The 227,567-nt window shown below is 70.3% G+C and carries 208 protein-coding genes, 7 tRNA genes, 1 other RNA gene and 1 pseudogene (2 of these 217 running past the window's edge); 120 read left to right on the top strand and 97 right to left on the bottom strand.

Going from position 1 to position 227,567, the window contains the following annotated elements; all coding sequences use genetic code 11:
* A protein-coding gene (locus AC1DWR_RS16785) for a PucR family transcriptional regulator (protein ID WP_477624851.1) crosses the window boundary here: on the bottom strand, positions 1–1,247 show its 5' portion. It extends 448 nt beyond the left edge of the window; only the first 1,247 of its 1,695 coding nucleotides appear in the window; its start codon is at positions 1,245–1,247; the stop codon falls past the left edge of the window.
* Positions 1,248–1,361: 114 nt separating this feature from the next.
* Here AC1DWR_RS16785 and AC1DWR_RS16780 point away from each other — a divergent pair, with 114 nt between their 5' ends.
* The 5 genes from AC1DWR_RS16780 to AC1DWR_RS16760 are packed head-to-tail and all read left to right on the top strand — an operon-like array spanning position 1,362 to position 5,763.
* Complete coding sequence (locus AC1DWR_RS16780; RefSeq protein ID WP_477624850.1) at positions 1,362–2,681, top strand: alpha-hydroxy acid oxidase; 1,320 nt, start codon at positions 1,362–1,364, stop codon at positions 2,679–2,681.
* Entirely contained in the window at positions 2,678–3,646 is a 969-nt protein-coding gene (locus tag AC1DWR_RS16775) for an ABC transporter substrate-binding protein (RefSeq protein ID WP_477624849.1), read from the top strand. The genes AC1DWR_RS16780 and AC1DWR_RS16775 overlap by 4 nt, the downstream gene beginning before the upstream one ends.
* An 8-nt stretch (positions 3,647–3,654) precedes the next feature.
* Entirely contained in the window at positions 3,655–4,575 is a 921-nt protein-coding gene (locus tag AC1DWR_RS16770) for an amino acid ABC transporter permease (protein ID WP_477624848.1), read from the top strand.
* The gene (locus AC1DWR_RS16765) at positions 4,572–5,336 is read left to right on the top strand and encodes an amino acid ABC transporter ATP-binding protein (RefSeq protein ID WP_477624847.1); all 765 of its coding nucleotides are present in this window, start codon (positions 4,572–4,574) and stop codon (positions 5,334–5,336) included. Before AC1DWR_RS16770 ends, AC1DWR_RS16765 begins: the two co-directional genes overlap by 4 nt.
* A gap of 25 nt (positions 5,337–5,361) precedes the next feature.
* Positions 5,362–5,763, top strand: a complete 402-nt coding sequence (locus AC1DWR_RS16760) for a RidA family protein (RefSeq protein WP_477614346.1) — start codon at positions 5,362–5,364, stop codon at positions 5,761–5,763.
* On the opposite strand, the gene galE is transcribed toward AC1DWR_RS16760, so the two are convergent.
* Positions 5,751–6,767: a UDP-glucose 4-epimerase GalE gene (gene galE, locus AC1DWR_RS16755; RefSeq protein WP_477624846.1), complete on the bottom strand. Its 1,017-nt coding sequence runs from the start codon at positions 6,765–6,767 to the stop codon at positions 5,751–5,753. The genes AC1DWR_RS16760 and galE overlap by 13 nt on opposite strands.
* Positions 6,768–6,855: 88 nt before the next feature.
* The gene (paaI, locus tag AC1DWR_RS16750) at positions 6,856–7,290 is read right to left on the bottom strand and encodes a hydroxyphenylacetyl-CoA thioesterase PaaI (RefSeq protein ID WP_477624845.1); all 435 of its coding nucleotides are present in this window, start codon (positions 7,288–7,290) and stop codon (positions 6,856–6,858) included.
* Positions 7,291–7,446: 156 nt separating this feature from the next.
* On the opposite strand from paaI, the gene AC1DWR_RS16745 reads away from it, so the two are divergent.
* Complete coding sequence (locus AC1DWR_RS16745) at positions 7,447–8,214, top strand: hypothetical protein (RefSeq protein WP_477624844.1); 768 nt, start codon at positions 7,447–7,449, stop codon at positions 8,212–8,214.
* An 87-nt stretch (positions 8,215–8,301) separates the two neighbouring features.
* Here AC1DWR_RS16745 and AC1DWR_RS16740 read toward each other — a convergent pair whose 3' ends face one another.
* Positions 8,302–9,069, bottom strand: a complete 768-nt coding sequence (locus AC1DWR_RS16740; protein WP_477624843.1) for an SRPBCC domain-containing protein — start codon at positions 9,067–9,069, stop codon at positions 8,302–8,304.
* Complete coding sequence (locus tag AC1DWR_RS16735) at positions 9,066–9,395, bottom strand: ArsR/SmtB family transcription factor (protein ID WP_477624842.1); 330 nt, start codon at positions 9,393–9,395, stop codon at positions 9,066–9,068. Before AC1DWR_RS16735 ends, AC1DWR_RS16740 begins: the two co-directional genes overlap by 4 nt.
* Positions 9,396–9,457: 62 nt before the next feature.
* On the opposite strand from AC1DWR_RS16735, the gene paaN reads away from it, so the two are divergent.
* The 8 genes from paaN to AC1DWR_RS16695 all read left to right on the top strand — a co-directional run bounded on the left by paaN (position 9,458) and on the right by AC1DWR_RS16695 (position 19,480).
* A complete protein-coding gene (gene paaN, locus AC1DWR_RS16730) occupies positions 9,458–11,182 on the top strand; it encodes a phenylacetic acid degradation protein PaaN (RefSeq protein WP_477624841.1) in 1,725 nt (574 codons plus the stop codon).
* Positions 11,183–11,218: 36 nt separating this feature from the next.
* Positions 11,219–11,602 carry a phage holin family protein gene (locus AC1DWR_RS16725; RefSeq protein ID WP_477614353.1) on the top strand — a complete coding sequence of 128 codons (384 nt, stop codon included), beginning with the start codon at positions 11,219–11,221 and terminating at the stop codon, positions 11,600–11,602.
* Between the two features lie 70 nt (positions 11,603–11,672).
* Positions 11,673–12,788: a histidinol-phosphate transaminase gene (hisC, locus tag AC1DWR_RS16720; protein WP_477624840.1), complete on the top strand. Its 1,116-nt coding sequence runs from the start codon at positions 11,673–11,675 to the stop codon at positions 12,786–12,788.
* Positions 12,789–12,899: 111 nt separating this feature from the next.
* A complete protein-coding gene (locus AC1DWR_RS16715) occupies positions 12,900–14,285 on the top strand; it encodes an FAD-binding oxidoreductase (protein WP_477614356.1) in 1,386 nt (461 codons plus the stop codon).
* A gap of 70 nt (positions 14,286–14,355) precedes the next feature.
* A complete protein-coding gene (gene mgrA, locus AC1DWR_RS16710) occupies positions 14,356–15,402 on the top strand; it encodes an L-glyceraldehyde 3-phosphate reductase (RefSeq protein WP_477624839.1) in 1,047 nt (348 codons plus the stop codon).
* Between the two features lie 345 nt (positions 15,403–15,747).
* The gene (pdhA, locus tag AC1DWR_RS16705) at positions 15,748–16,971 is read left to right on the top strand and encodes a pyruvate dehydrogenase (acetyl-transferring) E1 component subunit alpha (RefSeq protein ID WP_477614358.1); all 1,224 of its coding nucleotides are present in this window, start codon (positions 15,748–15,750) and stop codon (positions 16,969–16,971) included.
* Positions 16,971–17,945 (top strand): alpha-ketoacid dehydrogenase subunit beta, encoded by a 975-nt coding sequence (locus AC1DWR_RS16700; protein WP_477614359.1) that lies wholly within the window; start codon positions 16,971–16,973, stop codon positions 17,943–17,945. The genes pdhA and AC1DWR_RS16700 overlap by 1 nt, the downstream gene beginning before the upstream one ends.
* Positions 17,946–17,962: 17 nt before the next feature.
* Entirely contained in the window at positions 17,963–19,480 is a 1,518-nt protein-coding gene (locus AC1DWR_RS16695) for a dihydrolipoamide acetyltransferase family protein (RefSeq protein ID WP_477614360.1), read from the top strand.
* Between the two features lie 64 nt (positions 19,481–19,544).
* On the opposite strand, the gene AC1DWR_RS16690 is transcribed toward AC1DWR_RS16695, so the two are convergent.
* From AC1DWR_RS16690 to AC1DWR_RS16660, 7 genes are all read right to left on the bottom strand, one after another.
* Entirely contained in the window at positions 19,545–20,252 is a 708-nt protein-coding gene (locus tag AC1DWR_RS16690) for an ABC transporter permease (protein WP_477614361.1), read from the bottom strand.
* Between the two features lie 2 nt (positions 20,253–20,254).
* On the bottom strand, positions 20,255–21,169 hold the full coding sequence (locus AC1DWR_RS16685; RefSeq protein WP_477614362.1) for an ABC transporter ATP-binding protein: 915 nt from the start codon (positions 21,167–21,169) through the stop codon (positions 20,255–20,257).
* Positions 21,166–22,074, bottom strand: coding sequence for a hypothetical protein (locus AC1DWR_RS16680; protein WP_477614363.1), 909 nt, complete (start codon positions 22,072–22,074; stop codon positions 21,166–21,168). Before AC1DWR_RS16680 ends, AC1DWR_RS16685 begins: the two co-directional genes overlap by 4 nt.
* Positions 22,067–23,053, bottom strand: coding sequence for an ABC transporter ATP-binding protein (locus AC1DWR_RS16675; protein WP_477624838.1), 987 nt, complete (start codon positions 23,051–23,053; stop codon positions 22,067–22,069). The genes AC1DWR_RS16680 and AC1DWR_RS16675 overlap by 8 nt, the downstream gene beginning before the upstream one ends.
* Positions 23,054–23,157: 104 nt before the next feature.
* Entirely contained in the window at positions 23,158–24,888 is a 1,731-nt protein-coding gene (locus AC1DWR_RS16670) for an MDR family MFS transporter (RefSeq protein ID WP_477614365.1), read from the bottom strand.
* A 1-nt stretch (position 24,889) separates the two neighbouring features.
* A complete protein-coding gene (locus AC1DWR_RS16665) occupies positions 24,890–25,450 on the bottom strand; it encodes a MarR family winged helix-turn-helix transcriptional regulator (RefSeq protein ID WP_477614366.1) in 561 nt (186 codons plus the stop codon).
* 109 nt (positions 25,451–25,559) lie between these two features.
* Entirely contained in the window at positions 25,560–26,414 is an 855-nt protein-coding gene (locus tag AC1DWR_RS16660) for a maleylpyruvate isomerase family mycothiol-dependent enzyme (RefSeq protein WP_477614367.1), read from the bottom strand.
* 26 nt (positions 26,415–26,440) lie between these two features.
* Between AC1DWR_RS16660 and AC1DWR_RS16655 the strand changes: the two genes are divergently transcribed.
* Genes AC1DWR_RS16655 through AC1DWR_RS16640 form a run of 4 tightly spaced genes read left to right on the top strand, consistent with a single transcriptional unit; the run spans position 26,441 to position 31,535 of the window.
* Complete coding sequence (locus tag AC1DWR_RS16655; protein ID WP_477624837.1) at positions 26,441–28,504, top strand: bifunctional copper resistance protein CopD/cytochrome c oxidase assembly protein; 2,064 nt, start codon at positions 26,441–26,443, stop codon at positions 28,502–28,504.
* A 2-nt stretch (positions 28,505–28,506) separates the two neighbouring features.
* Complete coding sequence (locus AC1DWR_RS16650; RefSeq protein WP_477624867.1) at positions 28,507–29,355, top strand: nitrilase-related carbon-nitrogen hydrolase; 849 nt, start codon at positions 28,507–28,509, stop codon at positions 29,353–29,355.
* Between the two features lie 11 nt (positions 29,356–29,366).
* A complete protein-coding gene (locus AC1DWR_RS16645; protein ID WP_477624836.1) occupies positions 29,367–31,247 on the top strand; it encodes an NHL domain-containing thioredoxin family protein in 1,881 nt (626 codons plus the stop codon).
* 36 nt (positions 31,248–31,283) lie between these two features.
* Positions 31,284–31,535 (top strand): hypothetical protein, encoded by a 252-nt coding sequence (locus AC1DWR_RS16640; RefSeq protein WP_477624835.1) that lies wholly within the window; start codon positions 31,284–31,286, stop codon positions 31,533–31,535.
* 76 nt (positions 31,536–31,611) lie between these two features.
* Here the strand turns inward: AC1DWR_RS16640 and AC1DWR_RS16635 are convergent, their stop codons facing one another.
* The gene (locus AC1DWR_RS16635) at positions 31,612–32,934 is read right to left on the bottom strand and encodes an HNH endonuclease signature motif containing protein (protein WP_477624834.1); all 1,323 of its coding nucleotides are present in this window, start codon (positions 32,932–32,934) and stop codon (positions 31,612–31,614) included.
* A gap of 241 nt (positions 32,935–33,175) precedes the next feature.
* Between AC1DWR_RS16635 and AC1DWR_RS16630 the strand changes: the two genes are divergently transcribed.
* The gene (locus AC1DWR_RS16630; RefSeq protein ID WP_477624833.1) at positions 33,176–33,433 is read left to right on the top strand and encodes a DUF6458 family protein; all 258 of its coding nucleotides are present in this window, start codon (positions 33,176–33,178) and stop codon (positions 33,431–33,433) included.
* A 103-nt stretch (positions 33,434–33,536) separates the two neighbouring features.
* On the opposite strand, the gene AC1DWR_RS16625 is transcribed toward AC1DWR_RS16630, so the two are convergent.
* On the bottom strand, positions 33,537–35,414 hold the full coding sequence (locus AC1DWR_RS16625; RefSeq protein WP_477624832.1) for an acyl-CoA dehydrogenase: 1,878 nt from the start codon (positions 35,412–35,414) through the stop codon (positions 33,537–33,539).
* Between the two features lie 184 nt (positions 35,415–35,598).
* Between AC1DWR_RS16625 and AC1DWR_RS16620 the strand changes: the two genes are divergently transcribed.
* Genes AC1DWR_RS16620 through AC1DWR_RS16610 form a run of 3 tightly spaced genes read left to right on the top strand, consistent with a single transcriptional unit; the run spans position 35,599 to position 36,940 of the window.
* Positions 35,599–36,153, top strand: coding sequence for a DUF6584 family protein (locus tag AC1DWR_RS16620; protein WP_477624831.1), 555 nt, complete (start codon positions 35,599–35,601; stop codon positions 36,151–36,153).
* A 48-nt stretch (positions 36,154–36,201) separates the two neighbouring features.
* On the top strand, positions 36,202–36,393 hold the full coding sequence (locus tag AC1DWR_RS16615) for a hypothetical protein (protein ID WP_477617286.1): 192 nt from the start codon (positions 36,202–36,204) through the stop codon (positions 36,391–36,393).
* Between the two features lie 55 nt (positions 36,394–36,448).
* Positions 36,449–36,940: an SRPBCC family protein gene (locus AC1DWR_RS16610; protein WP_477614375.1), complete on the top strand. Its 492-nt coding sequence runs from the start codon at positions 36,449–36,451 to the stop codon at positions 36,938–36,940.
* Between the two features lie 164 nt (positions 36,941–37,104).
* Here the strand turns inward: AC1DWR_RS16610 and AC1DWR_RS16605 are convergent, their stop codons facing one another.
* Positions 37,105–38,517, bottom strand: a complete 1,413-nt coding sequence (locus AC1DWR_RS16605) for an aminotransferase-like domain-containing protein (RefSeq protein WP_477624830.1) — start codon at positions 38,515–38,517, stop codon at positions 37,105–37,107.
* On the opposite strand from AC1DWR_RS16605, the pseudogene AC1DWR_RS16600 reads away from it, so the two are divergent.
* Both AC1DWR_RS16600 and AC1DWR_RS16595 read left to right on the top strand, forming a co-directional pair.
* Positions 38,516–39,445, top strand: a pseudogene (locus AC1DWR_RS16600) (DMT family transporter). The gene AC1DWR_RS16605 and the pseudogene AC1DWR_RS16600 overlap by 2 nt on opposite strands.
* Before the next feature lie 5 nt (positions 39,446–39,450).
* Positions 39,451–40,074: an FMN-binding negative transcriptional regulator gene (locus AC1DWR_RS16595; RefSeq protein ID WP_477624829.1), complete on the top strand. Its 624-nt coding sequence runs from the start codon at positions 39,451–39,453 to the stop codon at positions 40,072–40,074.
* A gap of 21 nt (positions 40,075–40,095) precedes the next feature.
* Here AC1DWR_RS16595 and AC1DWR_RS16590 read toward each other — a convergent pair whose 3' ends face one another.
* On the bottom strand, positions 40,096–41,475 hold the full coding sequence (locus AC1DWR_RS16590; protein WP_477624828.1) for a pyridine nucleotide-disulfide oxidoreductase: 1,380 nt from the start codon (positions 41,473–41,475) through the stop codon (positions 40,096–40,098).
* A gap of 209 nt (positions 41,476–41,684) precedes the next feature.
* Here AC1DWR_RS16590 and AC1DWR_RS16585 point away from each other — a divergent pair, with 209 nt between their 5' ends.
* Positions 41,685–43,919 (top strand): MMPL family transporter, encoded by a 2,235-nt coding sequence (locus AC1DWR_RS16585; protein WP_477624827.1) that lies wholly within the window; start codon positions 41,685–41,687, stop codon positions 43,917–43,919.
* 237 nt (positions 43,920–44,156) lie between these two features.
* Here AC1DWR_RS16585 and AC1DWR_RS16580 read toward each other — a convergent pair whose 3' ends face one another.
* A complete protein-coding gene (locus AC1DWR_RS16580; protein ID WP_477624826.1) occupies positions 44,157–44,492 on the bottom strand; it encodes a hypothetical protein in 336 nt (111 codons plus the stop codon).
* A 571-nt stretch (positions 44,493–45,063) separates the two neighbouring features.
* Between AC1DWR_RS16580 and AC1DWR_RS16575 the strand changes: the two genes are divergently transcribed.
* The 3 genes from AC1DWR_RS16575 (at position 45,064) to AC1DWR_RS16565 (ending at position 45,952) form a co-directional block, all read left to right on the top strand.
* Positions 45,064–45,318 carry a DUF3303 domain-containing protein gene (locus AC1DWR_RS16575; protein ID WP_477614384.1) on the top strand — a complete coding sequence of 85 codons (255 nt, stop codon included), beginning with the start codon at positions 45,064–45,066 and terminating at the stop codon, positions 45,316–45,318.
* Positions 45,315–45,605: an MMPL family transporter gene (locus tag AC1DWR_RS16570; RefSeq protein ID WP_477624825.1), complete on the top strand. Its 291-nt coding sequence runs from the start codon at positions 45,315–45,317 to the stop codon at positions 45,603–45,605. The genes AC1DWR_RS16575 and AC1DWR_RS16570 overlap by 4 nt, the downstream gene beginning before the upstream one ends.
* Before the next feature lie 110 nt (positions 45,606–45,715).
* The gene (locus AC1DWR_RS16565; RefSeq protein ID WP_477624824.1) at positions 45,716–45,952 is read left to right on the top strand and encodes a hypothetical protein; all 237 of its coding nucleotides are present in this window, start codon (positions 45,716–45,718) and stop codon (positions 45,950–45,952) included.
* Positions 45,953–46,039: 87 nt separating this feature from the next.
* Here the strand turns inward: AC1DWR_RS16565 and AC1DWR_RS16560 are convergent, their stop codons facing one another.
* Positions 46,040–46,417, bottom strand: a complete 378-nt coding sequence (locus tag AC1DWR_RS16560; protein WP_477624823.1) for a VOC family protein — start codon at positions 46,415–46,417, stop codon at positions 46,040–46,042.
* Between the two features lie 169 nt (positions 46,418–46,586).
* Positions 46,587–46,660, bottom strand: a tRNA-Gly gene (locus tag AC1DWR_RS16555).
* A gap of 116 nt (positions 46,661–46,776) precedes the next feature.
* On the opposite strand from AC1DWR_RS16555, the gene dcd reads away from it, so the two are divergent.
* From dcd to AC1DWR_RS16540, 3 genes are all read left to right on the top strand, one after another.
* Entirely contained in the window at positions 46,777–47,352 is a 576-nt protein-coding gene (dcd, locus tag AC1DWR_RS16550) for a dCTP deaminase (protein WP_477614412.1), read from the top strand.
* An 82-nt stretch (positions 47,353–47,434) separates the two neighbouring features.
* Positions 47,435–48,385, top strand: a complete 951-nt coding sequence (locus AC1DWR_RS16545; protein ID WP_477624822.1) for an aldo/keto reductase — start codon at positions 47,435–47,437, stop codon at positions 48,383–48,385.
* A gap of 86 nt (positions 48,386–48,471) precedes the next feature.
* Positions 48,472–49,140: an alpha/beta hydrolase gene (locus AC1DWR_RS16540; RefSeq protein WP_477624821.1), complete on the top strand. Its 669-nt coding sequence runs from the start codon at positions 48,472–48,474 to the stop codon at positions 49,138–49,140.
* On the opposite strand, the gene AC1DWR_RS16535 is transcribed toward AC1DWR_RS16540, so the two are convergent.
* The gene (locus tag AC1DWR_RS16535; RefSeq protein WP_477624820.1) at positions 49,137–50,594 is read right to left on the bottom strand and encodes an aromatic amino acid ammonia-lyase; all 1,458 of its coding nucleotides are present in this window, start codon (positions 50,592–50,594) and stop codon (positions 49,137–49,139) included. The genes AC1DWR_RS16540 and AC1DWR_RS16535 overlap by 4 nt on opposite strands.
* A 58-nt stretch (positions 50,595–50,652) precedes the next feature.
* Between AC1DWR_RS16535 and AC1DWR_RS16530 the strand changes: the two genes are divergently transcribed.
* The 6 genes from AC1DWR_RS16530 (at position 50,653) to AC1DWR_RS16505 (ending at position 57,661) form a co-directional block, all read left to right on the top strand.
* Entirely contained in the window at positions 50,653–51,771 is a 1,119-nt protein-coding gene (locus tag AC1DWR_RS16530) for an ABC transporter ATP-binding protein (protein ID WP_477624819.1), read from the top strand.
* Positions 51,768–52,415 carry an ABC transporter permease gene (locus AC1DWR_RS16525; RefSeq protein ID WP_477624818.1) on the top strand — a complete coding sequence of 216 codons (648 nt, stop codon included), beginning with the start codon at positions 51,768–51,770 and terminating at the stop codon, positions 52,413–52,415. The genes AC1DWR_RS16530 and AC1DWR_RS16525 overlap by 4 nt, the downstream gene beginning before the upstream one ends.
* Entirely contained in the window at positions 52,412–53,227 is an 816-nt protein-coding gene (locus tag AC1DWR_RS16520; protein WP_477614419.1) for an ABC transporter permease, read from the top strand. The genes AC1DWR_RS16525 and AC1DWR_RS16520 overlap by 4 nt, the downstream gene beginning before the upstream one ends.
* 20 nt (positions 53,228–53,247) lie before the next feature.
* Positions 53,248–54,177, top strand: coding sequence for an ABC transporter substrate-binding protein (locus AC1DWR_RS16515; protein ID WP_477614420.1), 930 nt, complete (start codon positions 53,248–53,250; stop codon positions 54,175–54,177).
* A gap of 254 nt (positions 54,178–54,431) precedes the next feature.
* On the top strand, positions 54,432–56,864 hold the full coding sequence (locus AC1DWR_RS16510) for a LuxR C-terminal-related transcriptional regulator (RefSeq protein ID WP_477624817.1): 2,433 nt from the start codon (positions 54,432–54,434) through the stop codon (positions 56,862–56,864).
* A 35-nt stretch (positions 56,865–56,899) separates the two neighbouring features.
* Positions 56,900–57,661 carry a lysophospholipid acyltransferase family protein gene (locus tag AC1DWR_RS16505; RefSeq protein WP_477624816.1) on the top strand — a complete coding sequence of 254 codons (762 nt, stop codon included), beginning with the start codon at positions 56,900–56,902 and terminating at the stop codon, positions 57,659–57,661.
* 41 nt (positions 57,662–57,702) lie between these two features.
* Here AC1DWR_RS16505 and AC1DWR_RS16500 read toward each other — a convergent pair whose 3' ends face one another.
* Positions 57,703–60,048: a (Fe-S)-binding protein gene (locus AC1DWR_RS16500; protein WP_477624815.1), complete on the bottom strand. Its 2,346-nt coding sequence runs from the start codon at positions 60,046–60,048 to the stop codon at positions 57,703–57,705.
* A 227-nt stretch (positions 60,049–60,275) separates the two neighbouring features.
* Here AC1DWR_RS16500 and cysK point away from each other — a divergent pair, with 227 nt between their 5' ends.
* Both cysK and cysE read left to right on the top strand, forming a co-directional pair.
* Positions 60,276–61,202: a cysteine synthase A gene (cysK, locus tag AC1DWR_RS16495; protein WP_477624814.1), complete on the top strand. Its 927-nt coding sequence runs from the start codon at positions 60,276–60,278 to the stop codon at positions 61,200–61,202.
* Positions 61,203–61,231: 29 nt separating this feature from the next.
* Entirely contained in the window at positions 61,232–61,831 is a 600-nt protein-coding gene (cysE, locus tag AC1DWR_RS16490; RefSeq protein WP_477614425.1) for a serine O-acetyltransferase, read from the top strand.
* Here the strand turns inward: cysE and AC1DWR_RS16485 are convergent.
* The 6 genes from AC1DWR_RS16485 to AC1DWR_RS16460 all read right to left on the bottom strand — a co-directional run bounded on the left by AC1DWR_RS16485 (position 61,792) and on the right by AC1DWR_RS16460 (position 68,880).
* Positions 61,792–64,317 (bottom strand): CHAT domain-containing protein, encoded by a 2,526-nt coding sequence (locus AC1DWR_RS16485; RefSeq protein WP_477624813.1) that lies wholly within the window; start codon positions 64,315–64,317, stop codon positions 61,792–61,794. The genes cysE and AC1DWR_RS16485 overlap by 40 nt on opposite strands.
* Positions 64,318–64,358: 41 nt before the next feature.
* Positions 64,359–64,883, bottom strand: coding sequence for a hypothetical protein (locus AC1DWR_RS16480; protein ID WP_477624812.1), 525 nt, complete (start codon positions 64,881–64,883; stop codon positions 64,359–64,361).
* Positions 64,880–65,473, bottom strand: a complete 594-nt coding sequence (locus tag AC1DWR_RS16475; protein WP_477614428.1) for an RNA polymerase sigma factor — start codon at positions 65,471–65,473, stop codon at positions 64,880–64,882. The genes AC1DWR_RS16480 and AC1DWR_RS16475 overlap by 4 nt, the downstream gene beginning before the upstream one ends.
* The gene (locus AC1DWR_RS16470; protein ID WP_477624811.1) at positions 65,473–67,146 is read right to left on the bottom strand and encodes a S8 family serine peptidase; all 1,674 of its coding nucleotides are present in this window, start codon (positions 67,144–67,146) and stop codon (positions 65,473–65,475) included. The genes AC1DWR_RS16475 and AC1DWR_RS16470 overlap by 1 nt, the downstream gene beginning before the upstream one ends.
* A gap of 355 nt (positions 67,147–67,501) precedes the next feature.
* Positions 67,502–67,834, bottom strand: coding sequence for a hypothetical protein (locus AC1DWR_RS16465; protein ID WP_477614430.1), 333 nt, complete (start codon positions 67,832–67,834; stop codon positions 67,502–67,504).
* Between the two features lie 59 nt (positions 67,835–67,893).
* A complete protein-coding gene (locus AC1DWR_RS16460) occupies positions 67,894–68,880 on the bottom strand; it encodes a phosphotransferase enzyme family protein (protein WP_477624810.1) in 987 nt (328 codons plus the stop codon).
* Between the two features lie 141 nt (positions 68,881–69,021).
* Between AC1DWR_RS16460 and AC1DWR_RS16455 the strand changes: the two genes are divergently transcribed.
* Positions 69,022–69,108 (top strand) — tRNA-Ser (locus tag AC1DWR_RS16455).
* A 236-nt stretch (positions 69,109–69,344) separates the two neighbouring features.
* Entirely contained in the window at positions 69,345–76,916 is a 7,572-nt protein-coding gene (locus tag AC1DWR_RS16450; RefSeq protein ID WP_477624809.1) for an Ig-like domain-containing protein, read from the top strand.
* A gap of 267 nt (positions 76,917–77,183) precedes the next feature.
* Here the strand turns inward: AC1DWR_RS16450 and AC1DWR_RS16445 are convergent, their stop codons facing one another.
* Positions 77,184–78,557 (bottom strand): aminotransferase-like domain-containing protein, encoded by a 1,374-nt coding sequence (locus tag AC1DWR_RS16445; protein ID WP_477624808.1) that lies wholly within the window; start codon positions 78,555–78,557, stop codon positions 77,184–77,186.
* Positions 78,558–78,616: 59 nt separating this feature from the next.
* Here AC1DWR_RS16445 and AC1DWR_RS16440 point away from each other — a divergent pair, with 59 nt between their 5' ends.
* Genes AC1DWR_RS16440 through AC1DWR_RS16430 form a run of 3 tightly spaced genes read left to right on the top strand, consistent with a single transcriptional unit; the run spans position 78,617 to position 82,850 of the window.
* Positions 78,617–80,107, top strand: a complete 1,491-nt coding sequence (locus AC1DWR_RS16440) for a CoA-acylating methylmalonate-semialdehyde dehydrogenase (RefSeq protein ID WP_477614434.1) — start codon at positions 78,617–78,619, stop codon at positions 80,105–80,107.
* Positions 80,107–81,477: an aminotransferase class III-fold pyridoxal phosphate-dependent enzyme gene (locus AC1DWR_RS16435; RefSeq protein ID WP_477624807.1), complete on the top strand. Its 1,371-nt coding sequence runs from the start codon at positions 80,107–80,109 to the stop codon at positions 81,475–81,477. The genes AC1DWR_RS16440 and AC1DWR_RS16435 overlap by 1 nt, the downstream gene beginning before the upstream one ends.
* Before the next feature lie 5 nt (positions 81,478–81,482).
* Positions 81,483–82,850 (top strand): NAD(P)/FAD-dependent oxidoreductase, encoded by a 1,368-nt coding sequence (locus AC1DWR_RS16430; RefSeq protein WP_477624806.1) that lies wholly within the window; start codon positions 81,483–81,485, stop codon positions 82,848–82,850.
* On the opposite strand, the gene AC1DWR_RS16425 is transcribed toward AC1DWR_RS16430, so the two are convergent.
* The gene (locus tag AC1DWR_RS16425; protein ID WP_477624805.1) at positions 82,847–83,602 is read right to left on the bottom strand and encodes a ribbon-helix-helix protein, CopG family; all 756 of its coding nucleotides are present in this window, start codon (positions 83,600–83,602) and stop codon (positions 82,847–82,849) included. The two genes, AC1DWR_RS16430 and AC1DWR_RS16425, sit on opposite strands and share 4 nt — an antisense overlap.
* Before the next feature lie 119 nt (positions 83,603–83,721).
* Between AC1DWR_RS16425 and folP the strand changes: the two genes are divergently transcribed.
* The 3 genes from folP (at position 83,722) to AC1DWR_RS16410 (ending at position 92,459) form a co-directional block, all read left to right on the top strand.
* Positions 83,722–84,639 (top strand): dihydropteroate synthase, encoded by a 918-nt coding sequence (gene folP / locus AC1DWR_RS16420; RefSeq protein ID WP_477624804.1) that lies wholly within the window; start codon positions 83,722–83,724, stop codon positions 84,637–84,639.
* Between the two features lie 420 nt (positions 84,640–85,059).
* Positions 85,060–91,893, top strand: a complete 6,834-nt coding sequence (locus AC1DWR_RS16415) for an OmpL47-type beta-barrel domain-containing protein (RefSeq protein WP_477624803.1) — start codon at positions 85,060–85,062, stop codon at positions 91,891–91,893.
* Between the two features lie 362 nt (positions 91,894–92,255).
* Complete coding sequence (locus tag AC1DWR_RS16410) at positions 92,256–92,459, top strand: cold-shock protein (RefSeq protein ID WP_056915917.1); 204 nt, start codon at positions 92,256–92,258, stop codon at positions 92,457–92,459.
* A 102-nt stretch (positions 92,460–92,561) separates the two neighbouring features.
* Here AC1DWR_RS16410 and AC1DWR_RS16405 read toward each other — a convergent pair whose 3' ends face one another.
* Positions 92,562–94,484 (bottom strand): penicillin-binding transpeptidase domain-containing protein, encoded by a 1,923-nt coding sequence (locus tag AC1DWR_RS16405; RefSeq protein WP_477624802.1) that lies wholly within the window; start codon positions 94,482–94,484, stop codon positions 92,562–92,564.
* Positions 94,485–94,674: 190 nt separating this feature from the next.
* Between AC1DWR_RS16405 and AC1DWR_RS16400 the strand changes: the two genes are divergently transcribed.
* Entirely contained in the window at positions 94,675–96,264 is a 1,590-nt protein-coding gene (locus tag AC1DWR_RS16400; protein ID WP_477624801.1) for an LCP family protein, read from the top strand.
* Positions 96,265–96,326: 62 nt separating this feature from the next.
* Here AC1DWR_RS16400 and AC1DWR_RS16395 read toward each other — a convergent pair.
* Positions 96,327–96,419 (bottom strand) — tRNA-Ser (locus AC1DWR_RS16395).
* A 223-nt stretch (positions 96,420–96,642) separates the two neighbouring features.
* Between AC1DWR_RS16395 and AC1DWR_RS16390 the strand changes: the two genes are divergently transcribed.
* Positions 96,643–97,143 (top strand): hypothetical protein, encoded by a 501-nt coding sequence (locus tag AC1DWR_RS16390; RefSeq protein ID WP_477624800.1) that lies wholly within the window; start codon positions 96,643–96,645, stop codon positions 97,141–97,143.
* Here the strand turns inward: AC1DWR_RS16390 and AC1DWR_RS16385 are convergent.
* The 4 genes from AC1DWR_RS16385 to AC1DWR_RS16370 form a co-directional block, all read right to left on the bottom strand.
* Positions 97,038–98,345 (bottom strand): bifunctional glycosyltransferase family 2/GtrA family protein, encoded by a 1,308-nt coding sequence (locus tag AC1DWR_RS16385; RefSeq protein WP_477614443.1) that lies wholly within the window; start codon positions 98,343–98,345, stop codon positions 97,038–97,040. The genes AC1DWR_RS16390 and AC1DWR_RS16385 overlap by 106 nt on opposite strands.
* 11 nt (positions 98,346–98,356) lie before the next feature.
* Positions 98,357–100,468 (bottom strand): ArnT family glycosyltransferase, encoded by a 2,112-nt coding sequence (locus AC1DWR_RS16380; RefSeq protein ID WP_477624799.1) that lies wholly within the window; start codon positions 100,466–100,468, stop codon positions 98,357–98,359.
* 249 nt (positions 100,469–100,717) lie between these two features.
* Positions 100,718–102,184 carry a sensor histidine kinase gene (locus AC1DWR_RS16375; RefSeq protein ID WP_477624798.1) on the bottom strand — a complete coding sequence of 489 codons (1,467 nt, stop codon included), beginning with the start codon at positions 102,182–102,184 and terminating at the stop codon, positions 100,718–100,720.
* Positions 102,181–102,915, bottom strand: a complete 735-nt coding sequence (locus tag AC1DWR_RS16370; protein ID WP_477614446.1) for a response regulator transcription factor — start codon at positions 102,913–102,915, stop codon at positions 102,181–102,183. Before AC1DWR_RS16370 ends, AC1DWR_RS16375 begins: the two co-directional genes overlap by 4 nt.
* 171 nt (positions 102,916–103,086) lie before the next feature.
* Between AC1DWR_RS16370 and AC1DWR_RS16365 the strand changes: the two genes are divergently transcribed.
* Complete coding sequence (locus AC1DWR_RS16365; RefSeq protein WP_477614447.1) at positions 103,087–103,557, top strand: hypothetical protein; 471 nt, start codon at positions 103,087–103,089, stop codon at positions 103,555–103,557.
* Between the two features lie 16 nt (positions 103,558–103,573).
* Here AC1DWR_RS16365 and AC1DWR_RS16360 read toward each other — a convergent pair whose 3' ends face one another.
* Both AC1DWR_RS16360 and AC1DWR_RS16355 read right to left on the bottom strand, forming a co-directional pair.
* Positions 103,574–105,073 carry a hypothetical protein gene (locus AC1DWR_RS16360; RefSeq protein WP_477614448.1) on the bottom strand — a complete coding sequence of 500 codons (1,500 nt, stop codon included), beginning with the start codon at positions 105,071–105,073 and terminating at the stop codon, positions 103,574–103,576.
* Between the two features lie 53 nt (positions 105,074–105,126).
* Positions 105,127–106,086 (bottom strand): helix-turn-helix transcriptional regulator, encoded by a 960-nt coding sequence (locus AC1DWR_RS16355; RefSeq protein WP_477614449.1) that lies wholly within the window; start codon positions 106,084–106,086, stop codon positions 105,127–105,129.
* 61 nt (positions 106,087–106,147) lie between these two features.
* Here AC1DWR_RS16355 and AC1DWR_RS16350 point away from each other — a divergent pair, with 61 nt between their 5' ends.
* Entirely contained in the window at positions 106,148–106,747 is a 600-nt protein-coding gene (locus AC1DWR_RS16350) for a mycothiol transferase (RefSeq protein WP_477614450.1), read from the top strand.
* Positions 106,744–107,550, top strand: coding sequence for a DinB family protein (locus AC1DWR_RS16345; protein ID WP_477614451.1), 807 nt, complete (start codon positions 106,744–106,746; stop codon positions 107,548–107,550). The genes AC1DWR_RS16350 and AC1DWR_RS16345 overlap by 4 nt, the downstream gene beginning before the upstream one ends.
* Positions 107,551–107,666: 116 nt before the next feature.
* Here AC1DWR_RS16345 and AC1DWR_RS16340 read toward each other — a convergent pair whose 3' ends face one another.
* On the bottom strand, positions 107,667–109,511 hold the full coding sequence (locus tag AC1DWR_RS16340; RefSeq protein WP_477614452.1) for a phosphoenolpyruvate carboxykinase (GTP): 1,845 nt from the start codon (positions 109,509–109,511) through the stop codon (positions 107,667–107,669).
* A 481-nt stretch (positions 109,512–109,992) separates the two neighbouring features.
* On the opposite strand from AC1DWR_RS16340, the gene AC1DWR_RS16335 reads away from it, so the two are divergent.
* Positions 109,993–110,065, top strand: a tRNA-Arg gene (locus tag AC1DWR_RS16335).
* A 132-nt stretch (positions 110,066–110,197) separates the two neighbouring features.
* Here the strand turns inward: AC1DWR_RS16335 and AC1DWR_RS16330 are convergent.
* From AC1DWR_RS16330 to AC1DWR_RS16315, 4 genes are all read right to left on the bottom strand, one after another.
* On the bottom strand, positions 110,198–110,524 hold the full coding sequence (locus AC1DWR_RS16330; RefSeq protein ID WP_477614453.1) for a hypothetical protein: 327 nt from the start codon (positions 110,522–110,524) through the stop codon (positions 110,198–110,200).
* A 161-nt stretch (positions 110,525–110,685) separates the two neighbouring features.
* A complete protein-coding gene (locus AC1DWR_RS16325) occupies positions 110,686–111,738 on the bottom strand; it encodes a hypothetical protein (RefSeq protein WP_477614454.1) in 1,053 nt (350 codons plus the stop codon).
* Positions 111,735–112,286 (bottom strand): sigma-70 family RNA polymerase sigma factor, encoded by a 552-nt coding sequence (locus AC1DWR_RS16320; RefSeq protein ID WP_477614622.1) that lies wholly within the window; start codon positions 112,284–112,286, stop codon positions 111,735–111,737. Before AC1DWR_RS16320 ends, AC1DWR_RS16325 begins: the two co-directional genes overlap by 4 nt.
* 225 nt (positions 112,287–112,511) lie before the next feature.
* Complete coding sequence (locus tag AC1DWR_RS16315; protein ID WP_477614455.1) at positions 112,512–113,633, bottom strand: glycosyltransferase; 1,122 nt, start codon at positions 113,631–113,633, stop codon at positions 112,512–112,514.
* A gap of 221 nt (positions 113,634–113,854) precedes the next feature.
* On the opposite strand from AC1DWR_RS16315, the gene AC1DWR_RS16310 reads away from it, so the two are divergent.
* Positions 113,855–114,589 (top strand): TetR/AcrR family transcriptional regulator, encoded by a 735-nt coding sequence (locus AC1DWR_RS16310; protein WP_477614456.1) that lies wholly within the window; start codon positions 113,855–113,857, stop codon positions 114,587–114,589.
* 30 nt (positions 114,590–114,619) lie between these two features.
* Complete coding sequence (locus tag AC1DWR_RS16305) at positions 114,620–115,045, top strand: hypothetical protein (RefSeq protein ID WP_477614457.1); 426 nt, start codon at positions 114,620–114,622, stop codon at positions 115,043–115,045.
* A 229-nt stretch (positions 115,046–115,274) separates the two neighbouring features.
* Here the strand turns inward: AC1DWR_RS16305 and AC1DWR_RS16300 are convergent, their stop codons facing one another.
* Positions 115,275–115,904 carry a TetR/AcrR family transcriptional regulator gene (locus tag AC1DWR_RS16300; protein WP_477614458.1) on the bottom strand — a complete coding sequence of 210 codons (630 nt, stop codon included), beginning with the start codon at positions 115,902–115,904 and terminating at the stop codon, positions 115,275–115,277.
* Between the two features lie 92 nt (positions 115,905–115,996).
* Here AC1DWR_RS16300 and AC1DWR_RS16295 point away from each other — a divergent pair, with 92 nt between their 5' ends.
* A complete protein-coding gene (locus tag AC1DWR_RS16295; RefSeq protein WP_477624797.1) occupies positions 115,997–116,407 on the top strand; it encodes an SgcJ/EcaC family oxidoreductase in 411 nt (136 codons plus the stop codon).
* A 1-nt stretch (position 116,408) separates the two neighbouring features.
* Positions 116,409–117,107: a hypothetical protein gene (locus tag AC1DWR_RS16290; RefSeq protein WP_477624796.1), complete on the top strand. Its 699-nt coding sequence runs from the start codon at positions 116,409–116,411 to the stop codon at positions 117,105–117,107.
* 127 nt (positions 117,108–117,234) lie between these two features.
* Here the strand turns inward: AC1DWR_RS16290 and AC1DWR_RS16285 are convergent, their stop codons facing one another.
* From AC1DWR_RS16285 to AC1DWR_RS16270, 4 genes are all read right to left on the bottom strand, one after another.
* Positions 117,235–117,420: a hypothetical protein gene (locus tag AC1DWR_RS16285; RefSeq protein WP_477624795.1), complete on the bottom strand. Its 186-nt coding sequence runs from the start codon at positions 117,418–117,420 to the stop codon at positions 117,235–117,237.
* Positions 117,421–117,452: 32 nt separating this feature from the next.
* Positions 117,453–118,457: a hypothetical protein gene (locus tag AC1DWR_RS16280; protein WP_477614462.1), complete on the bottom strand. Its 1,005-nt coding sequence runs from the start codon at positions 118,455–118,457 to the stop codon at positions 117,453–117,455.
* Between the two features lie 82 nt (positions 118,458–118,539).
* Positions 118,540–118,995, bottom strand: a complete 456-nt coding sequence (locus AC1DWR_RS16275) for a VOC family protein (RefSeq protein ID WP_477624794.1) — start codon at positions 118,993–118,995, stop codon at positions 118,540–118,542.
* Positions 118,996–119,020: 25 nt separating this feature from the next.
* On the bottom strand, positions 119,021–120,004 hold the full coding sequence (locus tag AC1DWR_RS16270; protein ID WP_477624793.1) for a helix-turn-helix transcriptional regulator: 984 nt from the start codon (positions 120,002–120,004) through the stop codon (positions 119,021–119,023).
* A 99-nt stretch (positions 120,005–120,103) separates the two neighbouring features.
* On the opposite strand from AC1DWR_RS16270, the gene AC1DWR_RS16265 reads away from it, so the two are divergent.
* Positions 120,104–121,654: an MFS transporter gene (locus tag AC1DWR_RS16265; RefSeq protein ID WP_477624792.1), complete on the top strand. Its 1,551-nt coding sequence runs from the start codon at positions 120,104–120,106 to the stop codon at positions 121,652–121,654.
* 135 nt (positions 121,655–121,789) lie between these two features.
* Here the strand turns inward: AC1DWR_RS16265 and AC1DWR_RS16260 are convergent, their stop codons facing one another.
* Genes AC1DWR_RS16260 through AC1DWR_RS16235 form a run of 6 tightly spaced genes read right to left on the bottom strand, consistent with a single transcriptional unit; the run spans position 121,790 to position 126,439 of the window.
* Positions 121,790–122,152 (bottom strand): fluoride efflux transporter FluC, encoded by a 363-nt coding sequence (locus AC1DWR_RS16260; RefSeq protein ID WP_477624791.1) that lies wholly within the window; start codon positions 122,150–122,152, stop codon positions 121,790–121,792.
* Positions 122,149–122,553 (bottom strand): fluoride efflux transporter FluC, encoded by a 405-nt coding sequence (locus AC1DWR_RS16255; protein WP_477624790.1) that lies wholly within the window; start codon positions 122,551–122,553, stop codon positions 122,149–122,151. The genes AC1DWR_RS16260 and AC1DWR_RS16255 overlap by 4 nt, the downstream gene beginning before the upstream one ends.
* Positions 122,554–122,558: 5 nt before the next feature.
* Positions 122,559–123,788, bottom strand: coding sequence for a pyridoxal phosphate-dependent aminotransferase (locus AC1DWR_RS16250; protein ID WP_477624789.1), 1,230 nt, complete (start codon positions 123,786–123,788; stop codon positions 122,559–122,561).
* A 4-nt stretch (positions 123,789–123,792) separates the two neighbouring features.
* Positions 123,793–124,416 (bottom strand): hypothetical protein, encoded by a 624-nt coding sequence (locus AC1DWR_RS16245; RefSeq protein ID WP_477624788.1) that lies wholly within the window; start codon positions 124,414–124,416, stop codon positions 123,793–123,795.
* 2 nt (positions 124,417–124,418) lie between these two features.
* Positions 124,419–125,894: a DHA2 family efflux MFS transporter permease subunit gene (locus tag AC1DWR_RS16240; protein ID WP_477624787.1), complete on the bottom strand. Its 1,476-nt coding sequence runs from the start codon at positions 125,892–125,894 to the stop codon at positions 124,419–124,421.
* On the bottom strand, positions 125,873–126,439 hold the full coding sequence (locus AC1DWR_RS16235) for a PadR family transcriptional regulator (protein ID WP_477624786.1): 567 nt from the start codon (positions 126,437–126,439) through the stop codon (positions 125,873–125,875). Before AC1DWR_RS16235 ends, AC1DWR_RS16240 begins: the two co-directional genes overlap by 22 nt.
* A gap of 114 nt (positions 126,440–126,553) precedes the next feature.
* Between AC1DWR_RS16235 and AC1DWR_RS16230 the strand changes: the two genes are divergently transcribed.
* On the top strand, positions 126,554–127,000 hold the full coding sequence (locus AC1DWR_RS16230) for a MarR family winged helix-turn-helix transcriptional regulator (RefSeq protein WP_477614472.1): 447 nt from the start codon (positions 126,554–126,556) through the stop codon (positions 126,998–127,000).
* A gap of 130 nt (positions 127,001–127,130) precedes the next feature.
* On the opposite strand, the gene AC1DWR_RS16225 is transcribed toward AC1DWR_RS16230, so the two are convergent.
* Both AC1DWR_RS16225 and AC1DWR_RS16220 read right to left on the bottom strand, forming a co-directional pair.
* Positions 127,131–128,513, bottom strand: coding sequence for a sensor histidine kinase (locus AC1DWR_RS16225; protein WP_477624785.1), 1,383 nt, complete (start codon positions 128,511–128,513; stop codon positions 127,131–127,133).
* Positions 128,510–129,166: a response regulator transcription factor gene (locus AC1DWR_RS16220; RefSeq protein ID WP_477624784.1), complete on the bottom strand. Its 657-nt coding sequence runs from the start codon at positions 129,164–129,166 to the stop codon at positions 128,510–128,512. The genes AC1DWR_RS16225 and AC1DWR_RS16220 overlap by 4 nt, the downstream gene beginning before the upstream one ends.
* Positions 129,167–129,261: 95 nt before the next feature.
* On the opposite strand from AC1DWR_RS16220, the gene AC1DWR_RS16215 reads away from it, so the two are divergent.
* From AC1DWR_RS16215 to AC1DWR_RS16200, 4 genes are all read left to right on the top strand, one after another.
* Positions 129,262–130,389, top strand: a complete 1,128-nt coding sequence (locus AC1DWR_RS16215) for a LolA family protein (protein WP_477624783.1) — start codon at positions 129,262–129,264, stop codon at positions 130,387–130,389.
* Complete coding sequence (locus tag AC1DWR_RS16210; RefSeq protein ID WP_477624782.1) at positions 130,386–131,420, top strand: ABC transporter ATP-binding protein; 1,035 nt, start codon at positions 130,386–130,388, stop codon at positions 131,418–131,420. The genes AC1DWR_RS16215 and AC1DWR_RS16210 overlap by 4 nt, the downstream gene beginning before the upstream one ends.
* On the top strand, positions 131,407–132,291 hold the full coding sequence (locus tag AC1DWR_RS16205) for an ABC transporter permease (RefSeq protein WP_477624781.1): 885 nt from the start codon (positions 131,407–131,409) through the stop codon (positions 132,289–132,291). Before AC1DWR_RS16210 ends, AC1DWR_RS16205 begins: the two co-directional genes overlap by 14 nt.
* 82 nt (positions 132,292–132,373) lie before the next feature.
* Positions 132,374–133,201 (top strand): SDR family oxidoreductase, encoded by an 828-nt coding sequence (locus tag AC1DWR_RS16200; protein WP_477614478.1) that lies wholly within the window; start codon positions 132,374–132,376, stop codon positions 133,199–133,201.
* A gap of 61 nt (positions 133,202–133,262) precedes the next feature.
* Here AC1DWR_RS16200 and AC1DWR_RS16195 read toward each other — a convergent pair whose 3' ends face one another.
* Entirely contained in the window at positions 133,263–134,900 is a 1,638-nt protein-coding gene (locus tag AC1DWR_RS16195) for an ABC-F family ATP-binding cassette domain-containing protein (protein WP_477624780.1), read from the bottom strand.
* 105 nt (positions 134,901–135,005) lie between these two features.
* Between AC1DWR_RS16195 and AC1DWR_RS16190 the strand changes: the two genes are divergently transcribed.
* Complete coding sequence (locus AC1DWR_RS16190) at positions 135,006–136,631, top strand: AMP-binding protein (RefSeq protein ID WP_477624866.1); 1,626 nt, start codon at positions 135,006–135,008, stop codon at positions 136,629–136,631.
* Here the strand turns inward: AC1DWR_RS16190 and AC1DWR_RS16185 are convergent.
* On the bottom strand, positions 136,605–138,806 hold the full coding sequence (locus AC1DWR_RS16185) for an MMPL family transporter (RefSeq protein WP_477624779.1): 2,202 nt from the start codon (positions 138,804–138,806) through the stop codon (positions 136,605–136,607). The two genes, AC1DWR_RS16190 and AC1DWR_RS16185, sit on opposite strands and share 27 nt — an antisense overlap.
* Positions 138,807–138,868: 62 nt before the next feature.
* Between AC1DWR_RS16185 and AC1DWR_RS16180 the strand changes: the two genes are divergently transcribed.
* From AC1DWR_RS16180 to AC1DWR_RS16170, 3 genes are all read left to right on the top strand, one after another.
* Positions 138,869–139,354 carry a MarR family winged helix-turn-helix transcriptional regulator gene (locus AC1DWR_RS16180; RefSeq protein WP_477624778.1) on the top strand — a complete coding sequence of 162 codons (486 nt, stop codon included), beginning with the start codon at positions 138,869–138,871 and terminating at the stop codon, positions 139,352–139,354.
* 166 nt (positions 139,355–139,520) lie between these two features.
* Positions 139,521–140,057 carry a hypothetical protein gene (locus tag AC1DWR_RS16175; RefSeq protein ID WP_477624777.1) on the top strand — a complete coding sequence of 179 codons (537 nt, stop codon included), beginning with the start codon at positions 139,521–139,523 and terminating at the stop codon, positions 140,055–140,057.
* Between the two features lie 130 nt (positions 140,058–140,187).
* Complete coding sequence (locus tag AC1DWR_RS16170; protein WP_477614483.1) at positions 140,188–141,165, top strand: pirin family protein; 978 nt, start codon at positions 140,188–140,190, stop codon at positions 141,163–141,165.
* Positions 141,166–141,240: 75 nt separating this feature from the next.
* Here the strand turns inward: AC1DWR_RS16170 and AC1DWR_RS16165 are convergent, their stop codons facing one another.
* A complete protein-coding gene (locus AC1DWR_RS16165) occupies positions 141,241–142,635 on the bottom strand; it encodes an MFS transporter (RefSeq protein ID WP_477624776.1) in 1,395 nt (464 codons plus the stop codon).
* A 115-nt stretch (positions 142,636–142,750) separates the two neighbouring features.
* Between AC1DWR_RS16165 and AC1DWR_RS16160 the strand changes: the two genes are divergently transcribed.
* The 3 genes from AC1DWR_RS16160 (at position 142,751) to pntB (ending at position 146,119) form a co-directional block, all read left to right on the top strand.
* A complete protein-coding gene (locus tag AC1DWR_RS16160; protein ID WP_477614485.1) occupies positions 142,751–142,957 on the top strand; it encodes a hypothetical protein in 207 nt (68 codons plus the stop codon).
* Between the two features lie 180 nt (positions 142,958–143,137).
* Positions 143,138–144,715: a Re/Si-specific NAD(P)(+) transhydrogenase subunit alpha gene (locus tag AC1DWR_RS16155; protein ID WP_477624775.1), complete on the top strand. Its 1,578-nt coding sequence runs from the start codon at positions 143,138–143,140 to the stop codon at positions 144,713–144,715.
* A 6-nt stretch (positions 144,716–144,721) separates the two neighbouring features.
* On the top strand, positions 144,722–146,119 hold the full coding sequence (pntB, locus tag AC1DWR_RS16150; RefSeq protein WP_477624774.1) for a Re/Si-specific NAD(P)(+) transhydrogenase subunit beta: 1,398 nt from the start codon (positions 144,722–144,724) through the stop codon (positions 146,117–146,119).
* Positions 146,120–146,195: 76 nt separating this feature from the next.
* On the opposite strand, the gene AC1DWR_RS16145 is transcribed toward pntB, so the two are convergent.
* Positions 146,196–146,585 carry a VOC family protein gene (locus AC1DWR_RS16145; protein ID WP_477614488.1) on the bottom strand — a complete coding sequence of 130 codons (390 nt, stop codon included), beginning with the start codon at positions 146,583–146,585 and terminating at the stop codon, positions 146,196–146,198.
* 328 nt (positions 146,586–146,913) lie between these two features.
* Here AC1DWR_RS16145 and AC1DWR_RS16140 point away from each other — a divergent pair, with 328 nt between their 5' ends.
* Both AC1DWR_RS16140 and AC1DWR_RS16135 read left to right on the top strand, forming a co-directional pair.
* Positions 146,914–147,237 carry a hypothetical protein gene (locus AC1DWR_RS16140; protein ID WP_477624773.1) on the top strand — a complete coding sequence of 108 codons (324 nt, stop codon included), beginning with the start codon at positions 146,914–146,916 and terminating at the stop codon, positions 147,235–147,237.
* Between the two features lie 274 nt (positions 147,238–147,511).
* Entirely contained in the window at positions 147,512–147,868 is a 357-nt protein-coding gene (locus tag AC1DWR_RS16135) for a YciI family protein (protein ID WP_477624772.1), read from the top strand.
* A 62-nt stretch (positions 147,869–147,930) separates the two neighbouring features.
* On the opposite strand, the gene AC1DWR_RS16130 is transcribed toward AC1DWR_RS16135, so the two are convergent.
* The 6 genes from AC1DWR_RS16130 to AC1DWR_RS16105 all read right to left on the bottom strand — a co-directional run bounded on the left by AC1DWR_RS16130 (position 147,931) and on the right by AC1DWR_RS16105 (position 152,875).
* Complete coding sequence (locus AC1DWR_RS16130) at positions 147,931–148,416, bottom strand: hypothetical protein (RefSeq protein WP_477624771.1); 486 nt, start codon at positions 148,414–148,416, stop codon at positions 147,931–147,933.
* Between the two features lie 399 nt (positions 148,417–148,815).
* Positions 148,816–150,303 carry an amino acid permease gene (locus tag AC1DWR_RS16125; RefSeq protein ID WP_477624770.1) on the bottom strand — a complete coding sequence of 496 codons (1,488 nt, stop codon included), beginning with the start codon at positions 150,301–150,303 and terminating at the stop codon, positions 148,816–148,818.
* Between the two features lie 106 nt (positions 150,304–150,409).
* A complete protein-coding gene (locus AC1DWR_RS16120; RefSeq protein WP_477624769.1) occupies positions 150,410–151,207 on the bottom strand; it encodes a PH domain-containing protein in 798 nt (265 codons plus the stop codon).
* A 14-nt stretch (positions 151,208–151,221) separates the two neighbouring features.
* Entirely contained in the window at positions 151,222–151,389 is a 168-nt protein-coding gene (locus tag AC1DWR_RS16115) for a hypothetical protein (RefSeq protein ID WP_477617180.1), read from the bottom strand.
* Positions 151,390–151,538: 149 nt separating this feature from the next.
* Positions 151,539–152,177 carry a uracil phosphoribosyltransferase gene (gene upp, locus AC1DWR_RS16110; RefSeq protein ID WP_477614495.1) on the bottom strand — a complete coding sequence of 213 codons (639 nt, stop codon included), beginning with the start codon at positions 152,175–152,177 and terminating at the stop codon, positions 151,539–151,541.
* A gap of 53 nt (positions 152,178–152,230) precedes the next feature.
* Positions 152,231–152,875 (bottom strand): hypothetical protein, encoded by a 645-nt coding sequence (locus tag AC1DWR_RS16105; protein WP_477624768.1) that lies wholly within the window; start codon positions 152,873–152,875, stop codon positions 152,231–152,233.
* A 188-nt stretch (positions 152,876–153,063) separates the two neighbouring features.
* Here AC1DWR_RS16105 and AC1DWR_RS16100 point away from each other — a divergent pair, with 188 nt between their 5' ends.
* From AC1DWR_RS16100 to AC1DWR_RS16090, 3 genes are all read left to right on the top strand, one after another.
* Complete coding sequence (locus tag AC1DWR_RS16100) at positions 153,064–153,567, top strand: nucleoside deaminase (protein WP_477624865.1); 504 nt, start codon at positions 153,064–153,066, stop codon at positions 153,565–153,567.
* Positions 153,564–154,190, top strand: coding sequence for a DedA family protein (locus AC1DWR_RS16095; RefSeq protein WP_477614497.1), 627 nt, complete (start codon positions 153,564–153,566; stop codon positions 154,188–154,190). Before AC1DWR_RS16100 ends, AC1DWR_RS16095 begins: the two co-directional genes overlap by 4 nt.
* Before the next feature lie 90 nt (positions 154,191–154,280).
* Positions 154,281–155,303 (top strand): metallophosphoesterase, encoded by a 1,023-nt coding sequence (locus AC1DWR_RS16090; RefSeq protein ID WP_477614498.1) that lies wholly within the window; start codon positions 154,281–154,283, stop codon positions 155,301–155,303.
* A gap of 46 nt (positions 155,304–155,349) precedes the next feature.
* Here AC1DWR_RS16090 and AC1DWR_RS16085 read toward each other — a convergent pair whose 3' ends face one another.
* On the bottom strand, positions 155,350–156,777 hold the full coding sequence (locus AC1DWR_RS16085) for an MDR family MFS transporter (protein ID WP_477624767.1): 1,428 nt from the start codon (positions 156,775–156,777) through the stop codon (positions 155,350–155,352).
* 140 nt (positions 156,778–156,917) lie between these two features.
* On the opposite strand from AC1DWR_RS16085, the gene AC1DWR_RS16080 reads away from it, so the two are divergent.
* The 6 genes from AC1DWR_RS16080 to AC1DWR_RS16055 all read left to right on the top strand — a co-directional run bounded on the left by AC1DWR_RS16080 (position 156,918) and on the right by AC1DWR_RS16055 (position 163,386).
* Positions 156,918–157,007: transfer RNA gene (locus AC1DWR_RS16080), tRNA-Ser, on the top strand.
* Positions 157,008–157,266: 259 nt separating this feature from the next.
* Complete coding sequence (locus AC1DWR_RS16075) at positions 157,267–158,106, top strand: pyruvate, water dikinase regulatory protein (RefSeq protein WP_477614500.1); 840 nt, start codon at positions 157,267–157,269, stop codon at positions 158,104–158,106.
* 39 nt (positions 158,107–158,145) lie between these two features.
* Positions 158,146–160,539, top strand: coding sequence for a phosphoenolpyruvate synthase (gene ppsA / locus AC1DWR_RS16070; RefSeq protein ID WP_477624766.1), 2,394 nt, complete (start codon positions 158,146–158,148; stop codon positions 160,537–160,539).
* 195 nt (positions 160,540–160,734) lie between these two features.
* On the top strand, positions 160,735–162,258 hold the full coding sequence (locus AC1DWR_RS16065; RefSeq protein WP_477624765.1) for a DEAD/DEAH box helicase: 1,524 nt from the start codon (positions 160,735–160,737) through the stop codon (positions 162,256–162,258).
* A gap of 96 nt (positions 162,259–162,354) precedes the next feature.
* A complete protein-coding gene (locus AC1DWR_RS16060) occupies positions 162,355–162,924 on the top strand; it encodes a DUF6529 family protein (protein ID WP_477624764.1) in 570 nt (189 codons plus the stop codon).
* Between the two features lie 12 nt (positions 162,925–162,936).
* The gene (locus AC1DWR_RS16055; RefSeq protein ID WP_477624763.1) at positions 162,937–163,386 is read left to right on the top strand and encodes a Rieske (2Fe-2S) protein; all 450 of its coding nucleotides are present in this window, start codon (positions 162,937–162,939) and stop codon (positions 163,384–163,386) included.
* A gap of 141 nt (positions 163,387–163,527) precedes the next feature.
* On the opposite strand, the gene AC1DWR_RS16050 is transcribed toward AC1DWR_RS16055, so the two are convergent.
* On the bottom strand, positions 163,528–165,477 hold the full coding sequence (locus AC1DWR_RS16050) for a glycoside hydrolase family 15 protein (protein ID WP_477624762.1): 1,950 nt from the start codon (positions 165,475–165,477) through the stop codon (positions 163,528–163,530).
* Between the two features lie 180 nt (positions 165,478–165,657).
* Between AC1DWR_RS16050 and AC1DWR_RS16045 the strand changes: the two genes are divergently transcribed.
* From AC1DWR_RS16045 to AC1DWR_RS16030, 4 genes are all read left to right on the top strand, one after another.
* Positions 165,658–166,851, top strand: coding sequence for a sensor histidine kinase (locus AC1DWR_RS16045; protein WP_477624761.1), 1,194 nt, complete (start codon positions 165,658–165,660; stop codon positions 166,849–166,851).
* Complete coding sequence (locus tag AC1DWR_RS16040) at positions 166,848–167,519, top strand: response regulator (protein WP_477624760.1); 672 nt, start codon at positions 166,848–166,850, stop codon at positions 167,517–167,519. Before AC1DWR_RS16045 ends, AC1DWR_RS16040 begins: the two co-directional genes overlap by 4 nt.
* A gap of 134 nt (positions 167,520–167,653) precedes the next feature.
* Positions 167,654–167,950 (top strand): SHOCT domain-containing protein, encoded by a 297-nt coding sequence (locus AC1DWR_RS16035; protein ID WP_477624759.1) that lies wholly within the window; start codon positions 167,654–167,656, stop codon positions 167,948–167,950.
* Between the two features lie 106 nt (positions 167,951–168,056).
* Entirely contained in the window at positions 168,057–168,416 is a 360-nt protein-coding gene (locus AC1DWR_RS16030; protein ID WP_477614509.1) for an SPW repeat domain-containing protein, read from the top strand.
* Between the two features lie 7 nt (positions 168,417–168,423).
* Here AC1DWR_RS16030 and AC1DWR_RS16025 read toward each other — a convergent pair whose 3' ends face one another.
* The 6 genes from AC1DWR_RS16025 to AC1DWR_RS16000 form a co-directional block, all read right to left on the bottom strand.
* A complete protein-coding gene (locus AC1DWR_RS16025) occupies positions 168,424–168,816 on the bottom strand; it encodes a hypothetical protein (RefSeq protein WP_477614510.1) in 393 nt (130 codons plus the stop codon).
* A 73-nt stretch (positions 168,817–168,889) separates the two neighbouring features.
* Positions 168,890–169,279: a DUF779 domain-containing protein gene (locus AC1DWR_RS16020; RefSeq protein ID WP_477614511.1), complete on the bottom strand. Its 390-nt coding sequence runs from the start codon at positions 169,277–169,279 to the stop codon at positions 168,890–168,892.
* A gap of 6 nt (positions 169,280–169,285) precedes the next feature.
* Positions 169,286–170,809 carry an acetaldehyde dehydrogenase ExaC gene (exaC, locus tag AC1DWR_RS16015; RefSeq protein ID WP_477614512.1) on the bottom strand — a complete coding sequence of 508 codons (1,524 nt, stop codon included), beginning with the start codon at positions 170,807–170,809 and terminating at the stop codon, positions 169,286–169,288.
* Positions 170,810–170,934: 125 nt separating this feature from the next.
* Positions 170,935–172,134, bottom strand: a complete 1,200-nt coding sequence (locus AC1DWR_RS16010; RefSeq protein WP_477624864.1) for a GAF domain-containing protein — start codon at positions 172,132–172,134, stop codon at positions 170,935–170,937.
* A gap of 158 nt (positions 172,135–172,292) precedes the next feature.
* Positions 172,293–172,820: a LytR C-terminal domain-containing protein gene (locus AC1DWR_RS16005; protein WP_477624758.1), complete on the bottom strand. Its 528-nt coding sequence runs from the start codon at positions 172,818–172,820 to the stop codon at positions 172,293–172,295.
* Positions 172,821–172,883: 63 nt separating this feature from the next.
* The gene (locus AC1DWR_RS16000) at positions 172,884–173,180 is read right to left on the bottom strand and encodes a type II toxin-antitoxin system VapB family antitoxin (RefSeq protein ID WP_179421136.1); all 297 of its coding nucleotides are present in this window, start codon (positions 173,178–173,180) and stop codon (positions 172,884–172,886) included.
* Between the two features lie 90 nt (positions 173,181–173,270).
* Here AC1DWR_RS16000 and AC1DWR_RS15995 point away from each other — a divergent pair, with 90 nt between their 5' ends.
* Complete coding sequence (locus AC1DWR_RS15995; RefSeq protein WP_477614514.1) at positions 173,271–174,863, top strand: helicase HerA-like domain-containing protein; 1,593 nt, start codon at positions 173,271–173,273, stop codon at positions 174,861–174,863.
* A 5-nt stretch (positions 174,864–174,868) separates the two neighbouring features.
* On the opposite strand, the gene AC1DWR_RS15990 is transcribed toward AC1DWR_RS15995, so the two are convergent.
* The 4 genes from AC1DWR_RS15990 to AC1DWR_RS15975 all read right to left on the bottom strand — a co-directional run bounded on the left by AC1DWR_RS15990 (position 174,869) and on the right by AC1DWR_RS15975 (position 178,654).
* Entirely contained in the window at positions 174,869–175,789 is a 921-nt protein-coding gene (locus tag AC1DWR_RS15990) for an AEC family transporter (protein ID WP_477614515.1), read from the bottom strand.
* A 9-nt stretch (positions 175,790–175,798) separates the two neighbouring features.
* On the bottom strand, positions 175,799–177,751 hold the full coding sequence (locus tag AC1DWR_RS15985) for a propionyl-CoA synthetase (RefSeq protein ID WP_477624863.1): 1,953 nt from the start codon (positions 177,749–177,751) through the stop codon (positions 175,799–175,801).
* 91 nt (positions 177,752–177,842) lie between these two features.
* The gene (locus AC1DWR_RS15980) at positions 177,843–178,400 is read right to left on the bottom strand and encodes a hypothetical protein (RefSeq protein ID WP_477614516.1); all 558 of its coding nucleotides are present in this window, start codon (positions 178,398–178,400) and stop codon (positions 177,843–177,845) included.
* Positions 178,401–178,566: 166 nt separating this feature from the next.
* Positions 178,567–178,654: transfer RNA gene (locus AC1DWR_RS15975), tRNA-Ser, on the bottom strand.
* Between the two features lie 132 nt (positions 178,655–178,786).
* Here AC1DWR_RS15975 and ffs point away from each other — a divergent pair.
* Positions 178,787–178,885: signal recognition particle sRNA small type (gene ffs, locus AC1DWR_RS15970), an RNA gene on the top strand.
* A 102-nt stretch (positions 178,886–178,987) separates the two neighbouring features.
* On the opposite strand, the gene AC1DWR_RS15965 is transcribed toward ffs, so the two are convergent.
* Both AC1DWR_RS15965 and AC1DWR_RS15960 read right to left on the bottom strand, forming a co-directional pair.
* Positions 178,988–180,391: a hypothetical protein gene (locus AC1DWR_RS15965; RefSeq protein ID WP_477614520.1), complete on the bottom strand. Its 1,404-nt coding sequence runs from the start codon at positions 180,389–180,391 to the stop codon at positions 178,988–178,990.
* Positions 180,388–181,083: an ABC transporter ATP-binding protein gene (locus tag AC1DWR_RS15960; RefSeq protein ID WP_477624757.1), complete on the bottom strand. Its 696-nt coding sequence runs from the start codon at positions 181,081–181,083 to the stop codon at positions 180,388–180,390. Before AC1DWR_RS15960 ends, AC1DWR_RS15965 begins: the two co-directional genes overlap by 4 nt.
* Before the next feature lie 96 nt (positions 181,084–181,179).
* On the opposite strand from AC1DWR_RS15960, the gene AC1DWR_RS15955 reads away from it, so the two are divergent.
* From AC1DWR_RS15955 to AC1DWR_RS15935, 5 genes are all read left to right on the top strand, one after another.
* Positions 181,180–183,417 (top strand): DNA polymerase III subunit gamma and tau, encoded by a 2,238-nt coding sequence (locus tag AC1DWR_RS15955; protein ID WP_477624756.1) that lies wholly within the window; start codon positions 181,180–181,182, stop codon positions 183,415–183,417.
* A gap of 8 nt (positions 183,418–183,425) precedes the next feature.
* The gene (locus tag AC1DWR_RS15950) at positions 183,426–183,989 is read left to right on the top strand and encodes a hypothetical protein (RefSeq protein ID WP_477624755.1); all 564 of its coding nucleotides are present in this window, start codon (positions 183,426–183,428) and stop codon (positions 183,987–183,989) included.
* Between the two features lie 10 nt (positions 183,990–183,999).
* Positions 184,000–184,599: a recombination mediator RecR gene (recR, locus tag AC1DWR_RS15945; RefSeq protein WP_477614524.1), complete on the top strand. Its 600-nt coding sequence runs from the start codon at positions 184,000–184,002 to the stop codon at positions 184,597–184,599.
* The gene (locus AC1DWR_RS15940) at positions 184,592–185,143 is read left to right on the top strand and encodes a DUF5063 domain-containing protein (protein WP_477614525.1); all 552 of its coding nucleotides are present in this window, start codon (positions 184,592–184,594) and stop codon (positions 185,141–185,143) included. Before recR ends, AC1DWR_RS15940 begins: the two co-directional genes overlap by 8 nt.
* Positions 185,144–185,265: 122 nt before the next feature.
* Positions 185,266–185,652, top strand: a complete 387-nt coding sequence (locus AC1DWR_RS15935; RefSeq protein WP_477614526.1) for a VOC family protein — start codon at positions 185,266–185,268, stop codon at positions 185,650–185,652.
* Between the two features lie 56 nt (positions 185,653–185,708).
* Here the strand turns inward: AC1DWR_RS15935 and AC1DWR_RS15930 are convergent, their stop codons facing one another.
* Positions 185,709–186,860: an ABC transporter permease gene (locus AC1DWR_RS15930; protein ID WP_477624754.1), complete on the bottom strand. Its 1,152-nt coding sequence runs from the start codon at positions 186,858–186,860 to the stop codon at positions 185,709–185,711.
* Positions 186,857–187,771: an ABC transporter ATP-binding protein gene (locus tag AC1DWR_RS15925; RefSeq protein WP_477614528.1), complete on the bottom strand. Its 915-nt coding sequence runs from the start codon at positions 187,769–187,771 to the stop codon at positions 186,857–186,859. The genes AC1DWR_RS15930 and AC1DWR_RS15925 overlap by 4 nt, the downstream gene beginning before the upstream one ends.
* 154 nt (positions 187,772–187,925) lie before the next feature.
* Between AC1DWR_RS15925 and AC1DWR_RS15920 the strand changes: the two genes are divergently transcribed.
* The gene (locus AC1DWR_RS15920) at positions 187,926–189,197 is read left to right on the top strand and encodes an aspartate kinase (RefSeq protein WP_477614529.1); all 1,272 of its coding nucleotides are present in this window, start codon (positions 187,926–187,928) and stop codon (positions 189,195–189,197) included.
* Positions 189,194–190,285 (top strand): aspartate-semialdehyde dehydrogenase, encoded by a 1,092-nt coding sequence (locus AC1DWR_RS15915; RefSeq protein ID WP_477614530.1) that lies wholly within the window; start codon positions 189,194–189,196, stop codon positions 190,283–190,285. Before AC1DWR_RS15920 ends, AC1DWR_RS15915 begins: the two co-directional genes overlap by 4 nt.
* Positions 190,286–190,306: 21 nt before the next feature.
* Here the strand turns inward: AC1DWR_RS15915 and AC1DWR_RS15910 are convergent, their stop codons facing one another.
* Positions 190,307–190,810, bottom strand: a complete 504-nt coding sequence (locus AC1DWR_RS15910; RefSeq protein WP_477624753.1) for a hypothetical protein — start codon at positions 190,808–190,810, stop codon at positions 190,307–190,309.
* A 148-nt stretch (positions 190,811–190,958) separates the two neighbouring features.
* Between AC1DWR_RS15910 and AC1DWR_RS15905 the strand changes: the two genes are divergently transcribed.
* Positions 190,959–191,813, top strand: a complete 855-nt coding sequence (locus AC1DWR_RS15905) for a LytR C-terminal domain-containing protein (RefSeq protein ID WP_477614532.1) — start codon at positions 190,959–190,961, stop codon at positions 191,811–191,813.
* Positions 191,814–191,950: 137 nt separating this feature from the next.
* Here the strand turns inward: AC1DWR_RS15905 and AC1DWR_RS15900 are convergent, their stop codons facing one another.
* A complete protein-coding gene (locus AC1DWR_RS15900) occupies positions 191,951–192,133 on the bottom strand; it encodes a hypothetical protein (protein WP_477624752.1) in 183 nt (60 codons plus the stop codon).
* 40 nt (positions 192,134–192,173) lie between these two features.
* Here AC1DWR_RS15900 and AC1DWR_RS15895 point away from each other — a divergent pair, with 40 nt between their 5' ends.
* From AC1DWR_RS15895 to AC1DWR_RS15850, 10 genes are all read left to right on the top strand, one after another.
* Positions 192,174–192,803: a M15 family metallopeptidase gene (locus AC1DWR_RS15895; RefSeq protein ID WP_477624751.1), complete on the top strand. Its 630-nt coding sequence runs from the start codon at positions 192,174–192,176 to the stop codon at positions 192,801–192,803.
* Positions 192,804–192,841: 38 nt separating this feature from the next.
* Positions 192,842–193,639 (top strand): L,D-transpeptidase family protein, encoded by a 798-nt coding sequence (locus AC1DWR_RS15890; RefSeq protein WP_477624750.1) that lies wholly within the window; start codon positions 192,842–192,844, stop codon positions 193,637–193,639.
* A gap of 73 nt (positions 193,640–193,712) precedes the next feature.
* The gene (locus AC1DWR_RS15885) at positions 193,713–194,912 is read left to right on the top strand and encodes a pyrophosphate--fructose-6-phosphate 1-phosphotransferase (RefSeq protein WP_477614537.1); all 1,200 of its coding nucleotides are present in this window, start codon (positions 193,713–193,715) and stop codon (positions 194,910–194,912) included.
* A gap of 13 nt (positions 194,913–194,925) precedes the next feature.
* Positions 194,926–196,644, top strand: coding sequence for an AMP-binding protein (locus tag AC1DWR_RS15880; protein WP_477624749.1), 1,719 nt, complete (start codon positions 194,926–194,928; stop codon positions 196,642–196,644).
* Between the two features lie 188 nt (positions 196,645–196,832).
* Positions 196,833–197,258 (top strand): NUDIX hydrolase, encoded by a 426-nt coding sequence (locus AC1DWR_RS15875; protein ID WP_477624748.1) that lies wholly within the window; start codon positions 196,833–196,835, stop codon positions 197,256–197,258.
* A gap of 180 nt (positions 197,259–197,438) precedes the next feature.
* Complete coding sequence (locus tag AC1DWR_RS15870) at positions 197,439–198,701, top strand: hypothetical protein (protein WP_477614540.1); 1,263 nt, start codon at positions 197,439–197,441, stop codon at positions 198,699–198,701.
* Complete coding sequence (locus AC1DWR_RS15865; RefSeq protein ID WP_477614541.1) at positions 198,701–199,156, top strand: hypothetical protein; 456 nt, start codon at positions 198,701–198,703, stop codon at positions 199,154–199,156. The genes AC1DWR_RS15870 and AC1DWR_RS15865 overlap by 1 nt, the downstream gene beginning before the upstream one ends.
* Positions 199,157–199,163: 7 nt before the next feature.
* Positions 199,164–199,886 (top strand): hypothetical protein, encoded by a 723-nt coding sequence (locus AC1DWR_RS15860; protein WP_477614542.1) that lies wholly within the window; start codon positions 199,164–199,166, stop codon positions 199,884–199,886.
* A gap of 5 nt (positions 199,887–199,891) precedes the next feature.
* A complete protein-coding gene (locus tag AC1DWR_RS15855; RefSeq protein WP_477614543.1) occupies positions 199,892–200,680 on the top strand; it encodes a hypothetical protein in 789 nt (262 codons plus the stop codon).
* Positions 200,681–200,693: 13 nt separating this feature from the next.
* Entirely contained in the window at positions 200,694–201,404 is a 711-nt protein-coding gene (locus tag AC1DWR_RS15850; protein WP_477614544.1) for a hypothetical protein, read from the top strand.
* Here the strand turns inward: AC1DWR_RS15850 and AC1DWR_RS15845 are convergent.
* Positions 201,352–202,485 carry an NAD-dependent epimerase/dehydratase family protein gene (locus AC1DWR_RS15845; RefSeq protein ID WP_477614545.1) on the bottom strand — a complete coding sequence of 378 codons (1,134 nt, stop codon included), beginning with the start codon at positions 202,483–202,485 and terminating at the stop codon, positions 201,352–201,354. The two genes, AC1DWR_RS15850 and AC1DWR_RS15845, sit on opposite strands and share 53 nt — an antisense overlap.
* Entirely contained in the window at positions 202,482–204,461 is a 1,980-nt protein-coding gene (locus AC1DWR_RS15840) for a DUF362 domain-containing protein (RefSeq protein ID WP_477624747.1), read from the bottom strand. Before AC1DWR_RS15840 ends, AC1DWR_RS15845 begins: the two co-directional genes overlap by 4 nt.
* 58 nt (positions 204,462–204,519) lie before the next feature.
* On the opposite strand from AC1DWR_RS15840, the gene AC1DWR_RS15835 reads away from it, so the two are divergent.
* Together AC1DWR_RS15835 and AC1DWR_RS15830 are read left to right on the top strand one after the other, a co-directional pair.
* On the top strand, positions 204,520–204,768 hold the full coding sequence (locus tag AC1DWR_RS15835) for a DUF2630 family protein (protein WP_477614547.1): 249 nt from the start codon (positions 204,520–204,522) through the stop codon (positions 204,766–204,768).
* Positions 204,769–204,868: 100 nt separating this feature from the next.
* Entirely contained in the window at positions 204,869–205,018 is a 150-nt protein-coding gene (locus AC1DWR_RS15830; RefSeq protein ID WP_477614548.1) for a hypothetical protein, read from the top strand.
* A 2-nt stretch (positions 205,019–205,020) separates the two neighbouring features.
* Here the strand turns inward: AC1DWR_RS15830 and AC1DWR_RS15825 are convergent, their stop codons facing one another.
* Positions 205,021–205,671 carry an MBL fold metallo-hydrolase gene (locus tag AC1DWR_RS15825; RefSeq protein WP_477614549.1) on the bottom strand — a complete coding sequence of 217 codons (651 nt, stop codon included), beginning with the start codon at positions 205,669–205,671 and terminating at the stop codon, positions 205,021–205,023.
* A 19-nt stretch (positions 205,672–205,690) separates the two neighbouring features.
* Positions 205,691–206,206, bottom strand: a complete 516-nt coding sequence (locus tag AC1DWR_RS15820) for a DUF6328 family protein (RefSeq protein WP_477614550.1) — start codon at positions 206,204–206,206, stop codon at positions 205,691–205,693.
* A 169-nt stretch (positions 206,207–206,375) separates the two neighbouring features.
* Here AC1DWR_RS15820 and AC1DWR_RS15815 point away from each other — a divergent pair, with 169 nt between their 5' ends.
* Positions 206,376–206,645, top strand: coding sequence for a DUF7218 family protein (locus AC1DWR_RS15815; protein ID WP_477614551.1), 270 nt, complete (start codon positions 206,376–206,378; stop codon positions 206,643–206,645).
* Between the two features lie 34 nt (positions 206,646–206,679).
* Positions 206,680–207,141, top strand: a complete 462-nt coding sequence (locus AC1DWR_RS15810; RefSeq protein ID WP_477614552.1) for a hypothetical protein — start codon at positions 206,680–206,682, stop codon at positions 207,139–207,141.
* 95 nt (positions 207,142–207,236) lie between these two features.
* On the opposite strand, the gene AC1DWR_RS15805 is transcribed toward AC1DWR_RS15810, so the two are convergent.
* Positions 207,237–210,530: a S8 family serine peptidase gene (locus tag AC1DWR_RS15805; RefSeq protein ID WP_477614553.1), complete on the bottom strand. Its 3,294-nt coding sequence runs from the start codon at positions 210,528–210,530 to the stop codon at positions 207,237–207,239.
* Between the two features lie 213 nt (positions 210,531–210,743).
* Between AC1DWR_RS15805 and AC1DWR_RS15800 the strand changes: the two genes are divergently transcribed.
* Positions 210,744–210,944: a hypothetical protein gene (locus tag AC1DWR_RS15800; protein WP_477614554.1), complete on the top strand. Its 201-nt coding sequence runs from the start codon at positions 210,744–210,746 to the stop codon at positions 210,942–210,944.
* 139 nt (positions 210,945–211,083) lie between these two features.
* Complete coding sequence (locus AC1DWR_RS15795) at positions 211,084–212,832, top strand: S8 family serine peptidase (protein ID WP_477614555.1); 1,749 nt, start codon at positions 211,084–211,086, stop codon at positions 212,830–212,832.
* Positions 212,833–212,924: 92 nt separating this feature from the next.
* On the opposite strand, the gene AC1DWR_RS15790 is transcribed toward AC1DWR_RS15795, so the two are convergent.
* The 3 genes from AC1DWR_RS15790 to AC1DWR_RS15780 form a co-directional block, all read right to left on the bottom strand.
* Positions 212,925–213,482: a dihydrofolate reductase family protein gene (locus AC1DWR_RS15790; RefSeq protein WP_477614556.1), complete on the bottom strand. Its 558-nt coding sequence runs from the start codon at positions 213,480–213,482 to the stop codon at positions 212,925–212,927.
* Positions 213,483–213,679: 197 nt separating this feature from the next.
* Positions 213,680–213,756 (bottom strand) — tRNA-Pro (locus tag AC1DWR_RS15785).
* A 103-nt stretch (positions 213,757–213,859) separates the two neighbouring features.
* Positions 213,860–214,795: a metallophosphoesterase gene (locus AC1DWR_RS15780; protein ID WP_477614557.1), complete on the bottom strand. Its 936-nt coding sequence runs from the start codon at positions 214,793–214,795 to the stop codon at positions 213,860–213,862.
* A 110-nt stretch (positions 214,796–214,905) separates the two neighbouring features.
* Here AC1DWR_RS15780 and AC1DWR_RS15775 point away from each other — a divergent pair, with 110 nt between their 5' ends.
* Positions 214,906–215,370 (top strand): GatB/YqeY domain-containing protein, encoded by a 465-nt coding sequence (locus tag AC1DWR_RS15775; RefSeq protein WP_477614558.1) that lies wholly within the window; start codon positions 214,906–214,908, stop codon positions 215,368–215,370.
* Between the two features lie 76 nt (positions 215,371–215,446).
* Here AC1DWR_RS15775 and AC1DWR_RS15770 read toward each other — a convergent pair whose 3' ends face one another.
* On the bottom strand, positions 215,447–217,888 hold the full coding sequence (locus AC1DWR_RS15770) for a transglycosylase domain-containing protein (protein ID WP_477614559.1): 2,442 nt from the start codon (positions 217,886–217,888) through the stop codon (positions 215,447–215,449).
* 271 nt (positions 217,889–218,159) lie between these two features.
* On the opposite strand from AC1DWR_RS15770, the gene AC1DWR_RS15765 reads away from it, so the two are divergent.
* Positions 218,160–218,495 carry a WhiB family transcriptional regulator gene (locus AC1DWR_RS15765; protein WP_477614560.1) on the top strand — a complete coding sequence of 112 codons (336 nt, stop codon included), beginning with the start codon at positions 218,160–218,162 and terminating at the stop codon, positions 218,493–218,495.
* Between the two features lie 104 nt (positions 218,496–218,599).
* Here AC1DWR_RS15765 and bagB read toward each other — a convergent pair whose 3' ends face one another.
* The 3 genes from bagB to AC1DWR_RS15750 are packed head-to-tail and all read right to left on the bottom strand — an operon-like array spanning position 218,600 to position 221,613.
* Positions 218,600–219,832 carry an ATPase BagB gene (bagB, locus tag AC1DWR_RS15760; RefSeq protein WP_477614561.1) on the bottom strand — a complete coding sequence of 411 codons (1,233 nt, stop codon included), beginning with the start codon at positions 219,830–219,832 and terminating at the stop codon, positions 218,600–218,602.
* Positions 219,832–220,836: an ATPase BagA gene (gene bagA / locus AC1DWR_RS15755; RefSeq protein WP_477624746.1), complete on the bottom strand. Its 1,005-nt coding sequence runs from the start codon at positions 220,834–220,836 to the stop codon at positions 219,832–219,834. Before bagA ends, bagB begins: the two co-directional genes overlap by 1 nt.
* A 9-nt stretch (positions 220,837–220,845) precedes the next feature.
* Entirely contained in the window at positions 220,846–221,613 is a 768-nt protein-coding gene (locus tag AC1DWR_RS15750) for an alpha/beta hydrolase family protein (RefSeq protein ID WP_477614563.1), read from the bottom strand.
* Between the two features lie 63 nt (positions 221,614–221,676).
* On the opposite strand from AC1DWR_RS15750, the gene AC1DWR_RS15745 reads away from it, so the two are divergent.
* Genes AC1DWR_RS15745 through AC1DWR_RS15730 form a run of 4 tightly spaced genes read left to right on the top strand, consistent with a single transcriptional unit; the run spans position 221,677 to position 223,993 of the window.
* A complete protein-coding gene (locus tag AC1DWR_RS15745; RefSeq protein ID WP_477614564.1) occupies positions 221,677–221,832 on the top strand; it encodes a DUF4177 domain-containing protein in 156 nt (51 codons plus the stop codon).
* A complete protein-coding gene (locus tag AC1DWR_RS15740; RefSeq protein ID WP_477614565.1) occupies positions 221,832–222,308 on the top strand; it encodes a RidA family protein in 477 nt (158 codons plus the stop codon). Before AC1DWR_RS15745 ends, AC1DWR_RS15740 begins: the two co-directional genes overlap by 1 nt.
* A gap of 6 nt (positions 222,309–222,314) precedes the next feature.
* Positions 222,315–223,178, top strand: a complete 864-nt coding sequence (locus tag AC1DWR_RS15735) for an NUDIX hydrolase (RefSeq protein ID WP_477614566.1) — start codon at positions 222,315–222,317, stop codon at positions 223,176–223,178.
* Positions 223,175–223,993 (top strand): MBL fold metallo-hydrolase, encoded by an 819-nt coding sequence (locus AC1DWR_RS15730; protein ID WP_477614567.1) that lies wholly within the window; start codon positions 223,175–223,177, stop codon positions 223,991–223,993. The genes AC1DWR_RS15735 and AC1DWR_RS15730 overlap by 4 nt, the downstream gene beginning before the upstream one ends.
* 18 nt (positions 223,994–224,011) lie before the next feature.
* On the opposite strand, the gene AC1DWR_RS15725 is transcribed toward AC1DWR_RS15730, so the two are convergent.
* Positions 224,012–224,689, bottom strand: a complete 678-nt coding sequence (locus AC1DWR_RS15725) for a Crp/Fnr family transcriptional regulator (RefSeq protein ID WP_477614568.1) — start codon at positions 224,687–224,689, stop codon at positions 224,012–224,014.
* A gap of 120 nt (positions 224,690–224,809) precedes the next feature.
* On the opposite strand from AC1DWR_RS15725, the gene nth reads away from it, so the two are divergent.
* Genes nth through AC1DWR_RS15710 form a run of 3 tightly spaced genes read left to right on the top strand, consistent with a single transcriptional unit; the run spans position 224,810 to position 227,462 of the window.
* Positions 224,810–225,559 (top strand): endonuclease III, encoded by a 750-nt coding sequence (gene nth / locus AC1DWR_RS15720; protein ID WP_477614627.1) that lies wholly within the window; start codon positions 224,810–224,812, stop codon positions 225,557–225,559.
* Entirely contained in the window at positions 225,556–226,251 is a 696-nt protein-coding gene (locus AC1DWR_RS15715; RefSeq protein ID WP_477614569.1) for an NUDIX hydrolase, read from the top strand. Before nth ends, AC1DWR_RS15715 begins: the two co-directional genes overlap by 4 nt.
* Complete coding sequence (locus AC1DWR_RS15710; RefSeq protein ID WP_477614570.1) at positions 226,251–227,462, top strand: MarP family serine protease; 1,212 nt, start codon at positions 226,251–226,253, stop codon at positions 227,460–227,462. Before AC1DWR_RS15715 ends, AC1DWR_RS15710 begins: the two co-directional genes overlap by 1 nt.
* Positions 227,463–227,509: 47 nt before the next feature.
* Here the strand turns inward: AC1DWR_RS15710 and AC1DWR_RS15705 are convergent, their stop codons facing one another.
* A protein-coding gene (locus tag AC1DWR_RS15705; RefSeq protein WP_477614571.1) for an alpha/beta fold hydrolase crosses the window boundary here: on the bottom strand, positions 227,510–227,567 show its end. It continues 854 nt past the right edge of the window; only the last 58 of its 912 coding nucleotides appear in the window; its start codon lies off the right edge, out of view; its stop codon occupies positions 227,510–227,512.

The following is a 227,567-nucleotide window of genomic DNA, read 5'->3' as shown; positions in this document are numbered from 1 at the left end:
GTCGCGATGCTCCCCACCGCCGCGACCATGGGGAACGAGCTGATGGTGTGGGCGTGGGACGCGACCTCCTGCACGACGCGACGGTGTCTGGCACGGGCGCCCTCCCCGGATCCGGTGAGGACGGCATACACGGTCGACTCGATGAGCGCCGTGGTGCTCTGGGTGACGTAGACGTCGCACACCGTGGAGACCAGGTGGAGGAGCCGGTGCGTCTCCCGCGCCAGGTCGAGCCGCGCCGGCTCGGGCCGCACGACCGAGAACGCCGCGACCGCAAGGCCGCCTCCCGGGCGCAGGCCCAGCTGGGCCGCTGCGAAGGCGGCGTGCGCGGGATCCTCCATGAGGGTCCTCAGGAGGTCGCCGTTGCGTCGCTCGCCGAAGTCGGCCGCCGACCGCGCGTGGAGCATGTGCAGCCCGATCAGCGGAGCGATCCGGTCGAGGGCGTCGAGCGCTGCCGCCCGCTGGTCCCCTCCCGGGTCGATGACCCACACGGACCCCAGCAGCTCACCACCGGCTCGGACCGCCAGGGCGAGCCGGTCGGAACCACCCTCGTGCAGCGGGATGTGGACCGCTCGGGGGGAGGCGTAGACCACCTTGTAGTCGTCGTCGAACGCCGGAGGGGTGGTCTCCTGGAGGGCCAGCGTGGTCGCCCTGCGCAGCTCGTCGATCTCCTGACCAGGAAGCGTGGAGTAGCCCAGGATCTGCCCACGCGGGTCCACGATGCTGACGGCACCGTCCGTGATCGACGCGATGGTGTTGGCGAAGGCATAGAGGTCGCCGAGCCGGGCACCGGAGACCGAGTCCGCGGCAGCCCCGGTCACCGAGGCCCTGGCGACAGTCGCCAGGCGCGACCAGTCGGCCGAGTCGGGGGCGACGAGCACGGCGAGGCTGTGGCGGACACCTGCCTCGCGGAGCTGCTCGACCGAGGCGCCGTGGGCCTTCACGACGACGGCCGCTGCGTTGCTGTTGGCCGCCCGGTGCAGCAGCTGGTCGAAGTCCGGCGTGCCGACCGCGATGCCCACCGCGAGGATGATGCGGTCGTCGCTGTTGGTCCAGTCGTCCAGCGGGTCGTACATGAGGACGTCGGAGACCCGGTGCTCGAGGGTGTCGGTCGTGGGATTGGCATGCAGGAGCTCGGCATGCGTGAGCTCGATGAAGTCGGCAAGGCGGACGACCTGCGCGTCGGGCGCACCTGTTGCAGCGGCTGCATCGGGTGCGTCGGCACGTGTCGGCTCAGTGGCCCGGTCCACGCTTGGACGTTATCACCAGCCCGTCGCCGTTCTTCTGTTCTTTCCTCCATGACCTGAGTCGCTCGTCTGGGACACGATCTGGACCCAACCCGGATCGGCGAGGACGGAGGCAGTGTGAGACTCAGCGACATCAGGGCACTGGTCACGGTGCAGGGCCCCCCGACCACGCGGTCGGAACGCCTGTCCCGCAAGTACTTCAGCGTCGAGGACATGGGGCGCGCTGCCGGCCGTCGACTGCCCCGCAGCGTCTTCGACTACCTCGAGGGTGGCGCCGAGGACGAGGTGTCCCTGCGGCGCAACCGCACCTCCTTCGACGACTGGACGTTCGTGCCCCGCTGGGGCTCGGTGGCTGACCTCGACCTGGGCTCACGGCTCCTGGGGGGTCCGATCGCCCTGCCGCTCACGCTCTCCCCGACCGGCGGCACGCGGCTCTTCCACCCCGACGGCGAGATCGGGGCCGCCCGCGCTGCCCGTGACGCGGGGATCCCCTACGGCCTGGCACACCTCAGCACCACCACCATGGAGTCGGTCAGTGCGGGGACCCCCGGCCTGCGGCGGTGGTTCAACCTCGAGCCCACGAGGGACAAGGTCGCCCTCCAGGCCGTTCTGGACCGGGTTTCGCGGTCCGGCTACGAGGCCCTGCTCGTCAATGTCGACTGTCGGGCCATCGGGCACCGTGAACGCGACTACCGCAACGGTTTCACCGCACCCCCGTCGATCAAGCCGCGGACGCTGGTGGAGGGTGCCCTGCACCCCGCGTGGAGCGTGGGCTTCCTGAGACAGGACGCGATCGCCTTCCCTAACCTCGACGCCACGATTCCCGAGGGTCCACTGGCCAGCTCACCGGCCATGTGGCGCACCCTCCTCGCGGGCAGCTACGAACCCACGGACTGGACCGACCTCGCCGAGCTCAGGGACCGCTGGGCCGGTCCCATCGTCCTCAAGGGGTGTGTGAACGCGGCCGACGCCGTCAGGGCCGCCGACCTCGGCATCGACGCGATCCAGGTCAGCAACCACGGCGGGCGCCAGCTCGACCACATGGCTTCCCCCCTCGACGTCCTCCCGGAGATCGTCCGGGCGACCGCGGGTCGGGTCGAGCTCATCGTCGACGGAGGCATCCGGCGCGGCTCCGACGTGGTCAAGGCGATCGCGCTGGGTGCCACCGCCTGCTCGATCGGCCGGCCATACCTCTATGGCCTGTCGGTGGCCGGAGAGGCGGGGGTGGCCCACGTCCTGCGCCTCTTCCGCGAGGAGATGACTCGCACCATGGCGCTGCTCGGCGTCACGACGATCGACGAGCTCCGCGCGAGAGGTCCTGAGCTGCTCAGGCACCGCGGCGACGTCGTCACCCCCACCCCAGCGCGAGTGGACCGCCCACTCGTCGACACCCCACGGGTCCGTACCGGCTCCGCGGGCGAGAGGAGCACCGCATGAACACGTCGACCCTGCCCGGCTCGGCCCTGCGCAGCAGGTCGATCGGCTCGATGAGCTCGATGAGCTCCATCGGCTCGATCGGCTCCATCGGCTCGATCGCGGCCGCCCTGAGCGCGCTGCTGCTGACCGCCTGTGGTCCGGGCGGCACCGCCACGGCGGACGCACACCCCGCCACCGCGGGCCCCACCCTTGCAGTCGACGCCTCGGCCGCAGGGCTCCTGCCGTCCTCCATCAAGGCGAGCAAGACGCTCCGCGTCGCGATCCCGACCAACGAGCCGCCGGTCCAGTTCTACCGCGCCGGCACCAAGGAGATGACCGGGATCAACCCGGACCTGGCGCGCCTGCTCGGGCAGGCCCTCGGGGTCACGGTGGAGATCAAGGTCGTGAACTTCGACCAGATCATCCCCGGGATCGCCGCAGGGCGGTACGACCTGACGGTCTCGTCGATGACCCCCACCGCTGAGCGGATGAAGGTGCTCGACTTCGTCGACTACATGCAGATCGGCACCTCGGTGGCAGTCCCGAAGGGCAACCCCCTGAAGCTCGACCAGAACTCGTTGTGCGGCAAGGCAGTCGGAGTGCTCACCGGTTCCTACCAGCTGACGGTCGACGTGCCGACCCTCGACAAGGCCTGCTCGGCAGCCGGTAAGCCTGCGATCAGGACGGCCCAGTACCAGGACACGCGTCAGGCGGTCTCGGCCCTCACCAGCGGACGGCAGGAGGCCGTGCTCGCGGACTCGCCGATCCTCAGCTACGCCGCCAAGCAGAGCCCCGCGATCGCCGTCGCGTCCACATTCGAGCTCGCGCCGGTGGGCGTGGGCATGCCGAAGTCCTCCGGACTCGTCAAGGCCGTGGCGGCAGCCCTGAGCTCCGTGTTCGCGACCCCGGCGTACCAGCAGGCCCTGGGCACCTACGGGCTCGAGTCCGCCGCCCTCCACGACGCCCGCGTCAACTTCGCGCAGTAGGAGGAGTCATGCGCGAACAAGTCGCCGGAGGCGTTGTCGACAGCGTGTCTGGCCCGACGCAGGAGGTGCCGACAGTGGTACCCCTGCGGCACCCGGTGCGCACCGCGATCGGCCTGCTCCTGCTGGTGTCGGCTGTGGGAGTGGGGTGGGACATCGCCGAGAACCCCGGTTACCACTGGGACGTCGTGCTGTCGTACCTCTTCGCGCGCCCGATCCTCGAGGGTGCCGGTCTCACCGTCGTGCTCACCGTGGTCGCCGAGGCCGTGGGGATCGTCCTCGGCACGGGGCTGGCCATCATGCGCCTCTCGGCCAACCCGATCGTCAGCACGGTGAGCCGGGGCTACATCTGGTTCTTCCGGGGAACGCCACTGCTGGTGCAGCTGGTCTTCTGGTACAACATCGCCGCCCTCTACCCGACCATCTCCATCGGCATCCCGTCCGGCCCGTCGTGGGAGATCGCCTCCGCGAACTCCCTGATCACGCCGCTGGTTGCCGCCGTCGTGGGCCTCTCGCTGAACGAGGCGGCATACATGGCCGAGATCATCCGCGGCGGGATCCAGTCGGTGGACTCTGGTCAGTACGACGCCGGCCGGGCGCTGGGGATGAACGGCCAGCAGCGGATGCGGCTCGTCATCCTGCCGCAGGCCATGCGGGTGGTGCTGCCGCCCACCGGCAACCAGGTCATCTCGATGCTCAAGAGCACCTCGCTCGTCAGCGTCATCGCGATCGCCGACCTGCTCTACCAGGCCCAGATCATCTACTCGGAGAACTACCAGACGATCGCACTGCTCATCGTCGCCAGCCTGTGGTACCTCGCCATGACCACCGTCCTGACCTTCTTCCAGACCAGGCTCGAACGGCGCTACGGCCGAGGGTTCGACACCTCGTCCTCACGGGCTCGCCGCGCCTGGAAGGGATTCGCACGATGAGCACCCCCATGGTGGAAGCGGTCAGGGTCCGCAAGGCCTTCGGCGACACGCAGATCCTCAAGGGCATCGACCTCACTGTCGAGCGTGGATCCGTGACCTGCCTGATCGGCCCCTCCGGCTCGGGGAAGACGACCTTCCTGCGCTGCATCAACCATCTCGAGAAGGTCGACGCCGGCCGGCTCTCCGTGGACGGGCAGCTGGTGGGCTACGCCGAGCGGAACGGCCGCCTCCATGAGATGAAGGAGCGCCAGACCGCACGATCCCGCCTCGATGCCGGCATGGTGTTCCAGCGCTTCAACCTGTTCCCGCACCTGACCGCGCTGGAGAACATCGTGGCGGCCCCGGTGAACGTCCTTCGACGCCCGCGGGACGAGGTCGCCGCCGAGGCCCTCGAGCTGCTCGCGCGGGTGGGACTGGGCGATCGCGGCAGCGCCTACCCGCAGCAGCTCTCCGGTGGTCAGCAGCAGCGGGTCGCCATCGCCCGGGCGCTGGCGATGAGGCCGAAGCTGATGCTCTTCGACGAGCCCACGTCCGCCCTCGATCCCGAGCTGGTCGGCGAGGTGCTCGACGTCATGAAGTCGTTGGCCGAGGCCGGGATGACGATGGTGGTCGTGACCCACGAGCTCGGTTTCGCCCGACAGGTCGGCGACCAGGTCGTGTTCATGGACCAGGGCGTCGTGGTCGAGAGCGGGCCGCCCGAGGTCGTCCTGGGTGCCCCCAGCCATGACCGCACCCGAGCCTTCCTCTCGAAGGTCCTCTAGCCCCCCGCCCGAACGGAGCCCTTGCATGTCCACCACCCAGATCGTCCAGGTCACCACCGAAGCCGCCCCCGGCCCTGCTGGCCCCTACTCGCAGGCCGTCGTCGCGAACGGTTTCCTCTTCACCGCCGGCCAGACCCCGCACGACGCCGTGAGCGGAGCAGTCGTCGGCGACGGGATCGAGGAGCAGACCACGCATGCCTTGACCAACGTCCTCGCCGTTCTCGCGGCCCATGGGCTGGACTTCGACAACGTGGTCAAGGCGACGGCCCACCTGCACCACCCCGGCAGGGACTTCCCCGGCTTCAACGCTGCCTACGAGCGCTTCGTCACGCCGCCCTACCCGGCTCGCACGACCGTCGGCTCGTTCCTCGGCGACTTCCTCGTCGAGATCGACGTCGTCGCGGCCCTTCCCGGTCAGTCGGGGTAGCCCAAGGGGTTGCCGCGCTGCCAGCGCCACTGGTCGGCGCACATGTCCTCGATGGTGCGGGTGGCCTTCCAGCCGAGCTCGCGTTCGGCACGGGACGGGTCGGCATACGAGGCGGCGATGTCGCCGGCCCGACGTTCGACGATCTCGTGGGGGAGCTCGTGGCCGCAGGCCTTCTCGAAGGCGTGCAGCACCTCGAGGACCGACGTCCCGTGACCGGTGCCGAGGTTCCAGGTCGAGACGCGCTCGTCGGTGCTGCCGAGCCTGGTCAGTGCCGCGAGGTGACCGGCGGCAAGGTCCTCGACGTGGATGTAGTCACGAAGGGCCGTCCCGTCCGGGGTGTCGTAGTCGCCGCCGAAGACGTTGAGCTTCTCCAGCTTGCCGACCGCGACCTGCGCGATGAACGGCATCAGGTTGTTGGGGATGCCCTGCGGGTCCTCGCCGATGGTCCCGGAGACGTGGGCGCCGACGGGGTTGAAGTAGCGCAGCAGCGCGATCCGCCACCGCTCGTCCGTGGCGGCGACGTCGCGCAGCACCTGCTCGATCATCACCTTGGTCCAGCCATAGGGGTTGGTCGCCGAGGTCGGGTACTCCTCCTTCATCGGCACCGGGGCGTTGTCGCCGTAGACGGTGGCCGAGGAGGAGAACACCAGGCGGTGGCAGCCGTGCCGGTGCATGGCGCGGACCAGGGCGAAGGTCGAGTCGAGGTTGTTCTGGTAGTACTCGAGCGGTACGTCCACGCTCTCGCCCACCGCCTTGAGCCCGGCGAAGTGGATCACCGCGTCGAACTGCCGCGCGGCGAACAGCGACTCGATCTTGTCCCGGTCGGTCAGGTCGAAGGCGTGCACCTCCAGGTGCGCCCCCGTCAACGACTCCAGCCGCCCGACCACCGTCGGCTTGGCGTTGGAGAAGTTGTCGACGACGACCACCTCGTGGCCTGCCGCCACGAGCTGGACGACGGTGTGGGACCCGATGTAGCCGGCACCGCCGGTGACGAGGACGCGCATGCGCCTACCGTATGCCGCCGGGCGGCCTCCCAGCGCGCGCGGCCACCACCTGGGCGGCCATCACGTGGGCGGCATGCCGGCGGGTGCCCTAGGCCTGTCGTCCTTCCCCGGGCGGGAGCGCGGACCGCAGCGAGCGCGAGCGTCCGCGGAACTCGGCGACGACCGCACCGTCGGACTCGCGCGTCACGGTGACATCGGTGATCCCGCTGCGCCCGTAGGCCGTCCGCACCCGGCCCTCCGCGACGAGGACCTCGCCCAGGCGGACGGAGGTGACGAACGTGATGTCCGCACCTGCCGCCACGGTCAACGCGCCGCGGCTGTTGCACGCCAGGGCGAACGTCGAGTCGGCGAGCGTGAACAGGTAGCCACCGTGCGCGATGTCGTGACCGTTGACCATCTCGGCGGTGACCGTCATGCGGACCACCGCGTGGTCGAGCTCGATGACGGTCGCCTCCATGCCGAGGGCCCGGGAAGCCTCGTCGTCCTCCCACATCTGGAGGACGTGCGTGAGGTCCGTGGTCACCGTGCTGCCTCCTCGCCCATGGTCCGGAGTCTGGCAGAGAAGGAACGGCCGGGCGCGTCACCCTTTCGCCCTCGCCCCGTCCCCTCAGCAGTGACTTCTTCCACAGATGCCCGGGGCCCTTCCCCCGGCGTGGTCGACTCACGGAAAGGAACTCCAGTGAACCGGCGCCTCCTCGCGGCGGGCACCGCCGTGGCCATCGCAGCTGTCGCCGTCACCGCGTTCACCCTCGCTCGTGACACGGACAGTCCCGAGTCTGAGTCCGCGACCCGGCTGACGCCACCATCCGGAGCTGCGCGCATCAGCGTCCGTCCAGGCGAAGGCGCCACCGCAGTCGCCGCGAACGGCTTCACCCCCGTCGCGTTCCCCGCGACCTGCACGGGCGCCGTCGCGGCCATCGCCTCGGCCGAGCAGCTGCTCCCTGTGTTGGGCCAGGTGAAGGGAGTCACCGACGAGCAGTGGCGGCTGACGATCGAGCAGGTCCACGGCAAGGACACTCCCACCGCGAAGTACTACCTCGGCATCGTCCGCCGGGCCGCGACCGACGCCTCCATCCAACGGGTCACCCGGGACCGCGTCTCCCAGCTGGACATGACGACCCATCCGGAGTGGGGCGGGTTCAGGGTCGTCGCCTGCCAGCCCGGTCGCACGGCCACGGTCGAGCTGCTCACCTGCTCCCGACACGTCGCCGACCACCTCACCGCCTGTTACGCCGCTGCCCGGAAGGCACAGTGGGCAGGCACCCCCGGGGACTGGGTCATCCAGGACCACCAGGCACCCGGGGACGTCGCGCCGCCGGCTCTCAGGGAACGCATCGACAACGGCGCAGACGCCCTGTCGGGCTCCGCGCCGCCCGCCCGGGTGAGGGTCGGGTGGCTGACAGCGCTCGGCTCGGGGTGGCAGGAGTTCACCAACGCGCCCAGTTAGCAGGCGCGGGTCGACGGACCCGCGAGGTATGCCGCGGGGGGCGAGCCCGCGGCATACCCTCGCGTCCACGGGGCGGAGCCTTTCTGCTCACCCCGTGAAGCGCACGTCCCAGGGCTGCACGTCGACCGTGAGCACTCCACGGGTGACCGAGCCGTCGTCCTCGTGGGCGAGGCGGACCAGCTCGTCGGCCTCCCCGGGCGGGACGCGCACGACCGCCATCCCCTCACCCCGGGCGGCGTCGACGGGACCGGCCGCGACCAGCCAGCCGCGCTCCTGAAGTCGGTGCAGGAAGGCGACGTGTTCGGAGAAGCCGGGGTGGGCGAAGATCGACGCGCCCTCGGGGAGGTTGGTCCCGGGTCGGTGGTGCAGCGCGAACCACTCCCCGGAGGGCTCCGGCTGCGCGCCCGTCCCCGCGGACGCCGCCTCGACCCGCTGCGCGAGCCGGGCGAGCACCAGCGGCCAGCCGGTGTCGTACTCCGCCCGCGCCGCCTCCGGCTCGGCCAGTCGCTCCCACCCCGTGTGGGTCAGCGTGACCAGGGTGCCGTCGCCGTGGGGCTCGAACGCCACCGCGACCTCGGTCGCCCGCTCCGGCCCGTGCCCTGGATGCCAGGTCATCGCGAAACCGCCCGGTCGCTCCCAACGCAGCACCGTGCCCCAGACCGCCTTCTCCGCACCGTGGCGTTCGACGACGACACCATCCTCGAACGCGACGCTGGCCTGCGCACCGAAGACGCTGTGGGTGCCGAGCGGCCACCAGGCCCCGAGGTGGGCGGTGAACAGCTCGAAGGCCGTGTCGACATCGCACCGCACCCGGATCTCGCGACGGACGGGTGTGAGGGTCGGGGCTTCACTCATGACGACTCCTGTTCATCGACGCGGTGTTGCTCTACATACGTGGCGAACGAGGTGAGCGCGGTGTCCCAGGTCGCGACCAGCCACTGCTGGAGGTCGACGAGCCCGTCGGGGGCGAGCGCGTAGAGGTTCCGCGTGCCCCGGCTCTCGTGGTCCACCAGGCCGGCGCCCTGGAGCACCTTGAGGTGCTTGCTCACGGCCGGCCGGCCGATCGGCATGGCCGCGGCGATCTCGCCGACGGCACGGGGGCGCTCGGCGAGGAGCTCGAGGATCTGGCGCCGACTGGGGTCGCCGAGGGCGTCGAGGGCGAGGGCTGATTGGTTACTCATGGGCAACGGTTACTCTAGAGCGACGGTTAAGGCCATGTCCAGACCCCCTTACGATGAAGGGCATGACCACGGCAACGGCGCCCAGCACCCACCCCCTCGTCGACAAGCACGCCGAGCTACTCGCGCAGGCGACCACGGCCCTGGCGGAGCGGTCCTACTTCAGCCGGTTCCCCGAGTCGCCCTCCCCCCGCGTCTACGGCGAGGGGTCGGCCGAGGCCGGCCAGGCGGCATACGAAGCCTTGCGGGACAGTGCTTTTGGTGGCCTGGGTGAGGTGCGCACCGATGGTGGGTGGGTCGGCGAGGAGGTCTCGCCCTACGGGCCCGCCCTGGGGATCACCTACCCGCACCTCGACCTCGACGCGGCCCTGGCGGCTGCGGCCGACGCAACGCCCGCATGGCGTGACGCCGGTGCCCGCACCCGTGCGGCGGTCTGCGTCGAGATCGTCGAACAGATCAACGCGCGCTCGTTCGAGATCGCCCACTCGGTGATGCACACGACCGGGCAGCCGTTCGTGATGGCGTTCCAGGCCGCCGGGCCGCACGCGCAGGACCGGGCGCTCGAGTCGATCGTCGCCGGCCTCGTCGAGCAGGAGCGCGTGCCCGCGTCCGTGGTCTGGGAGAAGCCCGGCCGCGACAAGGAGGGCAACCCCGCACCGCTGCGGATGCAGAAGGACTACCGCGTGGTGCCGCGCGGTGTCGCCCTCGTCATCGGCTGCAACACCTTCCCGACGTGGAACGGCTACCCGGGGCTGTTCGCCTCACTGGTCACCGGCAACCCCGTCATCGTGAAGCCGCACCCACGGGCCGTGCTTCCCCTCGCCATCTCCGTCGCCGTGTGCCGTGAGGTTCTCTCCGCTGCCGGCTTCAGTCCCGACCTGGTCCAGCTCGCGCCCGAGTCCGAGGGTGAGGGCCTGGCCAAGGTGCTCGCCGAGCGCGACGAGGTCCGGATCATCGACTACACCGGCGGCCCGGGCTTCGGCGGCTGGCTCGAGGAGAACGGCGCCGGTCGTGGCCAGCTCGTCTACACCGAGAAGGCCGGCGTCAACACGATCGTCGTCGACTCGACCGACAACCTGCGCGGGGTGCTGGGCAACCTGGCGTTCTCGCTCGCGCTCTACTCGGGTCAGATGTGCACGACCCCGCAGAACATCTACGTCCCGCGAGACGGCATCGCCACCGACGAGGGCCACCTGTCGTTCGAGGACTTCGGTGGTCGCCTCGCGGCGGCCGTGGGCAAGCTCACCGGTGACGACGCCCGCGCCGTCGAGCTGCTCGGTGCGACGGTCAACGACGGGGTCCGCGCCAACGCCGCGGGTCTCGCGGCGCTCGCCGAGGAGGCGGGTGGCACGGTGGTCCTCGACTCGCGCGTGGTCAGCCACCCGGCATACCCCGACGCGGTGGTCCGCGCCCCCGGCCTCGTGAGCATGGACGCGAGCCGCGAGGACGTCTACACCCAGGAGTGCTTCGGGCCGGTGACCTTCCTCATCGCGACGTCCGGGACCGACCAGTCGCTGGCACAGTTCCGTGACACGGTGCGCGAGCACGGGGCGATGACGGCGGCGGTCTACTCCACGAGCGAGGACGTCCTCGACGCCGCCCGCGATGCCGCGGCGGACGCGGGAGTCGCGCTGTCGGAGAACCTCACCGGCCCGGTGTTCGTCAACCAGACCGCGGCGTTCTCGGACTTCCACGGCACCGGCGCCAACCCGGCGGCCAACTCCGCCTACGTCGACGCGGCGTTCGTGGCCAACCGGTTCCGGGTCGTCACCTCCCGCCGCCACGTCTAGCTCGTCAAGGCCCGCGCATCTGGCACGATCGGGTCCATGAACTTCGTCATCAAGGTCGCAGTCAACGCGGTGGCACTGTGGGTGGCCGCGTGGCTCGTGTCGGGCATCAGCTTCGGGGAGGGCAAGTTCGGCTCGAAGTTCGCGACCGTGCTGCTGGTCGCCCTGGTCTTCGGGCTGGTCAACGCCGTCGTCAAGCCGATCGCCAAGCTGCTCAGCTTCCCGTTCATCATCCTGACGCTCGGGTTGTTCACGTTCATCGTGAACGCCTTCATGCTCCAGCTGACCGAGTGGATCGCCGAACCGCTGGGGCTCAGCTTCACGATCGACCACTTCTTCTGGGACGCGGTGCTCGGCGCCATCATCATCACGATCGTCTCGATGGTCCTGGGCTGGGTCATCCCGGACGGCGACGACGACTGACGCGCGCGCGCCTCGCTGACCTCCGACCGGGCGGCCGACCCCGCAAGCGCGCGACACCTAGAGTGAACCCATGAGCGACACTGCCTCTACGAACGACACCGACGTCCGCCTGCGCGCGGCCCTCGACCAGGTGCCCGCCTACGTCCCCGGCAAGCCCGCGGCCGCGCCCGCGGGCGTCACGGCATACAAGATCTCGTCCAACGAGAACCCGTATCCGCCGCTGCCGTCGGTCCTCGACGTGGTGCGCGAGGCGGCCGGTGCGATCAACCGCTACCCCGACATGGCCGTCACGGAGCTCACCCAGGCACTCGCCGAAACCCTCGGGGTCCCGGCCGAGCACATCGCCACCGGCACGGGTTCGGTCGGCGTCCTCGGCCAGGTCATCGCCGCCACCTGCGACCCCGGCGACGAGGTCGTCTACGCCTGGCGGTCGTTCGAGGCCTACCCGATCGTCACGGCCCTCGCGGGGGCGAGCTCGGTCCAGGTCGGGCTCGACGACCACGCCCGCCACCGGCTCGACGCGATGCAGGCCGCGATCACCGACCGCACCAAGGTCGTCATCGTCTGCACCCCCAACAACCCCACCGGCCCGATGGTGACCCACGCCGAGCTCGAGCGGTTCCTCGAGGCCGTCCCGAGCCGTGTGCTGGTCGTCATCGACGAGGCCTACGTCGAGTTCGTGACGGACGAGGAGGCGCCGCGCAGCCTGGAGCTCTACCGCGACCGCCCCAACGTGATGGTGCTGCGCACCTTCTCCAAGGCCTACGGCCTGGCCGGCCTGCGCATCGGGTATGCCGTGGCGCACCCCCCGGTCGCGTCTGCCCTGCGCAAGACGGCGACGCCTTTCGGCGTGAACTCGATCGCGCAGGCCGCGGCGGTGGCCTCGCTCAAGGCGTTCGACGAGCTGAAGGAGCGCGTGGACGCCCTTGTCGCAGAACGCACTCGGGTGGTCGAGATGCTGCGCGGCCAGGGCTGGTTCATCCCCGAGACGCAGGCCAACTTCGTGTGGTTCGGGCTCGGAGACCGGTCCGGCGACTTCACGGCCGCTGCCCAGGAGGCGGGCCTGATGCTGCGCCAGTACGGCAACGACGGCGTCCGCGCGACCATCGGCGAGACCGAGGCCAACGACGTGCTGATCCGGGTGGCCGGCGAGTTCCTCACGGAGCACCCGATCGACCCCGCCTGACCGCCCTCGCGGGGTAGGTCGGGCCTTGCCCGGGCTCGTCGTCCCTTTGGGGGAGGCGCAGGGCGTGACGGCGGGAGGACAGTCGGCTGAACACTCCCGGAGGGTTCTGCCATGACCGATGTGACTGATGTCCGCCCCACCATCCCGGAGTTCTCGGGCCGGCAGCTGGCGCCGGGCGACGACGGGTACGACCAGTCCCGCAGCGTCTTCAACGGCATGGTCGACCGGTCGCCGAGCCTGATCGCGACCTGTCGCAGCGCTTCCGACGTGGCGGCCGCGATCAGCTACGCGCGGGCGTCCGGCCTGCCGATCTCCGTCTACGGCGGCGGTCACTCGGTCCAGGGCTCGGCCGTGGTCGACGGCGGCCTGTGCGTCGACCTGCGCGGCCTGCGCGACATCGAGGTCGACCCGGCGACATCGACGGCGCAGGTGGGCGGCGGGTGCACCTGGGGAGAGCTCGACGCCGCCACCCAGGAGCACGGGCTCGCCGTGACCGGCGGGCGGGTCTCGTCGACCGGCGTCGGCGGCCTGGCGCTGGGCAGCGGCAGCGGGTGGCTGGAGCGCAGGCTCGGGTTCACCTGCGACAACCTCCTGGAGGCACAGGTCGTCACCGCGGACGGCAGCGTCGTCACCGCGTCGGAGACCGAGCACCCCGACCTGTTCTGGGCCCTGCGCGGCGGTGGCGGCAACTTCGGCGTCGTCACCCGCTTCACCCTGCGGCTGCACCCGATCGGCCCGCTGGTCTTCGGCGGCATGCTCATGTACCCGGCGCCGATGGGTGCCGCGGTGCTGCGCAACTTCCGTGACTTCATCGCCAGCGCCCCCGACGAGGTGGGCGGCGGCGTCGCCTTCATCACCGCCCCGCCGATCGAGATGGTGCCCGAGCCGGCTCGTGGCAAGCCAGCCGTCGGTGTGATCGTGAGCTACACGGGCCCGCTCGAGGACGCCGAGACGGTGCTGGCGCCGCTGCTGACGTTCGGCCCGCCGGCCTTCGCGCAGGTGGGTCCGATGCCCTACCTGGCCCTCCAGCAGATGCTCGACGACGCCAACCCGCACGGCATGCAGAACTACTGGACCGCCGACTTCTTCGACGCGCTGCCGGACGAGGCGGTGGAGACCCTCGCGTCCCTGGCGAGCGCGCCGGTGTCGCCGCTCAGCCAGGTCATCATCGTGCCGGGTGGCGGTGCCGTCGCGCGCGTGCCGGAGGACGCCACGGCGTTCGGCGAGCGGCAGGCCGCGTTCAACATCCACTACCTGTCGATGTGGCCCGACCCGGCCGACACCGAGGCGAACATCGCGCACACCCGCACCCTGGCAGGCGCCATGAAGCCGTGGACGACCGGCGCGGTCTACCTCAACTTCATCGGCGACGAGGGCCGCGAACGGATCGAGAGCTCCTTCGGCGAGGCCAAGCTGGCCCGGCTGCGGGCTATCAAGGCGCAGTGGGACCCGGACAACGTGTTCCGGCACAACCAGAACATCGCACCTGCGGGTTGAGCGCCGCACCCATCCCGGGGCCGAGCAGCCCCAGGTAGTCGAGCGCCTCCCGGCGCGACAGACTGGGGCCATGGTCGACACCTGGCTCCCCCCGTACCTCGCCCGCCCGGACCGCTACGGCCCGATGCCCTACCGCAAGGTGGGCCAGAGCGGACTGCGACTCCCGGCGGTCAGCCTCGGCCTCTGGCACAACTTCGGGGACGACAAGCCGTTGGACGTCCAGCGCGCGATCCTGCGGCGGGCCTTCGACATCGGCATCACGCACTTCGACCTGGCCAACAACTACGGACCGCCCTACGGCGCGGCCGAGGCCAACTTCGGGCGCCACTTCGCCGCCGACTTCCGGCCCTACCGCGACGAGCTCGTCATCAGCTCCAAGGCCGGCTACGACATGTGGCCCGGCCCCTATGGCATCGGCGGCTCCCGCAAGTACCTCCTGGCCAGCCTGGACCAGAGCCTGACCCGGATGGGCCTGGACTACGTCGACATCTTCTACAGCCACTGCCCCGACGAGGACACTCCGCTCGAGGAGACGATGGGAGCCCTCGCCACCGCGGTCCAGCAGGGCAAGGCGTTGTATGCCGGTATCTCCAGCTACTCGCCCGAGCGCACCGAGCGTGCGGCCGAGGTGCTCGAGCAGATGGGCGTCCCGCTGCTCATCCACCAGCCGTCGTACTCGATGGTGAACCGCTGGATCGAGGGCGGCCTGCTCGACACCCTGGGTGAGCGGGGCATCGGCTGCATCGCGTTCAGCCCGCTGGCCCAGGGGATGCTGACGAACAAGTACCTGGGCGGCATACCCGAGGGGTCACGCGCCAGCCAGGGGAAGTCGCTGTCGCCCGACCTGCTGACCGACGAGTCGCTGGCCCACATCCGCAAGCTCGACGACCTCGCGACCGAGCGCGGCCAGTCCCTCGCCCAGCTGGCGCTGGCGTGGGCCCTGCGCGACGAGCGGGTGACCTCGGTCCTGATCGGGGCGTCCTCGGTCGGGCAGCTCGAGGACTCGGCCGCGGCGGTCAGCAACCTGCGGTTCAGCGACGCCGAGCTCGAGGAGATCGACCGCGACGCCGTCGACGCCGGGATCGACCTCTGGCGCTCCCAGTCCCGCCTCACCTGAGGTGTGACCCCACCTTTATCGGGTTTAGGGACAAAGGGCGGCTTCCCCCCGGAACCGTTCCCGGGTGAAGCCCACCTTTATCGGGTCACCCGATAAAGGTGGGGTATGCCGCGGCGAGCCAGCCGCGCGGCATACAAAGGTGCAGGTGGTGAGCACGCAGGAGTCCGGATTCTGAGATTTCCCGGTGCTGCCGATATCTTGGGCCTCAGCAAGGCCCACACGTGGGCGCCGCCACAAACCGGCGCCCCAAGCCTGCCGCAGATCCAGCAGCGGAGACCCCGCCAGGGTTACCGCGGCCCGAGCCGACGATCCGCCACCCGCGGCTCGACGGAAGAAGGAGTGCCTGTGAGCGACAACGCAGTCGCCAAGTCCGGCAGCAACGACGCCGCGACCTCGGCCACCAGTCCCGCCGAGGACGAGGTGCTGGCCGAGCTCACTGCCCCGGTCCCGGAGGTCGGTGACGGTGGACCCGAGATGATCCAGCTGCTCACCCCCGAGGGCCAGCGCGTCGAGAACACCGAGTACGACGAGTACGTCAAGGACCTGACCGACGAGGACCTGCGCGGCTTCTACCGCGACCTCGTCCTCATCCGCCGCGTCGACGCCGAGGCCACCGCGCTGCAGCGCCAGGGCGAGCTCGGCATCTGGGCCAGCCTGCTCGGCCAGGAGGCCGCCCAGGTCGGCTCCGGTCGTGCGATGCGCCCGCAGGACTACGCCTTCCCGACCTACCGCGAGCACGGCGTCGCCTGGTGCCGCGGGGTCAACCCGCTCAACCTGCTCGGCCTCTTCCGTGGCGTCAACCACGGTGGCTGGGACCCGAACGAGAAGAACTTCCACCTCTACACGATCGTCATCGGCGCGCAGACGCTGCACGCGACCGGCTATGCCATGGGCATCCAGCGCGACGGCGACGTCGGCACCGGCGACGACGAGCGCGACGCCGCCGTGATCGCCTACTTCGGCGACGGCGCGACCGCCCAGGGTGACGTCAACGAGTCGTTCGTCTACGCCGCGGTCAACAACGCCCCGGTCGTCTTCTTCTGCCAGAACAACCAGTGGGCCATCTCCGAGCCCAACGAGCGCCAGACGCGCATCCCGCTCTACCAGCGCGCGCGCGGCTTCGGCTTCCCCGGCGTGCGGGTCGACGGCAACGACGTGCTGGCCGTGTATGCCGTGACCCAGCAGGCGCTCAACGCGGCCCGTTCCGGCAACGGCCCGACCTTCATCGAGGCCTACACCTACCGCATGGGCGCGCACACCACCTCGGACGACCCGACCAAGTACCGCGTCTCCGCCGAGGTCGAGGTGTGGAAGCACCGCGACCCCATCGAGCGGCTGAAGTCCTACCTGGTGCACACCCAGAAGGCTGACCAGGCCTTCTTCGACACGATCGAGGCCGAGGCCGACGAGCTGGCCGTCGCCGTCCGCGAGGGCTGCCTGTCGATGCCCGACCCGACCCCGGACTCGATGTTCGACCACATCTACGTCGAGGAGCACCCCGTCGTCGAGGCAGAGCGCAAGGAGTTCGCCGCCTACCACGCCGGCTTCGAGGGCGAGGGGAGCCACTGATGACCAGCATGACGATCGCCAAGGGCATCAACAACGGCCTGCGCGCCGCCATGGAGCGCGACCCCAAGGTCGTCCTCATGGGTGAGGACATCGGCAAGCTCGGTGGCGTCTTCCGCGTCACCGACGGCCTCCAGAAGGACTTCGGCGAGGACCGCGTCATCGACACCCCGCTCGCGGAGGCCGGCATCGTCGGCACCGCGATCGGCATGGCGCTGCGCGGCTACCGCCCCGTCGTCGAGATCCAGTTCGACGGGTTCATCTACCCCGCGTTCGACCACATCGTCAGCCAGGTCGCCAAGATGCGGGCCCGCTCGCTCGGCAAGGTCAAGCTGCCGATGGTCATCCGCATCCCCGTCGGCGGGGGCATCGGAGCGGTCGAGCACCACTCCGAGTCCAACGAGGCCTACTTCGCGCATACCGCGGGCCTCAAGGTCGTCTGCTGTTCCAACGCCGAGGACGCCTACTGGATGATCCAGCAGGCCATCGAGTCCGACGACCCGGTGCTGTTCTACGAACCCAAGCGCCGCTACTGGGACAAGGGCGACGTGGACGAGTCCGCCGCCCCCCGCGCCCTGCTCAAGGCGCAGGTATGCCGCGAGGGCACCGACGCGACGCTTGTCGCCTACGGCCCCATGGTCAAGACCTGCCTCCAGGCGGCCGAGGCCGCCGCCGCAGAGGGCAAGAACCTCGAGGTCATCGACCTGCGGACGCTCAGCCCGCTCGACCTCGACACCATCGCGGCGTCCGTCGAGAAGACCGGCCGGGCCGTCATCGTGCACGAGGCGTCGACCTTCCTCGGCATGGGTGCCGAGATCGCGGCAGCCCTGCAGCAGCGGTGCTTCTACCACCTCGAGGCTCCCGTGCTCCGGGTCGGCGGCTACAACCTGCCCTACCCGCCGAGCAAGCTCGAGGAGGAGTTCCTCCCCGACCTCGACCGGGTGCTCGACGCCGTCGACCGCTCACTGGCCTTCTGAGAGAGGCGCGAAAACGCATGGCTGTCAAAGAGTTCAAGCTTCCAGACCCCGGTGAGGGCCTGACCGAAGCCGAGATCGTCACCTGGAACGTCAAGGTCGGCGACACCGTCAAGGTCAACGACATCATCGTCGAGATCGAGACCGCCAAGTCGCTCGTCGAGCTGCCGGTGCCGTTCGCCGGCACCGTGACGGCGCTGCACGTCTCCGAGGGCGACACGGTGGAGGTCGGCACGCCGATCATCTCCGTCGACACCGCAGGTGGACCGGTCCAGACTGCCCCGGTGCAGGACGCCCCAGCAGCCGGCGCCGTCGAGCCCGGCATCGAGGGCTCGCCCGCTCCCAAGATGGCGGCCGCAGCGGCAGCCGCCTCGGATGACGAGGAGATCGAGGAGGGCAAGATCGGCGGCACCACGTCGACCGGTCGCACGGCCGTCCTCGTCGGCTACGGCGTCAAGCAGACCGAGGCCAAGCGCCGCCCCCGCAAGGGCGACTCCGCCGCCTCGGCAGCCCCAGTGGCACCGGCCGTCCAGCCGGCCAGCAGCCCGGCCGAGGACCAGCCGGTCGCGACCGTGCCGGCTGTGCCCGTCGCCCGTGAGGGTGGCGCCCGCGCGCTGGCCAAGCCGCCGGTCCGCAAGTACGCCAAGGACCTCGGCATCGACCTGGCCGCGGTCGCGGGTTCCGGTGAGGGCGGCATCATCAGCCGCGCCGACATCGACGCCCACGCCGCGGGGACCTCCCAGCCGGCCACCACGGCGCCGGCCGCTCCGACGGGAGCCGGCCAGCCGGCATACGTCGCACCGGTCTTCACCCGTGGTGGCGAGCGCGAGACGCGCATCCCGATCAAGGGGGTCCGCAAGATGACCGCGCAGGCCATGGTCGGCAGCGCGTTCACGGCTCCGCACGTCACCGAGTGGGTCACCATCGACGCGACCGCGACCATGGAGCTCGTCGAGCGCCTCAAGAAGGACCGCGAGTTCAAGGACGTCAAGGTCACGCCGCTGCTGGTGCTGGCCAAGGCGATGACCGTGGCGATCCGACGCCACCCCGAGATCAATGCCACGTGGGACGAGGCCGCCCAGGAGATCGTGGTCAAGAACTACGTCAACCTCGGCATCGCCGCCGCTACCCCGCGGGGCCTGATCGTCCCGAACATCAAGGACGCCGACCAGCTGTCGATGCGCCAGCTGGCCGAGGCCATCGGCGCGCTGACGGCGACCGCTCGGGAAGGCCGCACCCAGCCCGCCGAGATGTCCGGCGGCACGATCACGATCACCAACGTCGGCGTCTTCGGCGTGGACACCGGCACCCCGATCATCAACCCGGGCGAGTCGGCGATCCTGGCGTTCGGTGCGATCCGTCGGCAGCCGTGGGTCGTCACGGCCGCGGACGGCACCGAGACGATCGAGCCTCGCTGGGTCACCCAGCTGGCCCTGTCGTTCGACCACCGGCTGGTCGACGGCGAGCTCGGCAGCAAGTTCATCGCCGACGTCGGCGCCATCCTGGCCGACCCGGCGCGAGGCCTCGTCTGGGGCTGAGAAGACCGCTCAGCAAACGCCTGGAAGGCCCGCACCGGAGACGGTGCGGGCCTTCGCGCATGGGCTACTCGTCGCCGCGCAGGGTGAACGACCGCAGCCGGTCACCGGTGAACCAGAGCGACGCGAGGGTGAGGACCGTCGCGGCGACCAGGGCGTAGGCCAGCCCGGTGCCGGGACCGCTCACCTGCGGGCTGATCTCTTGGGCGACCCCGCGCCCCCACGCCCCGATGGAGACCCACTTGATCCCGCCGAGGAGCGAGCCGAGCAGCCCCTCCCACAGCAGGGCGAAGAGCAGCCCGATGACGACGGCGTGCCGGGTGAAGGCTGCCAGTGCGAGGAACAACGCCGTGTACGCCGTGCCCGCCAACACCCCGGCGACACCCCACGCGACGGCTTGGCGCGCGTCCGCGCTGTCGAGGACCAGGCCTGCGACCAGGAGGGGCAGACCCCCGAGCGCGACCGTGGCAGCCCACGCGACCGCGAACTTGCTGAGGGCGATGACGTGTCGGCTCACCGGTTTGGAGATCAGGTAGACGATCGACCCGTCGTCGACCTCGGGACCGAGCACCGCGGTGGCGGCGAGGAGCGCGACAAGGGGCAGCGCGAGCGTGAAGCCCAGATGGAGCACGGCGTCGTAGCCGACGGCGTCGTCGGTCAGCGCCGCGACGATGACGGCGAGGGCCAGCAGCACGGCGGGGATGATGACCAGCACCAGGCCGCGGCGACGGCCGAGGAGGGCCTGGCGGGAAAGGCGCAGGATCGTCTGGTTCACGGTCAGCCCCCCACCAGGTAGGCGAAGACGCTCTCGAGCGACTCGTCGGTCGGCGTCAGCTCGAGGATCCGTATGCCGTGCTGCCGGGCCACCTGCGGCAGCCGGACCGCGAAGGCGCCGAAGTCGGAGACGGACACGTCCACGCCGCCCTTCGGGCGCAGCGACACCGCGACCACGGACGGCTCGGCGATCAGCGCGCTGGCCAGGCCACGGTCGTCGTCGCCCACCACGACGTACTGCACCGGGCGGTCGGTCATCAGCCTGCGGATCTGGCCGAAGTCGCCCGACGCCGCATGACGTCCGGACACGACGACCTCGATCTGCCGGGCCACCTGCTCGACCTCCTCGAGGATGTGCGAGCTGAAGAGCACGGTGCGACCCTCGGACCCCATCCGACGGAGCACGGTCATCAGGTGGAGCCGCTGGCGGGGGTCGACGCCGTTGAACGGCTCGTCGAGCAGGAGGACGGCGGGGTCGTGCACGAGCGCGGACGCGAGCTTCACGCGCTGCCGCATGCCCTTGGAGTAGGTCCCGATCCGGCGGGCTGCGGGCTCGCCCATCTCGACCACGTCGAGGGCGCGTTCGGTCGCGGCGCCGGGGTCGGCCAGCCCGTGCAGCTCGGCGTTCGCCTGCACGAACTCACGACCGGTGAGGTAACCGAAGCTCAGCTCGCGCTCGGGCACCAGGCCGATCGCGCGGTAGGCGTCGGTGTGCCGCCAGATCGGTGTGCCGTCGAGGGTCACCGAGCCGGCCGACGGCGCCAGGAAGCCGCTCATCAGGGCGATGAGCGTGGTCTTCCCCGCACCGTTCGGTCCGAGCAGGCCGGTCACTCCGGGTCGCACCGTCATCGAGATGCCGTTGACGGCCACGACGTTGCCGTACCACCTGGAGGCCTGGTCGATCGTGATGACGCTCATGCCGTCGCGACCCGTCGGTAGCGCCACACCAGGCCGCCCAGGCAGGCGGCGGACAGGCCGACGAACACGACGACGTAGGCGGTTTGCATCGGCACGCCCGTCGGTGGCGTCGCGATCTCGCCGTCGGCCCACATCGCCATCAGCCCGCGGTAGAGGGAGTAGGGCGAGAAGAGCCCCGCGACCTCACCGACCCGTGGGTGGTGCTCCTCGCCGGCGATGCCCTGGATCGCCGTCACGATCCCGTTGCCCAGCAACAGGAGCGCGATGGTGGCGACCACGGCAAACCCACGTCGGGTCGACCACGAGGCGATCAGCCCGGCCACGCCGGCCAGCGACAGGGCGAGCAGCACTGCCAACCCGGCGCCCACGGCAGCTTCGCGGGACTGGTCGGACACGTCGAGCTCCCCCAGCAGCGCCACGGCATACAGGATCAGGACGGGGAGCAGCAGGAAGACCAGGGTCGCGCCGAGGAGGGAGCCCCAGCGGGCGACGGCGTAGGTGGCAGACGGCAGCGGGCGCGCGAGGTAGAGCGAGATGGTGCCGTGCCGCAGGTCGCGCGAGAAGAGCACCGGCGCCTGCGAGGCGACGAAGATGCCGAGCAGCACCTGCGTCGTCGAGGCGTACTGCGCGTAGCCGACCGGCAGCTCCTTGAGGCCGACCAGCACCATCACGCCACCGATGATGACGGCCGGCAGGACGTTGAGGCCGAGCAGGATGAAGGGCAGCACCTTCGACCGGCCGGAGCGGCCGAGGCCGAACGCGTTGCGGAACCCGGTGACCAGCAACGCCCGGGCAATGGCCGTGGGTCCGAGCCGTGGACCGGTGTACGGGCGGTACCCGAGGTCGTGGATGACGCTGCGGCCCTCGGGGGTGGCTGATGACGGGTCGGTGGAGAGCTCACTCATCAGAGCCATGCCCCTCGACAGCGCCATGCCCCTCGACAGCGCCAGGCCCATCAACGAACACATCCTCGATGCGACGGTGGTCGACCTGGAGCCGCACCAGCCCGACCCCGAGGTCGCTCGCGGTGTCGCGGATCAGGTCGTGCACCTCGTGCCCGTCGGGCTGCCCAGCCGTGGCGTCGACGGTCAGGAGGGCGCCCCGCGGAGTGGTGGCCACGCCGGCAGCGGCCAGCGCCCGCGCCATGCGAGCGGTCGCGTCGTCACCGAGGACCTCGACCAGCAGGACGCCCGTGGCGTCGAGGAACTCGTCGGTGCGCGAGGCCCGCAGGAGGTGGCCGCCGTCGAGCACGACGACGTGGTCGCTCACCCGCTCGAGCTCGCCGAGCAGGTGCGAGGTCACGATGACCGCGATCCCGAAGTCGTGCCCGATCCGCTGGACCAGGCCGAGCATCTCCTCGCGCGCGGCGGGGTCGAGGCCGTTGGTCGGCTCGTCGAGCAGCACCAGACGGGGGTCGTGGGCCAGGGCCTGGGCGAGCTTGGCCTTCTGCTTCATGCCGGTGGAGTAGCCGCCCATCGGCCGGTAGCGCTCCTCGGCCAGCCCGACGTGGCGCAGCACCTCGGCCGCTCGCTCACGGGCCGCGACCTTGGGCAGCCCCGACATCATCGCCAGGTGCACGACGAAGTCACTCGCGCTCACGTCGGGGGGCAGGCAGTCGTGCTCCGGGAGGTAGCCGACGGCCGCCCGGATGGCCGACCCCTGGGTCGCGATGTCGTGGCCGAGCACGTGCGCCCTGCCGCCGGTCGCGGGGACCAGGCCGAGCAGGATCTTGAGCAACGTCGACTTGCCGGCCCCGTTGGCTCCCACCAGTCCCGTGATCCCCGGGCCGATCTCGAGGTCGAGCGAGTCCAGCGCGAGCACCGGACCGTAGTCCTTGGTGAGGCGCTGGGTCTGCACCACGACCCCCGCGTGAACTGATTCCACGCGAGCCACAGTAGCCGCGCAGGTCGGGTCGACCGGCGCGGCTACGTGGAGATTCAGGGGAGGTTCGGTGCAGATTCAGGGCGGGGTCAGGGAAGACCCCTACGTCAGTGACCGATGGCGGGAGGTGCGGTGACAGCGGCGTCTGCGGCTTCAGCGTCGGCCTTGTCGGAGTCAGCCTTGTCGGAGTCAGCCTTGTCGGCAGCGCCGCGCTCCGAGTAGGCCGAGCCACCACGCAGCTCGACGTGCGGCAGCAGCAGCATCACGAGGAAGCCGACCACCATCACCCCGGCACCCACGAGGAAGACCAGGTCCATCGAGTTCGAGAATCCCTGGAGGAACGGCTTGGCCAGCCGCGGGTCGAGGTCGTTGAGGAACGAGCTGTCCTTGAGGACCCCTCCCGCGGTGCCGCCGGCCTGACCGGCCGCCGACGACAGGCCCTTGGCGAACTCGGCGTTGGCCGGGTCGGCCAGCGCCGCCTGGAAGTCCTTGGTGCCGGCCGACGCCTTGAGCGCGGTGGCGATCTTGTCGGGCACCGTCGAGAACAGGATGGAAAGGAACACCGCGGTGCCGAGCGTGCCGCCGATCTGCCGGGTGAAGGTCGCCGACGAGGTCGCGACACCGATCAGCCGCGGTGAGACGGCGTTCTGCACGGCGAGGGTGAGCGGCTGGAAGTTGAAGCCGAGCCCGAGCCCGAAGGCCACCATCACGATGCTGGTCTGCCACAGCGGGGTGTCCGCCTTGATGAAGTGGAAGACGAACAGCGCGAGCGCCAGCAGGGCCGAGCCGATGATCGGGAACCGGCGGTAGCGCCCTGTGCGGCTGATGATCTGGCCCGAGACGATCGAGCCGACCATGATGCCGAGGGTCAGGGGGAGCAACAGCAGACCGGCCTTGGTCGGCGACGCGCCCTTGACGATCTGCAGGTAGAGCGGCAGCGAGGCGAGGCCACCGAACATGGCCATCCCGATGAGCACCGACGCCCCGGACGCGACCGCGACGGTCCGCTCCTGGAACAGCGTGAGCGGCAGCAGGGCCTCGTCCTTCATGGCGCGCTCGACGAGCAGGAAGGCGATGACGCCGATGATCCCGACGACGTAGCAGGCGATCGACCGCCCGGAGCCCCAGCCCCAGTCGCGGCCCTGTTCGGCGACGAGCAGCAGCGGGACGAGCCCGAGGGTCAGCGTGGCCGCCCCCCACCAGTCGATCCGGTGGTCGAGGCGGGTGTGCTGCAGGTGCAGCGTGCGTGAGACGACGAGCAGCGCGACGATGCCGATCGGCACGTTCACGAGGAATACCCAGCGCCAGCCGTCGACACCGAGGATGCTCGACTGGCCCGCGAGGAACCCGCCGATGACCGGACCGAGGACGCTCGAGGTGCCGAACACGGCGAGGAAGTAGCCCTGGTACTTGGCGCGCTCACGCGGCGGCACGATGTCGCCGATGATTGCGAGGGCGAGCGAGAAGAGACCGCCGGCGCCGAGGCCCTGGACGGCGCGGTAGAACGCCAGCTGCAGCATCGACTGGGACAGGGTGCAGAGCACCGAGCCGACGACGAAGATCGTGATCGCGGCCGAGAAGAACTTCTTGCGACCGTAGATGTCGCTCAGCTTGCCGTAGAGCGGCGTCACGATCGTCGAGGTGATCAGGTAGGCCGTGGTCGCCCACGCCTGCTCGTCGAGACCCTTGAGGTCGTCGGCGATCGTGCGGATCGACGTGGCCACGATGGTCTGGTCGAGGGCGGCGAGGAACATCCCCATCATCAGGCCGGTCAGGATCGTGATGATCTGGCGGTGTGTGAGGGGTCCGTCTGGACGGGCGGGGGCGGCGGCTGCCATGTCAGTTCTCCGTGGAAAGAGTGGGGCTGGAAAGAGGGGGGCTGGACGGTGCGGGACCAACAAGCGTGGAGGTGGGCGTGGAGGTGGAGCCGGGGCGGCGGGCGACCAGCTGCTCGCGGAAGCCCTCGAGGTCGGCGCCGAACCGCTCCAGGTGACCGGCGAAGTCGCTGGCCTCCTCGGCGGTCCAGTCGGCCATCAGCTCACCGAACCACTCGGTCCGCTGCTGCTGGATGCCGGCGAGCAGGGTCTGGCCCTCGTCGCTGAGACGGACGACCTGGGCGCGGCCGTCGTCGGGGTCGCTGACCTTGTCGACGAGACCGTGGGCCTCGAGGGTGCTGACCTGCCGGCTGACCGTCGAGACGTCGGAGTGGACGCACTCGGCGAGCACCGAGACCCGCCGGGGCTCGGCGGCCAGGTTGAACAGGATCGGGTAGGCGGTGGCGTCCACCGCGGGGTGGATGCGTGGCGCGTGCTGGCGCAGGGCCTGCAGGAGCTTCATCAGCCGGATCAGGCCGACGCTGACGCGTTCAGCCGTCTGCCGGTCGAGGTGGTGCGTGGACATGGGCGACCTGGGATCTGTGCAGAAAGTTGCTTGCGACATACAAGTATCACGAGATGGTTGTGTGGTGCAAGCAACGACCCGGCCGACGGCCGACGAGCGGAGAGGTGGGTCAGGGAACGAGGACCAGGTTCTCCAGCACTCGGCGGGCCACGTCCTCGTCGCCCTGCACCGTGAAGTGGATGTCCTCCAGCCCACCGCGCCCGGCAGCCCGTCGGGTGAGGGCGTCGGTCGAGAGGGTGATCGTCGTGAAGACGTCGTCGGGGTCCCCGTCGTGGGCAATGCCCGAGAACAGGGGTATGCCGCGCGGCTTGCCGTCGTCGCTGGCCTCCACCCACACGCCTGCTCGCCCGGTCACCGGTCCGGTGCTGTCGATGATCACGACGTTGCCGGGCTCGATGCCCGCGTCGCGTGCCACCATCCTCGGCAGCGAGGCGAAGAGCTGCTCCATGAACACGGTCGCGCCACCGGAGTCGAGGTTGCCGGGCCGACGCAACGCCTGGCGGATGTCCTGCTCATGGGTCCAGATGTCGAGGATCCTGGTGCGGAGGTTCTCGCCCGCCGGCGCCGGCCCCCACGCTCCCCGAACGATGGTCTCGAGCGTCATGTCCGGCGCGCTGAACTGCTCCACCCGTTGCGCCACAATGGTTTCCAGCTCGCTGACCACCTTGGCCCCCAGCATCCCCCGCCGCAGCTCCACCGACCGCTCGATGAACTTGCCGGCTTCGTGGCGCACGTGGTCGTAGTCGGGCAGGTCCACGCGCGGGACGTCACCGGTGTGCAGCCACGACTCCAGGCCCACCACGTGCGAGATCTGGTCCTTCACCGTCCAGCCGGGGCAGGCCGTCGGGAGGTCGAAGTCGGCATCCGAGCAGGACCGACCCAGGTCGATGACTGCCTGGGTCGTCTGCTGGTAGGCCGTGACGAGTCCGGCCAGGTCTTCGGGTGCTGCCGGGTGCAAGGACATGGCTCCACCATACTTAGGCTGTCGCCATGACCTCTCCCGTCGCCAAGACCGTGAACGCCCCCGCGGCGCCCTCGGCTCCCTTGGGGCGGCTGGCGCTCCTGGCGCTCGTGCTGGCGGCCCTGGTGGCGCTCCCGCTGGCGGCCGTCATCGGCGAGGCCGCGACGGCCCCGGTCATCGGCGACCCCGGGGGCTTCGTCCGGTGGGGATTGCTCTACGCCCGGGTGGTCCACGACCTCGCCGCCGCGGTGACGGTGGGGCTGCTCGTCCACGCGGCATACCTCGTGCCTGAGACGACGCGCACGAGCCGCCGGCTGACCGCCACCAGGCTTGCGGGCATCGCCGCCGGGCTGTGGGCGCTCGCCGGCGCCGCCGGGTCCGTGCTCGGCATGGCCGACCTGATCGGGGTCCCGCTCTCCGACCCGTCGTTCGCGCAGCAGTTCACGACCTTCGCCTGGCGGATCGAGCCGACCCGGGTCGCGTTGATCACGGCGGGCGTCGCAGCCCTCGTCTCCGTCCTCGCCCTGGTCGTCACCAGCCGGGCCGCGATGGCCTGGCTCTCGGTGATCTCGGTGCTCGGCGTGCTGCCTCTCGCGCTCGCGGGACACGCGGCCGGGGCGACCGACCACAGCACCGCCGTCAACGCGCTCGCGGCCCACCTCGTCGCAGTCACCGTCTGGGTCGGTGGCCTGCTCGCCCTCGCGGTGCTGAAGCCGATCCTGGGCCGCGACCTCGCCCCCACGGCGGCGCGATTCTCGACCCTGGCCGGCTGGTGCTTCGCGGCGGTGGCCCTGTCGGGCCTGCAGAGTGCCCTGATCCGGGTGGGCACGTGGAGCGACCTCGGCACGCGTTACGGCGTGCTCCTCGTCGTCAAGAGCGTGGCGCTCCTCCTGCTCGGGTATGCCGGGTGGCGCCACCGTCGCTCGCTCCTGGCGGGCCTCGAGCGGGGCCGGACCACCACCTTCCTACGCCTCGTCGCGGCCGAGCTCGTCGTCATGGGGGTGGCGCTGGGAACCGCGGTTGCCCTCTCGCGCAGTGCGCCACCGGTGCCTGACGTGCCCGTCGCGGACGCCTCCCGCACCTTCGCCCTGACCGGCTATCCCGACCCCGGGCCGCTCTCGGGGTCCTCGTGGCTGACGACCTGGACGACCGACTGGCTGTGGCTGAGCCTCGCGGTCGTGGCTGTGGGGACCTACGTCGCCGGCGTGCTGCGGCTGCGCCGCCGTGGCGACGCGTGGCCGGTGCACCGGACGGTCGTGTGGGTCCTGGGCTGGGCGGTGTTCGCCTACGCGACCTCGGGCGCGCCGGGGGTCTACGGTCGCGTGCTGTTCTCGATGCACATGGTCATGCACATGGTCATCGCGATGCTCGTGCCCCTGTTGCTCGTGCCGGCAGCGCCGATCCTGCTCGCCCTGCGCGCCCTGCCGGCCCGCACCGACAAGACCTGGGGGCCCCGCGAGGTCGTCCTCCAGGTGGTGCAGTCGCGGGTGCTCAAAGTGGTCGCCAACCCGGTCGTCGCGGCGGCCCTCTTCTTCTTCAGCCTCGCGATCTTCTACTACTCACCGCTGTTCGAGCTGGCCCTGCGCACCCACACGGGGCACGTCCTGATGGTCGTGCACTTCCTTCTCACGGGCTACCTGTTCACCTGGGTGCTCATCGGCATCGACCCCGGCCCGAAGAAGTGGCCGCCGATCATGCTGCTCGTCGTGCTGTTCGCGACCATGTCGTTCCACGCGTTCTTCGGCGTGGTCATGACCGGCAGCACGACGGTGCTGGCCCCTGACTTCTTCGAGGCGCTCAAGCTGCCGTGGATGAGCGACGTCCTCGGCAACCAGCGCGAAGCCGGCGCCATCGCGTGGGGCATCGGCGAGGCCCCGACCGTGATCCTCACCCTGCTCGTCGCGATGGCCTGGGTGCGCACCGACCGCGCCGAGACCAAGCGCAAGGACCGGCAGGCCGACCGCGACGGGGATGCAGAGCTGGCCGCCTACAACGCACACTTGAAGGAGCTGAGGCGTCGAGACGACCAACGACACGATCAGCGACGACACGACCAGCAACGACACGATCAGCGAAGCGAGGAGCGGCAGTGACCATGCGGGTTGCGGTGCTGCAGATCGCGTACGGCGACGACGAACTCATGGCGGAGCGTGTCACGCGCGTCGCCGACCTGGTGCGCGCCCAGGCCGGTCACGACCTCGTGGTGCTGCCCGAGCTCTGGGCGCCGGGCGGCTTCTCCTACCGCGAGTGGGATGCGCGCGCCCAGCCCGTCGACGGCCCGATCGGTGCCGCGATGTCCGCCGCCGCCCGTGACGCCGGGGTCATGCTCCACGCCGGGTCCATCGTCGAACGCCCCGCGGCGGGAGACACGAGCTGGAAAGAGAAGAGCTCGGACGGCCACGGACTCTGGAACACCTCGCTCGTCTACGCCGCGGACGGAAGTCTCGTCGCGGCATACCGCAAGATCCACCGGTTCGGTTTCGGCTCTGGCGAACCGAAGCTGATGGACGCCGGCGAGGACATCGTCCTGGTCGACCTGCCGAGCACAGGACCCAGGCAGGACAACGCTCCGCACCGCGCGGCGCTGTCGACGTGCTACGACCTGCGGTTCCCCGAGCTCTATCGCCGCCAGCTCGACGCAGGCGCCACCGTCTTCGTCATCCCGGCCGCATGGCCCGCGGCGCGCGTGCGGCACTGGACCCTGCTCGCCCACGCGCGTGCCATCGAGAACCAGTGCGTCGTCATCGCCTGCAACACCGCGGGCACCCACGCGGGCACCCCGATGGGCGGCCACTCGCAGGTGATCTCGGCGACGGGCGAAGCGCTGGCCATGGCCGGCAGCGGCGAGGAAGTGCTCAGCGTCGACGTCGACCTGGCTGCGGTGACCACCTGGCGCGAGCAGTTCCCCGTCCTGCAGGACCGGCGACTGAAATACCCCCTGTGAAGAGTGCTGCCGTGAAGAGAGACGCTCGCCTGCGCGCGCCCGAGCTGGTCGGGCGGGGCTGGCTCAACACCGGTGGCGAACCGGTGACGTTGGCCGACCTGCGCGGGCGCATCGTCGTGCTCGACTTCTGGACGTTCTGCTGCGTCAACTGCCTGCACGTCCTCGACGAGCTCCGTCCGCTCGAGGAGAAGTACGCGGACTCCCTTGTCCTGATCGGCGTCCACTCCCCGAAGTTCGAGCACGAGGCCGACCCCGACGCCCTCGCCGCTGCGGTCGAGCGCTACGCCGTGCACCACCCGGTGCTCGACGACCCCGACCTCGTCACGTGGCAGGCCTACACCGCCCGCGCGTGGCCGACGCTGGTCGTCATCGACCCCGAGGGCTACATCGTCGCCTCGATGTCCGGCGAAGGACACGGCCACGGCCTGTCGGTCCTCATCGAGGAGCTGATCGCCTCGCACAGCGCCAAGGGCACCCTGCGCCAAGGCAACTCGCCGTATGCCGCGCCGGCACCTGCCCAGACCGCGCTGCGGTTCCCGGGCAAGGCGGCCGCCCTGCCGGACGGTTCGTTCCTCGTCTCCGACACGGCGCACCACGAGCTCGTGTGGCTCGAACCCGACCTGGAGACCGAACGCCGACGCTTCGCCGGCACGAACGAGTCCGGTCCGCTGAACGAGCCGCAGGGGGTGCTGGTCCTCCCGGCGGACACGGCTGAGCGAGTCGGCTACGACGTGGTCGTCGCGGACTCCGTCAAGCACCGGATCCTCGGGCTGCGGCTCGCCGATGGAACCTGGACGGTGCTCGCCGGGACGGGCCGCCAGCTGCGCGAACGGTCTGGCATCGGCCCGGCCCTCAAGCAGGACCTCTCGACGCCCTGGGACCTGGCCTGGTTCATCGGTAGGGTCGTCATCGCGATGGCCGGGACCCATCAGCTGTGGGCCCTGCACCTGGCCACCGACCCGGCCGACAACACGGTCGCGGTGCTCGGGGGCACCTCCGCGGAGGGCATTCGCGACGGAGCGGCGGACGAGGCGTGGTTCGCCCAGCCGTCGGGGCTCGCGGTGTCGGAGGAGGGGTCGCGCCTGTGGGTCGCGGACTCCGAGACCTCCGCGCTGCGATCGCTCGACGTCACCGACGAAGGCTTCGTCGTCACCACCCACGTGGGTCAGGGCCTGTTCGACTTCGGCCACCGGGACGGCACGGCTGACGACGCGCTGCTCCAGCACCCCCTCGGCGTGACCGTCCTGCCGGATGGCTCGGTGGCCATCAGCGACACCTACAACGGCGCGATCCGCCGGTTCGATCCGGTCACCCGCGAAGTCAGCACCCTGGCCACTGGCCTGCGCGAGCCCTCCGATGCCGTCGTCGAGCTGACCGAGGTCGGCGACACCCAGTCCCCGAACCGTTCGAGTGTCGCGCCTCGAGCGCGCCTGGTGGTGGTCGAGTCGGCGGCCCACCAGCTCGTGCGGATCCCGTTGCCCGACAAGGCCCAGCACGTCGACGGCCTCGCCCAGCGCACCCAGCGACCCCGCACCGAGGTCGCGCCAGGTCCCCTGACCCTGACGGTCAGCTTCTCCCCGCCCACGGGGCAGAAGCTCGACTTCCGCTGGGGCGAGCCGACTCGGTTAATGGTGTCGGCGACCCCCGAGGGCCTGCTGCGCGAAGGTGCTGGCAGCGCCGAAGGCCTGACGCGCACGCTGACCCTCGACCCGGCGGCCGGCGACGGAGTGCTGCACATCTCGGTGCAGGCCGCATCGTGCGACGGCGACCCCGAGACCGGCGAGGTGCCCGAGCACGCCGCCTGCCACCTCTACCAACAGGACTGGGGTATCCCCGTTGTGCTGGTCGACGGCGCCACCACCGAACTGACCCTCGACCTGCGAGGCGTCTGACCTACGAGTGGGCGGGCGCGCGCGTAGCGTTCCCGGTTGGCCCCCAAGATCCTGCCGCAGCGCCTACCCTCGGGTCATCGGTCCGCTCCCGCGCGGGCCGCTGCGAAGGTGGGCGACATGTGGTGGCTGCTTGCAGTGCTGGTCGCGATCGGCGTCCTTGCCTGGGTACTCCAGCGGCGTGGGGCGACGTTCGACGGACAAGACGACCGAGGGGACGCGGGACGCCCGCCCGAATCCTTCAAGATTCCCGGCGCAGGCGGCGGCAACTCAGGCGGCTTCGTCGGCTGAGTCGCGGCCGCGCCAAGCTCCCGCAGGGCCTGCCACACCCCGCGCCGCCGCGCCGCCCCGCTCAACTGTCCTCGCCTCACGTCCGGAGAGCGAAGATGACGGACTTCTTCCCCTGGCCGTCCGTGTCGATCCGGTGTGAGTAGCGGGGGTCGTGGATCCGGCGATGGTGGTATCCGCACACCGGGACTGCCAGCGCCAGATCGGTCCGACCACCGCTTGCCCACGGATCCTCGTGATGGAGCTCTGACCAGGCATAGGGCCGATCGCACCCTGTCGCCGCACAGGTGTCGTAGGTCGTGGCGAGGGCGACCCGCTGCGCCTCGGTGAAGAACCGCTCCTGCCGCCCGAGGTCCAGCGGAACCGATCGTCCACCCAGAACCGCCGGAAGGATGCCGGCATTACAGGCCAGTCGGCGGGCCTCCCCGGCGGAGATGTCGTGGCCGGTGTCAAGGTGGGCGGCTCCGACAGCTGCCTTGAGCTGGTCGTGGTCGATCGTGACGACCACCGTGGCTGCGACCTTGCCGTTGAGTGTGTCGGTGGGGAGGTGCTCGAGCAGCTCGACGAATGCCGTGCCGTAGCGGTGCGCCCAGTCACCCTCTGCCTGGAAGGCCTCCCAGGTGGCCGCTGTGACATCGGCAGGCGTGGCGGCACCCGCAGCTTTGGCCGCCTTGGCAGCCTGCTGGGCGAACCGACGGGGCGATGCGATCTGTTGGACGGTCTTGGCCAGGATCGAAGCCGCAAGAGTCGGCAGCGTGAAGTGGCCGGTCGAGGTGCCGTCGCCGTTGTGGTGCCACGTCAGCCGCGCCTTGGCCAACGCCGCATCTTCCTCGCTGCGCAGCACCTGGTCCTCGTGGGCGTCGACCTCGGCCTGCGAACGCTGCGCGACCGACAGGATCCGCCTGCCCTCCTTGCGCAGGGTGCCCGGGTCGACCAGCTTGGCTCGGCGCACGAGATCTGCCTCGATGGCCGTCCGCTCCTGCGTGCTCAGGCCGTGGGGCAGCTGGGCGGTGGCCGTCGCGATCACCTGGGCGTGCTCGGTGGAGACGTCGCCGGCGGCCAGTGCCTCACGGGTGGCGTCAAGGCCGTTGTCGAGGGCCATCGCGAGCCGCACGTCACGGGCCGCCTGACCGCCCTCGCGCCGCGTGCTGGCCGCCAACCATGCTGACGTGTCGGTGAGCCCGGAGTCGGCGGCGACCTCAGAACGGTCAGCCTCGGCGACGAGTGAGAGCCGAACGGCCTGCAGCCGGGTGATCACCCGGTCGACGTCGCCCAGGGCCGCCGCCGCGGCAGTGCCGCCGCTCACGTCGCCGGTGTGGACCCGATCCAGCAGCTCGTCGATCTCGCGCAGCACTTCGACCGTCCCGAGTGGGGCGGTGAGAAGGCTGGCGGCTGCTGACATGTAGGCAACCATAGTCGAACATCTGTTCGAACACAAGCACAGGCCACAGAGAGACTGGCCAGAAAGGTGGTCAGGTCTCGCGACCGGCTGCCGGAAGGGGTGGCGAGTCGGTGCCGCTCTCCGGCCCCTGTCGCGACGTGGCGGTATGAGAAGAATGCGCCGCGTCACCGCAGGTCAGGAGCTTTTGGCCATTAGAGTTGAGGGAACGGGTGACCAGTGCCCGCAATCCCCAGGAGTGAGCATGTACATCGGAGTCGGCATCTTCCTGATCGTCGTCGGCGCGATCCTGACCTTCGCGCTCAACGCGTCCACCGACGTGGTCAACCTCGGCATGATCGGCTGGATCTGCATGGCTGCAGGCGTGCTGGCCATCCTGCTGTCGCTGATCGTCACCCGCCGCACCACCACGGGCGCCGGCTACTCGTCGCGCCGCGTGAGCCACACCGACCCGGCCACCGGCACCCGTGTCGACGAGGTCGACGTGGACCCGCGCGCCTGACCAACCCCAGAGGCATCACCTGACCGACAACGAAGCGGCACCGGACTGATCCGGTGCCGCTTCGTCGTGCCGGGACCACCCGGCATACCTGCGTGGGAACGGGTCAGAACGCGGACTCGGGGAGGTCCATCAGGGCGTTGTCGGTCGCCTCGGCGATCGCGCGCTCGGCGGTGATCTTGGGCAGGACGTTGCGTGCGAAGAACGACGCGGCAGCGATCTTGCCCTCGTAGAAGTCGCGGTCCTTGGCCGAAACCCCTTCTGCTTCAAGGGCCTTGGCCGCAACCGCTGCCTGGCGAAGCAGGAGCCAGCCGATGACGAGGTCGCCGGCGGACAGCAGCAGGCGTGAGGTGTTCTGGCCGACCTTGTAGAGGTTGGCCAGCTCGCCACCCTCCTGGCGCGGGTCGGACTTCATCAGCTCGCCGACCATGTAGCCGATGATGCCCTGGACGTCCTCGAGGCCCGTCCCGAGCAGCTCGCGCTCGGCGTCGAGCCGTCCGCCACTGGCGCCGAGGTCCTTGGCGAACTCCTGGATCTGCAGGGCCACGTGGGACAGGGCCTGGGCCTTGTCCTTGATGATCTTGCGGAAGAAGAAGTCGAGGCCCTGGATGGCCGTGGTGCCTTCGTAGAGCGTGTCGATCTTGGCGTCGCGGATGTACTGCTCGATCGGGTACTCCTGCAGGAAGCCGGATCCGCCGAGGGTCTGCAGCGACTCGGTCCCGAGGAGGACCCACGCGCGCTCGGAGCCGACGCCCTTGACGATCGGGAGCAGCAGGTCGTTGACCCGGTTGGCGATCTCGGCGGCGGAGCCCTCGGCGAGCTCCTCGGAGCCACTCTCGAGGAACGCCTGGTGCACGATGTCCTGCTGGGTCGCGGTGTACATCACGAGCGCGCGCAGCCCCTCGGCATACGCCTTCTGCGTCATCAGCGAGCGGCGCACGTCGGGGTGGTGCGTGATGGTCACGCGGGGCGCGGCCTTGTCGTTCATCTGCGTGAGGTCGGCGCCTTGGACGCGCTCCTTGGCGTAGTCGCGAGCGTTGAGGTAGGCGGTCGACAACGTCGAGATCGCCTTGGTACCCACCAGCATTCGCGCGTGCTCGATGACGCGGAACATCTGCGCGATGCCGTCGTGGGTGTCGCCGAGCAGGGTGCCGACGGCCGGCTCCTTGTCGCCGAAGGTGATCTCGCAGGTCGTCGAGACCTTGAGGCCCATCTTGTGCTCGAGGTTGGTGACGTTGGCGCCGTTGCGCTCGCCGAGCTCACCGGTCTCGAGGTCGATGTGGAACTTCGGGACGATGAACAGCGACAGTCCCTTGGTGCCCTCGCCTGCGCCCTCGGGGCGGGCCAGCACGAAGTGGATGACGTTGTCGGTCATGTCGGACTCACCGGAGGTGATGAACCGCTTGACGCCGGTGACGTTCCAGGTGCCGTCGGCGTTCTCGCTGGCCTTGGTGCGGCCGGCGCCGACGTCGGAACCGGCGTCGGGCTCGGTCAGCACCATCGTGCAGTGCCAGCCCTTGTCGACGATCCAGTGGGCGAGCTTCTTCTGCTCGTCGTTGCCGAGGATGTAGAGCAGGTTGGCGAACGAGTAGGAGGCGGCGAACATCGCGATCGCCGGGTTGGCGCCGAGGACCATCTCGTTCATGGCCCACTTCAGGCTCGGCGGGGCGACGGTGCCGTCGAGCTCGCGCGGGACGTCGATGTTCCAGAAGCCGGAGTCGACGTAGGCCTGGTAGCTCTTCTTGAACGACTCGGGCATGGTCACCGAGTAGGTCTTGGGGTCGTAGACCGGAGGGTTGCGGTCGGCGTCGGCGAACGACTCGGCCAGCTCGTTCTCGGCCAGCCGCGCGACCTCCTTCAGCATCTCCTTGGCGGTGTCTGCATCGACATCGGCATAGGGGCCGGTGCCCAGGACGTCGCCGCGGCCGAAGACCTCGAAGAGGTTGAACTCCAGGTCGCGCAGGTTGCTCTTGTAGTGGCCCATGTCGGGGAACCCTCCGAGTGGTGACTTGTGGTCGACCGGCCCGTACCGGCCGGTAACTTCCATGATTCTACCGGTGGGTAACAATTGCAACCCCTCTGTGGGATTCCCCACCAAACGGATGACGTATGCCGCGTGCCCCCGATGACGCGGGCGCGCGGGGGAGGGCACGGCATACTCACGTGGTGTGACCGAGGAACCCCAGACGCAGCCTTCGAGCCAGCCGAGCAACGCGGTCCAGCGTGCTCGGGCCGACCTCGACGCCGGACGGGAGTGGAAGGCGCGCGAGCGCCTCGTCGGACACCTGGCGGGGGAGTTCGACGCCGAGGCGCTGGAGCTGCTGGGCGAGGTCAACTACGCGATGCGTGACCTGCCGGCGGCGGGGGCCGCCTGGTTCGGCACGGCCCGACGCGGCAAGGACGTGGACGAGGCGGTCGAGGCGTGGCGGGAACAGCACGGCGACCACTTCGGCCAGATGTGGAGCAGCCTGCCGCGGTCGGTACGGGAGCGGGAGGGCAACAAGCGGGTCGACGCGCTGCGGCGACGGGCTGAGCAGGCCAAGACGCCAACCACCGCGACCAGCTCGCCGCCGCCCCCGGGTGCGGACGCGGCGCCCGGCTCGAGCGCCGGAGAGGGTGGCCCGGATGCTGCGACGATCATCGCGGTGGCACTGGCAGGGTTGTTCGTGGTGTGCGCCGTCATCGGCCTCGTGACCCTCCTGGGCTGGATGGTCCCCGGCTGAACGGCGTGGGTCCACCCGCCTGTCGGTGGCTCCTGTCACTCTCGACGCATGGACAACACCTCGGATGTGCTGCTGTTGCACGCGGTCCAGGCCTGGTGTGACGAGTGCCAGGGCGAGCGGATCCTCGTGCCCGTGATCGACGACCTGCCGGGCGGCTTCTGCTGCACGGTCTGCGACACGGCGGTCTTCTCGGCGCTCGACGACCTGCCTGCCGTCGCCGCCCTGCGCCGTTCCGCCTGACCCGCGCGAGGCCCGCCAGATGGGGGGACGCGGTCCTAGGCTGCGCGGGCGCCGGATGCGTACGCTTGTGGGTGTCGGCGTCGTCGTCGGCGCGGAGGTGGATCGCGTGGGCGAGCTGGAGCACTCCGTCTGGATCAAGTCAACACCTGAGCAGGTGTGGCACACCTATGTCGACCCCACCCGCATTCCGCAGTGGCAGACTGGAAAGCCGTCCATCGGGGAGCTGCAGGGTGGCCATGGCGAGCCCGGCTCCACGTACGTCTCGAGGCGTGGCCCGCTGTCCGCGCGCACGACGGTGCTGCGCGCCGACGCACCCCACGAACTGGTCACGAGGACTGACGCCTACTTCGGCCTGCAGCTCGAGGTGACCTCACGCCTCAGCGGGCGATCGGGTGGCACCGACCTGCAGCTCCACGTTTCCACACAGTGGCGCCGCCGGCTCGGTCCTGTCGGCAAGGTCATTGAGCTGGCGATCCTGAGCCCTACTGAGGCTCGCAAGGAGCTGGCAAACCTGAAGTCCCTCGTCGAGCGGCAGGCCCCGGCCTGATCGCCGCCTTGGTGCGCCGTGAGGCCACCGTTGCTGGTGCCGGTCTCGAACTGGTTGCGATAGCGCCCGTCGCGCGCCATGGCCAGCAGGATCGGTATGCCGCGGTGCTGGCGGTCAGGGTGGAAGTTCAGCGTCACGCGCAGGCCCGGTTCACGTGGTTCCCGCTAGGCGCGGAGCCGCTCGAGGGCCGCGCCCAGGATCCGCGCGCCCTCGGGGAAGGCTCCGGGATTGGGCCCGGTGTAGTTCAGTCGCAGGTAGGCCCCCGCCGGCTCGGCGGGGAACCACTCTGTCCCCGGGGCGACGAGGACGCCGTCGCGCAGGCAGTCCGCCGCGAGCCTCTCGAGGTCCGTCCCGTCGGGGAGGCGTACCCAGAGGTTCAGGCCACCCGTCGGCACGTGCTCGACGTGGGCCTGCGGGACGTGCTCGCGAAGGCTGTCGAGGAGGAGGTCGCGTCGGGCTCGGAGCTGTTCGCGGACGCTGCGCAGGTGCGTCTGCCACGCGGGCTGGGTCACGACATCCAGAGCTGCCGCCTGGAGGAGGCCGCTGACGTACATCGAGTCGGCTCCGCGGTCCGCGAGGATGCGTTCGCGCGCCGGTCCGCGAGCGATGACGGCGGCGATGCGCAGGGCCGGCGACACGCTCTTGGTCAACGAGCGCAGGTAGATCACGTGACCCGAATCATCATGCGCCGCAACGGGTCTGGGCGTCGTGGTGATGCCGAAGTCGTGGGCCCAGTCGTCCTCGACCAGGAACGCGCCGTGGTCGCGGACGACGTCGAGCACCTGTTCCGCGCGTTCGGTCGACCACTGGGCGCCGGTGGGGTTCGCGTAGTTGGGCTGCGCGTAGAACACCCGGGCGCCGCTCTCCTCGAAGGCCCGCGCGAGCTCGTCGGGGTCGGGGCCGTCGGGGCCTGACGGCACCGGGACGACGCGCACCCCGGCCTGGGCGGCGGCGCTGATGGCACCCCAGTAGGTGGGCGACTCCATGAGCACCGGCTGTCCGCCGGCCACCAGGGCGCGGAACACCGAGCTGAGTCCGCTCTGGCTCCCCGGCAGCACGACGACATCGCTCGCGGCGGGTGGCGTGACCCCCACGGGGCTTGCGGCGCCCAGCTCGTGCGCGAACCACGACTGCAGGGCGGGGAGCCCGGCCGCCGGTGGGCGCGAGGTCGCCGTGTCCCCACGCACCGCCCTGGTCAGGGCCGATCGCACGAGCCGCTCGGGCAGCAGCTCGCGCTCGGGGTAGCCGGAGTGCAGGGCAATGACGTCGTTGGGCGCGCTCCGCATCGCGGTGGAGACGGCCTGGCCGCGTGACTGGGGTGCTCGCAGGGCCGCCGTCTGCCAGCCGTAGTCCGACGGGCGTGCCGTGCGGACCGCTCGGACGAACGTCCCGACGCCGGGGCGGGTCTCGACGAGTCCCTGGGTCGTGAGCTCGCGCAGGGCCTTCTGGACGGTGACCGGGCTGGCTTGGTGCTGGGTGACCAGGAGCCGCGTCGAGGGCAGGCGCGCACCGGGTGGAGCGCTCGCGATCCAGTCGCGCAGTGTTGCCACGATCCGGGAACTGCTATCGTTGTCCATGACGCAACATAGTAGCGCTACCCTGATTCGTGACACGGCGGTATCCGCGACGCCACTGGCCGGGATGCTGTGGGGACTGGTCGGGGTAGCAGCCTTCTCGTTCACCGTGCCGTTCACGCGGGTGGCCGTCGGCGGCCTGTCGCCGTTGTTCATCGGATCGGGTCGCGCCGTGGTCGCGGCAGTGCTGGCCGGATCGGCACTGGCCCTGACCCGCCAACGTATGCCGCGTGGTCGCCAGTGGGCGCGGCTCGCGGTGGTCGGCGGCGGGGTGGTCGTCGGCTTCCCGCTGCTGACGTCCTTCGCCCTGACGACAGCGCCCGCGAGCCACGGAGCCGTCGTCATCGCGCTGCTGCCGGCTGCCACCGCGACGATGGCCGTGCTCCGCGGTCACGAACGCCCGCCGGTCGCCTTCTGGGTCATCGCCCTGGTGGGGGCGGTCGCGGCGATGGGCTTCGCGTCGGCCCAGTGGGGCGGCCTCGGGCACCTGCGGTGGTCGGACCTGCTCTTCTTCGGCGCCGTGGTGGCTGCGGCAGTCGGCTATGCCGAAGGTGGCCTGCTGGCGCGGGAGCTCGGTGCGTGGTAGACGGTCTCGTGGGCGCTCGTGCTGTGCTCGCCGCTGATGGTGTTCCTGGCAGGGCTGTCCGCGTCGCACCAGCCTCCGTCCGCGACTGCGACGCAGTGGGCGGCGTTCGCCTACCTCGGTGTGGTCAGCATGTTCCTCGGCTTCTTCGCCTGGTACCACGGCCTGGCCATCGGCCCGATGGCCCAGGTGAGCCAGGTCCAGCTCGTCCAGCCGGTGCTCTCGATCGCCTGGGCGGGACTGCTGCTGGGGGAGGACCTGACCTGGGTCACGATCGTCGGCGGGCTGGTCGTCGTCCTGTGCGCGGGTGCTGCCGTCCGGGTGCGGCTCGGCGCGGAGGGAGACTGACGCCCATGTACGTGCCGCACTTCAACGCCCTGGACGACGTCGTGGCCATCCGCCGGATGGTCGAGGAGATCGGCTCGGCGCAGCTGGTCTCGATTGGTCCGGACGGCTACCCGCTGGCGACCCTGCTCCCGATCGTGTGGCGCGGTGACACCGTCATCGCCCACCTGGCGCGGGCGAACCCGCACTGGAGGTCCATCGGCGCAGACGAACCCGTCCTACTGGTCGTGACCGGTCCGCAGGCCTACATCTCTCCTTCCTGGTACGCCAGCAAGGCCGAGCACGGCAGGGTCGTGCCCACGTGGAACTACTCGGTCGTGCAGATCAGCGGGCGGGCGACGGTGCACGACGACGCCGACTGGGTCCGCGGGGCGGTGGACGAGCTCGTCGAGCGGCACGAGGGCCATCGTGCGGCGCCGTGGCGCAGTGCCGATGCGCCGGAGAAATACATCCAGGGGCAGCTGCGCGCGATCGTCGGAGTGGAGATCTCGGTCGAACGGGTCGAGGCGAAGGCCAAGCTCAGCCAGAACCGTTCGGCAGCGGACCGGGCAGGAGTGGTGGACGGGTTGCTGCACGAAGACTCTCGCGAGGCTGATGCCGTGGCCGGCCAGATGCGGGCGTTGGGGTCCTAGCCTGCCTGACCTCACCTCACCTCAGCCGTTGGCTCCCATCAGCGCGGCGAACCCCGCCAGCCCGGGACCGGTGTGGGTGGCCAGGCGTTCACGCGCGTCATCCAGTGCTGCCGACTCGGGGTGTCCGGGCGGGATGCGCGCCGGGTTGAGCGCGACCTGGTTGGACCACTCCTTGATGTCGGGCTCGGCCATGAAGGACATGGCGGCCCGCGTGCCCAGGACGTTCATCTTCGCCCACTCCGCCATCGAGTTGCCGTACGGCGTCGGCGGGCAGAGCCGGTTCTTCTCCTCGTCGTCATGCCGGGTCGCCTCGACGTACCCGACCAGGGCCGCACCGAAGCACGGGAAGCCGGCCCGGATCGCCTGCAGGGTGATGCCTTCGGGACGCCAGACGGGGACGAGCGGGGGGTACTTCAGCCCGTCCGCCGCACAGTGCACGACGAGGGCGTCCTCCGCGACGGCGACCGATCCGTCGGCGAAGGAGAGCTTCCCCCGGTCGACGGTCTTGAGGTGCCCCCGTCGCACGACGTTCTCGAGCGTGCGTAGCTGCTCGAGCTCCCACGTGGCCAGGGTCGGGGCCTTGGCCATCGTCGGCAGAACCGTCCGGTCGACCCGCAGCATGATGCCGGCCTCCTCGAGGCGGAGGAACAGGTCGTCGAGCGAAGTCGCCTGGGACGCTGCCCGCATCGTGTCGGCGGCCATGCCGAGGAAGATCGTGGGGTTCGGCTGGACCACGGCCCGGTTGATCATCCACGGGTCGCGGGGCCGCACCCAGCAGATCGCGTCGGGGTCGACGCCGCGCGACAGCAGCCAGATGCAGGCGTCGGTCGCGGTCTTGCCCGACCCGGCGACGACGTACTGGCTCGGTGCCTCCTCCAGCCGGGCGAGGCTGTTGACCGGCACGACCCTGGCGTCGTCCGCGGCGTCGAAGGGCGCCGGCTTCTCGGCAGGGATGCTGGGGGCCAGGTAGGCGGCGTTGACGATGCGGCACCCCTCGGACACCTCGAACCGCTCACCCGAGATCCGCGAGACGACCCCCCGGTCAGCCAGGTACTCGCAGTTGGGGAAGAACTCGACCTTGCCGGACTCCACCATCCGGTCGAGCATCCGCGCGTAGTAGGCGCAGATCTCCGACTGGGACGCTCGCTCCTGAAGACCCTCCTCGGGACCACGCTGCTGCAGCTGGCCTCCCCCGAGCAGGGTCGACGCGACGCCGTAGAAGGCAGAGGACTGGTGCAGGCGCACGAAGGGGTACGCCTCGAGCCAGTGCCCACTGACCCCATGGCGACGGTCGACCAGGGCCACGCGGACGTCGGCATGGTCGATGAGCGCGTCCGTGAATGCCATCCCCATGGCACCGGCCCCCACGACGAGATAGTCAGCGTCGATAGTGCGCATCATGAATCCACGCTGCCACGCTCCCGGTCGGCGCGTCTATGGACCGCTTGGGGGGTATGCCGCGCGAGGCGCGCCGTCGCGACGTGCACCGTCGCGACGCGGCATACCCAGAATTGGCCCCAGCGTGGGCCTGCCACCTCCCGAGGCACGCCCCGGGATGTGGCAGGCCCTGAAATGGGATAGTCCTTTCTCCATACACGGAAGGCTGATCAATGAGGTCGTGGCGCAAGTCCGAGGCCGGCTCGTTCGCCAGGATCTACGCCTGGCTGGTGGTCAGGCTCCGCTGGTTCGTCGTGCTGGGGTGGGCAGCCGGCGCGATCGCGGCCGCCGTCTGGCTCCCGGCAACCACCCCCAACGCGGATCTGGGCGGGTTCGCACCGCCCAACAGCAGAGCCATCGCGACGGAGACCACGTCGGCCAAGGCCTTCGGGTTCCCCATCCTGTCGCGCACGATGCTGGTCCAACGCGACGAGCACGGCCTGACCCAGGCCGCGCAGCAGCGAGCACTGGAGCGCGCGGTCGGCGTGGCCCAGCGCACGATTGGTGACGTCGGCCCCATCGTGGCCGTCGTGCCCATCGCCAACACGCAGGGCGCCTTCCCGTCGTCGTCGGAGCAGGGCACCACGGCGCTGAGCTACGTCTTCACCAAGCCGGGCACGACCTTCGGCGCGGAGGTCGCCGCTGCCGGCGCGTTCGGTCGAGAGCACGTCAACCAGCCCGATGACCACCTCGTCGGGGTGACGGGCACCGTCCCCGCCCAGCTTGCGCAGTCGAAGATCCTCTACGACCACCTGCTGCTGCTCGAGGGCGCCACCCTCGTGGCGGTCATCGGGATCGTCGCCCTCAAGTTCCGCTCGGTCGTCGCCCCGCTCGTCGCGCTGGTGACGGCCGCGGCGTCGTACTTCCTGGCCGTGCGCATCACCAACTACGCCGGCGGGTTCGTGGAGGGCGGGGCGCCCGAGGAGCTCAAACCACTGGTGCTCGCCCTGGTGCTGGGCATCGTGACGGACTACGCCATCTTCTACCTCTCCAGCATGCGCACCGGCCTCGAAGACGGCCTCGACAAGCTGACGGCGGCCAAGGCCTCGGCCGCGCAGACCGGCCGGATCGTCCTGGTGGCGGGGATCGCGGTGGCGGCGGGCAGTGCCGCGATGCTGGTGGCGAAGTCGGGCTTCTTCCGCGCCTTCGGACCCGTGCTCTCGCTGTCGGTACTGTCCGCCGTGGTCGTCTCGCTGACCCTGTTGCCGGCACTCATGGCGATCTTTGGTCACGCCCTGTTCTGGCCGACCCGACCCAAGCGGAGCCGCACTCTCCCCGTGGCGCGCGCCGCCGCCCGGGTGCTGACTGTCAGGGTGGTGGCGCTCGTCCTCGGAGGAGCCTGTGTGCTCGGGCTCGCGGCCCTCTCCGCCGACGTGGGGCGCCTGCACCTGGGCGTGTCCTTCGTCGCCTCGCTCCCCGCTGACAGCGAGCCGCACGCGGCCGCGCAGGCCGCCTCCTCGGGGTTCGCGCCCGGCATCGTCGCGCCGACCGAGCTCCTGCTGCAAGGCCGCGGCGTCGGCACCGACCGGGACAAGCTCACCCGCCTCGGTCAGGAGCTGGACAAACAGCCGGGGGTAGCCGGCGTCCTCAGTCCCAACGCGCTGCCCGACGAAGTCGTGCGAGGCGCGCTGGTGACCAAGAGTGGCGATGCCGCTCGCCTCCTCGTGATCCTCGACCACGACCCGCTTGGCCCGACGGCGATCCACGACCTCAACCGCCTGTCGGCAGCCATGCCCGGCATGCTGCAGCGGGCGGGGCTGGAGGGAGCCCGCTACGGCGTGGCAGGGGACACGGCCGTGGCCAGCGAGCTCGTGGCGGCGACCAACGCCGACCTCCAGCGGATCGCGATCGCGGTGCTGCTCGTCAACCTGGTCCTGCTGATGGTGTTCCTGCGTGCCATCGTGGCACCGGTCCTCCTCCTCGGCTGCAGCGTGCTTGCCCTCGCCGCTTCGCTGGGGTGTCTGACGCTGGTCTTCCAGGACAGGCTGGGCCACGAGGGCGTGGCGTTCTACGTACCGTTCGCCGCCTCCGTCCTGCTGCTGTCGCTCGGGTCCGACTACAACATCTACGGGGTCGGCCACGTCTGGACCCGGGCCAACCACACGACGCTGCGCAAGGCGATCGCGGAGCGGATCCCGGAGACGTCGGGCGCCATCACGGCAGCCGGCATCACCCTCGCGGCGAGCTTCGGGATGCTTGCGCTGATCCCGCTGCGGCAGTTCCGAGAGCTGGCGTTCGTCATGGGGCTGGGCGTGCTCATCGACGCCCTGGTCGTGCGGACGATCCTGGTGCCGGCGCTCCTCACGCTGCTGGGCGACTTCAGCGCGTGGCCGCGAAAGCTCCGCGGGGCCGAGGTCGCTCAACAGACCGCAGACGACGAGCAGCGGGCCGTCGAAGCGAGCCGCTAGCGAGGCCTCTGCCCTCGGCCGTCGTCGAGAAAGACACCGTCGAACACGTTGCAGTCCTTACCGGTCGCATCCGTGACCGGCGGGTCGGTGTAGCCGTCCGGGCCGCAGACGCGGGGCCAGGCGCTCGGTGGCACGTACTGCCCTGCCCAGTGCGTCACCGAGATGTCGACCTGCTCCGTGGGCTGACGCGCGGCACCGTTCCGTCGGCAACTCTCCAGGATCCGAGAATCGAGATCATCAGGAGGCCGACTGTCGGGGCAGGGCATCCTCGCCGTTCAGGTGCACGAGGACCACGACAGCCAGCGCGAACAGAGGGATCACCAGCGTCCACATGGTCGCGAGAATCCCGGCGAGGCATCCCGCCGTGACGAGGCCGCGGGCCAACCTCGGTCGCCCAAGGGGAGCCAGCGTTCCGAGCAGGATCAGTGCGCCACCACCGACCAGGGATCCAAACCAGAAGGGGATCCCTCCGTCACCGGTGACCACGGCGCGAGTCGTCTCCGCGATCCCCGCGACGATGTACAGACCTCCAAGCGAAACCGCAAGGACGTCCGTGAGCCTGCGCCGGGTCATGGCCCATTGTCTGACCGGCGGCCCCGCGCGACAACATCCTCATCCAGCCCAAGAGTCAGCGGCCTCGCGGGCTACGGATCGATGGATGGGTTGAGCCTGGGGTCCCTGCCCTGCACCTTCGGCGGCAGCGAGAATCGCGTGCTGCTGTGTCGCGCGCGGAACAGACGGGCGCCCCGAGGGCCCTGACACTCGGACCATGAGGCTGAGACAGAAGGTCGGATGCGCGATTCATGGTCACCTGTGGGAGTACCGAGAGCTCGACGACTGGATCGTGTCCACCTGCCAGCGCTGCGGAACCGTCTTTGACCTTCCGGCCAGCGCGTACACGGAGGGAAAGCGGACCACGGGTGGCGACCCCGGTCGGGGCATACCTGGCGCCTGGATCGGGTTCATCCAGGACTTCGGATCCGGCGACTGTGGGGGTGGCGGTGGCGGCGATTGCTGACCGCACGGTGCAGGAGCCGGTGACCGCCCAGTGCGGGGCGCCGCGCAGTCGTCGTCTCCAGTGACATCGGCGCCAACCCGGTCCACCATGGAGTCTCCAACTGGAGCGGGTGCATGAGGAGGATCAGTGCTGTTCCACATCACGCAGGTTCACAGTCCTGAGCTTTGCCCCAGAGACGAGGGCGGCTCCAACTCGCTGTATGACGCCAGTGTCGAGGGGGTCACGCTGATCGGTCGCTACGGCGCGAACGCCCAGCACACGCTCTTCCTGGTCGTCGAGGCCGAGGACGTCAATGCTGTCCACAAGTTCCTCTGGCCTGGGTTCAAGCGCTGCACTAGCACGATCACACCGGTCAGCGAGGTCCCAGTTCCCAAGGAGTGACCGACACTGTCACGAAGGTCCCCCGAAGGGCGATCACCGCGGCTGGGGTCACCTTGGCGGCGAGCTTCGGGATGCTTGCGTTGATCCCGCTGCGGCAGTTCCGAGAGCTGGCGTTCGTCATGGGGTTGGGCGTCCTCATCGACGCGCTGGTCGTGCGGACGATCCTGGTGCCGGCGCTCCTCACGCTGCTGGGCGACGTCAGTGCCTGGCCGCGCAAGCTCAAGGGTGCGGCGGTCGCTCAAGAGGCCGCGGACCGCGAAGAGCGGTCTGCCGAAGCGAGTCGCTAGCCAGGCGGGGTGCACCGGCCCTTGGCTGGTGCAGCTGGCATCGCGAGAGTGACGCCCGCTGTGTAACGCGCAGCACAGACTGGCAGCTCGGAGATCCTCACACTCGAACCATGAACCTGAGAAATAGGGTCGGCTGCGCGATCCGCAACCACGTGTGGGAGCACCGAGAGGTCGAAGAGTGGGTGGTGTCCACCTGCCAGCGCTGCGGGACCGTCTCCGAGCTTCCGGCCAGCGCGTACTCGATGGGAGAGGTCAGCCTCGATGGCGACGCCGGCAGGGGCATGCCGGGTCTGTCGATGGGGTTCTTCCAGGGCTTCGGCTCAGGCGACGGTGGCGGCGATTTCTGAGTACAGCCGGTCAGCATCACGCGTGTCCTGAAGTTCGACCCCGGGACGGGGGCGGCTCCATCGAGCCGCCCCTGGACCGGTCCGGAGTCAGAGCTCCTGGTTGATCGACAAGATGTTGCCGTCGGGGTCCTTGAACCAGGCGCCCTTGACGCCTTCGATCTCGGCAATGCCGTCGACGGTCTTCAGCCCCGGCATGTCGTACTCCTCGAAGACGACGCCGCGGTCCCGGAGCTCAGCGACGGCCTTTTCCACGTCGTCCACGGTGAAGCCCATGTAGGTGCTCGCGGCCGTGCCGGCGAACCCAGAGGGATAGACGAGCACGAACGTCCCTCCGCCCCCGTCATACCTGACGCCGTCGGCCCTCGAGTCGATGGTCTTCAGGCCCAGGGTCTCGCCGTAGAACTGCTTCGCCCTCTCGATGTCTGACACCGCGATGGTCGGTACTGCCCTCAGTGGTTCGAACATTTCCACAACCTCCCCAGCTTCCGCGCAAGTGCGCCTCTTGGCGGGCCGGGCCGGGATCGGGGCGACGACCCTCTGAAACGCTACCTCCGAAGCCTCGCCCCCACCTGCGCCATTCGGGTGACCTGCGAGCGCCCCCTGGACGGCTTGTCGCTCGTGCCTCGTTCGTGGATGGAGCCGGTGACGGGAATCGAACCCGCGTGTCCAGCTTGGGAAGCTGGCGCTCTACCATTGAGCTACACCGGCACACGTCCCTCGGGAGCGACGTGAACACCGCCCGCGGGCGGTGCGGCAGGAAGTCTAACCGAACGCGCGCGCGAGACTGACGGCCGGCGGCATACCCCTCGCGTTAGTCTCTCTCCGTGCTGCTCAGCGACCGCGACATCAAGGCCGAGATCGACAACGGACGAGTCGTCCTCGAGCCCTGGGACCCCGACATGGTCCAGCCGTCGAGCGTCGACGTGCGGCTGGACCGTTACTTCCGGTTGTTCGACAACCACAAGTACCCGTTCATCGACCCGGCCGAGGACCAGCCCGACCTCACCCGCCTGGTCGAGGTCGACGCCGGCGAGCCGTTCATCCTGCACCCGGGCGAGTTCGTCCTCGGTTCCATCTACGAGACCGTGACCCTCCCCGATGACGTTGCCGCCCGCGTCGAGGGCAAGTCCTCCCTCGGCCGGCTCGGGTTGCTGACCCACGCGACGGCCGGGTTCGTCGACCCGGGGTTCACCGGTCACGTCACGCTGGAGCTGAGCAACGTCGCCACCCTGCCGATCAAGCTCTGGCCGGGCATGAAGATCGGCCAGCTCTGCTTTTTCCGCCTCTCCAGCCCGGTCGAAAACCCTTACGGCTCAGCGAAGTACGGCTCCCACTACCAGGGCCAGCGTGGCCCCACCGCAAGCCGTTCGTTCAAGAACTTCCACGTCACCGACGTCTGACCAACCTCGGGTATGCCGCGGGCTCACCGCCGCGGCATACCTCGCTTGACGTGTGGTGCGGTCGACGCGCCAGAGTGGGGGCATGACCGCTGACCTGAGAATCGCCCTGGGAGCCATGGAGTTCGGCACCCGCATCGACGAAGCCACCTCGTTCGCCCTGCTCGACCAGTTCGTCGACGGCGGTGGGGTATGGATCGACACGGCCGACTGCTACGCGTTCTGGCTCAGCGACAACGGGGCCGGCGGCGACAGTGAGGCGCTCATCGGCCGCTGGCTCGTCGCGCGCCCCGGCATGAGAGACCGGGTCAAGATCGCGACCAAGGCGGGCTGCGAACCCGTCGAGGCCGGCGTCTTCCCCGGTCCCACGACAGGCCTGTCCAAGGCGGCGATCGACCGCCAGTTCGAGGCGTCGCTGCGCCGACTCGGCCTCGACAGCGTCGACCTCTTCTTCGCCCACCGCGACGACCGCGAGGTCAGCGTCGAGGAAGTCGCCGAGACCCTGGGCCGGCACGCGGCGGAGGGCCGGATCGGGCGGGTCGGGCTGTCGAACTGGCCGGTCTGGCGGGCCGAACGGGCTCGCGCCCACGCCGAGAGCCAGGGGCTGCCAGGCGCCGACACCCTGCAGCTGCGCTACTCCTACCTCCAGCCCCGCCCGATGGTCCGCAACCGCATCCACGACCACCGGATGGGGTGGATCACCGACGAGACGATCGACTACCTCGAGGCCAACCCGCAGTGGGAGGCCTGGGCCTACAGCCCGTTGATGCAGGGCTCCTACGACCGTGACGACCGCGAGCCGGAGGAGGCGTTCGACCACCTCGGCAGCGACCGTCGCAAGGCGGCCCTGGCTGAGGTGGCCGGTGACCTCGGGGTGTCCCGTAGCGCCGTGGTGCTCGCGTGGATGGTCGGCGGCGACCCCGCCATCCGCCCGATCGTGGCCACCAGCCGCGCCACCCAGCTCGCCGAGGCACTCGACGGGGCGCGCCTGACGCTGACCGACGACCAACGCGCGGTCCTCGACGACGCCTGGTGAGCTCGGCAACCAGGCGAGCGGGGCCCGAAATCCGGAGCGCCGTCGGCTACGAAATACTGCGACCGTCCGATCCGTGAGGAGAACCCGTGCGCGCCCCCCGACTGCTCTGGCCCATCGAGGTCGACCAGCCGCGCGCCGTCGTGCTCGTCCTGCACGGCGGCAAGTCGCGCAGCCGCCGCCCTGTCCGCCCGTGGCAGGGAGCCGTGCTGCGGATGGCGCCGTTCGCGCGTGCCGTTGGTGAGGCCGGCGGCGGTGCCATCGCGGTGGCCTCGATCCGCTATGCCGTGCGCGGCTGGAACGGCGACCAGGCCAGTCCCCTCGCGGACACCCGCCTCGCCCTCGAACAGATCGCCGCGAAGTACCCCGGCGTGCCGATCGGCCTGCTGGGTCACTCGATGGGTGGCCGCGTCGCCCTGCACCTCGCTGACGACGAGCGCGTCACCGCGATCGTCGCCCTGGCTCCCTGGGTCGAAGCCAAGGACCGTGCCCGCTGGCACAGGGGGCTGCACGTGTTGTTCATGCACGGGACCCTCGACCGGATGACCTCGCCCCGAGCGTCGCGCGCGCTGGCGACGGCGATGGGAGCGCTGGGCGCCGACGTCACCTACGACGCGGTCGAGGGCGAGAGCCACGCCATGCTGCGACAGGCCGCCCGCTGGCACAGCGAGTCCGCGGCCTTCCTCGCCACCCACCTGCTGGCCCCCGATGGCCTCGAGGAGAACCAGCCCTGTCCGAGCGGCCCCGCCGAGGTCTAGCGATGCTCCGGCGTCGACACGGCATACCGCTCCACGATGCGCTCGGCGGTGGCGAGCTCGGGCGAGAGGTCACGGTCCTCGATGCCCGCGGGCAGGCTCTCGCACCGCGCGAACGCCTCGCCCAGCTCGCCCACCGGCGCCACGCCGCGCATCCGCAGCGCCCGCACCGTGCACACGAGCTCCACGGCGAGCATCCGTCGGTAGGCAGCAGTCGCGTCGCCCAGCCGCAGGGCCGCCTGTCCCGCGAAGCTCGCGTCGTCTTCGATGCCGGCCGACACCCCCGCGGTCTGCACGCTCGACGGCGTCGAGGCCACCCCGCGAATCGTCGACAACGCCGACGCCGCAACGTATTCCGCGATCAGCACCCCTGAGGACCCCATCGTGGAGTCGGACAGGAACAGCGGCAGCCCGCTGTCGGAGTCGGTGAGCGTGTGGCTGATCCGCGACTGCACTGCCTGCGCCGAGCGCGTCAGCGCCAGCAGGGTCGTGTCCACCGCCAGCACCAGGTATGCCGCGTGGAAGCCGCCGTGGTGCGTCACCTCGGCGACGTCCCCCGCACCAGTGAAGAGGGGGTTCTCGGAGGCGGTGTTCGCTGCGGTCTCGACCACGGCCTTGAGGTCGAGGATCGTGTCGAGGACCGGTCCGTGCACCTGGGGCCAGGTGCGCAGGCCGAAGAAGTCCTGGAGGTGAGCCGGCTCCCCGGGCTGGTCGGCCAACAGCTCGCGGAGCACGCGGATGACCTCGCGTGCCCCCCGGAACGGGGTCGCCGCTGCGGCCGTCTCGCTGATGGCCTCAGGATTTCCTTGTAGGGCAACGAAACTCAGCGCACAGACCGTGTCTGCTGCGCGCGCCAAGGCGTGAAGGGACGCGGCGTGCAGGCCCGTCTCGGCGATGGCGAACGCATTGGACGACATCAGCGGCAGGGCATCGGCGGAGGTGAGCTCCAGGTCCGCGCGGTGCCCGCCGCCGGCGCGCTCGCGCTCACCGATGAGGGCGAGGCCCACCTCGGCGAGGGCGGTGAGGTCCCCCGTGCCGAGCGAGCCGTAGCGGTGCACCACTGGCAGGTCCGCTGCTGGCGCGCCCACGAGATCGGCCAGCGCCTGCGCCAGCGCGGGGTTGGCGCCGGAACCGCCCGCGAGCAGCTGGTTGGCTCGCACTGCCAACGCCGCCCGGACCACCGACGACGGCATCTCCTCCCCCCAGCCAGCCGCGTGCGAGCGCAGCAGCCGCAGCCCGTGGTCGACCTTGGAGTCGGTGCTCTCGTCACGCGCGGCACCGACCCCGGTGGTGCGCCCGTAGACCGACCGACGTGAACTGACTTCTGCCGCATGGCGGTGCGAGCGCTCTGCCGTCTCCATGGCCGCCGGTTCGATCGACGCGGGGGCACCCTGGGCGGCGCGCACCAGCGCGTCGAGATCGAGGCTGTGGCCGTCGAGGTGCACGGGTTGCGTCACGCCGCCAAGTATCGCTGGTCGGTGTCGATTGTCGGTGTGCTGGGTTAGGTTGATCCGCATGATCGCCTTCGACGGTGTCACGAAGAAGTTTCCCGACGGCACTGTCGCCGTCGACCACCTCAGTTTCGAGGCACCCAGCGGCAAGATCACCGTGCTGGTCGGCCCCTCCGGGTGTGGCAAGACGACGTCCCTGCGCATGATCAACCGGATGATCCAGCCCACGTCGGGCACGATCACGCTGGACGGCAAGGACACCGGGCGGATGAAGGAGTCCGAGCTGCGACGCGGCATCGGCTACGTCATCCAGCACGCCGGCCTGTTCCCGCACCGCACCGTGCTCGACAACGTCTCGACCGTGCCGCGCCTGCTCGGCATGGACAAGACCGAGACCAGGAAGCGCTCCATGGAGCTCCTCGAGCGCGTCGGCCTCGACCCGGCGTTCGCCAAGCGCTACCCCGCGCAGCTGTCCGGCGGCCAGCAGCAGCGCGTCGGCGTCGCGCGGGCCCTCGCGGCCGACCCGCCCGTCATGCTCATGGACGAGCCGTTCAGCGCCGTCGACCCGGTGGTGCGCGAGCAGCTCCAGGACGAGTTCCTGCGGCTCCAGGGCGACCTCGGCAAGACGATCATCTTCGTCACCCACGACATCGACGAGGCCATCAAGCTCGGCGACCAGGTGGCCGTGCTCAAGGTCGGGGGACACCTCGCCCAGATCGCCGCACCGGCATACCTCCTCTCCCACCCGGTCGACGACTTCGTGGCGGACTTCGTGGGACGCGACCGCGGCTACCGCGCGCTGTCCTTCCAGGCGACGCCGCGGCTGCCGCTGGCAGCGGAGCGCACCGTCGGCATGGGCGAGCGCGTCGACACCATTGACGCCGACTGGGTGCTCGTGGTCGACGAGCAGAACCACCCGCTCGGCTGGGTCGAGCCGGGGCGCGTCAAGGGCGAGGTCCGCACCGAGCTGCTGCACCGCGGTGGCACCGTCGCGCGAGCGAGCGGACCGCTGCGCTCGGCCCTCGACTCCGCCCTGTCCAGCCCGAGCCGTCGCGGCGTGATCGTCGACGACTCCGGCGCACTGGTCGGCACCGTCCGGGCCCACGAGGTGCTGACCGCCATCGAGCAGACCGACCGGCCGGAGCTGCAAGACCCCGGCAAGCCGGGGGCGCCGGCGGCATGACCTGGTTCTTCGACCACCTCGACGAGGTGCTGAGCCGCGGGGTGCAGCACGCCTACCTCTCCGGCGTGCCCCTGCTCCTCGGGCTCCTCATCGCCCTGCCGCTGGGGTGGTTGGCGAGGCGCTACAGGGTCCTCTACGCGCCGTTCACCGCCGGTTTCGGGCTGCTCTACACGATCCCGAGCCTGGCCTTCTTCGTCCTGCTGCCGGCCATCACCGGCCTGCCGATCCTCGACTCGGGCAACGTGCTCATCGCGATGACCCTCTACACCGTCGCCCTGCTCGTGCGCACCGTCGCCGACGGTCTCGGCGCCGTGCCCGACCACGTCCAACAGGCCGCGACGGCGATGGGCTACACCCGCGTCAAGAGGTTCTTCGCGATCGAGCTGCCGCTCGCGGTGCCGGTCATCTCGGCGGGCATGCGCGTGGCCGCGGTGAGCAACGTCAGCATCGTCAGTGTGGGGACGGTCCTGGGCATCAACCAGCTCGGCCTGTTCTTCAGCGACGGGTTCAACCGTGACTTCTACGACCCGCTGTTCGTCGGCATCGCCGCCTGCATCGTGCTCGCCCTGGCCTTCGACGCCATCATCATCGTGCTGACCAAGGTGCTCACGCCCTGGCTGCGGGCGACGGGGGGCCGGGCATGATCGCGTCGAGCGTCATCAACCAGACCTTCTCGTGGCTCACCGACTCGATCAACTGGTCCGGGTCCGAGGGCATCCCGGCGCGGATCGTCGAGCACCTCTGGTACTCCGGCGTGGCGCTGTTGGTCGCGGCCCTCATCGCGATCCCGCTCGGACTGGTCATCGGCCACACCGGGCGCGGCCGGTTCTTCGTCGTCAACCTCGCCGGTGCTGCCCGGGCGATCCCCAGTCTGGGTCTGCTCTACCTCATGGTGCTGTGGCTCTTCCCCAAGCTCGCCGGCGACTCTGCCTTCCTCGTCCCCAGCCTGATCGTGCTCGTCGTCCTGGCGATCCCGCCGCTGATGGCGGGCGCCTATGCCGGTGTCGAGGGCGTCGACCCTGCCGCCCGCGATGCGGCCAAGGGCATGGGCATGACGGGCAGCCAGGTGCTGGCGAGGGTCGAGGTGCCCAACGCGCTGCCCTTGATCTTCTCGGGCTTCCGCTCGGCCACCCTCCAGGTGATCGCCACCGCCACCCTCGCGGCCGTGGCCGGCACCGGCGGCCTCGGCCGGTTCCTGATCGACGGGCAGAAGGTCAGGGACTTCCCGCAGATGGCCGGCGGCGCACTGCTGGTGGCCGTCCTCGCCCTGGTCGTCGACCTCCTGCTCGCGGTGGTGCAGCGGTATGCCGTGTCGCCCGGGCTCACGGGCCGGGCCGGCGGGCGGCCGGGCCGACGGTCCACCGGAGGGTCGACGGTGTCCAGCCAGCGATCAAATACCCCCCTCGATGTAGAGATTCAGGCGCCGCGGCGTACGGTGGATTCCCAGTCCAGTTGACCAACGGTAGGAGCGGTTTCGTGAAGTTCAGCAAGATGACCCTGACGATCGCCACGGCGGCCGCTCTGATGGCCACCGCCGCGTGCGGCAACTCCGGTGGCGACCCGCTCGCCACCAAGACGAGCAGCGGCAGCTCCAGCGCAGCCTCGGGCACCATCAAGGTCGGCTCGGCCGACTTCCCCGAGAGTGCCCTGTTGGCCGAGATCTACGCCGGGGCCCTCGAGGCCAAGGGCGTCAAGGTCGAGAAGAAGCTCAACATCGGTGCCCGCGAGGCCTATATCCCGGCTCTCCAGGACGGGTCGATCGACCTCATCCCCGAGTACACCGGTGTGCTGAGCCAGTACTTCAACAAGAACGCGAAGGCCACGGACAGCGAGGGCGTCTACACCGAGCTCAAGGCTGCGCTGCCGGCCACCCTCACGGTGCTCGACAAGTCGGCCGCCGAGGACAAGGACGCCTTGGTGATGAAGAAGTCCAAGGCCGACGAGCTCGGGGTCAAGTCGATCGCGGACCTCGCAGGCAAGTCCGACAAGCTCACGGTGGGTGGCCCGCCCGAGTGGAAGACCCGCTTGACGGGTCTGCCCGGCTTCAAGTCGATCTACGGCCTGGAGTTCAAGACCTTCCGTCCGCTCGACGCGGGTGGCCCGCTGACGCTGGCCGCCCTGAAGAACGGCCAGATCGACGCTGGTGACCTGTTCACCACCGACCCGAGCATCGCGGCCAACGACCTCGTGGCGCTCGAGGACCCCAAGAGCATGTATGCCGCCCAGAACGTCGTGCCGCTCATCACCAAGAGCAAGAGCAACGCGACCATCGAGGGAGCCCTCAACGCCGTGTCGGCCAAGCTCGACACGCCCACCCTGGCCGCCCTCCTCAAGGAGGTCGTGGTCGACAAGAAGGACGCCGACACGGTGGCCAAGGAGTTCCTGACGAAGAACAGCCTGAGCTGACCACTCGTCAGCCGTAGGACCCCGGACAGGATGAAGGCCGGGTGTGGTTTCCCCCCGGAAGCCACACCCGGCCTTTCGGCGTGACCCCCCGGTCCGCCAATCCCAGATCCGCCGCTTCGGGAGGTGCCCCTCCGCGCCTCCCGTAACGTCGGATCCAGTGATCTCCGTTGTCCACGAGAGTGCCCGGGGAGGGTCGAGGTCGGCATCAGTGAAACCACCGATATTGGCCAGCAGGTTTTCGATAGCCTGTCCGGATGCTGACTCCGTGCGTGGGTCGCGACGAGGATCTCGATCGCCTCCGACTTCTGCTCGGCGGCAGTCGGTGGGTGACGCTGACGGGCGCGCCCGGGTGTGGGAAGACCCTCGTGGCCCGGCACACTGCGAGCAGCGCTCCGGCCGTGGCCTGGGTCCCCGCCCACCGACACTCGACGACGGAGTCGCTCGTCACCGCGTGTCTCGATGCCCTCGATGCCGAGGTGGCTCCCGGTGACTCGCCGACGTTGGCGCTCAAGCGAGCCCTCGACGGTCGCGACACGTTGTTGGTGCTCGACGGCGTGGACGCGATCGAGGGGCTCGGCGAGGTGCTCAACGACCTCGTCGAGGACGCCGAGGACTGGAAGCTCCTGTGCACCGCGACGACCGTGGCGGGGCGGCCCCATGAGCAGGTGATGAAGCTGCCACCGCTGCCCGTGCCCTCCGCTCGGGGGGCGTTGGAGGGTCCGGCGCTCGAGCTGCTGCTGGCCCGAGTGGCCGCCGCTGGGGGGCACTCCGTCGACCTCGACAAGCACGACGCCATCCTGCGGCGGTTGTTGCGGGCCAGTGGAGGTCTGCCCTCGCTGGTGGAGCAGCTGGCCGTCCAGATCGCGCTCATCGGGGTCAGCGACGTCCCGCCGGTCGGGACCCTCGCCGAGGCCGTGAGACGGTCCTACGACCTGCTCGACGTCGAGCAGCAGCAGTGCTTCCGGCGACTCGCCATCATCGGCCGCCCGCTCGGGCTCGATGTCCTCGCGGACGTGTGTGGCGTCAGTCGGCCCCAGGCCGTCCAGCTCGCGTCGGCCCTGGCTCGGCGCAGCCTCGTCGAGGTGAACCCCGACGGGAGCTTCGACCTCCTGCCACCGATGCGGGAGGTGGGTCGCGCCCTCGCCGAGGCCACGGACGATGCCCAGGAGTCGCTGACCGGCCTGCTCGCCTGGGCCGACCGGGTCATTCCGCAGGCCGTCAACGAGGGGTCCGCCGATGCGCCGTTCCTCAACCAGCTGGCCCTCGTCGACACCGCCGTTCGACAGGCCTGTGCCGTCGAAGCCACCCGGCCGCGCGGCTACGCCATCGCCAACCGGGCCTTTCCGTCCCTCTCGGCCGCCATGCGGGCCCGGGAAGCCCTGGACATGATGGACGCTGCACTCTCCAGCGGCGACGGGCCGCCGATCATCGGCTCGCAGCTGGCCCGCCGAGCCGGCATCTGCGCGTCAGAGGTGCGCGGCACCTACGAAGGGCTCCGCCTGCTGCACCGCTCCGAGGAGCACGCGAGTGCCCTGGACGGACCGATGCGCGACGTCGAGCTGGCCCGCACCGCGGCCATCCGCGCCGAGATGCACCTCGACGCCGGCGACCTTGCGGCGGCGCGCGCCGATGCCGAGCGAACCCTCGCCCTGGGCGGCGACGACCCCTACGTCATCCGTCAGGTGCGACGCACCCTCATGGACGTCTTCGTCTCGGCAGGCGACTTCGCCGAGGCCGAGAAGCTGGCGACTGTCATCGTGGACTCGCCTCCCCCCGACGAGGTGTGGATCGCGCTGTCCGCACGCACGATGCAGGCCAAGATCGCCTGGGAGCAGGGGCGCCTGGTCGAGGCGGCCTCGTTGGCCCTGTTCGCCCGCACCCAGGCCGAGGAGATCCGCGAGGACCGCATCGCGCTGCTCGCCGACACCATGCACCGCATGGTCTCGGGTGAGCCGGGCCTGGCCGTGGACGCCGAGACGCTGCCCTGGGCCGTGCGCCTGGTCGTCCAGCTCCAGGACGCCCGCGAACTGTTGGCGGCCGGCGACGTCAGCCGGGCCACGGGAAAGGCCGCCGACATCGTCGTGCTCGCGGACAGCAGCAAGCTGGGACGGGACGCGATCGAGGCGAGGCTGCTCGTGGCCGACGCCCTGATGTCCCTCGGCGAACCCGGGCAGGCGCAGGCCTCCTACCTGTCCGTGCTGCGGCGGGCGACCGAGGTCCCGATGCCGTTGCGGGCTGCGGACGCGCTCGACGGCCTGGCGGCGATCGCCGCGGAGACGGGCACGGCGGCATACCGGCCGGTTGCGGGGGCCGCGGCAGCGCTGCGCGTCAGTCGCCGCGCCGTGGGCCGCGACCGCCCGGGCGTCGTGTATGCCGCGGGCGCGATTCGCGACTGTCCCACCGGCTGGCTCGAGCGCGGTCAGTTCACCGCGCAGGGTGTCGCCGCGGTGACGGCCCTGTGCGCCGGTCAGGTCGCGCCCGAGGCGTCGTCCTCGCCGCTGCACGTGTTGACCAAGGCCGAACGCGGCGTCGCCGAGCTCGTGGCCGAGGGGCTCACCAGCCGGCAGATCGCCGAGCAGCTGTTCGTGTCACCACGCACGGTCGATGCCCACCTGTCGCACATCTTCCGCAAGCTCGAGATCGCCTCGCGCGCCAAGCTCGCGGCCCTGATGGTCGAGATCGCCTGAGCATCCGCCTGCGGTCGCGGCTCCGAATGCCTGCCGTGCCGGACCTCACCTATCGCCTCGTCATCGGGCTCTGCCGCGGGTTGTTCCGCGCGCTCGACCTGCGGATCACGGTGTCCGGTGCCGATCGCCTCCCGGCCAAGGGGCCGGTCGTCGTCGCCGCGAACCACAGCAGCTTCCTCGACTTCATGTTCGTCGGACTGGCCGGGGCGCGACGGGGCAGGCTCGTGCGGTTCATGGCCAAGGAGTCGGTGTTCCGGTCGCGGCTGTCCGGTCCGCTGATGCGCGCGATGCGGCACCTGCCGGTCGACCGTGCGCACGGGGAGCTCGCGGCCCGACAGGCGCTCGGTGCCTTGCGGGCCGGTGAGGTCGTGGGGGTCTATCCCGAGGCGACGATCGGGCGGGCGTTCGTCGTCAAGGACCGAGCGGACTTCCGGCGGGGCGCGGCCTACCTCGCCCTGGCGACCGGAGCGCCGCTGGTCCCGGTGGCGCACTGGGGGGTCCACCGCATCTTCACCGTCGACGGCCGCTACTCACTGCGTCGCGGCAAGGCCGTGGACGTGCTGGTCGGCGAGCCGCTCGTGCCGCTGGTGGGGGAGACCGCGGAGGCTCTCACCCGCCGGTTGCACGAACGGCTGGCCACCATGGTCGACGAGCTCGTGGCGCGCTATCCCCAGCCGCCGAGCGATCTGGCCGGCGCCTGGTGGTGGCCCGCCTCACGAGGTGGCGGGGCGCCGACCGTCGCCGTCGCGCGGGAGCTCGACGAAGCCGCTGTGCGCAGGGCCGACACGCCCCGCTGACACGCGTATGCCGCGGGGCTGGCCCCGCGGCACACGTCACCTCAGGCGACGGGCTGCGGCTCGGGGTCCGGTGTGGGCTCGGGCTCGATGGCTTCGGGCGCGGCCGACTGGGGGTCGTCGCGGCGCTTGACCGCGGCGAGCAGCATCTGGGCCACGTCGACGACCTCGACGTCCTCACCCTTGCCCTCGGACTGGGCGGCGGTGAGGCCGTCGGACATCATGACGCGGCAGAAGGGGCAGCCGATGGCGATCCGCTCCGCGCCCGTGCTGATGGCCTCCTCGGTGCGGTTGGTGTTGATCCGCGTGCCGAGCTTCTCCTCCATCCACATCCGGGCACCGCCGGCGCCGCAGCAGAACGACTTCTCCTTGGTGCGCTCCATCTCCCTGAGCTCGACACCGGGCAGGGCGCCGATCAGCTCACGTGGCGGGGCGTAGACGCCGTTGTGCCGGCCGAGGTAGCACGGGTCGTGGTAGGTCACGGTGGCAGCGGTGGAGGCGACGTCCTTGTTCGACGACTTGCCCGGCACGTCGGCGGGGCGGGCGACGGGGACGAGCTTCTTCTCGCGGACCAGCCGGTTGAGCAGCTGGGTGTGGTGGACGACCTCGTACTTGCCGCCGAGCTGCGGGTACTCGTTCTTGATGGTGTTGAAGCAGTGCGCGCAGGTGACGACGATCTTGGTCGCGCCGGCCTCGTTGAGGGTCTCGACGTTCTGCTGGGCGAGCATCTGGAAGAGGAACTCGTTGCCGGCCCGTCGGGCGGAGTCACCGGTGCAGGACTCGCCGTCGCCGAGGATCGCGAAGGTCACCCCAGCCTGGTCGAGCAGCTCGGCCACCGCGCGGGTCGTCTTCTTGGCACGGTCCTCGTAGGCGCCGGCGCAGCCGACCCAGAACAGGTAGTCCACGTCGTCGGCGGACTCGACGTCCTGGCCGAGGATCTTGACCGGGAAGGGCAGGTCCTTGGCCCAGTCCAGCCGCGCCCGGGCCGCCATGCCCCACGGGTTGCCCTTGTTCTCGAGGTTCTTGAACAGGCCTCCGAGCTCGTTCGGGAACGCCGACTCGATCAGCACCTGGTAACGGCGCATGTCGACGATCGCATCGACGTGCTCGATGTCGACCGGGCACTGCTCGACGCAGGCACCACACGTCGTGCAGGACCACAGCACGTCCTGGTCGATCACCGCGTCGGGCCCGTGCGGGTTGTAGGCCGCGAGGGGGTTGGTGATGTCGTAGCCGGTGTCGCCCACCAGCGGCACCTCAGCAAGCTTCGCCGCATCCTCGCCCAGGCCCTCGCGCTCGGACTCGGTGGCCAGCAGCCATGGTGCCTTGGCGTGCGCGTGGTCCCGCATCGCCATCACGAGCATCTTGGGTGACAGCGGCTTGTCGGTGTTCCAGGCCGGGCACTGGGACTGGCAGCGGCCGCACTCGGTGCAGGTGGTGAAGTCGAGCAGCCCCTTCCAGGTGAAGTCCTCGACCTTGCCGACCCCGAGCGCGGCGTCCTCGTCCATGTCCTCGATGTTCTCGAAGTCCACCGGCTCGCCCTTGACCATCATCGGCTGCAGCTCACCCAGGGAGGTGCGGCCGTCGGCGTGCCGCTTGAGGAAGATGTTGAAGAACGCGAGGAACCGGTGCCACGCCACACCCATCGTCGGCTGGAGGGAGATGGTGATCATCCACGCGAACGAGATGAGGATCTTCACCGCCGCCACCACGACGACGACCTTCTCCAGCGTGCTCACCGAGGCACCGTCGAAGAATCCGCCCAACCAGCCCGTCAGCGGGTAGTGCAGTCCGTTGGCGTGCCCCACCGCGGTCGTGCCGGTCGTCCCGCCGAGCTTCTCCAGCGCGTACTCCAGCGCTCGCAGGGTGATGATGCAGATCGTCACGCCGAGGATGGTCAGCTCGACGTAGTACGCCTGCCACCAGGTCGACCCGAAGAAGCGCGAGCGACGCCCGCCCTCACCGGCGGCCGACCGCGGGTGGTTCTTCTGCCGGATCACCATCAGCGTGACGATGCCGACCAGCCCGGTCCAGGCGAAGAACTCGGTGACCCACTCGTACAGGAAGAAGTGCCCGATCAGCGGGAGCGTGAAGTCAGCCTTGACCAGCTGGCCGAACGCGTTGAGCAGGGTGAAGAACAGCACCCCGAAGCTGATCATCGTGAACCAGTGCGCCACCGCCACCACCGGCAGTCGCGACATCCGGGTGTGCCCCAGGAACTCACGCAGCAGCGTCACCGTCCTCGTGCCCTTGTCACCCGTGCGGGTGCCGTCCGGCTGACCCAGCCGGAAGACGGACAAGAACTGACGGATGACCCGTGCGAACAGGGCGATGCCCACGAGGGCAACCACTCCACAGACGACGAGCGCGACGATCTCGAGCGCAGACATGGCGTCACTCTACTGGCCGGTAAGCGACTGCTTACCGGATTGTGAGCGGGCTCAAAGGCGAGTCGTATGCCGTGCGCGTCGTTCGCGACGCCCGGAGGGTGAGAGCGCGTTGCCAGATTGCATAACGATCTGTTGGAATACGCATAACGTCTGGTTCGCTGAACAGGACGAACGTCCACGTCCGCGCGCACGGCAGGCACGCGGCATACGAACGCAAGGAAGCGCGCATGCCCATCTATGACGACGTCACCCAGCTCATCGGCAACACGCCCCTGGTGCGGATCAACAGGTTGATCGACAGTGAGGCCACCGTCGCCGCGAAGCTGGAGTTCTACAACCCGGCCTCGTCGGTCAAGGACCGCATCGGCGTCTCGATCATCGACGCGGCCGAGGCGGCCGGTGAGCTCAAGCCGGGCGGCACCATCGTCGAGGCCACGTCGGGCAACACGGGGATCGCGCTGGCCATGGTGGGTGCGGCCCGCGGCTACAACGTCGTGCTCACGATGCCCGAGACGATGAGCAAGGAGCGCCGCGCGCTGCTGCGCGCCTATGGTGCCGAACTCGTCCTCACGGAAGGTGCGCTGGGCATGAAGGGCGCCGTGGCGAAGTCCGAGGAGATCGCGGCCGAGCGCGGCGGAATCCTCGCTCGCCAGTTCGCCAACGAGGCCAACCCCGAGATCCACCGCAAGACGACGGCCGAGGAGATCTGGAAGGACACCGACGGCCAGGTCGACATCGTCGTGGCGGGCATCGGCACGGGCGGCACCATCACCGGGGTCGGACAGGTCCTCAAGGCTCGCAAGCCGGGAGTGCAGATCGTCGCCGTGGAGCCTGCTGAGTCGCCGATCCTCAACGGCGGCGAGCCCGGTCCCCACAAGATCCAGGGGATCGGCGCCAACTTCGTGCCCGAGATCCTCGACCGCACGGTCTACGACGAGGTCATCGACATCAACGCCGAGACGGCGGTCGAGTGGGCCAAGCGCGCCGCAAAGGAGGAGGGCCTGCTCGTCGGGATCTCCTCGGGCGCGGCTCTCGCGGCAGCCGACCAGGTCGCCAGGCGCCCCGAGAACGCGGGCAAGACGATCGTCGTCATCATCCCGTCGTTCGGTGAGCGCTACCTCTCGACGATCCTCTTCTCCGACCKGCTCGACTGACCGACCCGACCCAAGGTGGCGCTTCTTCCGTGACCCTCGCCCTGTATGCCCGGCGCGCGCGCAGCCGCATCGTCGACGACCTCGACGCCGCGATCGCCCGCGACCCCGCCGCGACGTCGCGCGTCGACGTCGCGCTGAACTCGCCTGGGCTGCATGCCATCTGGTCCTACCGGTTCGCCCACCGCCTGTGGTTGCGCGGCGGCTGGGCGAAGCCGGTGGCCCGCGTCGTCATGACGGTGGTGCGCTCGGTGACGGGGGTCGAGATCCACCCGGGTGCGGTGATCGGTCACCGGTTCTTCATCGACCACGGGATGGGTGTCGTGATCGGCGAGACGGCCGAGGTGGGAGACGACGTGATGCTCTATCACGGCGTCACGCTGGGCGGTCGTTCGTTGCAGCGTGTCAAGCGGCATCCCACCGTCGGGTCGCGGGTCACGATCGGGGCCGGAGCCCGCATCCTGGGTCCCGTCTACATTGGCGACGACGTGCAGGTCGGCGCGAACTCCGTTGTGGTCAAAGACGTTCCGGCTGGCGCGATTGCCACGGGGATCCCCGCGGTCATCCGGTTCCCGCAGGGTCACGAAGATCCCTATGAGGCGATGTTCAAGGATCCGGCCCTCTGGATCTGAGCGGGTTCCGGCCGCCAGTCGGTGCCGTAGAGGCAGAACGCCCCAGCGCCCGGGTGCTCGGTGAGCGTCGCGGCCAGGGCTTCGGACGCGGAGTCGCCGTCGGCCAGGTGGCGGTGGTAGCTGCCCATGGCGTCGGCAGCCGCAACGTCTGACACCGGTGCGACGGGGGCGACGACACTGCGAACGCCCAGCGCCATCAGCGCGGCCGTGAGCCCCAGGGGCTCGTCCCCGGGGCGTGGGTCGAGCCGTCCCACATCACACGCCGACAGCACGACGTGGTGTGCGGTCGCCCGTCGCGGGAGCTCGTGCGCGAAGACGGGGCCGTCGGCCATGTGCAACGAGGAGAACCACGGGCTCTGACGCTCGTGGGTGCCGTGCGCCGCCACGTGCACCAGGCCAGCGCCGGACAAGGCGTCACGGACGGTCTGCGCCGTCGCTCCCTCGTGACGGGTCACCAGGGCACCGACCCTCTCCCAAGCCGTGGTCACCGCGGCCGCCTCGGCGGCGGCGCGGTCGAGCCTCGGCCCCGTCAGCGTCGTGACCCGGAGCCGCTCCGCCGGGACCGCGTCCGCCGCGAGGAGCGGGGTGGACCAGCGGGTCACCGACGGGGCGATCGTGACCGGACGGCCCGCGAGGCTGGGCAGCATGCCCCAGGGCACCGCCATCAGGGTCCGCCCCGGCACCACGACGACAGGCCCCTCGGCCAGCTCGACGTCGCCGAAGAGCTGCTCGTCGAGCGCGGCCAGGGAGCCCGCCACCGCTCGGCCGACGGCCGCCTCCAGCGCTGGGTTGGTGGCGGCGAACGCGTGCGCGTGCAGGTCCCGCGTGAGTCGGTCCGCCAGGGCGGCGACCTCGGCGGCCGGTCCCACGTGGTGCAGCCGGGTCCCCCTGGGCGTCACCACCAGGACGTACTCCTGCCCGTCCTGCGCGACCCAGACCAGGGCCTGTTCGCCACGGGACCCGAGCAGGTCGCGAGTGACGGCATGTCCGACCGGGGCCACCGCAGCGGCCACCCCGCCGGCCTCGGCCCGTGACCAGTCCAGGCGGCTGACCTCCCACTCGAGCTCGGCGGCGCGGGCGCGCTGGCGGGCGCCCTCCTCGCCGGGGGCGGCTCCCTCACGACGGGCCTGGCGCAGCTCGGCGACCAGCTCGGCGGAGCGCCCGTCCTCCGGTGTGGACAGCAGGGGCAGGCGGTGGGACACCGCGCGCCAGCGCTCCACCGCGTCGAAGACCCGCACGGGCGATCCGCTCGCGAGGGCGTCGTTGACGTCGAAGTCCGCGATCCGGTGACCGTGCAGGGCCAGGGCCGAGCGGATCTCGACGCTCTGGCTCGGTGCCTGGCGCCCGGTCAGTCGGTGCATGGCCGAGCGGACCACTCTCCGGGAAGTGGCTGTGTCGCCTTGTGCCGCAGCCACTTTCGCGATGAGCAGGCGGTCGTGCATGTCGGCGGCGAAGCCCTGGCGCACACGCCCCCTCAGCCGCTGCACGGCATACCCGGCCTGGTCGACGTGTCCTCGCAGCAGCAGCGCCTCGACGTGCACCCGCGCCGCGAGGCGTTCGTCGGGCATGACCGGCCGGTCGACGCCAGACCAGGGCGCGAGGGTGCGGTCGAGACCGCGGGGCACGACCCCCTCCGTCACGGCGACCCAGGCGCGCAGCAGCGCGGCGCTCCGCTGGCGCTCGCTCGCTCCCCTGGCGCGAAACGCGACCACGGCGGCGTCGAGGTGCTCGCGCGCGGTCGCGAGCTCGTCGCGCAGCAGTGCGGTCGTCGCGAGGTCGAGCCGGAGGTCGGCCTCCTCGAGGCGGTGGCCGTCGCGCCTGGCCTCGTCGAGCGCGCGGGTCAGCGTCTCTCGCGCCTGGTCGAGCAGCCCGACCTCGAGCAGGACCAGCGCCAGGTCGTGCTGAGCCCTCACCCGGCCGACCTGCACGTCCATCTCGTCGGCCTCGCGCATCAGACGGATGGCCTCCGGGAGCCGGCCCGCGTAGTACTCGAGGCAGCCGAGGTTGTGGCGGACCTTGAACTCCTGCTCCACCAGGCCGTGCTCCACGCTGACCTCGAGCGCGGTCATCAGATCGGCACGAGCGGGCCCGAGCTCGAGCAGGGAGAGGTGGGCCAGGCCACTGTTGATCCGGGCCGCGACCTCTTCACCGGGGGCGAGCAGCCCGTCCGTGTCGCCGAGCCTGCTGAGGGCGCTGAGGGCCGACCGCCAGTCCTGGCAGGAGACGTGGACGACGGCCTCCTGGATCCAGCTCAGGGCGCGCAGGCGGGCGGAGTCGCTCTGCTCACGGGACTCCGCCAGCATCGCCAGGGCCTGGTCCAGTCCGTGCAGCGCCAGGGTCGGCCAGGCCAGGGTGATGAGGAGCCGCGCTCGCGTCGACACCCGCTCCTCGCCGTCCAGGCGGTCCGCCAGCACGAGGGCGCGCCGCAGACTGCGCTCGGCGTCGCGGAACCGGCCGATCTCGTTGAGGTTCCGAGCTCGGGCCAAGAGCTCGGCGACCTGGTGGTCAGCAACCTCGATGTCGTACCTCAGATCTCGATGGCGGGGGTGATGACCGGACGACTCCCAGGATCGTCCAGCCGGCGCATGACGAGGTGGACGAGTCCCCGCTCGACGGAGGCGAACGTGAACCGGCCGGCGTCGTCGGTCGTGGTCTCCTGGGTGCGCGACCGCTCGCGCAGCTCGACGTGCGTGGGTCCCGTGGTGACCCACCCGCTCAGCCGCGCGCTCCCGCCGTCCACCATCTCGATGGTGATCATCGCGCTGAGCTGGTCGCTGGAGAACGTGATGGTCCCGGCGCGGTCGTACTGGGTGGAGCGCACCCCGGCGAGCTCGGCGGTCGTCGTCGTGATCTCCGCGACCTCGGCCTCGAGGGCGGCCACGGACATCGCGAACTTGGCCCGCTCGGCCAGGCCGCTGGGCACCGGGTCACTCGCCTGCAGGATGGTCCGGAGCGTCGCAAGGGCCCTGAGGTCCTGGTCGTCGATCTCACCGAGCGCGTCGGCCTCCCAGCCCTCGCTGATGGCCCCGCCGCTCACGCTGTCGCCGCTCATGACGTCGCCCATCCCGGGTCGCCGAGCAGCGCCCCTCGGAGCTTGGCCAGGCACCGACCGCGGGTGGGTCCGATGCTGCCGACGGGCATGCCGAGCGCGTCGGCGACCTGCGCGTAGTCAGGTCGGTCGGCGAGGGCGATGACCCGCAGCAGCTGCTGGCACCGCTCCGGCAGGTCCTTGAAGTGGCGCCAGAGCAGGCCCTGCTCCTGGCTGCGGACGACGACTTCGGCCGGCTCGTCCCTGGTCGTGGCTACCTCAGGCATCGCATCCCCCATGTCCTCTCGGACGTCCTCGCGCCGGGCCCGCTTGGACACGGCCCAGGCCTCGCGCCGGGTGGTGGTGAGCAACCACTTCAGCACGCCCTGGGGGTCGGTGATCCCCGACGCGTGCTGGACCAGCGACAACCACGTGTTCTGCACGACGTCCTCGGCCTGCGGGCCGCTGAGCCCCTGCGCCCGGGCGGTGTGCCAGAGCAGCGTGGTGGTGCTGTCCACCAGCTGCGACATCGCCTCCGGGCGCCCGTCCCGGTAGTCGGCGAACGCGCGCGCCGCCAGTTCGGCCAGGCTCCGGGTGCCGCCCTCGGCGTGCATCACCGTTCGCCTCCCTCGAGCGCGCCGAGGGCCTTGGTGAGCCCCTCGACCCGAGCCCTCGATGAGTCGAACCCTGCCCAGCCCTCGCGGACGAGCCAGGCAGCGAGGTCGCCGGCATACGCAGGCGCTGCGAACGACGTGCCGCTCCAGAGGGCGAACCCGCTCGAGTAGTCGTCGGGGTCGCACGACCCGCGCAGCGGGCGCCCTGCCGCGGGGTCAGCTGCTGCAGGCTGGACGAGGGCCGGCTGCAGGCTGCCGTTGAACGTGGTCGGCATGGTGCTCACGACCGCGGTCCCGCGCCGGTAGGCGCGGACCCAGTGGCCGGTGTTGGAGTAGACCGACACCGTGCAACCGTCCGGGTTGAACGCGCCGACACTCGTCAGGGGCACGTCGAAACCGCCCGCGACCGCAAAGGCCGCGGGGTAGAACTCGTGGTTCGTGCCGCCGTTCCCGGCCGCGGCCACCACCGCGACGCCGGTGCTCGACAGCGCCCGGAGGATCCCGCAGAACGCCGGCTCGTCGTCGAACGCCCCAGGTGTCTCGTGGTAATACCCCAGCGACAGCGACAGGACGTCGATCGCCGGTCCCTTGTCGACGTCGGAGTGGGCGAGCAGCTGGCGGACGAAGAGGAGCCCGAGGGTCTCGACGAGGAAGGCCTCGTCGGTGACGCCGTCGCCGTGCATGACGGGAATGACCATCAGCGTGGCCTCGGGGCAGCGTTGCCGCACGACCCCGGCGATGAACGTGCCGTGCCCGGCCAACGGGTCGAGCAGGCCGTTGACCCGGTCGAGGGTGCAGCCGGAACCCTCGGGGTCGTCTTCGGTGCTGAAGCGCTCACCGATGGGGATCCCGTCGACGGTCACGTCCCGGATGACGCCGTAGCCGAACCAGGGGTGCTGCCCGAGTCCCGTGTCGAGCAGCGCGACGACCGGTCCTTCCGGGGCGCCCGCGTCATCGCACTCCGCCCCGTTCTCGGAGCCTTCTGCGGTGTAGCCCCCTAGCGCCGGCGACGGACCACCCCAGACCACCGGGCACCGCGGCGAGGGGCCGCCGCCAGGCATCTGCACGTCCCCCTCACCGACCCCGGAGCCGTACCCGACCCCTGACCCGTAGCCGACGCCCGAGCCGTACCCCACCCCGGAGCCGTAGCCGACACCCGAGCCGTAGCCGACGCCGGACCCGTACCCCACGCCGGAGCCGTAGCCCGACGCCGTCACGATGTGGCTGAGGCTCACCGACTTCGCCGACTCCGGGTCTTCGGCACGCAGCGTCTGCAGGATCAGCCAGGCGTCCGGGGCCACGACGGGACGGTCCGGCAACGGCGTGAACACCACCGTCGTGGAGATGGCCGCGTCGACCTGGTCCTCCAGCTCGTTCTGCCGCAGCAACGCCTCGAACCGCTCGTCCCGCTGGGCGTCGGCCGAGTAGCCGAGCCGCTCCGCGATCCCCCTCAGCGCGCTGATCGGACCCCGCGCCGACTGGGTGGCGAGGCCGCGAACGAGCAGGCGGTTACCGGCATACAAGGTGGGTGCGAGGGCGTCGTCGCCGTCGAGCCGCACCGCCTTGGCGGGGTCGAGCACCCGCACGTCCAGGCGCCGCGCCGCCGAGCGAGGGATCGCGACCCAGGGTGTGGGTCCCGGCCCAGGGGGCGGCGGGGGGGCTGATGCGGCCATCGGATCTCCTGAGGGTCGTGCCTACCACGCGTGCGTTGTTCAGCGTAGTGAGGGAATGCGTCATCTGACAGGAGAACCAGACGGGCCCGTTTGATACCGGGCAGCCACCGAAAACTCGCCGCAAAAAATTCTTGGCCGGCGATGTATCAGGGCCGGTGGTGCCGACTCTTGTCCAGTGTCAGACCTGGTCGGGGGACCGAGGAGGACACAACGGAGAGGACGCCAATGTCGTGCAGGACCTGTCGCAGGGGGCGACGGGTCCCGGCGACGAAGGACCGCTGGTCACAGGGGTCGCCAACCCGCACCCCGTAGGCCGGCCCGCTTCCTTGGTGTGCTGGTTGCCGTGCGCCCGCGCTCAGGGCAGCTTGCCCGGCCCCGGTCCGAAGCCGGTGGTGTCGGCGTGCAGCCGCCCATCGGTCCCGCGGTGCAGGGTCTCCGGGAGGTCCTCACCGGTGAGGCGCTCCTTGGCGCTCGCGCCGGCGGTCTTCGCGACGTCACCGATCTTGGCCGCCACGACGGGCGCCTGGTCCTTGACGACCTGCTTGACCGTGTCGACACGGGACTGCACGGGGGCACTGCCCCAGACGCGGTCGGTCTGGGCCTTGATCTGCTGGTAGCGCTTCTGACCGGCCTTGGCCCCGAGCACGTAGCCCGCAGCGAGACCGGCGAGGAAGGTGAGCTTTGCCATGGTTCGCATCCTTTGGTCGGTTCCTTCGACCTTAACCCACGGCCCTACGAACGTGCTGGTCAGCGGCCTGCCCGGTGGACGTCAGCAGGATCATCAGCCGCCCCCAACAACGATTCGAGCAGGTCGCGCGTGTGCGGCTCGTCCAGCACCTCCTCTATCCACGCCACCGAGTCCGCGCGGTGCGGCGAGCGGGGGTTGGGTTGCAGCCAGTCGGTGGCAGCCATCTCGGTGATGTGTCCGAGCTGCGCGATCAGCATCGAGAAGTGGCCGCGTCGGCTCACCCTGGCCGGCCCGCCGGCCTCCCGGTAGGCGTTGACCAGCGCTCGCGTCCGACCGGGGTCGGAGCGGGCAAACTCGAAGAGCACGCACCCGAGCTCCTGGCTCGGATCGGCCGGCCCGCTGTTCTCCCAGTCGATGACACACACGTCGCCGTCAGCAGTCGGCAGGACGTTGTCGGCCCAGAGGTCGCGGTGGCAGGTCGCGATCGTCTGCGGTGGTTCGATCCAAGACTCGAGGGCGACGAGCTCGTCACGCAGATCAGACAGTCGGCGAGCGAACGGCGCTCCTGCGTCCTGGAGCTGTTCGACGAGCCGGTGCCAGCGGTCGGCCCCCACCGGCTCGCGGTACCACGGGTCGATCTGGTCCGGGTGCGCGACCGAGAGGGTGGTGTCACCGAGTGAGACCTTGTGCATGGCGGCCACGACCTCGCCGACCCGCTCGGGATCGAGGCGGATGTCGGGTGCACCCAGGTCGACCCACTCGTACACCCGTGCCTGACCCCCGCGAATGGTGGCGAACACCGTTCCGTCCGTGGTGCGGCGCACCTGCGGAGTCGGCACGCCTTCGGCGCGGGCCGCTTCCTGGAACGTCGTCGCCAGACGCACGTCGTCCTCGGTGGACTGGCGGAAGGGCACCTTCACCGCCCAGCTGCCGTCTGCCGTCTCGAGCCGCCACACGACGCCCTGCTTGCCGCGCGCGACGGGGCCGTCGGAGAGTCTCGCTGCGCCACCCAGGGCGAAGCGTTGCGCCAGCGCCCGCGCATCCATCCGGCCATTCGAGCACGCCATCGACGAGGAGGCGACTGCTGGGGGAGGACCGGCCCGAGGGGTCCGCGGAGTGGTCGGGCGATGCCCGGCCGGGACGGGCGATACCGTGTCCCTGGTCGTGCGGGTATGCCGCGTGGCCGAGGAGGGCTCGCATAGTGGCCTAGTGCGGCGGTCTTGAAAACCGCTATGGGGTTACACCCATCGTGGGTTCGAATCCCACGCCCTCCGCGCGAACGATCCGGGGGGCCGTCAAGTCTCGCAGCGCGAGAGCCACGTGCTCCGCTGCCCGCAGGTGCGCCCGGTTCCGTCGACTTGGGTGGCCTGACTAGCCACAAAAGTGCAGGTCAGCCGGTGTATATGGCGTAGGAGCGGTGCGCGCTTGGGGTGATCTGTCTTGCCCCTGTCCGTCGCTAGGTTCGCGACCAACGGCCTTCGCAGTGGTGGCCGGGCACAGGAGGTGCGACATGTTCGCAGGGGCAGCTGGCAAGCACCGGGACCACTCTTCGTTCAGCCGGGCCCGACGGATCCTGCTCGGAATGGCCCTCGTCGCCGGCTTCACCCTCCAGGCCGCGCCCTCGGCATACGCCTCCCCACCGACCGCTCGGACGTCCACCATCACCACCCGCGAGGGGGTGGCGTCGTACGTGTTCCTGCACGCCGTGGACCCCGAGACCGACCCGCTGACCTACGCCGTCGTCAGCCCGCCGAGCCACGGGTCGGTGGACTCGTGCAGCCCGGGCTACTGCCTCTACACCCCGACCCCCGGCTTCGTCGGCGTCGACTCCTTCACCTGGACGGCGAGCGACGCCTCCTCGACCTCGAACGTCGCCACGGCCACCGTCACGGTGACCAAGAACGTCACGCCCTTGGCGCTGAACCGGAACCAGCCCGTGCGACAGAACACCCCGGCGTTCTTCTACCTCGACTGGAGCGACGTCGACTACACCACGTTGACCTTCGAGGTCCTGACCCAACCGACCCACGGCACCCTCAGCGGTTGCGAGAGCTCCTACTGCACCTACACGCCGGACGCCGGGTACGTCGGGTCAGACAGCTTCACGTGGCGGGTCAGTGACGACCTGGCCACCTCGGGCGTCGCCACCCAGACGCTGTCCGTCTTCGACAACGTCGCCCCGGTCGCCACCGACTCCAGCGACTCCGTGCGCGAGTCCAAGCAGGAGCAGGTCCTGGTCGACTACGCGCAGCAGCCGGGCGAGACCCTGACGTTCTCGGTGGTCGACAACCCCCAGCACGGCACCGTCAGCTGCAACACCTACTACGGCGTCTGCTTCTACGAAGGATTCCCCGGCTACACAGGACCCGACAGCTTCACCTGGCAGTCCAACGACGGGCTCCTCGACTCGGGGGTCGCGACCGTGAGCCTCACCGTTCGCCCGAATGCCGCCCCAGCGGCCCTGGACCGCACGGTCCTCGCGCAGGGCGTGACCAACTTCTACCTGAACTCCACGGACCGCGACCTCGACCAGCTCACCCTGGCTGTCGTGAGCACCCCGTCGCACGGAACTCTCGACTGCACCACCACCTTCTTCGACTACTCCTACTGCACCTACACCCCGACCGGCGGCTACTCGGGGCTCGACTCGTTCACCTGGCAGTCGAGCGACGACCTCGCCTCGTCGCGGGTCGCCACGACCACCCTTCGCGTGGGCAACGACGGCACCCCGGTCGCGGACAACTACGCGACGAACACCTACCAGGGCAATGCGCTCGCGCTGGGCTTCCCGTTCACGGACACCGACAGCGGGACCTTCGCGGTCACGATCCTCACCCAGCCGACCCACGGCACGCTGACAGACTGCGCCATCCCCCTGAACGGGTGCACCTACACCCCGGGTGCGGCCTACTCGGGTCCGGACAGCTTCACCTGGCGGGTCAGTGATGGCACGTCGAGCTCCAACCCGGCCACCATCTCGATCGACGTCCTGCCCAACGCCGTACCCGTCGCGAGCGACACCTCTGTCGAGATCCGCGAGCGCACGTCCGCGCCGCTCTCGCTGCCCGGCTACGACCCCGAGAGCGCGACGAGCACCTTCGCCGTCCTCACGCCTCCGAGCCATGGCTCCCTGACGTCGTGCGCCACCGGGCAGTGCACCTACACCCCGACGGGCAGCTTCGTCGGGCTGGACTCGTTCACCTGGCGGCTGAGCGCGGGCGGCGGCACCTCGCGCACCGCCACCATGACGATCCACGTGAACCCCAACAACGCCCCGCGGGTCTTCGGCCAGTACGCCGAGATCAACGAGGACACCGCGACGTCGATCGGGCTGAGCTGGACCGACGACTTCTACTACGACACCCCCACCTTCACCGTCGTCAGCCAGCCGTCCCACGGCACCCTGACGGACTGCTCAACCGGGGGCGGCGGCTGCGTCTACACGCCGGCGCTGGACTACCGCGGTCCGGACTCCTTCACCTGGAAGGTCAGCGACGGACTGGACGAGTCGGGTGTGGCGACCTACTCGCTGTTCGTGGTGCCGATCTCGACCCCGGTGGCGATCAACACCACCGCGACCGTCCGGCAGGACCGCACCACTGCTGTGCCGCTCAGCTGGTCCTCCCTCAGTGGCAACCCCACCTCCATCACGGTGCTGTCGGCGCCGGCCCACGGGTCCGTCAGCTGCGACGTGAGCTCCTCGTACTGCACCTACTCGCCGACCACCGGCTACACGGGTGCCGACTCCTTCACGTGGCGGCTCAACGACGGCTTCGCCGACTCCAACACCGCGACCGTGTCGATCACCGTGGAGGCCAACCACGCGCCCGTGGCCCAGGACCGCACCGTGACGACGCCATCCAACACCGCGGTCGTCGTCACCCTTGCGGCGACCGACGCCGACGGTGACGCGATGACGTATGCGGTGCAGTCCGGTCCGAGTCACGGCTCGCTCAGCGGGTGCACGCTGGTCAGCTCGTCCTTCACCCAGTGCACCTACACGCCGGCGGCGGCCTTCGTCGGCGACGACTCGTTCACGTACAGGGCGAGCGACGACCTGGCGACCTCCGCTGCCGCCACCGTGACGATCACCGTCACCGGGCAGCCGCCGCTGGTGAACGCGGGCGCGGACAAGACCGGGACCGAGGGCTCGCCGATCTCCTTGACCGGCACCGCGAGCGACCCGGACGGCCAGGCCCTGACCTACCAGTGGTCCGCCACCCCAGGGCCCGGCGTCGACGCTGGTGCAGGCTGCTCGTTCACCGCCTCGACGTCCCTGAACACCTCGGTGACGTGCACCGACAACGGCACCTTCACGGCGACGTTGACGGCCAGCGACGGCGGCGCGAGCACGAGCGACTCGGCCGTGCTGACCATCGCCAACGCCAACCCGAGTGTCTCGATCACGGCGCCGCTGGCCGGCGCCCAGGTCGACTTCGGCGTGTCCGTCCAGGTCACGGCACCCATCACCGACCCGGCCGCCAACGACACCTTCGGCTGCAACATCGCCTGGGGCGACGCCACCACCACAGCGGGCGCCATCGTCGCCGGGGCCTGCACGGGCAGCCACACCTACGCCACGGCCGGCGACAAGACCATCACCGTGTCCGTCAACGACGACGACGCGGGCACGGCCAGCGCCAGCGTGACCATCACCCAGAAGGCCCAGGTCAACCTGCCGCCGACGGCCAACGCGGGGGCGGACCGCACGGGCTCGGAGGGCGCACTGGTCTCCCTCATCGGTTCGGGCACCGACCCCGAGGGCGCGACGCTCAGCTACGCCTGGTCGTATGTCGTGGGCGCAGGGGTCGATGCCGGCACCTCCTGCTCCATCACCTCACCGACCTCGGCCTCGACGACGGTCAGCTGCACCGACGACGGCACCTTCACCTTCACCCTGTCGGTGAGCGACGGCGTGAACCCGGCTGTCACGGACACGGCGACGGTGACACTGGCCAACGCCAACCCCTCCGTCGCCCTCACCAGCCCGAACGTGGGCGCGTCCTACCAGGTCGGCGCACCGGTCACGGCCCACGCCACCTTCGGGGACCAGGGGTCCCACGACACGCAGACCTGCTCCATCGACTGGGGTGACGGCACCACGACGCCCGGGACGGTCGTCGGCGCGTCCTGCGACGGCACGCACAGCTACACCGCGACGGGCACCCCCACCATCACGATGACCCTCACCGACGACGACGGCGGCAGCGGCTCTGCCTCGCGCGGCACCACCATCACGCCGCAGCCCAACCTGGCCCCGACGGCGGACGCCGGCGCCGACCGCACCGGCTCCGAGGGCACCTCGCTGACCCTGCTGGGCTCGGGCTCCGACCCGGAAGGGCTGACCCCGACCTACGCCTGGACCTACCTCGCCGGTGCGGGTGTCGACCCCGGCACGAGCTGCTCCTTCGGCTCAGCGACGTCGGCGTCGTCCTCCTTCAGCTGCACCGACGACGGCAGCTTCACCGTCACGCTGAGCGTGAGCGACGGGGTGAACACCACGACCGACTCGGCGACGGTCTCGCTGGCCAATGCCGACCCCACCGTGGCGATCACGACGCCTGACGTGGGCACCAGTACCCCCATCGGCACGTCCGTGCCGCTGCACGCGGTGCTCGGCGACGCCGGTTCGCACGACACCCACACCTGCTCGATCGCCTGGGGGGACGCGGTCACCACGACCGGGACCGTGACCGGCGGGGCCTGCGACAGCAGCCACACCTACGCGGTGGCAGGGACGCGCACCATCACGGTCACCGTGACCGACGATGACGGCGGCACCGGCACGGCCACCCGCGACCTCACCGTGACGAACGCCGCTCCCACGGCGGACGCGGGCGCGGACCGCACCGGCTCCGAGGGGGCCCTGGTGTCCCTGACCGGTTCCGGGTCGGACCCCGAGGGCGTGTCCGTGACCTACACCTGGACGTATGCCGCGGGCGCCGGCGTCGATGCCGGCGCACAGTGCGGCTTCAGCGCGCCGTCCGCCGCCACGACCCAGTTCAGCTGCGACGACGACGGCACCTACGTCGTGACCCTCGCCGTCAGTGACGGCGTCAACACGACGACCGACACGGCCTCCGTCGTGCTGGCGAACCGGGACCCGTCGGCCTCGATCACCGCACCTGCCGACGGCGCGGTCTTCACGACCGGCCAGGGCGTGTCCCTCACCGGCGCGGGTGCCGACCCCGGTTCGCACGACGTGCTGACCTGCTCCATCGCCTGGGGTGACGGGACGACCGGTGCCGGCGTGATGAGCGCTGGACAGTGCACCGGGACGCACCCCTACGCGACGTCCGGCGCCAAGACCATCACCCTCACCATCACCGACGACGACGGGGGCTCGGCGCTCGCGACCGTCGGCATCACGATCACCGACCAGCCGAACCAGCCGCCGACCGCCGACGCGGGCGCGGACCGGTCCGGCACCGAGGGCTCAGCCGTCACCCTCACGGGTTCCGGGTCCGACCCCGAGCAGGCGCCCCTCACCTACGCCTGGACCTATGCCGCTGGCGCAGGTGTGGACGCCGGCGCGACCTGCTCCTTCGGCTCCCCGACGGCCGCCAGCACGACGTTCACCTGCACGGACGACGGCAGCTACACCGCAACCCTGGCCGTGAGCGACGGAGCCAACCCGCCCGCGACGGACACCGCCACGGTCGCCATCGGCAACGCCAACCCGACTGTGCACGTCACCGCGCCGGCCGGCGGCGCGGCATACACCGTCGGTGACACCGTCTCGGTCTCGGCGACGACCGGTGACGCGGGCGCGAACGACACCCAGTCCTGCTCCATCGACTGGGGCGACAGCACCTCGACGGCCGGCACGCTCGCCGCCGGGACCTGCACCGGTCAGCACGCCTACGCGGCGGCCGGCCCGCGCACCATCACCGTGACCGTCACCGACGACGACGCGGGCAGCGGCAGCGACTCGGTCGCCGTCACGGTCAGCGCCGTGGTGACCCAGCCTCCGACGGCCGACGCCGGAGCAGACCGGACGGGCACCGAGGGTTCCGCGGTCAACCTCAGCGGCTCTGGGTCGCAGCCTGACGGCAACCCGCTGACCTACCACTGGTCCTTTGCGGCGGGCGCGGGCGTGGACAGCGGTGCGGACTGCACGTTCGGGTCTGCCAGCTCGGCCGCGACGACCTTCCGCTGCACCGACGACGGGACCTACACCGTCACGCTGAGCGTGGACGACGGCGTGCACAGCCCCGTGACCGACTCCGCGACGGTGACCCTGGCGAACGCCGCACCCACCACCTCGATCAGCGCCCCCACCGCGGGCTCGGAGTTCGCCATCGGCGCGACGGTCTCGGTCTCGGCCGCCGTGTCCGACGCGGGCGCCAACGACACCCACACGTGCTCCATCGCCTGGGGTGACGGCAGCACCGGCACCGGCACGGTGACCGCCGGCACCTGCTCCGCGTCCCACGCCTACAGCGGGTCGGGATCGCGAACCATCACCGTCACGGTGGTCGACGACGACGGCGACTCCGGCAGCGACAGCGTGGGCATCGTCGTGGCTGCCGCCCCGGTGAACCAGCCGCCGACGGCCAACGCGGGCGACGACGTCGCCTCCGCCGAGGGATCCCCGGCCCACCTGTCCGGATCGGGATCCGACCCCGAAGGTGCGTCGCTGACCTACCTCTGGACGTCCGCCCCGGTCTCAGGGACCGACGCGGGTGCGACCTGCACGTTCAGCGCTGCACACTCGGCGGCGACCGACGTCAGCTGCACCGACGACGGCACGTTCGCCCTGACCCTCACCGTCGACGACGGGACCAACCCGCCAGTGTCCGACTCGGCTGCTCTAGTCGTCACCAACGCGGACCCCACTGTCCGGGTGACGAGTCCCGCGACAGGGGCCGAGTTCCCCACTGGTGCAACGGTTTCCGTCGCGGCGACCACGGCCGACGCGGGCAGCAACGACACGCGCGCCTGCTCGATCGCATGGGGTGACGGCACGACGTCGCCCGGCAGCCTGGCCGGCGGGGTGTGCACGGGCAGTCACGCCTACGCCACGGACGGCGCACGGACCATCACGGTGACGGCGACCGACGACGACTCGGGCTCCGGCTCCGACACGGTCGCGATCGTGGTCTCGACGAGCAGCGTCAACCTGCCGCCGAAGGCCAACGCCGGCGCCGACAAGTCCGGCACCGAGGGGTCGAAGCTCACCCTCACGGGCTCGGGCAAGGACCCCGAGGCGGCCCCCCTGTCCTACCGCTGGACGTATGCCGCCGGCCCGAACGTCGACGCAGGCGCCACCTGCGCCCTGGGCACGCCCACGGCGGTGCGGACCACGTTCAGCTGCACCGACGACGGCACCTTCACCGTCACGCTCGCCGTCAGTGACGGGACCAACCCACCGGTCACCGACTCCGCGGTCGTGACGCTGGCGAACGCCACCCCGACCGTGCGGATCATCGCGCCCGACTCCGACTCGAGGCTGCGGGTGGGCCAGGCGGTCCAGGTCTCGGCCAGGGTCTCCGACCGTGGCAGCAACGACGTGCTGACCTGCTCGATCGGCTGGGGCGACGGCACCACCACGGCTGGAAGCGTCAGCGGCGGTCGGTGCACCGGGAGCCACACCTACTCCACGGCGGCCGAGCGGAACCTGACCGTCAGGGCCACTGACGACGACGGAGCCACGGGCAAGGACTCGGTCTGCGTCACCGTGCGGCCGGTCAGGGCCAACCGGGCTCCCGTGGTCGACGCCGGCGGCGACCTGACGGCCGCGGCCGGGACCGTGGTCCGACTTCAGGCCAGGGTCAGTGACGCGGACGGTGACCCCCTGACCTACGCCTGGACCCTGCGGTCGGACGGCGCGATGGGGTGCACCTTCCGGGCTGCGACGACCGGCCCGACCACCAAGGTCGCGTGTGCGGCGGCGGGAACCGCCTGGGCCACCCTCACCGTGTCCGACGGCGTGAACGCGGCCGTCTCCGACACGGTGCAGCTGACCATCCGACCGGTGGCGTGCCCGGAGGACCAAGGTGGCACGGCTCTCGCGGCGACGGGACCGACCGCCGGAACGTCTGTGGTGGCAGGTCGTCGGTCACGTCGGGTGGCCATCTGAGGGCGACACGCCCGAAACCGGCGAGGTAGGACCGGGGTCCCCGATGCGAAATGCCTTGAAAAGTTGGAAAATTACCATCGCGACCTCATCATTACGAGTGCATTCATACGCGAATTGAACGATCCTGAGGAGTGGAACCGGCCGTTAGCGTGTGTGGTCGGGGGTATGAGGCGTCCGCCTTCGGGCGGCGGGCCGGAGGCCGGGCAACCCTGCAGCCCGGCCTTCGTGCCGTTCGCCGCCGGTTCCCGCAACCCGGTCCCGACGGCGTCAGCGGGCCCGGGCCGGTCGCCCACCCGCGAGAGCCGCCTCGGCGAGGGCCTGCGCCAGGCCGTCGAGGCCGTCGGGGTCGTCTCCCGCGGCACCCACCGTCACCCGGAGGTGTCCGCCGCCCCCCGGCGCACCGTCCGGAGGGCCGAGCCGGAACGGTGCACCAGGCGCGACACCGATCCCCTGGCTGGCCAACCGCACGACCGCGGCCGTCTCGTCGTGCACCGGCACCCAGATGTTGATGCCCTCGGTCCCCGGCACGGTGATGCCCCGCCCCGCGAGGGCGTCGACCACGTGCGCCCGCCGCGCGGCATAAGTCACGGTCGCCGTGGCGACCTGGGCCCGGGCGGCGTCGTTCGTGAGCAGGCCCAGGAGCACCTGTTGGAGCAGCCGGCTGGACCATCCCTGACCGAGCTCGCGGCGGGCGGTGATCGCCCGGTGCAGGTCCGGGGGCGCGCTGAGCGCGGCGAGCCGCAGGTCGGGCCCGTGCGACTTCGAGAACGACCTGATGTATGCCGTGTGGCCGGGCCGCCACCGACCGATGCTCGCGAGGGTGGCTGAGGACAGGCCGGCAGCCGAATCATCCTCCACGACAAGGGTTTCGGAGCCCTGGAGGAGTTCGGCGATGGCTCGCGCGCGACTCGCGGTCATGGTGACGCCGACGGGGTTCTGGGCTCTGGGCTGCAGGAAGATGGCGGCGACCGGATCGGTCAAGGCGGACTCCAGTGCGGTGAGGTCGAGTCCCTCCGCGTCCACCGGCACCCCCACGAGCTGGACGCCCACGGACTCGAGGAGGTCGACGAGTGGTGGGAAGCCCGGGTCCTCGACCACGACGCGGTCGCCGAACCGCAGCGAGGTGCGCACGATGAGGTCCATCGCGTCCATGGCGCCGTCGACGACGGCGAGGTCTCCCGCGGCATACGGCCAGTCGGCGCGGAGCACGTCGGCGAGGGCGGGCAGGACCGGGTCGTCGAGATAGCTGCCTGTGGTCGGTGCGGAGGTCAGCTGGGCCAGGACGTGGCCCAGCGAGGGGAGCAGGCGGGGGTCCGGCACCCCGGTGGACAGGTCGAGGGCGAAGTCCGACTCGTGGCGCAGCGCCTGCCGGTAGCGGCCGCCGGTCGGCCCCCGCTGGTCGCGGACAGTGGTGCCACGCCGGCCGTCCGTGCTGACCGCCCCGGAGCGGGCAAGCAGCCCCCAGGCCGCGCTGACCGTCGTGGGGGACAGCGCGAGCTGCGCCGCGACGGTGCGGATGGGGGGCAGGCGGTCGCCCGCGACGAGGACGCCGTCGCGGATCGCCGCGGAGACCGCGTGGGCCAGCCCCTTCGCGGTGGGCTGGTCGAGGCGCTGCTCCAGGGCGGAGAGGGTGGCTGGCATGTTTGTACCATAGCAATACTCATATTGTGTTACTAGTGGGTGGATCGTATGGTGTGGGCATGACGACGCGCATCTCCCACTGGATCGACGGCCGCCCCCGCGAGGGCACCTCCGGACGCTCGGCCCCCGTCCACAACCCCGCCACCGGTCAGGTGACGGGCGAGGTCGACCTGGCCTCGGTCGAGGAGCTCCAGGCCGCGGTGGCCAGCGCGACCGCGGCCGCCCGGGAGTGGAGGCACTCGTCGCTGTCGCAACGAGCGGGAGTGCTCTTCGCCTTCCGAGAGCTGCTGCACACGCGGTCTCCCGAGCTCGCCGCGATCATCACGGCAGAGCACGGCAAGGTGCTCTCCGACGCCGCCGGCGAGATCGCGCGCGGCCTCGAGAACGTCGAGTTCGCCACCGGCGTCCCCAACCTGCTCAAGGGTGGTTTCAGCGAGCAGGTCTCGACGGGCGTGGACGTCTACAACATCCGCCAGCCCCTCGGGGTCGTCGCAGGCATCACGCCGTTCAACTTCCCGGCGATGGTGCCGCTGTGGATGTGCGCCAACGCCATCGCCTGCGGCAACGCCTTCATCCTCAAGCCGAGCGAGAAGGACCCGTCCGCGGCGCTGTTCCTCGCGCAGCTGTGGAAGGAAGCGGGCCTGCCCGACGGCGTCTTCACCGTCGTGCACGGTGACAAGGTGGCCGTCGACGCGATCCTCGACCACCCCGACATCGCCGCGGTCAGCTTCGTGGGCTCGACGCCGATCGCGAAGTACATCTACGAGCGCGGCACGGCCAACGGCAAGCGCGTCCAGGCCCTCGGTGGCGCCAAGAACCACGCCCTCGTCCTCCCCGACGCCGACATCGACATGGCTGCCGACGCCGTGGTCTCCGCCGCCTACGGTGCGGCCGGCGAGCGCTGCATGGCCCTGTCGGTCGCGGTCGCCGTCGGTGAGGTGGCTCAGCCCCTCGTCGACGCCATCGCCGCCCGGCTGCCCAAGCTCACGGTCGGCAACGGTGCAGACCCCGACACCGACATGGGTCCGCTGATCACCGCCGAGCACCGTGACAAGGTCGCGGGCTACGTCGACGCGGGTGAGGCCGCGGGCGCCGCGGTCGTCGTCGACGGCCGAACCGGTGAGCTGCCTAGCGAGGGCTTCTTCCTCGGCACCACGCTGCTCGACCACGTGACCCCGGAGATGACCGTCTACACCGACGAGATCTTCGGCCCGGTCCTGTCGGTCGTCCGCGTCGACACCTACGAGGCGGGCATCGCCCTGATCAACGCCAACCAGTACGCGAACGGCACCGCGATCTTCACCCGCGACGGTGGCGTGGCCCGCCAGTTCCAGTACGACGTCGAGGTGGGCATGGTGGGGATCAACGTCCCCATCCCCGTCCCGGTCGCCTACTACTCCTTCGGCGGCTGGAAGGACTCGCTCTTCGGGGACACCCACATGTACGGCCCCGAGGGCGTGAACTTCTACACCCGCGGCAAGGTCGTCACCCAGCGCTGGCCCGACCCGGCCACCTCGTCGGTCGACCTCGGCTTCCCCAGGACCCGCTGATGGCGCTCGACGACGTGACCGCTGCCTCCGAGGAGCAGGTGCGGCGCGACGACCGCGCCCACGTCTTCCACTCCTGGTCGGCGCAGGGCCTCATCGACCCGCTGCCGATCGCTGACGCGCTCGGTTCGTACTTCACCGACTTCGCAGGCAAGCGCTACCTCGACTTCTCCAGCCAGCTGGTCAACGTCAACATCGGCTACCAGCACCCCAAGCTGGTCGCCGCGATCCAGGAGCAGGCTGCCCGGCTCACGACCATCAGCCCGGCCTTCGCCAACGACGCTCGTTCCGAGGCGGCTCGGCTCATCACCGAGCTGGCTCCCGGTGACCTCACGAAGGTGTTCTTCACCAACGGCGGCGCCGAGGCGACCGAGAACGCCCTGCGCATGGCGCGTCTGCACACGGGCCGCCACAAGGTGATGGCGGCCTACCGCAGCTACCACGGCGCGACCGCGGGAGCCATTGCCCTGACCGGTGACCCGCGCCGGTGGCCATCGGAGCCGGGCATGCCGGGCATCGTGCGCTACTGGGGTCCCTACCCCTACCGCTCGGCCTTCCACGCCGAGAACGAGCAGGAGGAGGGCGTCCGCGCCCTGCAGCACCTCCGCGACCTCATCATCGTCGAGGGACCCGCGACCATCGCCGCGATCATCCTCGAGACCGTGGTCGGCACCAACGGGATCCTCGTCCCGCCGCCGGGCTACCTCCAGGGCGTGCGCGACCTCTGTGACGAGTTCGGCATCGTCATGATCGCCGACGAGGTGATGGCCGGGTTCGCCCGGTGCGGCGAGTGGTTCGCGGTCGACCACTGGGGCGTGGCGCCCGACCTCATCACCTTCGCCAAGGGCGTCAACAGCGGCTACGTCCCCCTGGGCGGCGTGATCATCTCCGAGCGCATCGCGGCGACGTTCGACCAGCGGCCGTTCCCCGGCGGCCTGACCTACTCCGGCCACCCGCTCGCCTGCGCGTCGGCCGTCGCCTCGATCAACATCTTCAAGGAAGAGGGCATCGTCGAGCACGCCCGCGACCTCGGCGAGGACGTCATCGGGCCCGGCCTGCGCGAGCTGGCCGAGCGGCACCCGAGCATCGGGGAGGTGCGTGGGCTGGGAGTCTTCTGGGCGCTCGAGCTGGTGCGCGACCGGCATACCCGCGAGCCGTTGGTGCCGTTCAACGCCGGTGGCGCGGACGCCAAGCCGATGAACGACTTCGCCGCGGCCTGCAAGGAGCGCGGGCTCTGGCCGTTCATCCACTTCAACCGCACCCACGTCGTGCCGCCCTGCACCACCTCGGCCGACGAGGTGCGCGAGGGGCTGGCGATCCTCGACGAGGCGCTCACCGTCGCCGACGGGTTCTACACCGGCACCGACGCCTGACGCCGGTGGGCCATCCCGCGCTCGCCGACGCCGCGCCGGCCGTCTTCTGGCTGGACCAACCCGACCGACCTGCCGGTCGGCCGGGGCTGGAGGGCGTGCGGTCGGCCGACCTCGTGGTGGTCGGCGCGGGCTACTCCGGCCTCTGGACCGCGCTGCTCGCCAAGGAGGCCGACCCCTCGCGTGACGTCCTCGTGCTCGAGGCGGGTTCGGTCGGGTGGGCCGCGTCGGGACGCAACGGCGGGTTCTGCGCGGCGAGCCTGACCCACGGCGAACCCAACGGGATGGCGCGCTGGCCGCAGGAGTATGCCGCGTTGCGCCGCCTCGGGCGCGAGAACCTCGACGAGATCGAGGCGACGTTGCGGCGATACGGGATCGACTGTGACTTCAGGCGATCCGGCTCGCTGACCGTGGCGACCCAGCCGCACCAGGTGGACTGGCTGGCGGAGGAGCCGGGGGAGTTCCTCGACCGCGACGCGGTGCGGGCCCACCTGGCCTCGCCCACCTACCTGGCTGGTGTCTACGAGCCCGACGAGACGGCCATGGTCGACCCCGCTCGGCTGGCCTGGGGGCTCGCGCGAGCCGCCGAGTCGCTCGGCGTGCGCATCGCCGAGGGCGTGCGGGTGACTGGGTTGTCCACAGCAGGCTCTGGCGTCGAGGTCGCCACGGCCGATGGTGCCGTCATCCGTGCCGGCCGAGTTGCCTTGGGCACCAACGCCTTTCCCTCCCTCGTCCGTCGCACGAGGTTGCACACCGTCCCCGTCTACGACTACGCCCTGATGACCGAGCCGCTGACCGAGGCCCAGCTCGACTCCCTGGGCTGGGCCAGTCGTGCTGGCGTGGGCGACCTGGCCAACCAGTTCCACTACTACCGGCTGTCCGCCGACAACCGGATCCTGTGGGGCGGCTACGACGCCATCTACCACTACGGGCGACGGCTCGCGCCCAGCCTCGACCAGCGCCCTGCCACGTTCGACCGGCTGGCCGGCCACTTCTTCGACACCTTCCCCCAGCTCGATGGCCTGCGGTTCAGCCACCAGTGGGGCGGCGCAATCGACACCTGCACGCGCTTCTGCGCCTTCTACGGCACCGCCCACCGGGGGCGGGTCGCCTATGCCGTCGGGTTCACCGGGCTGGGCGTGGGGGCCACTCGCTTCGGCGCGCGGGTCATGCTCGACCTGCTCGACGGCCGCGACACCGAACGCACCCGACTCCAGATGGTGCGCGAGAAGCCGCTGCCGTTCCCGCCGGAACCGTTGGCCTACACCGGGATCCAGCTGACCCGGTGGTCGCTGGCGCGGGCCGACCAGCGGGCTGGGCGTCGCAACCTCTGGCTCCAGGGCCTCGACCGGGCCGGCCTCGGCTTCGACAGCTAGAACTGTCGCGAGCTCGCGGGCCGCCCCGCCTGGTCGAGGTACTCCCGCAGGGCGGCTACCGCCAGCTCATCGCGGGAACGGCCGGTCCTGGCTGCGTGCTCGGACAGGGCCTCGGCCAGGTCTGGTGGTAGGACGACGCCCGCCGAGTCCCCGACTCGCTCGCCCGAGGCACCGGACCCGAACTTCATGAGGGCGGCACCGACGACCGTGCCGAGGACGTCGAGGATCGCGATCACGCCGAGGGCCCGGTAGTAGCCGTCGCCTGAGGGGTTGTAGCCGAGCACCAGGACGCTCGTCATGACGGCCAGCAGCCCCGCGAGCACGATCGTGCCCAGCAGGAGGCGGCGTGCGCGGAGTTTCGCCTTGTCCCCCAGGGTGAGCAGCAGGCTTGCCTGGGCCAGGGTCGCCGCCACGATGGCCCCGACGCCGAACGTCCTGAGCACCGTCTCGTCCCCGCCGCTGTCGACGTTCCCCCAGATGAGGACGAGACCGGTGACGAGGGGGACGAGGACTGTGACGCCGCCGGCGATGCCGACGGGCTGGGATCCACGCCCGGCCGTCGCGAGGTAGCAGAGCACCGCGATGCTGACGACCCCGACGAGCAATGTGGTCATCAGGACCTGCCCCTCGGTCTCGCCGAAGTCGCCGCCTCCGAGCAGGGCCGCGATGCCCATCAGGGCGGCGACGGAGAAGGAGCCGATCGTGATGCGGACGATCCACCGGCGGACCGGTGCGGTGCTGGGGGTGGTCATGGTCCATCCTGACCCGCCCGGGCCGCAGGCGCCTGAGTACTTTGACCCAGGTCGCATGGTCCGCACGGATGGTTCCCGGCCGGCAACCACCGTTGGTTGGGGGGTGACAGGATGGCGCGGTGAGCCTCCCGGAGCCGCATCCCCTCGATCTGCCACGCACCCCGCCTCTGCGGCTGCGAGGTCGGACCTTCGACGCGTCCACCCCCGCGGTGATGGGAATCATCAACCGCACCAACGACTCCTTCTTCGCCGGCAACCGGCACGCCGACCTCGAGTCGGCGAAGCGGGCCCTCGAGGCCGCGGTCTCCGCGGGCGCCGACATCGTCGACGTCGGTGGTGTCCGCGCCGGGCAGGAGGGGGAGGTCGTCGGCCCCGAGGAGGAGATGGAGCGGGTCATCCCCTTCCTCGCGCACGCCCGCGCGACCTATCCCGACCTCGCCCTCAGCCTCGACACCTGGCGATCGGAGGTGGCCGCCGAGGCCGGACGCCACGGCCTGGACCTGGTCAACGACACCTGGGCCGGCCACGACCCCGAGCTCGTCCAGGTCGCCGCCCGCATCGGCGCAGGTGTCGTCTGCTCCCACACCGGCGGTCTCCCGCCGCGCACCGATCCGGTGAAGGTGACCTACGGACCCGACCCCCTCGACGTCGTCCGCGACGTGCTGCGCACGCTGGCCGACGGTGCGCGCGCGGCCCGGCAGGCCGGCATACCCGAGGACCGCATCCTCATCGACCCGACGCTGGACTTCGGCAAGACCACTGTCCACTCGCTGGAGGTGCTGCGGCACACCGCCGACGTGGCGGCGCTCGGCTTCCCCATCCTGCAGGCGCTGTCGCGCAAGGACTTCGTCGGTGAGTCCCTCGGGCTCGAGGCCGACGACCGGCTCGAGGGGACGCTCGCCTCGACGGCGATCGCGGCCTGGCTCGGTGCCACCGTGTTCCGCGCCCACGACGTGCGCGCCACCCGGCGGGTCGTCGACATGGTCGCCACCATCCGCGGGGACCGCCCTCCGGTCCGCGCCGTCCGCGGGCTGTAGCAACCACGGTCTCCGGTCCTCATCGAGAGGACTGTGGACGACGTCACAGGCAACGCAACGCTGAGCGAAGCGGACATTCTGATGCCAGCGACGGGCCGTGTTCAGCACCCCCGAACGCAGTCAGGGCCCATCACTGCTGTCACGTGCCCGTTTTGTGCATCAGCCGAACGGTCAGCAAGTCCCTAGGACTTTAGGATCTTTCGCCCAATCGGCCCCGTACCCGTTGGTAGCGGCCATACCGTCCGTGACCTGCGAGTTCTTCGCCAAGGGGTTTGTTCTGCGTTCTCAGGGGTGTGCGTGATGGTTGGTCAATTCTCTGTGCGATTCCGCGCGACGGGGCGTCGTGGTCGTGTAGTGGCTGTCGCGGGGGTGACAGCACTGGTGCTGGCGGGCGTCTCGCCCGTCGCGTGGGGGGCCTCCGTGACGACTGCGGTCTTCACCGGAGGGGCCGGCACGTACACCTCGGGTGGCACGGTCTATGCCAAGCAGGGCGCTGCCCTGACGCTCACGGTGAACACCGACGCGAACACCGAGTGCGTCGATGTCATCAACGCCTCGGGCACCACCATCGCGACCCAGTCCTCGGACAAGAACCCGAAGACCCTGTGGGTGTTCAGCGGCCCCACGTACACCTGGCTGACAGCCGGCAGCGGTTCCGGCGTGGTCTCCTTCACGACCAAGGCGTGGAAGGGCGTCAACGGCAACGGGAAGTGCACTGCCAACGGCGGGGAGACCTTCGGCATCCAGTCCGCCAGCTACACCCTCGACAACACCGCTCCGACTGCCACCGCCACGCTGACCCCTCTGCCCAACGGTGCCGGGTGGAACAAGACCAACGTGAGCCTCACCTGGACCGCCGCCGATGCGGGAGGGTCCGGCGTCGCCTCGCTGGTGCCGTCGAGCGACACCGTCTCCACTGACGGCGTCGTCACCCGGACGACGACCGTGACCGACAACGTCGGCAACAGCGCCACCAGTGCGCCGGTCACCATCAGGCTCGACAAGACGGCTCCGACGATCGTCGGCGCGCGCACGCCCGCTGCCAACGCCAATGGTTGGAACAACACCGACGTCACCGTGTCGTTCACGGGCAGCGACGCGACCTCGGGCATCAAGTCGACGAGCGGCCCGACCACCCTGACGACCAGTGCGGCGAACCAGTCGGTCACCGGCACCGCCGTCGACAATGCCGACAACTCGTCGAGCGCGACGGTCAACGGTGTGAACATCGACAAGGTGGCGCCGACGCTGTCAGGTGCACCGACGACCAGCGCCAACGGCGCGGGCTGGTACCGGAGCGACGTCACCGTCGCCTGGTCCGCCTCCGACGCCCTGTCCGGTACGACTGCCCCTGCCAACAGCACCATCGGCGGGGAGGGCACGGGGCTGACCGCGACGGCCAGCGTCACCGACAGGGCGGGGAACACGAGCGGCTCGGTGCAGAGCACGCCCGCGGTCAAGATCGACCGCACAGCTCCCAACACGACCGTGACTGCCCCACCGGCGTGGAACAAGAACGACGTCACCCTCACGCTGGTTCCCAACGACGGGCTGTCGGGTGTCGACAAGACCTTCTACCAGCTCGACGGTGGCACCCAGACCGTCGGCACCAGCGTTCCGGTCACCGCGGAGGGCAACCACACCCTGACGTTCTGGAGCACCGACCTGGCCGGCAACGTCGAGGCACCGCACACCGTGTCGTTCGGCATCGACAAGACGTCGCCCACCATCGGGCACACCCAGTCGCCCGCCGCCAACGCGGACGGCTGGAACAAGACCAGCGTCACCGTGACCTTCAGCTGCTCGGACGCGTTGTCCGGCGTGGCGACCTGCACTGGCCCGCAGACGGTGAGCACCGAGGGCCTGGCCCAGTCGGTGACCGGCACGGTGCGCGACAACGCGGGCAACACCGCCACTGACCCGGCAACGGTGAGCATCGACAAGACCAAGCCGGTCATCACGGTCGACCCGCTGCCGGCACCGAATGCGAACGGCTGGTACGGCGACGACGTCACCGCGACCTACACCGCTGGAGACGCGCTGTCCGGCGTCAAGACCCAGGACACCGCGCACACCTTCGGTGAGGGCGCCAACCAGTCCGACACGGCCACGGCCACCGATGCGGCGGGCAACAGTGCCTCGGTGACAACGCCGACGATCAACGTCGACAAGACCGCGCCCACCATCACCGGCACCGTCATCAGCGCTCCCAACGGCAACGGCTGGTTCAGCGGCGACGTCACGGTCCACTGGACCTGCGGCGACAACCTGTCGGGAGTCGTGGCGTGTCCCTCGGACTCCGTGGTCGCCGGGGAGGGTTCCAACCGGTCGGCCAGCGCCAGCGTCACCGACAAGGCCGGTCACACGGCAACGGCGACGGTGGATGGCGTCAAGATCGACCGGAGCAAGCCCTCGACCTCGGCGACCGGAGTCCCCGGCGGCTGGGTCAACGCACCCGTCACGGTCGGCCTGCACGCGACTGACAACCTGTCGGACATCGACAGCACCTACTACGCCGTCGACGGTGCTGTGACCGGCACCCAGGGCAGCACGGTGACCGTCGGAGCCGAAGGCGTCCACACCGTGAGGTACTGGTCGGTCGACAACGCCGGCAACACCGAGGACGCCCAGAGCTTCACGCTCAGGATCGACCTGTCCTCGCCGAGCATCACCCCCAGCCAGTCCCCGGCCCGGAACGGCAACGGCTGGAACAACACCGACGTGGTCGTGAGCTTCGCCTGCGAGGACCAGACCGAGCTGTCCGGCCTCAACTACTGCACGGCGCCGAAGACGGTGACGTCGGACGGCCTGGCCCAGCTGGTCACCGGCACGGCGACGGACAACGCCGGCAACAGCGTCACCGGCTCCGCCACCGTCAACATCGACAAGGCCGCTCCGACGATCACCGGTTCGGCCGACCGCACCGCGAATGCCGCGGGCTGGTACGACGACGACGTCACGGTCTCCTTCTCCGGCAGCGACTCTCTCTCCGGGATCGACACGGTGACCGGGCCGCAGCACCTCGGTGAAGGTGCCGACCAGCACGCAGACGGCAACGCCCTCGACAACGCCGGCAACTCCGCGTCCATGACGGTGAGTGGCATCAACGTGGACAAGACCGCGCCCAGCCTGAGTGCGGCACCGACGGCCGCGCCCAACGACTACGGCTGGTACAACGCACCCGTCACCCAGACCTGGGCGGCCGACGACGCACTGTCCGGACTCGCGGGTCCGGTCCCTGCACCATCGGTGATCTCGACGGAGGGGATCGGCCGGACTGCCGCTGCCAGCATCTCCGACAAGGCAGGCAACGTGACCTCTGCGACCAGCGCCCCGGTCAACATCGACAGCACGCCGCCGACCAGCGACGCCACCGTCCCGCAGGGATGGGTCAACGGCTCCGTGGACGTCGTCCTCGTGTCCCACGACGTCCTGTCGGGTGTCGACGTGACGCACTTCAGCGTCGACGGTGGCGACGACCAGACGGGTACCACCGTGCCACTGAGCGCGGAGGGGACGCACGACGTCACCTACTACTCCGTCGACCGTGCAGGGAACGTCGGCGCGATGAAGAACTTCGTCGTGAAGATCGACAAGAGCGCGCCGACCATCACGCACACGCTCTCACCGGTCCCCAACGCCAACAGCTGGAACAACTCGGACGTCACCGTGACCTTCACCTGCGCGGACCAGCCTGGGCTGTCCGGAGTGAAGTCCTGCACATCGCCCGTCGACGTCACCGAGGAGGTCACCGGCCGTGTCGTGAACGGGACGGCCACGGACAACGCCGGGAACACCGCCACGGACCACGCGACGGTGAACCTGGACAAGACAGCCCCGACCATCAGCGGCAACCGCACCCCGGCGGCCAACAGCCACGGCTGGAACAACAGCGACGTGACGGTGCACTTCGACGCGACCGACAACGTCGGTGGGTCGGGGATCGCTGACGTCACGGCGGACCAGACCTTCGGCGAGGGCACCGCCCAGTCGCTGACCGGGACGGCCGTGGACCTGGCGGGCAACTCCGACAGCACGACGGTCGGCGGGATCAATGTCGACGAGATCGCCCCCACCCTGACGGGCACGGCGACCACCGCCCCCAACGCCAACGGCTGGTACCACGGCGACGTCAGCATCCGCTGGACTGCCGACGACAACCGCTCAGGCGTCGTGGCCACGCCGGCCGACAGCCCGATCACCGGCGAAGGTGAGGTCCTGAAGGAGACCGCGACGGTCTTCGACAAGGCCGGCAACAGCACCACGGCCGACAGTGCGACGGTCAAGATCGACCGGACGGCTCCGACGACCGGAGCCGACGCACCGGGTGGGTGGAACAACACCGCCGTGACCGTCAGCCTTGATCCGAACGACGGTCTGTCCGGCGTGGACGCCACCTACTACACCGTCGACGGCGGCGCACAGCACGAAGGCACCACCCTCACCATCGCCACCGAGGGCGCTCACACGCTGCGCTACTGGAGCGTGGACCAGGCCGGCAACACCGAGGCGCAGCACAGCACCACGGTCAAGATCGACCTGACCAAGCCCACCATCGGTCACACCGTCACCCCGGCGCCCAATGGCAAGGGATGGAACAAGACCCCGGTCACCGTCGCCTACCAGTGTGACGACGCCCTGTCAGGCGTCGCCAGCTGCCCCGCGGACGCACCGGTCAGCCTCGACGGCGAGGACCAGGCGGTGCCCGGGACGGCGGTCGACAACGCCGGCAACACCGCGACGGACAACGCCAGGGTCAGCATCGACATGGTGAAGCCGACGATCACGGGTGCGCCTGACCGCGACCCCAACACCAACCACTGGTATACCGGGAACGTCACCGTCAGCTTCAGCTGCGACGACGCGCTCTCCGGGGTCGCGGCCTGCAGCCCGCCCGTCACGCTGGGCGAAGGCAAGGCGCAGTCTGCCAAGGGCACGGCCACCGACACCGCCGGAAACAGCGACGACGTCACCGTGGCACCGATCAACGTCGACAAGACGGCTCCGACGCTGAGCGGCGCGCCGACCACTGGCCCGAACGGGGCTGGCTGGTACCGGGGCGACGTGACGGTGAAGTGGACCGCCGCCGACGCCCTCTCCGGCCTCGACGGCTCTGCGCCCGCCGACGCCACGATCAGTGGCGAGGGGAGGACACTGACGGCCAGTGCGTCAGTGCGCGACCTGGCTGGCAACGAGACCTCGGCGGAGACCGACCCGGTCAAGATCGACCAGACCGCACCGGTCACCACGGTGTCCGACGTCTCGGACTGGAGCAGCTCGGCCGTGACGGTCTCCCTGGAGGCGGACGACAGCCTCTCCGGGGTGGCGCAGACGTACTACCAGCTCGACAGCGACGCCGCGGCGCACGGCACCAGCGTCACGATCGACACCGAGGGCGTGCACACGCTCCAGGTGTGGAGTGTCGACTTCGCCGGCAACGTCGAGGCGCAGAAGAACCTCGAGGTGAAGATCGACAAGACCGCTCCGGGGATCACCCACACGCAGGCGCCGGCGGCCAACCTGCGCGGCTGGAACAACGGCGTCGTCACGGTGACTTTCCACTGCAGCGACAGCGGCTCCGGCCTCCACTCCTGCACGGCCCCGCAAGGGATCGGTACGGAGGGCCTCAACCAGGAGGTCGTCGGCACGGCGACGGACAACGCCGGCAACACGGCCAGCGACATTGCCGCGGTCAGCATCGACAGGACCAGGCCCACTGTCACCGGCGGCCTCTCGGCCGCTGCCAACGCCAAGGGCTGGTACAGGTCGGACGTCACTGCGACGTTCACCTGCGCCGACCAGGCGGGTCTGTCCGGTGTCCTGTCCTGCCCGGCGGCCAGGACCTTCGGTGAAGGCAAGGACCAGAGCGCCGGGGGCACGGCCACGGACGGTGCCGACAACGTCAGCGGCGCGTTCACCATCACGGGCGTCAACGTCGACAAGACCGACCCCACGCTGAGCGGGGCAGCCACGACGGCGCCCAACACCAGTGGTTGGTACCGGGGCGACGTCACGGTGGGGTGGACTGCCGGGGACGCGCTCTCCGGGCTCGACGGTGACGCTCCGGCGAACAGCACCGTGACCGGTGAGGGCGCCAACCTCTCGACCGGCACGTCGGTCAGCGACAAGGCCGGCAACACCAAGGCCGTCACCGTCGGCGGGATCAAGATCGACCGCCACGACCCCTCCACCGCGGCAACCGCTCCGAGCGGCTGGCGTAACTCGGACGTGACGGTGAAGCTCACGGCCACGGACAACCTGTCGGGCGTCGCCAGCACGTACTACGCGCTGGACGGTGGCCCCTCGCACGCCGGCAAGGAGATCACCGTCTCCACCGAGGGCACCCACCAGGTGGCCTACTGGAGCGTCGACGAGGCCGGCAACACCGAGGCCGCCCAGACGGTCACGGTGCTCATCGACAAGGGTGCTCCGAGCATCAGCGGCGCTGCCACGACGAGCCCGAACGGCAACGGCTGGTACCGGACTCCCGTCACCGTGCACTTCACGTGCGCCGACGGGGTGAGCGGGATCGCCAGCTGCCAGGCCGACGCCCCGGTGGCGGCCCAGGGCGCCAACAGCGTCACGGGCACGGCCGTGGACAACGCGGGCAACACGGCGTCGGCGACCTTGAGCGGCATCAACATCGACACGGTGGCACCTGTGGTGACGATCGGTGGGGTCGCTGACGGTGCGACCTACACCCTGGGCGCGGTGCCCACGCCGACGGCTTCGGCGACCGACGCCACGAGCAAGCTCGACGGCTCGGCCAGCGGGGCGCGCACCGGCGGCACGACGAACGGAGTGGGCACGTTCACCTACACCGCGACAGCCACCGACAAGGCGGGCAACGTGGGCACGGCGACGGTCAGCTACCAGGTGGTCTACGGCTTCGGCACCACGCTGTTCCTGCAGCCGGTCAACGACACGGCGCACCAGACCGGAGTGGCGACCAGCGTCTTCAACGCCGGGCAGACCATCCCGATGAAGTTCCAGCTCAAGAACTCCAGCGGCCAGGTCGTCCAGACCGGTTCTGCGCCGAAGTGGCTGACCCCCGTCAAGGGGTCCGCGACCAACGCCGCGGTCAACGAGTCGGCCTACACCGACACCCCGAGCGTGGGCGGCACGTACTCGTGGAGTCCCTCGCAGTACCAGTACAACTGGAAGACGGAGAAGTCGCAGGCGGGCTCGTACTGGAGGGTCGGGGTGAGCCTCGACGACGGGCAGACGTACTACGTCAACATCGCCCTGCGCTGAGGGGTGGCGTGGGGGCTCGGGGCGGCTGCAGCGGGGCCGCCCCGAATCCGGCCCTCGCGGGGTCAGACCCGCGGGGGCCGGAGCCCACGGCATACCCGAATTTTGACCGGTCTCGACCTCCACGATCCGCATCGTGCGTGCTAGCGTTTCTCACGGTTGCAACAAGCAGTTCCTCGCAAGTTCGATGAAGTGCCCGCCCTAGCACCATCAGAGCGGGCATTTGTTTTCTGACGAAAGCAGGCTTTCCGACGAAGGCAGCTCATCCGAGGACGAGCATGTCTCGTCGGTGGGGGTGTGTGTACGGCAGCCTGGGGTTTCGCAAAGTGCGGATTCCCAATGGCTACAAAAGAAAGAGTTACCCCATGGCACAGGGAACCGTTAAGTGGTTCAACGCTGAAAAGGGCTTCGGCTTCATCGCCCAGGACGGCGGCGGCCCGGACGTGTTCGTCCACTATTCGGCGATCGACTCCTCGGGCTACCGCTCGCTGGACGAGGCGCAGCGCGTGGAGTTCGAGGTCACCCAGGGACCCAAGGGTCCCCAGGCTGACGCCGTTCGCCCGATCTGACCGAGGACTGCTCGACCAACAGTCTTCCGACGAGGCCCTCACCGCAGGCGGTGGGGGCCTCGTCGCGTCCCGGTATGCCGCGCGGCTCAGCGGGCGCGCGGCTCAGCGGGCGAGCGCCGTGAGGAAGTCCTTGGCGATCGGGGCGGCGACGCTGCCGCCGCTCCTGCCCTTCTCGACCAGCACGGCGAAGGCGACGTCGCCCTGGTAGCCGACGAACCACGCGTGCGTCTCGGGCGGGTTCTTCGGGCCGAACTCGGCCGTGCCGGTCTTGCCCCGCACCGTGCCGCCCGGCGTGCCCTTCAACACCGTGGCGGTGCCCTGGCTGACCACCTCACCCATGAGGGTCCGCAGCTGGTCGACGACCTTGGTGTCCAACGCCTTCGGCGTGCGGTCAGCCCCTTGCACCGCAGGCTGGGTCACCAGTGCAGGAGCAATGACCGAGCCGCGCGCGACGTTGGCCGCGAGCACGGCCAGGGCGAGGGGTGAGGTGACGTTGCGGCCCTGCCCGATCGCGGCTGCAGCCTTGTCGGTCTTGCCGTTGTTGACGGGGACGCTGGCGTCGAAGGCGTTCGTCACCCCGAGGTCCTTGGCCCAGCCGGTCAGCCCCAGCGCGGCGGCCGCCTTGGAGAGGTCGTCGTCGCCGAGCTTGGTCGAGAGCTGGACGAACGCCGTGTTGCACGAGTGGGCGAAGTCCGTGGTGAAGTCCGGGGTGCCGAGCGACTCGCCCTCGAAGTTCTTGTAGGTCCGCCCGTCGACGACGACGTTCTTCGGGCAGGTGACGGCCGTGGTCGGTGTGACCGTGCCCGAGCTGAGCAGCGCGTAGGTCGTCGCGATCTTGAAGGCCGACCCGGGCGGGTAGTGGCCGGTCATCGCGCGATCGAAGCCGAGGGCGGGTGAGTTCGCCGAAGCAAGCACGTCACCGGTCTTGACGTCGACCGCCACGAGGGCGGACGGCACGGCACCCGTGGCCTTCAGCGCGGTCTCGGCGGCATCCTGGACGCGGGGCGACAGCGTCGTGGACACGTCCTTCCCGGCGACCGCGTCCTTGGCGAACAACGGGGTGTCCGGCGCCGCACTGGAGGTGACCTGGACCCCGGCCGTGCCCCCGAGCACCCTGTCGTACTGCCCCTGGAGTCCACTCACCCCGGCGTAGTCGCCCGCGGCATACCTGCCCTTGCTCTTGGCGATGAGCTCGGCGCTGACGGCGCCGAAGGACCCGAGCAGCGGCTGGGCGAACGTGCGCGACTTGGCCAGCGGTTGTTCGCGGGCCGGGTAGATCACGCCCTTGATGGCATCGAGCGCTGCCTTGCGCTCGTCGAAGTCGGCCTGCCGGTAGGTGATGACCGGGATGGGCGCCTTGCTCCCGGCCTTGGTGGCTGCGGCGAGCTTGGCCACGAGCGAGCCGGCAGGTTCGTCCACCACCTTCTCCAGCTGGCTGACGGTGGCAGCGGTGGCCCGGGAGGGGTCGATCTGCACCGGGTAGACCTTGCCGATCGGCGTGAGGGCGCCGCCGTCACGGTCGAGCAGGGTGCCCCGGTCGCCCCAGGTGCGGGTGGCGGTCAGGGTGGCGCCCGGCTTGAGGTCGGGGTGCCACTGCGAGTGGTCCTTGGGGAGGGTGATCGCCCAGCGGCTCCCGTTCGTCTCGGCGCGCTGGGCGGTCACGGGGACGTCGTACGACCAGGCCACGCCCCCGGGCAGGGTCCAGGCGACGTGCGCGGTGGCCGTGGCCCGGTCACCCGTGCGGCGCACCGCGTCTGCGGTGACCTTCACCGGACCGGGGCCCAGCCCCGCCGTGGCCTTGGCGAAGTCCGCCTGGACGACGTCGCTGGTGGTGCCGGTGAACAGGGTCCCGGGCTTGGTGAACGAGCGTCCTGCCCACGACGTGGCGAACGCTGCCACCTCGGCCCGGGCAGCGGCATCGAGTGCCTTCTCCTGCTCAGCGTGCCGCCACCACAACCCCGCGCCGGCTGCTCCGGCGACCAGGACGGCGGCGACGACTCCCCCCACCACTGCTCTTCTCGTCATGCGCCCATCCAACCCCACGTCGGAAGGTTCGTCCCATTTGTCGCCCGCAGCCAACCAGCAGGCTGCCTGCGGCGTCGGGAGGAGGAGGCGGACCTGACCGAACACTCAGGATGCGCCCTTACACTCACGGAGGCGATTCGTCGCCCGAGCCACCTGCACGGCGTGGCTTTTCGGAAACAGAGAGGTACACGTGAGCGAGCCCACCAACGGCTCTGCGCCGGACGACGCGTCCGGCCAGGGCACGGGTGCCACGGGGGACGGCACGCAGCAGCACAGCAGGTCGTCCCAGCGTCGGTCCGACCGCCACGCCGGCAAGACCCACCGCCACCCCTGGGTACGACGCGCCACCTACGGCGTGGCGGGGGTGCTCGTGGTGGCCCTGGTCCTCGGCATCGCGGCCTACGTCAAGCTCAACGGCAACATCACGCGGCTCGACATCAGCAGCGCGCTGGGCGATCGTCCGAAGCAGGAGGCCACGACGGACGCCCAGACCAACCTGGCGCCGCTCAACATCTTCGTGATGGGTTCTGACAGCCGGGAGGGCACCGACCTCGGCAAGGGACAGACGGAGTACGGCATGGAGGGGAGCCGCTCCGACACCAACCTCGTCGTCCACCTGTCCGCGGACCGGAAGTCGGCGATCGTCGTGTCGATCCCCCGCGACTCGATGACGAAGGCACCGCGGGACTGCAAGAACAAGGCCGACAAGGTGCAGGACGGCGTCGTCCGGCAGTGGAACCAGAACTTCACCCTGGGTGGCCCTGCCTGCACCATCCGCACCTTCGAGGGGTTGACCGGCATCTTCGTCGACCACTTCGTGGAGATCGACTTCCGCGGGTTCCAGGACATGGTCAACGCCCTCGGCGGGGTCACCGTCTGCCTGCCCGAAGCCGTCAATGACCGCCAGAGCCACCTCAACCTCCCGGCAGGCAGGAGCAGGGTCAACGGCAAGAACGCCCTCGCCTACGTCCGGTTGCGTCACAACATCGGCGACGGATCCGACCTCGGCCGGATCGACCGCCAGCAGGCCTTTCTGTCGTCGGTGATCCAGGAAGCCACCAAGTCCTCGCTGCTGCTGCGCCCGGACAAGTTGTTCCGCTTCCTCAATGCCACGACCTCCGCGATGACCACCGACCAGGGCCTCGATGTCGGGGAGATGAAGGACATCGCCGGAAGCGTCTCCAGGATCGGCACTGACCAGATCCGGTTCGTGAAGCTCCCCACCGAGGCGTATGCGCCCGACCCCAACCGCGTCCAGTGGTCCCCCGGGGCCGAGACCATCTGGAAGGCGATCCGCAAGGACGAGCCGCTCCCGGGCACGAAGGTGCCGTCGTCCACCTCCACGGCGACCGCGTCGCCGACCACCGAGCCGGCCCTGACCGTGAGCCCCGGCGACATCAAGGTGCGGGTCACCAACAACTCGGGGGTGGCCGGCCTGGCCAAGCAGGCAGCCACCGAGCTCGAGGTGCAGGGCTTCACCGTCGCGTCGTACCTCAGCGGCACCGGGGCCCCCACGGAGGGTGTCGTGGTCCGCTACGGCCCGAACATGAAGGAGGCGGCCCGCACGGTCGCGGCGGTCTACCCCGGCGCCGAGATCCGCGAGGACGCCCTGCTGGGTTCGACCATCGAGCTGAGCATGGGCACCGGCTCGCCGAAGGCGGTGGAGATCCCGAACCGGCTGGGCACCAAGCCCCTGCCCAAGGAGACCGTCACCGCGACCCCGCCAACCTCCACCGAGACCGTGAAGGCCCGCACCGCGGCCCAGGACATCTGCACCTGACCCGCTGCCTCCAGTCACGCGAGAAGGACCCGACCGAAAGCTGGTCGGGTCCTTCTTCGTCGTGGCGGAGGCGGAGGGATTTGAACCCTCGATGGGCGATAAACCCAAACCGCATTAGCAGTGCGGCGCCATAGACCGGACTAGGCGACGCCTCCACGCCCGACGGCTGTCGCAGCCGAGCCCGCACAGAGTATCCGCACGGCTCGGACCGGAGCAAAGTGGCTCGCCCGCCCACGCGGCATACCCCGGCTGATCCGATCACCGGCGGTCGTGGCGAGGTATGCCGTGGGCCACAGTTCGGGCGGCGGTGGGCCGTTTGCCGTACGGGAGACCCGCGCGTGCGCGATCCTGTGGGCCGACCGCTATCAAGGAGCGTGGATGTCCAACCCGTTCGCCCCGCCGGGGCCACAGCCGCCTGCCTGGCAGGGACCATTCGCGGCGCCCGCTCCGGGTCAGGCCGCGCCGCAGGACGCGTATGCCGCGCACGGCCAGGCGTGGGCGCCCCAGGCGTTTACCCCCGCCCCGCGACAGGGCAACGGCCTGGCCATCACCGCCATCGTGCTCAGTGGGCTGGCGTTGCTGAGCGTTCTGGCCATGGCCGCGTTCCTGTTCTTCGGACCCGGCGGGTCGGGGACCTGGGTGCTGTCCGGCCAGGTGACGCCGATCGACAAGGGGGTGACCGACGTCGCCCTCCAGGAGGCGCTCGGGCGCGTCATCGAGGACGACGGAGGATCCGTCGACGAGCTCGAGTGCCCCGTGCGCTCCCAGGTGGGTCAGGGACTGGTCACCGTCTGCCACGGTTCGGTGGACGGCTGGGACTGGACGGGTGTGGTCGTGTTCGAGGACGACGCGGGCGCGTTCATCGTGGCGGAGTACTGAGGGACTCCGGAGCGGGACCGGCCGTGCTGGGCTCCACGGGATGACCCGTGCGGAAACATCCAGGTGCGCATGGCCACGAAACGCAGGGCAGTCGAGGCTGCCGTGGCGCTCGCGACGACGACGGTCGCCGCGGTGGTGCTGGGCGCGGCGACGACGGCGTGCAGCATCGCCAGGGCCCCCGCGGTCAGCAGCCAGGTGAGCGCGAAGATCGACAGACCCTGCAGCTGGTTCCTCACCACACCGGCGCCCTGTACCCCGAAGGTCCAGCGGCGGTTCAGTGCCGTGTTGGCGACGGTCGCGACGAGCAGCGCCACCAGGTTGGCCGCCTGGGTCGATCCCACGGCCGGCGCGAGCGCGGCGAACAGACCGAGGTGCACGACCGTGGACGCGACCCCGACGGTGGCGAACCGCGTCAGCTGGTGCCACGTGCCCACGTGCCCCGGAGCTCGCCGCCCGATGCGAGCGGCGACGTCGTCGACGGGGAGCCGACCAGAGGCCAGCGCGCGGCGGACCCGGACGACTCCGCGCAGGTCGTCCAGCGCGGTGGCGACCACGTCGACCCGCGAGTCCGGGTCGTCGAACCAGTCGACCGGCACCTCGTGGATCCTCAGGCCGCAACGCTGGGCCAGGACGAGCAGCTCGGTGTCGAAGAACCAGGTGTGGTCCTCGACCATCGGCAGCAGCTCGGCGGCGACGTCTGCCCGGATCGCCTTGAAGCCGCACTGCGCGTCGGTGAACCGGGCACCCAGGGCGCCCCGCAGGACCAGGTTGTAGCAGCGCGAGATGACCTCGCGCCTGGCCCCACGGACGACCCGGGCGCCGCGGGCCAGTCGCGAACCGATGGCGACGTCCGAGTGGCCCGACATGAGCGGCGCCACGAGCGGCCACAAGGCGTCGAGATCGGTGGAGAGGTCGACGTCCATGTAGGCGAGGATCGGCGCGTCCGAGGCTGACCAGACCTGCTTCAGCGCCCTGCCCCGGCCCTTCTCGGGCAGCCGCACCAGCGCCACGCCGGCCAGCTCGGCCACCAACCCCGACGCGACGGCGGCCGTCGCGTCGGTGCTGGCGTTGTCGGCCACCGTGACACGGAACGGATAGGGAAAGGTCTCGACCAGGTGCTGGTGCAGCCGCCGGACGCTGGCTGCGACCGTGTGCTGTTCGTTGTGGACGGGGATGACGACGTCGAGGACGGGGGTGCTCATCGCGGCGCTCCTCAGGTGGTCTGGGTCGTGGTGGAGCCCGAGGTGCCGGTGGAGGACGACAGCGGCTGCGTCAGGTCGTAGAACGTCGACCCGCTGATCGTGACCTGCGTGAAGGTGGCCGCGACCCACTCCGAGATCTGCGAGCCGGTCCCCGAGCCGCCCATCCCGCCGCCGGGTCCGCCAGCGCCGCCGCCGTTCCCGCTTGCAACGAAGTAGTGGATGTCACCGTCGGCGACGTACTGCTGGAACTGTGCCAGCGTCGGGCTGGGGTCGCTGCCGTTGAAGCCACCGATGGCCATGACGGGCAGTCCCGTCCCGAGCTGCAGCCCGGCGGCGTTCTGCGACCCGATCGCAGCGGCGACCCAGCGGTAGCTCGACGCATCGGCCGACAGAGCCGACACCACCTCCGTGTTCGGGGTGGAGGCGTTGAGCAAACCGCCGATCCCCCCGCCAGTTCGCGTGCCGCCCGGGGCGCCCGTGACGCCACCCGCTGTGCCGTCAGTGGTGCCCTGCTGGGGAGGGGCGCCCATCGTGCCGCGGGCACCACCCGGCATACCGCCACCGCCGGGACCACCACCTGCCGTGGCAGGTCCCGCGGTCACGATCGAGCCGGAGTGGGCCGTGCTGACGGTCTGGACGCTGTAGGCAGCGGGCCCTGCCAGCGCAGCCACGAGGGCGCCGGCGACGACGGCGGGCACGAAGCGCCGGTGCAGCTGGGTGATCGCCAGGAGCAGGAGGGCGCTGGCCAGACCGAGGACGAGGACGCCGATGCGCAGCCAGTTCTGCCAGTCGGTCCGCGAGAGGAGGACGAACGACCAAGTGGCCGCGGCCGCCGTGGCAGCCGAGAGCGTGATCGAGCCGATGGCCTTGGAGCGGTGCTCCCAGGCCTCGGCCGCGCCCATGCCCACCAGGGCGGCGATGGCGGGCGCGAGGGCGATTGTGTAGTACTCGTGGAAGATGCCGGCCATCAGCGAGAACGTCACCATGGTGACGAGCAGCCAGCCACCCCAGACCACGTATGCCGCGCGGCGGGCGTCCGTGCGCGGCGCACGGCCCCGCAGGAAGAGACCCACGGCGAGGAGGATCAGGGCCGAGGGGATCAGCCAGGAGATCTGGCCACCGATGCTCGAGCTGAACATGCGTCCGAGACCCGTTGCGCCCCAACCGTTCCCGCCACCGACGGAGCCGGTCTCGTTGCCGCTGATCCGGCCGAGTCCGTTGTAGCCGAAGGTGACGGAGAGGAACGAGTTGTCCTGCGAGCCGCCGATGTAGGGGCGCAAGCTGGCCGGGACCAGCTCGACGATCGCGACCCACCAGCCGGCGGACAGCACCATGGCGGCGGTGCCGACGAGCGCGCCGGTGATCCTCCTGCGCAGGGTCGTGTCGGCGAACAGGACGTAGGCGAGGCCGAAGGCAGGCACGACCAGCAGCACCTGGAGCGCCTTGGTGAGGAAACCGAGGCCGATCAAGACCCCCACGATCGCGAACCATCTGGCCGAGCCCTGCTCGATCGACTTCATCGTCGCCCAGGCGCCGAGGGCCATGAGCAGCACGAGCAGTGCGTCGGGGTTGTTGAACCGGAACATCAGGACGGCCACCGGCGTCAGCGCCATCACGGCCCCGCCGATCAGACCGGCTGCTGCTCCGAAGTGACGCTTGACGGTCGCGTGGACCACACCCACGGTCGCGACGCCCATCAGCACCTCGGGCATGAGGATGCTGAACGAGCTCAGCCCGAACAGCCGCACCGACAGGGCCATCGCCCACAGTGATGCGGGCGGCTTGTCCACGGTGATCGAGTTGCCGGCGTCGGAGGAGCCGAAGAAGAAGGCCTTCCAGCTGTCGCTGCCGGCCTGGACCGCGGCGGAGTAGAAGGAGTTCGCGTAGCCGCTCGAGGTCAGGTTGTAGGAGTAGAAGACGGCCGTGGCGAGCAGCAGGCCGAGCAGTGCGGGCCGCGCCCAGGTCGGGTCGCCCTCCGGACCACGCCAGAGGCGCTGGATCCGGCTGGGCGTCGTGGGCGCGGCGGGATCCGCCTGCACCGGAGTCGTGGTGCGCGGCACGCGGGTGGTGCCGGCCGCGCCGGTCGCATCGACCGTGTCGGGGTGGAGGGTCATCGTGTCCATGTCCCTACCGTCGGGGGGCGCGCTGTGCGGTTCCTGTGCCACTCCTGAGCCCGGGTGATGAGCATCGCGACGGCGCGTGGACGTTGGGGTGGGCGACGAACTTTCGGCCACTCGCCCGGGTTTCCGCCGCGCACCAGGGGAGGGGGCGCCGAAGTTTCGGCCACTCGCCCGGGTTTCCGGCGCACGAGGGTATGCCGCGTGGTCGGGCCCCAGAGTGGACGAGCCCGCCGGAAGGGTCAGGCGGGAGGGTCAGGCGGGGAGCAGGACCGTGAAGGTCGTGTCGCCCGGAGAGGAGGAGAGCTCCACGTTGCCTCCGTGCGATTTCGCGACGGCATCGACGATCGACAGGCCGAGCCCGGTGGAACCCGCGGCTCGGTTGCGGGAGTCGTCACCTCGGGTAAACCGGTTGAAGACGTTGCCCTGCAACGACTTCGGCACGCCGGGGCCGTCGTCCGAGACGCTCACCCGAATCCACGGACCATCCGGCTTGATCGACGTCACGACCCGCGTGCCGGCTGGCGTGTGGGTGCGGGCGTTGGCCAGCAGGTTGGCGACGACCTGGTGGAGCCGCGCGTGGTCGCCGGTCACCTCGACGGGTTGGTCGGGCAGGTCCAGCTCCCAGCGGTGGTCCGGTGAGGCCGCGTGCGCATCGCTGACCGCGTCCATCGCGASCAGTGACAGGTCGACCGGTTCGCGGTCGAGCGGCCGACCCGCGTCGAGCCGGGCCAGCAGCAGCAGGTCCTCGACCAGCCCCTGCATCCGCAGAGCCTCGGACTCGACCCGCGACAACGCGTGGGTGACCGACGCGGGCACCGGCTCGCGCTCGCGACGGGACAGCTCGGCATACCCCCGGATGGACGCCAGCGGCGTCCGCAGCTCGTGCGAGGCGTCGGCGACGAACTGCCGCACGCGCTGCTCGCTCTCGTGGCGGGACCGGAGGGCCCCCTCGACGTTGTCGAGCATGTTGTTGAGGGCGAGCCCCACCTGTCCCACCTCGGTGTGGGGGTCGGTGTCGGCTGCGGGGATGCGTTCGGCCAGGGCGACAGCACCGGAGTCGAGCTTGAGGTTGGACACCTGGGTCGCGGTGTGCGCCACCCGTTGCAACGGCGCGAGGTTGCGGCGCACGAGCCACAGGCCGCCGGCCGTCACGAGGACGAATCCGACGATCGTGCCACCCACCATCAGGGTGACCACCTTGTTGATGGTCTCGGTGACACCACCCGTGGGCAGGCCCGAGATGACCGTGTCGCCGTCGGCCTCACGAGCGGAGGCCACGCGATAGGCGCCCAGCCCCTCGATCTCGACGGTCTTGGGGGTGGTGCCGATCCCGGCTGCCTGCAGCGAGCTGACCTGCGCGTCGGTGAGCGTGCCGGTGGTCTCGTCGTGCTCGACCCGGTTGACGGTGACAGCGCCGTTGCGGATCACGAGGACGAGGGACTGGCCACCCCCGCCGGGGAGGGGACCGCCCGCGCCTCCGGGGCCCGGCCCGTGGTCGTCGTTGGACCGGGGTCCGCCGGCCCGGATGAGGGTCGACTGGAGGTCCTGGTCGAGGCGCCCGACGAGGAAGTCGTGCAGCAGCAGCACCGTCAGGGAGGACGTGACCACAGTGATGGCGAGGAACAGCCCGACGACCGTGGCGATCAGCTTGCGGCTGAGCGTCCAGGTGGCCGGGTTGAGGTGTGACCGGGCCGCACCGACGGCAGCGGCGGGGCTCATGTCGCGGGCTTGAGGACGTATCCGACGCCGCGCATCGTGTGGATCATCGGCTCTCGACCGGCGTCGACCTTCTTGCGCAGGTAGGAGATGTAGAGCTCGACGACGTTGGCCTGGCCGCCGAAGTCGTAGTTCCAGACCCGGTCGAGGATCTGGGCCTTGGACAGCACCCGCTTGGGGTTGCGCATGAGGTATCGCAGCAGCTCGAACTCCGTTGCGGTGAGGTTGATCTGCTCTCCCGCCCGCATCACCTCGTGGCTGTCCTCGTCCATGGTGAGGTCGCCGACGGCCAGGACCGAAGCGGCGTCGTCGGTCACGACGGCGGTGCGCCGCATGAGGGCGCGCAGGCGAGCGACGACCTCTTCGAGGCTGAACGGCTTTGTCACGTAGTCGTCGCCGCCGGCGGTCAGCCCTGCCACCCTGTCCTCGACCGCGTCCTTCGCGGTGAGGAAGAGCACCGGCACGTTGGGGTTGTCGCCGCGCATCCTGCGCAGCACCTCGAGACCGTCGAAGTCCGGCAGCATCATGTCGAGGGCCACCGCGTCGGGCTGGAACTCACGAGCAGCCCGCACGGCCGCGACGCCGGTGGCCGCAGTGCGGACCTCCCAGCCCTCGTAGCGCAGCGCCATGCTCAGCAGCTCGGTCAGGTTGTTCTCGTCGTCGACGACGAGAACGCGGACGGGGGAGCCGTCGAGACGCTGGAGCTTGGCTGAGGCGGACTGCTTGGTGTTCATGCCAATAGGAAACACCGGAACCATGTGCGGTGCCCTCGTAATTCCTGTGCGAATCCTGTGAGCCCTCTGTGGCGGATGCTCAGTCCTTCGACATGCGACCCACAGGATCGCCACAGCCGACCGGCGAAGTCTCGGAGTCGACCACCTCACTCCTCGACGTTCGGAGACCCGATGACGACCCCGCGCACGGACGACACCACCGAGCTCCCGTGGGCCCAGACCCAGACAATCCCGTATGCCGCGCGGCCGGCTCCCGCGCCGACTGCACCTCCCAGCGCAGCGGATACGGCCGCGTCGGTCACGCTCGCGCCGGACACGGCGCCGGCGCTCAACCCGCCTACGTGGACCGGCCGCAAGACGGCGATCGCCGCTGCCCTCGCCATCGGCATCTCGTCGATGGGGGCGGCGGCCGCTGCCGCCGCCGTGCCGCCGGGCACCTCGCTGGGCGGCGGTCAGGTCCAGCAGGGCGGCTTCGGCCCGGGTGGCGGCCAGCGACCCGGCTTCGGCCAGCCGGGTCAGGGTGGCCGCGGGTTCGGGCAGCAGGCCCCCGGGACCCTGCAGCAGGCGCCGGGCGGCTCGTCGCAGCTCCCCGGGAGCCAGCTCCAGCAGGCTCCGGCCGACCCGAACGCCGGCACGACCTGACCCGCCGCCAGTGACTTCAGGTCCTGGCTGAGCCCAGACCGAGCACGACAGCGATCCCGAGGGCGCTGCGCGGGTCGTAGGCGGTCCGCCACAGCCCGCCGTGCACGGCACCCGCCGCTTCCTCGCGCCAAGGGGTGGTCGGGCTGTGGGGCTCGGTCCGCAGGTCGTGGACGAGGAGGGCGGCCATGAACGTGTTGCTCGTGGCCGGTTCGAACACCTCGATCCCGAACCGGTGCGCACCGGCGTAGGCGCTGGCCAGGGCACGGTTCTTCACGACCGAGCGGGTCCGGGTGGGAGGCGCGACGTTGAGCGACACGGTGCGGCCGTCGCGGCGGGCCACGGTGGCCCGCCACCGCTGAAGTCGTTTGGCGAGAGCGTAGTTCGGCCCCTGTTGCGGGACCAGGCTGTCGTTGAGTCCCGGGTTGGTGCCGGGCGCGTAGTTGCGGCGCAACAGCCGGCCGCCGCTCAGCGTCCGGAGCGCCGGCCGGACCAGCCGCATCGGGGTGGACGGTCCGCGGTAGCTCCGGGTGGAGTGCTCGACGGCCTCGCCCGGCACGGCGAAGACATCGGTCGGCGTGGCCAGGAAGGCGAGGGCGACATCGGCCCGTCGGGTCATCAGCTCGGTGCTGAGCGCGTCGACGGCGGTGGAGACCCGGACGTTCGTGGCGCCGTCGGCATAGACGTAGTTGCCGAGCACCATGGGCCCTTCCACGTCGGTGAGCCAGTCGGCGATGGCCGGGAGGCCGTGGAGCAGGTCCGCTCCGGCGTGGGTGGCGAGGTCGCCGACCGACCAGCGCGCCTCGGCGGGCACCGGCAGGTGCAGGGTCCCGGCCGACGACGCCGCGACGTTCAGGACGCGCTTCCAGATCTCGGGACGGGGCAGGTCGACGCCGACCACCTCCCCTCCCCACGACAGGATCGAGCGCAGGGGTCCCATCTCGGCACCGGCTCCGAGCACGACGACGCGTTGGTCGCTCAGGTCGAGCCACTCCGGGTTGGCCATCACGGTGCGGACTGCCTCGGCCGCGGAGGGCTCGATGATGCCGCGAGTGGTCCAGTCGTCGAGCTGCCTGTGCAGGGCATCACCGCGCAGCCGCTCGCCGTGCATCGGGAGGCTGAGCTCGGTCGCGCGCTCGCCGGTGCCCCGCACCGTCGCCGTGCCGAGGGCCGCATCCCGTCCCGTCGCGAAGGCCTGATCGAGGGGCACCTCCCCGTTGGGCGTCGTGGCCCGCATGCGCGAGTGGAGGGAGTCCAGCCCGGCGCGCGCGACGTCGACCGCCGCCTCGCCGTCGCGCAGCAGGCCGGCCTCGACCAAGCGCTTGAAGTGGGTCAGGTAGCCCTGGCGCCAGTTGGTCTCTCGCTCCGCGGCCTGTGCCCCGACCGGGTCCACCCCTCGCAAGGCGTCCGCGACGACGGCCCGCCCGAGCGCTGACGTGCTTCGCTTGCCGTCCACCTCGGGAAAGACGACCCCGTGCGGTTGGTGGGAGTCACTGCGTGGTGAGCCACTCTGCGCCATGCGGCGAGTATGCCGTGTTGCGGGCGACGGGCGGACGGCTCAGACCCACCCAGTCAGTCGTGGGCGGCGGCTGCCATCCGCTGGGCGAGCTGCTGCGCGGCAGCGCGCAGCTCGGGGCCGCCCACGATGCGAAAGGGGACGGGCAGGACGGCCAGCTGCTCGGCATACCAGGTGGGGTTGCTCGTGCTCCCCACCAGCCGCGTGCCGCCCTCGGGGACCTCCTCGAGCCGGCCGAGCCCGCGGGGGAGGATGCCGCTCACGGTCTCGAGTGGGGCATCCACGAGGACGTCGGTGGCGTACTCCCACCCGGCCGCCATGTGGGCCTCGAGCTCAGCGACCGGGTCGAGGTCCGCGGGCGGCACGAACGCCTCGACCAGCGTGGCGACTGCGGTGACCCGGTCGATCCGGAACGCGCGCACGGCCGTCGCCGCGTGGCTCCAGCACAGGAGGTACCAGCGCCCGTGGCGGACCACGACGGCCCACGGGTCGACCTCCTGCGACCACTCGCGTCCCGCTTCGGTCCGGTAGCCGATCCGTACCCGGACCCGGTCGATGCTGGCCTGCACGAGGGCGGTCGTCGTCTGGGGGTTCGGCCTCGCGGCGGACCGGTCCGGCGCGGGCGCGGTGGCCCGGCGGACCGCCTCCGCCTGGGCGGCGACGGGCTCAGGGAGGGCCCGGACGATCTTGCCGAGCGCACTTCCTGCGGGGTCGGAGGGGTCCGCCGCCTGGTGGTGTCCGTCCAGCACCGCCATGACCAGTGCCAGGGCCTCGCTGGCCTCGAACATCAGCGGGGGCAGCCGCAGGCCGCGGCCGACGCGGTAGCCCCCATAGGGGCCACGTTCGGACTCCAGGGGTATGCCGGCCTCCCGCAGGATCGCGACATAGCGGCGGGCCGCGCGTTCGGTCACTCCCAGACGGTCGGCGAGGCGCCCGGCGGTGATGCCTGGGTTGCCCTGGACCAGCTCGAGGGCGAGCAGGGCCCGCGCGGTCGGGCTGGTGTCGGAGGACGACATGACAACAGGGTAGGGGTTGATGCGGTAGCCGAACGTCCGGAACCGGTTCTACCGTGCAGTCATGGCTACGACAGACACCGTGACCGAGACCCCGTGGGAGCCACCGCTGGCCGGCACCGAGGAGGGGGCCCTGCTGGGCGCCCTCGAGCGGCTGCGGGCCACCTTCCGCTACAAGGCCGACGGGCTCGACTCCGCCGGGCTGAACGCCCGCGTCGGCGCCTCCAGCCTCACCCTCGGCGGGCTGCTCAAACACCTCGCCTCCAACGAGGACTACAAGTTCACGGTGCAGCTGACCGGTGCGCCGATGGACCCGGCCTGGGACGACAACGGCTGGGACGGCAACGACGACTGGGAGTTCGAGTCGGCGGCCACCGACCCACCCGAGGTCCTCTACGCGCTCTACGACGGTGCGGTGTCGCGGGCCAGGGCGAGGGTGGGCGAGGCGCTGGCCGACGGCGGGCTGGACCGGGCGGTCGAGGCACACGACGACGAGGGGAACCACGCCAACCTGCGTCGCCTGCTGCTCGACCTGGTCGAGGAGTACGGCCGCCACACCGGTCACGCCGACCTGCTGCGCGAAGCCGTCGACGGCCGCGTCGGCGAGGACCCCCCGCCCGGCTGGCAGCCGGTGTCGGGCGAGTGGACCTGGGAGACGCGATGACCGACCACGACGAGCACCCAGGTTTCGACAGTGCCCACCGCGGGACGACGTTCCGGCGGTTCGACTTCACCGACGCGGTCTTCGACGACACCTACCTGGTCAACGCGCGGTTCAGGAACGTCGCCCTCAAGGGGGCGAAGATCAGCGGGTCACAACTGGTCGACGTCGAGATCTCCGGTGAGGTGGAGCGGCTCACGGTCAACGGTGTCGACGTGACCGAGTTCGTCGAGGCCGAGCTGGACCGCCGTGAGCCCGACCGCGCGAAGATGCGGCCCCACACGCCGGCGGAGTTCCGCGAGGCGTGGGACATCCTCGAGCGCCGGTGGGCCGAGACGGTCGAGCGGGCCCAGCAGCTCGACCCCGAGCTGTTGCACGAGCGGGTCGACGACGAATGGTCCTTCATCGAGACGCTGCGCCACCTCGTCTTCGCCACGGATGCCTGGATCCGTCGCGCGCTGCTGGGCGACCCGGCCCCCTGGAGTCCGCTCGACCTGCCGCACGACGACATGGGCGACATCCCCGAGGTGCCTCGCGACCGGTCGGCGCGACCCTCGCTCGACGAGGTGCTCGAGCTGCGGCGCGACCGGATGGCCAGCATGCGCGCCGTCGTGGACGGGCTGACGGAGGAGAAGCTCGTGGGGCGGACGACCCCGGTCACCGAGCCGGGCTACCCCGAGCCGTCGGACTTCCTGGTCGCCGACGTGGTGGGCTGCATCGTCAACGAGGAGTGGTACCACCACCAGTACGCGACCCGCGACCTCACCACCCTCGAGAGTGCACGACACGCTGACGCGGCCCCCTGACGCCCAGCGTGTCGTGCACTCTCGTCTGCGAGCCAGCGCGCGAAAGGCCCGGAACCACAGGGGTTCCGGGCCTTTCGTCGCTATGCCGCGTGGGCGGCATACCTGCTAGTGCGTGGTCACTCGACGCCGAGGCGGGCCTTGAGGCCGTCGAGCTCGACCTGGAGCGCGGTGGGGAGGGTGTCGCCGAACTTGGCGAACCACTCCTCGATCTGCGGGATCTCGGCCTTCCACTCCTCGGGGTCGACCTTGAGGGCGGCCGCGATGTCGGCGTCGCTCATGTCGAGGCCGGAGGTGTCGAGGGACTCCGGGGTCGGCACGTGGCCGATCGGGGTCTCGACGGCGGCAGCCTTGCCCTCGATGCGCTCGATGGCCCACTTGAGGACGCGGCTGTTCTCGCCGAAGCCCGGCCACAGGAAGCCACCCTCTTCGTCGCGACGGAACCAGTTGACGTAGAAGATCTTCGGCAGCTTGGAGGCGTCGGCGTCCTTGCCGAGGTTGACCCAGTGCTGGAAGTAGTCGCCGGCGTTGTAGCCGATGAACGGCAGCATCGCCATCGGGTCGCGGCGCACGACGCCGACGGCACCGGTCGCGGCGGCGGTCGTCTCGGACGAGAGCGTGGCGCCCATGAAGGTGCCGTGGATCCAGTCGCGGGACTCGGTCACCAGCGGCACGGTCGTCTTGCGGCGGCCGCCGAAGAAGATCGCCGAGATCGGCACACCCTTGGGGTCGTAGTACTCAGGGGCGAGGATGTCGCACTGCTCGATGGGGGTGCAGTAGCGGCTGTTGGCGTGGCTGGACAGCTCGCCTGCCTCCCCGATGTCGGGCGTCCAGTCCTGGCCCTTCCAGCTGGTGGCGTGGGCGGGGGTGTTCTCCAGCCCCTCCCACCAGATGTCGTTGTCGTCGGTGAGCGCGACGTTGGTGAAGACGGAGTTGCCCTTGTTGATGGTCTTCATCGCGTTGGGGTTGGTGTGCTCGTTGGTGCCGGGCGCGACGCCGAAGAACCCGAACTCGGGGTTCACGGCATACAGGCGACCGTCCTCACCGAACCGCATCCAGGCGATGTCGTCGCCGAGGGTCTCGACCTTCCAACCGGGGATGGTCGGGGCCAGCATGGCGAGGTTGGTCTTGCCACAGGCACTCGGGAACGCGGCGGCGATGTAGTAGACCTGCTGCTCGGGGGAGATGAGCTTGAGGATGAGCATGTGCTCGGCCAGCCAGCCCTCGTCGCGGGCCATCGCCGAGGCGATGCGCAGCGAGTAGCACTTCTTGCCCAGGAGGGCGTTGCCGCCGTAGCCGGAGCCGAACGACCAGATCATCCGCTCCTCGGGGAACTGGACGATGTACTTCTCGGGGTTGCAGGGCCACTTCACGTCCTGCTGGCCCGGCTCGAGCGGGGCGCCGACGGAGTGCAGCGCGGGGACGTACTTGGCGTGCTCGCCGAGCTCCTCGATGCGGCGCAGCACGTTGACGCCGGTGCGGGCCATCACGCGCATGGAGACCACGACGTACTCGGAGTCGGTGATCTCGACGCCGAACATCGGGTTCTCCGCCTCGACGTGACCCATCACGAACGGGATGACGTACATCGTGCGGCCCTTCATGCAGCCGGCGTAGAGCCCGCGCATGAGGTCCTTCATCTCGTTCGGGTCCATCCAGTTGTTGGTGGGCCCGGAGTCCTTCTCGTCCACGGAGCAGATGTAGGTGCGGTCCTCGACCCGGGCGACGTCGGTCGGGTCGGAGGCTGCGTAGAAGCTGTTGGGCTTCTTCTCCTCGTTGAGGCGCACGAAGGTGCCGGCCTCGACGAGCTTGTCGGTCAGTCGGGTCCACTCGGCGGCGGAGCCGGTGACCCACTCGATGTGGTCGGGGGTGGTCATCGCTGCCACCTCGTCGACCCATGCCTGCAGGCCGGCGTGCGTGGTGCCGCCTGCGCGCTGGTCAGTCTGCGTCGCCTCGGTCGTCATGTGATCGGCCGTCCCTTTCGCCCGGGTGTGTGCCGCCCGGATCATGAGGTGATGCGTCCACGCCGACACGGGTCATCCGACCGCGTGTCCACATGGTGAACGCTCCTGATCTGGCCAAGGTACGCCCCCCTACGCGCCAGTAGATACCGCGAGGGTCGTAGATCGCTCGTGAAAAGCCTCACAACCGGCGAGTACGTCGGGTGAGTTTGCAGCCTTCTTGCAACCGCTGCAAGAAGGCTGCGAAAACCGTTGCGTTTCTTGCCTTTCGAGACGCGGCCCCCCCTGGCCGCCCGTGGCCGCCGGGCCGCGTTCAGGGCGACCCAGCGCCGTCCCGGCCCGTCGGTCCGGCCACCGACGCGAGGGTATGCCGCGTGCGCGCCCCAGGCGGGCGGCATACCGATTTCGTCGGCGCGGGGTCGAGCCGGTAGTCTTTCCCGTCGTTGCTCTGGGCGATCCCACAAGGAATCTCAGGGCGACATTCGCGCCCGTAGCTCAACGGATAGAGCATCTGACTACGGATCAGAAGGTTAGGGGTTCGAATCCCTTCGGGCGCACTCTGCGTTGAGACAGACGACTGGGACCCTGACCTGCGGAGACGCGGTCGGGGCCCTGCTCGTTCCGGAGGTGCGGACAGCCGCAGTCCTGGTCAGCCACGGCTCCGTCACCCGCGCGCTGCCCCCGCTTGCTCACCGAAGGTCCGGCCTGAATGCCGGGGCTTCGGCTGCGTTGGCCGACCCGGCATGGCCGCCGGTGAGCTCCTTGCGGTGCTCGGCAGCGTTGGCCGAGGAGTTGCCGTTGGTCACCGTGGCCCAGGTGGCGAAGAGGGTCGAGCCATAGGCGATCCGGGACTTCACTCGGTCGCTATCGGCTATGGCGGACTGCTGAGTTTGCACGGCACCTGCGGATTGGCGAGCCGATGCCCGGACTGGGACGACGCCGAGGACGACCAGGACCAGGGCGACTGTGGTGGCCGCGGTGGCAGTACCGGCGTGGTCGGTGTGGGTGAGTTTCATGACATATCCCTTTCTTCGGTGAGCTGCTCCAGGCACCGGCGACCGTGACGACACAGGACGAGGCCGGTGGCGCTGCCTAGGTGAGGTGGGGATGGGGTGGGGCTAGGAGAGGGATGACCTGCGCTACTCCGGGGCGGTGGTCACGGCAGGATCCACGCCGCTCACCGCGCTGGGGTGGTGCCCGGCGCGGACTGCCAGGCGACGGTGCCGATCCCGCTTGGCGTGCCTTTGGCGGCATTGGAGAGCATGGTGGTGAGGCGGCCGTCGGCCCCGATCTCGACCAGGTTTGCCCGGTTCTGGTTCAGCGTGGACACGGCCACCCGCCCAGTGGGCGACAGGTCCATCCACGGTCGCACTGGGGCGAAGCACTCGCAGTGCCCCAACTGGGCGACCACGCGGAGGTCCAGCCCGTCTGCGCGGATCGAGCGCACGGAGAGGTCGTTGCTGTGGCCGTCCCGAAGTCCGCGCCACTGCAGGTACATGAAGCTCTGACCGTCCGGCGACCAGCGGGGATCGCCCAGGTCCGGATACGGCCCGAACTTGAACAGCACCTGGGGGCGCCCACCTGCCAGCTCGACCGTCATGACCGACGCTTCCGCGTTGGTCATGCCGGTCAGGGCAATCCGGCCGGCCGCGTTCACGTCCAGACCGGTCACGGACCAGCCCGCCGGCAGGGGCACGGTGCTCGCTTCGCCCCCCTCGACCGCAATCCGGACCAGTCCATTCGGGGAGGCTGTGAGGACCTGCGCGGAGTCCGGCGACCACGCCACCGGGCACGAAGGTTGCCGGCACGCCCCGAGTTTGCGGTCCGTTCCGGTGTTGACGTCGACCACGTGCACATCGCCGGCGCCGTAGGCGAGTTTCGAGCCGTCTGGGGAGAACGACATTGGTGCAGGCGCACCGGTCTTGACCTTGCCGGTCAGGGCGGGAAGCGACCCAGCGACCACGGTCAGGCCCGTGCCGTTCTGGAACACCAGCGACTCCACGGTTGCGGGCCGCGTCGGGGCGGCTGGCAGGGCCTGTCGGCGCGGCCACGGGGCACTGACGACCAGCAGGACTAGCGCGGCGACAGCTGCGGCGGCGACCATCCACCCGACCCGCCCGCGGGTGCGGTCGTGGCGCAGGTCGCGGAACCTGGCGTCGACGTCCAGTGTGCGCGTGGTCTCCGCCCACAGGTCCGCGGTCGCGCTGCGAGCCAGCTCCTCCAGGCTCATGACTTCACCTCCAGCGAAACGCCTAGCGTGCGCGCCAACGACTGCCGGGCACGGCTCAGGTGAACCTTCACGGACCCCTGGGACACCTCCAGCGTGCGGGCCACGTCCGCGACCGACAGGTCGCACACGTAGTGCAACGCCACCACCTGCGCCTGGCGCCGCGGCAGGGATCGCACCAAATGCCAGAACTCGCCGGTACCGCCCAGCTGGTCGACGATCTGAGGCGGCCCCGAGCGTCGGAAAGCCCTTGCTTCAGCCAGTCGGCGACGGAACTGCGACACCGCCAGATTCGCGCAGGCCCGGCGCACATAAGCCTCCGGGTGCTGCAACTCCCGGATCGTCGACCACCGGCGGTAGGCCACCATCATGGCCTCCTGCGCGACATCCTCGGCCAACCCCGGTGGCGCCAGCGCCCGCGCCAAAACCACCAGGCCCGGAAGCTCGGCACGATAGAAGTCTTCGAACGACCGGCCCCGCCCCGTGAAGGCAGGCGACAGCCCCCCACCCGGCTTGTGCGGCCGGGCGCCGACCTGCGGCGCGTTCATCATGCCCACTAATCGCCCCAGACACACCCGCGGGTTGACACCCGCGGCAACCATTCACCACGTCGAGCCACCCCGCCACCGTCCCAAGGCGGCTATCCCAGCGGATCCACCGCAGGTTGGAGATCAGCACCACGTCGCGAAGCCAGAGGCGGACCCCGGGCGGCCAGCCAACGAGCGAAGGTGCGACACACCGCCGCGACACACCGCCGCGACTTACCCGGTAGATCGTTAGCCGTGCGACTGGCGGGAGGGTGCGGACTGCCGCAGTAGCGCGTTCTCGATCGTGGCCAGTGGGACGTAGGCGTCGAGTTCCGCCCGTAGTGCGGCGACCTTCGACGCGTACGTGGGGTCGTGGAGGAGGTTCTGGACCGCCCGCCGGATTGTCGCTGGCTTCGGGCGTTCGCTGCGCAGGTCGACGCCGAGGTGGTTGTAGCCGACCCGTGCGTTGATGTCGTTCTTACCCTCGCGCTTTCCGGCACCCACGACAGGAACGCCGTGCAGGAATGCCACGAGGTTGCTTCCGAAGCCGCCGCTTGTAACGAACGCGTCGACGTGCGGGAACAGGTCGTCGTAGTTGATGAAGTCTTCGATGATCACGTTCGGTTCGGGGAAACGCGCACGCAGGGCCTGGGTGTGGGCACCGGCAGTCGTGGCGACGACGACGTAGTCGGAGTCCTTGAGCGCTTGGATGGTGGGGATGATCAGCTTGCCGGGGTCGGTGTTGTCGACGGTGCCTTGGGAGACCGCCACCACCTTCCGCGACGTGTCCACCACTGCAGCAGGCAGCGAGACCCTCGGGCTGGTCGAGGGGCGGGCAGGCAACAGCGGCCCGATGTACTCGGCATTCGGAAGCGGCTGATAACCCGGGAACTCGAGTCCCGGGGAGCCGTTGAGAAAGACCCGCTCGGTCCTCAGCATCGGCTCGTGAGGGAAGCCGTTGGGGGGAATCGGCGCCAGGTCATGGCGGGCGAGAATCTGGTTGTAGTGCGTGGTTCCAGCCTTCATGGCGCTCGCGAGCAGCCTGCGGGCCACGGCATGCTGCATCCGGCCCACGGGCGTGCGCGCGGGCCGCAACCCAAAGAACGGTGGCGGCCCCTGGCCGTCAGACAACACCATCGACAGGCCGATGGCGTATACCGGTACACGCAGCGCTTCGGCGACGAGTTGCTCGGCGTAGAACGCCCCATCGCACACCATCGCGTCGAATGGCCAGTCCCGCCTGATGTCCTCGAGGTCCTGGAAGTGCTCGTCGACCTGGCTCACGAAGAACTTGTCGAGGTCGAAGGAGATCAGCCGCGGCCCCTTGAGAGCAGCACGTTCGGGGAACACCTCATTGATGTTGCTGGCCATGAGCTCCGTCGCCCGACGGTAGGGAAACCAGCGCATGCCAAGCCTGTCGAGCTTGGCGCCATACGCCGGTCCGGCATACCACCGGACGTCATGCCCACGATCGGCCAGGTAGGCGGCGATACCTGTCAGGGGGTTGAAGTGTCCATCGGCCGGCGGTGACGCGAACAGAATTTTCATCCGCCCTCCCCTTCCTCACTATAGTGACACTATAGTGAGCCTCCATGGAGCCGCTGTCTACCCCCACGACCCGCGCGGACCGAGCCCTTGCCACCCGGCGCCGGATGGTTGAGGCCGCGTACGACCTGTTCTGCCAGCGCGGGTACGTCGGGACGACCATCACCGAAGTGGCCAAGAGGGCAGGCGTGGCGGTCCCGACGATCTACTACACGTTCGGGACCAAAGCTGCGCTCCTCGAAGAGTCACTGGGAGCAGCGATCGGCGGCTTCGATCGCTGGCCTGGGCCGCCAGTCGCCCCCGACATCACCGAACTACTGCCTTGGCACCAATGGTGGCGCGAGTTCCACGACAGCCCCACAGCCGAGGCGGCCTTCACCGTCTTCTTCACCAACGGCGTCGGGATCCTCCAGCGGGTGGCACCGCTCGTCGCCACCCTTCACGGTGCCGGTGGCGACCCCGAAGCGGCCGCCGTGGTGCAGGTCAGCGAGCAACGACGCGTCGAGTCCTACCGAGAGATCATCCGCATCATCGCGCGAAAACCCGGCGGCCTGCGACCAGGACTGACACAGGCGGCGGCCACCGACATCTTGGTCGTGCTCTTCAGTGCCGAGGTGTACCAGTCGATCCGGACCGGCCGAGGATGGTCGCACTCGCGCACCACAGCCCTGCTGCGCGAGCTGCTCTCGGCACAACTGATCGACCACTCAGGTCGAGACACGCGACGTCGGGGGTTGCGCGCGGCCAGCACCAAGACGGTCGATACGAGTGCAGAGAGGTGAGAGCGAGTTCCAATGCACAGGGGCCAGAGGATGGCGCGGGCGGCCAGCTCGGTCAGCGCGTTCCTGGGGATCGGCTTCGGCCTCCCGTGCCTCTTCGGGATCCGCCACTTCGCCCAGACCGGACACGTCTGGAACTTCCTGGGCTTCCCGACCTACGGCAACGGCCCATTCGAACGGATCGGCCTGACGACCAGCACCGCCCTCTTGGTCGGATTCCTCACGGTGTGCATCGCCGAGGTCACACTGGCCGCAATCCTCTGGGCCGGCGCTCCCCACGCGCCGGCCGTCAGCTATGCACTCCTGCCCTTCGAGCTCGTGTTCTGGATCGGTTTTGCGCTGCCTTTCGGGCCACTGCTCGGCCTTGTCCGAACCGCTCTGGTCGCGTCCGCCTACCGAAACGACAGGCATTCACCACCGCGGCGGACAGGGGAGCACCCCACGGCTCAGCCGCGGTAGCACGCCAAGCTACGAGACACACTCTCGCTAGTCGTGACATGTTGACGCGCGGTGGGCACGTGGTGGTGAGAGTCGGTGTGGCCGTGGTGCTGGCCTTGATCGTCGGCTACGCAATGACGAGGGCGGTGGCGCCTTCCTCCTCGGGTACGCAACCCGGCGACAGGGCCGCAAGTGATGGGTGCACGCCCCGCTGGCGCACTCCGGCGGCGCCAATCGAGATTGCGGGGGGCTAGGCCCGGTTGGGCTTGAACAGGAGCTGGACCAGGGTGGTCTGCCACCACCGTTCGACCTGGTCGCCGGTCCACCCGCGTTCCTCCGTCGCGATGACGAAGCTCTCCACCGAGACCACCACGGCGTAGATGTCGAGGGCGACGCTGAGGCTGATCCCCTTGTGCCACAAGGACTTGGGCCATGAGCCGAACAGCTTGGCGCGCTCGGTTTCGCCCCGGCGCCTGCCCTCTTGGTAGGCCGCACCGAGCTCGGGGTGCTGGCGTCGGGCTTCGGCCAGGAGCCGCAGCACGTCGCCACCCAGCTCGAAGAGCCGTCGGTCGAAGGCCACGAACGCCCGCAGCTGCTCGACCGGGTTGCCCTCGTGCTCCCTCAGCTCGGCGACGACTCGGCGGACGTCCGCGCTCTGCTCGGCGGCGTCGATCAGCGAGCTCGCCAGCCCGGCCTTGCTCCCGTAGGCGTTGTAGACCGTCGCCTCCGACACTCCTGCCAGCTGCGCCACCGACCGGACGCTCGTCCCGGCCCAGCCACCCTCGAGGAACCGCGTGCGGGCTGCCGCGGCGATGAGCTCGCGGGTGCGCTCTGCCTGCTGCTCCCGGAGCTCGGATCGGTAAGTGCGAGAAGTCGTCACGACAACCACTGTACAGGTTCGCTGAGTTATTCTATATTCACTGAGTGCATCACTAATGAATAGATACCAACTCAGCGAAAGGAAGCACGACCATGAACGCATCCACCCTGACCACCGAGGCTCAGACCGTGGCGACCGAGGCGCTCGCCCGCCTCGAGTCCGCCTGGAACGCCGCGGACGGAGCGGCCTTCGGCGCCGTCTACACCGCTGACGCCTCGTTCGTCACGATCCGCGGCGACCGCCTCCTGGGGGCCGACGCCATCGGTGCCGGCCACGCCGGGATCTTCGCGAGCGTCTATGCCGGCAGCGTCAACCGGATGGAGCTGGTCCGCGCAGAGGCCCTCGCTGCCGACGTCGTCCTCGCCCTCTCGGCCAACACGCTCGACAGCCCCGCCGGGCCCCTCGCAGGCGTGCACCAGGCCCTGTCGACCAGCGTCATCGTCCGGCAGGCCGACGGGGCGTGGCGCATCGTCTCCACCCACAACACCCTCGTGGTGGTCTGAGATGGGCGCCCCGGTCGTGGCCCCGTCCGCGAACGAAGCACGGTCGAGCCACTCGGCAGCGACCGGCGCCGGCCCCCAGGCCCCGCGCGCCAGTCGTCGCCTCGTCGCAATCCTGTTCGCCACGGGCGGTCTGGGGATCGCGCTGGGCGGTCAGCTCCACCCGCATGGCCATGGAGACACCGTCAACGCACACCTGCTGTCGATGTTCGAGAGCCCCGCGTGGGCGCCGGCGCACTGGGTCCTCCTCGTCGGAAGCGTCCTCGCCGCGGCAGGCCTCGTCGAGGCCTGGCGACGCCACACCTTCGGTCCCTCTGTCCAACGGTGGCTTCCTGCGGCGTCGGTCGCCTGGGTCTTCGGCGCGCTCGAGGTCCTCCCACACCTCCTGGCCGCAGGCGAGGCGCACGCGCTGGAGCACCACGAGGCCACACCCGTGCTCGACCTCCACGTCCTGCTGCAGGTCGCCTCGGCACCGTTGGTCGGGATCTCGGGTGCCGTGGTCGCCGTGCTCGTGGCTCGTGCCGCGCGCACGCGGCCGGCCTGGGTCCTCGCCGTCGTCGCCGTCATCGGCGGCCTCGGGTATGCCGCGTCCGCGCCCCTTCTCGTCGCGACGGGCAACGTGGCCTTCACGGTGCTCTTCCCGTTCCAGGCGGGACTGGCGCTCTGGTTGCTCGGGACCGGGGTACGGCTCCTGCGCCGTTGAGGCGACCGCTCAGGGCAGGCCCGCCGAACCCCGGCGGGCCTGCACTGCATCCCCGGGCACCGGGCTGACGGAGGGGCCGGCTGCTGAACCGACGCGAGGTCGGCGCCGGGCCGGCATACCGGATGCGTCAGCGTTGGCGGCGGGCGCCGAGGGCGACGACGACCCCGATCAGGGCGACGAAGGGCCCGATGACCGCCCAGATGCCCACCCCGCTCATGCCGCTCCCGCCGAGGATGTCGAGGCCCTGCAGGGTCCAGACGATTCCGATGAGGACGAGCACGACACCGATGACGAGCGAGAGGCGACGGTTCACAGCCTGGAGCCTACGTCGTGGTGCTCGCGCGGTCAGTCGGTCCGCGGTGTGGTGAGGTGGGCACGCAGGGCCACGTAGACCTTGCGGACGCCGATGGCACGCTGCAGGTCGTCCTGGATCCGGGTGAAGAACTCGCGACGGTAGTTCTGGTCGATGACGGCCTGGACCGTGAAGTAGAGACCCGCGAACGCCGACAGGAAGACCGCCACGGAGAACAGCTCGTCACTGATGAGGTGGAACGGGCCCGTGTAGTGCGGCTTCTCGCCCACCCAGGCCTGGATGACGCTCGGTCGGATCGCGATCGAGCCGAAGACCACGAAGAACCCGAACACGATCACGACGAGCGACAGCATCTGGATCGCCTGGGCGATGAAGAGCATCAGCATCAGGTTGCGACGCTGGAGCTTGGGCAGCCGGATGCCGGCGACCTCGGTGGCGAGGTGCGGCTCGGACAAGATCTCCCGCGCAGCCGAGGCCACCGGTGTCCCCTGGCAGGTCGACGCCAGCCGCTCTCCCTCGACCTCGACGCCGACCCGCTCGATCTCACTCGCGAACGACGGTGCGAGGAACGCCACGGCGAGCAGCGCGAAGATGCCGACGCAGACCCACAGCAGCGGTCGCGGCAGAGCCGAGGAGACCTGCCACACCTCCGTGTTGATGAACAGGAAGGTGATGAACAGCAGCAGGAACGGCAGCGCCCTCGTCGCGAGGGGTCCGATGAGCGAACGGTTCTCCCAGGCGTGGGCCAGCGCCCACCGGCCGATCCGCCCGACGCGGAAGACGCGGATGGCCCGACCCAGCGCGACAGCCGCCGCGACGAGCAGGCCCGCAGCCACAGCCGCGCCGCCCGAGAGGTCGAGGTTGAGCGCGACGACGGTGACGACCACGGCCGGGACGACGGCGGCCAGTGCCCAGAGGCCCACGATGCGGGGGGCCAGCGCCCTCTGGATCGCCTCGTGGCCGGACTCTACGAAGTAGGGCAGGCCGTGGTCCTCGAACCAGTTCTCGCACTTGGCGATGTCGTTGGTCGTCAGCACCGGGCCAGCCTCTCAGGTGGCCGGACCGGTTCGGTCGCACCACGCTGCCGTCAAACCACGCAGCCGTCACGCCACACAGTTGTCACACCACGCAGAACTCGTTGCCCTCGGGGTCGCGCAGCGTCACGGCGTAGTAGTCGGCGCCGTCGGGGGCATTGACGTAGGCGATGCTCCCGCCCAGGGCGACCAGCCGCTCGACCTCGGCGTCCACGCTCGCCCTCCGCGCGGCGTACGGCATCGCCTCGCGTCCCGGGGTGTGCCGGACGTCGATGTGCAGCCGGTTCTTGACCGACTTGGGCTCGGGCACCTCCTGGAACCAGATGCGCGGTCGCACCCCCTCGGGGTCGACGATCGCCCCGCTGCCGTTCTCGGCACCGACGAGCTCCTCCTCGGGTATGCCGCCCGCTCGCCAGTAGTCGAGCCACGAGTCCCAGCCGGCAGGGGCCGGCTCGGGGACGTAGCCGAGCGCCGCGCACCAGAAGGTCACGAGTCGGGAGGTGTCGGCGCAGTCGACGGTGAGGTGCCAGTTCGCGGTCATGTCGGCAGTTTCGCACCGAGGTCCGTCAGCCGCTCTGGACTGTGCCGGCTGCCTCGGTGAAGCGCGACGACCACAGGCGCAGCAGCTCGAGCACCTCCGGAGTGGCTTCCTCGAGGGTGAACGGTGCGTCGACCACACCCAGCCCGAACGCCGCCCACCCCGGGTGCACGGCGTCCATCTCCAGTCGGCAGGAGGTGTCGTCGATGGGGGTGACGCGCGCCCAGCGCCCGGTGCGCTTCTCCACCTGCTCTGCCGATGCCCTCACCGTGGCGCGCACGACAACACGGGTTTCGTTGCGGGACAGTCCCTTTCGCACGTAGGCCGCGGCGTCGCCTCCCGGGATCTCGCGGGCCCGGAATCGTGAGCGGGTCCCGAACGGTTCGGTCAGGCGATCGAGCCGGAACGAACGCCAGTCCTGCCGGTCGAGGTCGTAGCCGAGCAGGTACCAGCGCCGACCCACCGTGACCAGGCGGTGCGGCTCGACGTGGCGCCGGACGTCCTCACCCGCCACCTGGCCGCCCCGCGCGCGGTAGGTGAACCGGATGCGCTCCGTGTCACGCGTGGCCTGGGCGACGGCCGCGAGGACCTCGGCCTGCACTGCCGGTGCCTCGGAGAAGGGCGCGTCGTCGGTCACTGCCCGCAGCGCCTCTGCTCGCCGACGAAGCTTGGGCGGCAGCACCTGCACGACCTTGGACAGGGCGCTGACCGACGCCTCCGACAGCGCACCCGACGTCAGCTGCGCTGCTCCGTTGAGCGCCACCACCATGGCGATCGCCTCGTCCTCGTCGACGGTCAGGGGCGGCATCGTGGCGCCGGCTCCGAGCTGGTAGCCGCCCTCGACGCCGCGCACCGAGTCGACGGGATAGCCGAGCTCGCGCAGGCGCTCGACGTCGCGACGCAGGGTGCGCTCGGAGACCTCCAACCGGTCGGCCAGCTCGGGCCCGGCCCAGAACCGGTGGGTCTGGAGCAGGGAGAGCAGTCGCAGGGTGCGGGAGCTGGTGTTGGCCATGACTTCAGGATGCCTGAGATAGCGGTCAGAAAGTGGCCGGATCTCTCCCTAGCGTCGGTGATGACAGAAATCCGCAGACCACCACGTCAGGAGAAGGACATGACCACCACGCTGGAGGTGCCTCGCGAGGGTGAGCACACGGCATACCCGCCGGTCGACAGCCACGAGGCCACGAGTGGCGACGCCACGCAGCCCGGGACCCCGGCGGTGGCGCGGGGCGCGCTGCCGCTGGGACGGGCACGGACCATCGCGCTGCTCAGCTTGTTCCTCGCCTCGACGATGGAGCTCCTCGACACCACGATCGTCAACGTCGCCCTGCCGACCATCGAGGCGGGGCTCCAGGCCAGCGCCGCCCAGCTGCAGTGGATGGTGGCGGCCTACCCGCTGGCGTTCGCCGTCGGCCTGATCACCGGATCGCGCCTGGGTGACCTGTGGGGGCGCAAGCGGGTCTTCCTCGGCGGGCTGGTCGGCTTCACCCTCATGTCGGCGGCGTGCGGCTTCGCCCCGAACGCCCAGGCGCTGGTCGGCTTCCGCGCGCTGCAGGGACTCGCGGCCGCGGCGATGATCCCGCAGGTCCTGTCGAGCCTCCAGGTGATGTACGCGCCGCACGAGCGGGCCAAGGCGATGGGGCTCTTCACCGGGCTGGCCGGACTGTCGGCAGTGCTCGGGCCGGTCATCGGCGCCCTCCTGACCGAGGCGGACCTCGGCGGTCTCGGGTGGCGCGCCATCTTCCTCGTCAACGTCCCGTTCGGGGCGCTGGCGATGGTGGCCGCGCTGCGCTGGGTGCCGGAATCCGTTGCCACGCAACGCCCGCGCATCGACCTGCGTGGAGTCACGGTGCTCGCTGTGGGTCTGCTCGCCGTGCTCTACCCCCTCACCATGGGTCGCGAGCTGGGCTGGCCTGCTTGGGTGTATGCCGCGATGGCCGCTGGTGCGGTCGTGCTCGGGTTCTTCGCGCGGTCACAGGTCCGGGCCGAGCGCGCCGCTCGCGAGCCGCTGGTGGCGCTCAGCCTCTACCGTGGCCGGGGTTTCGCCGCCGGTTCGGCGATGAACTCGTTGCTGTTCATGGCGATGGCCTCCTACTTCCTGTGCCAGACGATCTACCTGCAGGCCGGTCTCGGCTGGTCGGTGCTGAAGGCCGGGCTCGCGGGAGTGCCGTTCGCGCTGACCACGACGGTCTTCGCGGGCGTCGGGGTGGCCGTGCTCGCACCCAAGATCGGTCGACGGGTGCTGCAGATCGGTGCACTGACCTGGGCGGCCGGTGCCGTGGTCCTCGCCGCCACGGTCCACGGCGCCGACGCCTCGACCTCGGTCTGGACGTTCCTCCCGGGGTTCGTGGTGGCCGGTGCCGGGTTCGGGTTGATGGTCTCGCCGATCGGCGTCTTCACGCTCGCGGACGTGCCGGTCGACAAGGCCGGGTCGGCATCGGGGTTGTTCAGCACGACGGGTCAGCTCTCGGGTGCGGCCGGGGTGGCGGTGCTGGGATCGCTCTTCTTCTCCGTCGTCGACGCGCACGGGTCTGCGTCTCCGGTGGAGACGTTCCGACCCGCGATGGAGGTGGCGCTCGCGGTGCTCGTCGGGCTCATGCTCGTGGCGGCAGTGGTCGCGCGGCAGCTGCCCGCGATGCCGAGCCTGCCCGCGCAGGACTGAACGCCCGGCGGCGACTCTCAGTGAGCGCCAACCCACTCATCGACCAGGTTCGAGAGTGGGTTGGCGCTCACTCGGCGTCCGCCGGCGGGTCGGTCGCCGGCAGGGTCGGTCGCCCTCGGGTCGGTCACGCGCGGGTCAGGACGTGATCAGGTAGCCGAGCCAGACCGCAGGCAGGCCGAGGCCGAGGGTGAGGGCGAGGTTGGCGACGAACGGCCGCCAGGCGCGCTCCTCGAAGAACACCCACGTCTCGAACGCCAACGTGGAGAACGTCGTCAGCGCCCCGCAGAAACCTATGGCCACCAACGGCATCAGCCACTCGGCTGGATGCGGCACCCCTGCCACGAGCCCGAGGACGAAGGAGCCCACCACGTTCACGACGAGCGTCCCGAGGATGGTCCCGGCCCTGGTGTGCTCCCGCGCCCACCGGTCGACGACGAACCGCAGCGGCGCACCGATGGCGGCGCCCGCCAGCACCAGCAGCGCGCCCGACCCGGTCACGGTCGCCGCCCGAAAACCCGCTCGCCGAGCGTGATGCCGAACCCCACCGCCACCAGGCCCGCGAGCAACGACCCCACGAGGTATGCCGCGGCGACCAGTCCGTGCCCCGCCTGCATCATCGCGTGGATGTCCAGGGCGTAGGACGAGAAGGTGGTCCAGCCCCCGAGCACGCCCACCCCGAGGAAGGGCCGCAGCCACGGGTGCGGCTGGGTCATCGAGAGCACCCAGACGACCAGCACGCCCATCGCGAGCGACCCCGTGACGTTGACCAGGAACGTCGACCACGCGAAGGCGCCGGACACGTGCGGCAGCGCCAGCCCGACGGCATACCGGCTGAGGGAACCCAGCACACCGCCCGCGGCGACGGCCCCGAGCAGCCCAGCGTCACCCGCCCGGACCATGCGCATCAGGCGCGCTGGGTCTCCAGGAAGTCCGCGATCCGCCCGATGGCCTCGGTGAGGACCTCGACGTCGGGCAGCGTCACCAGGCGGAAGTGGTCGGGCTCGAACCAGTTGAAGCCGGTGCCGTGCGTGACCAGGATCTTCTTGCTGCGCAACAGGTCGATGACGAACGCCTGGTCGTCCTCGATGGGGTAGACCTCGGGATCGAGCCGGGGGAAGCAGTAGAGCGCTCCGTGCGGTTCGACACAGCTGACGCCCGGGATCTCGTTGAGCAGTCGCCAGGCCGTCTTGCTCTGCTCGTAGAACCGGCCGCCGGGGTGGATGTACTCCTCGATCGACTGGTAGCCGCCGAGTGCCGTCTGGATCGCGTGCTGGCCCGGGACGTTGGCGCACATGCGCATGTTGGCCAACAGGGTCAGGCCCTCGAGGAAGTCGGCCGCGAGCTCCTTGGGCCCCGACACCATCACCCAGCCCGCGCGGTAGCCGCAGACGCGGTACGCCTTGGAGAGCCCGCTGAAGGTCAGGCAGAGCACGTCGTCGCCGGCAAAGGTCGCGGTGTGGTGGTGGACCGGCTGGTTCACCTCGTCGGCGAAGAGGATCTTCTCGTAGATCTCGTCGGACATCAGGACCAGGTTGTGCCGGCGGGCGATGTCGGCCATGCCGCGCACGATCTCGTCGCTGTAGACGGCGCCGGTCGGGTTGTTGGGGTTGATGACGACCAGGGCGTGGGTGTTCTCGGTGATCTTGGACTCGATGTCGGCGAGGTCGGGGTTCCACCCGTTGGACTCGTCGCACCGGTAGTGGACCGGGGTGCCGCCGGCCAGCGTCACGGCGCCGGTCCAGAGCGGGTAGTCCGGCGCCGGCACGAGGATCTCGTTGCCCTCGTCGACGAAGGCCGTGAGCACCATCGAGATGAGCTCCGAGACGCCGTTGCCGATGTAGATGTCGTCGACGTGCGTGTCCGTCAGGCCACGGGACTGGTAGTAGTGCGCGACGGCCGTGCGGGCGGAGTAGATGCCGCGCGAGTCGCTGTAGCCCTGGGAGTTCGGCAGGTGGTGGACCATGTCCTGCAGGATCGCCTCGGGCGCCTCGAAGCCGAACGGCGCAGGGTTTCCGATGTTGAGCTTGAGGATCTTGTGCCCCTCGGCCTCGAGCTTCTGGGCCTCCTCGAGGATCGGCCCACGCACGTCGTAGCGGACCTGGTGGAGCTTGCGGGACTGCGTGATTCGGCGCACGTGCTCAGTCTCCCAGCACTTCGACCGTGGACACGACGGTGGTCACCCCCGGGCGAGTCGGCGTGGAGCTGAACCCGAACCGGCAGGGCGGGTCGACGTCGGCCAGGCCGCCCAGGGCCATGCCGCGCCAGGTCCCGGACAGCGCCGTCACTTCGTGCAGGTCGGTGGCGCCGTACCACTCACGTCGACCCTCCATCGCAACTCCGCGCGTCCGTACCCCACGCAGCGCGACCCGGGCCACGGGGTCGACGACGGTGGCCCACGCGGGACTGGTCCCGATCCGCGGCGGCACCGCGCGCAGCAGCCAGCCGAGCGGCATACGCCTCCCCACGGACAGGTATGCCGTGAGGTGGTCGCCCGCGCGAACGTCCCAACCCGCTTCGGTTACCGCCACGGATACCGGCGTCTGGCAGACCTCGTCGAACTCGTAGGTCTCCGTGACGAACTCGGCCACCCCCTCGCTGGGGGCGAGGAGCGTCCGGTGCCCGCGGGCATCCTCGACCATCACGTCGGCGAACGGCCCAAGCGGCGACTCCAGCCAGCGACCCACGACGAACCGCACGCCGCTCGTGGAGCCGACCCCTGCGATGGCGCCCGTGAAGCGCAGCCGCTGCACAGACGCCACCACGGTCAGGAGTGGGTCGGCTTGGTGAAGGCGAGGGCGGCAACCACCCCGAGGAGCAGCACAGCTGCGGGCAGCAGCAGCGCCTGCGACATCGCGCTGGCGAAGCCGTCGGCGATCTGCGGAGGCAGCTTCACGCCTGAGGTGCGCTGCGACATGTCCTGGGGCACCCCGGGCAGGTTGGCCGTCAGCCGCGCCTCGATGAGGGCCGCGATGGCCGCGCTGCCGAGGACTGCGCCGATCTGCCGGGTCGTGTTGTAGATGCCGGATCCGGCGCCTGCCGAGGACATCGGCAGGTTGCGCGTGGCGGTGGCGGCGAGCGGGGCCCACATGAAGGCGTTCGCGACACCCATCAGCGCCATGGGCACGAGCAGCAGCCACGTCGGGCTGTCCGTGGTCGTCACCAGACTGAGCAAGAACAGCGCGACCGAGCACAGGGCCAACCCGAACGCCGTGATGGCCCGCGGGTGCATGCGGTCGATGAGCCGGCCCGCGACCGGGGACAGTGCGCCGGCCAGCACCGCCATGGGCACGAGCAGCAGGGCCGACTGGGTCGGCGTCAGGCCGCGGACGACCTGGGCATAGAGCATGAACGGGAAGGCCATCGCCGTGATGGCGAACCCGACTGCGGCGATGGCGATGTTGGACAGCGAGAAGTTGCGGTCGCGGAACAGCCCGAGCGGCACGAGGGGTTCGGTCCGGATCCGGCTCTGCCAGTAGACGAACAGGCCGAAAACCACGATGCCCGCGGCGATGAGCAGCGGCACGGAGATGATCCCGGTGATGGTGCCCCAGTTGTAGGTCTCGCCCTCCTGGATGCCGAAGACGATGAGGAACATGCCGACCGCGGAGAGCGCCACCCCGATCCAGTCGAACGAGTGGCTGTGCGTCTGCAGCGTGGGCACGAGGCGGGCCGCGAGCACGAAGGCGGCGATGCCGACGGGGACGTTGATGAAGAAGATCCACTCCCAGCCGGGGCCGTCGACGAGCAGGCCGCCGACCAGCGGTCCGACGAGGATGGCGACGCCGGCGGTGGCGCCCCACAGGGACATCGCCTGGCCGCGGGAGGCCGCGGGGAAGGTGCGGGTGATGACGGCCATGGTCTGCGGCGTCATGAGCGAGGCCCCGACGCCCTGGACGATGCGGGCGATGATCAGCATCTCGATGGAACCGGTGAGGCCGCACCAGAGGGAGGCGAGGGTGAACAGCGCCAGCCCGCTCAGGTAGACGTACTTCGGCCCGATGCGGTCGCCGAGGCGGCCGGTGATGAGCAGCGGCACGGCATACGCGAGCAGGTAGGCGGAGGTGACCCAGATGACCGAGTTCACGTCGGCGCCCAGGCCCTTCATGATCGCCGGCGTCGCGACGGACACGATGGTCGAGTCGACCAGGATCATGAAGAACCCGATCACCATGGCCCACAGGGCCGGCCACGGGCGGTAGTCGGCGGGCAGGTCGGTACTCAGGGTTGCGGGTGCGGCCATGACAGGTCGCCTTTCTCGAGTCGGGTGAGGAAACCGTTGATCCAGTCCTGCTGGGCCACGGTCATGTGACGGATGTAGTCGGCGGTGACCCAGTAGGCCTCGGCGATCTCACGCGCCCTGGCCTTGTCGACGAGGCAGTCGATGTCGGACAGCTCGCCCTCGATGACCTTGAGGTGGTCGCGCAGGTCGGCGCAGACGGCACTGGCCGGGGCGTTGTGTGCCTCGGCGAGGGCCAGGGCAAAGCTGGGGAACTCGTTGACGGGCTCGCGCAGGATCTGCCGGATCCGCTCCACCAGCGACGTGCGGCCGAGCTCGGTGATGGCATAGGTGGTGCGCTCCGGCCGGTTGCCGGCGCGGGCGGTGCCGGTTGCCTCGGCCAGGCCGTCCTGGGTGAGGCGTTCGACCGTGCGGTACAGCGAGCCCGGGGTGACGCGGACGATGCGGTCCTCGTGGCGCTCGAGCAGCAGTTGGTACATCTCGTAGGGGTGCATGGCGCGCTCGTTGAGCAGTGCCAGCGCCGAGATGGCCAGCGGGGAGAGGGGCATCGGTGTCCAGGCGTCCGATCGTTCCGAGCGAAATATTCCACGCGGAATATAGACGTGGCCTCGCGAGATGGTCAACTCCCCGTGCAGTGCGCGCGCTGCCCTAGGCTCCCCTGCATGGCTCCCACGTCGGACCTCGGGGCACTCGAGATCGAGCTCAGCAGGCTGCTGCGCCGTGCCCGCAGCGCGCAGCAGCGCACCGCCCTGGACGTGCACCCCGACCTCGATTCCGCGGGGTATGCCGTGCTGGTCGCCATCCGTGACCTGGCCGCCACAGGCGGCGGCGCCCGGGGCGGCGACATCTCCGACCTGCTCGGGCTGCACAAGTCGACGACCAGCCGGAACCTCACCACGCTCGAGGACCTCGGCCTGATCGAGCGCATCCCCGACCCGGACGACGCCAGAGCCCGTCAGGTGCGGCTCACCTCCGCCGGTGCCGAGGCCCTGGAGCGCTCGGTGTCGGGTCGGCGCGAGCGGCTGCGTGCGCGCCTGGCGAGCTGGGAGGCGCAGGACGTCGCCGATCTCGCCCGCCTCCTGCGACTGCTCAACGACACCGCGCCCTAGGTCACACCTTTATCGGGTGTAGGGACAAAGGTGGCCTTCACCCCGAAACGGTTCCGGGGTGAAGCCCACCCTTTCGGGGTGGAGCCACCGCTGCGGCCGCTCGACTCCGGTCAGACGCTGATGCCTCCCCTCAACCGCGGGTGGAATCGCTCGGTTTGGCCCGATCGAACGCCACGACCGCCCGCACGCCGGGTGCGGCGTCCTCGAGCCACACCCGAGCGCCGTTGCGCCGCAACAGCTCTCGCGTGATGGGCAGGCCGAGGCCACTGCCGCCGCTGTCGCGGTCGCGAGCCTCGTCGAGCCGGGCGAAGCGGTCGAAGACGCGCTCGCGGTCGGCTTCGGGTATGCCGTGCCCGTCGTCGGTCACGACGAGCCACACGGAGTTGCCGTGACGCTCCCAGGACAGGGTCACGCGGGTGGCCGCGTGGCGCACGGCGTTGTCGACCAGGTTGCCGACGGCCCGGGTGAGGTCGTCAGGTCGCGCCTCGACGGTCGCCTCCCCGAGACCACCGGAGGTCTGGGCCCTCACCGGCACGCGAGCCGAGGTGTAGCGCCGCTCGGTGTCAGCCACCACCTGGGCGACCGACAACTCCGTCGCCTCGGAGAGCGAGCCCTCGGCGCCCGAGCGCGCCAGCACCAAGAGGTCTTCGACGAGGGCGGACAGGCGATCCACCTCCGGCAGCAGCTCGCCCGGCAGGGCGCCCCCTTCGCCGACGCGGGCGGCGACTTCCAGCTGGGTGCGCATGCTCGCCAACGGACTGCGCAGCTCGTGGGCCGCGTCGGCGACGAAGCTGCGCTGCTGCGCACCAGCGGACGCGAGGCGGGCGAGCATGTCGTTGAGCGTGGTCGCCAGGGCGCTGACCTCGTCCCGGGTGTCGGGCACCGGGAGCCGTTCCGTCGGGTCGGCGGCCGCACCGATCCGCTGGGCGCCCTGACGCAGGGACTCGACCGGACGCAGGGCCGAGCCGATGACCCGCCACGCCACGACGCCGAGCAGCGCGAGGAAGAGGGGGAGGAGCACCAGCATGAGCGTCCTCAGCACCCGACGGCTGTTGTCGAGGTCAGCCGTCGGCACCGCCGCCACCACGAGCACCCGTGCCGTCGCCGGTCCGGCCTCGAGTCCCGCCACCTGGAGCTCGCCCGAGAGCCCGGCGCGAGCGCCGGGCACTCGGAGTCCCGAGCCGCGGGCGACGAGCCGACGCTCGGCCGGGTCGACGAGCGGGGTCAACCGGTCGGCAGTCACGGAGGCGCCGACGACCCGGTTCTGCGGGTCGAGCACCTGGACCAGCTGGGCACCGCTCGCTGGCACCGGCTCGGGCAGGCGCCCCTCGTCCACGAGGATCGCGACGTCGTGCGCACTGGCCCTGGCCTCCGCGGTGGTGGCCCGGTCCAGCGCCGCGCCCATCGCGGCATACAGGACGATGCCGCCCACGAGCAGCGCTCCCGCGACGCCAGCCAGTCCGACGACCATGAGCCGCGATCGGAGGCTGCGCCGACCGAACCACCCGGTCATGCCCGCAACCGGTACCCGACGCCACGCACCGTCTCGATGCGGTCGCGACCCAGCTTGCGCCGCAGGTAGCCGATGTAGACCTCGACCACGTTGGGGTCGACCGTCTCGGCGGAGCCCCACACGTTGTCCAGGAGCGACTCCTTGGTCGAGACCGCCGGGTGCGCGCGCAGCAGGTGCTCGAGGACGAGGTACTCGGTGCGGGACAGGGCTACCACCGCGCCGGCCACCTCGACCCGACGCGAGGCGGGGTCGAGCCGGATGCCTCCGGCTGCCAGCGTCGTGGCGCGGGGCGCCGGGTCGCGACGGACCAGGGCCCGCAGCCTGGCGAGCAGGACGACGAAGGAGAACGGCTTGGTGAGGTAGTCGTCGGCGCCGTAGTCGAGCCCGTCGGCCTGGTCGTATTCGCCGTCCTTGGCCGAGAGGAGCATGACCGGCACCCAGTTCTCCTCTGCCCGGAGCGTCCGGACCACCGTGTAGCCGGACATCCTCGGCAGCATGACGTCGAGCAGGACCGCGTCGTACCCGCCGAACCGCGCAGCCTCCAGCCCACTCGGTCCGTCGACCGCCGTGTCGACCACGAACCCTTCTGCCACAAGGCCCTTCGCAAGGGCAGCGGCCATCCGGGGCTCGTCCTCGACCACCAGCACCCGCACCCCGCCACTGTGGCACGAGAGTCCCAGCCCTCAGCCCACATTCCCGGTCTGAAACCCTTAGAAAGTTCACAGGTCCCGCGCGGCAGGATGGACCCATGAGCCTGTTCACGGACCACCCTGCCGCCCGCTGGGCAGCACCCGCCGGTGCACTCGCCGTGATCGGTGCCGTCGCCCTCACGGCCAACCACGTCGCCAGCGCCGACCCGAGCCTGCCGCCGCGTTCCGCCGCGCAGCTGCTCGTCGACGTGCAGCAGGCCAACCTCAAGGGCCTGTCCGGCACCGTCGTGCAGACCTCCAACCTCGGCCTGCCCGACATCAATCTCGGTGGGTCGACCCAGGGCGGGTCGTCGTCACTGACCTCGCTGGTCTCGGGCACCCACACCTGGAGGGTCTGGCTCGCGGGGCCGCAGCAGCAGCGGCTCGCCCTGGTCGGCAGCCTCGGCGAGTCCGACGTGATCCGCAACGGACGCGACCTGTGGGTGTGGTCCAGCAAGGACAAGACCGCGACCCAGACGCTGCTGCCGGCCGAGGGTGCCAAGCCGGCCCCGACGCCCGACCAGCTGCCCAAGACACCGCAGGAGGCAGCCCAGCTTGCCTTGTCGGCGATCGAACCCACCACGAGCGTTGCCACCTCGGGTGCGTCCGTCGTCGCGGGGCAGCAGGCCTACGACCTGGTCCTCAAGCCCAAGGACACCGCCAGCCTCGTCGCCTCCGTGCGGATCTCGCTGGACGCCGTCCACCACGTGCCTCTGCGGGTGCAGGTGTTCTCCACCAAGACGGCCAACCCGGCGTTCGAGGTCGGGTTCACCCACGTCGACTTCGCCAAGCCGGCCGCTCGCCAGTTCGCCTTCAACCCTCCGCCCGGCACCAAGGTCACCCAGTCGACCTTGGGCAGCGATGCCGGCAAGGCGGCGGCGACCAAGCCCTCCGCACCGGGCTCCGCTCCCGCAGGCGCCAAGCCCAAGATCGTGGGCACCGGTTGGGCCACTGTCGTGGTCTCGCGCCTGCCCGACGCCTCGGCTGCCGGGTCCAGGGCGAGCCAGGGGGACCTCGCGGGCCAGCTGCAGCGCGTCCTCAGCCTGCTGCCCAAGGCGTCCGGCTCCTGGGGCACCGGTCACGTGCTCCAGGGCACCCTGTTCACCGTGGTCGTCACCGATGACGGCCGGGTCGCCGTGGGCGCCGTCGCCCCAGAGCGGGTGTATGCCGCGCTGGCGGCGAAATGACCCAGCTCACCACGGCGGGTGAGCAGGCTGCGCCGAGCGGGCGGGTGACCCCCGCGCGCCAGTTCGCGAGGTCCGACACAGGTCCGGGAGCATCACCCGAGACGGGCCTCGCGATCTCGACCAGGGGCCTGACCAAGCGGTTCGGCTCCCAGGTCGCCGTCGACGACGTGGACCTGCGTGTTCCCCACGGCGCGGTCTACGGCTTCCTCGGCCCCAACGGCTCCGGGAAGACGACGACCATCCGGATGCTGCTCGGACTGGTCGAACCCACCTCGGGCAGCCGGAGCCTGCTCGGGATGGCCATCCCGCAGCAGGCCACGATCGCCCTGCACCGGGTCGGCTCGCTCGTCGAGGGTCCGGCGTTCCACCCGTACCTGTCGGGGTGGGCGAACCTCGTGAGGCTCGACTCCGCGGACGTCCTCGCCGATCCCGGGACCACCCGAGCCCGCATCGGCACCGCCCTCGACCGGGTCGGCCTGACCGCCGCAGCCGGCAAGCGCTACCGCGCCTACTCGCTCGGCATGCGCCAACGGCTGGCCATCGCCGCCGCCCTCCTCGCGCCTCGCGACCTCCTCGTGCTCGACGAACCGACCAACGGGCTCGACCCACAGGGCACGCGCGAGGTGCGCTCGCTCATCGGGTCGCTCGCCTCCGACGGCACGACGGTCTTCGTCTCCAGCCACCTGCTCGCCGAGGTGGAGCAGATCTGCAGCCACCTGGGCGTCATGCGGGATGGGCGCCTAGTGGCACAGGGCACCACGTCGGAGGTGCGCGGCGGCGGCATCGTGACGCTGCACCTCGTGACCGCCCAGCCGGAGGAGGCTGCTGCGGTGCTGACCGGGCTCGGCGTGCAGTCGGTCACCGCGCACGCAGGTGAGGTGCGCGGCATACCCGGCGAGCTCGAGCCGGAGGCCATCGTCGCGGCGCTGGTCCGCGCGGGGGTCGGAGTGCGCTCGTTCACCGCGAGCTCGCCGAGCCTCGAGGACCTGTTCGTCTCGCTCACAGGGGAGGGCTTCGATGTCAGCGGCTGAGGTGCACGTGACCGGCTCCGGGGGCTCCGCAGGCGTGGTGACCCGTCCGAGGGGTCGCCGACTGTCGACGCGGCTGCTGCGGTCCGAGCTGCGCATCATCGCCGGGCGTCGACGCAACCAGGCGGGCCTGCTCGTCCTCGCCGCGGTGCCGATCATCATGGCGATCGCTGTCAAGGTGTCGGCGCCGCAGACAGGAGAAGGGCCCGACTTCCTCTCGTCGATCACCTCCAACGGCCTGTTCGTCCCGCTGGCCGCCCTCGGTGTCGAGATGGGGATGTTCCTGCCCCTGGCGATGTCGATGCTGTCCGGCGACGCCATCGCCGGCGAGGCCAACCTCGGCACCCTGCGCTACCTCCTCACCGTCCCCGTGAACCGCACCCGCTTGCTCCTGGTGAAGTACGCCTCGCTGTGCATCGGGGCGGTGTGGGGCATTGCAGCGGTGGCCGTCCCGGGTGCCGTGATCGGCATCGCGCTGTTCGGCACGGGTCCGCTGACCACGCTGTCGGGCACCCAGCTCGGTTTCGGCGCAGCGGTGTGGCGCGTGGTGCTGGTCATGCTCTACCTCGCGGCCGGGCTCGCCGGCCTCGCCGCCGTGGGCCTGTTCATCTCGACCCTCACCGAGGTGCCGATCGCCGCCGCGATCGCCCTGATGGTGTTCACGATCGTGTCGTGGATCCTCGACGCGGTGCCCCAGCTGGGCTGGCTGCACCCGTGGCTGCTCGTCGACCACTGGCTGGCGTTCGGCGACCTGCTGCGCGACCCGATGGCCGGTGGCGAGATCGGACGTGGCCTGTTCACTGCCGCCGGGTATGCCGTGGTGTTCTGGCTGGCCGCGTGGGCGCGGTTCGCGGGCAAGGACATCACCAGCTGACGCAGCCGAGTCGGCTTGGCGTGACGAGGGCCACGGGGCTTGGCGGTACCGGGGCTACCGATCGGTAACTAGGCTCTCGGCCATGACGACGCTCTCCGGCAAGACCATCATCATGTCCGGCGGCAGCCGTGGCATCGGCCTGGCGATTGCCGTGCGGGCCGCCCGCGACGGCGCGAACATCACCCTCATCGCCAAGACCGACAAGGCAGACCCGCGACTCGTCGGCACGATCCACACCGCGGCCGAGGCGATCGAGGCGGCCGGCGGCAAGGCGCTCGCGGTGGTGGGCGACGTGCGCGACGACCAGACCCTCGCAGATGCGGTCCAGCAGACGGCGGACGCCTTCGGCGGGATCGACATCGTCGTCAACAACGCCAGCGTGCTCAACCTCAGCCCCACTGCGACGCTCGACCCCAAGCGCTACGACCTGATGCAGGACGTCAACGTCCGCGGCACCTTCATGCTGACCAAGGCGGCCCTCCCGCACCTGCTGGCCTCGCCGGACCCCAAGGTCCTGACCCTGTCGCCGCCCATCAACCTGGACCCGCGCTGGTTCGCCGGCCACCCGGCATACACGATGGCGAAGTATGGGATGACCCTCGCGGCACTGGGTTTCGCCCACGAGCTCGGCCAGAAGGGCGTCTCGTCCACCTGTCTGTGGCCGGCGACCCTCGTCGCGACGGACGCGATCGGCAACCTGCCCGGCGGCGACCAGATGGTCAAGGTGAGCCGCAAGCCCGACATCGTGGCGGACGCCGCCTGGGAGATCCTCACCACCGAGGGCCAGGGCCTCAACGGCCAGACCGTGATCGACGAGGACCTGCTGCGTGCACGCGGCGTCGCCGACTTCGCGGCCTACTCGATGACGGGCAGGGACGAGGGCCTGGCGCCCGACCTCTTCCTCAGCTGACCCGATCGAGCGTATGCCGCGGCGCTGGCCCGGCGCGTCGCTCGCCCTGCGCGTCGCTCGACTAGAGCTCGCGGAGGTGGCCGTCCTCGACGTGCCAGCGACGGGTTGCGTTGAGGTCGGCCAACATCCGACGGTCGTGGGTGACGAGCAGGACGGTCCCGCCGAACGAGTCGAGCGCCTGTTCCAGCTGCTCGATGGCGGGCAGGTCGAGGTGGTTGGTGGGTTCGTCGAGGACCAACAGGTTGACCTCGCGCGCCTGCAGCAGCGCCAGGGCCGCGCGGGTGCGCTCGCCGGGTGACAGTGAGTCGGCCGGCCGGTGCACGTGCTCGGCGCCGAGCCCGAACTTCGCGAGCAAGGTGCGCACGTCGGCGTCCGGCCACGTCGGGAGGGCATCCCCGAACGCCCGGGCCAACGGCTGGTGCCCGACGAAGAGCCCACGAGCCTGGTCCACCTCGCCGACCCGGACCGACGACCCGAGGCGGGCTGTCCCTGCGTCGACGGGGATCGTGCCGAGCAGGACGCCGAGCAGGGTCGTCTTGCCCGAGCCGTTGGCGCCGGTGACGACGATCCGGTCGGCCCAGTCCACCTGCACGTCGATCGGCCCGAGGGAGAAGTCCCCCCTCCGCACGACCGCTCCCGCAGCCGAGGCCACGACCGAGCCGGAGCGCGGAGCAGCCGCGATGGTCATGCGCAGGTCCCATTCCTTGCGCGGCTCCTCGACCACCTCGAGGCGTTCGATCATGCGCTCGGTCTGTCGGGCCTTGGCGGCCTGCTTCTCGGCCGACTCCGCGCGGAAGGCCGGGATGAACTTGTCGTTGTCCGTGGCCTTGCGACGCGCGTTGCGGACGCCCACCGCCATCCAGTTGCGCTGGGTCACCGCACGCTGCTGGAGCCGGCCCCGGGTGTCGGCGTACTCCTCGTACTCCTCGCGCGCGTGCCGCCGCGCTACCTCGCGCTCGGCGAGGTAGCTGTCGTACCCGCCCTCGTAGACCCCCACCTGCTGCTGGGCCAGGTCCAGCTCGACGACGCGGGTGACCGTGCGGGCCAGGAACTCGCGGTCGTGGCTGATGATGACCGCCGGGCTGCGCAGCCCCGCGACGAACTGCTCAAGCCGTTCGAGGCCGTCGAGGTCGAGGTCGTTGGTCGGCTCGTCGAGCAGGAGCACGTCGTAGCGCGACAGCAGCAGGGCCGCCAGTCCCGCCCTGGCGGCCTGTCCACCGGAGAGGGCGGTCATCGGCATGTCCAGATCGACCCCGAGCCCGAGCGAGGCGACCGTGGTGGCCGCGCGCTGCTCGAGGTCCGCGCCACCGAGCGCGAGCCACGTCTCCAGCGCCGCGGCATACCGGTCATCGGCCCCCGGCGTCGGATCGGCGAGGGCGTCGGCGGCGGCGTTCATCGCGTCCTCGGCGTGGCTCACGCCGGTGCGGCGCGCGATGAACCCGGCCACGGTCTCGCCGGGTCGACGCTCCGGTTCCTGGGGCAGGTGCCCAACGGTCGCGCTCGCCGGGGTCAGCGTGACCGCGCCCTCCTCCGGCTCCAGCTCGCCGGCGAGGAGCCTCAGCAGCGTCGACTTGCCCGCGCCGTTCGCTCCGACGAGCCCGACGACGTCGCCGGGACCGACGATCAGGTCGAGTCCGGCGAAGAGTGCTCGCGCGCCGTGCCCGGCGGCGAGGTTGGTGGCCTGAAGTGTGGTGCTCATGTCCCGACGGACGGTACCCGTAGCCCACCGCCCGCCGACACCGGGTTTGGTGTGCGCCGACGGTCGGGAGCACCTGGGTTGTGGGATGCCCGCGTGAGCGGTGGGATGACAGGCATGACAACGCTGTCGCACACCGCGGGTGAGACCGACGTCCCGCTCCTGGAGCAGACGATCCCCGACAACCTGGATGCGACCGTGGCCCGGTTCGCGGACCGCGACGCGCTGGTGGACGTGGCCCAGGGGATCCGCTGGACGTATGCCGAGTTCGCGGCCGAGGTGGACCGGCTAGCCCGTGCGCTGCTCGCCAGCGGGGTGACCAAGGGCGAGAGGGTCGGCATCTGGGCGCCGAACTGCGCGCAGTGGACCGTGGTGCAGTACGCCACCGCCAAGATCGGCGCGATCCTGGTCAACATCAACCCGAGCTACCGGACGCACGAGCTGGAGTTCGTCCTGAAGCAGGCCGGCATCTGCGCCGTCTTCCTCGCCGAGTCCTTCAAGACCAGCGACTACGTGGCGATGCTCGAGGAGGTGCGGGCGAGCTGCCCCGGTGTCCGCGACTCCTACGTCTTCGGGCAGGCCTCGTGGGATGCCCTGCTGTCGCGGTCCGACGAGGTCACGTCGGAGCAGGTCGCGCAGGTCCAGGCGACCCTCGATCCCCACGACGCGATCAACATCCAGTACACGTCGGGCACCACCGGCTTCCCCAAGGGCGCCACCCTGTCGCACCGCAACATCCTCAACAACGGCTTCTTCGTGGGCGAGCTGTGCCGCTACACCGAGGCCGACCGGGTGTGCATCCCGGTGCCCTTCTACCACTGCTTCGGGATGGTGATGGGCAACCTCGCCTGCACCACCCACGGCGCCGCGATGGTGATCCCTGCGCCCGGTTTCGATCCGGCTGCAACGCTCAAGGCGACGGCCGACGAGAAGTGCACCTCGCTCTACGGCGTCCCCACGATGTTCATCGCGGAGTGGTCGCTCCCGGACTTCGCGGCATACGACCTGTCCTCGGTGAGGACCGGGATCATGGCCGGATCGCCTTGTCCTGCAACGATGATGACCAAGCTCATCGACGCCGGGATCACCGAGATGACGATCTGCTACGGGATGACCGAGACGTCACCGGTCTCCACGCAGAACCGCACCGACGACACCTTCGAGCAGAAGGTCGGCACGGTCGGCCGGGTCGGCCCCCACCTCGAGATCAAGGTCGTCGACCCGGTGGCGGGAGAGACGCTGCCGCGCGGTGAGGCCGGCGAGTTCTGCACCAAGGGTTACTCGGTGATGCTGGGCTACTGGGAGCAGCAGGACAAGACCGACGAGGTGCTGGTCGACGGCTGGATGCACACCGGCGACATCGCGGTCATGGACGATGACGGCTACGTCCAGATCACCGGCCGGATCAAGGACATGGTCATCCGAGGTGGGGAGAACGTCTACCCGCGCGAGATCGAGGAGTTCCTCTACACCCACCCCGACATCCTCGACGCCCAGGTGATCGGGGTGCCCGACGAGAAGTACGGCGAGGAGCTGTGCGCCTGGATCCGCATGCGGGAGGGCGCAAAGCCGCTCGATGCCGAGTCCGTTCGAGCGTTCGCGACGGGCAAGCTCGCGCACTACAAGATCCCGCGCTACGTCACGATCGTCGACGAGTTCCCGATGACCGTCACCGGCAAGGTCCGCAAGGTCGAGATGCGTGAGAAGTCAGTGGCTGAGCTGGGCCTTGGTTGAGGCTGGCTCGGCACTGGTCGGGTGGTCTGCTCTGGCAGTTGGGTGGCTGGGCCACCAGAACCCCTCGCCGAGCAGGCTGACGACCGCAGGGACCAGGACCGACCGCACGAGCAGCGTGTCGAGCAGCACACCGAACCCGACGATCACACCGATCTGGGCCAGCTGCACCAGTGGCAACACGCCGAGGACCGCGAAGACCGCTGCGAGCAGGATCCCGGCGCTCGTGATCACCCCGCCGGTCACGGCCAGGGCCGTGACGATGGACTCGCGCGCGGGCGCGCCGCCGGACGCCTCCTCGCGGGCTCGGGTGGCCAGGAAGATGTTGTAGTCGACACCCAGCGCCACGAGGAAGAGGAAGGCGAGCAGTGGCGTGCTCACGTCGAGTGGCGGGAAGCCCAGCAGGTGCTGGAAGGCGAACCAGCTGGCGCCCATGCTGGCGACGTAGGTGGCCACGACGGTCGTCACGAGGACCAGTGCGGCCACCACGGAGCGCAACAGCACCAGCAGGACGACGAGGACGATCCCGAGGATCAGGGGGAACAGCAGCAACCGGTCGCGCTCGGCGGTCGTGCGCGCATCCAGCGACTCGGCGTCGGACCCGCCGACGACCGCGTTGGCGCCGGGCACCGCGTGAACTGCCTTGCGCAGTGCCCTGACCTGGTCGAACGCCGCCGGCGTTCCCGGGTCCGCGGTCAGCACCACGTCGAGCTGGACGAGTCGCGCATCGCTGCCGGCAGTGCGCACGGTCTGGACGCCGGGCACCAACTTCGCTGCCGAGGTCACGGCATCGGTCGACGCCCGGTCGGCCACGACGACCGCGGGGTCGCTCGTGCCAGCCGGGAATGCCCTGGCCAGCTGCTCTTGTCCCACCACGGCCTCCGGCTTGTCGAGGAACTGCTCCTGCGGCGACTGGCCCACCGACAGGCCGGTGCCGCCGAGAGCGAGGACGGCGAGCACCACTACGGACCCCAGCCCTACCAGGAGGGGGCGGCGGGTGACTGCTTCTCCGATCCGCCGCCAGGCTCCAGCGTGGCTGGGGTCGAGCGTGCCGATCCGCGGCACGAAGGGCCAGAAGAGTCGCCGGCCGAACAGCACCAGCGCTGCGGGGAGGAACAGCAAGGCGTAGGCGAGCGCGATCGCGATCCCCGTGGCACCGGCATAGCCGAGGGACTGGGCGAACGGGTCGTCGGCGAGACCGAGGCTGAGGAGGGCGAGGACCACGGTGCCCCCACTGGCGAGGATCGCCGGCGCGGCGGAGTGGAGGGCGGCGCGGATGGCCTCATGGCGGTCCTCGGTGCGGCGCAGCTCCTCCCGGTAGCGCGCGATCAGTAGCAGGGCGTAGTTGGTCCCGGCGCCGAAGACGAGGACCGAGGTGATCCCCGTGACGGCCCCGTCAGCCCGCAGCTCGGTGGTCCGGCTGAGGAAGGCGATGGCCTTGCTCGCCACCTGGTCGCCGGTGCCGACGACGGTCAGGGGCACCAGCCAGAGCCACGGGCTGCGGTAGGTGAGCAGCAACAGGATGGCGACGACCGCCGCGGTGGACCCGAGCAAGCGGATGTCAGCGCCGTCGAACACGGCCCCGATGTCGGCGGAGAAGGCCGGACCGCCGGTGACGGTCGCGGAGATGCCCTCGGGTAGACCCGTGTTGACGCCCTGGCGCAGCGCGGCGACCGCCTTCGAGACGTCGTCGTCGGCGAGGTCGGCGCGCAGAGGCACGATGACCAGCGCGGTCGAGCCGTCGTCCGACACCAGCGGCGGGATGCCACCGGCGCCGGCCGCGGCGCCCTGGGCGGGCGAGCCGCCCGAGCCGCCCGAGCCGCTGCCGGCGTCCTGGCTCGCCGGGGCCCAGGCCGACACGGCAGCTGTGCCACGGTCACGCGACTGTTCCACGGCCCGGAGGGCGCCCGCGTCGAAGCTGGCCCCGTCGCGGGTGTAGACGACGACGGCCGGCGAGACGCCGCTCGACGGCAGGCCGTCTCGCAGCACAGCCGCCCTCGCGGCCTCGGCACTCGCGGGCAGGGATGCCGCGGTGGTCGAGACCGGAGCCGGTTCGCCGGCGAACGCGAAGGCAGCCCCAGAGACGAGCAGTGCAAGCACCACGGTGGCCCACTTCGTGCGGGGGGTGGCGAGCGCTCCGAGGGCGCGGGCGGCCGGTCCGAAGAGCCCGTGGTCCACAGCCCCTCCTGCGTCTTGTCGGTTATGGAACAGTTCTATGATGGAAATACTAGACTGCTGGCATGACGACGCGCCAGCCCGAGGGCCATGACTCCCGCGAGCCGGTGCCTGCTGCCATCGTCGACGCGCTCCGCGCCTTCACCACGGCGATGGGTCGTTACATCGACGTGCATGGCGGGGCCGTGGGGATGCACCGCACCGACCTGGTGGCGCTCGGGCACGTCATGGACGCCGGCCGGCAGGGGGAGCACCTCACCCCCACCGAGCTGGCGGCGGCCCTCAACCTCAGCGCGCCGGCCACCTCCGCGCTCCTGACCCGCCTCGAGTCCGTCGGGCACGTCCAGCGCACCCACGCCAGCAGCGACCGCCGACGGGTCTCGATCGAGATGACCGACGACGCCATGGCCGTCGGGCGGCGGGTGTTCGGGCCGCTCGCGGTGGAGATGCTGGCGGCTATCAACCGCTACGACCGGCAGGAGCAGGAGCTGGTCCTGCGTTTCCTCAACGACGTCCTCGACGCCACTGGACGAGCGGCTCGCCCGGACTGACGTGGACGCTCCGCACCGGCCCCAGCCCGCAGCCGGAGCAGCGGCCTGAGGGCGCATGTGGGGCGCTGACCTGCGCAAACGGCCACCTCGGCGGTGGACGTTTGCGCCGGGCTGCCCTAGGTTGCCAGTGCCGGGGACCCCCTTCCGGCCCAACCCAGGAGGGCTCATGAAACCCATCGTCTGGATCATCGTCATTATCGTCGCCGTGGCTGTCGTCGCCTGGCTGGTCATGATGAACAGGAGCCGCCAGCTGGAAACCCGTCGCGAGGAGGCCGCCGACCTGCGGTCCGAGGCTGAGCAGCACGACCGCGACCACCGCGAGCGGGACGCTGCAGCAGCCGAGGCCCAGGCGCAGGCCGAGAAGGCCAGGGCCGAGGCGCAGGAGCAGCAGGCCCGGRCTGTCCAGCTCGAGTCGGAGGCCCAGCGACGGGCCGAGGACGCCGAGAGGGCGCGCGAGAACCGCGACGAGCACCTGCGCGCGGCTGACGAGCGCGACCCCGACGTCGACGTGTCCGAGAACGTGTCCGCGACCGAGGCCGAGAACCAGGCCGAGACCGTGGACGCTGACCGAGCCGGCGACCGCGAGGCCGGGACCGTGGACGCTGACCGAGCCGGCGACCGCGAGGCCGAGACCGTGGACGCTGACCGCGAGGCCGCCGACCGCGAGGCCGCCGACCGCGGGGACCGTCGCCCGCAGGTCTGACGGCACCCGAGGCCCGGTCAGCAGGCATGCCTGCGGCCGGGCTTCGTCGTCGGCGAGCGGTGGGGGAATGGGTTGACGGGCGCGCTGGTTCTACGGGATAGTTGAAATTCGAACTAGATCGGGAGTGCCCATGCCTGCTGTCTCCGTCGCCGACCTCACGGTTCTGCCGCGCGTCCCCGCGCCGGGCGCCATCGCCGAGCAGCGCCGCGTCCGCTCCGTGACCAGCGCCCCGAGTGGCCTCGAGGGGGAGGGGTTCCCGGTCAAGCGCGCCTTCGCCGGTGTCGACCTGCGCGACCTCGACCCGTTCATCCACATGGACGAGATGGGCGCCGTCGAGTATGCGCCGGGCGAGCCCAAGGGCACGCCCTGGCACCCGCACCGCGGCTTCGAGACGGTCACCTACATCATCGACGGGATCTTCGACCACCAGGACTCCTTCGGTGGTGGCGGCACGATCACCGACGGCGACACCCAGTGGATGACGGCCGGTTCGGGGATCCTGCACATCGAGGCCCCGCCGGAGCACCTCGTCGTCAGCGGTGGGCTGTTCCACGGTTTCCAGCTCTGGGTGAACCTGCCGAAGGTCGACAAGCTGAAAGCACCGGCATACCAGGACCTGCGGTCGAGCGAGGTCGGGCTGCTGACCTCCGCCGACGGCGGCTCCTTGCTGCGCGTCATCGCCGGCGAGGTCGGGGGAGTGCAGGGTCCCGGCTCGACCCACACCCCCATGGCGATGGTGCACGCGACCGTGGCTCCCGGTGGCGAGCTGTCCCTCCCGTGGCGTCGCGACTTCAACGCCCTCGTCTACGTCATGAGCGGTGACGGCTTCGTGGGCCCCGACCAGACGCCCGTCGGTCCCGGACAGCTCGCCGTCTTCGGACCCGGCGACGCCATCCAGCTCTCCTCGGCCCGCACCCAGCAGGAGCGGTATGCCGCGGGGCTCGACGTCGTCGTGCTCGGCGGCCTGCCCATCCGCGAACCAGTCGCCTGGGCCGGCCCGTTCGTGATGAACACCGAGGCAGAGGTCCGCAAGGCCTTCGAGGACTACCAGGCCGGCCGGCTCGGCCAGCCCGTCCCCCACGGCGACGTCGGCGGCGCCAGCGCCTGACCGCGCACCCGGGCGGCGGCATCGCCCGCCCGCTCGAGTCTGAAGGATCGTGGGGACCCTGGCCCGGCAGATCCTTCAGACTCGGGGCGCCGGAGCCTGCTGCGGCACTGCCGCTGGCGCCGCGGCATACCGGTCGCGCAGCTGGCGGTAGAAGCGGCTGGTGAGCGCGTAGGCCGTCAGGGCCAGGCCCAGCAGCCCGGCCAGGACGAACACCAGGGCGATCCCTCGCGTCGGCCCCGTGCCGAACCACGAGCCGATCCACTCCGCGCCCAGCCCGTCGGTCATGAACGGGATGAAGGCGAACTGGGCCAGCGGGCTGATCAGGAACGCGGTCAGTGGCGAGGCCGACTGCTCCACGCTCTGGGCGAACCCGAAGACCCGCCCCTGCCGCTCGTAGGGCACGACCTTCTGCAGCACCGTCTGCTCGGAGGCCTCGACGTACGGAACGAGCGCCATGTAGACGACCATCCCGACCGCCAGCCAGATGATCGAGTTGCGCATCGGGAAGACCACGGTCGTCGTCCACAGTGCCAGGTTGATGAGCAGGATCAGCCGCACCGGATTGGAGGACAGGCCGGTGCGCGTGATGAGCAGCCCCGCGATGATCAGGACGCCGGACAGGGCGCCCCACAGGAACCCCCACGTCTGGACCGACACCATCGACAGGCCGTAGGCGTCCATGAGGGCCATGAACACGCCGCCGAGAAAGTTGTTGATGGTCGAGAACACGACGAGCGCGGGCATGCCCGGTATGCCGCGCACGACCTTCACCGTGCCCGCCAGGTCGACCTTGCGGTCGCCGCCGCCGTCGGCCGCCGAGTCGACGTCGGAGGGGACCTTCACGAAGGGGAGGTGCACCAGTGCGAGCCCGATGACCACGAGGGCCAGGACCAGCACGCCCAGCATGCCGTTGGCGCCGACGAGCAGGCCGCTGATCACCGACGTGACGAGGAACGACACCCCCGACGTGGTGCCTACGAGCCCGTTGGCGCGGTCGCGCTGGTGCTCTGGGACGAGCGCGGTCACCACGGTCGGCAGCGCGATGGTGCGCAGGTTGCCCGCGATCATGCCGGTCATGAGGAGGACCACGAAGACCCACAGGCGCAGACTCGTCGGGTCGGTGAACTCCTCGCGCGGCGTGACGAGATAGAGCCCGAACGAGGCGGCGTAGAGGACCAGTGAGGCGAGGGCCGACCCCTGCATGACGGCTTTCTTGGAGTGGTGGTCGACGAGGCTGCCGAACCAGATCCCGGTGAGCATCGTGGCCACGAGGAAGATGCCGGCGATCATGCCCGTCGCGAAGACCGAGCGCGTCTCGAGGTAGACGAAGAACGTGATGGCGAACCAGACCGTGAAGTTGATGACCGAGACCAGCAGCACGTTCGCGAGCAGCTGCACGAACGTCGGCATGAAGGGGTCGCTCCACCGCAGCCGGTTGCGGCTCGCTTCGGGGTGCGTTCGGTCCGTCACAGGTCCTCCTCGGGGTCACCAGTATCGACCTGCGCCGGTCGGCGAACTCATCGCAGTTTTGCACTGTCGGACGAGTTACGATACGGTACGTAGCGTATTGAAAGGAGTGAGTGACATGACCCGTTCCACCACCCGAACCCGTACCCGCGCCGCCGAGCGCGCCGGCCGCCACTCGCGCGGCCACGCCGGCAAGTACCCCCACGACTACCTGCACACCGACCGCACGTACGCCGAGACCCAGTCCGACATCGGCGGCGGCCTCTTCCTCGGTGCGATCACGCTCATCGCCCTGATGACCCTGATCGTGATCGGCCTCGTCTGAGCCGTCCCCCCGCACCGCCTCGCGCCCGTCGTCCAGCCAATGGACGGCGGGCGCGACTGTCGTCACGTTGCGGCGCCATTGCTGCGGTGCAGCCAATAGGTTTGGCGGCGTCGCGCGACGTTTGCGCGGCGTCAGCTGCGTCATGCGGCGTTCCACGGCCTTCCAGCGACGGGAGCAGTAGTGCGGATCGGTGTTCCAGCAGAGTCCAAGCCGGGCGAGACCCGGGTCGCCGCCACGCCCAAGACTGTGGGCCAGCTGGTCGGCCTCGGGTACGACGTGGTGGTCGAGGCGGGCGCCGGCGCGCGGTCGTCGTTCTCCGATGACGCGTATGCCGCGGCTGGAGCTTCCGTGGTCAACGGCTCGGTGGTCAAGGGCTCGGGGGTCAATGGCTCGGCGGTCGATGACTCAGACGCGTGGACGAGCGACGTCGTGCTGAAGGTCAACGGGCCCACCGACGAGGAGATCGGGCGGTTGCGTCCCGGCTCGCTGTTCGCCTCGCTCATCTCGCCTGCCCTCAACCCTGCGCTGGTCGACAAGCTGACCGCTGCGGGCGTGACGGCGCTCGCGATGGACGCGGTGCCCCGCATCTCGCGTGCGCAGTCCCTCGACGTCCTGTCGTCGATGGCCAACATCGGCGGGTACCGCGCGGTCATCGAGGCCGCGCACGAGTTCGGGTCGCTGTTCACCGGCCAGGTGACCGCGGCCGGCAAGGTCCCGCCCGCCAAGGTGCTGGTCGTCGGTGCCGGGGTGGCCGGTCTCGCAGCGATCGGCACGGCCAGCAGCCTGGGTGCGATCGTCCGGGCCTTCGACGCGAGGTCCGAGGTCGGCGAGCAGGTCGAGTCGATGGGTGCCGAGTTCCTGCGGATCGCGGTCGACGACGAAGGCCCGTCGGCCACCGGCTACGCCAAGGAGATGGGCGAGGACTTCAACCGCAAGGCGGCCGAGCTCTACGCCGAGCAGGCCAAGGACGTCGACATCGTCATCACCACCGCACTCATCCCCGGCAAGCCGGCCCCACGCCTCATCACCGAGGAGATGGTGGCGTCGATGAAGCCCGGCTCGGTCGTCGTCGACATGGCCGCCTCCAACGGCGGCAACGTCGCCGGCACCGTGGCCGACCAGATCGTGACCAGCGCCAACGGCGTCAAGCTGATCGGCTACACCGACCTGCCCGGGCGGCTGCCCACGCAGGCGAGCCAGCTGTTCGGCACCAACCTCGTCAACCTGCTCAAGCTGCTCACGCCGGGCAAGGACGGGCGCGTCGTCCTCGACCTCGACGACGTGGTCCAGCGCGGCATGACCGTGTGTCGTGACGGCCAGACGCTCTGGCCGCCCCCGGCCGTGCAGGTCAGTGCGGCACCGGCCGCGGCGGCCACGGCCGCGCCCGAACCGAAGGCGCCGAAACCCCCGCCGGACCCGCGGCGCAAGTACGCGGTGATGGCCCTGGCCGCCGTCGTCTTCGGCCTCGTCGCGGCGAACTCGCCCGCGGTCTTCCTGGGCCACTTCACCGTGTTCGCGCTCGCGGTCATCGTCGGCTTCTACGTCATCTCCAACGTCGCCCACGCCCTGCACACCCCGCTGATGGCCGAGACCAACGCGATCAGCGGCATCATCCTCGTCGGCGGCGTGCTCCAGCTCGGCAGCTCCAACGCCCTGATCCAGGTCCTCGCGTTCCTCGCCACGCTCGTGGCCAGCATCAACATCTTCGGAGGGTTCGCCGTGACCGGCCGGATGCTCCAGATGTTCAGGAAGGACTGAACCGGTATGAGCGGCAACGTCACCAACAACCTGGTGCAGGCGGCATACATCGTCGCGGCTGTGCTCTTCGTGCTCTCCCTCGCGGGGCTCTCGAAGCACGAGAAGGCCAAGGAGGGCAACGCTTTCGGCGTGGCGGGCATGGTCCTCGCGCTCGTCGCGACCATCTGGCTCTCGGTCGACCGCGCGGCCCACCCCGTGCTCACCCTCGGCCTCATCGTCGGCGCGATGGCCGTCGGCGCGGCGATCGGGCTGTGGCGGGCGCGGGTCGTCGAGATGACGCAGATGCCCGAGCTGGTCGCGATGTTGCACAGCTTCGTCGGTCTGGCGGCGGTGCTCGTGGGCTACAGCTCCTTCCTCGAGTCCCGCGACGCCGGGACCGACGACAAGCTGCACCTCGTCGAGGTCTTCCTCGGTGTCTTCATCGGTGCGGTGACGTTCACCGGGTCGATCGTGGCGTTCCTCAAGCTCAGCGCACGGATCAAGTCCTCACCGCTGATGCTGCCGGCGCGGCACTGGCTCAACCTTGCGGCCCTGGTCGTGTCGGCCGGGCTGCTCTTCTGGTTCGTCCAGTCCCACTCGGTCGTCCCACTGCTGCTCATGACGGTCATCTCGCTGGCGTTCGGCTGGCACCTCGTCGCCTCGATCGGCGGCGGGGACATGCCCGTCGTCGTGTCGATGCTCAACAGCTACTCCGGGTGGGCCGCGGCCGCGGCGGGCTTCATGCTCGGCAACGACCTGCTCATCGTCACGGGCGCGCTCGTCGGCTCCTCCGGTGCGATCCTCTCCTACATCATGTGCAGGGCCATGAACCGCTCCTTCTTCTCCGTGATCGCAGGCGGATTCGGCCAGGAGGTGTCCGTCGGCGACGACAAGGACTACGGCGAGCACCACGAGACGATCGCGGCCGACGTCGCGGAGCTGCTGCGCGACGCCTCGACCGTCGTCATCACGCCCGGCTACGGCATGGCCGTCGCCCAGGCGCAGTACCCGGTCGCGGAGCTGACCAGCCAGCTGCGCAAGAAGGGCGTCAACGTCCGGTTCGGCATCCACCCCGTCGCGGGTCGCCTGCCCGGGCACATGAACGTCCTGCTCGCCGAGGCCAAGGTGCCCTACGACATCGTCCTGGAGATGGACGAGATCAACGGCGACCTGTCCGACACCGACGTCGTCCTCGTCATCGGCGCCAACGACACCGTGAACCCGTCCGCCGCGGAGGACCCCACCAGCCCGATCGCGGGCATGCCGGTCCTCGAGGTCTGGAAGGCGCGCAACGTCGTCGTGTTCAAGCGCTCGATGGCGACCGGCTATGCAGGAGTGCAGAACCCGCTGTTCTTCAAGGAGAACAGCCAGATGCTCTTCGGGGACGCCAAGGAACGCGTCGAGGACATCATCAAGGCTTTGTGAGGTCGTTGCCCCGGCGAGTTTGAAGGATCTGGCGGGTCCAGACCCGGCAGATCCTTCAGACTTGCGGGCTCCACGATCAAGCGGGCGGTGGGTGGCCCTGGTCGGCGACGACGCAGAACTCGTTGCCCTCGGGGTCGGCCATCACCTGCCACCAGGAGTCGATCGCCTCGAGCAGGTCGGTGACGGGATCGCCGATCCGCCTGCCCCCCAACGCCTCCAGCCGTTCGACCAGCGCGGGCACCCCGAGCTCGAGTGGCGGGTGGACGTCGACGTGCATGCGGTTCTTGCCGGCCTTTTCCTCCGGCACGCGCTGCAGGATGAACACCGGCCCCGGCGGCTCACCCTCGCGCGGCCGCAGCACCTCGAACTCCGGCAGCGAGAACACCGCGTCGTAGCCGAGCGCCGCCGTCCAGAACGGCACCAACAGGGACAGGTCACGTCCGTCGAGGACGACCGAAAGCCTCATAGCGCGAGTATGCCGCGTGGCCACCGCGGAGCCGCATGCTCACCCTCGCATCGTGTGTGCCTGGAGCGGGGCTCGGCAGGAATGGTGGTCTACCGGATCTGCCAATGTGCGGATGTTCGCGCAGCGCTGGTGGCAGGGGTCGGCCATGGCGATAGGGAGGGCAGGCAGGGGTGGGGACTGGAGGCTCGGTCGCGGGCAGAGTTGGGTCCAGCCGCTGACGCGGCTATCGATGTGCTGGAACTGACTGAGTTCGCTTGGCACGACCGCCACGCCGAATTTCCGCCAGACGCCGGGCTACGCTCCTCATGTGTCGACAACACGTCACAGGATGTATCGCACCGAGCAGGAGTGGACCGTTGCACTCGCCCTGTGCGCGTTGGCGCCCAACGCGCTTGCCTTGGCCAACGTGGCGGGCTGGATCGGGCACGAGGAGGTCACCAACGAGTTCAGCTCGATCTATTTCCTGAGCCTGCCCTTCACGTTGGGCTTTGGAGCCTGGGCCCTGGTCAGATCGACTCGAACGCTCAGTGATTACAGTGCAGCCGGCCTCCGTGAGCGCTTTTTCGGCGTGCTGGCGTGCATCCTGAGCGTTCCGGCCGTCATCCTCAGCGCATTCGGCTTGTTGGCGATCGGTGGCGGGGGTGGTGGATAGAGACTTCTCGACCCGAGTGCCAGCGGACTTCTGCGTAGCGGAGTTCCGCGACGAGGAGCGTCGTCACCTGCTGGTTGTCGAGGAGTCCTGCTAGGAGTCAATGTCCGCTCATGCCGCGGTCCGCGGGGTCGTCTCGATCTGCGGGCGAGTGCTCTTCGTTGCGACGCCCAGGTCGGCGTCGATCTTCCGGTACAACGGTGTCGTATTTGGTTGTCGCCGTTCGTGGCACAGGTGAACGCGGTCCACGGGGTCCGCAAGAGCAGAAGGAGCAGTGATGGCCGAGTACCTCATCTACTTCAACCAGCAGTGGGTGGGCGACCACACGGAGGAGTGGTTCCGCGGGCGCGGACCGCTCGCCATGGCGGTCGTGGATGAGATGAAGGCTGCAGGCGTGTACGTCTTCGCCGGCGGGCTGGAGGAAGACGGCCCGGTGTACAGCGCCGACCCCTCCAGTGGCACGGCGATGATCACCGACGGTCCCTACGTCGAGAGCAAGGAGTTCCTGGGTGGTTTCGCCGTGGTGGACGTTGCCGACGACGAGGCTGCCACGTTGTGGGCCGGACGGCTCGCGGAGGGATGTGGATGGCCCCAGGAGGTGCGCCGGTTCGGGGCCCAGCCTCAGCCCGAGTGACACCGGCTTCGGGGCCCACGGAAGAGCACTCAGCTGCCGCGTTCAGCGACGAGAGGCTGCTGTTACCGCTGGCCCCACTGCTGCTTGGGGTCCAGGAGCGGTCGGAGCTCTGGGAGCTGCGGCCACCGCGCCCCGCCGGTGTGCGCCGCGACGTGGACGGCGAGCAGAGGTCCCGTTGTCCCGCTCAGCCGGAGAGGTTCGTCAGCGTTGCGCCAGATGATGTCGATCCGCCAAGGGCTGTCGTCCAGCGTGAGCTCGTAGAGGGCCAGATCGGTGAACCAGAAGGAGATCCAGCCGCGGAGGCGGTGGTTGACCAGCAGCCGGTCGGTCGTGGCCACGATCGAGGCGCTGTGCCTGTCTCCCCACTGTGAGGTGGGCAGGGCCGGGTACAGGCGTTCGTAGGTCGCGATCGTGCGCAGGGTGGCCGTCTCGTGGGGGGCCAGGCGCACGGGCAACCCGTCGAGGACCGGGAGGGGCTTGGATGACTGCAGGGCGGCGGCATACCTCCTGGCATGCACCCAGTCGCGGTTGCCAGCGGCCGTCGCCAACCATGCTCCTCCCTGCACCACGCTCCGTCTCCAAGCCCGTGTCGTGGGAGCGCGTCCCTGGTTGCGCGGTGATCCGGCGAAACGGCGGGCGGCGGGGTTGCGGGGGTGCGGTGCCGCCCGCCGTTTCTGGTGACCGACCATTCCCCCCAATGGTTTGTCATCCATGGAGACGCCGCAGGGCACGGAAAAGTGACGTGGTGCGAGATGCTCGTGGAGCGTAAGGGGAACGGCGGGCGGGTTTGCGGGTGCCGCCCGCCGTTCCTGACCGGCATCGTCACAATGGTCGGTCAACCAAGAAGACGTCGGGCATCCGCGATAGTGACGCGGCGTGAGCATGAAGTTTTGGCGAGGGGCCTGGCCCCTCGCGCGCAGGGGTCCACTGCAGGTTCCGGGCGCGACTCAGGTGCTCGTCATGCTCGGGAGCTGCCCCTCCTTGGCCTTGCCCGACAGCCGGCTGTTGCGCACGCCGTAGGTGAAGTAGATGAGGAAGCCCAGGGCCATCCAGACGATGAAACGAAGCCACGTCTCGACGGACAGGTTGAGCATCAGGTAGACGCTGATCAACGCGGCCACGATCGGGAGCACCGGTGAGAAGGGCACCGTGAAGGACCTCTTGAGGTCGGGTCGCCTGTTGCGCAGGACGGGCACCGCGACCGACACCAGGGCGAACGCCGAGAGCGTCCCGATGTTGACCATCTCCTCGAGCTTGCCGATGGGGGTCAGGCTCGCGATGAGGGCGATCGCCGCGCCGATCATCACGGTCAACCGGACAGGGGTACCCGTCTTGCGGTTCGTGCGACCCAATACCGGCGGCAGCAGCCAGTCGCGCGACATCGCAAAAGTGACCCTGGTGGCACCGATGATCAGCGTCATGACGACGGTCATCAGGCCGGCCACCGCTCCGGCCGCGATCATCGTGGCGAACCCGGGCTTGCCGACCGACTCGAACGCCGAGGCGAGCGCCGCCTTGGGATCGATCTCGGTGTACTTGACCATGCCTGTGATCACGAGGGTCGTGGCGACGTAGAGGACCGTGCAGATGACCAGCGAGGCGATGATGCCGATCGGGAGGTCACGCTGGGGGTTCTTGGCTTCCTCCGCGGTGGTCGCCACGACGTCGAAGCCGATGTAGGCGAAGAACACGATCGAGGCTCCGGCGACGATGCCCGCGATGCCGTAGGTCGACGGAGTCACCCCGAAGAGCACTTGGATGAGCGGCGCGTGGATGCCCTCAGAGGTCTTGCCGGACACCGAAGCCGGGATGAACGGCGAGTAGTTGGCCGACTTGATGTAGCCGATCCCCGCGATGATCACGAAAAGGACGATGAACAGCTTGACGCCCACCAGGACGAGGTTGACGCGCAGCGACTCCTTGATGCCGATGGAGATCAGCGCCGTGAGCGCGACGACGAGGATGAAGGCCAGCAGGTCGAAGTGCGACCCCGGTGCCAAGCCCGCGGGCACGGTCAGGCCGAGCTTGTCGAGGAGCAGGGTGGCGTACTGCGACCAGCCCTGGGCCACGACGCTGGCGCCGAGCATGAGCTCCAGGAGCAGGTCCCAGCCGATGATCCACGCGACCAGCTCGCCGAGGGAGGCGTAGGAGAACGTGTAGGCCGATCCGGACACAGGCACCGTGGAGGCGAACTCGGCATAGCAGAGCGCCGCCAGGGCGCAGCAGATCGCGGCGATGACGAACGAGATCGCGATGGACGGTCCGGCGTAGTCAGCTGCCGCCCGACCCGTCAGCGTGAAGATGCCGGCGCCGATGATGACGCCGATCCCGAAGACGGTGAGGTCGAGGGCAGTCAGCTTCTTCTTGAGCTGGTACTCCGGCTCGTCGGTCTCGCGGATCGACTGCTCGATCGACTTGGTCCTCATGACGGACATCGCATCGCCTCCCGGCTCGGACGGTTCGCCGCTCTCGCGGCCCGGTCCGGGACAGGCTAGCGGCGCCTTCCCGACCTCGCTCCTTGGAGGAGGCGAGGGTGAGACGTCAGTCGTCCCAGTCGCGCCGCGGTCGGATCGGGATCGGACCGGTCTCCGCGGAGCGGTCCCGAGCCCTCAGGTCGGGGCTGCGATACAGCGAGTCCGTCGGATCCTCAGAGGCCGGGGAGGGTTGCCGGGGCGAGTGCCGCGGGTCGTCCCACCCGGCATACGGATCGGGTATGCCGGGTGCCGGCCTCTGCTCGTCGTCCCACCGGTGCTCGCGGCTGGACTCGCCCCGGTACGAGCCGCCGTACACGCCGCCGTGCTCGCCGCCGTACTCGTCGACGTCGAGTCGAGCGTGGTCGGCGACGCCGAAGATCTCCGCGCAGATGGCGCGGTAGTGCTCATCGGGCTCGGGGACCCAGTTGACCTCGCGCAGCGCCTGGTCCTGGCCGGCCGACTCCATGACGAAGCGGCCGTAGCCCAGGATCCGCCCGGGGACGGACCGCTCGTAGGACATGTCGGTGACCTTCATCAGCGGCATCATCGACACCTTCCGGGTGATGAAGCCGTAGAACAGGAGCAGTCGCTTGTCGGTGGCCACGAACCAGTCGTGCCGCCACTGCGCCAGTTCGTAGGCCATCCGTGCGACGACCGCGAACCACGCCCACCACACCGCCGTGCTGAGGAACCCCAGTGCGGGGTCGATCCGGGCGTCCACCCAGAACGCGAAGACGCAGCCCAGGACCGCCGAACCGACCGGTTCGGCGACCTTGCCCCAGTGCTGGTGCACCGCAGTGACGAGGCGCTCGCCGTCCAGCAGGTAGCGGTCGAGCTCCTCGTGGCGCCGGTCTGAGGCAGCCATCGCGCCCCTGCCTGCTACCGGCCGAGCAGTGCGTCGAAGAAGTTTCCGATGTTCTTCACGCCGTCACCCATGATCGAGGCGGACGTCCTGACGATGTCCGCTGCCTGGTCCGGGGAGGTGAAGATCGCGTAGGCGGCAAACGCGACGAGGACCCACAGCAGGATCTTCTTCACGCGCTGCATGCTCAGCTCCTCGGGAGGTCGGTCGGTCCGGATCGGTGGATGGGCACGCCTGTCAAGCGCGCCGCTGGGACCATCCTGACCGATGGCATCAGCCGAACGGGTGAGGCGCGCCGCGTGAGCCGGCCACGCGGCATACCCGGTCGGAGAGGTCAGACGACGCCGTAGAGGCGGTCGCCCGCGTCGCCGAGGCCGGGCACGATGTAGCCCTTGTCGTTGAGCCGCTCGTCCATCGCACCCGTGACGATGGTGATCGGGATGGTGAGGTCGGCCAGGGCCTCTTCCACGTGCTTGACGCCCTCGGGCGCGGCCAGCAGCGTGACCGCAGTGATGTCGTCGGCGCCGCGGTCGGCGAGGTAGCGGATGGCGTCGACGAGGGTGCCGCCAGTGGCCAACATCGGGTCGATGACGTAGCACTGCCGACCACTGAGGTCGTCGGGCAGCCGGTTGGCGTAGGTGATCGCCTCGAGCGTCTCCTCGTTGCGCTGCATGCCCAGGAAGCCCACCTCGGCGCTCGGCAGCAGGCGCACCATGCCCTCGAGCATGCCCAGGCCGGCGCGCAGGATCGGCACGATGAGCGGCTTGGGGTTGGACAGCTTGATGCCCGTGGTCGGGGCGACCGGCGTCTCGATCTCGAACGGTTCCACGCGCACGTCGCGGGTCGCCTCGTAGGCCAGCAGCGTCACCAGCTCCTCGGCCAGCCGCCGGAACGTCGGGCTGTCCGTGCGCTTGTCGCGCAGGTACGTCAGCTTGTGCGTGATGAGCGGGTGGTCGGCAACGTGGACGCGCATAGGCGAAACTTAGCGCGTGACGCCTTCAGCGCGTCCACGGCCGGGACGTGGGCTCAGCTCAGGGCGTCGCAGAGCGGCTTGACCGCGGCGGTGTTGCCGTTGACGAAGTAGTCGTCGAACCGGTGCTGCCCCGCCTGGAACTCGATCGACCCGTCGGCCTCACGGACGATGGTGCGTCCCGCGTCGACGAAGATCGTCGAGCCCGCGTCGTTGATCACGCGCAGCCGCGTGGTGATCTCCTCGGTGCCGGTGGTGTTGTCCCCGGGCACGGCCAGGTCGTGGAGGATGCGGTCGGTCTGCAGGTAGGTAGCCGACCTCCCGGTTGCCGGGTTGGTGATGGTGCCCGTCCACTCGTCGCGGAAATGCCGGCGCAACAGGTTGCCGTCCGCGTCGTAGTAGCGCTTGCCCACCACCGAACGCGTGTTGACCTCGATCAGCTCGACCGGCCCGGCAGCGGAGTCGCAGACCACGCCGTTCGGCTCGTGGTCGAGGACGACTTCGGTGAAGTGCAGGTCGCAGATGATGCTGACGCCGTTGCGGGTGCACGTGGCGTTGAAGAAGGCCGGCGGCGCCGGGGTGAGGGTCGTCGGGTCGACCGGCGCAGGAGACGCAGCTGCCGTGGTCGACCACCCCCCGGTGATGCTCATCGCGACCACCGTGACTGCCACGGCTGCGAGTCGGCGTCGTGATCCGGGCATGTTCGCCACCTCCTCCACGGGTCGCGGCCTCGTGCCGCGGCCTCAGGGACATGCTTTCCTCGCGGTGCCCGACCGACATCCGTGGAAGCCCGTAGGCGGGCGCGCGGTGCCGATCGCGGGCCATGGGCGACACTGGGCCCGTGACCTCCACCCGCGGACCCTCGGTCGATGAGCGGTATGCCGCGTGGATGGGTCTGGCGCTCGACCTCGCCGCCGCTGCGGCTCGGGACGGGGACGTGCCCGTGGGGGCCGTCGTGGTCTCGCCTGGGGGCGAGGTGGTCGGTGAGGGTCGGAACCTGCGCGAGGTCGAGGGCGACCCGACGGCGCACGCCGAGGTGGTCGCGCTGCGCGCAGCGGCGCGCTCGCTGGGGGAGTGGCGGCTGGAGGACTGCACGCTCGTGGTCACGCTCGAGCCGTGCCCGATGTGTGCGGGGGCGCTGATGCTGTCGCGCATCTCGCGACTGGTGCTCGGCGCCTGGGATCCCAAGCTCGGGGCCACCGGATCGGTCTGGGACCTGGTCCGCGACCGCCGGGCGACCCATCGCGTCGAGGTGATCGGCGGAGTGCGGGAGTCAGAGTGCTCTCAGGTGCTGCTGTCATTCTTTGAGGAACAGCGGGCGGCCGGCCGGATCGCGGTCGCGCCGACCACCATCAGGTCGGCACATGAGGGCGAACAGGAAGCAGGGGCGTGAGCGGGCTCATCAACGACCTCGTCAACCAGGTGCTCGGGGCGCCCCCGTGGCTGGTCTACCTGATCGTGGCGCTGGTGGTGTTCGCCGAGGACGCGCTGTTCGTGGGGTTCGTGCTGCCCGGGGAGACGCTGGCCATCATCGGCGGCGTGACCGCCAGCCTGGGGCACACGTCGCTGGCCTGGGTGCTGGTGGTGGTCATCCTCGCGGCGGTCATCGGCGACTCGGTGGGTTATGAGATCGGCCGGCTGTTCGGGCCCCGTGTCATGGGTCTGAAGATCCTGGAGAGGCGGCAGGAGCGGCTGGAGTCGGCGCAGGACTTCCTGCGTCGCCGGGGTGGGTCGGCCGTGTTCCTGGGCCGGTGGACCGCGTTCTTCCGGGCCGTCATGCCGGCGCTCGCGGGACTCTCCGGCATGAAGTACCGCGTCTTCCTGCCGTGGAACGCGATCGGCGGGATCGCCTGGGGCGCCACGGCAGTCACGGCCGGCTATCTCGCGGGCGAGTCCTACCACCGGGTCGAGAAGTGGCTCGGTCGCGGCGCTGCCGGCGTCGTCGGGCTCATCGTGGTGGTGGCGATCGCCGTGTGGGCGATCCGCCGCCACCGCGCCCAGTCCAGCTCGGCCTGACCGACGAGTTCACCCACTGGTCGTCTCATCCGCAGGTTGCCGTTCACCTTGCGAGGAGAGGCTCTCCTGTCCCCTCTGACAGGAGTCCCCATGCGCCGCCCGCTCATCACCGTCGCCACCTGCGCCACCGCCCTCCTCGCGCTGGCCGCGGCTGCCCCGGCGGCCCAGGCCGTCGACGGCCAGCAGAAGCCCGGGCACGAGACCTTCGCCGTGATCGGCGACGTCCCCTACGGCGCCGCCCAGGTGGCCAAGTTCCCCTCGTGGATCGACCAGATCAACGCCGACCCCGACGTCGAGCTCACCTTCCACGTGGGCGACGTCAAGAACGGCTCCACCCGGTGCGACGACGCCTACTACCGGATGATCCGGACCCAGTTCGACCGGTTCGCCGACCCGCTCGTCTACACGCCGGGCGACAACGAGTGGACCGACTGCCACCGCACCAACAACGGGGCCTACCAACCGCTCGAGCGCCTCGCGTTCGACCGTGCGGTGTTCTTCGACAAGCCGGGGACGACGCTCGGGGCGCCCGCCACGGTCTCGGTGCCGGACGCGGCATACCCGGAGAACGTGTCCCTGCGGCGCGCGGGCGTCGACTTCGCCGTGCTCCACGTCGTCGGGTCGAACAACGACCTCCAGCCGTGGACGGGCATCGGCAACACGACGGCCACGCCGGCGCAGGTCGCCGAGGAGCAGGCGCGGATGGCGGCCTCGATCTCGTTGCTGCACCACACCTTCGCCGATGCCCGCAAGCGCCACGACCGGGCTGTCGTCGTCCTCCAGCAGGCCGACATGTTCGACCCGACCTACACGCCGACGGTCAAGGACATCTCGGCGTTCCAGCCGCTGGTGCAGGCCCTCGTCGACGAGACGAACGCGTTCCCCGGCGACGTCTTCCTCGTCAACGGCGACTCACACATCTACAACTCCGACCGCCCGCTGGCGCCGGGGTCGGTGTGGTTGGACCGGTATGGCGTGACGGGTTCGGCCGCGGGCCTGGAGCGGATCACGGTGGACGGGTCCGACAACAACAAGGATTGGCTCAAGGTGACCGTCAACCGGCCCGGTGCCGCGGCCACGCTGAGCTGGACCCGCATCCCCTACGCCGGCTGACCCCGTGTTGCGTTCGAGGTGAACGCGCCGGAGATCACCGGCGTGTTCACCTCGAATCGGTGGCAGTGGCCTTCGGCATGAGCAGTGCGGCGACGATCGTCACGAGTGCGGCGACCAGCACGCCGACGAACACCGCGGTGCCGGCGTCGGCAGCGGTGCCGGGGTCGGTCTCAGGACGTCCGGAGCGGGCGATGACGCCGTTCGCGACGGCGCCCAGGACCGCCGCGCCCAGCGCGCTGCCGATGGAGCGAGCGAACAGGTTGGTGCCCGTCGCGACCCCGCGTTCGTGCCACTCCACGCTGGCCTGCGCCGCGATGAGCGACGGGCTCGCAACCAGTCCCAGGCCGAGACCGGTGACGAAACAGGTCGCCGCGACCACGGCCACCGAAGGGTGCTGCGACAACAGGGCGAGCGTGCCGGTGCCCACGACGACGAGCGCCATGCCGACCAGGATCGCCGGCCGGAACCCGAACCGCAGGTAGAGCAGGCGTCCTGAGAACGTGGCGGCGATCGGCCAGCCGATGGTCAAGGCCGCGAGGGCGAGACCGCCGACGAGGGGGTCGATGCCCAGGGAGTTCTCGAGGTAGGTCGGGACGAACGACGTGAGGCCGATCAGGATCACGCCGACGCCCAGCGCCAGCATCGTCGTCGTGGCGAGCAGGCGGCGGCTCAGCACCCACAGGGGCAGGACGGGCTCCGCCGCTCGGCGTTCGGCGAGGAGGAACGCGACCAGGAGCAACGATCCGCCGCCCAGGACGCCGAAGCTGGTGGGCGACGACCACGGCCAGGCCTGGCCACCCTCCAGGATGCCGAGGATGAGCAGCGACATGGCGACGGTGAGCAGTGCGGCGCCCGCAAAGTCGATGCGGTGCGCCTTACGCTCGACGCGCTCGTGGAAGTCGCGGACGATGAGGGTGCCGGCCAGCAGGCACAGCGGCACGTTGACGAAGAAGATCCAGCGCCAGATGCCGAGCTGGGAGAAGATCCCGCCGAGGGTGGGGCCGACGACTGACGACACCGCCCAGACGCTGGCGATGTAGCCCTGGGCCTTGGCGCGCTCCGCAACCGTGTAGATGTCGCCCGCGATCGTGATCGCCATCGGCTGCACGGCGCCGGCGCCGAGTCCCTGGACCGCGCGGAAGACGATGAGCGAGGTCATACTCCAGGCGAAGCCGCACAGCACCGACCCGGCGAGGAACAGGCCGATCCCGAACAACATCAGCGGCTTGCGCCCGACGATGTCGGCGAGCTTGGCATAGATGGGGACCGACACGGCCTGCGCCAGCAGGTAGACCGAGAACAGCCAGGGGAACTGCGAGAAGCCGCCGAGGTCGCGCACGACTGATGGCACGGCCGTGGCGAGGATGGTCGCATCCATGGCGATGAGCCCTGTCGAGACCATCAGGGCCAGCAGGATGGGCCCGCGGTCCGAGCGCAGGCCCACTCCAGCGGTGCTCGTGGTCGTGGAGGTCATCTCCGGTGACAAGTGCCCGGGGACGCCGCGCATTCCCCCGACAATCCTCCGGTATGCCGGCTGCGCGCCTTCCGAGGGCGCCTGGCGGGCGGTCTCGGGGCGATTTCGTCGCCGTCGGCCGCTCTAGTAACCTGCTCCGCGGTGGCGTGTCCGAGCGGCCTAAGGAGCACGCCTCGAAAGCGTGTGTGGGGGAAACTCCACCGTGGGTTCAAATCCCACCGCCACCGCCATGGTGATGTCTCAAGACATCGGCAAGGCCCCGAACCCTCAGGGTTCGGGGTTTCTTGCTGTCTGGGGTTGATCCCTTAGGGGTCGCTGCCCACGTCGGACAGGGGTTCCGACGTGGGCAGCTGGCGCCGTGCGTGTGGCGTTGCGCGAACGCTACCCGCAGGGCCGGTCTGGTTGCATACCGCAACCGGACTAGTGCAGGAACGGGTGGCCCGGCACTGTGACTGGTGCAAATGGTGCGCCACGTGGAACGGTGGGGGCGTGATCCCGGAGTCAGTCGAGCCAGCAGCCCCCACTCCGGTGTTCTTCCTCGCCGGCGGCACCGGGATCTCGGCCGAGACGCTGGGAAACATGATGTTGCAGCAGTTTCCCTCGGTCACCTTCACCCGGCGCAAGATCCCGTTCATCACCACGGTGGAGCAGGCGCAGCAGGTCGTCCTCGAGCTGGACGCCGCGGTCACGGACTCGGTGGTGCCCCTGGTGTTCTCGACGGTCTCGGACGAGGACATCCGGGCCGAGCTGCAGACGACGCAGTGCGCCTTCATCGACCTCTTCGGCTCCCATCTCGACACCGTCGAGCGGGTGCTGCACGTCAACGCAACGCACGGTGTCGGTGCCCTGCACGGCGTCGGGGACAAGGGTCGCTACGACGCCCGGATGAAGGCCATCGAGTTCGCCATGGAACACGACGACGGGGCGAGCCTGCGCAACCTCGAGCAGGCGGACCTGATCCTCGTGGCGCCCTCGCGGTGCGGCAAGACGCCCACCTCGATGTACCTCGCCCTCCAGCACGGCCTCAAGGTCGCGAACTACCCGTTGGTCGACGAGGACTTCGATGCGGGCGGCATACCCCGTCCGATCCGCGGGCTCGTGGACCGGTGCTTCGGGCTGCTCTCCACCCCGGCGCGGCTCAGCCAGGTGAGGGGCGAGCGGCGGCCGGGCTCGACGTATGCCAGTCTCGCCCAGTGCAGCTTCGAGCTGCGCCGGGCCGAGGCGCTCTATCGTGCGCACCGGATCCCCGCCATCAACTCGGCCTCGATGTCGGTCGAGGAGATGGCAGCCGTCATCATGCAGAACAGTCGCCTCGACAATCTTGCCTAGGAACCCTCGCGGCCCCCGCCGCCCGTCGAAAGGATCGCCGTGACCGGCAACATCTCCTGGTTCAAAGACCTCGGGTTGGGGGACGTCGAGTCCGTGGGTGGCAAGAACGCCTCGCTCGGCGAGATGGTCCAGCACCTGTCGAAGGCAGGAGTGCGGGTCCCTGACGGCTTCGCCACCACGGCCGACGCCTACCGCCGCTTCCTGGCCCACGAGGGGCTCGCCGACCGGATCAGCGCGACGCTGGCCGACCTCGATGTCGAGGACACCCGATCGCTGGCCGAGGCCGGCGCGCAGATCCGTGACCTCGTCGAGGAGCAGCCGTTCCCGGAGGACCTCGAGGCCGACATCCGCGCGGCCTACGAGCAGCTCGTGGGCGGCGCCCCCGGCGAGGTGAGCTGGGCCGTGCGCTCCAGCGCCACGGCCGAGGACATGCCGGACGCGTCCTTCGCGGGACAGCAGGAGACGTTCCTCAACGTGTTGGGGATCGACAACATCCTGCTGGCGATCAAGAAGGTCTTCGCCTCGCTCTACAACGATCGCGCGATCGCCTACCGCGTGCACAGCAGCTATGACCACGACGTCGTCGCGCTGTCGGCGGGTGTGCAGCGGATGGTGCGGTCCGACATCGGGTCCTCCGGTGTGATGTTCACCATCGACACCGAGTCCGGCTTCCCGGATGCGGTGTTCATCACCAGCAGTTACGGCCTGGGTGAGGCGGTCGTGCAGGGTGCGGTGAACCCGGACGAGTTCTATGTCTACAAGCCGGCGCTGAGGGCCGGGCGACCGGCGATCCTCAAGCGTGGTGTGGGCAGCAAGGCCACCAAGATGGTCTACACGCAGGACTCCGCGGTGGGTCGCTCGATCGACTTCGTGCCGGTCGACGAGGCCGACCGGGGCCGGCTGAGCCTGACCGACGACGAGGTCACCGAGCTCGCCGTTCACGCCCTCAAGATCGAGGAGCACTACGGCCGCCCGATGGACATCGAGTGGGGCAAGGACGGCGTCGACGGGCAGCTGTACATCCTGCAGGCCCGACCCGAGACGGTGAAGTCGCGGCAGTCCGGATCGACCCTGCAGCGGTTCCGCATGGATGAGCGGGGTCCGGTCATCGCCGAGGGTCGGGCGATCGGGCAGAAGGTCGGCGCGGGTGCGGTGCGGGTGTTGACCAGTGCCGAGTCGATGCACGAGTTCCAGCCGGGCGAGGTGCTCGTCGCCGACATGACCGACCCCGACTGGGAGCCGGTCATGAAGCGCGCCAGCGCCATTGTCACCAACCGTGGCGGCCGCACCTGCCACGCGGCGATCATCGCCCGCGAGCTCGGCATCCCCGCGGTGGTCGGCACCGGTTCGGCCACGACCTCACTGTCCGACGGGCAGGAGGTTACGGTGTCCGCAGCCGAGGGCGACACCGGCTTCGTCTACGACGGCCTCCGGGCGTTCTCGGTGACCGAGACGGCCTTGGACGACATGCCGGACGTGGCGGTCAAGATCATGATGAACGTGGGCACGCCGGACCAGGCGTTCGAGTTCTCTCGCCTGCCGCACAAGGGAATTGGGCTCGCCCGGCTCGAGTTCATCATCAACCGCCAGATCGGCATCCACCCCAAGGCGTTGCTCGAGCTCGAGGACCAGGAGCCCGCGATCAGGGCCGAGATCGAGGCGCTCATCGCGGCCTACGACGGCCCGCGCGACTACTTCGTCAAGCGCGTCGCCGAGGGCGTCTCCATGCTCGCGGCCGCGTTCGCGCCCGAGCCGGTGATCGTGCGGATGAGCGACTTCAAGTCCAACGAGTACGCCCACATGCTCGGCGGCGAGCGGTACGAGCCGAACGAGGAGAACCCGATGATCGGCTACCGCGGCGCGGCGCGCTACCTGTCACCGGAGTTCGCCGACTGCTTCGCCATGGAGTGCGAGGCTCTGCGACTGGTGCGCGACGAGATGGGCCTGACCAACGTCAAGGTGATGATCCCCTTCGTCCGCACGTTGAAGGAGGCAGAGGGCGTCATCGACCTGCTCGGCCAGAACGGACTGCGCCGCGGCGAGAACGACCTCCAGGTCGTGATGATGTGCGAGGTGCCCTCCAACGCCGTCAACGCCGACGCCTTCCTCGACCACTTCGACGGGTTCTCCATCGGGTCCAACGACCTCACCCAGCTGACCCTGGGCCTGGACCGCGACTCGGCCCTGGTGGCTGGCGGCTTCGACGAGCGCGACCCCGCCGTGAAGAAGATGCTCACCATGGCGATCGAGGCCTGCCGGGCCCGGGGCAAGTACGTCGGGATCTGCGGCCAAGGACCCTCGGACCACCCCGAGCTCGCCGACTGGCTGATGGACCAGGGCATCGAGTCGATGTCCCTGAACCCCGACACCGTCGTCGAGACATGGTTGCGACTGGCCAGGCGTGAGGCTCCTGAGGCTCTCGTGGAGAACTGACGTCGGGCGTCCTGTCCGTTCGGGCGATTCGGGAATGAACGCCCGGCCCGATAGGGTTGCAACCACTGCGTGCGCACCGTCGTGCACCCAAGGTCGTCTGCTCCGCGCCCCAACTACTGGTTGGCGCCGTCAGCTCACAGGTTCGTGAGTGGTTCAGCATCTTCGGCCACTCCCTACTTCTGATGAGGCTTTCCTTTGTCTACGCACCACACACCTGTGCCCTTTGCCGACCTCGGCATCCCGGCTCGCGTCGTCGCAGCCCTTCGTGAGCGCGGCATCGACACCCCGTTCCCGATCCAGGCCGCGACGCTGCCTGACTCCCTCGCCGGCCGCGACGTCCTCGGCCGTGGCCGCACTGGCAGCGGCAAGACGGTCGCGTTCGCGCTGCCGACCATTGCGACCCTCGCCAAGTCCGGTCGCCGTCGCGCACCGCACACCCCGCGTGCGCTCGTCCTGGTCCCCACTCGTGAGCTGGCCATCCAGGTCGCCGAGACCATGACGCCCCTCGCGGCGGCCATGGAGCTGCGCACCATGACGATCTTCGGCGGCGTGGGCCAGAACCCGCAGGTCTCCGCGCTGCGTCGCGGCATCGACATCGTCATCGCGACCCCCGGACGGCTCGAGGACCTCATCGGTCAGGGACACGTGCGCCTGGGCGAGATCGAGGTGACCGTCCTCGACGAAGCGGACCACATGGCCGACCTGGGCTTCCTCCCCGCAGTGAAGCGCCTGCTCGACGCCACCCCGCGCGACGCTCAGCGTTTGCTCTTCTCCGCGACGCTCGACAATGCGATCGACCAGCTGGTCAAGCGCTACCTGCACAACCCGGTCACGCACAGTGTCGACAGCGCCGCCTCGCCGGTGCCGGCGATGACCCACCACCTGTTCAACGTGTCGCGCGACAACAAGCCGGCTGTCGTGCGGGAACTCGTTGCAGGACAAGGCCGAACCCTCGCCTTCACCCGCACCAAGCACGCTGCCAAGAAGCTGGCCAAGCAGCTCACCGCGTCGGGCATCCCGGCGGTCGACCTGCACGGCAACCTGTCCCAGAGCGCCCGTCAGCGCAACCTCGCCGCCTTCAGTGAGGGCTCGAGCCGGGTGCTGGTGGCCACCGACATCGCGGCCAGAGGCATCCACGTCGACGACGTCACCCTCGTCGTGCACGTCGACCCGCCGGCCGAGCACAAGGCCTACCTGCACCGTTCGGGCCGGACCGCCCGGGCCGGTGCCGAGGGCGTCGTCGTCACCGTCAGCACCCCCGAGGAGCGCGGCGACACCCGCACCCTCATGCGTCAGGCCGGCATCAAGCCGACCGCCGTCGACGTCGCGCCCGGCCACCCCGCCATCGGTGACCTGACCGGCCCGTTGGCCGAGCTGGTCACCCCTGCGCCCGTGGTCGAGCAGTCGGGCAACGGCAACGGTGGCCGCTCGCAGCGTGGCCGTGGCGGCTCCGGCGCGCCCCGCCAGGGCGGCTCCGGCCGCTCGTCCGCAGGCAGCGCCGGTCGTGGCGCCGCCGGCGACGCTCGTGGCCGTCGCGGAGGCACGCAGTCCTCGGGCACCGAGTCCTACCGCACCGAGACCCCCAGGTCGCAGGGCTCCCGCTCGTCGGGCGGCTCCTCGCAGCGCAGCTCGGGCTCGCGGCAGGGCGGCGGCTCGCAGGGCACCTCGCGCTCGGGCGGCGGCATCGCTGCCTTCTCCGCCGGTCGCGGCAGCCGCTGACCCGGAAGGGGTGAGCACGCGGCATACGTGCAGCGGCGAGGTGTCCCCGCTGTTTGGCGGAGCGATGCTCCGGCCGCCAGTGGGACGATGGTCGCCATGGCGTCGCACGACGTTCGAGACCCAGGCGTCCTGGCTCGGGGTGGGCTGAGCGCCGCGCTGCTCCTGGGCGCCGGCGTCAGCGTCGCACTGGGTGCCTACGCCAAGGTGCACCCGCCGAGCTCGCGACCGCTGGTCACCCTGGGTTTCTCGGGCATGCTCCAGATGAAGGTCTGGCTCGGCACCCTCGCCGTCGTCCTCCTGGTCGTGCAGCTCCTCACCGCCCTGTGGATGTGGGGTCGCCTGCCGCGAGCCGGTGCGGCACCCGACTGGGTTGCGCCCGCCCACCGGTGGAGCGGGAGCGTCGCGTTCGTGGTCACGCTCCCCGTCGCCTTCCACTGCCTGTGGGCCCTGGGCTTCGGGGTCGCCAGCCCACGGGCGGTCCTCCACGGCGTCGCCGGGTGCCTGTTCTACGGGGCGTATGCCGCGAAGATGCTCGGTCTGCGCCTCCGGGGAGCGCCCGGCTGGGCACTGCCCGTGCTCGGCGGCACCGTGCTCGGCTCACTCGTGGTCACGTGGCTGAGTGCCGCCCTCTGGTTCTTCACCCGTTCCGGCCTGCCGCTGTTCTGAGAGGAGTCCTCCGTGGCGATCCAGCCGCTCTCGCGTCGATCCGCGCTGCGAGGCGCAGCGGTGGCGGGCGTCGCCGCCGTGGTCGGCTTCGCGGTGGCCCGCGCCGGTCGTGCCGGTGCACCCGGACCCGGGACGGCGGCCAACGCCTACGGCCCGGGCGCCCCCGACCAGGAGCGTGAGCTGGCTCGGCTCGATGAGGTGCCGAGGAGCGGAGGGGTGGTCGTGGAGGGCGACAAGGTCGTGCTCACCCGGGGGACGGACGACGTCGTCCACGGGTTCTCGGCGATCTGCACCCATCAAGGGTGTCCGGTGTCATCGGTCGCAGCAGGGGCGATCGTGTGCCCGTGCCACGGCAGTCGCTTCGACGCCACCACGGGCGCGGTGCTCACCGGCCCCGCCACCCGTCCCCTGCCGCCCGTCGCCGTGGTCGTGCGCGACGGCGTCGTCTACTCGACCACCTGAGGAGAGGCCATGTCGCGTCTCTGGTCCGTGCTCCCGACGCTGCTGTGGCTCGCCGCCACCGGCTTCGCGATCGGCGCCCTCATTGCCCTCTCCTGATCCGCCCTCTCCTGATCCGCCCTCTCCTGAGCCCACCGCTGCCACCTAGGGCGAGAGCGGCTCCTCGTCCTCCCACTCCTCGGCGGCGATCACCTTGAGCACCGCGTTGATCAGGCCCAGGTGGGTGAACGCCTGGGGGAAGTTCCCCAGGTGACGCCCGCTCGCTGCGTCGATCTCCTCGGCATACAGGCCCAGCGGCGTCGCGAGGTTGAGCAGGCGCTCGCACAGGCGACGCGCACGCGGCTTCTCGCCCACGATCGCCAGGCACGACACCAGCCAGAACGAGCAGATGGTGAACGTGCCCTCCTCACCTGACAGCCCGTCGTCGGTCTCCTCCACCCGGTAGCGCAGCACCAGCCCGTCGTCGGTGAGCTCGTCCGCGATGGCGACCACGGTGTCGTGCAGCCGCGGGTCGTCAGGCGGGAGGAAGCCGACGAGGGGCATGAGCAGGTTCGAGGCATCGAGGGCGTCGGTGTCGTAGTGCTGGGTGAAGACGCCCCGCTCGTCGACTCCATTGGTGCAGATGTCGGCGTGCATCTCGTCCGCGGCCTCCTGCCAGCGCTGCGCGAGCTCGAAGTTCTCGCGCACGTGCGCGAGCTTGGCGCCACGGTCGGCCGCCACCCAGCACATGACCTTCGAGGAGGTGAAGTGCTTGGGGTCGCCGCGCACCTCCCAGATGCCGCGGTCCGGCTCACGCCAGTGCTCGATCGCTGCCTCGACGAAGCCGGAGAGGATTGGCCACAGCCGCTCGTCCAGGGTGTCTCGCGACTTCGTGTGGATCCACACCGAGTCGAGGATGGCGCCCCAGACGTCGTGCTGCTTCTGGTCGAACGCACCGTTGCCGATCCGGACCGGTCGCGCACCGTCGTAGCCCGTGAGGTGGTCGAGGGTGCTCTCGGACAGGTCCTTCTCCCCGTCGATGCCGTACATGATCTGCAGCCCGTCGGAGGCTTCGGCGAGGTCGGCGATGAACCAGAAGAAGTCGCTGGCCTCCCAGTCGAACCCCAGGGTGTCCAGGGCCCAGAGAGCCAGCGTCGAGTCGCGGATCCACGTGTATCGGTAGTCCCAGTTGCGTTCTCCCTTGGGCGTTTCCGGCAGCGACGTCGTGGGCGCGGCGATCAGGGCGCCCGTCGGCGCGTAGGACAGACCCTTGAGGGTGAGGGCGCTGCGCTCCAGGTGGGTCCGCCACGGGTGGTCGGGGAACTTGCCGCGGGCCAGCCAGTGCTGCCAGTGGTGGGCCGTCCACACCTGCCGGCGGTAGGCGTCCTCGAACGTCTGCGGGGGGTCGTGCTCGGTCCACGAGAGGGCGGCGTAGTGCGTGTCACCCTCCTTCATGAGCGTCCGCACCGTGGCCTGCGGTCCCTCGATGCCCAGGCGCATGTCCGTGGTGAGGCGGACCTTGAGCTCGCCGCCGTCGCCCTCGGCGACGGCCGAGTGGTAGTCGTCGCCGTAGAACGACCAGATCGCCTGCTGCCGGCCGTAGTCGAAGACGGGCGAACAGTTGAGCGCCAGCTGAACCTCGCCGTTGACGCACCGGATCGTCCGCAGCAGCACGTGCTCGGCGTCGTAGTCGGTGGGCGCCCTCCGGTAGCGGTGCGCGCGCTCGGTCTCGTGGTGCCACGGCCCCATCAGCAGGGCGTCGCGCACGATGATCCAACCGCTCGGCGTCCCCCACGAGGTCTCCAGGATGATCGTCCCGGGGAGGTAACGGCGTGCGGTCGGGACCAGCATGTCGGCCGGCCCGAGCCGGAAGCCGCCGGCGTCCCGGTCCAGGATCGAGCCGAACACGCTCGGAGAGTCCATGCGCGGCAGGCACATCCACTCGACGTTGCCGCTGGGGGCGATGAGCGCCGTGACCTGGCAGTCGGAGATGAACGCGTAGTCACCTATGCGGGGGAAGGGCGAGCGCACGATCCGCTGCTCGCCTGCAGCGCGTCGGCGCTGCTCGCCTCCGGCGTCGGCGGGTGAGCCAGCGGGAGAGACGGTCGCAGTCATTGCCGCACCTCCTAGTGGGCGAAGGGGCGCCCTCAGTCGCAGGATCCCGCAGTTTCGTGGTCCGCGCCATGGCTCGTTCGTGACCCAGGGTGACCAGCTGGCGGATACACCCGAGGAGGTATGCCGCGGTGCCCCCTGTGGGGGACGCCTCCCGTGCGCGGGGTTCCCTACGCTGGCGGTATGCGTGAGCCCGCCGACCTGCCCTGGGATCCCCCGTGGATTCGTGGCCGGGAACAGTGGGCCCATCGGAGCGCGCCGCGGGTGGGGCGGTACGTCCTGGCCTTCGTGGTCGGTGTAATCCAGCTCGGCGGCAGCGCGGGTGCCTCGCACGCCCAGCCCGACCGGAGGTCGCTCGACGTACTGGCTGTCGTCCTGCTCCTCGTCGCCCCGCTGGCGATCACGGTGCTCCGCCGGTTCCCCGTCCAGAGCATGGCCGCCATTGCCCTGGCATCGGCCCTCTACCTTTCTCGCGGCTACGCCTACGGGCCGGTCTTCCTCGGCCTCGCGATCGGGCTCGTGGCCACCGTCGTCCGCGGTCACCGGATCGTCGCCTGGCTGGGCGCGGCCGTCGTGCTCGCCGGTGACGCCGTGGGCCGCCTCGCGTTCGACACGGCCACGTGGTCGTGGCCTGCGCAGGGCGCACTGCTCGCCTGGACCCTGGTGGTGCTCGCGGCCGGCGAGGTGGTGCACAGCTGGCGGGAGCGAGCGGCGACCTTCCGGCAGGTGGCGCGTGAGACGAGGCTTCGGCAAGCCGGTGAAGAGCGACTGCGGATCGCGCAGGACCTGCACGACGTCGTGGCGCACCACATGTCGCTCATCAACGTCCAGGCCGGGGTCGCCCTGCACCTGGCCGACCGACGGCCCGAGCAGGTCGAGCCCGCCCTCGTCGCCATCCGCGACGCGAGCAAGGAAGCGCTGGGCGAGCTCAGGGCCCTCATCGACGTCCTGCGCCTCGACGGTGCGCCCGCGCCGCGCTCTCCGGTGGCCAACCTCGCCGGCCTCGACGACATCGTGGAGCGGAGCGGTCATGCGGGGCTGCGGGTCACCAAGACGGTGACCGGGCAGCCGAGGCCACTGTCCGCCGCAGTGGAGCTCGCGGCATACCGGATCGTGCAGGAGGCGATCACCAACATCGTCCGGCACGCGCAGGCGACGCGGGCCACGGTGTCCCTCCACTACGGTGAGGACATGCTCTCGGTCACGATCGAGGACGACGGCCACGGAGGCGCAGGGTTGTCGAACCTGGTGCAGGGCAACGGGATCAGCGGCATGCAGGAACGCGCTCGTGCCCTGGCTGGCGAGCTCCGCGTTGCTGCCGCGCCGGGTGGTGGCCTGCGCGTCGAGGCGGACCTCCCGACGGGTGGCCCGCGGTGATCCGGGTGGTGCTGGCCGACGACCAGGCGCTGCTCCGGGCAGGGATCCGCGCGCTGCTCGACGCCGAGGACGACATCGACGTGGTGGGCGAGGCGGCCGACGGCGCCGAGGCGGTCGCGGTCGTCCGTGCGACCGAGCCCGACGTGGTGCTCATGGACATCCGGATGCCCGGCACCGATGGACTGGAGGCCACTCGCCAGATCGCTGCCGACGACCGACTCTCGGGCACGCGGGTGGTCATGCTGACGACGTTCGACCTCGACGAGTACGTCTTCGAGGCGGTCCGGATCGGGGCCAGCGGCTTCCTCGTCAAGGACACCGAACCCGCCGAGCTGCTGCGCGGGATCCGTGCCGTCGCCGCCGGTGACGCCCTGCTGAGCCCTGGCGTCACGCGGCGGCTCATCGGGGAGTTCGCCACCCGCAGCCGACCCCACGCGTCGCCGGCTGCCGACCGCCTCGGCGCGCTGACGGAGCGGGAACGCGAGGTCGTCGCGCTCGTCGGGGAGGGCCTGACCAACGACGAGATCGCCCGACGGCTGTTCCTCAGCCCGGCGACCGCCAAGACCCACGTCAGCCGGTCGATGGTCAAGCTCCAGGTCCGTGACCGCGCCCAGCTCGTGGTGCTGGCCTACGAGTCCGGTCTCGTCCGCCCGGGCTGGTCGGAGTAGCTGCGCGCTGGAGTAGCCGGGCAACCACCGGCTACACCAGCGGGAGCAGTCGAGGTGTCGCCCCGCGTGGGATTCGAGAAGGGCTGTCCCGTCGAAGGATTGGGTCGTCAGCCCAATCCGACCAAGGAGTCACCATGACGACCCTCATCGCCAGCGCCGCGACCGCGGCCACCCTCGCCGCGAATGACGACCACTGGAACGGCCCGGGCCCCTGGTGGCCCCTCTTCCCCCTCGTGTGGCTGTTGTTCATCGTCGGCATCTTCGCCGCGTTCCGCTTCTTCGGGATGCGTCGCTGGAGGCAGTTCCAGGGCCACGCCGGGACGCGCGCCGGGGAGGCCAAGCTCGCCGAGCGCTACGCCGCCGGCGAGATCGACGAGCAGGAGTACGAGCGCCGGCTCGCCACGCTACGGCGAATGGGCGCGACGGACTGACGGGGTGACGAATCATTGCCAACCCCGTTGGGAGGGAAGACAATCGAAGTGTTCGGCCCGCCTCGGATCGACGGACCAACTTCAAGGAAAGCTGGTTGTGACAACCATGAAGCGATGGACCCATCCACAGGATCTCGTTGCTCTGATCGCTGGCGCCTACGCAGCCCTATCGCCGTTGTGGACCACCACGACGACGCGGGCGACCACAACCATGGTCGTGCTCGGTGCCATCACCGCCCTCCTCGCCCTCGCCGAGCTGTTCAGGCCGGACATGATGTCCGTCGAGGGGCTCACGGCCCTCATGGGCGCCTGCATGATCGCCGCCCCCTGGGTGATGGGGTTCAGCGGCACCCGGCCGATCTCGTGGACCGCGTGGATCGTCGGTGCCGTCGTCCTCGTCGTCGGCGCCGCCGATCTGCAGGTCACCAGATCGCACCACAGGGGCACCATGGCGACCTCGCACTAGGGGGCCGTCACACGACGCTCAACAACGCCAGCGCATAGGCGCACTCGGGGTCGGGGTCACTGAAGGTGCCCCGGCCCCCTTCGCTGTCCACCTGCACGATCCAGTCGTTGCCGTCGCGGTGCAGCCCCACGAACCGGTCGCCGAGCAGGACCCGCAGCTGGTCCTCCCGCGGCATCCACAGAGCGGTGTCCAGGGTGACGGAGTCCAGTGCCCACTCGGTGGTGCCGTTGAAGCCGAGCAGCGGCTGTCCCTTGAACGTGTGCACGTCGATGGTCAGGTGGCTGATCCAGAACACCTCACCCACGATGTTGGGCTGGTCGATCGTGAACCGGTCGCCCGGCATGGGTTCCCAGAGCACCCCGCCCTGGCTGAGGCTGCGTGACAGCTCGACCGTGATCATGGGCCGAGCCTACGACGCAGAGGTACGCCGCGCGGCCGGGCGCGCACGCGGCATACCTCCGTCGGTGGTGACCTCACAGGAGGTCGAAGGCGCGCAGCTCGTCCTCGGACATCAGCCGCGAGCGGATGAGGAAGCGAACGCCCTCGGGGGCTTCGACGGAGAAGCCGCTGCCCCGTCCCTTGACCACGTCGACCGTGAGGTGGGTGTGCTTCCAGTAGGCATACTGCGACAGGGACATCCAGAACTCGACCGGGTCGAGGATTCCGCCCACGGCGAGCTCGGCGAGCAGCACGTCGGCGTCGCCGGTCATGAACTCCCCTGCGGGGTAACACATCGGGGAGCTGCCGTCGCAGCACCCGCCGGACTGGTGGAACATCAGGGGGCCGTGCTTCGCGGTGAGGCGGCGGAGCAGGTCCGCCGCCTCACCCGTGAAGTCGACCCGGCTGTGCTGGGTCGTGTCCACGCCGGCCTAGAAGAACCCGAGCGCGTCGGGCGAGTAGGAGACGAGGAGGTTCTTCGTCTGCTGGTAGTGGTCGAGCATCATCTTGTGGTTCTCACGGCCGATGCCGGACTGCTTGTAGCCACCGAACGCCGCGTGGGCGGGGTACTGGTGGTAGCAGTTGGTCCACACGCGCCCGGCCTTGATGCCGCGCCCCATCCGGTAGGCCCGTGAGCCGTCGCGGGTCCAGACGCCGGCCCCGAGTCCGTAGAGGGTGTCGTTGGCGATCTCCAGCGCCTGGGCCTCGTCGGTGAAGCTGGTCAGCGAGACGACGGGTCCGAAGATCTCCTCCTGGAAGACCCGCATCGAGTTGCTGCCCTCGAACACGGTCGGGGTCACGTAGTAGCCCTCGGCCAGGTCGCCGTCGAGGATGTTGCGCTCACCGCCGGTGAGGACCTTGGCGCCCTCCTGCCGGCCGATGTCGAGGTAGGACAGGATCTTCTCGAGCTGGTCGTTGCTTGCCTGGGCGCCGATCATGGTGGTCGTGTCGAGCGGGTTGCCCTGGGTGATCTTCTCCACGCGCTCGATGGCATCGCCGACGAAGTCGCTGTAGATCGATTGCTGCACGAGCGCCCTCGACGGGCAGGTGCAGACCTCGCCCTGGTTGAGGGCGAACATCGAGAAGCCCTCGAGCGCCTTGTCGTAGAACGCGTCGCTGCTCTCGGCGACGTCGTCGAAGAAGACGTTCGGGCTCTTGCCGCCGAGCTCCAGTGTCACCGGGATGATGTTCTGCGAGGCGTACTGCATGATCAGCCGGCCCGTCGTCGTCTCGCCGGTGAAGGCGACCTTGGCGACCCGGGGGGATGACGCGAGGGGCTTGCCCGCCTCGACGCCGAACCCGTTGACCACGTTGAGGACCCCGGCCGGGATGAGGTCCCCGATCAGCTCCAGCACCTTGAGGATCGACCAGGGCGTCTGCTCGGCCGGCTTGAGCACCACGGCGTTGCCAGCGGCCAGAGCGGGGGCGAGCTTCCAGGTGGCCATGAGGATCGGGAAGTTCCAGGGGATGATCTGTGCGACCACGCCCAGGGGCTCGTGGAAGTGGTAGGCGACGGTGTTCTCGTCGATCTCGCTGCTCGAGCCCTCCTGGCCGCGCAGCACCCCGGCGAAGTAGCGGAAGTGGTCGATGGTGAGCGGCAGGTCGGCGGCCAGGGTCTCGCGGACGGGCTTGCCGTTGTCCCAGGTCTCGGCGATGGCGAGCATCTCGAGGTTCTCCTCGAGCCGGTCGGCGATCCGGTTGAGGACCAGCGACCGCTCGCCCAGCGAGGTCTTCCCCCACGCGGGCGCCGCGGCGTGGGCGGCGTCCAGGGCCGCCTCGATGTCCTCGGCGGTCCCGCGGCCCACCTCGGTGAAGGCCCGTCCGGTGACGGGTGAGATGTTCTCGAAGTACTCGCCCTTCTTGGGCTCGACCCAGTTGCCGCCGATGAAGTGCCCGTAGCGCGGCTCGACCGTGACCTTCGAGCCCTCGGTTCCGGGGGGTGCGTAGACCGTCATCGCTGTTCTCCCAACGTCTTTGGTGGTGCCCCGCTGTGGGGTTGGGCTGACGTTAGGCAGCGCAACGTTGCGACGACGTTGCACGCTGAGAGCGACCGGCAGGTATGCCGCGCGGCGCGCAGGCGTCAGAGGCCGTGCTCGCGGTCGAGGCGGGCGAGCTGTCCGGCGACGAGGGGGCGCAGGGGCGACGACGCGGTCAGGCAGGCCATCTGCGCCGTCCACATCTCGTAGTCGTCCGCGCCCCAGGCCGACCGGGTCCAGGTGGACATGAGGTCGGGTTCGCGGCTGGCGAGCACAGCCCGTCGCAGCTGCCCCTCGACGTTGCTGCGCAGGCGCCTGACGCCGGGTGCGCTCGAGTGGGGCAGCAATGGGCCGCGGTAGGACCGCAGGGCGACGTCGACCGACCCCGCGGCCAGGTGCGCCTCGACCGCGAGCCAGTCGGCGGTGACCTCGGCGGCCAAGCGGTACGGGCGCGAAGGGAGCACGTCCTCGCCCAGCAGTGTGCGGAGCCGGTTGAGCTCGGCCCGCAGCGTCGAGGTGGTCACGTCGTCCTCGTAGAGGAGTACGGCGAGCTCGTCGCCCGAGAGACCTCGTGGTGCGGCAGCCAGCAGGAGCACGATCTCGCTGTGCCGAGGGCTGAGCCGCAGCGTCCTGCTCGCACCGCGACCGTCGTCGACCGTGAGCAGCGCGTCGTTGCGGCCGAGTCCGTGCAGCGACAGGACGATTCCCGCATGGCTGGGTCGCGACGAGTCCTTGGCGCGGGTCATCAGCTCCCGAGCGAGCTCCGCCTCCGCCATTCGCGCCGCGGCCCGCACCATCGCCATCGTCTGCGGCACGACGATCTGCTCGCCGCCGGTGATGTCGAGGACGCCCAGCAAGGTGGCCGTGGTGGGGTCATGGATCGGGGTGGCCGCGCAGCTCCAGCGCTGCACCGACCGGCGGAAGTGCTCAGCCCCGATGATGTTGACGGGCTGGTCGAGGGCCAGCGCCATGCCCGGCGCGTTGGTCCCGGCGAGGCGTTCGTCCCAGTTGCTGCCCTCGACGAAGCCGATGCTCTCGGCCCGGCGCAGCACGCTCGGGGTGCCGCACACCCAGAGCAGCTGGCCGGCGGCGTCCGAGACGGCCATGATCGCGTCGCAGTCGCGCGCTGCCCGGCCGAGCACGTCGTCGAGCAGTGGGAAGACCTGGGCCAGCGGATGGGCCTCGCGGTGGTCGCGCAGGGCGTCCGCGGGCAGCGTGATCGGCGCCTCCATCCGGTCGGCCTCCACGCCGGCGGCAGCAGACCTCACCCAGGAGTCCGCCACCTGGGCGCGGACGGCCGTCATCGGTTCCACCTCGTCAGTGTGCGGGGCGCCGCCACGCCTGTCACCGGCCGTCCCGAGAGTTGAGGCGAGCGGGCGGTTCGACCCGACAGGCGGTCGACGTGAGCGTGTTCGGCGCGGCCCGACGAGACTCGGCGAGACTCGGCGAGACGCAGCGCGGCTCAGCAGCCGGACGAGCTGGGTGCGGTCGTGGTCGCCGCCGCCTTGGGAGGTGCCGTCAGGGCGGTGAACCTTGCGCCCAGCACGAGGTCGACAGAGGAGTCCGTGCGACTGTCCTTGATGCCCTTGGATCCCTTGACCAGGGCCAGCACGAGCTTGGCCGACGTGGTCCCCGTGGCGCCGTAACGCACCTCCGCCGCGACGGCGACCTTCTTCTGGAGCGGGTCGTTGCTCACGGCCGCAACCTTGAAGCCACGCTTGCGCACGTCGGAAGCGGTCTTGGCGGCCAGTCCCGTGCGGTCCGTCGCGTTGTAGACGTTCACCGTGACCTGTGACGGGACCCTCACGGTGGAGGTCGCCGTGCAGGTCGAGGTCGGTGCCGCGCGGGGCTTGTTGCTGTCCTGGAAGTACGAGTACGCGTACCAGAAGGCGAAGAACAGCATGAGCGTGACGATCCCGAGCGTGATGAGTGCGCGGCGTCGGCGGGCACGGCGGGTGCGCGAGGCACCGGCCTCCACGACGTAGCTCATTCGCCCACCTCCACCCGCGGGTCCTGCGTGCGTGGGGCCCGTGCGGCCCCCCGCTGCGTGGGGTCAGTCAAGCACGAGGACGCGCGCGTGGAGGGTAGGACGCTGTTGAAGGGCGGCACGCAGTGCGCGGTGCAGGCCGTCCTCGAGGTAGAGCGTGCCCTCCCACTCGACCACGTGGGCGAAGAGGTCCCCGTAGAACGTGGAGTCCTCGGCAAGCAGGTGGCCGAGGTCGAGGGTGCGCTTGGTGGTGACGAGCTGTTCGAGGCGCACGAGGCGCGGTGGCACGTCGGCCCAGTCGCGGGGCGTCTGTTTTCCGTGGTCGGGGTACGGCCTGCCCTCGCCCACCTTCTTGAAGATCACCCAGCCACCATAGGCGTATGCCGCGCGGTCGGCCCTTCACGTCTCGTTCCACCTGCCCCAGCGTGTGTGGGCCGCACTAGAGTGCCGAAGGTGACCGAGAACGCGACGCCGGAGCAGCCGGCCACGTCCACTCCCCAGCTCGACGAGATCCGCGCGGGGTACTCCTTCGCGGGTGGCGCGCTCCACTTCGGGGCCGCTGTCGTCGACGGCGTGGCCCATCCTGACGCACCGGTACGCATCCCGCTGTCGACGCTCAACCGGCACGGCCTCGTGGCCGGCGCGACAGGCACCGGCAAGACCAAGACCCTTCAGCTCATGGCCGAGCAGCTGTCCGGCCAGGGCGTGCCGGTCTTCCTCGCCGACATCAAGGGTGACCTGTCCGGCATGGCCACCGCGGGGACGGCCAACGACCGGATCACCGCCCGCGCGACGGACGTCGGGCAGCAATGGGTCGGCACGGCATACCCGACCGAGTTCCTGTCGCTCGGTGGACTCGGCAACGGCATCCCCATTCGCGCCACGATCACGTCGTTCGGACCCACGCTGCTGTCAAAGGTGTTGGGGCTCAACGAGACCCAAGAGTCCAGCCTCGGACTGGTGTTCCACTACGCGGACAAGAACGGCCTCGCGCTCCTGGACATCAAGGACCTCCGCGAGGTCATCGCCTTCCTCAACTCCGACGAGGGCAAGGCTGACCTGAAGTCGCTCGGCGGGCTGTCGTCGGCGACGGCCGGGGTGATCCTGCGTGAGCTGATCTCGTTCTCGGACCAGGGCGCCGATGCCTTCTTCGGTGAGCCGGAGTTCGATACCCAGGACCTGCTGCGGACCGCTGCGGACGGCAAGGGCCTCGTCACGTGCCTCGAGCTGCCCGCCGTCCAGGACCGGCCCGCGCTGTTCTCCACGTTCCTCATGTGGCTGCTGGCCGACCTCTTCCACGACCTGCCCGAGGTGGGGGACGTCGACAAGCCCAAGCTGGTGTTCTTCTTCGACGAGGCCCACCTGCTGTTCAGCGACGCGAGCAAGGCGTTCCAGGACGCGATCGAGCAGACCGTGCGACTGATCCGCTCCAAGGGCGTCGGCGTCTTCTTCGTGACGCAGTCACCCAAGGACGTGCCCGGCGACGTCCTGGCCCAGCTCGGGAACCGGGTGCAGCACGCGCTGCGGGCCTTCACGCCCGACGACGCCAAGGCCCTCAAGGCGGCTGTGTCCACGTATCCGCACAGCGGCTACGACCTGGCCGAGTTGCTGACCTCGCTCGGCACGGGCGAGGCCGTGGTCACCGTCCTGTCCGAGCGGGGCGCCCCGACACCTGTCGCGTGGACCCGGATGATCGCGCCGCAGTCGCTGATGGCCCCGTCCGACGAGGCCACCGTGAAGCAGATCATCGCGGCGTCGCCCCTGTCGTCGAAGTATGCCGAGATGGTCGACCGCGAGTCCGCCTACGAGAAGCTCCAGGCGCGACTGCAGCAGGCGCCCACTCCCGAGGAGGCCCCGGCTCCCAAGGCTCCGGCTCCGAAGGCCCCGGCACCGGAGCGCGCTCCGCGGGCACCGAAGGAGGAGCCGGGCATCGTCGAGCAGGTCGTGAGGTCGAGCGCCTTCAAGTCGGCACTGCGTTCGGCCGGCACGGTGCTCGGCCGCGAGATCACCCGCTCGATCTTCGGCACCGCCCGCCGCTCCCGCTGAGTGGCTCAGCCGAGGAGGGCGGCGACCAGCAGGATGACCGGCACGGCGCCCACCGTCGTGATGAGGATGGTGTCGCGGGCCAGCACCGTGGCGCGGTTGTAGCGGGTCGCGTGCACGAAGATGTTCTGCGCCGTCGGCAGCGCCGAGGTGACCACGATCGCGAGCAGCGCGTGCCCGTCGACGCCGAGCAGGACGCTCGCCACGAACCAGGCCACCGCTGGCTGCACGAAGAGCTTGAGGGCCGACGTCGACGCGAGCTCGGCCACCGAGCCGGCCCGGCCCAGCCCCGGGCCCAGCCGCAGCGCGATCCCGTAGGCGACCAACATGCACGGCACGGCCATGTCGCCGAGCAGCCCCAGGGGCGCGGCGACCATCGTGGGCAGCGTCCAGCCCGTGATCGACAGGCCGAGCCCGACCAGTGAACCGACGGTCAGCGGGTTGCGGAACGGACGGGTCAGCAGCTGCCACCACCGTGACCGCCCGTGCGCATCGGCGTCGAGGAAACCCAGCGCGAGTGGTTGCAGGACGAGGAGCTGCAGCAGCAGGGTGGGCGCGACGAACGCCGCGTCGCCCAGCACATAGCTCGCCACCGGGATGCCGAGGTTCCCGGCATTGACGTATGCCGCGGACAGGGCGCCGATCGTGGTGTCACCGAGCGAGCGGTGCCAGACCAGCCGTGCCAGCGCGATGTAGATGCCGGCTGCCGCTGCAACGCCGGCGACCGATGCGATGAGGTTGGCCGACAGCACCTGGTGGACGTCGGCCCGAGACAGCGTGATCACCATCAGGGCAGGGCTGGCGACGAAGAAGGCGATGCGTGAAAGCACCTGCTGTGCACCGAGGTCGACGATCCTCAGGTGGGCGAGCAGGGCGCCGACGGCGATGACGACGGCGATCGTCGTGAACCCGTTGAGTACGCCCTGCACACCGACAGGCTAGGTGGGCGGGCGCAGGACCGGCGCAAGGGTCTCAAGGACCGAGGCGTCCTCGATGGTGCCCGGCACGTTGGGGGTCTTGCCGTCGGCGATCTCGCGCATCGTCTTGCGCAGGATCTTGCCGGAGCGGGTCTTGGGCAGCGCGGTGACGATGTCGACCTGCTTCAGGGACGCGATCGCACCCACCTCGTCGCGCACCCGCTGGTGGAGCTCGGCGCGGATCCGCTCACCGTCGGCCGCACCGTCGACCCCGGCCTTGAGCACGACCAGCGCGCGGGGGACCTGTCCCTTGAGCTGGTCGTTGACCCCGATCACCGCGCACTCCGCCACGGCGGGGTGGCCGGCGAGAGCAGCCTCGATCGAGCCCGTCGACAACCGGTGCCCAGCGACGTTGAGCACGTCGTCCGTGCGGCCCATGACGTAGAGGTAACCGTCCTCGTCGACCAGGCCGCCGTCACCGGTGAGGTAGTAACCGTCGAAGGCGGAAAGGTAGCCGGCGACGTACCGGTCGTCGTCGCCCCACAGGGTGGGCAAGGTGCCTGGGGGGAGCGGGAGCCTGATGCAGATGGCGCCCTCCTCGCCGGCGGGCAGCTCCTGCCCGTTCTCGCCGAGGATCCGCACGTCGTAACCCGGCGCGGGCACCGTGGGGGAGCCCGGCTTGATCGGCATCGGCTCCAGGCCGCGCAGGTTGGCCGCGATCGGCCAGCCAGTCTCGGTCTGCCACCAGTTGTCGACCACGGGCACCCCGAGCCGCTCGCTCGCCCACTCGTAGGTGTCGGGATCAAGGCGCTCCCCGGCGAGGAAGACCGTCTGGAGGCAGGAGAGGTCGTGCCCCTTCATCAAGGCGCCGTCAGGGTCGTCGCGCTTGATGGCCCGGTAGGCCGTGGGGGCCGTGAACATGGCCTTCACCCCGTGCTCGGCGATCACCCTCCAGAACGCGCTCGCGTCCGGTGTGCCGACCGGTTTCCCTTCGTAGAGAACGGAAGTCGCGCCCGTCAGGAGTGGGGCGTAGACGATGTAGGAGTGGCCGACGACCCAGCCGACGTCGCTGGCCGTGAACCAGGTGTCGCCCGGGTCGATGCCGTAGACGTTGCCCATTGACCACCGCAGCGCGACGGCGTGGCCGCCGTTGTCGCGCACGATCCCCTTCGGCCGCCCGGTCGTGCCAGAGGTGTAGAGGATGTAGAGCGGGTCGGTCGCGGCGACCTCGACGCAGTCGGCGGGCTCGGCATCGGCGACCAGCTCGTCCCAGTCGAGCTCCTCCCAGTCGGTGTCGCGCTCGCCGACTGCCGCGCGGGCCTGCTCGCGCTGCAGGACGATCACCGACTCCGGCTTGTGCGAGCTGCGGTCGAGGGCCGCGTCGAGCAACGGCTTGTACTCGACCACGCGAGTCGGCTCCACGCCACAGCTCGCCGCGACGACGACAGTGGGCTTGGCGTCCTCGATGCGTGCCGCGAGCTCCGCGGCGGCGAAGCCCCCGAAGACGACCGAGTGGACGGCGCCGAGGCGCGCGCACGCCAGCATCGCGACGACTGCCTCCGGCACCATCGGCATGTAGATGACGACCCGGTCACCCTTCTCTACCCCGAGCGAGGCCAGGGCGCCGGCGAACGTCGCGACGCGGTCGAGCAACGCGGCATACGTGATCGTCTCGTGGGTGTCGGTGACGGGGCTGTCGTAGTGCAGCGCAGCCTGGTCGCCGCGCCCGGCGGCGACGTGCCGGTCGAGGGCGTTGAAGCAGGTGTTGAGGGTGCCGCCGGTGAACCACCGGTAGAACGGCGGCCGGTCGTCGTCCAGCACCCGCTGCGGGGGAGTGATCCAGTCGATCGCCTTCGCCGCGTCGCCCCAGAAGCCGTCCGGGTCCCTGAGGCTCCGCTCGTATGCCGCGCGGTACGCGCCGTTGCCCAGTCCGCCACCCTTGAGGCCGGCACCGCCGTTGCCGCCATCGTCCATCCCGCGATCGTCCATCCCGCCATCGTGCGGCACCACGGGGGGACCCGCCAGAGCGGTGCGGGTGCGAAGCCGCCCCGTCAGGCGGCGGCGGTCATTCCTGAGGGCGGGTCTGGTACTTGATGTAGGCGCTCGAGTCCCGGTGCCACAAGCGGACCAGGGTCCAGGCGCCGACCGCGAGGAGGGCCAGGGCGAAGGCCTGGGCAAAGAGGCCGGCGGTGGGCAGCAGTCCGCCGAAGAAGCTCCCGACCGCGAGCGCGAACAACACGCTGGCGACGATGCGTCCCCATCGGGACCCGCGTGCCGTCACGCGGGCGAGGTAGAGCCAGAGGGCGCAGGCCAGCGCCGCGGTCACCGTGGTGACGGTGAGGCTGACTCGCAGCACGCCGTCGATGTCCGCTTCGGTCGCGACGAGGTGGCTGGCGGCGGCCTCGCGGGCGATGGCGTCGTGCAGCTGGCCCCGAGTGAGGAAGCCACGAACGATCTCGGCGACCTCGAGCGCGGCGCCGAACTGCATGAGCCGGACGCTGTCGACGATCGAGCGCGGCGGGACCACCGGGCTGCCCGGCCGCCACAACCGCTGGGCCTCGGGCCGCCCGTCACCGGGGCCGTCCGGGCTCAGCACTCCGCGCCACGAGATCTGTCGAGCCATCTGGTTGGTGCTCCCTCCGAGCGATGTGTTGACATCCTGTCTCGGAACCCTGCGCTGAGCCAGTCTCGCGCCCGGTTGTCGGGTGGGCGCCGGAGTTTCTAAAGCCCTCCGGTCGCCTCATCCATGACGAAGGCCCCCTGCACCTGCGTGGGGGGCCTTGTCTGGTTGGCGGAGGATAGGGGATTCGAACCCCTGAGAGCTTTCACTCAACACGCTTTCCAAGCGTGCGCACTAGGCCACTATGCGAATCCTCCGCCGAGGAGGCTACCTGAGCGAACGGCCTGCCCTGAAATCGCCTCAGATGGCGCAGCCAGGTCCGGCCAGGTCCGGCGTGCCGGCCGGGCCAGCGGATTCGCAGACCCGCTGGCCCCCCGTCTACACTGGCGGCAGGCACCCCGTGTGGTGGTACCTCTCCGAACTCCCCCAGGGCAGGAATGCAGCAAGGGTAGGAGAGCTCTTCCAGGTACGCGGGGTGTCCCCGTGTGTGCCCGCCCGTACTTTCGGCCACTCGCCCGAAAGCACGGGCGCTTGGCGGGTCCTGACGCCGTACTTTCGGCCACTCGCCCCGAATGCCTGGCGCGGCCGGCTCAGGTCCGGTGGCCCTCGTCGAGCAGCCGGACGCGGCGCCGGCCGAAGGTGACGGCCGCGTAGGACGCGAGCACCAGGACCATGAGCGCGTTCGACGCGCCGGACCGGGTGAGCAGCGCCGAGGCGGCGACCCCGCCGATGACCGTGAGCAGCAGCGGGCGGGCGTACCAGAAGGCAACCGACATCACGGCCGAGCCCGGCGAGAACAAGGACACCGGCGGCAGGCCGCGGAAGGCGGCCATGAGGTGCGCGCCCGCCACAAGGGCGACCATGGCAAGGGGCCAGACCACCACGGCGACGCCGCCTGTCGACGTCAACGCGACCGCGGCGCCCGCGAGCAGCGCCACGACGGCATACAACAGGGAGGGGGCGACCAGGTGGGCCAGCGCCTCCTGCCCGTACGCCAGCCCGATGAGGGGCGTCGTCCCGGCGTTGTCCCCCTGCAGTCGCATCCCCTCGGCCCAGGCGCCGTAGCCGAGGTAACAGGCGACGATGCCGACGAAGGCGACGATGTTCGGGACCCCTGGGGTCGCCGCGTGGGCGAGCGCCCAGCACCCGCCACCGGAAAGGATCGCGCCGACCATGAGCGCTCCGGGTGATCGTCGCAGCCCCAGCCAGTCACGCGCGGCGACCACGGCCACCGGCCCGCGGGCACGCAGCCGCCGACGACGAAGCCGCGTCGTGGGGGAGGCGACGTCGAGCCGGGCAGCGCGCAGGTCACCCGCGAGCACCGCACCCCCGATCGTCACGGCGCGCGCGGCCTGGGTCCGCAGGCTGACGTGGTGCAGGGCCCGCAGCGAACGGACCTCGCGCAGGACCGTCCCGGGACCTCTCGTGCCGGTGGGCCAGGACCGTACCTGCCCCCACAGCCACGCGCCGGCGAAGCCGAGCCCGACCGCCAGGCCCCCGAGAGTGGTCGGGACGAGGGCCAGCGGCGACGCCACTGCGGCGACCACCATGCCGGTGCCGATCACCGCACCGGTGAGCAGCCCGCCGACCAGGCAGCCGAGGAGGCTGAGCCGCCATGAGCGGCGCAGCACGACGGCGCGGTCGAGGCCGCTGACCACGACGTGGTCGAGGTAGGGCAGGTCGGGCACGACCGGGCCCCGCACCGAGCCGAGCCGGTGCGCGAGCAGCAGGAGTGCCACGACGACGGCACCGACGACGAGGACACCCTGGACCCCGGTCAGGTGACGTGAGAGCCACGCCGGGTCGACGAACTCGAAGAAGGCCCGCGACGCCGGCACCCCGTAGACGAGGGACGCGATCACGGCGACGTAGGCGGCATACACGGCATTGCCGTTGCCCTTGTCGGGCAGGCCGCCTCGGATGACCTCGCGCGCCTGGGCGAGGCGTTCGCGGTCGGTCGCCGGTCCGGCGACCTCGACGGAGGGGTCGCTCATGGGCCGACGATGTCGACCACCGCGTCACCCAGGGCGGCCGTCATGCCGGGGTCGTGGCAGGCGACGACGAGCGCGGCGCCGGTGGCCTTGCGGGCCAGCAGGATGTCGGTGAGCAGCGCGCGCTTGTGGGTGTCGAGCCGCTGCTCAGGTTCGTCGAGCAGCAGCACCCGGGCCGGGCGGAACAGCACCATCGCGAGGTGGAAGAGGTGTTGCTGCCCGGACGAGAGCTCGTGGGGGAACCGTTCGGAGAGGTGGTCCACCTCCAGCTCGGCCAGCATCGCGTCGGCCCGCTCGTCCGCGGTGCCGATGGCCCCGCCCCACGTCGAGTCGATGAGGACGAGGTGGTCGATGAGGGTCAGGTCGCGGTATGCCGTGGGCGAGCCGATGAGCGCGGCCACCCGGGCGCGCGTGGCCGGGTCGCGCTCGTCGAGCGGCTGCCCGTCGAGGCCGGCAGTGCCCGACGAGGCGTCGAGGGTGCCGGCGAGGATCCGCAGCAGGGTGGTCTTGCCGCTGCCGTTCTCCCCGCGCAGGACGACGCACTGCCCGGAGGTGACGGCCAGGTCGACGGGCCGCAGGAGCACGTTGCCGTCGATCTCCTTGGCGACTCCGGTGGCCGTCAGGGTCAGCGGTTGGGTCGTCCCTTCCCCGCCCGGATCCGGCTCGGCGGTGGGCTGTCTGCGCCGTGCGAACATCTGCCTCCTTCGTCGCCGTCAGTGTGCCACCCGGGTCTGGACGCCCGACGCGCGCGGACGCCGCGGATGTCGTCGGGGGCGACTAGGGTTCCCGAGGTGAGCACCGCGTTGTACCGCCGCTACCGGCCCGAGACCTTCGCCGACGTCATCGGCCAGGAGCACGTCACCGAGCCCCTGATGCAAGCGCTGCGCACGGGCCGGGTCAACCACGCCTACCTGTTCTCGGGGCCTCGCGGGTGCGGCAAGACGACCAGCGCCCGCATCCTGGCCCGCTGCCTCAACTGCGAGCAGGGGCCGACGCCGACCCCGTGCGGCACGTGCGACTCGTGCGTCGCGCTCGCCCGCGGTGGCGCCGGCAGCGTCGACGTCATCGAGATCGACGCCGCCAGCCACGGTGGTGTCGACGACGCCCGTGACCTGCGCGAACGCGCGTCCTATGGTCCGGCGCAGAGCCGCTACAAGATCTACATCATCGACGAGGCCCACATGGTCACGCCGCAGGGCTTCAACGCGCTGCTCAAGATCGTCGAGGAGCCGCCCGAGCACGTGAAGTTCGTCTTCGCGACGACCGAGCCCGAGAAGGTCATCGGCACGATCCGCAGCCGCACCCACCACTACCCGTTCCGGCTGGTCCCACCCGGCCAGCTCTCCGACTACATGGGCAGCCTGTGCGAGCAGGAGGGCGTCGCGGTGGCCCCCGGCGTGCTCTCCTTCGTCACGCGCGCGGGCGGCGGTTCGGTGCGTGACTCGCTGTCGGTGCTCGACCAGCTCATCGCCGGGTCGAGCGACGAGGGGCTGACCTACGAGGGTGCGGCCGCCCTGCTGGGCTTCACCGATGCCGAGCTCCTCGACGCGATCATCGACGCCTTCGCCGCGGCCGACGCCGCAGGGGTCTTCCACCAGGTCGACCGCGTCATCGAGACCGGCCTCGACCCGCGTCGGTTCGTCGAGGACCTGCTGGAGAGGTTGCGCGACCTCATCGTCGTGGCGGCGGTTCCGGATGGCGCGTCCTCGGTGTTGCGCGGCGTGCCCGAGGACCAGCTCGAACGCATGCGTCAGCAGTCGGCCGCCTTCGGCGGCGGTGCCCTGTCGCGGGCCGCCGACATCGTCAACGCCGGCCTCACCGAGATGACCGGCGCCACCGCGCCGCGACTCCAGCTCGAGCTCATCTGCGCGCGCGTGCTGCTCCCCGCCGCCTCCGGTGAGTCCGGGTATGCCGCGCGCCTGGACCGCCTCGAACGTCGCCTCGACGTCGAGGGCGTCCCGTCAGTGGCCCGTGCAGCGGCAGCACCCGTCCCCCCCACGTCGCCCTCGGCCCCCGCGGCGCCGGCCACCCCGCAGCCGGTAGCCGTGCCTGCGTCCGAGCCCGAGCCCGTCCCGACCCCCGCACCGGCGCGGGCGGTCGAGCCGCACGACCTGTCGACGGAGCCGCAGCACCAGTCAGGGCCGCCCGAGCGTGTGGCGACCGAGCCAGTGGCGACCGAGCCCCCAGCGACCGAGCCAGTGGCGACCGAGCCGGCCGCTGCCGCAGAGGCGCCGCGCACCAGCACCCCCACCGGCGGCATCGACGTCGCGGCCATCCGCCGGGCGTGGCCGGACATCCTCGGCTGGATCTTCAAGCACAAGCGCACCACGTGGACCCTGCTCTCCGAGCATGCGACCGTCTACGACTACGACGGCTCCAAGGTGGTCCTGGGCATCTCGACCGTCGGCATCGCCAACACCTTCCGGCACGGCCCGCACGCCGACCTGGTCCGTCAGGCGCTCATCGACGTGCTCGGCGTGGACGCACGCGTCGAGGGGATCCCCACCCCCGATGCCGCCGTCTCCGCACCGAGCGGCGAGGCCCACCCCACCGTCGCTCCCGCCAACCGGTTCCCGTCCGACGACCCGGCAGTCAAGGGCGACAACCCCGCGCCGTCGCGCGCCCGGGGCGGGACGGACGGCGGTGCGGCGGGAAGCTCTGGCGGCCCGGCGGCATACGCGGGCCTCGCTGCCTCGAGCCCACCCCCGGAGACAGGTGGCGGCTGGGCGACCGCCTCGTCCGGCCCGTCGAACGGCCCGAGCTGGGCCAGCGACGACGTGGCGGGGGCTGCGTCGACCCCACCCCCCGAGCCGGCGACCGCGCCCGCCGCCGAGCCGGGCACCGGTTCGAGGCTGGCCGCGGCGAAGGCTGCCGTGGCGGCGGAGGAGCCAGCGCGCACGCCTGACACCTATGTCGCCGATGACAGCGCCGCCAGTGCCGACGACGAGGACATCGCCGAGCTGGGCGAGGTCGGCAGGCCGGTCATCGAGCGACTGCTCGGCGGCAAGGTCATCGACGAAGGTCCCTGACCGCTGCGATGCAGGTCGCCGAGCTCCTCACGCGTCCGACCGCAGCCGAGCGGGCGTCGTCGCTGCCCGGCGACGACGTCGTGGCCCCCGCGGACGTCGTGATGGACCGTGCCTTCACCCTTCAGGTTCCCCCCGACGCCGTGTGGCCGTGGATCGTCCAGCTGGGGAAGCGGCGAGCCGGGTGGTACCTCCCCGCGGCGGTCGAGCGGTTCGTGCCGCCCGCCCGTCGAGGGCTGCGGAGGCTCGATGACCGCCACCAGGCACTCTCGGTCGGCGACGTCATCCCGGACTGGGGTGGAGCGGACGCGACGTTCACCGTCGTGGAGCTCGCACCGGCCCGGCACCTGCTCTACGGCTCGACCCGCGGCCGCACCCACCTGACCTGGTGCCTGCGGCTGACATCTGTCGGTGGCCGACGCACCCGGGTGCAGCTGCGGTTGCGGTTGGCGCCGGTCAGGCACCGGTTCGTGGCGGAGCACCTGGGCGGGTTGTTCGACCAGCTCACCGTCATGGGCCTGGCGGCAGGGCTTCGCGAGCGGGTCCAGCCCACCAGCGACACCGCGAGGGCATAGGCTCACTGGTGTGTACGAAGGCGTGGTCCAGGACCTGATCGACGAGCTCGGGCGACTGCCCGGAGTCGGTCCCAAGAGCGCCCAGCGGATCGCCTTCCACCTGCTGCAGGCCGACGCGGTCGACGTGAAGCGCCTCGTCGAGGTGCTCACCGAGGTCAAGGCCAAGGTGCGGTTCTGCGAGACCTGCGGCAACGTGGCGGAGTCCGAGCAGTGCCGGATCTGCGCCGACCCGCGCCGTGACGGCACCGCCATCTGCGTCGTGGAGGAGCCGAAGGACGTGGTCGCCATCGAGCGCACCCGTGAGTTCCGCGGGCGCTACCACGTGCTGGGTGGGGCGATCAGCCCGATCGACGGTGTCGGGCCGGACGACCTGCGCATCAAGGAGCTGATGACCCGGCTCGCGTCGGCCGAGGTCACCGAGATCATCATCGCGACCGACCCCAACCTCGAGGGCGAGGCGACGGCCAGCTACCTGGCCCGTTTCCTGCGGCCCATGGGGTTGCGGGTGACCCGGCTCGCGTCGGGTCTGCCCGTGGGTGGCGATCTGGAGTATGCCGACGAGGTCACCCTCGGCCGGGCGTTCGAAGGCAGGAGGCTTCTCGATGTCTGACGACCTGCGGGTGCTGGCCGACGAGTCGGCCGCCGACGCCCGCGCCTATCTCTCGACGGTCACCGAGGTGGCCTCGGGGACGGCGCCGGACGCGGCGATCCCGATGACGCTCCTCGCGTTGTCCCAGGCGCTCGTCATGGGTGCCCGGCTCGGCGCCATCGAGGACATCCTCCCGGCGGAGCGGTTCGAGGCCGACACGGTCGAGGCCGAGCTCGACCCGCTGCGCACGGGCGTCGCGAACCTCTTCGAGGGACTCGACGAGTACGCCGACCTCGTCGACCCCGTCACCTCCACCGAGCTCGCCACCGGATCACTGTCCAACGACGTGACGGTCGTCGCCTCCGCACTCGCCCACGGGCTGCGGCACTACGACGCCGGGCGGATGTCCGAGGCGCTCTGGTGGTGGCAGTTCAGCTATCTCTCCGACTGGGGCGAGCGGGCGGCCTCCGCCCTGCGGGTCCTGCAGTCCCTGCTCGGCCACATCCGGCTCGACGCCGACGAGGAGCGGGTCTCCGAGGCCGAGTTCGACGCCCTGCACCCCTGACACCCGCGCGGCGGTGCGGGCGTGCGGACGCGCGGACGTGCGGACGTGCTGCAAGATCACTGAGACGCGCTGCAAGAGCACGTGAAACGAGAGCAGACCGAGGGGGTTCGACTGCGATGCAGATGAAGCTGGAACTGATTCCGCTCCCGGTGGCGGACGTTGACCGGGCCATCGCCTTCTACGGCGACAAGCTCGGCTTCACCAAGGACGTTGACGTGCGGCCCGCCGAGGGTGTCCGGATCGTCCAGCTGACGCCAGAGGGCTCGGGTTGTTCGATCGGTTTCGGGACGGGGCTGGAGGTGTACGCGGGTGAGCCGGGGAGTGCCAGGGGCCTGCACCTGGTCGTGGAGGACATCACGGAGGCCCGTGCCGAGCTCGTCCGCAGAGGCGTGGAGGTCAGCGAGATCCACGACTTCGGCGGCGGTGTCAAGGGAGCGAACTTCTCCGATCCTGACGGCAACAGCTTCGAGCTGCAGGAGATGGCCTGGCGCAGGGGCTCGACGTACTAGAGGTACGGCATACCCGTCTCGCCGGAAGTGCGACGCATCTCCGGCGGCGCGAGCGGTCAGGCGATGCGGGTCCCGTTGGGCAGTCGGCGGATCGGCGTCCGCAGCCGCTGACCCGCCACCACCCCGGCGCCGACGCCGGCGATCAGCAGGAACCCGAGACCGAACGGCCAGACCGGAGCGGTTTCGAGGGCCTCGTCCAGCGGGTCCACATAGCTCTCGTCCGTGAAGTCCCCCTGACCTGGGCCCACGAAGCCGGCGCACTCCTGCGCGACGGCGTCCGGCCCGTTGCGCGCCATCCGTGAGCCGGCGCTGATCCAGCGCATGGGAGTGAAGCCGCTGGAGTACATCCCGTTGGTCTTGCGGGGCTGGGAGGGCGCGGCGTCGGCGACCACGACGAACGGGTTGAGCGGCAGCATCCACCAGATGCGCTCCGTGTGCGCCACGGTCGTGCGACGCGTGAACGTGGTGCAGTCCGCGCGCGTCGGCTCGACCTGGCTCTTCTGGATCTGCTCGAGCTGTTCGGGGGTGAGGTTGGGGTCGTTGGGGTCGAAGGCGGGGGCCTGGTGGGTCTGGTACCACGACTCGGGGATGCCGAAGACCTGCTGGGTCTCCTCCTGGGTCACGAGGAAGGCGCTGAGCCCGAACCCGATGGTGGTGCCGAAGACCAGGGCTCCCATCGTCAGGTACGTCAGCACGGCCGAGGCGACAGGTCGCGCCGTCAGCGTGGAGAACATCAGGCCGATCGCGCAGACCACCGCCAGCACGAGGACGAGCACCACCAGGGACATCACGATGCCCCCCGCCGAGATGCCTCCCTCGAACCAGGCCCAGGCCAGGAACGGCAGCGCGCTGGTGAGGAAGGCCAGCGAGATCGCCCACGCCGAGAGCAGCTTGCCGAGCGCGATGTCCCAGGGTGAGAGCAGCGTCGTCTGCAGGGTCGCGAGGACCCCGTGCTCACGGTCGCCGTTGACCGAGGTCGCGGTGAGCGAGGGGACGATGAGCATGGACAGGCCCAGCACGAAGAAGACGACGATGTCGTACATCGCCGATCCCGATCTGAGGTCGGGGTCGTTCGTCGCCCAGTAGGCGAGGAAGGTGACCCCCGCGATGAGGATGACCCAGACCGCCAGCACGATCGGCCAGCGCGAGGTGCGGACTCGTTGACGCAGCTCGAGGGCTGCGATCGTCCGGATGCCGTGCCAGCTCATCGCCGGTCCTCCGTCGCTGCGAGGTAGGCGGACTCGAGGGCGCCCTGACTGGGAGCGAAGGCGATGACCCGGATGCCGTCGCGGACCAGGTCGGCGAGCAGCCGCGCGGCGTTCTCCTCCCCGGCCACTTCGACCTCGGTGAGGCCGCCTCCGACCCGGATCGCGGGGACGTGGTGTTCCTCGAGCCAGCTGGTGAGGTCCTCGGGGTCGAGCGAGTCGATGCGCCAGGAGGCCATCGCCGTCGCGACGAAGTCCGCGTCGAGGCTCTGGGTCTCGAGGCTCCGCCCGCGCGCCACGATGACGGCGCGGTCGGCGACCTCCTGGAGCTCAGTGAGGATGTGACTGGAAACGAGCACCGTCTTGCCTTGTGCCGCAAGGGATCTCAACACATCGCGCAGCTCGATGCGACTGCGCGGGTCCAGTCCGGAAGCCGGCTCGTCGAGCAGGAGCACGCTGGGGTCGTTGATGAGGGCGCGGGCCAGGCCGAGCCGCTGCTTCTGCCCTCGCGAGAGCACCCGCGCGCGACGGTCCGCGAGGTCGTCGAGGTGCACCGTGTGCAACAGCTCGTCGGTGCGGGCCCGTGCCCGGTCCGCCGGCATCCGGTATGCCGCGGCGATGGTGTGCAGCACCTCGCGCACCGTGAGCGCGTCCCAGGTGCCGAAGCCGTCGGGCATCCACCCGATCTTGGCCCGGACCTCGGTCGGCTGGCTGACGGGGTCGAGCCCGTCGATGCGGATCTGCCCCTGGTCCGGCACGAGCAACGTCGCCATCATCAGCAGCAGCGTCGTCTTGCCCGAACCGTTGGGACCGATCAACGCCGTGACCTCGCCCGGCTGGGCCGTGAGGCTGATGCTGTCGACGGCGAGCACGTCCCCGAACGCTCGCCGCACCCCCTGTACCTCGATGCTCATGCGCGAAGGCTAGCGGTGCAGGACCCGCCTGCCATGGGCTTTCGTACTCACCCGCGTCCGGCATGCGGCACCCACGTCCCACGATGAGGACGGCAGTTATGCTGGCGACTCCGCACCGCCGCACCGCCGTCTCGGGTCCACAGGAGTTCCAACCGTGCCGATCGTCGTCCAGAAATATGGCGGCTCATCGCTGGCCGATGCAGCCAGCATCAAGCGTGTCGCCCGCCGGATCGTCGAGGCCAAGAAGGCCGGGAACGACGTGTGCGTCGCCGTGTCCGCCATGGGCGACAGCACCGACGAGCTGCTCGACCTCGCCAACCAGGTGAGCCCGCAGCCCCCGCCCCGCGAGCTGGACATGCTGCTGACTGCGGGGGAGCGCATCTCGATGGCGCTCGTGGCCATGGCGATCGCCGACCTGGGCTACACCGTGCGCTCGTTCACGGGCAGCCAGGCGGGCGTCATCACCGACTCGTCGCACGGCAGGGCCCGCATCATCGACGTGACCCCGGGTCGGGTCACCGACGCCCTCGACAAGGGCCACATCGTCATCGTCGCCGGGTTCCAGGGCGTCAGCCAGGACACCAAGGAGATCACGACGCTCGGCCGCGGCGGGACCGACACGACCGCCGTCGCGCTGGCGGCCGCCCTCAACGCAGAGGTGTGCGAGATCTACACGGATGTCGACGGGGTCTTCACGGCCGACCCGCGAATCGTCCCGGCTGCCAGGAAGATCCACCGCATCTCCAACGAGGAGATGCTCGAGCTGGCGGCCTCTGGGTCGAAGGTCCTGCACCTGCGCAGCGTCGAGTACGCCCGCCGTTTCGACATCCCCATCCACGTTCGCAGCTCCTTCTCAGCGAAGGAGGGCACCATCGTCACGGACAAACCAGTTGAAGGAGACACCGTGGAAGCCCCCATCATCGCCGGTGTCGCCCACGACCGCAGCGAGGCCAAGATCACCGTCGTCGGCGTCCCGGACCATCCCGGCAAGGCGGCGGCGATCTTCCAGACCTGCGCCGACGCCGAGATCAACATCGACATGATCGTGCAGAACGTGTCCGCGACCGAGACCGGCCTCACGGACATCTCGTTCACCTGTCCCAAGACGGACGGCCAGACCGGGGTGCATGCGCTGAGGAAGGTGCAGGAGTCGGTGGGCTTCGCCTCGATCCAGTACGACGACCAGATCGGCAAGCTGTCGCTGGTGGGCGCCGGGATGCGGTCGCACCCGGGAGTCTCCGCGACGTTCTTCAAGGCGCTGGCCGACACCGGCGTCAACATCGAGATGATCTCGACGTCTGAGATCCGCATCTCGGTGGTGACGCGGGCCGAGGTCCTCGACGACGCCGTGCGAGCGGTCCACTCGGCCTTCGGGCTGGACTCCACCGAGGGCGAAGCCGTGGTCTACGGGGGCACCGGCCGGTGACCTCACTCGCCTCGAGGGCCCCGCGCCCGACCCTCGCACTGGTCGGAGCCACCGGAGCCGTGGGGGCGGTGACCCAGCAGGTGCTCGCGATGCGGGCCGACATCTGGGGCGAGATCCGGGCCGCCGCCTGCGCCGAGGATGCCGGGACCGTGCTGGTCGTGTGCGGCCGCGAGGTGGTCGTCCAGGAGCTGTCGCCCGAGTTCTTCGACGGCGTCGACATCGCCCTCGTCGACGTCCCTGCCCCGGTGGCTGCCCTGTGGGCGCCCATCGCCGCAGCCCGTGGTGCGGTCGTCATCGACAACAGCTCGGCGTTGCGCGGCGACCCCGACATCCCCCTGGTCGTCCCCGAGGTCAACCCCCTGCAGATCCGCAACCGGCCCAAGGGCATCATCGCCAATCCCGGTGCCACGACGTTGACCATGATCGACGCCCTCGGCGTCCTGCACGCCGGTTGGGAGCTCACCGAGCTGGTCGTGGCCTCCTACCAAGCGGCCTCCGGTGCCGGACGGGTCGGCATGGGCCGGCTCTACGACGAGCTCGAGGTCGTCGCCGGCCACCGCGAGCTCGGCCACCAGCCGGGTGACGTGCGGCGGCTGATCGAGCACGAGCTCGGCGCCGAGTCGCCGTTCCCGGCGCCCCTGGCCCTCAACGTCATCCCCTGGATCGGGGTGGCGGCCGAGGACGGCTGGACCTCCGAGGAGCTCAAGATCCGCAACGAGACCCGCAAGGTGCTCGGGCTGCCCGACCTGCGCGTCTCGGCGACCTGTGTGCGGGTCCCCGTCATCACGACGCACTCCGTCGCGGTCCACGCCACGTTCGCCCGCAAGATCGACGTGGCCGAAGCCCGCCAGGCCCTGGTCGAGGCGCCCGCGGTGGTGGTGCTCGACGACCCCGACAGCCTCGAGTTCCCCACGCCGTCTGACATCGTCGGCTCCGACCCGCGGTTCGCGGGGCGGTTGCGCCAGGCGCTGGACTTCCCCAACACCCTCGACTTCTTCATCTGCGGCGACAACCTTCGCAAGGGCGCTGCGCTCAACATGGTGCAGGTCGCCGAGCTGGTCGCGAAGGACCTGACCGTCGTCGGCTGACCGTCAGTCGTCGGCTGGCCCTCAGTCGTCGAGGGTCGCGCGCAGGCCGGCCTCCCCGACCGACAGCTGGAGCCTGCCGTCCTGCGGCAGGTCGACGACGGCACAGCCGTGCAGCACGTCCACCTGCGCCGCCTCCGTCATCCGGCACACGGTATGCCGCCCGCTCACCTCGAGCGCGAACTTCCCGTCCTCGTCGATGGTCGCCAGGACACCGCCGGCAGCCGTGACGTCGTCGTGCAGGACGCGTCCGCCTACGTAGGGCAGGTCGTCACTGCTGGGGACGTCGATGCCGGCCTTCCCGAGGAAGTCCAACAGCGAGCCGTCCTCGAGCACGGCCACCCAACCGCCCCCGAGGGGCCGGTCCTTCTGGCCGGTGTCGTCGACCGCGATGACCTGGCCCTCGATCCCGTCCGGTCCGCCGCAACCCGCCACGGTCACCAGTGCGACGGCGAGCAGCACGGTCGCGATCGCGCCGACGAGACCGCGTCGCGGGGCGCTGGCGGCCTGGGTGCTGGTGGGGGTCATGGGCCCACATCCTCGCGCACGCCCTCGTCGGGCCGCGGGATCACGGGTGGATGACGAATCGTGTCGTCCGCGTGTCGCTTGACATGTGACTGGTGTGACTGGTGTGACGATTGTGACTCACGATCAGGGACGAGCCAGGGGGCACCAGATGAAGGACGAGGACCTCACACCCACCCAGCTGTGGCGCAAGCACCGGATGCGCCAGGTCATGCTCTTCGTCACCATCCCCGGCGTCCTGCTGGGCACGGCCAGCATCACGGCTGCCTACTCGGCGGGCTGGATGAGCCCGCCGCCGCCCAAGCCCGCCTGCACCCCTGTCGTCGTCCCCGCGCCGGCACGAGGTTCCTTCACCGTCAACGTCATGAACGCCACCGGACGCCAGGGCGTGGCTGCCGAGGTGGCCGTCGGCCTGGCCAAGCGCAAGTTCACCGTCGGGGGCATCAGCAACGCCCCCGAGTCCTGGTACGTCACCCAGACCGCCGTCGTCCACCACGGCCCGAAGGGGCTCGACCAGGCGCTCCTGGCGGCCTCCCAGATCCCCGGCGCGAAGCTGTTCGCGGACACCCGGACGGGCACCTCGGTCGACGTCGTCGTGGGCCTGGGCTACCAGCAGCTGGTTGCGATTCCGGCGCGGCTCAAGCCCATTCCGTCCGAGGTCAAGGTCAACGTCTACAACACGACCTACAAGACCGGGCTGGCCAAGACCGTCGCCGACGCCGTCGCCGCCCGCGGGTTCAAGGTCAAGGACGTGTCCAACGACCCGCTGCGGACCCTGCAGATGGGCACCGCCGTCATCCGCTACGGCGAGGAGGGTGACCTGGCCGCGACCCTGCTGCAGGGACACGTCCCGGGCGCCCAGCTGGTCAAGGACGACCGCCTCGGAGCGGGGGTGGACCTCGTCATCGGCAACGCGTTCACGGAGCTGACTCCGGTCGCCGACGTGCCCCCGCTGCCTCCCCGACCCACGCAGGCGGTGCCCACGGTGGCTCGTCCCTGCAAGTGACCACGACCTGAGAGCGTCCGCGTCCCGGGCTTGGCATCGGAGCGGGCGAACAGGCACAGTGGGTGCCCCATGACGTTTCGCCCTGTGTATGCCGTTTCCCTCCTGTGTGCCGTCCTCGCCTCCGCGTGCGGTGGCGGTCAGCCCGACTCCGCCGCCACCACCGCTGCGTCCACGTCGCCCGCGCCGACCTCGGCCACGACGAGCGCGACGACCACGACAACCACCACCACGAAGCCTGCCGCCACGCCCTCGAAGGCCACCAAGCCCCCGGCGCCGGCCACGCGGCATACGACGGCTGCTGCGAAGCGCCCGGCGGCCACGAGCCTGGCACCGGTCCCGCGGGCGGGTGCCGAGCCCGCGGTGCGTTTCCCCCGGAACGAATCCGCAGTCGGCTCGGGCGCCAACGCCTCGGTCGCCCGCGTCCCTGACGGCGTCTGGAACGCGATGGTGGGCTACTCGTGGACCGCGGGGTGCCCGGTGGGGCGCTCGCAGCTGCGGTACGTGCGGGTCAACTTCTGGGGCTTCGACGGCAAGCGGTCGAGGGGGTCGCTCGTCGTGAACGCGTCGATCGCCGACGAGACGGCCGCTGCGTTCGCCCGGCTCTACGCTCTGCAGTTCCGCATCCGCCAGATGAAGCCGATGGACTCGTCGTGGGGCCGCAACCCCAAGGGCCCGGGCGCCAACGACTACGCGGCGATGGAGGCGGACAACACCTCCGCGTTCAACTGCCGCTACGTCGGGGGCCAGGAGGCGAGCAAGGTCTACAGCAAGCACGCCTACGGCACGGCGATCGACGTCAACGACTTCGAGAACCCCTACGTCGCCGACAACGGGACGGTCTACCCCGATCGCTACTGGCTGAGCCGGCGCGGCCCGGCGCCCGGCGTCTTCTCGTCCAGCGGGAGTGCCGCAGTGCGGGCGTTCACCAGCCAGGGCCTGCGCTGGGGCGGCCTGTGGTCACACCCCGACTATCAGCACTTCGACCGATGACGCGGGTTCTCCCTCGCCACCCACGTGGCAGGTGTGCCGTGTCGGCTGCGCTCTGCCTGACGGCGGTCGCGGCGCTCGCCGCCTGCTCCGGCCAGCCGGAGGCCACGGCCCGCACGTCGCGCGCCACCGTCTCGACGACGACACCGGCCACGACCACCTCGACCACGACGACGACGGCACCCAAGCCGAAGCCGTCCACCACCACCCGGTCGACGCCGAAATCCACCCCGCCGAGCACCAAGGCCAGTCCGAAGCCCAGTCCGAAACCCCAGGCCGCGCCGAGCTGCTCCGTTCCCTCGGGGGTGCGCGCGTCGCAGGTCGTGACGGTCAGGTCGGCGGGCTCCAGCGCGACCGTACGCGCCTGCCGCCGGACCTCCACTGGCTACGTCCTCGACCTCGGTCCCTACCACGGCCACGTCGGGCTCAACGGCGTCAGCTGGTCCAAGCGCGAGGGTGACCTCAAGACACCGGCGGGCACCTTCCCCCTGCGGGGTGGTTTCGGTGCTCGCGCGAATCCCGGTCTCCCCCAAGGCTGGTTCCGCGTCGACGGCTCCGACGTCTGGGTCGACGACAGCCAGTCGAGCCTCTACAACACCCACCAGCGCAAGCCGGCCAACGGCCGGTGGACCTCGGCGGAGAACCTGCTCAACACGCCTGCCTACAACTACGCCCAGGTGATCGGCTACAACGAGGGGCGGACGCCCGGGCGGGGTTCGGCGATCTTCTTCCACGTCGACACCGGCAGGGGGACGGCCGGCTGCGTCTCCCTGCCGACGTCGGCGCTGTTGGCCGTGATGCGCTGGGAACGCTCCGGCGCCGTGATGTCGATCAGCTGAGCCCGGCGACCAGCTGAGTCGACCGGCTGAGACCACGGTGGCCGTGCCCTCTCCGACACGGCAGAGTGGGCCCATGACCGTGAAAACCGTCGCCATGCTCACCGCTGGTGGCCTCGCCCCCTGCCTCTCGTCCGCTGTGGGTGGGCTCATCGAGCGCTACTCCGAGGTCGCGCCCGACGTGCGCCTCATTGCCTACCGCAACGGGTATGCCGGCCTGCTCACCGGTGACTCCGTGGAGGTCACTGACGAGGTGCGCGCCAAGGCGCACCTGCTGCACGGCTTCGGCGGCAGCCCGATCGGCAACAGCCGCGTCAAGCTCACCAACGTCAAGGACTGCGTGAAGCGCGGCCTGGTCCAGGAGGGCCAGGACCCCCTGCACGTCGCGGCCGAGCAGCTCACCCGCGACGGCGTCGACGTCCTGCACACGATCGGTGGCGACGACACCAACGGCACGGCGGCCGATCTCGCGGCCTTCCTGCACTCCAACGGTTACGAGCTCACGGTCGTCGGGCTCCCGAAGACGATCGACAACGACGTGATCCCGATCCGGCAGTCCCTCGGAGCCTGGACCGCCGCCGAGCAGGGCGCGTCGTTCGCGCGCAACGTGATCGCTGAGCACTCCGCCAACCCTCGCATGCTCATCGTGCACGAGGTGATGGGCCGCAACTGCGGATGGCTCACTGCCGCAACGGCTCTCGCACACCACAGATGGGTCCAGGGCGCCGAGTTCAGCGGCTGGCTGGAGAACTCCGCGGAGCGGTGGGACGTCCACGGTGTCTTCGTGCCGGAACGTCCGCTGGACATCGCGAGCGAGGCGAAGCGGCTCCGCAGCGTCATGGACGACTACGACGGCGTGAACCTCTTCGTCTCCGAGGGCGCTGGCGTCACCGAGATCGTCGAGGCGATGGAGGCCGCCGGGCAGGACGTGCCGCGCGACCCGTTCGGCCACGTCCAGCTCGACAAGGTGAACCCAGGGGCGTGGTTCGCCAAGCAGTTCGCCGACCAGCTCGGGGCCGACAAGGTGCTCGTGCAGAAGAGCGGCTACTTCGCGCGGTCGGCCGCGGCCAACGACGCGGACCTCGCCCTCATCAAGGACTGCACGACGTATGCCGTGGACGCGGCGCTGCGTGGCGAGTCCGGTGTCGTGGGGCACGACGAGGAGCGCGGCGACACGCTGCGCGCCATCGAGTTCGACCGGATCAAGGGGGGCAAGGCGTTCGACTCCTCCGTCGACTGGTTCACCACCCTGCTTGCTGACCTCGGGCAGGCGTAGCACAGTCGGTGCCATGGCACCCACGTCCGCGGCCGAGCCCAGTCCCAGCACGACGGCATACCGAAAGGCTCGCGACACGCTCGTCGCGCTCACCGGGCAGCACGACCGGGCTGTCCGCGAGTTCAGCTGGCCCGACGTCGGGGCGCGCTTCAACTGGGCGGTCGACTGGTTCGACGCCATCGCCCGCGGCAACGACGCGACGGCGCTGTGGCTCGTGGAGGAGGACGGCTCCGAGCAGCGGCTGACCTTCGACGAGATGGCCACGCGCTCCGACCAGGTCGCGGTCTGGCTGTCGGGGCTCGGCGTGGCCAAGGGCGACCGGGTGCTGCTCATGCTCGGCAACCAGGTCGAGCTGTGGGAGACGATGCTCGCGGTGTTCAAGCTCGGCGCCGTCATCATGCCGACGACGGCGGCCCTCGGTCCGGCGGACCTGCGCGACCGCGTCGAGCGCGGGGGCGCCCGGGTGGTCGTGGCCAACGGCGCGGACGCCGCCAAGTTCGAGGAGGTGCCCGGCGACTACGTGCGGGTGAGCGTCGGCGACGTGGACGGCTGGCACACCTACACGGACGCGTATGCCGTGCAGCCGCACCCCTTCGAGACCGTCACCGCGGCAACGGACCCGTTGTTGCTCTACTTCACCTCGGGCACGACCAGCAAGCCGAAACTCGTTGAGCACACTCAGGTTTCGTACCCGGTCGGTCACCTGTCGACGATGTACTGGATCGGTGCCAGACCTGGCGACGTCCACCTGGCCATCAGCTCGCCCGGGTGGGCCAAGCACGCGTGGTCGTGCTTCTTCGCGCCGTGGATCGCGGAGTCCACGATCTTCGTCCACAACTACACGCGGTTCGACGCAGGGGCGCTGCTGGACCAGATCCGGCGGGCCGGGGTCACGACGTTCTGCGCGCCACCGACGGTGTGGCGCATGCTGATCCAGGCCGACCTCAGCGGTGGGAGCGGTGACCTGCGAGAGCTCCTGGCTGCGGGCGAACCCCTGAACCCCGAAGTCATCAGCCAGGTCCAGCGCGCGTGGGACCTGACCATCCGCGACGGCTACGGCCAGACCGAGACGACCCTCCAGATCGGCAACATCGCCGGTGAGCCACTCAAGCCCGGGTCGATGGGGCGACCCATGCCCGGTGTGCCCGTGGCTCTCGTCGACCCGCTGACCGGCGAGCCCGCCGACGAGGGGGAGATCGTCCTCGACCTGTCCCGGCACCCGGTCAACCTGATGACCGGCTACCTCGGTGACGCCGAGCGGCAGGCCCAGGCGATGTCCGGTGGCTACTACCACACGGGGGACGTGGCCCAGCGGGACGCGGAGGGCTACATCACCTATATCGGCCGCACCGACGACGTCTTCAAGGCGAGCGACTACAAGGTGTCGCCGTTCGAGCTCGAGAGCGTGCTGATCGAGCACCCGGCGGTGGCCGAGGCGGCGGTCGTGCCCGCGCCCGATGCGACCCGGCTGGCGGTGCCGAAGGCCTACATCGCGCTGGCTCCCGGCTGGGAGCCCGACGCCGACACCGCGAAGGCGATCCTGGCGCACGCCCGCACGCACCTCGCGCCCTACCTGCGGGTGCGCCGCGTCGAGTTCTTCGAGCTGCCCAAGACCATCTCCGGCAAGATCCGCCGGGTCGAGCTGCGCGACCGCGAGCAGCAGGCCTTCGACGGTGGGAGGTCTCTGTCGGAGGAGTTCCGGGATGACCAGTTCCCCGACCTCAAGGCGTGACCAGCGGTGCTCCGGGGCCGAGGGACGCGGGGTGTCGGGTCGGAGCGGGAGGGACCCGCGAGACGCCCGTGGCTTTGACCGGGCCGCTCGACTAGTCTGGCGCTGTCGAACCGGAACCGGGAGCGGTCCTGTCCGACAAACAGTGGGGACTGGGGGGTTACCGACCGTTTGCCTGATGGGAAGTTGGCATGTTACGACTGGCCAAAGCCGTGCCGGTGAGGACCTGTATCGCCGTCCACGTGCTCAGCATCGACCCCGACCGTCGCGTGCTCCTCGACCGGGCCAAGCCGCCGGAGCAGCCGTTCTGGGGCCTGCCCAGCGCAGTCATCGAGGTGGGTGAGGACCCGGTCATCCGCGTCCGGCGGCTGGTTTCCGCGGCGGGTGCGCTGACAGCCACCAGGGCCGAGGTCATCGACGTCGACAGCGTCGTCGACGGAGACCAGCACGTGGTGCACCTGGTCTTCGAGTGCGGGGCCGAGCCTTCCCTGCTGCCCACGGTGACCGGGTCGTCCGCGCTGTGGTGGAGCCTGCCGGAGATCGTCGGCCTCAACCTGTCGCCCCGGACGCGCAAGGCTCTCGCTTCGCGGTGGTCGATGATCTGGCCCGACACCTGATCGGACTCGACTGGGGCGACTGCACCGGTCATTCCGACATTACGGGCATCCTGGTGTGGGTGGACCCGGTTGGTCTCACTGGGTGGCCCTTGGGCCCTTTCGAGGCCGTTGGACCCCGAGTACGGTGAAAGCGGCGGTCCGCCGGGGTCCGTCGGGTACTCGAGTAGGCCGGGGCTGCCTGTGCGGACCTACCCATACGCGTTTCACGTCGCCCTCGACGGCAACGGACTGAACGGTCTCGAGGGCAGGGCTGGCGTGTGCCTGTTCCACTACGACCCGGTGACCGGGGACCATGCCTACAAGGTCACCTACTTCGCAGGCGCCTCGGGTGGTCACGCGCCCAGCGTGGACCCGAGCAGGCGGATCGGCTTCCTGGGCAACACCGGCCAGCACCTGCTCTTCTACGATCTCGCGACGCTGGAGGAGGCCGACCGCGTCTCGACCCTGCGCTTCGAGGTCCCCGACACCACCATCAAGGGCAGCACCCACGTCGTCTGGCTGGACGACACCCAGTTCGTCACCTCGATCGGCGAGCACCTCTGGAAGCTCGACGTGAACCGGCTGACCAAGGCCGAGCAGATCGCGCCGCACGGACTGAAGATCCCCCACGCCATGAAACGGACCGCCTCCGGTCGGTACATCGTCTACGGCGGGATGGACCACCCGACCCGGGGTGAGGCCAAGGAGGTCGGCATCCTCGACACGGTCACGGGGGAGGTTCGCCGGATCGTGCTGCCCACGACCTGCTGGCACGTGGTCTGCCACCCGGTCCTCGACGTCTTCTACGCAATCTCCTTCAGGGTCAATGCTGCTGACCGCTCCGACTGGGAGCACTGGGGGATGGCCTGGCTCCGGCAGTACGCCTTCGAGATCGACGCCGAGGACGGCCGCATCGTGCGCCACTGGGCAGCCGACCGCGACCTGCCGGCCCACATCAACTCCGACGTGACGATCTCCGACTCCGAGCTCATCTTCTGCACCGGCGGCAGCCACACCGTGGTCTTCGTCGACCTGCTCACGCTGAGCCAGCACCGGCTCATCGACGAGCACCCGGGGGCGTTGGAGAGCCTCGCGCTCACCCGCCAGTCGGCCACGACCTTGGCCGAGTCGGTCATGCGGGGCAACTTCTTCAGCAACTCCCAGCTGTATGCCGAGTCGTTGCGAGTCAGCCGTGGCGCCCTGGTCGACGGGATCTACGCCTGCCAGCTCTCGGCCGACCAGACCCTGCTGTTCACCGCGAACCGCGGGCAGAACCACATCACCGTCTACGACTACCCGTCCCTGGAGGTCCGCGACCGGATCGTCATGCCCGAGCTCCAGGAGTTCGACTCGCGGTTGGGGGCCTGGGGCGACCCCCGGTTGGGCTTCCACCACTCCTACCTCGTCAGCCCCGACGCAGACGCACCCTCGTCCGATGCACACCGTCCCGCAGGAGCACTCTGATGGCCGACTACTCGATCGACACCACCGTCTTCGGCGGGAACACGTTCAGCTCCGACGTCACCGCGGACGTGACCTCGACCCTGACCGGGCTGGACAAGATGAACCTCACCCTCGCCGGGGGCACCACCAACACGAACAACGGCGAGAACACCGTCCACACCGACTCGACGATCACCCTCCAACCCGTCACGCTCGAACCCGTCACGACGACGTCGACCGTCAACACCACCTCGAGCGTGGACTCCACGTCCTCGGTCGACCTCAAGCCCGTGGCGGTGGACACCTGCGTCCGGCTCGAGCTGGGTCCCCCGCCGGCGACCGAGGTCTGCATGCCGTACGAACAGACCTGGGGCTGGACGGTGCTCGGACTGGAGCTCTTCGCGATCACGGTGCGCGGCAGCACCACGACGCACATCCGGCCCGAGCACCACGGTCCCGTCGTGATCGACCTGTGAGCCCTCCATGACGACCGCCCGACGCAAGCCGACAAAGGCCACCGCCGCGACCAAGGCGACCACCGCCGCGACCAAGGCGGCCGCGGGCGCGACGCGCGCTCCCGCGAAGAAGCCAGCCGTGGACACCATCGTCCTGACCGGGCCGCCGAGCCTGGTGCGCGCCACGGTCTCGGTCGAGAACGCCGTCGACCAACGGGTCGCCGTCCGGGGACTGACCCTGCACCGCACTGGTCGAGCGGCCTTGACCGGGTCTGGCGCCGCGGTCATCGCGCCCGGCGCCACGGCCGACCTGCCGGTGTCGTTCCGGCTCGATCCGGACACCCCACCGGGCGAGTACGCCGCGGAGGTCGAGGTCGGGGGCATCCGCCGGGAAGCGGTGCTCCGGGTCGAGGCCGACCTCTCGATGCACGTCTCGCCGCGCCGCGTCCTCGCCGAGGTGGGAGCGAACGCGCTCACCCTGACCGTCACCAACGACGGCAACATCACCATCCCCCTTTCCTCGGTCGTGCGCGCTCACACCGACGACGGCAGCCCGGACCCCGACGCCGGTCCAGACGTCACCCTGACGCTGACTGCTGCGGCGACCTTGGCACCCGGTAGCACGACCGTCCTCGAGGGCCACCTCACGGTGCCTGAGGAGCTCGACCCGACCAGGCGGCATACCGCACGGATCCCTGTCGGCACAGCCGATCTCGACGTCATCATCCTGCCCCACGACCCATCGGAGTGATCAGCATGAGCACGACCGCACCCGAGTACCTCACCACCCTCCGCGACGGGTTCGCCGGCGCCGTGCAGCAGTGGATGGACCAGTCGACCGCGGCCTGGGACCAGTGGTCACAGGCCTGGTCGCCGGTGGTGGCCGCCGCCGGCCTGGGTATGCCGGGTGCTCCCGGCGGCGCGCGCGGTCACCAGCACGGGGGTCACCACCACAAGGGTCACCAGCACGAGGGTCACCACCATGGCGAGAGGGACTGCGGCGCGAAGGACTGTGGGTGTCACGACAGCTGTGGGTGCGGCGACGCGTGCGACTGCTGCGTACCCGAGGCCGATGTCGTCGTGCATGCCAGGGTTGGTGAGGTGCGGGTGGTGCCCTTCCGGCTGCACAACCCGTGGCGCCGGGAGCGCGAGGTGTCCCTGGAGATCGGGCCATGGCACCGCTGCTCGGGCGACGACCTCCAGATCCGCGCCGAGCTGGAGGAGAAGAAGCTCGTCCTGGGGCCGTGTGAGGACCGGGTCGTCCGGTTGCTCCTCTCGACCCGTGGCTCAGCCGACGACGGCTCGTCGAACACCAAGGACACCAAGGACACCAAGGAGGGCAGGGGCGCGACAGCCACGCTCGATGTCGCCGGTGACGTCACGGTCGCAAGGACGAGACGGGCGACCGACGTGGACTCGTGCGCCAGCGCCTACGCGGACGTCCGCTTCGAGGGGTGCGCCCGGTCGCAGCGCGTGGCCGTCGTGGTGCTCCCGGCGGACTGCGACGCCGTCGAGGTCGGGTGTGACTGCGGATGCTGCTGCTGACAGGAGGACCGAGATGACCGACTCGAAGAACACCGCCGCTGCGGACGAGACCCTGGCGCGCATCACCGAGCTCGCCCGACAAGCCCTTCAGGCCCAGGCGGCCCTCGCCAAGCAGTCCCTCGAGCTGGGGCGGGCCACCCTGTCCGGCGACGTGGACCGGTCGTCGACGAGCCGGGCCTACCTCGACGCCGTGAGTCGCGAGGGTGCGCGCTACTGGCGGGAGGCAGGCGCGCTCGGCTTCGACTACGCGAGTGACCTGATGGCGCTGGGCACTCGGAGCGCGGCCCGGATCATCAGCGACGCCACGACGGCCGGTGCCGGCTCCCGGACGCGCCGAGGGGCCGCGGAGACCCGCAACGGCGCAGCCCCGCCGGCACCCCCGCACGACGAGGACGACGGGGTGCGGCGGGCGCGGGTGCTCCTGCGGGCCGCAGTCGGGCAGACCGCGCAGTCCTCGGTCACGATCGTGAACCGCCACCCGCGCGCGCGTCGAGTCGAGCTGGAGCCGAGCGAGCTGCGTGACGCCACCGGCACCGTGGTGGCGGTGACCCTGACCGTCGACCCCGACCGGGTCACGATCCCTGCCGGCGGTGAGTACCAGGTGCGGATCGAGGCAAACCTCGACGAGAACGTGGTCCAGCCGGGTGAGCAGTACGTCGGGCGCGTGGAGGTCAGCGGCGGCGACGAGGCCACGCTGGAGGTGACCGTCGAGGTCGCGGACTGAGGTCGCTCGCACCCGCCGGCGGGGCCGCCACCAGCTCTCGGGCGGCGCGCACCTCGGGGTGCAGCCGCAGGCCCTCCCGCGCCCACCTCGGCAGGTCGGGGCTGACGGCCAACCACGCCAGCGAGGCGGCGACGGCGGCGCGAGCCGGTCGCGCGGCATACCCGAGGTCCTGCGCCTTGGCCGAGGTGTACCAGTAGAACCGGCCGACCGTGGAGGCCTCCTCGCGCGTGGTCAGCGGGGTCTCGTCGCGCAGCCCGGCCCACCACTCGGCGGCGGCGGACAGGGCCCACGCGCTCCCGGCGGGCATCTCGGCGAACGGTCCGGGCAGCCCCGCCAGGTCGGAGACGAGGGCGTGCAGCATCCGCCAGCTGAGGTCCTCGCCGCCGAGGAGGTAGCGCTCGCCGGCGACGCCGCGCTCGAGCAGCGCGACGTGTCCGGCGCCGACGTCGCGCGCGTCGACCACGTTGCAGCCACCCGCGAAGGTGCTGCGGGTGGGGTCGAGGAGGTAGCGCAGCACGATGGCGTTGCTGGGTGCCAAGCGGGTGAACGGCCCGCCGAGCACGACGGTCGGCAGGGCCAGCACCACCGGTAGGCCGAGGCGTTGCCCGGTCTCCAGCGCCACCTCCTCCTGGGCGACCTTGCTGGCGTAGTAGGCGGGGGCCGGCTCGGTGCCGAGGTGGTCGTGTTCCGACCTCGCCCGGGGGAGCAGGCTCGAACCGCACGTGACTGACGAGGTGGTCACGACGACGCGGGAGATGCCCGCGGCAGCAGCAGCTTCGAGGACGGCACGGGTGCCCTCGGCATTGACCTGCTCGACCTCTCCCGCGCGCGCCGCCCCGAAGGCGTAGACAGCGGCGCAGTGGACCAGGCCGTCGCAGCCGCGCAGCGCTCGGGTGAGGGATGCGCTGTCTGTGAGGGCCGCCGCGGCCCTCGACACCGGGTGTCCGCCGATCCGGAGGGTCGCCTCGCGGCGCTCGGGGTCGGGCCTGGTGACGGCCAGGACCTCGTGACCGGCCGCGAGCGCGGCGCTCGCCACCTGTCCGCCGACCATGCCCGTGGCGCCCGTGACCGCGACCTTCACCGGTGCCCCCTGACGTGCCGGAAGCCCTGGGAGTCCACGTCGTCGACGGCCGACCCGACCGTGCCCGGTCCGCGGCGCCCGGCCGCAGTCGCGGGGTCTCCGCGGTCGGTCGTGTCTCCCAGCCACTGGCTGACGGCGCCGAGCAGCAGGTCGAGGGACTGCGTGAGCAGCGGCTCGGTGGGGTCCATCGGTGGGCGCCCGATGCGGAACTCGCGTCCCTCGAAGCAGGCCTCCAGGTTGTCGAACGTCGTGGTGAAGAACCTCCGGTAGGCCTCCTCGAGGAGTGGGTTGCGCAGCTCCGGCAGTGCCGCCAGGTCCACCCCGGCCCAAGCGTTGGGGAGGGCGAACAGCTGTCGGCCACGCACGACAGCGTGCGTGCCTGACGTGGTGCGGCTGAACGTCAGGCTGCCGTCGTCGAACTCGGCAGAACCGTTGGGGCTCTTGATAGTTCGCCACGTGAGCCGGTGCCAGTCGGCGCTTCGTTCGACGAGCTCGATCTTGCAGACGTCGATCGGTTCGCCGCCCCAGGCGGCAAGGTAGTTGGGCTGCGGAAGGTAGAGGTTGCGCTCGGCCTGTCTGGTGCGAGCCACGGCGGCCTTCCCCGGTCCGCCGGCCGGACTCGACAGGACGACCCGTCGGCCACCCAGGTAGTCGGCCATCAGGCTGATCCCGGCCGCCACGTCCACGCGGGCGACGAACTCGTCGAAGTCGGCCCGGATGTCGCGCCCCACCTCGAAGACCGTGGCGCCGTCCACGAGCCGCCAGCGCATTCCGTCGGCGTTGTCCGGCACGCCCTCGAGCAGGGCCTCGAACGGCGCGACCAAGGCAGGGAGTCCGTCGAAGGCCGCCTCCTCGTATGCCGCGAGGTCGAAGCCCAGCGGCACCTCCCGGCGGTCGACGGTCGCCTTGTCCGCGCTGGTCGCCCAGGCGAGCGTCCCCTGTCGCAGGGTGGCGACACCACCGAGGATCGTCGTGAGGGGCAGGTGTCCCACGGTGTCGTCCGCCGCGCCCACGAGCGGGGTCAGCACGGCTCGCACAGTGGAGAGCACCGGGTCGGGAGGTCGCGCCCCCTCGTCCGGACCTCCGGTGGCCGCGCTCAGCACTCGCGCCAGTCGGGGCTCGGCAGCGACCGATCGCGCGGCGGCGCGGGCGAGGGGGTGCGCCGCGTGCGCACCGGCGAGGGGCGCCAGCTGCCCCTCGGTGCGGCCCGCCGGGGCGCCGTGGGCCAGGATCGACCTCTCCATCAGGCCTGACGCGGAGCGGTCCAGCCCGAGCAGGGCGGCACACGCGCTGTCGGCGGCGAGCACGTCGGTCGCGATCACGATCACGTTGCTGTCGATGACCCGCGGGAGTCGGGCGCCGTCCGGTCCCACGCTGGCGGACAGGGCATCCACGACCGCGATGGTGGGGGGTAGGTGCGCGAGCAGGTCGGCCGCGACGTCGCCGGGATCTGCGCCGGCGACCTCCGGTGCCGCACCCAGCAGGGTGGCCAGGCACGCGGCATACCCGTGCACGAGGTCGGTGACGGCTCGGGCGAGCACCACCCGCGCACCGGCCTCGGCCCACAGGCGCGAGACCTGGTGACCGGACAGCACGCTCGTGTCGGGCACCGGCGCCTCGACGAGCGCTGCGCCGAGGTCGACGACGTCGTAGGCCAAGCCCCGCGACGTGCGGCCCTGCAGGCCGGCCCGGCGCGCGAGGTCGGCCACCGAGTGGTGCCCGCGGTCGCGGTCGTAGGCATGCAGGCTGGTGCCGACCGTCACCGGCGCGCATCCCCGATCGTGCAGCAGGTCGACCACCGCGTGGACCGCGACAACACTCACGGGGGTCGGCTGGCAGAGGCGGGCGAGGACGAGGGCGGGTCCCTGCCTAGAGGCGTCCAGCCGGCGGGCGGCGGTGGCCAGGGCGTCGACGTCCCCGCCCCTGACCACGATGCAGGCCAGCGGATCCCGGCTCGGCACGCCCAGCGGTGCCACGCGTCAATGAAACCAGCGCGTCCTCGCCACCGACAGTGGGCGGTGCCATAGTGATCGGGTGGCCGACGACATCGACATCCAGCAGCACATCAGGGGACTCATCGACGAGGAGCACGGGCTCCGGAGCAGCCTGGGCGCCGGCGAGATCAGCGTCGAGGAGGAGAACCAGCGGCTTCGCACCATCGAGGTCGAGCTGGACCAGTGCTGGGACCTGCTTCGTCAGCGACGGGCCAAGCGCGAGTTCGGGGACGACCCCGCCAGCGCCGAGGTGCGAGACGCCGGCACGGTGGAGAACTACCGGGGCTGAGGCCCGCGGCCACCCGGTGGGCGGCGTGGCTGACTGGACATATCGGGTGGGCGTCCTACTCTCGAAGCAGGCCGGTTCCCAACCCCGAGGGGGTGCGCCCATGCGCACAGCACTCGCCCACCTGCACGTCCCCCACCACGAGACCAAGTGGTGGCTCAGCCACAGCGCCGCTGCCATCGCCGTCGCAGTCCTGCTCGTCTACGCGGCTGCGGTCCTGCTCGTCATCGCCGGCGTGCTGCTCTTCACCTGACCTCACCAGCCTCGTTCGACCCACTCCTGCAGGTGGGGTAGCTCCCTGCCGATGACGGTCGAGTCCCCGTGCCCGGGAAGGACCACGGTGTCCTCGGGCAGGCTGAACAGCCTGCGCACCGACTCGATGATCGTGGCGAAGTCGCTGTAGTCGTGCCGCGTCGCGCCGGGCCCGCCCGGGAACAGGGTGTCGCCGGTGAAGACGACCCCGAGCGAGGGTGCGTGGAAGCAGCACGACCCGGGCGTGTGGCCCGGCGTGTGGAGGACGTGCAGCTCCACGTCGCCGACCGTCAGCGTCTGGCCGTCGGCCAGCTCGCGGTCCGGCGTCACCGGATAGAGCTCGTCCCACAGGAACCGGTCCCGTGGATGCAGGTATGCCGGGGCGCGGGTGCCGTCGCAGACCTCACCGACCGCATCGAGGTGGTCGAAGTGACCGTGGGTGACGAGGACGCCCTGGACCCGCTGCTCGCGCGGGATCGACTTCACGATGGCGCGGCCGTCGTGGCCGGCGTCGATGACCAGGCACTCCGAGTCGTCGCCGATGACCCACGTGTTGTTCTCGAGGGTGAGGGCGCCCTCGGGTCGGTCGAAGGTGCCTGCGGTGACGACGCGCTGGATGCGCACGCCGCCCGGGGAAGGTGCGATGTCCGGCATACCCTCATCCTCGCGCACCTCAGGTGTGGTCACCCGCGGAGGCCCGTCGCCCGGAGGCCTGGTCGCGGCGCAGCAGCCCCAGGGGCAGCACCAGCCAGTTCACGAGGAAGAGCAGGAGGATGGCCGTCGCGGCGGTGACCGCCCCGCCCGTGCCGGTGACGACGTCGAAGATGACGAAGGCCACGGTGCTGACCGCGAGGGCGAGGGCGACCAGGCCGATGCGCGCGCAGACGTGGGCGATGGCGACGAGGGTGGCCTTCTCACGTCTGCGGAACAACAGGCGGTGGGAGGCAACCGGAGCGACGAGGAACGCCGTGGCCACCACCGTGAGGCAGAACGCGACGAGGTAGACCGTCCGGTCGACGTCCTCGATCTCGGTGAACCGCTGCTGGAACGGCAGGGTCAGCAGGAAGCCCGCCAAGATCTGCACACCGGTCTGCACGACGCGCAGCTCCTGGAGCAGCTCGTCCCAGTTGCGGTCGAGCCTCTCCTCTGGGGTCTCGTGGCGCCCACGGTTGAGAGTGTCCTCGGTCATGGTCCACATGTACCTCACAGGTGCCGGTCCAAACCACCACCACAGCAAAGCTCGTCACCCGATCCGGCCCAGGACGGGTTTGGGGTGGCGGTCGGTGGGCACGAGGCTGAGCGTGGAAGTCGCCCGGTCGGAGTCCCCGACCGGCGCCCCGACGGATCAGGAGGTTGTCATGCCGCAACGCAAGCCAGGGCCGTCCGTGAAGGACCCGGAGATGTACGAAGCACTGCGCGACGACGGTGCCAGCAAGGAGAAGGCCGCCCGCATCTCCAACGCCGCTGCCAACTCGTCCCGCTCCGCGGTCGGGAAGAAGGGCGGGAAGAGTGGTGACTACGACGACTGGACCAAGGACCAGCTGATGAAGCGTGCGAGGGAGATCGGGATCGACGGTCGGTCCTCCATGTCGAAGGCCGAGCTGGTCAACGCCCTGCGCAGCCACTGAGTGACGGGAGTCCTGCACGGGGGATGATGGGAGCGTGAGGATGCGGATGGTCATCTCGGGGTGCCTGCTGCTGGCGGTCACGGGCTGCAGCGCGGCCGGGGACACCCCTGCGCTGGGCCCGACTTCGACCACCCCAGTGTCGACCACCCCAGTGTCGACCACCCCAGCGTCGACCACCCCAGCGTCGACCACCCCAGCGTCGTCGTCCTCAGCGTCGTCGGCCTCGTCCTCGCCGTCCTCTTTCACCGAGGACCTCACTGTCACCTCTCCCGCGGGCCGGGGGCGAGTGATCACGGTCGCCGGCACGGTGGTCGAGGGGGTGGGGGCCGGCTGCCTGCTGTTGGGCGAGGGCGAAGGCTTGTGGCTCCTGGTGGGTCACACGGCGGGGCTGGCGGCCGGTGACACGGTCACCCTGCGGGGCACCGCGGTGACCGGGATGGCGACCACCTGCCAACAGGGCCGGCCGCTCTGGGTGGACGAGGTGCTGGAGCGCTGACTTTCCGTGGGCCGGGTGCTCGGGCACGCGGCATACCGGCGAGAAAGCACTGGACCCCGCAGCCACGAGGGCTGCGGGGTCCAGTGGTGAGGTGGTTACGGCGTGACGGAGCCGACCACGACCGAGCCGGTGCCGAGCACCGCGCCCTGGTCGGAGAGGACGCGCATCTCACCGAAGAGCTGACGACCGGCAGCGGGTGCTGCGTTCGCCGTGAGCTGGCCCGAGACCGGCGCCGAGGCACCGGGGGCGAGGTCGAGGGCGGTCGCGGGGACCGTCAACGAACCCAGCGCCGGGCTGAAGAACACGTCGAGGTAGTCGTACTGGGTGCTGCCGCTCGGTACGGCGTAACCGTCGACCCGCACGGTGTAGGTGGCCGCCACCGGGTTGGTGATGGTCACCGACTCCTCGGAGTCGCCGTCGGCCTGCTGGGCGACGATCGCGCCGCCGCGCAGGACGAACAGGTCGAGGTCGGCGCCCTGGTCGGACGGCCGCCCGATCGTTGCCGTGAGGCGAGTGGCGCCCGCGGGCACGACGACCTGGAACTCCTTCACCTCGTGGTTGGCGATCGTGTTGCGGCCGGAGACCGCGCTGCCGAGGACCCCACCCTGAGGCGTGGCACTGACCTGGCCGAACTGGTTCGTCACCGTCCACGACACGGGAGCCGGCTGGCCCGCCGTCACCGAGGCGAGGGTCTGGGACGCCGGGTCGACGACCACACCCTGGACCGCGGCGGCGATGGTGAACGGGTTGGCGAGGGTCGGCGTGGTGCGCCGGGCCTCGACCTCCAGCTCCCAGATGCCGGGAAGCGGGTTGGCATAGCTCCGTGAGGTGCTGTTGCACGACGGGTCGCTGAAGTTGGTGAAGCACACCAGCGACGACGTCGACTCGACCGGAACGCCATACGGGTTGAAGGCGATCCAGCGAACCTGGCCACCTGCCTGCACACCGCTCAGGTTGACCTGCAGGGCCTTGGCGCCCTGCGGGACCGTCACGAAGACCTTCTTGGTGAGGTTGCGCTCGACGGAGTCGGACGTGGACTTCGCGTAGGACGGTGCCGCCAGGTCCTGCGAGAGGACCACGGTGAGCAGCACGCGCTGGTCGACGACCTTGGTCGCCGGGTCGTCGATCTCCAGGATCGCCGAGTGCGTACCCGGGGTGCTCGTGCGGGCCTTCACCGGGATGTCGACCGACTCACCCTTGGGCATCGGACGGCTGGTGGTCGGCAGCGAGAACGTGCCGTCGTTGCCGACGAGGCGCAGGTTGTGCGCCACCCGGCCACCGGTTCCGCTCGTGCGCGTCGCCTTGACGATGTAGGTCTTGGTCTCGCCGGATACCTGGCCGCCGTGCGCTGCGTCGCAGCGGTTGAAGACACCCGGACCCTCGTTGGGCGTCGCGAGGAGGTCCGAGAGCGGGGTGCAGACCGGGGCCGTCGTCGTGATGTCCTGCGCGGACGGCTTGGTCTTGAGCAGCTCCCAGGCTCCGGGGATGTCCACCAGACCGGCGCCCTGCCCGATGGCCTCGACGTTCGTGGCGTAGTCGGCCGAGCTGTAGAGCGAGTCGCGCAGCTGTCGGGTGGTCACGTCCACACCAGTGGCCTTGGCAGCCGACAGGAGCAGTGCCACGCCGCCGGCAGTCTGCGGCGAAGCCATCGACGTGCCGTTGAAGTGCGCGTAGCCCGGAGGCAGCGAGTAGCCGGTCTCGGGGACGGCGCCACCAGGCTGCCAGGTCGGGATCGAGGAGACCGCCGACCCGGGGGCCATGACGTTGGGCTTGAAGCCACCATCCTCACGAGGGCCGCGCGAGGAGTAGTTGTGCAGTGCCAAGGCCGACGAGACCTCCGCGCCGTAGTTGGACAGCCAGGTCTCCTTCGTCACCGAGGAGGCGACGCTGATGACCTTCGTGGCGACCGACGGGTCACCGATCGAGTTGATGCCGGGGCCGCTGTTGCCGGCCGAGATGACCAGCTGGACGCCGCCGTCGATGATGGCGTCGTAGAGCCGGGCCCGGGCGTTGTTGCCGTCGTTGAGGGCAGGCAGGCCACCGATCGACATGTTGATCACGTCGACGCCGCGCTTCTCGGCGAGGTCGACCATGCCGTCGGTCAGCGCGACGGCGGTGCAGCCACCGCCCCACGAGCAGGCGCGGGTCGAGACGATCTTGGCGCCGGGCGCCTGACCGTCCATCGCTCCGCCGAAAAGGCTGTGCCCGGCTGCGATGCCGGCGACGTGGGTGCCGTGGGCGGCCTCCACGACGCCGATGTTGACGAAGTCGGCCTTCTGGCCGGGCAGGCCCGCGGGGGCAAGGTCGACGTCCTCGCGGTACTCGACGGTGAAGGGCATCGACTCGGCGATCGCCGTGGCCGGGTTGTCCGTGCCGAAGTGGCCGACGTCGAAGTGCTCCTTGTAGGGCCGCATCTTCTCGGCGGCGGAGAACGTCTGGTCCTGGTTGGCGTCGACCCAGATGTCGTGGGTGGTCTCGTTGTACAGGATGCCCCAGCGGTCGGTCTTGTCACCGTCGCGGTTGAAGTCACCGGCCGCCTCGTCGTTGGCCGAGATGCTCTCCGCCACGCGCTGGAACTTGTAGGTGCCCTCGGGCGAGGTCCACGTGCCGGCGACGCCGGCCACGGTGAAGCTGGGACCGGTCACGCTCGTGAGCATGGCGCGCCAGGACCCGTCGCTCTCGATCAGCGGGTCGGTGCCCGTCACCCAGTCGACGATCTTGCGCTCGCCGGTGCTGGTGGTCTGCAGGGCCGGGTGGTCCAGGTCGACGCCCGAGTCGATGACACCGATCGTGATGCCCCGCCCGTCCCACGTGGTGTGGGCGTTCTTGAAGGCGATCGAGCCGATGTCGCGGGTCGGCATGTAGGGGTTGTCGTTCGGCGTGCCCGCACCAGGTGCCGGCTGCGGCGCGGCCAGGGCTGCCCCGGCGGGCTGCTCCGCCTCGGGCTTGGGGAGCGGGATCGACTCGTTGAGGTCGACCGCGAGGACGGACGAGGACTTGGCCAGCGCGTCGACCTTGCCGGTCGGCACGCTGGCGCTCACGTAGCCGTACTTGTCGCTGACCTTGGCGACCCAGCCGCCGGCGGCCTTGATGCTCTTGGCGGTTGCGGTGGCCTGCCCCTTGCCGGTGGCGACCATGATGGTCACCCGCGGGGTGCCCTTGTCCTGGGCCCGGGTGAGCAGCTCGCGGTCGTGCTGACCGAGCTTGTCGTTCGCCTTCGGCTTCTTGATCTTGCCCTGGGCCGTTTGGGCCGTGGGGGTCTTGTCATTTCCGGCTACGCGGTCTCCGGGGTCTGCGCCCGCCATGGGGGCGGTTGCTGCTGCGACAAGTCCTGCCGCAGCGATCCCAGCGATCGTCGTGATGCCGCGGCGCGTGATGCGTCCGGTCACGGTGGTGTCCCTTCAGTCATCCTGCAGGTCCTCCTGAGCTGCAGGCGTCGCACCCGGGTTGGCCGGGGGCGAACCGAGTCAGTGTGACCCGAGTTGTGGCCGGCGATATGGGTGGTATGGGTAAATTCTTGGTCAGTAACTGCTGGTCAGCGCCCCGCGCCGACGTGCGTTGCCAGGTGTGACGGTGTGGCGCGCAGCCCCTATCGTCGAGTTGTGTCGACGCGGCGCCAGCGCGGTCAACGCCCCGAGCAGGGGTGGACCGTGGTGGTGGCACTGGTGGCGGTCACGCCACATCTGATGGCCCTCGCTGACGTTCAGGGCTGGGTGGCCACCGCGCTGAGTATCCCCGTCCTCCTGCTCGTGCTCGTGGCCTTCCTGGGTGTCGTCGCGTACGGCATCAGTGGAGGCGGATGACGACGGCGTCGGCCCAGCCGCAGGGGCCCACCACTCCCGGTGCACTGTCCCCCCGCTGCATCTTCCGCCTGGCGTCGAAGGGTCGTAGGTTGCAAATCGTGCGCGACAACGAGGTCGTGACACACGAAGGGAGTTACCCATGCGTAGAGGACGCCTACTCGCCACGGCTACCGCCGGGGCGATGGTTGCGGCCGGAATCACCGGTGCAGTGACCACAGCCTCGGCAGCGACGACGGCGGTCACCGCCGCCGGTGCTGCGGCAAACTACGTGGTCCTGCTCGACGCGGGTGCGTCGACGTCAGCCGTCGCCGCCCAGCTCAGCGCCGCCGGAGCCACCGTCACCCGGGCCAACACCGCGATCGGCCTGATCAGCGTGACGTCACGCGACAGTGCATTCCGCGCCTCCGCCGGCGCCATCTCCGGGGTCAAGGGGGTCGCGTCCGACGTGTCCATCGGCTCCACTCCGCAGGGCGCCGTGTCCAAGGACGCCGTGGAGCGCGAGCACCTCGCCGCCGCCTCGACCACGAAGGGCTCCGGGCAGGCCAAGCACGAGGCGCGCAAGTCCGGCGAGGACCCCCTCGACAACCAGTTGTGGGGCATGGACATGCTGAACCGCTCCGCGGCCCACGCCATCGAGAGCGGCGACAAGCGCGTCACCGTCGGCATCATCGACACCGGTGTGGACGGCAACCACCCGGACCTCAAGGCCAACTTCGACTTCGCCAAGTCGCGGAACTTCACCACGGACATCGTCGGCATCGACGGTCCCTGTGAGTACGCGGGCTGTGTCGACCCTGCTGATGTGGACGACAACGGGCACGGCACGCACGTCGCCGGCACCATCGGCGCGGCCCTCAACGGCCTCGGCGTGAGTGGTGTGGCCCCCGGCGTCACCCTGGTCAACGTCCGCGGCGGCCAGGACAGCGGCTACTTCTTCCTCGGCCCGGTGACCAGTGCGCTCACCTACTCCGGCGACACCGGCATCGACGTCGTCAACATGTCCTTCTACGTCGACCCGTGGCTCTACAACTGCGCCAACGGTGCGCCGCAGGACTCAGCTCCGGCGGTGGCCGACCAGCAGGTCATCATCGAGGGTATGACGCGTGCGCTCAACTACGCGTACGCCCACGGAGTGACGCAGGTCGCGGCCCTGGGCAACGACCACGACAACATCTCGAGCCCGCGGCACGACTTCTCCAGCCCGGACTACGACAACCCGGCCCTCTCCTGGGACAACACGCCCTACGAGCGGACCATCGACAACGCCACCTGCAAGGACCTGCCGGTCGAGGGGCCGCACGTCATCGGCGTCTCCGCACTCGGCCCGTCGGGCAAGAAGTCGGACTACTCCAACTGGGCCACCGACCTCACGTCCGGTGAGCTCGAGGTGTCTGCTCCGGGCGGATGGTTCCGTGACGGCTTCGGCACCCCGACCTACCGCACCAACGGCAACCTGATCCTCTCCACGGCTCCGCTGCACGTGCTCCAGGCCGAGGGTCTGGTCGACGCCGACGGGACCATCAACGAGGACGGCCTGGCAGCGGGCGTCCAGCGTGACTGCGTGACCAAGGGCGCCAACACCGCCTGCGGCTACTACCAGTTCCTGCAGGGCACCTCGATGGCGTCACCGCACGCCGCCGGCGTCGCCGCCCTCGCGGTCAGCGCCCACGGCACCGTGGACGGCAACCGCGGCATGACCATGTCGCCTGACGCAGTGGCCTCGCTCATGATGGCCACCGCCACCAACCACGCCTGCCCGCCGGGCGGCGTGCAGTCCTACCTGCAGGAGGGCCGCTCGGCCGCATACACCGCCACCTGCAACGGCACCGACGACTTCAACGCCTTCTACGGCGCGGGGATCGTCAACGCCCTGGGAGTGGTGCAGTAGCAACGGAGTTCGTCCAACGCGGAAGGCCCCGGCCCAATGGCCGGGGCCTTCTGCGTTCTCTGGGTCAGGACAAGTCACGTCAAGCCGCCAACTCACCTGGGCCGGTATCGGAGGGCGACGGCCCCCGACCGGAACTCACGGCGATCCACGAGCTCGAGCTGGATGCGTTCGCGCAGACCGGCGAGCAACGTCGGCCCGTGTCCGGCAAGGACCGGCTGCACCACGAACACGTACTCGTCGATCAGTCCCAGATCTGCCAACGCCAGGGGAAGGGTCACGCCACCCACGAACAGGCCCTCACCCGGCTCCTGCTTGAGCCGCTGAACAGCCGCCCCCAGGTCGCCTCGCACCAGCTCCGCATTCCAGTCGACCCTGCTCAGCGTGCTCGACACCACGTACTTCTTGGTCCGGTCGATGGCCTCGGCGAACGGGATCTGCACCTCGTCCATCCACTCGGGCCACCCGCCCGTGGCCGGCTGCCGCCACGCCGACTCCATCATCTCGTAGGTCACCCGGCCAAAGAGCAGGGCATCGGCTCGTTGTATCTCAGCGGTCCAGTAGCGCATCGACTCCTCGTCGGGTGGGAGCCCTGCCTCGTGGTGGCAGCAGCCGTCGAGGGTGACGTTGATCGAGTAGCGAAGTGGTCTCATCTCGTTGACCTCCCTTGATGCGCGCAGCGCGTTGTCACCGGCGGTCGCAGCCGATGAGAAGTCTCGCAGCCACCTCGGCCTCCGAGGTGGCGGACTTCGAGATCCGTGGAAGCCAGTTGGTCACTCAGGCACGCACTCAGGCACGACAAAGGCCCTCGTCGCGGTGCTGACGGAGGGCCTCTGACCTGCGGTTTTGTTGGTCGGGGTGACAGGATTTGAACCTGCGGCCTCTTCGTCCCGAACGAAGCGCGCTACCAAGCTGCGCCACACCCCGTGGCAATCGCCACCCACGCCAGTTCGACGGGAGCAGCGACAGTGAAGGATAGCCCACCACACCCGGCCGCTCCCAATCGGTATGCCGGCGGCCCGGGGCCTGCTCAGGAGCCGACGGGCACCAGGGTCAGCAGACTGGCTTCCGGGCGGCAGGCGAACCGCACGGGTGCGTAGGGCGAGGTGCCCAGCCCGGCCGACACGTGCAGCCACGCGGCGTCCGCCGGGGCCGCCGAGGAGGGCGCCGAACCTGCCCCAGGCCACCACCGCGAGACCCCCTTGGCGCGGTCGGTCGGCAGGTCGCAGTTGGTCACGAGCGCACCGTGGAACGGCAGCGCGAGCTGCCCACCGTGGGTGTGCCCCGCGATCAGCAGCCGCGCACCGTCGGCCGCCATCGGGTCCAGGACCCGCTGGTACGGCGCGTGCGTGACCCCGATGGTCAGCGCAGCCGAGGTGGATGCGGGTCCGGCGACCGCGGCATACCTGTCCTTGCGGATGTGGGCGTCGTCCGTGCCGACCAGCTCGACCTCGGTGCCCGCCACCGTGAGCGTCGTCCGCACGTTGTCGAGGTCCACCCAGCCACCGTCGCGCAGGCCCGCGCGCAGGTCCTCGATGGGCAGGTGCACCAGGCTGGCCGGCGCCTCCGCGTGGCGCCGCGTGAGGTAGCGAGCGGGATTCTTGGGGACGGGCGCGTAGTAGTCGTTCGAGCCCATGACGAAGACGCCGGGGAACGCGAACAACGGCTCCATCGCGTGCAGCGCCCCCGGAACTGCGTCGAGCGCCGCGAGGTTGTCACCGGAGTTGACGACCAGATCGGGTGACAGCGTCGCGAGCCCACGCACCCACTCGATGCGACGGCGCTGCCGGGGCACGAGGTGCAGGTCGGAGATCTGGAGGATCCGCAGGGGACGAGCGCCCGGAGCCAGGACCGGCACGGTGAACCGGCGCAGCGCGAACCAGTTCCGCTCCACCACGCTCGCATAGCCGACACCGGCCACGCCGAGCGCGGCGACGCCGGCTGCTGCCCCCAGGATCGTGTTCATCGCCGCCATCCTTGCAAACGCCCTGCTCGCACACGAAATGCGTGCAGGCTCCCTGCCTTCACGACGAAACCCCGTAGGTCGGACCACCACCCGCCTGAGAGACTGGCTGCATGACCGAGCAGAGCCTCAAGGCCACCATCCAGAGCGACCTCACCGACGCGATCCGTCAGCGCGACCAGGTGCGTTCGGGCACCCTGCGCCTGGCGCTGACCGCGATCACCAACGAAGAGGTCTCCGGCACCGAAGCCCGTGAGCTCAGCGACGACGAGGTCCTCAAGGTCCTCGCCAAGGAGGCCAAGAAGCGCAAGGAGGCCGCGACTGCCTACGCCGGCGCGGCCCGTCCCGAGCTCGCGGCCAAGGAGGAGGCCGAGCTCCTCGTGCTCGAGGCCTACCTGCCCGCCCAGCTCTCCGACGAGGAGCTCACGACCATCGTCGCCGCTGCCATCGAGCAGACCGGCGCGACCGGTATGCCGCAGCTCGGCCAGGTCATGAAGGTCGCCCAGGGCGTCGTGGCAGGGCGCGCCGACGGCGGCCGCGTGGCCGCTGCCGTCAAGGCCTCACTCACCAAAGCCTGAGGTATGCCGCGGGGCGGGCTCCGCGGCATACCGAACGAACGGGGCCCCTCACCGCTGTGGTGAGGGGCCCCGTTGCTCACTGAGGTGGCGGCGTCTGGCCCGGCCCGGGGCCGGGCTTCCTGGGCTTGGTCGGCTTCGGGTCCGGGGTCTTCGTCGGCTTCGGTATCGGGGCGAAACCGGAGGAGACGTAGAGGCCGACCGTCGACCCGCGGATGGCTGTGCCGCTCGGGTCGGTGTAGACCACCACGCCCTGCGGGAGTCCGCTGTTGGTCAGGCCGGCGATCTGGGCAAGGAAGCCGGCTTCCCTGAGCCGCGCGCTGGCCTCGGCGACCGACATGCCGCTCACGACCGGCACCGCGATGCGATCGCCGTTGAGCACCTTGGTGCTGGGTTCGCCGAACTGGCGCTCGGGCATCCCCTCGGAGGCTCCCAGCATGATCGCCCGCCACGTCGGGGCCGACAGCGTGCCACCGAAGATGTCGCCGTAGCTGCGGTCGCCGAGCGTCAGGTTGCGCAGGCTGGACTGGCTGTCGGGGGTGCCGATCCAGACCGCCGTCGAGAGCTGGGCGGTGTAGCCGATGAACCAGCCCTCGGCGTTGTCCTCCGTGGTTCCGGTCTTGCCCGCGGCGGGCCGGCTGCCGAGGGACGCGCCCTTACCGGTGCCGTCCTTGATGACGCCCTTGAGGAGCTCGGTCGTGCCGCGGGCAATGTCCTTGTCGATGACCTGCTTGCACGGATTGGCACCGATCTTGAGCGGCTTCTTGTCCGCGGTGGTGATCGACAGGATGGGGTTCGGCGGGCAGTACTTGCCGTCCGCGGCGAGCGTCGCGTAGGACGCGGCCAGGGTCAGCGGGGTCGCGTCGGACGAGCCGAGCGTCACGGGGGAGGGGTAGCACTCGATCTGTGCGCCACTGCCCTGGTGCAGCCCCATCGTCGTCATCGTCTTGCGGACGTTCGGCACACCCAGCTTGAGCACCAGTGAGGCGAACGCCGTGTTGACGGACTTCGCGGTGGCGGTTTTGAAGGGGATCGGCTTGCCGCCGATCGACTCGTCGTTGCGGACCTCCCACGGGACCTGGGAGCCACACGACCCTTGCTCCTGGGGGGTGTAGACGGCCGGCCGCTTGGTGTTGGCGTACTTGGACGGGACGGTGCCGTTGACCGACATGCCCTTCTGCAACGCCGTGACGATCGCGTACATCTTGGCGGTGGAGCCGAAGTGCTGGCCGACCGTGCCGCCGTACTTGCGGTCCACGTTGAAGTTCACCTGGTTGTAGGAGACGCTGGTGTCCTTGCTGGACCTGGGGAAGCTGGTGTTCTGGACCATGGCCACGATCCGGCCGGTCCCCGGTGCCACGACGCTGGCCGCGGCGCCCACGAACTGCGTCTTGCCACTCTTGGACTTGTCGCCCTTGGCCCGCCGGAGCGCCTTGTTGCCGACCGGCACGCGCTTGGTCAGCTCCTTGAGCGCCATCTTCTGCACGACCGGGTCGAGGGTGGTCTGGATGGTGAGGCCACCGCCGGTGATGTTCTTGATCCGCTCCGGCTCCGACTTGCCGAGGGCGTCCAGGGCGTGGTTGCTGGTGTCCTTGAGGTAGGCCATGACGTAGTTGCAGAAGTACGGCTCGGACGACGCGGCGCAGTTGCTCAGCGGGTTCTTCAGCTTGAGCATCTTGCGGACCGGGATGGCCTTGGCGGCCTTGAGCTCCTTGTCCGTGATGATGTTGAGGGCGCGCATCCGGTCCAGGACGACGTCGCGGCGGGCCTGGGCCTTCTCGGGGTTGTTGCGGGGGTCGGTCTTGCCCGGGTTCTGGACGAGGCCGGCCAGCAGGGCTGCCTGGGGGAGGTTGAGCTTCTTGGCACTGACGCTGAAGTAGTGCTGGGCTGCGGCTTCGATGCCGTACGCCAGGTCCCCGTAGTAGGCCAGGTTGAGGTAGCCCTGCAGGATCTGGTCCTTGGTCATCTCCTTCTCCAGGGTGACCGCGTACTTGATCTCCTGCACCTTGCGAGAGGCGCTCTTGCGCACCGCCGCCTGGGCGGCTTCCTCGTCGTTGTTGCGCAGGGCGTTCTCCTGCAGCGTGAGCTTGACGTACTGCTGGGTCAGCGTCGAGGCACCCTGGACGTCACCGCCCTGGGCGTTGGACGCCACCGCGCGGAGGATGCCGCGGGGATCGACGCCACCGTGCTCGTAGAAGCGGCTGTCCTCGATCGCGATCTGCGCCTTCTGCATGATCGGCGCGACGTCCTTGAGGTTGACGATGATCCGGTTCTCCTGCTGGGGAGTCGCCAGGATCCCGCCGCGCGCGTCCTTGATCGTGGACTGCTGCGACAGCTGGGTGGCGGTGAACTCCCCCGGGAGGTCGTCGAACATCTTCACTCCACCGGTGGCCGTGCGGCCCGTGGCGAAGGCTGCGGGGATCAGCAGACCGGCCGCCAAGATGCCCGCAACCATCGCCGTGGCGACGAAGGCTCCGAGCAGGCTGACAACTTTTCCGAGGTCGGTGGCGCGTTCGTGCATGGCCACAGGGTAACTGCCGAACATGGGGTAACCCGGCTCCGGACGACGAGCGCTTCGATTTGCTCCCACTCGTGACGTTTGCCGTGTTTGGCCATCACCCCTCCGTGCAGGGAAGGCATGGTTCGAAATGACTAGTCCCTTTGGCCATCGCAGAACTACACGAATGGGCCATGTCATGAAGGTGCCTTTACTTCCTATCGTTTTCAAACGTCGATACGGACATAAGACGCACTGTGAAGCGTCTGAATCAGCAGTATCTGGAGGCACTGAGATGACCATCGCACCAGCGCGACCGGGCGGACAGGCTGTCGGCACGGCATGGATGGATGACTGGGCGCCCATGGGCTCCTGCTCCAAGTCCGACCCTGATGCCTTGTTCGTCCAGGGGGCCGCGCAGCAGACCGCCAAGGTCGTCTGCCAGCGGTGTCCGGTCATCGCCGAGTGCCTCGCGGACGCCCTCGACAACCGCACCGAGTTCGGCGTCTGGGGCGGGATGACCGAGCGCGAGCGTCGGGCGCTGCTCAAGCGCCGACCCAACATCTCTTCCTGGGCTGCACTGTTCGCCCAGGCCCGCAGCCAGACCCCGGCCGAGGCCGAGAGCGCCTGACTCCCTCACAGCCCGACAAAGTCCCTGGCCATCCCCCCGGTTCCAGGGACTTTGTCGTGTCTGGGGTGTGCGGGTCAGGGGTGTGCGCGACTGGGGTGTGCGGGTCAGGGCGTTCGGGTCAGGGCAGCGGCGATCTCGCGCAGGCCGTCGAGGTCGTGGATGTCCTGCGCGGACGCCGGGACCTCGACGACCGGTATGCCGGGGTGTCCAGCCGTGAACCGGGCGGCCAGCCGCTCCTGTCGCGCCGCCGTCTCGGCCAGGGACGCGTGCAGGCGGAGCAGGCCCTCGGCCGTCGCCGCCGTGGGGGAGGGGTCGTCGGCATCGGCGAGCTGCTCCGCGGCCGCCAGGGCTCGTGAGGCCGTCAGGGTGGGTGCGGCCACGCGCTGGATCCGGTTCACGACGAGCCCGGCGAGCGGCATACCCTCCTCGTCGAGGCGGCCGGCGAAGAAGGAGGCCTCGCGCAGCGCGTCGCGCTCGGGGGCGGCGACCACGACGAACGCGGTCTCCGAGTTCTTGAGCAGCGCATAGGTCTGGTCGGCTCGCTCGCGGAACCCACCGAACATCGTGTCGAGGGCCGCGACGAAGGTCTGCACGTCCTGGAGCAGCTGGCCGCCGAGCACTTTTGACAAGGTGTTGGTCACGACGTTGACCCCGACGCTGAAGACCTTGAAACCCGCGCGCCCACCCGCCTTGGCAGGGGCGGAGAGGAGCCGGATGAAGCGGCCGTCCAGGAACGAGCCGAGCCGCTTGGGTGCGTCGAGGAAGTCCAGCGCCGACCGCGACGGGGGCGTGTCCACGATGATGAGGTCCCAGCGGCCGTCGCGGCCCGCCTCGGCTCGCAGCTGTCCCAGCTTCTCCATCGCCATGTACTCCTGCGTGCCCGCGAACGAGCTGGAGACCGCCTGGTAGAAGGGGTTCGCGAGGATCTGGGCGGCCTTGTCAGGGGTGGCGTGCTGCTCGACCACCTCGTCGAAGGTGCGCTTCATGTCGAGCATCATCGCGTCGAGCGATCCGCCGGGCTCCGGGTCGCCGGGACCGCCGTTCATCCGCACCCCCGCCACCGGACGAGGCGTGTTGTCGAGCTCGGTCAGGCCCAGCGACTGGGCGAGCCGACGAGCCGGGTCGATGGTGAGGACGACGACCTTGCGGCCGTGCTCCGCCGCCCACAGCCCCAGCGCGGCCGCGGTCGTGGTCTTGCCGACGCCACCCGCTCCACAGCAGACGACGATCCTCGTCCGAGGGTCGGTCAGGAGAGCGGCCAGGTCGAGCGTGGCCGCTCTGCCCGGGGTGGGCGTGCCCCGGGTGGGCGTGGTCCGGGTGGGCGTGCGCGAGGCCATCAGACCATCCCCTGCTCGTCCAGCGACTGCGCCAGCACCGTGATGCCACCGGCCTCGGTGCCCTCCGCCAGGAAGGGGAGCCGGATCGTGAGCCGGCCTTCTTCCTCGAGGATCGCGTCCTGCTCGCGCTCGAGGGCGATCCGGTCGGCATGGTTGGCGCCGTCGGCGAGCAGGCCCGCGACCATGCCGTTCGTGACGCGGACGCCGACGCCCGCCAGGTCTGCGGCCACCCCTTCGACCAGCTTGGCGGTCCGCCGGCCGCGCACCGCCTTGAAGGCCTTGTCGGTCAGCAGCGGGTCGCGCAGCTGGTTGACGACGATGGCACCCAGCGGGAGGTCGGTGCGGCGCAGCTCGGCCAGGGCGTCGACGGTCTCCTGCACGGGCATCTCCTCGAGCAGTGTGACCACGTGGACCGCGGTGGTGTGGCTGCGGAGCATCCGGGTGATCGAGTCTGCCTGCGAGCGGATCGGACCCACCTTGGCGACGTCGGCGACCTCGGCGTTGACGTTGAGGAACCGCACCACGCGCCCGGTCGGCGGGGCGTCGAGCACCACGGCGTCGTAGGCGGGAGCCGTCGGACCCTTCCCGCTGCGGCGCCCCGCGGCCTCGTAGACCTTGCCGATGAGCAGGACGTCACGGACCCCGGGTGCGATCGTCGTGGCGAAGTCGACCGCGCCGAACCGGTCGAGCACGGTCATCGCCTTGCCGACCTTGTAGAACTTCTGGAGGTACTCCCGCAGCGAGGCCTTCGCGTCGATCGAGATCGCCCACAGCTGTCCGCCGCTGCGGTCGGTCAGGATGCGCGTCTCGGTGTGCCCCAGGGGCGCCACGTCGAACGTCTGCGAGATCCCCTGGCGTTYCTCGACCTCGGCCAGCAGGACCCGCTTGCCCTGCCGGGTGAGGGCCAGCGCGAGCGCGGCAGCCACCGTGGTCTTCCCCGTGCCGCCCTTGCCGGTGACCACGTGGAGCCGGACCTTGGACAGGTCGTGGGTGGTCTCGGGCATGTCGCCAGCCTAGGAGGCGAGCAGGTCGACCGCTGCGAGGACCTGCGCGAACGCCGGGTGCTCCGGGTCGATCAGCCCGTAGTGCCCGCCACTGTTCACCGGCGTGAGGCGCACGTTCGGCGCGTGGTGGGCCGCGGCATACCGCTCGCTCTGGTCGAAGGGCACCACGTCGTCGTCGCGCGCATGCACCAACAGCGCAGGTATGCCGGGTGCGAGCCTGACGGGGTCGGCCGCGGCGTAGGCATCCGGGGCGTCCGTGGGGTATCCACCGAGGAAGTCGGTGATGGCGGTGTCGCCCACGCCGGTCTCGGCGCCGTGGCCGAGGTCGAGGACGCCCGCGAGGCTCACGATGCCGCGCAGGCCGTGGGCCCACGGCTGGGCGGCGGCCCAGGCGACGAGCTGGCCACCCGCGGAGTGGCCGACCAGCACCGGCGGGTGGCCCAGGTCGGGGTCGCGGCGCACGGCGGTGATGGCGGCGGCGACGTCGTCAGCGGTGCCCGGCCACCCGCCACCGGGCATGCCCGGCCGGCGGTACTCGACGACGGCTGTCGCGTAGCCCGCATCCGCGAACGCCTGGGCCTGCCGACCGGCATGGGTGCGGTCGTACTCGGGACGCCAGAACCCGCCGTGCACGACGACCACCGTGAGGCCGCGGGTGACCCGGTCGGGCAGGCGCACGTCGTACACCTGCGCGGGATCGTCGCCGTAGGCTGTCGTGCGCGTGGGGGGCGCGGCCACCTCGTCGAGCACCTGGCTGGGGTCGCGGTGGGTGGCCATGGGGCCATCCTCGTGCACTCCTGCCCGTCGGCGCCCGGTCATCACGGGGATAGGCTGCGGGACATGCAGAAATGGGAGTACGCGACGGTGCCGCTCATCGTCCACGCCACCAAGCAGATCCTCGACCAGTGGGGTGAGGACGGCTGGGAGCTCGTCCAGGTCCTCACCGGTCCCGACGGCAACGGCCTGGTCGCCTACCTGAAGCGGGAGAGAGCCTGATGAGTGCAGTTGAAGATCGTCTGGCCGAGCTCGGCCTGACCGTTCCCGACGTCGCCAAGCCGGTGGCCGCCTACGTCCCCGCGATCCAGGACGGGCGCCGGATCTACACCTCCGGGCAGCTGCCCATGGTCTCCGGTGCCATCGTGCAGACCGGCAAGGTCGGCGAGGGCCACGGCCTCGTGCCGCCGGAGGACGCGAAGAAGCTGGCGGAGATCTGTGCGCTCAACGCCATCGCCGCGGTCAAGAGCATCGTGGGCGACCTCGACAAGGTGGCCCAGGTGGTCAAGCTGGTCGGGTTCGTCGCCTCCGACCCGTCCTTCACCGGTCAGCCCGGCGTCATCAACGGCGCCAGCGAGCTGATGGGCAAGGCCTTCGGCGACGCGGGCATCCACGCCCGGTCGGCCGTCGGGGTCGCCGTGCTCCCCCTGGACGCCCCCGTCGAGGTCGAGATCGTCGTCGCCCTCGCCGACGAGTAGTCCCGGGTGGTCCGGCGCTTGGTCAGGCGCGAGTTCCCGATCGCCGACTCACCATCGCTCCGGGCCAGGGCGGACTCCTGGCTGAGTGCGCCCTCGCCCGACGGCCCGGTGGTGCCCAAGCGGGCCGCCACGGTCATGTTCGTGCGCGACTGGGCCTCCGACGGTGACTCGGGGGTCGAGGTCTTCATGCTGCGCCGGGTCGCGACGATGGAGTTCGCCCCGCGGATGATGGTGTTCCCCGGTGGCGGGGTCGACCCGCGCGACGCCGACCCCGGTCTGCCGTGGGCCGGACCGACGCCGGCCGAGTGGGCGGCGCGGCTCGACGTGGACGAGGCGACGGCTCGGGTGCTCGTGGCGGCTGCGGTCCGCGAGGTCTTCGAGGAGTGCGGGGTCCTGCTGGCCGGTCCGACGCCCGACCGGGTGATCGCCGACGTCAGCGGGGCGCACTGGCACGAGCAGCGCCGACGCCTGCTCCAGCGCGAGGCCTCGCTGTCCGAGGTGCTGCGCGAGCACGACCTGCTGCTGCGGTCCGACCTGCTCGGCTACCGCGCCCACTGGGTCACCCCCGAGTTCGAGGTGCGGCGCTATGACACCCGGTTTTTCAGCGCGGCCGTCCCGCAGGGCCAGCGTGCCGACGACGACACCACGGAGGCGGACGTCGCAGACTGGGTCCGCCCTGCGGACCTCTTGCGAGCCTGGCAGGACGGCGCCGCCCTGATGCTGCCGCCCACCGTCGTGGCCGTCGAAGAGGTCGCCGCCGCGACGTCGGCCGCGGAGTTCATCGCCGAACGTCCCGTGATCGCCCCCGTGCAGCCCGAGCTGGTCGACACCGGCGACGGCCTGGTGATGCGGGCGGAACTCCCGCGATGAGCCTGGCGCAGCCGCCTGCTCCGTCGGCGGCGTTCGGCGACTGGCACGGCGGTCAGGTCACCGAACGTGCCCTGTGTGTCCTGTGCCCGAACCCCAGCCCGATGACCCTCGACGGGACCAACACCTGGGTGCTGCTCGAGCCCGGTGCCACCGATGCGGTCGTCATCGACCCCGGCCCGCTCGACGAGGGCCACCTGCAGGCGGTCGTCGAGGCCGTGTCGGCCCGCGGGGCCCGGGTCGCCCAGACGATCCTCACGCACGGTCACGCCGACCACGCCGAAGGTGCGGGCCGCTTCGCAGAGCTCACTGGTGCCCCGACCCGGGCGGTCGGGCGCGGGCACGACGACCTCGCCGACGGTGACCTCGTCACGGCCGGCGGCCTCGAGCTGCGGGTCGTCGCGACCCCCGGTCACACCTCCGACTCGTTGTCCTTCGCCCTGGCAGCCGACCATGCGCTGCTCACCGGCGACACCGTCCTGGGCCGCGGCACCACGGTGGTGGCGCACCCCGATGGTGAGCTGGCGGCATACCTCGCGTCGTTGGAGCGCATCGCCCGCCTGACCGGCGACGGGGAGGTCACCGCGATCCTCCCCGGGCACGGGCCGGTCGTGCCGGACGCCGCGGCGATGGTCGCGTTCTACCGCACCCACCGCGCCGAACGGCTGGAGCAGGTGCGGCAGGCGCTGGCTGACGGAGCGGCGGAGGCGCCGGACGTGGTCCAGGCCGTGGTCGAGCGGGTGTATGCCGACGTGCCCCGGGAGGTCTGGCCRGCAGCGGCTCAGAGCGTGGCAGCCCAGTTGGACTACCTGCGCTGAGTCACCGGGCGCTCGGAGTCAGCGGGCGCGACGCTGGAGGCGCTCGACGTCGAGCAGCAGCACTGCGCGGGCCTCGAGGCGCAGCCACCCGCGGGTCGCGAAGTCGGCGAGGGCCTTGTTGACGGTCTCGCGGGAGGCGCCGACCAGCTGGGCCAGCTCCTCCTGGGTGAGGTCGTGGGCGACCAGCACCCCTTCCTCGACGGGACGGCCGAAGCGGGCCGACAGGTCGAGCAGCGCCTTGGCGACCCGGCCGGGCACGTCGGTGAAGACCAGGTCCGCGAGGTTCTCGTTGGTGCGCCGCAGTCGCTTCGCCAGGGCCGCGAGTAGGACCTTCGCCACGCTGGGGCGGCCCTCGAGCAGGCCGTTGAGGTCGTCGTTGCCGATGCCGAGCAGCTGGGTCTCGGCCACCGCGGTCGCCGTCATGGTGCGCGGGCCCGGGTCGAACAGGCTCAGCTCGCCGAACATCTCGCCGGGCCCGAGGATGGCCACGAGGTTCTCGCGGCCGTCGGCGCTGCGGCGACCGAGCTTGACCTTGCCCTCACGGATGACGTAGAGCCGGTCGCCCTGGTCGCCTTCGTGGAACAGCACGTCGCCGCGCTCGAGACGGGTCTGCGTCATCGAGGCCATCAGCGTCGAGGACGCCTCGTCGTCCAGCGCAGCGAACAGAGGGGCCTTCTTCACCACGTCGTGATCCACGGGCGACAGTGTGCCACGTCGGATGTCCGCGCCGCCCCGTAGTCTGTGGAGGTGTCTGGATCCCCTGTGCCGGCCGCCCGTGAAGAGTCCCCCGTCGCCCTCACCAGGCGTGCCCGGCGGATGTACCGGGCGCTCCACGAGCACTACCCGTACGCCCACTGCGAGCTCGACTTCGAGAACCCCCTCCAGCTCCTGGTGGCGACCGTGCTGTCCGCCCAGACGACCGACGTCATGGTCAACAAGGTCACGCCCCAGCTGTTCGCGCGCTACCCCGACGCGGCCGCGCTCGCCGGTGCCGACCGCGAGGAGATGGAGACGCTGCTCAAGCCGACCGGCTTCTTCCGCGCCAAGACCAGCTCGGTGATGAAGCTCGGCGCCGAGCTCGTCGAGCGCTTCGACGGCGAGGTCCCCCCGCGCATGAAGGACCTCGTCACGCTGCCCGGCGTGGGGCGCAAGACGGCCAACGTCGTGCTGGGCAACGCCTTCGGCATCCCGGGCATCACCGTGGACACCCACTTCGGGCGGCTGGTCCGCCGGTTCGGCTGGACCGCCGAGGACGACCCGGTCAAGGTCGAGCACGCCGTCGGGGCGCTGATCCCGCGCAAGGAGTGGACGATGCTGTCGCACGTCCTCATCTTCCACGGCCGGCGCACCTGCCACGCCAAGAAGCCCGCCTGTGGAGCCTGTCCCGTCGCGCGGCTGTGCCCGTCGTACGGCATCGGCGAGACCGACCCCGTCAAGGCCGACAAGCTGCTCAAGTTCGAGCTCGCCCCGGGCGCGACCAATCCGTATGCCGCGGCGGCACCCGCCCCCGGTGCCGCGCCGCCGCAGCCACGCGGCATACCCGCGGCGGAGGTCTCCGCCTCGTGACCACGGCACGACCCGCTTGGCTGGACCGTGCCCGCGACGCGATCGCGGCCGCCGACGAGGGGTACTTCGAGACGTTCGCGCCGCCGCCCGAGGGCGGGCAGCGCTCCAGCGTCATGATCCTGTTCGGCCCCTCCGACGACGGCCAGGGCGAGGACGTCGTGCTGACCGAGCGCGCCCACACCCTGCGCACCCAGCCCGGCGACATCTCCTTCCCCGGTGGCAAGCGCGAGCCCTCGGACGCCTCGGCCGCCGCGGCCGCCCTGCGCGAGACGCAGGAGGAGGTGGGCATCGACCCGGGGACGATCGACGTGGTGGCGACCCTTCCTGACATCTACCTCAGCCCACGCCGGTTCGTCGTCACGCCCGTGTTGGGGTGGTGGCGCGAGGCCGGGCCGCTCGATGCCGTCGACCCGGTCGAGGTGCACCGGGCCGTGCGGGCGCCCCTGGCCGACCTGCTCGACCCGGCAGCCCGGTTCACCGTGTCCCACCCGAGTGGCTACCGAGGGCCGGGTTTCGAGTTCGACGGCCTCTTCGTGTGGGGATTCACCGCGGGGCTGTTGTCCGCTGTGCTCGATTTCGGAGGTTTGACCGTTCCGTGGGACCGTAGCGTTGAGCGTCCACTCCCCGACCGCTCCCGGCCGGGTGGGGCACAGGACGCCTTGACCAAGACCGCGACGGAAGGCCGAGCCTGATGTTCCTCGGACTGACCGTCCTGGACTACCTCCTGATCCTGCTCTTCATCAGCTACGGCCTCACCGGTTTCCGACAGGGTCTGGTGGTCAGCGTGCTGTCCCTCGCCGGCTTCTTCCTCGGCGGTGCACTCGCCATGTGGCTGCTGCCATTGGCGATCGGCCACTGGACCGAGCTCGAGTCGTCACCGTTGCTGCGTTCGGTCGTCCTCATCGCCGGCGTGTTCATCCTCGCCTCGAGCGGGCAGGCGGTGGCCGTGGCGATCGGCGGATCGCTTCGGTCGCGGCTCAAGATCAAGCCGGCCCAGTGGTTCGACGCGACGTTCGGAGCGGTGGCCGTCGTGCTGTCCGCAGCGATCCTCGTGTGGTTCATCGCCGGCGCCCTGCGCGGTGGCGCCCCGGCACCCATCGCCAAGGCGATCGGTGAGTCCCGGGTGCTGCGCACCATCGACAACGTGGTGCCCCCCGGCACGTCGAGGCTCTTCGCATCGTTCCGTGAGGTGCTCGACCGCGAGGGATTCCCGCGGGTGTTCGACGGGCTCGAGACTGAGCGGATCGCGCCGGTCGCGCCCCCGGACCCGTCCGTGGCGCAGACCGCCGGAGTTCGTGACGCCGCGGCCTCAGTCATCAAGATCACCGGAGTCGCGGCGGCCTGCAACCGCGGTCAGGAGGGCAGCGGCTGGGTCGTCGCCCGCGAGCGGGTGGTGACCAACGCCCACGTCGTGGCCGGCATGGAGAGCGCCACGCTGCGCATCCACGGCACCGGCCGGTCCTACACCGGCAAGGTCGTCGTCTTCGACGCCAAACGCGACCTCGCCGTGCTCTCGGTGCCCGGCCTTCCCGCTGAGCCGCTGCGCCAGGGCCCGGACCTCTCCCGCGGCGACAGCGGTGTGGTGGCCGGCTTCCCGCTGGACGGGCCCTACCGGCTCGACGCGGCCCGTGTCCGCGAGGTCGTCGACGCGCGGGGTTCGGACATCTACGGCAGCCCGGGGACCAGTCGTGAGGTCTACTCGCTCTTCGCCCAGATCCAGCCCGGCAACTCCGGGGGTCCGCTGTTGTCCTCGGACGGCCGGGTCGTCGGCGTGGTCTTCGCCAAGTCCCTGGACGACTCCAGGACGGGTTATGCCCTGACCATGGACGAGGCCCGTCCGGTCCTCGATGCAGCGTCAGGCGCCGCCTCGCCGGTCGACACCGGCGCCTGCGTCGCCGGCTGACCCACGCGGCATACCCCGCTGCTCCCGCGCGGCAGCGGGTCAGCGGGTCAGCGGAGGGTGGCGAGCCAGGCGCAGAGGTGGTCGTTGACGACCGCCGGAGCCTCT

The sequence above is a fragment of the Pedococcus sp. P2_E2 genome (assembly GCF_056403955.1).
The sequence above is the reverse complement of the archived record's forward strand: the minus strand, read 5'-3'. Positions and strand labels throughout refer to the sequence as shown.

Bases quoted from the DNA above. Each gene is read 5' to 3' on its own strand.
- AC1DWR_RS16275 (WP_477624794.1), bottom strand. From the start codon at position 118,995: ATGACCGCGAACTGGCACCTCACCGTCGACTGCGCCGACACCTCCCGA.
- AC1DWR_RS15925 (WP_477614528.1), bottom strand. From the start codon at position 187,771: ATGAGCATCGAGGTACAGGGGGTGCGGCGAGCGTTCGGGGACGTGCTC.
- AC1DWR_RS15830 (WP_477614548.1), top strand. From the start codon at position 204,869: ATGCGCACAGCACTCGCCCACCTGCACGTCCCCCACCACGAGACCAAG.
- AC1DWR_RS16520 (WP_477614419.1), top strand. From the start codon at position 52,412: ATGATCGCGTCGAGCGTCATCAACCAGACCTTCTCGTGGCTCACCGAC.
- AC1DWR_RS16355 (WP_477614449.1), bottom strand. From the start codon at position 106,086: ATGTCGTCCTCCGACACCAGCCCGACCGCGCGGGCCCTGCTCGCCCTC.
- AC1DWR_RS16770 (WP_477624848.1), top strand. From the start codon at position 3,655: ATGCGCGAACAAGTCGCCGGAGGCGTTGTCGACAGCGTGTCTGGCCCG.
- AC1DWR_RS15885 (WP_477614537.1), top strand. From the start codon at position 193,713: ATGACCGTGAAAACCGTCGCCATGCTCACCGCTGGTGGCCTCGCCCCC.
- AC1DWR_RS16135 (WP_477624772.1), top strand. From the start codon at position 147,512: ATGGCCGAGTACCTCATCTACTTCAACCAGCAGTGGGTGGGCGACCAC.
- AC1DWR_RS16365 (WP_477614447.1), top strand. From the start codon at position 103,087: ATGACGACCCCGCGCACGGACGACACCACCGAGCTCCCGTGGGCCCAG.
- AC1DWR_RS16380 (WP_477624799.1), bottom strand. From the start codon at position 100,468: ATGGACACGATGACCCTCCACCCCGACACGGTCGATGCGACCGGCGCG.
- AC1DWR_RS16205 (WP_477624781.1), top strand. From the start codon at position 131,407: ATGTCAGCGGCTGAGGTGCACGTGACCGGCTCCGGGGGCTCCGCAGGC.
- AC1DWR_RS16305 (WP_477614457.1), top strand. From the start codon at position 114,620: ATGGCGCGGGCGGCCAGCTCGGTCAGCGCGTTCCTGGGGATCGGCTTC.
- AC1DWR_RS15780 (WP_477614557.1), bottom strand. From the start codon at position 214,795: ATGAACACGATCCTGGGGGCAGCAGCCGGCGTCGCCGCGCTCGGCGTG.
- AC1DWR_RS16685 (WP_477614362.1), bottom strand. From the start codon at position 21,169: ATGAGCGTCATCACGATCGACCAGGCCTCCAGGTGGTACGGCAACGTC.
- AC1DWR_RS16565 (WP_477624824.1), top strand. From the start codon at position 45,716: ATGAACCTGAGAAATAGGGTCGGCTGCGCGATCCGCAACCACGTGTGG.
- AC1DWR_RS16530 (WP_477624819.1), top strand. From the start codon at position 50,653: ATGATCGCCTTCGACGGTGTCACGAAGAAGTTTCCCGACGGCACTGTC.
- AC1DWR_RS15740 (WP_477614565.1), top strand. From the start codon at position 221,832: ATGAGTGCAGTTGAAGATCGTCTGGCCGAGCTCGGCCTGACCGTTCCC.
- AC1DWR_RS16450 (WP_477624809.1), top strand. From the start codon at position 69,345: ATGTTCGCAGGGGCAGCTGGCAAGCACCGGGACCACTCTTCGTTCAGC.
- AC1DWR_RS15795 (WP_477614555.1), top strand. From the start codon at position 211,084: ATGCGTAGAGGACGCCTACTCGCCACGGCTACCGCCGGGGCGATGGTT.
- AC1DWR_RS16410 (WP_056915917.1), top strand. From the start codon at position 92,256: ATGGCACAGGGAACCGTTAAGTGGTTCAACGCTGAAAAGGGCTTCGGC.
- AC1DWR_RS16045 (WP_477624761.1), top strand. From the start codon at position 165,658: ATGCGTGAGCCCGCCGACCTGCCCTGGGATCCCCCGTGGATTCGTGGC.
- AC1DWR_RS15905 (WP_477614532.1), top strand. From the start codon at position 190,959: ATGAAGGACGAGGACCTCACACCCACCCAGCTGTGGCGCAAGCACCGG.
- AC1DWR_RS15775 (WP_477614558.1), top strand. From the start codon at position 214,906: ATGACCGAGCAGAGCCTCAAGGCCACCATCCAGAGCGACCTCACCGAC.
- AC1DWR_RS15950 (WP_477624755.1), top strand. From the start codon at position 183,426: ATGCAGGTCGCCGAGCTCCTCACGCGTCCGACCGCAGCCGAGCGGGCG.
- AC1DWR_RS16050 (WP_477624762.1), bottom strand. From the start codon at position 165,477: ATGACTGCGACCGTCTCTCCCGCTGGCTCACCCGCCGACGCCGGAGGC.
- AC1DWR_RS15765 (WP_477614560.1), top strand. From the start codon at position 218,160: ATGACCATCGCACCAGCGCGACCGGGCGGACAGGCTGTCGGCACGGCA.
- AC1DWR_RS16325 (WP_477614454.1), bottom strand. From the start codon at position 111,738: ATGAGCCTGGAGGAGCTGGCTCGCAGCGCGACCGCGGACCTGTGGGCG.
- AC1DWR_RS15985 (WP_477624863.1), bottom strand. From the start codon at position 177,751: ATGGACGATGGCGGCAACGGCGGTGCCGGCCTCAAGGGTGGCGGACTG.
- AC1DWR_RS16545 (WP_477624822.1), top strand. From the start codon at position 47,435: ATGACCGCTGACCTGAGAATCGCCCTGGGAGCCATGGAGTTCGGCACC.
- upp (WP_477614495.1), bottom strand. From the start codon at position 152,177: ATGCGCGTCCACGTTGCCGACCACCCGCTCATCACGCACAAGCTGACG.
- AC1DWR_RS16230 (WP_477614472.1), top strand. From the start codon at position 126,554: ATGGCTCCCACGTCGGACCTCGGGGCACTCGAGATCGAGCTCAGCAGG.
- AC1DWR_RS16085 (WP_477624767.1), bottom strand. From the start codon at position 156,777: ATGACCTCCACGACCACGAGCACCGCTGGAGTGGGCCTGCGCTCGGAC.
- AC1DWR_RS16125 (WP_477624770.1), bottom strand. From the start codon at position 150,303: ATGTCCGTCATGAGGACCAAGTCGATCGAGCAGTCGATCCGCGAGACC.
- AC1DWR_RS15965 (WP_477614520.1), bottom strand. From the start codon at position 180,391: ATGAGCGACCCCTCCGTCGAGGTCGCCGGACCGGCGACCGACCGCGAA.
- AC1DWR_RS15850 (WP_477614544.1), top strand. From the start codon at position 200,694: ATGACCGACTCGAAGAACACCGCCGCTGCGGACGAGACCCTGGCGCGC.
- AC1DWR_RS16010 (WP_477624864.1), bottom strand. From the start codon at position 172,134: ATGACGGCCGTCCGCGCCCAGGTGGCGGACTCCTGGGTGAGGTCTGCT.
- AC1DWR_RS16630 (WP_477624833.1), top strand. From the start codon at position 33,176: ATGTACATCGGAGTCGGCATCTTCCTGATCGTCGTCGGCGCGATCCTG.
- AC1DWR_RS16765 (WP_477624847.1), top strand. From the start codon at position 4,572: ATGAGCACCCCCATGGTGGAAGCGGTCAGGGTCCGCAAGGCCTTCGGC.
- AC1DWR_RS16475 (WP_477614428.1), bottom strand. From the start codon at position 65,473: ATGCACGCCGAGGGCGGCACCCGGAGCCTGGCCGAACTGGCGGCGCGC.
- AC1DWR_RS15860 (WP_477614542.1), top strand. From the start codon at position 199,164: ATGACGACCGCCCGACGCAAGCCGACAAAGGCCACCGCCGCGACCAAG.
- AC1DWR_RS16385 (WP_477614443.1), bottom strand. From the start codon at position 98,345: ATGAGCACCCCCGTCCTCGACGTCGTCATCCCCGTCCACAACGAACAG.
- AC1DWR_RS15745 (WP_477614564.1), top strand. From the start codon at position 221,677: ATGCAGAAATGGGAGTACGCGACGGTGCCGCTCATCGTCCACGCCACC.
- AC1DWR_RS16310 (WP_477614456.1), top strand. From the start codon at position 113,855: ATGGAGCCGCTGTCTACCCCCACGACCCGCGCGGACCGAGCCCTTGCC.
- AC1DWR_RS16145 (WP_477614488.1), bottom strand. From the start codon at position 146,585: ATGAGGCTTTCGGTCGTCCTCGACGGACGTGACCTGTCCCTGTTGGTG.
- AC1DWR_RS16120 (WP_477624769.1), bottom strand. From the start codon at position 151,207: ATGGCTGCCTCAGACCGGCGCCACGAGGAGCTCGACCGCTACCTGCTG.
- AC1DWR_RS15940 (WP_477614525.1), top strand. From the start codon at position 184,592: ATGTCTGACGACCTGCGGGTGCTGGCCGACGAGTCGGCCGCCGACGCC.
- AC1DWR_RS16200 (WP_477614478.1), top strand. From the start codon at position 132,374: ATGACGACGCTCTCCGGCAAGACCATCATCATGTCCGGCGGCAGCCGT.
- bagB (WP_477614561.1), bottom strand. From the start codon at position 219,832: ATGGCCTCGCGCACGCCCACCCGGACCACGCCCACCCGGGGCACGCCC.
- AC1DWR_RS16715 (WP_477614356.1), top strand. From the start codon at position 12,900: ATGACCGATGTGACTGATGTCCGCCCCACCATCCCGGAGTTCTCGGGC.
- AC1DWR_RS16650 (WP_477624867.1), top strand. From the start codon at position 28,507: ATGCGGGTTGCGGTGCTGCAGATCGCGTACGGCGACGACGAACTCATG.
- AC1DWR_RS16190 (WP_477624866.1), top strand. From the start codon at position 135,006: ATGACAGGCATGACAACGCTGTCGCACACCGCGGGTGAGACCGACGTC.
- AC1DWR_RS16345 (WP_477614451.1), top strand. From the start codon at position 106,744: ATGACCGACCACGACGAGCACCCAGGTTTCGACAGTGCCCACCGCGGG.
- AC1DWR_RS16435 (WP_477624807.1), top strand. From the start codon at position 80,107: ATGGCGCTCGACGACGTGACCGCTGCCTCCGAGGAGCAGGTGCGGCGC.
- AC1DWR_RS16660 (WP_477614367.1), bottom strand. From the start codon at position 26,414: ATGTCCTTGCACCCGGCAGCACCCGAAGACCTGGCCGGACTCGTCACG.
- paaN (WP_477624841.1), top strand. From the start codon at position 9,458: ATGACCACGGCAACGGCGCCCAGCACCCACCCCCTCGTCGACAAGCAC.
- AC1DWR_RS15820 (WP_477614550.1), bottom strand. From the start codon at position 206,206: ATGACCGAGGACACTCTCAACCGTGGGCGCCACGAGACCCCAGAGGAG.
- AC1DWR_RS16610 (WP_477614375.1), top strand. From the start codon at position 36,449: ATGCGTACGCTTGTGGGTGTCGGCGTCGTCGTCGGCGCGGAGGTGGAT.
- AC1DWR_RS16370 (WP_477614446.1), bottom strand. From the start codon at position 102,915: ATGAACACCAAGCAGTCCGCCTCAGCCAAGCTCCAGCGTCTCGACGGC.
- AC1DWR_RS16090 (WP_477614498.1), top strand. From the start codon at position 154,281: ATGCGCCGCCCGCTCATCACCGTCGCCACCTGCGCCACCGCCCTCCTC.
- AC1DWR_RS15865 (WP_477614541.1), top strand. From the start codon at position 198,701: ATGGCCGACTACTCGATCGACACCACCGTCTTCGGCGGGAACACGTTC.
- AC1DWR_RS16270 (WP_477624793.1), bottom strand. From the start codon at position 120,004: ATGGCCAACACCAGCTCCCGCACCCTGCGACTGCTCTCCCTGCTCCAG.
- AC1DWR_RS16775 (WP_477624849.1), top strand. From the start codon at position 2,678: ATGAACACGTCGACCCTGCCCGGCTCGGCCCTGCGCAGCAGGTCGATC.
- AC1DWR_RS16460 (WP_477624810.1), bottom strand. From the start codon at position 68,880: ATGGATGCGCGGGCGCTGGCGCAACGCTTCGCCCTGGGTGGCGCAGCG.
- AC1DWR_RS15980 (WP_477614516.1), bottom strand. From the start codon at position 178,400: ATGGCTCGACAGATCTCGTGGCGCGGAGTGCTGAGCCCGGACGGCCCC.
- AC1DWR_RS15880 (WP_477624749.1), top strand. From the start codon at position 194,926: ATGGCACCCACGTCCGCGGCCGAGCCCAGTCCCAGCACGACGGCATAC.
- AC1DWR_RS16255 (WP_477624790.1), bottom strand. From the start codon at position 122,553: ATGGTCCGGGCGGGTGACGCTGGGCTGCTCGGGGCCGTCGCCGCGGGC.
- AC1DWR_RS16350 (WP_477614450.1), top strand. From the start codon at position 106,148: ATGGCTACGACAGACACCGTGACCGAGACCCCGTGGGAGCCACCGCTG.
- AC1DWR_RS15930 (WP_477624754.1), bottom strand. From the start codon at position 186,860: ATGAGCTGGCACGGCATCCGGACGATCGCAGCCCTCGAGCTGCGTCAA.
- AC1DWR_RS16240 (WP_477624787.1), bottom strand. From the start codon at position 125,894: ATGGCCGCACCCGCAACCCTGAGTACCGACCTGCCCGCCGACTACCGC.
- hisC (WP_477624840.1), top strand. From the start codon at position 11,673: ATGAGCGACACTGCCTCTACGAACGACACCGACGTCCGCCTGCGCGCG.
- AC1DWR_RS16725 (WP_477614353.1), top strand. From the start codon at position 11,219: ATGAACTTCGTCATCAAGGTCGCAGTCAACGCGGTGGCACTGTGGGTG.
- AC1DWR_RS15855 (WP_477614543.1), top strand. From the start codon at position 199,892: ATGAGCACGACCGCACCCGAGTACCTCACCACCCTCCGCGACGGGTTC.
- AC1DWR_RS16440 (WP_477614434.1), top strand. From the start codon at position 78,617: ATGACGACGCGCATCTCCCACTGGATCGACGGCCGCCCCCGCGAGGGC.
- AC1DWR_RS16655 (WP_477624837.1), top strand. From the start codon at position 26,441: ATGACCTCTCCCGTCGCCAAGACCGTGAACGCCCCCGCGGCGCCCTCG.
- AC1DWR_RS16105 (WP_477624768.1), bottom strand. From the start codon at position 152,875: ATGCCCGGATCACGACGCCGACTCGCAGCCGTGGCAGTCACGGTGGTC.
- AC1DWR_RS16005 (WP_477624758.1), bottom strand. From the start codon at position 172,820: ATGAGCTACGTCGTGGAGGCCGGTGCCTCGCGCACCCGCCGTGCCCGC.
- AC1DWR_RS16465 (WP_477614430.1), bottom strand. From the start codon at position 67,834: ATGGCAAAGCTCACCTTCCTCGCCGGTCTCGCTGCGGGCTACGTGCTC.
- AC1DWR_RS16195 (WP_477624780.1), bottom strand. From the start codon at position 134,900: ATGAGCACCACACTTCAGGCCACCAACCTCGCCGCCGGGCACGGCGCG.
- AC1DWR_RS16670 (WP_477614365.1), bottom strand. From the start codon at position 24,888: ATGGCAGCCGCCGCCCCCGCCCGTCCAGACGGACCCCTCACACACCGC.
- AC1DWR_RS16140 (WP_477624773.1), top strand. From the start codon at position 146,914: ATGTATCGCACCGAGCAGGAGTGGACCGTTGCACTCGCCCTGTGCGCG.
- AC1DWR_RS16225 (WP_477624785.1), bottom strand. From the start codon at position 128,513: ATGACCGGGTGGTTCGGTCGGCGCAGCCTCCGATCGCGGCTCATGGTC.
- AC1DWR_RS16590 (WP_477624828.1), bottom strand. From the start codon at position 41,475: ATGATGCGCACTATCGACGCTGACTATCTCGTCGTGGGGGCCGGTGCC.
- AC1DWR_RS16740 (WP_477624843.1), bottom strand. From the start codon at position 9,069: ATGAGTGAAGCCCCGACCCTCACACCCGTCCGTCGCGAGATCCGGGTG.
- AC1DWR_RS16330 (WP_477614453.1), bottom strand. From the start codon at position 110,524: ATGAAACTCACCCACACCGACCACGCCGGTACTGCCACCGCGGCCACC.
- AC1DWR_RS15815 (WP_477614551.1), top strand. From the start codon at position 206,376: ATGCCGCAACGCAAGCCAGGGCCGTCCGTGAAGGACCCGGAGATGTAC.
- AC1DWR_RS16290 (WP_477624796.1), top strand. From the start codon at position 116,409: ATGGGCGCCCCGGTCGTGGCCCCGTCCGCGAACGAAGCACGGTCGAGC.
- AC1DWR_RS15910 (WP_477624753.1), bottom strand. From the start codon at position 190,810: ATGACCCCCACCAGCACCCAGGCCGCCAGCGCCCCGCGACGCGGTCTC.
- galE (WP_477624846.1), bottom strand. From the start codon at position 6,767: ATGCGCGTCCTCGTCACCGGCGGTGCCGGCTACATCGGGTCCCACACC.
- AC1DWR_RS15825 (WP_477614549.1), bottom strand. From the start codon at position 205,671: ATGCCGGACATCGCACCTTCCCCGGGCGGCGTGCGCATCCAGCGCGTC.
- AC1DWR_RS16735 (WP_477624842.1), bottom strand. From the start codon at position 9,395: ATGAGTAACCAATCAGCCCTCGCCCTCGACGCCCTCGGCGACCCCAGT.
- AC1DWR_RS16510 (WP_477624817.1), top strand. From the start codon at position 54,432: ATGCTGACTCCGTGCGTGGGTCGCGACGAGGATCTCGATCGCCTCCGA.
- AC1DWR_RS16585 (WP_477624827.1), top strand. From the start codon at position 41,685: ATGAGGTCGTGGCGCAAGTCCGAGGCCGGCTCGTTCGCCAGGATCTAC.
- AC1DWR_RS16680 (WP_477614363.1), bottom strand. From the start codon at position 22,074: ATGAGTGAGCTCTCCACCGACCCGTCATCAGCCACCCCCGAGGGCCGC.
- AC1DWR_RS16525 (WP_477624818.1), top strand. From the start codon at position 51,768: ATGACCTGGTTCTTCGACCACCTCGACGAGGTGCTGAGCCGCGGGGTG.
- AC1DWR_RS15770 (WP_477614559.1), bottom strand. From the start codon at position 217,888: ATGCACGAACGCGCCACCGACCTCGGAAAAGTTGTCAGCCTGCTCGGA.
- AC1DWR_RS15935 (WP_477614526.1), top strand. From the start codon at position 185,266: ATGAAGCTGGAACTGATTCCGCTCCCGGTGGCGGACGTTGACCGGGCC.
- AC1DWR_RS16160 (WP_477614485.1), top strand. From the start codon at position 142,751: ATGACCCGTTCCACCACCCGAACCCGTACCCGCGCCGCCGAGCGCGCC.
- AC1DWR_RS16180 (WP_477624778.1), top strand. From the start codon at position 138,869: ATGACGACGCGCCAGCCCGAGGGCCATGACTCCCGCGAGCCGGTGCCT.
- AC1DWR_RS16605 (WP_477624830.1), bottom strand. From the start codon at position 38,517: ATGGACAACGATAGCAGTTCCCGGATCGTGGCAACACTGCGCGACTGG.
- AC1DWR_RS16030 (WP_477614509.1), top strand. From the start codon at position 168,057: ATGAAGCGATGGACCCATCCACAGGATCTCGTTGCTCTGATCGCTGGC.
- AC1DWR_RS16560 (WP_477624823.1), bottom strand. From the start codon at position 46,417: ATGTTCGAACCACTGAGGGCAGTACCGACCATCGCGGTGTCAGACATC.
- AC1DWR_RS16500 (WP_477624815.1), bottom strand. From the start codon at position 60,048: ATGTCTGCGCTCGAGATCGTCGCGCTCGTCGTCTGTGGAGTGGTTGCC.
- AC1DWR_RS16320 (WP_477614622.1), bottom strand. From the start codon at position 112,286: ATGATGAACGCGCCGCAGGTCGGCGCCCGGCCGCACAAGCCGGGTGGG.
- AC1DWR_RS16170 (WP_477614483.1), top strand. From the start codon at position 140,188: ATGCCTGCTGTCTCCGTCGCCGACCTCACGGTTCTGCCGCGCGTCCCC.
- AC1DWR_RS16425 (WP_477624805.1), bottom strand. From the start codon at position 83,602: ATGACCACCCCCAGCACCGCACCGGTCCGCCGGTGGATCGTCCGCATC.
- AC1DWR_RS16405 (WP_477624802.1), bottom strand. From the start codon at position 94,484: ATGACGAGAAGAGCAGTGGTGGGGGGAGTCGTCGCCGCCGTCCTGGTC.
- AC1DWR_RS16115 (WP_477617180.1), bottom strand. From the start codon at position 151,389: ATGCAGCGCGTGAAGAAGATCCTGCTGTGGGTCCTCGTCGCGTTTGCC.
- AC1DWR_RS16340 (WP_477614452.1), bottom strand. From the start codon at position 109,511: ATGACGACCGAGGCGACGCAGACTGACCAGCGCGCAGGCGGCACCACG.
- AC1DWR_RS16060 (WP_477624764.1), top strand. From the start codon at position 162,355: ATGGCGTCGCACGACGTTCGAGACCCAGGCGTCCTGGCTCGGGGTGGG.
- AC1DWR_RS16265 (WP_477624792.1), top strand. From the start codon at position 120,104: ATGACCACCACGCTGGAGGTGCCTCGCGAGGGTGAGCACACGGCATAC.
- AC1DWR_RS15960 (WP_477624757.1), bottom strand. From the start codon at position 181,083: ATGTTCGCACGGCGCAGACAGCCCACCGCCGAGCCGGATCCGGGCGGG.
- AC1DWR_RS16580 (WP_477624826.1), bottom strand. From the start codon at position 44,492: ATGACCCGGCGCAGGCTCACGGACGTCCTTGCGGTTTCGCTTGGAGGT.
- AC1DWR_RS16215 (WP_477624783.1), top strand. From the start codon at position 129,262: ATGAGCCTGTTCACGGACCACCCTGCCGCCCGCTGGGCAGCACCCGCC.
- AC1DWR_RS16480 (WP_477624812.1), bottom strand. From the start codon at position 64,883: ATGAGCGGCGACAGCGTGAGCGGCGGGGCCATCAGCGAGGGCTGGGAG.
- AC1DWR_RS16100 (WP_477624865.1), top strand. From the start codon at position 153,064: ATGGGTCTGGCGCTCGACCTCGCCGCCGCTGCGGCTCGGGACGGGGAC.
- AC1DWR_RS16635 (WP_477624834.1), bottom strand. From the start codon at position 32,934: ATGTCAGCAGCCGCCAGCCTTCTCACCGCCCCACTCGGGACGGTCGAA.
- mgrA (WP_477624839.1), top strand. From the start codon at position 14,356: ATGGTCGACACCTGGCTCCCCCCGTACCTCGCCCGCCCGGACCGCTAC.
- AC1DWR_RS16470 (WP_477624811.1), bottom strand. From the start codon at position 67,146: ATGGCCGCATCAGCCCCCCCGCCGCCCCCTGGGCCGGGACCCACACCC.
- AC1DWR_RS15875 (WP_477624748.1), top strand. From the start codon at position 196,833: ATGTTACGACTGGCCAAAGCCGTGCCGGTGAGGACCTGTATCGCCGTC.
- AC1DWR_RS16760 (WP_477614346.1), top strand. From the start codon at position 5,362: ATGTCCACCACCCAGATCGTCCAGGTCACCACCGAAGCCGCCCCCGGC.
- AC1DWR_RS16390 (WP_477624800.1), top strand. From the start codon at position 96,643: ATGTCCAACCCGTTCGCCCCGCCGGGGCCACAGCCGCCTGCCTGGCAG.
- AC1DWR_RS15750 (WP_477614563.1), bottom strand. From the start codon at position 221,613: ATGGCCACCCACCGCGACCCCAGCCAGGTGCTCGACGAGGTGGCCGCG.
- AC1DWR_RS16025 (WP_477614510.1), bottom strand. From the start codon at position 168,816: ATGATCACGGTCGAGCTGTCACGCAGCCTCAGCCAGGGCGGGGTGCTC.
- AC1DWR_RS16035 (WP_477624759.1), top strand. From the start codon at position 167,654: ATGACGACCCTCATCGCCAGCGCCGCGACCGCGGCCACCCTCGCCGCG.
- AC1DWR_RS16615 (WP_477617286.1), top strand. From the start codon at position 36,202: ATGGACAACACCTCGGATGTGCTGCTGTTGCACGCGGTCCAGGCCTGG.
- AC1DWR_RS16625 (WP_477624832.1), bottom strand. From the start codon at position 35,414: ATGGGCCACTACAAGAGCAACCTGCGCGACCTGGAGTTCAACCTCTTC.
- AC1DWR_RS16360 (WP_477614448.1), bottom strand. From the start codon at position 105,073: ATGGCGCAGAGTGGCTCACCACGCAGTGACTCCCACCAACCGCACGGG.
- AC1DWR_RS16700 (WP_477614359.1), top strand. From the start codon at position 16,971: ATGACCAGCATGACGATCGCCAAGGGCATCAACAACGGCCTGCGCGCC.
- AC1DWR_RS16665 (WP_477614366.1), bottom strand. From the start codon at position 25,450: ATGTCCACGCACCACCTCGACCGGCAGACGGCTGAACGCGTCAGCGTC.
- exaC (WP_477614512.1), bottom strand. From the start codon at position 170,809: ATGACGGTCTACGCACCCCCCGGAACCGAGGGCTCGAAGGTCACGGTC.
- AC1DWR_RS15790 (WP_477614556.1), bottom strand. From the start codon at position 213,482: ATGAGACCACTTCGCTACTCGATCAACGTCACCCTCGACGGCTGCTGC.
- nth (WP_477614627.1), top strand. From the start codon at position 224,810: ATGTACCGGGCGCTCCACGAGCACTACCCGTACGCCCACTGCGAGCTC.
- AC1DWR_RS15710 (WP_477614570.1), top strand. From the start codon at position 226,251: ATGTTCCTCGGACTGACCGTCCTGGACTACCTCCTGATCCTGCTCTTC.
- AC1DWR_RS16315 (WP_477614455.1), bottom strand. From the start codon at position 113,633: ATGGCCAGCAACATCAATGAGGTGTTCCCCGAACGTGCTGCTCTCAAG.
- AC1DWR_RS16445 (WP_477624808.1), bottom strand. From the start codon at position 78,557: ATGCCAGCCACCCTCTCCGCCCTGGAGCAGCGCCTCGACCAGCCCACC.
- AC1DWR_RS16295 (WP_477624797.1), top strand. From the start codon at position 115,997: ATGAACGCATCCACCCTGACCACCGAGGCTCAGACCGTGGCGACCGAG.
- AC1DWR_RS16210 (WP_477624782.1), top strand. From the start codon at position 130,386: ATGACCCAGCTCACCACGGCGGGTGAGCAGGCTGCGCCGAGCGGGCGG.
- AC1DWR_RS16235 (WP_477624786.1), bottom strand. From the start codon at position 126,439: ATGCCCCTCTCCCCGCTGGCCATCTCGGCGCTGGCACTGCTCAACGAG.
- AC1DWR_RS16695 (WP_477614360.1), top strand. From the start codon at position 17,963: ATGGCTGTCAAAGAGTTCAAGCTTCCAGACCCCGGTGAGGGCCTGACC.
- pntB (WP_477624774.1), top strand. From the start codon at position 144,722: ATGAGCGGCAACGTCACCAACAACCTGGTGCAGGCGGCATACATCGTC.
- AC1DWR_RS16595 (WP_477624829.1), top strand. From the start codon at position 39,451: ATGTACGTGCCGCACTTCAACGCCCTGGACGACGTCGTGGCCATCCGC.